Annotated in this window: 189 protein-coding genes and 1 riboswitch (1 of these 190 running past the window's edge); of the genes, 72 read left to right on the forward strand and 117 right to left on the reverse strand. The window is 64.0% G+C overall.

All coding sequences use genetic code 11. The features are described 5' to 3' along the window. Nucleotides 1-567 carry the 5' portion of a transglycosylase SLT domain-containing protein gene (locus tag ASE30_RS18675; RefSeq protein WP_369819340.1) on the reverse strand. It extends 1611 nt beyond the left edge of the window, so the window shows 567 of its 2178 coding nt (coding positions 1-567); its start codon is at nucleotides 565-567; its stop codon lies off the left edge, out of view. A 38-nt stretch (nucleotides 568-605) separates the two neighbouring features. Between ASE30_RS18675 and ASE30_RS18680 the strand changes: the two genes are divergently transcribed. The 6 genes from ASE30_RS18680 (at nucleotide 606) to ASE30_RS18705 (ending at nucleotide 6806) form a co-directional block, all read left to right on the forward strand. After that, on the forward strand, nucleotides 606-1280 hold the full coding sequence (locus ASE30_RS18680) for a 5-formyltetrahydrofolate cyclo-ligase (protein WP_057285749.1): 675 nt from the start codon (nucleotides 606-608) through the stop codon (nucleotides 1278-1280). 242 nt (nucleotides 1281-1522) lie between these two features. Continuing rightward, nucleotides 1523-2953 (forward strand): circularly permuted type 2 ATP-grasp protein, encoded by a 1431-nt coding sequence (locus ASE30_RS18685; RefSeq protein ID WP_057285750.1) that lies wholly within the window; start codon nucleotides 1523-1525, stop codon nucleotides 2951-2953. Nucleotides 2954-2955: 2 nt separating this feature from the next. Next, nucleotides 2956-3930, forward strand: coding sequence for an alpha-E domain-containing protein (locus tag ASE30_RS18690; RefSeq protein WP_057285751.1), 975 nt, complete (start codon nucleotides 2956-2958; stop codon nucleotides 3928-3930). Nucleotides 3931-3943: 13 nt separating this feature from the next. Then, a complete protein-coding gene (locus tag ASE30_RS18695) occupies nucleotides 3944-4747 on the forward strand; it encodes a transglutaminase family protein (RefSeq protein ID WP_057285752.1) in 804 nt (267 codons plus the stop codon). A gap of 56 nt (nucleotides 4748-4803) precedes the next feature. Beyond that, a complete protein-coding gene (locus ASE30_RS18700; protein WP_057285753.1) occupies nucleotides 4804-5667 on the forward strand; it encodes a proteasome-type protease in 864 nt (287 codons plus the stop codon). Nucleotides 5668-5807: 140 nt separating this feature from the next. Next, nucleotides 5808-6806, forward strand: coding sequence for a tripartite tricarboxylate transporter substrate-binding protein (locus ASE30_RS18705; protein ID WP_057285754.1), 999 nt, complete (start codon nucleotides 5808-5810; stop codon nucleotides 6804-6806). An 84-nt stretch (nucleotides 6807-6890) separates the two neighbouring features. Here ASE30_RS18705 and metF read toward each other — a convergent pair whose 3' ends face one another. The 9 genes from metF to ASE30_RS18750 all read right to left on the reverse strand — a co-directional run bounded on the left by metF (nucleotide 6891) and on the right by ASE30_RS18750 (nucleotide 15626). Continuing rightward, the gene (metF, locus tag ASE30_RS18710) at nucleotides 6891-7733 is read right to left on the reverse strand and encodes a methylenetetrahydrofolate reductase [NAD(P)H] (protein ID WP_057285755.1); all 843 of its coding nucleotides are present in this window, start codon (nucleotides 7731-7733) and stop codon (nucleotides 6891-6893) included. Between the two features lie 131 nt (nucleotides 7734-7864). Next, a complete protein-coding gene (locus ASE30_RS18715) occupies nucleotides 7865-8200 on the reverse strand; it encodes a phage holin family protein (protein ID WP_056327402.1) in 336 nt (111 codons plus the stop codon). A 123-nt stretch (nucleotides 8201-8323) separates the two neighbouring features. After that, nucleotides 8324-9742 carry an adenosylhomocysteinase gene (gene ahcY, locus ASE30_RS18720; protein WP_057285756.1) on the reverse strand — a complete coding sequence of 473 codons (1419 nt, stop codon included), beginning with the start codon at nucleotides 9740-9742 and terminating at the stop codon, nucleotides 8324-8326. A gap of 100 nt (nucleotides 9743-9842) precedes the next feature. Further along, nucleotides 9843-9980: riboswitch (S-adenosyl-L-homocysteine riboswitch) on the reverse strand. 61 nt (nucleotides 9981-10041) lie between these two features. Beyond that, nucleotides 10042-11088: a glycosyltransferase family 1 protein gene (locus ASE30_RS18725; RefSeq protein WP_057285757.1), complete on the reverse strand. Its 1047-nt coding sequence runs from the start codon at nucleotides 11086-11088 to the stop codon at nucleotides 10042-10044. 109 nt (nucleotides 11089-11197) lie between these two features. Continuing rightward, entirely contained in the window at nucleotides 11198-11434 is a 237-nt protein-coding gene (locus tag ASE30_RS18730) for a DUF1289 domain-containing protein (protein WP_057285758.1), read from the reverse strand. Nucleotides 11435-11544: 110 nt separating this feature from the next. Beyond that, nucleotides 11545-12432, reverse strand: coding sequence for an alpha/beta fold hydrolase (locus ASE30_RS18735; protein WP_057285759.1), 888 nt, complete (start codon nucleotides 12430-12432; stop codon nucleotides 11545-11547). Nucleotides 12433-12497: 65 nt separating this feature from the next. Continuing rightward, nucleotides 12498-13145, reverse strand: coding sequence for a 3-isopropylmalate dehydratase small subunit (gene leuD / locus ASE30_RS18740; RefSeq protein ID WP_057285760.1), 648 nt, complete (start codon nucleotides 13143-13145; stop codon nucleotides 12498-12500). Next, nucleotides 13142-14563 carry a 3-isopropylmalate dehydratase large subunit gene (gene leuC, locus ASE30_RS18745; RefSeq protein ID WP_057285761.1) on the reverse strand — a complete coding sequence of 474 codons (1422 nt, stop codon included), beginning with the start codon at nucleotides 14561-14563 and terminating at the stop codon, nucleotides 13142-13144. Before leuC ends, leuD begins: the two co-directional genes overlap by 4 nt. An 82-nt stretch (nucleotides 14564-14645) precedes the next feature. Then, complete coding sequence (locus ASE30_RS18750) at nucleotides 14646-15626, reverse strand: tripartite tricarboxylate transporter substrate binding protein (protein ID WP_057285762.1); 981 nt, start codon at nucleotides 15624-15626, stop codon at nucleotides 14646-14648. Between the two features lie 126 nt (nucleotides 15627-15752). Between ASE30_RS18750 and ASE30_RS18755 the strand changes: the two genes are divergently transcribed. Continuing rightward, nucleotides 15753-16676, forward strand: a complete 924-nt coding sequence (locus ASE30_RS18755) for a LysR family transcriptional regulator (RefSeq protein ID WP_057285763.1) — start codon at nucleotides 15753-15755, stop codon at nucleotides 16674-16676. A 4-nt stretch (nucleotides 16677-16680) separates the two neighbouring features. Here the strand turns inward: ASE30_RS18755 and ASE30_RS18760 are convergent, their stop codons facing one another. The 3 genes from ASE30_RS18760 to ASE30_RS18770 are packed head-to-tail and all read right to left on the reverse strand — an operon-like array spanning nucleotide 16681 to nucleotide 19119. Further along, nucleotides 16681-17322: a flavin reductase family protein gene (locus ASE30_RS18760; RefSeq protein ID WP_057285764.1), complete on the reverse strand. Its 642-nt coding sequence runs from the start codon at nucleotides 17320-17322 to the stop codon at nucleotides 16681-16683. Between the two features lies 1 nt (nucleotide 17323). Further along, on the reverse strand, nucleotides 17324-18118 hold the full coding sequence (locus tag ASE30_RS18765) for a GntR family transcriptional regulator (protein ID WP_057285765.1): 795 nt from the start codon (nucleotides 18116-18118) through the stop codon (nucleotides 17324-17326). 44 nt (nucleotides 18119-18162) lie between these two features. After that, nucleotides 18163-19119 carry a polysaccharide deacetylase family protein gene (locus ASE30_RS18770; protein ID WP_057285766.1) on the reverse strand — a complete coding sequence of 319 codons (957 nt, stop codon included), beginning with the start codon at nucleotides 19117-19119 and terminating at the stop codon, nucleotides 18163-18165. Between the two features lie 241 nt (nucleotides 19120-19360). Between ASE30_RS18770 and ASE30_RS18775 the strand changes: the two genes are divergently transcribed. Genes ASE30_RS18775 through ASE30_RS18785 form a run of 3 tightly spaced genes read left to right on the forward strand, consistent with a single transcriptional unit; the run spans nucleotide 19361 to nucleotide 23946 of the window. Then, entirely contained in the window at nucleotides 19361-20551 is a 1191-nt protein-coding gene (locus ASE30_RS18775; protein ID WP_057285767.1) for an ABC transporter substrate-binding protein, read from the forward strand. Nucleotides 20552-20578: 27 nt separating this feature from the next. Next, nucleotides 20579-21457 carry a branched-chain amino acid ABC transporter permease gene (locus ASE30_RS18780; protein WP_057285768.1) on the forward strand — a complete coding sequence of 293 codons (879 nt, stop codon included), beginning with the start codon at nucleotides 20579-20581 and terminating at the stop codon, nucleotides 21455-21457. Then, nucleotides 21457-23946, forward strand: coding sequence for an ATP-binding cassette domain-containing protein (locus ASE30_RS18785; RefSeq protein WP_057285769.1), 2490 nt, complete (start codon nucleotides 21457-21459; stop codon nucleotides 23944-23946). Before ASE30_RS18780 ends, ASE30_RS18785 begins: the two co-directional genes overlap by 1 nt. Before the next feature lie 46 nt (nucleotides 23947-23992). On the opposite strand, the gene ASE30_RS18790 is transcribed toward ASE30_RS18785, so the two are convergent. The 3 genes from ASE30_RS18790 to metK all read right to left on the reverse strand — a co-directional run bounded on the left by ASE30_RS18790 (nucleotide 23993) and on the right by metK (nucleotide 25980). Beyond that, on the reverse strand, nucleotides 23993-24412 hold the full coding sequence (locus ASE30_RS18790) for a type II toxin-antitoxin system VapC family toxin (protein ID WP_200964446.1): 420 nt from the start codon (nucleotides 24410-24412) through the stop codon (nucleotides 23993-23995). Then, nucleotides 24409-24663, reverse strand: coding sequence for a type II toxin-antitoxin system Phd/YefM family antitoxin (locus ASE30_RS18795; protein ID WP_057285771.1), 255 nt, complete (start codon nucleotides 24661-24663; stop codon nucleotides 24409-24411). Before ASE30_RS18795 ends, ASE30_RS18790 begins: the two co-directional genes overlap by 4 nt. A gap of 153 nt (nucleotides 24664-24816) precedes the next feature. Next, nucleotides 24817-25980 (reverse strand): methionine adenosyltransferase, encoded by a 1164-nt coding sequence (metK, locus tag ASE30_RS18800; RefSeq protein ID WP_057285772.1) that lies wholly within the window; start codon nucleotides 25978-25980, stop codon nucleotides 24817-24819. Nucleotides 25981-26257: 277 nt separating this feature from the next. On the opposite strand from metK, the gene ASE30_RS18805 reads away from it, so the two are divergent. Genes ASE30_RS18805 through xerC form a run of 5 tightly spaced genes read left to right on the forward strand, consistent with a single transcriptional unit; the run spans nucleotide 26258 to nucleotide 30701 of the window. Further along, the gene (locus ASE30_RS18805; RefSeq protein ID WP_057285773.1) at nucleotides 26258-27124 is read left to right on the forward strand and encodes a lysophospholipid acyltransferase family protein; all 867 of its coding nucleotides are present in this window, start codon (nucleotides 26258-26260) and stop codon (nucleotides 27122-27124) included. 41 nt (nucleotides 27125-27165) lie between these two features. Next, a complete protein-coding gene (locus ASE30_RS18810) occupies nucleotides 27166-28056 on the forward strand; it encodes a lysophospholipid acyltransferase family protein (protein WP_057285774.1) in 891 nt (296 codons plus the stop codon). A gap of 30 nt (nucleotides 28057-28086) precedes the next feature. Next, a complete protein-coding gene (gene dapF, locus ASE30_RS18815) occupies nucleotides 28087-28998 on the forward strand; it encodes a diaminopimelate epimerase (protein ID WP_057285775.1) in 912 nt (303 codons plus the stop codon). Nucleotides 28999-29002: 4 nt separating this feature from the next. Further along, nucleotides 29003-29680, forward strand: a complete 678-nt coding sequence (locus ASE30_RS18820; RefSeq protein ID WP_057285776.1) for a DUF484 family protein — start codon at nucleotides 29003-29005, stop codon at nucleotides 29678-29680. Between the two features lie 31 nt (nucleotides 29681-29711). Next, nucleotides 29712-30701 (forward strand): tyrosine recombinase XerC, encoded by a 990-nt coding sequence (gene xerC / locus ASE30_RS18825; RefSeq protein WP_057285943.1) that lies wholly within the window; start codon nucleotides 29712-29714, stop codon nucleotides 30699-30701. A gap of 111 nt (nucleotides 30702-30812) precedes the next feature. Here the strand turns inward: xerC and ASE30_RS18830 are convergent, their stop codons facing one another. Genes ASE30_RS18830 through ASE30_RS18850 form a run of 5 tightly spaced genes read right to left on the reverse strand, consistent with a single transcriptional unit; the run spans nucleotide 30813 to nucleotide 35147 of the window. Then, a complete protein-coding gene (locus tag ASE30_RS18830) occupies nucleotides 30813-31820 on the reverse strand; it encodes a nickel/cobalt transporter (RefSeq protein WP_235515286.1) in 1008 nt (335 codons plus the stop codon). Between the two features lie 47 nt (nucleotides 31821-31867). Beyond that, nucleotides 31868-32551 carry a DUF1007 family protein gene (locus ASE30_RS18835; RefSeq protein WP_057285778.1) on the reverse strand — a complete coding sequence of 228 codons (684 nt, stop codon included), beginning with the start codon at nucleotides 32549-32551 and terminating at the stop codon, nucleotides 31868-31870. Then, complete coding sequence (locus tag ASE30_RS18840) at nucleotides 32512-33537, reverse strand: metal ABC transporter substrate-binding protein (RefSeq protein WP_057285779.1); 1026 nt, start codon at nucleotides 33535-33537, stop codon at nucleotides 32512-32514. The genes ASE30_RS18835 and ASE30_RS18840 overlap by 40 nt, the downstream gene beginning before the upstream one ends. Before the next feature lie 24 nt (nucleotides 33538-33561). Beyond that, nucleotides 33562-34428 carry a metal ABC transporter permease gene (locus ASE30_RS18845; RefSeq protein WP_057285944.1) on the reverse strand — a complete coding sequence of 289 codons (867 nt, stop codon included), beginning with the start codon at nucleotides 34426-34428 and terminating at the stop codon, nucleotides 33562-33564. After that, entirely contained in the window at nucleotides 34425-35147 is a 723-nt protein-coding gene (locus tag ASE30_RS18850; RefSeq protein WP_057285945.1) for a metal ABC transporter ATP-binding protein, read from the reverse strand. The genes ASE30_RS18845 and ASE30_RS18850 overlap by 4 nt, the downstream gene beginning before the upstream one ends. A 328-nt stretch (nucleotides 35148-35475) precedes the next feature. On the opposite strand from ASE30_RS18850, the gene ASE30_RS18855 reads away from it, so the two are divergent. From ASE30_RS18855 to hslU, 5 genes are all read left to right on the forward strand, one after another. Beyond that, nucleotides 35476-35979, forward strand: coding sequence for a Fur family transcriptional regulator (locus ASE30_RS18855; protein ID WP_057285780.1), 504 nt, complete (start codon nucleotides 35476-35478; stop codon nucleotides 35977-35979). A 369-nt stretch (nucleotides 35980-36348) separates the two neighbouring features. Further along, complete coding sequence (locus ASE30_RS18860) at nucleotides 36349-37467, forward strand: GTP-binding protein (protein WP_057285781.1); 1119 nt, start codon at nucleotides 36349-36351, stop codon at nucleotides 37465-37467. A 125-nt stretch (nucleotides 37468-37592) separates the two neighbouring features. Further along, the gene (gene dksA, locus ASE30_RS18865) at nucleotides 37593-38057 is read left to right on the forward strand and encodes an RNA polymerase-binding protein DksA (RefSeq protein ID WP_006216410.1); all 465 of its coding nucleotides are present in this window, start codon (nucleotides 37593-37595) and stop codon (nucleotides 38055-38057) included. Nucleotides 38058-38189: 132 nt separating this feature from the next. Then, nucleotides 38190-38729, forward strand: a complete 540-nt coding sequence (gene hslV / locus ASE30_RS18870; RefSeq protein ID WP_006224835.1) for an ATP-dependent protease subunit HslV — start codon at nucleotides 38190-38192, stop codon at nucleotides 38727-38729. Between the two features lie 70 nt (nucleotides 38730-38799). After that, nucleotides 38800-40134 (forward strand): ATP-dependent protease ATPase subunit HslU, encoded by a 1335-nt coding sequence (gene hslU / locus ASE30_RS18875; RefSeq protein ID WP_057285782.1) that lies wholly within the window; start codon nucleotides 38800-38802, stop codon nucleotides 40132-40134. Between the two features lie 140 nt (nucleotides 40135-40274). Here hslU and ASE30_RS18880 read toward each other — a convergent pair whose 3' ends face one another. Continuing rightward, entirely contained in the window at nucleotides 40275-40580 is a 306-nt protein-coding gene (locus ASE30_RS18880; protein ID WP_057285783.1) for a copper-binding protein, read from the reverse strand. A gap of 208 nt (nucleotides 40581-40788) precedes the next feature. On the opposite strand from ASE30_RS18880, the gene ASE30_RS18885 reads away from it, so the two are divergent. The 3 genes from ASE30_RS18885 to rfbC all read left to right on the forward strand — a co-directional run bounded on the left by ASE30_RS18885 (nucleotide 40789) and on the right by rfbC (nucleotide 42947). Next, complete coding sequence (locus tag ASE30_RS18885) at nucleotides 40789-41343, forward strand: cob(I)yrinic acid a,c-diamide adenosyltransferase (RefSeq protein WP_057285784.1); 555 nt, start codon at nucleotides 40789-40791, stop codon at nucleotides 41341-41343. Between the two features lie 127 nt (nucleotides 41344-41470). After that, entirely contained in the window at nucleotides 41471-42376 is a 906-nt protein-coding gene (rfbD, locus tag ASE30_RS18890; RefSeq protein WP_057285785.1) for a dTDP-4-dehydrorhamnose reductase, read from the forward strand. A 25-nt stretch (nucleotides 42377-42401) separates the two neighbouring features. Beyond that, a complete protein-coding gene (rfbC, locus tag ASE30_RS18895; RefSeq protein ID WP_057285786.1) occupies nucleotides 42402-42947 on the forward strand; it encodes a dTDP-4-dehydrorhamnose 3,5-epimerase in 546 nt (181 codons plus the stop codon). 61 nt (nucleotides 42948-43008) lie between these two features. Here the strand turns inward: rfbC and lipA are convergent, their stop codons facing one another. Next, nucleotides 43009-44013: a lipoyl synthase gene (gene lipA, locus ASE30_RS18900; protein WP_057285787.1), complete on the reverse strand. Its 1005-nt coding sequence runs from the start codon at nucleotides 44011-44013 to the stop codon at nucleotides 43009-43011. A gap of 125 nt (nucleotides 44014-44138) precedes the next feature. Here lipA and ASE30_RS18905 point away from each other — a divergent pair, with 125 nt between their 5' ends. Further along, nucleotides 44139-44951, forward strand: coding sequence for a substrate-binding domain-containing protein (locus ASE30_RS18905; RefSeq protein ID WP_057285946.1), 813 nt, complete (start codon nucleotides 44139-44141; stop codon nucleotides 44949-44951). A gap of 100 nt (nucleotides 44952-45051) precedes the next feature. On the opposite strand, the gene ASE30_RS18910 is transcribed toward ASE30_RS18905, so the two are convergent. The 10 genes from ASE30_RS18910 to ASE30_RS18955 all read right to left on the reverse strand — a co-directional run bounded on the left by ASE30_RS18910 (nucleotide 45052) and on the right by ASE30_RS18955 (nucleotide 53517). Next, nucleotides 45052-45774, reverse strand: coding sequence for a tetratricopeptide repeat protein (locus ASE30_RS18910; protein ID WP_057285788.1), 723 nt, complete (start codon nucleotides 45772-45774; stop codon nucleotides 45052-45054). After that, the gene (gene lipB / locus ASE30_RS18915) at nucleotides 45771-46406 is read right to left on the reverse strand and encodes a lipoyl(octanoyl) transferase LipB (protein ID WP_057285789.1); all 636 of its coding nucleotides are present in this window, start codon (nucleotides 46404-46406) and stop codon (nucleotides 45771-45773) included. The genes ASE30_RS18910 and lipB overlap by 4 nt, the downstream gene beginning before the upstream one ends. A 12-nt stretch (nucleotides 46407-46418) precedes the next feature. Beyond that, on the reverse strand, nucleotides 46419-46691 hold the full coding sequence (locus ASE30_RS18920) for a YbeD family protein (protein WP_057285790.1): 273 nt from the start codon (nucleotides 46689-46691) through the stop codon (nucleotides 46419-46421). 109 nt (nucleotides 46692-46800) lie between these two features. Continuing rightward, nucleotides 46801-47667: a D-amino acid aminotransferase gene (locus ASE30_RS18925; RefSeq protein ID WP_057285791.1), complete on the reverse strand. Its 867-nt coding sequence runs from the start codon at nucleotides 47665-47667 to the stop codon at nucleotides 46801-46803. Between the two features lie 209 nt (nucleotides 47668-47876). Continuing rightward, the gene (locus ASE30_RS18930) at nucleotides 47877-49145 is read right to left on the reverse strand and encodes a D-alanyl-D-alanine carboxypeptidase family protein (protein WP_156407700.1); all 1269 of its coding nucleotides are present in this window, start codon (nucleotides 49143-49145) and stop codon (nucleotides 47877-47879) included. A gap of 153 nt (nucleotides 49146-49298) precedes the next feature. After that, nucleotides 49299-49952 carry an alpha/beta hydrolase gene (locus ASE30_RS18935; protein ID WP_057285793.1) on the reverse strand — a complete coding sequence of 218 codons (654 nt, stop codon included), beginning with the start codon at nucleotides 49950-49952 and terminating at the stop codon, nucleotides 49299-49301. 32 nt (nucleotides 49953-49984) lie between these two features. Then, nucleotides 49985-50608, reverse strand: a complete 624-nt coding sequence (locus ASE30_RS18940) for an ABC-type transport auxiliary lipoprotein family protein (protein WP_057285794.1) — start codon at nucleotides 50606-50608, stop codon at nucleotides 49985-49987. Then, complete coding sequence (locus ASE30_RS18945) at nucleotides 50605-51561, reverse strand: MlaD family protein (protein WP_057285795.1); 957 nt, start codon at nucleotides 51559-51561, stop codon at nucleotides 50605-50607. The genes ASE30_RS18940 and ASE30_RS18945 overlap by 4 nt, the downstream gene beginning before the upstream one ends. Next, nucleotides 51548-52387, reverse strand: a complete 840-nt coding sequence (locus tag ASE30_RS18950; protein WP_057285796.1) for an ABC transporter ATP-binding protein — start codon at nucleotides 52385-52387, stop codon at nucleotides 51548-51550. The genes ASE30_RS18945 and ASE30_RS18950 overlap by 14 nt, the downstream gene beginning before the upstream one ends. Further along, nucleotides 52387-53517: an ABC transporter permease gene (locus ASE30_RS18955; RefSeq protein WP_057285947.1), complete on the reverse strand. Its 1131-nt coding sequence runs from the start codon at nucleotides 53515-53517 to the stop codon at nucleotides 52387-52389. Before ASE30_RS18955 ends, ASE30_RS18950 begins: the two co-directional genes overlap by 1 nt. A 93-nt stretch (nucleotides 53518-53610) precedes the next feature. On the opposite strand from ASE30_RS18955, the gene ASE30_RS18960 reads away from it, so the two are divergent. The 3 genes from ASE30_RS18960 to ASE30_RS29285 are packed head-to-tail and all read left to right on the forward strand — an operon-like array spanning nucleotide 53611 to nucleotide 55443. Continuing rightward, entirely contained in the window at nucleotides 53611-54462 is an 852-nt protein-coding gene (locus tag ASE30_RS18960) for a biotin--[acetyl-CoA-carboxylase] ligase (protein WP_057285797.1), read from the forward strand. Then, nucleotides 54459-55265, forward strand: coding sequence for a type III pantothenate kinase (locus ASE30_RS18965; protein WP_057285798.1), 807 nt, complete (start codon nucleotides 54459-54461; stop codon nucleotides 55263-55265). Before ASE30_RS18960 ends, ASE30_RS18965 begins: the two co-directional genes overlap by 4 nt. Before the next feature lie 13 nt (nucleotides 55266-55278). Further along, complete coding sequence (locus ASE30_RS29285) at nucleotides 55279-55443, forward strand: hypothetical protein (protein WP_200964447.1); 165 nt, start codon at nucleotides 55279-55281, stop codon at nucleotides 55441-55443. Between the two features lie 16 nt (nucleotides 55444-55459). On the opposite strand, the gene ASE30_RS18970 is transcribed toward ASE30_RS29285, so the two are convergent. Beyond that, nucleotides 55460-56734, reverse strand: coding sequence for a 3-deoxy-D-manno-octulosonic acid transferase (locus ASE30_RS18970; protein WP_057285799.1), 1275 nt, complete (start codon nucleotides 56732-56734; stop codon nucleotides 55460-55462). 1 nt (nucleotide 56735) lies between these two features. Beyond that, entirely contained in the window at nucleotides 56736-57773 is a 1038-nt protein-coding gene (gene waaC / locus ASE30_RS18975) for a lipopolysaccharide heptosyltransferase I (RefSeq protein WP_057285948.1), read from the reverse strand. Nucleotides 57774-58054: 281 nt separating this feature from the next. On the opposite strand from waaC, the gene ASE30_RS18980 reads away from it, so the two are divergent. Further along, the gene (locus ASE30_RS18980) at nucleotides 58055-58918 is read left to right on the forward strand and encodes a hypothetical protein (RefSeq protein ID WP_156407701.1); all 864 of its coding nucleotides are present in this window, start codon (nucleotides 58055-58057) and stop codon (nucleotides 58916-58918) included. 18 nt (nucleotides 58919-58936) lie between these two features. Next, complete coding sequence (locus ASE30_RS18985) at nucleotides 58937-60151, forward strand: hypothetical protein (protein WP_057285801.1); 1215 nt, start codon at nucleotides 58937-58939, stop codon at nucleotides 60149-60151. A gap of 61 nt (nucleotides 60152-60212) precedes the next feature. On the opposite strand, the gene ASE30_RS18990 is transcribed toward ASE30_RS18985, so the two are convergent. From ASE30_RS18990 to ASE30_RS29820, 7 genes are all read right to left on the reverse strand, one after another. Further along, the gene (locus ASE30_RS18990) at nucleotides 60213-61088 is read right to left on the reverse strand and encodes a UDP-3-O-(3-hydroxymyristoyl)glucosamine N-acyltransferase (protein WP_082601634.1); all 876 of its coding nucleotides are present in this window, start codon (nucleotides 61086-61088) and stop codon (nucleotides 60213-60215) included. Beyond that, nucleotides 61073-61705, reverse strand: a complete 633-nt coding sequence (locus ASE30_RS18995; protein ID WP_057285803.1) for a PIG-L deacetylase family protein — start codon at nucleotides 61703-61705, stop codon at nucleotides 61073-61075. Before ASE30_RS18995 ends, ASE30_RS18990 begins: the two co-directional genes overlap by 16 nt. Nucleotides 61706-61768: 63 nt before the next feature. Beyond that, entirely contained in the window at nucleotides 61769-63136 is a 1368-nt protein-coding gene (locus ASE30_RS19000; protein ID WP_057285804.1) for a polysaccharide deacetylase family protein, read from the reverse strand. Further along, complete coding sequence (locus ASE30_RS19005) at nucleotides 63133-63981, reverse strand: AAC(3) family N-acetyltransferase (RefSeq protein ID WP_057285805.1); 849 nt, start codon at nucleotides 63979-63981, stop codon at nucleotides 63133-63135. The genes ASE30_RS19000 and ASE30_RS19005 overlap by 4 nt, the downstream gene beginning before the upstream one ends. A gap of 34 nt (nucleotides 63982-64015) precedes the next feature. Further along, on the reverse strand, nucleotides 64016-65278 hold the full coding sequence (locus ASE30_RS19010; RefSeq protein WP_057285806.1) for an oligosaccharide flippase family protein: 1263 nt from the start codon (nucleotides 65276-65278) through the stop codon (nucleotides 64016-64018). A gap of 77 nt (nucleotides 65279-65355) precedes the next feature. After that, nucleotides 65356-66510: a glycosyltransferase family 4 protein gene (locus tag ASE30_RS19015; protein WP_057285807.1), complete on the reverse strand. Its 1155-nt coding sequence runs from the start codon at nucleotides 66508-66510 to the stop codon at nucleotides 65356-65358. Continuing rightward, nucleotides 66507-67121 (reverse strand): CatB-related O-acetyltransferase, encoded by a 615-nt coding sequence (locus ASE30_RS29820; RefSeq protein WP_082601635.1) that lies wholly within the window; start codon nucleotides 67119-67121, stop codon nucleotides 66507-66509. Before ASE30_RS29820 ends, ASE30_RS19015 begins: the two co-directional genes overlap by 4 nt. Before the next feature lie 781 nt (nucleotides 67122-67902). Here ASE30_RS29820 and ASE30_RS19025 point away from each other — a divergent pair. The 14 genes from ASE30_RS19025 to ASE30_RS19090 all read left to right on the forward strand — a co-directional run bounded on the left by ASE30_RS19025 (nucleotide 67903) and on the right by ASE30_RS19090 (nucleotide 82270). Continuing rightward, on the forward strand, nucleotides 67903-68847 hold the full coding sequence (locus tag ASE30_RS19025; protein WP_057285950.1) for a Gfo/Idh/MocA family protein: 945 nt from the start codon (nucleotides 67903-67905) through the stop codon (nucleotides 68845-68847). Next, on the forward strand, nucleotides 68844-69431 hold the full coding sequence (locus tag ASE30_RS19030; RefSeq protein ID WP_057285808.1) for an acyltransferase: 588 nt from the start codon (nucleotides 68844-68846) through the stop codon (nucleotides 69429-69431). Before ASE30_RS19025 ends, ASE30_RS19030 begins: the two co-directional genes overlap by 4 nt. Continuing rightward, entirely contained in the window at nucleotides 69428-70534 is a 1107-nt protein-coding gene (locus ASE30_RS19035) for a DegT/DnrJ/EryC1/StrS aminotransferase family protein (RefSeq protein WP_057285809.1), read from the forward strand. The genes ASE30_RS19030 and ASE30_RS19035 overlap by 4 nt, the downstream gene beginning before the upstream one ends. 142 nt (nucleotides 70535-70676) lie before the next feature. Beyond that, nucleotides 70677-71816: an N-acetyl sugar amidotransferase gene (locus tag ASE30_RS19040; RefSeq protein ID WP_057285810.1), complete on the forward strand. Its 1140-nt coding sequence runs from the start codon at nucleotides 70677-70679 to the stop codon at nucleotides 71814-71816. Further along, entirely contained in the window at nucleotides 71813-72427 is a 615-nt protein-coding gene (gene hisH, locus ASE30_RS19045; protein ID WP_057285811.1) for an imidazole glycerol phosphate synthase subunit HisH, read from the forward strand. The genes ASE30_RS19040 and hisH overlap by 4 nt, the downstream gene beginning before the upstream one ends. Nucleotide 72428: 1 nt before the next feature. Next, nucleotides 72429-73214 carry an AglZ/HisF2 family acetamidino modification protein gene (locus ASE30_RS19050; protein ID WP_057285812.1) on the forward strand — a complete coding sequence of 262 codons (786 nt, stop codon included), beginning with the start codon at nucleotides 72429-72431 and terminating at the stop codon, nucleotides 73212-73214. A gap of 38 nt (nucleotides 73215-73252) precedes the next feature. Next, on the forward strand, nucleotides 73253-74290 hold the full coding sequence (locus ASE30_RS19055; RefSeq protein ID WP_057285813.1) for a polysaccharide biosynthesis protein: 1038 nt from the start codon (nucleotides 73253-73255) through the stop codon (nucleotides 74288-74290). Between the two features lie 3 nt (nucleotides 74291-74293). Then, complete coding sequence (locus ASE30_RS19060) at nucleotides 74294-75400, forward strand: capsular polysaccharide biosynthesis protein CapF (protein WP_057285814.1); 1107 nt, start codon at nucleotides 74294-74296, stop codon at nucleotides 75398-75400. A 1-nt stretch (nucleotide 75401) separates the two neighbouring features. Next, nucleotides 75402-76535, forward strand: coding sequence for a non-hydrolyzing UDP-N-acetylglucosamine 2-epimerase (gene wecB / locus ASE30_RS19065; RefSeq protein WP_057285815.1), 1134 nt, complete (start codon nucleotides 75402-75404; stop codon nucleotides 76533-76535). Further along, nucleotides 76532-77770: a glycosyltransferase family 4 protein gene (locus ASE30_RS19070; protein WP_057285816.1), complete on the forward strand. Its 1239-nt coding sequence runs from the start codon at nucleotides 76532-76534 to the stop codon at nucleotides 77768-77770. Before wecB ends, ASE30_RS19070 begins: the two co-directional genes overlap by 4 nt. Further along, nucleotides 77767-78648: an NAD(P)-dependent oxidoreductase gene (locus ASE30_RS19075; RefSeq protein ID WP_082601636.1), complete on the forward strand. Its 882-nt coding sequence runs from the start codon at nucleotides 77767-77769 to the stop codon at nucleotides 78646-78648. Before ASE30_RS19070 ends, ASE30_RS19075 begins: the two co-directional genes overlap by 4 nt. 62 nt (nucleotides 78649-78710) lie before the next feature. After that, nucleotides 78711-79742, forward strand: a complete 1032-nt coding sequence (locus tag ASE30_RS19080) for a glycosyltransferase family 4 protein (RefSeq protein WP_057285818.1) — start codon at nucleotides 78711-78713, stop codon at nucleotides 79740-79742. Between the two features lie 88 nt (nucleotides 79743-79830). Then, nucleotides 79831-80415: an acetyltransferase gene (locus ASE30_RS19085; protein WP_057285819.1), complete on the forward strand. Its 585-nt coding sequence runs from the start codon at nucleotides 79831-79833 to the stop codon at nucleotides 80413-80415. A 52-nt stretch (nucleotides 80416-80467) separates the two neighbouring features. After that, entirely contained in the window at nucleotides 80468-82270 is a 1803-nt protein-coding gene (locus ASE30_RS19090; protein ID WP_369819342.1) for a polysaccharide biosynthesis protein, read from the forward strand. Between the two features lie 294 nt (nucleotides 82271-82564). Here the strand turns inward: ASE30_RS19090 and rfbA are convergent, their stop codons facing one another. The 11 genes from rfbA to rfbB form a co-directional block, all read right to left on the reverse strand. Then, nucleotides 82565-83449: a glucose-1-phosphate thymidylyltransferase RfbA gene (gene rfbA / locus ASE30_RS19095; RefSeq protein WP_057285821.1), complete on the reverse strand. Its 885-nt coding sequence runs from the start codon at nucleotides 83447-83449 to the stop codon at nucleotides 82565-82567. Nucleotides 83450-83459: 10 nt separating this feature from the next. Next, on the reverse strand, nucleotides 83460-83855 hold the full coding sequence (locus ASE30_RS19100) for a GtrA family protein (protein ID WP_057285822.1): 396 nt from the start codon (nucleotides 83853-83855) through the stop codon (nucleotides 83460-83462). Nucleotides 83856-83880: 25 nt separating this feature from the next. Further along, entirely contained in the window at nucleotides 83881-84783 is a 903-nt protein-coding gene (locus ASE30_RS19105; RefSeq protein WP_162259934.1) for a glycosyltransferase family 2 protein, read from the reverse strand. Nucleotides 84784-84851: 68 nt separating this feature from the next. After that, nucleotides 84852-86693: a hypothetical protein gene (locus tag ASE30_RS19110; protein WP_057285824.1), complete on the reverse strand. Its 1842-nt coding sequence runs from the start codon at nucleotides 86691-86693 to the stop codon at nucleotides 84852-84854. 41 nt (nucleotides 86694-86734) lie between these two features. Then, the gene (locus ASE30_RS19115; RefSeq protein WP_057285825.1) at nucleotides 86735-87487 is read right to left on the reverse strand and encodes a bifunctional 2-polyprenyl-6-hydroxyphenol methylase/3-demethylubiquinol 3-O-methyltransferase UbiG; all 753 of its coding nucleotides are present in this window, start codon (nucleotides 87485-87487) and stop codon (nucleotides 86735-86737) included. A 119-nt stretch (nucleotides 87488-87606) separates the two neighbouring features. Continuing rightward, nucleotides 87607-88287 (reverse strand): metallophosphoesterase, encoded by a 681-nt coding sequence (locus ASE30_RS19120; RefSeq protein WP_057285826.1) that lies wholly within the window; start codon nucleotides 88285-88287, stop codon nucleotides 87607-87609. Beyond that, entirely contained in the window at nucleotides 88265-89242 is a 978-nt protein-coding gene (locus ASE30_RS19125; RefSeq protein ID WP_057285827.1) for an ATP-grasp domain-containing protein, read from the reverse strand. The genes ASE30_RS19120 and ASE30_RS19125 overlap by 23 nt, the downstream gene beginning before the upstream one ends. Nucleotides 89243-89364: 122 nt before the next feature. Further along, nucleotides 89365-90063, reverse strand: a complete 699-nt coding sequence (locus tag ASE30_RS19130; RefSeq protein ID WP_057285828.1) for a WbqC family protein — start codon at nucleotides 90061-90063, stop codon at nucleotides 89365-89367. A 43-nt stretch (nucleotides 90064-90106) separates the two neighbouring features. Continuing rightward, nucleotides 90107-91216 (reverse strand): DegT/DnrJ/EryC1/StrS aminotransferase family protein, encoded by a 1110-nt coding sequence (locus tag ASE30_RS19135; protein ID WP_057285829.1) that lies wholly within the window; start codon nucleotides 91214-91216, stop codon nucleotides 90107-90109. Between the two features lie 85 nt (nucleotides 91217-91301). Continuing rightward, nucleotides 91302-93155 (reverse strand): hypothetical protein, encoded by a 1854-nt coding sequence (locus ASE30_RS19140; protein WP_057285830.1) that lies wholly within the window; start codon nucleotides 93153-93155, stop codon nucleotides 91302-91304. A 24-nt stretch (nucleotides 93156-93179) separates the two neighbouring features. Continuing rightward, the gene (rfbB, locus tag ASE30_RS19145) at nucleotides 93180-94244 is read right to left on the reverse strand and encodes a dTDP-glucose 4,6-dehydratase (protein ID WP_057285831.1); all 1065 of its coding nucleotides are present in this window, start codon (nucleotides 94242-94244) and stop codon (nucleotides 93180-93182) included. Nucleotides 94245-94413: 169 nt separating this feature from the next. Here rfbB and ASE30_RS19150 point away from each other — a divergent pair, with 169 nt between their 5' ends. The 3 genes from ASE30_RS19150 to ASE30_RS19160 all read left to right on the forward strand — a co-directional run bounded on the left by ASE30_RS19150 (nucleotide 94414) and on the right by ASE30_RS19160 (nucleotide 97326). Beyond that, entirely contained in the window at nucleotides 94414-94983 is a 570-nt protein-coding gene (locus ASE30_RS19150) for a carbon monoxide dehydrogenase subunit G (RefSeq protein WP_057285832.1), read from the forward strand. A gap of 99 nt (nucleotides 94984-95082) precedes the next feature. Continuing rightward, on the forward strand, nucleotides 95083-96435 hold the full coding sequence (locus ASE30_RS19155) for an MFS transporter (RefSeq protein ID WP_057285833.1): 1353 nt from the start codon (nucleotides 95083-95085) through the stop codon (nucleotides 96433-96435). 21 nt (nucleotides 96436-96456) lie between these two features. Beyond that, nucleotides 96457-97326: a DMT family transporter gene (locus ASE30_RS19160; RefSeq protein WP_057285834.1), complete on the forward strand. Its 870-nt coding sequence runs from the start codon at nucleotides 96457-96459 to the stop codon at nucleotides 97324-97326. A 12-nt stretch (nucleotides 97327-97338) separates the two neighbouring features. Here the strand turns inward: ASE30_RS19160 and clsB are convergent, their stop codons facing one another. From clsB to ASE30_RS19220, 12 genes are all read right to left on the reverse strand, one after another. Further along, the gene (gene clsB / locus ASE30_RS19165; RefSeq protein ID WP_057285835.1) at nucleotides 97339-98550 is read right to left on the reverse strand and encodes a cardiolipin synthase ClsB; all 1212 of its coding nucleotides are present in this window, start codon (nucleotides 98548-98550) and stop codon (nucleotides 97339-97341) included. Next, the gene (locus tag ASE30_RS19170) at nucleotides 98547-99413 is read right to left on the reverse strand and encodes an endonuclease/exonuclease/phosphatase family protein (RefSeq protein ID WP_057285951.1); all 867 of its coding nucleotides are present in this window, start codon (nucleotides 99411-99413) and stop codon (nucleotides 98547-98549) included. Before ASE30_RS19170 ends, clsB begins: the two co-directional genes overlap by 4 nt. Before the next feature lie 237 nt (nucleotides 99414-99650). Next, a complete protein-coding gene (gene aspS / locus ASE30_RS19175) occupies nucleotides 99651-101438 on the reverse strand; it encodes an aspartate--tRNA ligase (protein ID WP_057285836.1) in 1788 nt (595 codons plus the stop codon). Nucleotides 101439-101478: 40 nt separating this feature from the next. Next, a complete protein-coding gene (locus ASE30_RS19180) occupies nucleotides 101479-102144 on the reverse strand; it encodes a DUF502 domain-containing protein (RefSeq protein WP_057285837.1) in 666 nt (221 codons plus the stop codon). Nucleotides 102145-102160: 16 nt separating this feature from the next. Further along, a complete protein-coding gene (locus tag ASE30_RS19185) occupies nucleotides 102161-102496 on the reverse strand; it encodes an FmdB family zinc ribbon protein (RefSeq protein WP_057285838.1) in 336 nt (111 codons plus the stop codon). A 205-nt stretch (nucleotides 102497-102701) separates the two neighbouring features. Then, the gene (locus ASE30_RS19190) at nucleotides 102702-103985 is read right to left on the reverse strand and encodes a putative Na+/H+ antiporter (RefSeq protein ID WP_057285839.1); all 1284 of its coding nucleotides are present in this window, start codon (nucleotides 103983-103985) and stop codon (nucleotides 102702-102704) included. A gap of 131 nt (nucleotides 103986-104116) precedes the next feature. After that, the gene (locus tag ASE30_RS19195) at nucleotides 104117-105013 is read right to left on the reverse strand and encodes a hypothetical protein (RefSeq protein ID WP_057285840.1); all 897 of its coding nucleotides are present in this window, start codon (nucleotides 105011-105013) and stop codon (nucleotides 104117-104119) included. Further along, on the reverse strand, nucleotides 105010-106932 hold the full coding sequence (locus tag ASE30_RS19200; protein WP_057285841.1) for a StlD/DarB family beta-ketosynthase: 1923 nt from the start codon (nucleotides 106930-106932) through the stop codon (nucleotides 105010-105012). Before ASE30_RS19200 ends, ASE30_RS19195 begins: the two co-directional genes overlap by 4 nt. Nucleotides 106933-106966: 34 nt before the next feature. Next, nucleotides 106967-107896, reverse strand: coding sequence for a fatty acid desaturase (locus tag ASE30_RS19205; protein WP_057285842.1), 930 nt, complete (start codon nucleotides 107894-107896; stop codon nucleotides 106967-106969). Continuing rightward, the gene (locus ASE30_RS19210; RefSeq protein ID WP_057285843.1) at nucleotides 107856-108632 is read right to left on the reverse strand and encodes a sterol desaturase family protein; all 777 of its coding nucleotides are present in this window, start codon (nucleotides 108630-108632) and stop codon (nucleotides 107856-107858) included. Before ASE30_RS19210 ends, ASE30_RS19205 begins: the two co-directional genes overlap by 41 nt. A gap of 122 nt (nucleotides 108633-108754) precedes the next feature. Next, a complete protein-coding gene (gene dapA, locus ASE30_RS19215; RefSeq protein WP_057285844.1) occupies nucleotides 108755-109648 on the reverse strand; it encodes a 4-hydroxy-tetrahydrodipicolinate synthase in 894 nt (297 codons plus the stop codon). Between the two features lie 314 nt (nucleotides 109649-109962). Then, nucleotides 109963-110448: a GAF domain-containing protein gene (locus tag ASE30_RS19220; RefSeq protein WP_057285845.1), complete on the reverse strand. Its 486-nt coding sequence runs from the start codon at nucleotides 110446-110448 to the stop codon at nucleotides 109963-109965. Between the two features lie 147 nt (nucleotides 110449-110595). On the opposite strand from ASE30_RS19220, the gene ASE30_RS19225 reads away from it, so the two are divergent. The 5 genes from ASE30_RS19225 to ASE30_RS19245 all read left to right on the forward strand — a co-directional run bounded on the left by ASE30_RS19225 (nucleotide 110596) and on the right by ASE30_RS19245 (nucleotide 115449). After that, complete coding sequence (locus ASE30_RS19225; RefSeq protein ID WP_057285952.1) at nucleotides 110596-111795, forward strand: PLP-dependent aminotransferase family protein; 1200 nt, start codon at nucleotides 110596-110598, stop codon at nucleotides 111793-111795. 149 nt (nucleotides 111796-111944) lie between these two features. After that, nucleotides 111945-112871 carry a 4-hydroxybenzoate octaprenyltransferase gene (gene ubiA / locus ASE30_RS19230; protein WP_057285846.1) on the forward strand — a complete coding sequence of 309 codons (927 nt, stop codon included), beginning with the start codon at nucleotides 111945-111947 and terminating at the stop codon, nucleotides 112869-112871. A 92-nt stretch (nucleotides 112872-112963) separates the two neighbouring features. Continuing rightward, nucleotides 112964-113368, forward strand: coding sequence for a DUF1090 domain-containing protein (locus tag ASE30_RS19235; protein ID WP_057285847.1), 405 nt, complete (start codon nucleotides 112964-112966; stop codon nucleotides 113366-113368). Nucleotides 113369-113726: 358 nt separating this feature from the next. Further along, the gene (locus ASE30_RS19240) at nucleotides 113727-114119 is read left to right on the forward strand and encodes a DUF4148 domain-containing protein (protein ID WP_082601637.1); all 393 of its coding nucleotides are present in this window, start codon (nucleotides 113727-113729) and stop codon (nucleotides 114117-114119) included. A 205-nt stretch (nucleotides 114120-114324) separates the two neighbouring features. Next, nucleotides 114325-115449 carry a saccharopine dehydrogenase family protein gene (locus ASE30_RS19245; RefSeq protein ID WP_057285849.1) on the forward strand — a complete coding sequence of 375 codons (1125 nt, stop codon included), beginning with the start codon at nucleotides 114325-114327 and terminating at the stop codon, nucleotides 115447-115449. A 29-nt stretch (nucleotides 115450-115478) separates the two neighbouring features. Here the strand turns inward: ASE30_RS19245 and glcC are convergent, their stop codons facing one another. Beyond that, nucleotides 115479-116243, reverse strand: a complete 765-nt coding sequence (gene glcC / locus ASE30_RS19250) for a transcriptional regulator GlcC (RefSeq protein WP_057285850.1) — start codon at nucleotides 116241-116243, stop codon at nucleotides 115479-115481. A gap of 238 nt (nucleotides 116244-116481) precedes the next feature. Between glcC and ASE30_RS19255 the strand changes: the two genes are divergently transcribed. From ASE30_RS19255 to ASE30_RS19265, 3 genes are all read left to right on the forward strand, one after another. Further along, entirely contained in the window at nucleotides 116482-118656 is a 2175-nt protein-coding gene (locus ASE30_RS19255; RefSeq protein ID WP_057285851.1) for a malate synthase G, read from the forward strand. 126 nt (nucleotides 118657-118782) lie between these two features. Next, nucleotides 118783-119400: a TetR/AcrR family transcriptional regulator gene (locus ASE30_RS19260; protein ID WP_057285852.1), complete on the forward strand. Its 618-nt coding sequence runs from the start codon at nucleotides 118783-118785 to the stop codon at nucleotides 119398-119400. Nucleotides 119401-119685: 285 nt separating this feature from the next. Further along, on the forward strand, nucleotides 119686-120540 hold the full coding sequence (locus ASE30_RS19265; protein ID WP_057285853.1) for a hypothetical protein: 855 nt from the start codon (nucleotides 119686-119688) through the stop codon (nucleotides 120538-120540). Nucleotides 120541-120637: 97 nt separating this feature from the next. Here the strand turns inward: ASE30_RS19265 and ASE30_RS19270 are convergent, their stop codons facing one another. The 4 genes from ASE30_RS19270 to ASE30_RS19285 form a co-directional block, all read right to left on the reverse strand. Continuing rightward, nucleotides 120638-121234: a TetR/AcrR family transcriptional regulator gene (locus ASE30_RS19270; protein ID WP_057285854.1), complete on the reverse strand. Its 597-nt coding sequence runs from the start codon at nucleotides 121232-121234 to the stop codon at nucleotides 120638-120640. A gap of 138 nt (nucleotides 121235-121372) precedes the next feature. Then, on the reverse strand, nucleotides 121373-121678 hold the full coding sequence (locus ASE30_RS19275; RefSeq protein ID WP_057285855.1) for a DUF4148 domain-containing protein: 306 nt from the start codon (nucleotides 121676-121678) through the stop codon (nucleotides 121373-121375). Nucleotides 121679-121767: 89 nt separating this feature from the next. Further along, complete coding sequence (locus ASE30_RS19280; RefSeq protein ID WP_057285856.1) at nucleotides 121768-122073, reverse strand: DUF4148 domain-containing protein; 306 nt, start codon at nucleotides 122071-122073, stop codon at nucleotides 121768-121770. Nucleotides 122074-122359: 286 nt separating this feature from the next. Further along, the gene (locus tag ASE30_RS19285) at nucleotides 122360-123526 is read right to left on the reverse strand and encodes a mandelate racemase/muconate lactonizing enzyme family protein (RefSeq protein WP_057285857.1); all 1167 of its coding nucleotides are present in this window, start codon (nucleotides 123524-123526) and stop codon (nucleotides 122360-122362) included. Nucleotides 123527-123621: 95 nt separating this feature from the next. On the opposite strand from ASE30_RS19285, the gene ASE30_RS19290 reads away from it, so the two are divergent. Continuing rightward, entirely contained in the window at nucleotides 123622-124545 is a 924-nt protein-coding gene (locus tag ASE30_RS19290) for a LysR family transcriptional regulator (protein ID WP_057285858.1), read from the forward strand. Nucleotides 124546-124644: 99 nt separating this feature from the next. On the opposite strand, the gene ssb is transcribed toward ASE30_RS19290, so the two are convergent. Then, on the reverse strand, nucleotides 124645-125166 hold the full coding sequence (gene ssb / locus ASE30_RS19295; RefSeq protein WP_057285953.1) for a single-stranded DNA-binding protein: 522 nt from the start codon (nucleotides 125164-125166) through the stop codon (nucleotides 124645-124647). 297 nt (nucleotides 125167-125463) lie between these two features. After that, nucleotides 125464-126648, reverse strand: a complete 1185-nt coding sequence (locus ASE30_RS19300) for an MFS transporter (protein ID WP_057285859.1) — start codon at nucleotides 126646-126648, stop codon at nucleotides 125464-125466. A 179-nt stretch (nucleotides 126649-126827) separates the two neighbouring features. Between ASE30_RS19300 and uvrA the strand changes: the two genes are divergently transcribed. Together uvrA and ASE30_RS19310 are read left to right on the forward strand one after the other, a co-directional pair. Then, nucleotides 126828-129686: an excinuclease ABC subunit UvrA gene (gene uvrA, locus ASE30_RS19305; protein ID WP_057285860.1), complete on the forward strand. Its 2859-nt coding sequence runs from the start codon at nucleotides 126828-126830 to the stop codon at nucleotides 129684-129686. A gap of 29 nt (nucleotides 129687-129715) precedes the next feature. Next, nucleotides 129716-130378, forward strand: coding sequence for a glutathione S-transferase family protein (locus ASE30_RS19310; RefSeq protein ID WP_057285861.1), 663 nt, complete (start codon nucleotides 129716-129718; stop codon nucleotides 130376-130378). Nucleotides 130379-130398: 20 nt separating this feature from the next. On the opposite strand, the gene ASE30_RS19315 is transcribed toward ASE30_RS19310, so the two are convergent. Genes ASE30_RS19315 through ASE30_RS19325 form a run of 3 tightly spaced genes read right to left on the reverse strand, consistent with a single transcriptional unit; the run spans nucleotide 130399 to nucleotide 133265 of the window. After that, nucleotides 130399-131526, reverse strand: a complete 1128-nt coding sequence (locus tag ASE30_RS19315; RefSeq protein WP_057285954.1) for a deoxyguanosinetriphosphate triphosphohydrolase — start codon at nucleotides 131524-131526, stop codon at nucleotides 130399-130401. 24 nt (nucleotides 131527-131550) lie between these two features. Next, nucleotides 131551-132627 carry a 3-dehydroquinate synthase gene (gene aroB / locus ASE30_RS19320; RefSeq protein ID WP_057285862.1) on the reverse strand — a complete coding sequence of 359 codons (1077 nt, stop codon included), beginning with the start codon at nucleotides 132625-132627 and terminating at the stop codon, nucleotides 131551-131553. Then, nucleotides 132624-133265: a shikimate kinase gene (locus ASE30_RS19325; RefSeq protein WP_057285863.1), complete on the reverse strand. Its 642-nt coding sequence runs from the start codon at nucleotides 133263-133265 to the stop codon at nucleotides 132624-132626. The genes aroB and ASE30_RS19325 overlap by 4 nt, the downstream gene beginning before the upstream one ends. 114 nt (nucleotides 133266-133379) lie before the next feature. Between ASE30_RS19325 and ASE30_RS19330 the strand changes: the two genes are divergently transcribed. Further along, entirely contained in the window at nucleotides 133380-135827 is a 2448-nt protein-coding gene (locus tag ASE30_RS19330) for a penicillin-binding protein 1A (protein ID WP_057285864.1), read from the forward strand. Between the two features lie 38 nt (nucleotides 135828-135865). Here the strand turns inward: ASE30_RS19330 and cyaY are convergent, their stop codons facing one another. Then, entirely contained in the window at nucleotides 135866-136195 is a 330-nt protein-coding gene (gene cyaY / locus ASE30_RS19335; RefSeq protein ID WP_057285865.1) for an iron donor protein CyaY, read from the reverse strand. Between the two features lie 94 nt (nucleotides 136196-136289). Between cyaY and ASE30_RS19340 the strand changes: the two genes are divergently transcribed. Beyond that, nucleotides 136290-136412, forward strand: a complete 123-nt coding sequence (locus ASE30_RS19340; protein ID WP_235515296.1) for a lipoprotein — start codon at nucleotides 136290-136292, stop codon at nucleotides 136410-136412. Further along, nucleotides 136409-137701, forward strand: coding sequence for a diaminopimelate decarboxylase (gene lysA / locus ASE30_RS19345; RefSeq protein WP_057285867.1), 1293 nt, complete (start codon nucleotides 136409-136411; stop codon nucleotides 137699-137701). Before ASE30_RS19340 ends, lysA begins: the two co-directional genes overlap by 4 nt. Nucleotides 137702-137770: 69 nt before the next feature. Here the strand turns inward: lysA and ccsB are convergent, their stop codons facing one another. From ccsB to ASE30_RS19360, 3 genes are all read right to left on the reverse strand, one after another. Continuing rightward, nucleotides 137771-139117, reverse strand: a complete 1347-nt coding sequence (gene ccsB, locus ASE30_RS19350) for a c-type cytochrome biogenesis protein CcsB (protein ID WP_057285868.1) — start codon at nucleotides 139115-139117, stop codon at nucleotides 137771-137773. Nucleotides 139118-139124: 7 nt separating this feature from the next. Continuing rightward, the gene (locus ASE30_RS19355; protein WP_057285869.1) at nucleotides 139125-141203 is read right to left on the reverse strand and encodes a cytochrome c biogenesis protein ResB; all 2079 of its coding nucleotides are present in this window, start codon (nucleotides 141201-141203) and stop codon (nucleotides 139125-139127) included. A 119-nt stretch (nucleotides 141204-141322) separates the two neighbouring features. Beyond that, complete coding sequence (locus ASE30_RS19360; protein WP_156407706.1) at nucleotides 141323-142024, reverse strand: c-type cytochrome; 702 nt, start codon at nucleotides 142022-142024, stop codon at nucleotides 141323-141325. On the opposite strand from ASE30_RS19360, the gene ASE30_RS29035 reads away from it, so the two are divergent. The 3 genes from ASE30_RS29035 to hemB all read left to right on the forward strand — a co-directional run bounded on the left by ASE30_RS29035 (nucleotide 142023) and on the right by hemB (nucleotide 143914). Then, entirely contained in the window at nucleotides 142023-142187 is a 165-nt protein-coding gene (locus ASE30_RS29035; protein WP_156407707.1) for a hypothetical protein, read from the forward strand. The two genes, ASE30_RS19360 and ASE30_RS29035, sit on opposite strands and share 2 nt — an antisense overlap. A gap of 90 nt (nucleotides 142188-142277) precedes the next feature. Then, complete coding sequence (gene yihA, locus ASE30_RS19365; RefSeq protein WP_057285870.1) at nucleotides 142278-142901, forward strand: ribosome biogenesis GTP-binding protein YihA/YsxC; 624 nt, start codon at nucleotides 142278-142280, stop codon at nucleotides 142899-142901. Further along, nucleotides 142898-143914, forward strand: a complete 1017-nt coding sequence (hemB, locus tag ASE30_RS19370; RefSeq protein WP_057285871.1) for a porphobilinogen synthase — start codon at nucleotides 142898-142900, stop codon at nucleotides 143912-143914. Before yihA ends, hemB begins: the two co-directional genes overlap by 4 nt. A 2-nt stretch (nucleotides 143915-143916) precedes the next feature. Here the strand turns inward: hemB and ASE30_RS19375 are convergent, their stop codons facing one another. The 3 genes from ASE30_RS19375 to cutA all read right to left on the reverse strand — a co-directional run bounded on the left by ASE30_RS19375 (nucleotide 143917) and on the right by cutA (nucleotide 147245). Beyond that, nucleotides 143917-144798: a DMT family transporter gene (locus ASE30_RS19375; protein ID WP_057285872.1), complete on the reverse strand. Its 882-nt coding sequence runs from the start codon at nucleotides 144796-144798 to the stop codon at nucleotides 143917-143919. Nucleotides 144799-144999: 201 nt separating this feature from the next. Next, entirely contained in the window at nucleotides 145000-146820 is a 1821-nt protein-coding gene (gene dsbD / locus ASE30_RS19380) for a protein-disulfide reductase DsbD (RefSeq protein ID WP_235515288.1), read from the reverse strand. Nucleotides 146821-146897: 77 nt separating this feature from the next. Further along, nucleotides 146898-147245: a divalent-cation tolerance protein CutA gene (gene cutA, locus ASE30_RS19385; protein ID WP_057285874.1), complete on the reverse strand. Its 348-nt coding sequence runs from the start codon at nucleotides 147243-147245 to the stop codon at nucleotides 146898-146900. Nucleotides 147246-147364: 119 nt separating this feature from the next. Here cutA and ASE30_RS19390 point away from each other — a divergent pair, with 119 nt between their 5' ends. Beyond that, nucleotides 147365-147802, forward strand: coding sequence for an HIT family protein (locus tag ASE30_RS19390; RefSeq protein ID WP_057285875.1), 438 nt, complete (start codon nucleotides 147365-147367; stop codon nucleotides 147800-147802). A 108-nt stretch (nucleotides 147803-147910) separates the two neighbouring features. Here ASE30_RS19390 and rplQ read toward each other — a convergent pair whose 3' ends face one another. The 19 genes from rplQ to ASE30_RS19480 all read right to left on the reverse strand — a co-directional run bounded on the left by rplQ (nucleotide 147911) and on the right by ASE30_RS19480 (nucleotide 158045). Then, complete coding sequence (gene rplQ, locus ASE30_RS19395) at nucleotides 147911-148303, reverse strand: 50S ribosomal protein L17 (protein WP_006216513.1); 393 nt, start codon at nucleotides 148301-148303, stop codon at nucleotides 147911-147913. Between the two features lie 186 nt (nucleotides 148304-148489). Beyond that, a complete protein-coding gene (gene rpoA / locus ASE30_RS19400) occupies nucleotides 148490-149476 on the reverse strand; it encodes a DNA-directed RNA polymerase subunit alpha (protein WP_057285876.1) in 987 nt (328 codons plus the stop codon). A gap of 215 nt (nucleotides 149477-149691) precedes the next feature. Beyond that, nucleotides 149692-150315 carry a 30S ribosomal protein S4 gene (gene rpsD / locus ASE30_RS19405; RefSeq protein WP_057285877.1) on the reverse strand — a complete coding sequence of 208 codons (624 nt, stop codon included), beginning with the start codon at nucleotides 150313-150315 and terminating at the stop codon, nucleotides 149692-149694. 11 nt (nucleotides 150316-150326) lie between these two features. Beyond that, on the reverse strand, nucleotides 150327-150728 hold the full coding sequence (gene rpsK, locus ASE30_RS19410; protein WP_006216516.1) for a 30S ribosomal protein S11: 402 nt from the start codon (nucleotides 150726-150728) through the stop codon (nucleotides 150327-150329). A gap of 15 nt (nucleotides 150729-150743) precedes the next feature. Next, the gene (gene rpsM, locus ASE30_RS19415) at nucleotides 150744-151109 is read right to left on the reverse strand and encodes a 30S ribosomal protein S13 (protein WP_006216517.1); all 366 of its coding nucleotides are present in this window, start codon (nucleotides 151107-151109) and stop codon (nucleotides 150744-150746) included. Between the two features lie 43 nt (nucleotides 151110-151152). Next, complete coding sequence (rpmJ, locus tag ASE30_RS28620; protein WP_003806928.1) at nucleotides 151153-151266, reverse strand: 50S ribosomal protein L36; 114 nt, start codon at nucleotides 151264-151266, stop codon at nucleotides 151153-151155. A 34-nt stretch (nucleotides 151267-151300) separates the two neighbouring features. After that, a complete protein-coding gene (gene infA, locus ASE30_RS19420) occupies nucleotides 151301-151519 on the reverse strand; it encodes a translation initiation factor IF-1 (protein ID WP_003806927.1) in 219 nt (72 codons plus the stop codon). Nucleotides 151520-151527: 8 nt separating this feature from the next. Next, nucleotides 151528-152853 (reverse strand): preprotein translocase subunit SecY, encoded by a 1326-nt coding sequence (gene secY, locus ASE30_RS19425; protein WP_025136326.1) that lies wholly within the window; start codon nucleotides 152851-152853, stop codon nucleotides 151528-151530. A gap of 13 nt (nucleotides 152854-152866) precedes the next feature. After that, a complete protein-coding gene (gene rplO / locus ASE30_RS19430) occupies nucleotides 152867-153307 on the reverse strand; it encodes a 50S ribosomal protein L15 (protein WP_082601639.1) in 441 nt (146 codons plus the stop codon). A gap of 9 nt (nucleotides 153308-153316) precedes the next feature. Then, nucleotides 153317-153502, reverse strand: coding sequence for a 50S ribosomal protein L30 (gene rpmD / locus ASE30_RS19435; protein WP_042795919.1), 186 nt, complete (start codon nucleotides 153500-153502; stop codon nucleotides 153317-153319). 3 nt (nucleotides 153503-153505) lie between these two features. Further along, nucleotides 153506-154027, reverse strand: coding sequence for a 30S ribosomal protein S5 (gene rpsE, locus ASE30_RS19440; RefSeq protein WP_057285878.1), 522 nt, complete (start codon nucleotides 154025-154027; stop codon nucleotides 153506-153508). A gap of 15 nt (nucleotides 154028-154042) precedes the next feature. Further along, the gene (gene rplR, locus ASE30_RS19445; protein WP_057285879.1) at nucleotides 154043-154408 is read right to left on the reverse strand and encodes a 50S ribosomal protein L18; all 366 of its coding nucleotides are present in this window, start codon (nucleotides 154406-154408) and stop codon (nucleotides 154043-154045) included. 21 nt (nucleotides 154409-154429) lie between these two features. Then, entirely contained in the window at nucleotides 154430-154963 is a 534-nt protein-coding gene (gene rplF / locus ASE30_RS19450; protein ID WP_057285880.1) for a 50S ribosomal protein L6, read from the reverse strand. A 12-nt stretch (nucleotides 154964-154975) separates the two neighbouring features. Next, entirely contained in the window at nucleotides 154976-155371 is a 396-nt protein-coding gene (gene rpsH, locus ASE30_RS19455; RefSeq protein ID WP_057285881.1) for a 30S ribosomal protein S8, read from the reverse strand. 10 nt (nucleotides 155372-155381) lie between these two features. After that, nucleotides 155382-155687: a 30S ribosomal protein S14 gene (gene rpsN / locus ASE30_RS19460; RefSeq protein ID WP_006227037.1), complete on the reverse strand. Its 306-nt coding sequence runs from the start codon at nucleotides 155685-155687 to the stop codon at nucleotides 155382-155384. A gap of 12 nt (nucleotides 155688-155699) precedes the next feature. Beyond that, a complete protein-coding gene (gene rplE / locus ASE30_RS19465; RefSeq protein WP_006216529.1) occupies nucleotides 155700-156239 on the reverse strand; it encodes a 50S ribosomal protein L5 in 540 nt (179 codons plus the stop codon). 12 nt (nucleotides 156240-156251) lie between these two features. Beyond that, nucleotides 156252-156572 (reverse strand): 50S ribosomal protein L24, encoded by a 321-nt coding sequence (rplX, locus tag ASE30_RS19470; RefSeq protein WP_057285882.1) that lies wholly within the window; start codon nucleotides 156570-156572, stop codon nucleotides 156252-156254. Nucleotides 156573-156583: 11 nt separating this feature from the next. Beyond that, the gene (gene rplN, locus ASE30_RS19475) at nucleotides 156584-156952 is read right to left on the reverse strand and encodes a 50S ribosomal protein L14 (protein ID WP_006216531.1); all 369 of its coding nucleotides are present in this window, start codon (nucleotides 156950-156952) and stop codon (nucleotides 156584-156586) included. A 340-nt stretch (nucleotides 156953-157292) separates the two neighbouring features. Then, nucleotides 157293-158045, reverse strand: a complete 753-nt coding sequence (locus ASE30_RS19480) for an aspartyl/asparaginyl beta-hydroxylase domain-containing protein (protein ID WP_057285883.1) — start codon at nucleotides 158043-158045, stop codon at nucleotides 157293-157295. 191 nt (nucleotides 158046-158236) lie between these two features. Between ASE30_RS19480 and ASE30_RS19485 the strand changes: the two genes are divergently transcribed. Together ASE30_RS19485 and ASE30_RS19490 are read left to right on the forward strand one after the other, a co-directional pair. Next, entirely contained in the window at nucleotides 158237-159664 is a 1428-nt protein-coding gene (locus ASE30_RS19485; protein WP_057285884.1) for an NAD-dependent succinate-semialdehyde dehydrogenase, read from the forward strand. Nucleotides 159665-159857: 193 nt separating this feature from the next. Further along, the gene (locus ASE30_RS19490) at nucleotides 159858-162020 is read left to right on the forward strand and encodes a metallophosphoesterase (protein ID WP_057285885.1); all 2163 of its coding nucleotides are present in this window, start codon (nucleotides 159858-159860) and stop codon (nucleotides 162018-162020) included. 90 nt (nucleotides 162021-162110) lie between these two features. Here the strand turns inward: ASE30_RS19490 and ASE30_RS19495 are convergent, their stop codons facing one another. After that, entirely contained in the window at nucleotides 162111-163085 is a 975-nt protein-coding gene (locus tag ASE30_RS19495) for a helix-turn-helix domain-containing protein (protein ID WP_057285886.1), read from the reverse strand. A 161-nt stretch (nucleotides 163086-163246) separates the two neighbouring features. Here ASE30_RS19495 and ASE30_RS19500 point away from each other — a divergent pair, with 161 nt between their 5' ends. From ASE30_RS19500 to ASE30_RS19525, 6 genes are read left to right on the forward strand one after another with little or no spacing between them, the layout of a single operon-like run. Further along, entirely contained in the window at nucleotides 163247-164140 is an 894-nt protein-coding gene (locus ASE30_RS19500; protein ID WP_057285887.1) for an alpha/beta fold hydrolase, read from the forward strand. Between the two features lie 15 nt (nucleotides 164141-164155). After that, nucleotides 164156-165328: a substrate-binding domain-containing protein gene (locus tag ASE30_RS19505; RefSeq protein WP_057285888.1), complete on the forward strand. Its 1173-nt coding sequence runs from the start codon at nucleotides 164156-164158 to the stop codon at nucleotides 165326-165328. A gap of 13 nt (nucleotides 165329-165341) precedes the next feature. Continuing rightward, nucleotides 165342-166112: an ABC transporter ATP-binding protein gene (locus ASE30_RS19510; RefSeq protein ID WP_057285889.1), complete on the forward strand. Its 771-nt coding sequence runs from the start codon at nucleotides 165342-165344 to the stop codon at nucleotides 166110-166112. Next, a complete protein-coding gene (locus ASE30_RS19515; RefSeq protein WP_057285890.1) occupies nucleotides 166109-166861 on the forward strand; it encodes an ABC transporter ATP-binding protein in 753 nt (250 codons plus the stop codon). Before ASE30_RS19510 ends, ASE30_RS19515 begins: the two co-directional genes overlap by 4 nt. After that, nucleotides 166858-167868, forward strand: a complete 1011-nt coding sequence (locus ASE30_RS19520; RefSeq protein ID WP_057285891.1) for a branched-chain amino acid ABC transporter permease — start codon at nucleotides 166858-166860, stop codon at nucleotides 167866-167868. Before ASE30_RS19515 ends, ASE30_RS19520 begins: the two co-directional genes overlap by 4 nt. 11 nt (nucleotides 167869-167879) lie before the next feature. After that, the gene (locus ASE30_RS19525; protein WP_200964448.1) at nucleotides 167880-168947 is read left to right on the forward strand and encodes a branched-chain amino acid ABC transporter permease; all 1068 of its coding nucleotides are present in this window, start codon (nucleotides 167880-167882) and stop codon (nucleotides 168945-168947) included. A 51-nt stretch (nucleotides 168948-168998) separates the two neighbouring features. Here the strand turns inward: ASE30_RS19525 and ASE30_RS29040 are convergent, their stop codons facing one another. The 15 genes from ASE30_RS29040 to tuf all read right to left on the reverse strand — a co-directional run bounded on the left by ASE30_RS29040 (nucleotide 168999) and on the right by tuf (nucleotide 177092). Further along, nucleotides 168999-169445 (reverse strand): hypothetical protein, encoded by a 447-nt coding sequence (locus ASE30_RS29040; protein WP_156407708.1) that lies wholly within the window; start codon nucleotides 169443-169445, stop codon nucleotides 168999-169001. A gap of 61 nt (nucleotides 169446-169506) precedes the next feature. Continuing rightward, nucleotides 169507-170127, reverse strand: coding sequence for a hypothetical protein (locus ASE30_RS19535; protein ID WP_235515290.1), 621 nt, complete (start codon nucleotides 170125-170127; stop codon nucleotides 169507-169509). Between the two features lie 107 nt (nucleotides 170128-170234). Then, the gene (gene rpsQ / locus ASE30_RS19540) at nucleotides 170235-170516 is read right to left on the reverse strand and encodes a 30S ribosomal protein S17 (RefSeq protein ID WP_006216549.1); all 282 of its coding nucleotides are present in this window, start codon (nucleotides 170514-170516) and stop codon (nucleotides 170235-170237) included. A 2-nt stretch (nucleotides 170517-170518) separates the two neighbouring features. Continuing rightward, nucleotides 170519-170710, reverse strand: a complete 192-nt coding sequence (gene rpmC / locus ASE30_RS19545) for a 50S ribosomal protein L29 (RefSeq protein ID WP_003806912.1) — start codon at nucleotides 170708-170710, stop codon at nucleotides 170519-170521. An 11-nt stretch (nucleotides 170711-170721) separates the two neighbouring features. Further along, nucleotides 170722-171138, reverse strand: coding sequence for a 50S ribosomal protein L16 (rplP, locus tag ASE30_RS19550; RefSeq protein ID WP_006216552.1), 417 nt, complete (start codon nucleotides 171136-171138; stop codon nucleotides 170722-170724). Between the two features lie 2 nt (nucleotides 171139-171140). Beyond that, nucleotides 171141-171935 (reverse strand): 30S ribosomal protein S3, encoded by a 795-nt coding sequence (rpsC, locus tag ASE30_RS19555; RefSeq protein WP_006227022.1) that lies wholly within the window; start codon nucleotides 171933-171935, stop codon nucleotides 171141-171143. A 9-nt stretch (nucleotides 171936-171944) separates the two neighbouring features. Continuing rightward, a complete protein-coding gene (gene rplV / locus ASE30_RS19560) occupies nucleotides 171945-172274 on the reverse strand; it encodes a 50S ribosomal protein L22 (protein ID WP_006227021.1) in 330 nt (109 codons plus the stop codon). 3 nt (nucleotides 172275-172277) lie between these two features. Further along, nucleotides 172278-172553, reverse strand: a complete 276-nt coding sequence (gene rpsS, locus ASE30_RS19565) for a 30S ribosomal protein S19 (RefSeq protein WP_006216555.1) — start codon at nucleotides 172551-172553, stop codon at nucleotides 172278-172280. 12 nt (nucleotides 172554-172565) lie between these two features. Continuing rightward, on the reverse strand, nucleotides 172566-173393 hold the full coding sequence (rplB, locus tag ASE30_RS19570) for a 50S ribosomal protein L2 (RefSeq protein WP_057285893.1): 828 nt from the start codon (nucleotides 173391-173393) through the stop codon (nucleotides 172566-172568). After that, a complete protein-coding gene (gene rplW / locus ASE30_RS19575) occupies nucleotides 173394-173690 on the reverse strand; it encodes a 50S ribosomal protein L23 (protein ID WP_006216557.1) in 297 nt (98 codons plus the stop codon). Continuing rightward, a complete protein-coding gene (rplD, locus tag ASE30_RS19580) occupies nucleotides 173687-174307 on the reverse strand; it encodes a 50S ribosomal protein L4 (RefSeq protein WP_057285894.1) in 621 nt (206 codons plus the stop codon). Before rplD ends, rplW begins: the two co-directional genes overlap by 4 nt. A 4-nt stretch (nucleotides 174308-174311) precedes the next feature. Further along, nucleotides 174312-175001, reverse strand: coding sequence for a 50S ribosomal protein L3 (gene rplC, locus ASE30_RS19585; RefSeq protein ID WP_057285895.1), 690 nt, complete (start codon nucleotides 174999-175001; stop codon nucleotides 174312-174314). A 414-nt stretch (nucleotides 175002-175415) separates the two neighbouring features. Then, nucleotides 175416-175727 carry a 30S ribosomal protein S10 gene (gene rpsJ, locus ASE30_RS19590; protein WP_003806903.1) on the reverse strand — a complete coding sequence of 104 codons (312 nt, stop codon included), beginning with the start codon at nucleotides 175725-175727 and terminating at the stop codon, nucleotides 175416-175418. 74 nt (nucleotides 175728-175801) lie between these two features. Further along, on the reverse strand, nucleotides 175802-175897 hold the full coding sequence (locus ASE30_RS28625; RefSeq protein ID WP_235512803.1) for a hypothetical protein: 96 nt from the start codon (nucleotides 175895-175897) through the stop codon (nucleotides 175802-175804). Nucleotides 175898-175901: 4 nt separating this feature from the next. Beyond that, the gene (gene tuf, locus ASE30_RS19595; RefSeq protein ID WP_057285896.1) at nucleotides 175902-177092 is read right to left on the reverse strand and encodes an elongation factor Tu; all 1191 of its coding nucleotides are present in this window, start codon (nucleotides 177090-177092) and stop codon (nucleotides 175902-175904) included. Between the last annotated feature and the right edge of the window lies 1 nt (nucleotide 177093).

Below are 177093 nucleotides of genomic sequence, written 5' to 3' on the forward strand. Positions count from 1 at the left end.
GCTGCGGGCGGCCGCCAGCAGCCAGTCGCCGCGCAGGCGATCGGCCAGATAGGCATCGCCATTGCTGCCGATGAATTTTTGCAGGGCGGCGGTGGGCCGGCCGGTGGCGGGCGGGGTCCAGAGCTGGTAGCGCAGCAGCCAATATTCGGGGTACATGCCCAGCGGGTCGCCCTGCGCCTGCGGCACGAGCGCGCCCAGGATGGACCATTGCTTGCGGTTCATGGCTTCGCGGGCGGCCACCACGGCTGCCAGCGCGGGCGTGTCGGAGGTGGGCGGCAGGCCTGCCAATACGGCTGGCGGAACGGCAATGACGGGTTGCGTCGCCTGTATAACGGGCTGGGGCTGCGGATTGACGGCGGCGCTGCGCTGTTGCGCATCCACGGGGGCACAGGCCGCGGTGAACAGCGCCACCAGCGGCAGCCAGCGGCGCAGGCCGGCGCCGGCATCGGACGTGGCGCCGCCGCCGCTTGCCGCCTGCCGCAAAGATTTCTGATACCGTCGGGGTTGCAGGGCATGTGCCTTGCCGCACATCCGCATGCTGAGCATCCGCAAGTTTTTCTTCAGCATGTTCGCCTTCATTTTCAACCCCCTGTTACAGCCACCGCATGACTACGCAAAATACTCCAGAGGATACCGCAGTCCAGCACCGCACGCGATTGCGAAAACTGCGCGCTGAATTGCCGGAAGACCAGCGCAGCCGCGGCGGTTTGCTCATGCGCGCCCGGCTGTTCACGTGGCTGAACGTGGCCCGCGACCAGGCCGTTCGCGCAGGTAATCCGGCCCCTACGACCGTCGCCGCTTTCTGGCCCATGGCCGACGAGCCCGACCTGCGGCCCTTGCTCACGCAATGGACCGAAGGCGGCATGACCGTCGCCTTGCCCGTGATGCGCGAACGCAACGCCCCCCTGGCGTTCCTGCCCTGGACGCCCAGCGCCGAACTGCGCGCCGGCCCCTACGGCATCCAGGAGCCCGTCAGTGGCCCCGAATTGCTGCCCGACGTGGTGCTGGTACCCACGCTGGGCTACACGGAACAGGGCGACCGGCTGGGCTATGGCGGCGGTTACTACGACCGCACGCTGGCCGCCTTGCGTCAGCGGGGCCACCCGTTCATCGCGATCGGAATCGCCTGGAGCTGCGGCGAACTGGACGCCGATTACGCGCCCGCCCCGCACGATGTCCGGCTTGACGCGGTGCTGACCCAGGACGGCTGGGTCCCGCAGGCGCCCCTGGAACAAGGCGGCACCGGTGGAACCACGCTGCACTCCTACCGGATGAACTGACGCACCAGTTTCACCCCGTGGTCCGCACCAGACTGGTGCGGCCTCCTCCTGGAAGCGCTCCCGCTTGAAGCGGTCCCTCATAGCGGGGATGGCATTTCCCCGCCCTTCAGAGGATATTGTCCTCAAGGGCGTCCATGCGCCGAAAAGCTGGCACGCAGGTTGCTTGTGACTGAGACTGGCCACGCATTGGCCGGGTAACGGCCGCGTGCAAGCCGGCCGCGGGCATCTGCATCGGAGGAGCCATGAAGGACAGACCACCCCGTCCATCCGCTTATGACGAAATGCGCCAAGGCGCGGGCGGCGTACGCTTCCATTACCAGGCCTTCGAACGCTGGCACAACGAGCAATCGGCCGAAGCCATGGCCGTGCGCCGGCTGGAAGCGGACCTGAGCTTTCGCCGGGTCGGGATTACGTTTTCGGTCGCGGGCGATGCCGCCGGGACCGAGCGGCTTATCCCCTTCGACCTGATTCCCCGGATCATTCCCGCCGATGAATGGCGGCATCTGGAAGCCGGCCTGAAGCAGCGCGTGCGCGCGCTGAACATGTTCATCCGCGACATCTATCACGGCCACGACATCGTGCGGGCGGGCGTCGTACCGGCCGAACAGGTATTCCTGAACGCCCAATACCGCCCTGAAATGCAGGACGTGGACGTGGCCGAGGACATCTACTGCCACATCGGGGGCGTGGACATCGTCCGGGCGGGCGCGGGTGAGTTCTACGTCCTGGAAGACAACCTGCGCGTGCCTTCCGGCGTGTCCTACATGCTTGAGAACCGCAAGATGTCGATGCGGCTCATGCCCGATGCGTTCAGCCGTATCAAGGTGGAGCCGGTGGCGCACTACCCCGACCTGCTGCTGGACAACCTGCGCGAAGTCGCTCCGCACGGCGGCGACGACCCCACCGTGGTGGTGCTGACGCCGGGCATGTACAACTCGGCGTACTTCGAGCACGCCTTCCTGGCCCAGCAGATGGGCGTGGAGCTGGTCGAGGGGCAGGATCTGTTCGTGGAGCAAAACACCGTCTACATGCGCACCACGCAGGGGCCACGCAAGGTGGACGTGATCTACCGCCGCCTGGATGACGACTTCCTCGATCCCCTGTCGTTCCGCGCGGATTCGGCGTTGGGCGTGCCCGGACTGCTGTCGGTGTATCGCGCGGGCCGCGTCACGCTCGCCAACGCCATCGGCACCGGCATCGCCGACGACAAATCCACGTACCTCTATGTGCCCGACATGATCCGGTTCTATCTGAGCGAGGAGCCCATCCTGTCGAACGTGCCGACCTGGCGCTGCGGCAGGCCCGATGAGCTGTCCCACGTGCTGGCCAACATGCACGAGCTGGTGGTCAAGGAGGTCCATGGCGCCGGCGGCTACGGCATGCTGGTCGGGCCATCGGCCACCCGCGCGGAGGTGGACCTATTCAAGGAGCGCGTGCGCGCCAACCCCGCCAACTACATCGCGCAGCCCACGCTGGCGCTGTCCACCATTCCCACCTATGTCGAATCGGGCGTGGCGCCGCGCCACGTGGACCTGCGCCCCTATGTGCTGTGCGGCAAGGACATCCGCACCGTACCGGGCGGCCTGTGCCGCGTGGCGTTGACCGAGGGCTCGCTGGTGGTCAACAGCAGCCAGGGCGGCGGCACCAAGGACACCTGGGTCCTGGAGGACTGACCATGCTGAGCCGAACCGCCGACAACCTGTTCTGGATGTGCCGCTACACCGAGCGCGCGGAAAACACCGCCCGCATGCTGGACGTGAATCTGCAGATGTCGCTGCTGCCTCAGGACCCGCAGACGCGCGAGGGTTCCTGGCTGGGCGTGCTGCGCATTTCCGAGTTGCAGGGCCTGTACCAGAGCAAATACGCGTCCATCTCGCCCAACGACGTGCTGGAATACATGGTCCGCGATCCCGAGAACCCCTCGTCGATCTATTCCTGCATGCGCGCCGCCCGCGAGAATGCGCGCGCCGTGCGCGGCAGCCTGACGACCGAGGTCTGGGAAACCTACAACACCACCTGGCTGGAACTGCTGAAGCACCTGCACACGGGCCTCCTCGAGCGCAACCCGGGCGAATTCTTCGAATGGGTGAAGTTCCGCTCGCACCTGGCGCGCGGCGTCACCATCGGCACCATGCTGGAAGACGAGGCGCTGTATTTCCTGCGCATCGGCATGCACCTGGAGCGCGCCGACAGCACCGCCCGCATGCTGGACGTGAAGTTCCACGAACGCGGGGGCAGCGGCGGACAGGAAGGCCGCGCCGAGCCCATCGGCACCGCCGCGCTGCAAAGCGAGTTCTACCGCTGGTCGGCGCTGCTCAGCTCGGTGTCCGGGCTTGAGATCTACCGCAAGGTGTACCGCGACGTGATCACGCCCGACCGGGTGGCGGAACTGCTGATCCTGCACGGCGACATGCCGCGTTCGCTGCTGGCATCGATGCGGGCGGTGGCCGACGATCTGGCGCGCGTCTCGAACCAGCGCTCGACCGAAACCGAACGGCGCGCAGGGATGCTTTGCGCTGAACTGCAATACGGCCGCGTCGAGGACATCCTGGCCAGCGGACTGCACCAATACCTGGACCGCTTCCTGAACCGCATCAACGACCTGGGCAACCGGATCAGCCAGGACTTCCTGGTGCCGCTGTCGGCATAAAACGGAGACAGCAATGAAACAGATCATCACGCACGTCACGCATTACCGCTACACCGCGCCGGTCATCTACAGCATCCAGACCCTGCGCCTGACGCCGCGCGACGACGAGCACCAGCGCTTGCTGCGCTGGCATATCGATGCACCCGGCGTGCTGGAAAAGCAGGTCGACGCCTACGGCAACATCACGCATACGCTCACGCTGAACCGCCCGCACACCGACATCGAATTGCGCGTTGTCGGGCAAGTCCTGGTGGCGCCGCTGACGCGCGGCGTGCTGGGCGGCGAAGACAGCCGGCTGCCCGTGCATGCCTACTGCGTGCAGACTCCCCTGACGCAGGCGGACGACACCATCCATGCCTTCGTGCGCGGCGTGCTGCCCAACGGGCTGACTACCTCGGACGATATCCTGACCCTGGCCACCGCCATCAACGACCGGGTCGCGTACGAGCCCGGCACCACGGATGTGACCACCGCCGCCAACCAGGTGCTGGCCATGGGCCACGGCGTCTGCCAGGACCATGCCCACCTGTTCCTGGCCTGCGTGCGAGGCCTGAGCGTGCCCGCGCGCTACGTCAGCGGCTATCTGTACACCGCCACCGAGCACGCGGCCAGCCACGCCTGGGCCGACGTCTGGCTGCCCGCCATCGGCTGGACCAGCGTGGACATCACCAACCGCCAATTCGCCTCGGAGTGCCATTGCCGGCTGGCGGTGGGGCGGGACTACGACTCGGCCTCGCCGGTCCGGGGCGTGCGCACCGGCGGCGGCGAGGAATCCATGGAGGTCAGCGTGCAAGTACAGGCCGCCGCGCAGCAGTAACATCCGGCCGGCCCCGCCGCAATACAATGCGGCGTGGTTTTCCCTAATTTCCGATCATGACCTACTGCGTAGCAGCCCGCCTCGACTCCGGCCTCGTCTTCCTGTCCGACTCCCGTACCAATGCCGGCGTCGACCAGATCAGCGTCTTCCGCAAAATGACCGTCTTCGAGCGCCCGGGCGACCGCGTGATGGTCCTGATGACGTCCGGCAACCTGGCGGTCAGCCAGGCCGTGCTGAACGCGCTGACGCGTCCGCAGGGCGACGGCGGTGAAACCATCTGGAACGCGCCGGACATGTTCGAGGCCACGCGCCTGATTGGCGCGGCGGTGCGCGAGGTCTATCGCAGCGAGGCCCACGCGCTGCATGAACAGGGCGTGGACTTCAACGTCAGCATGATCTTCGGCGGGCAGATCGGCACGGAACGGTGCCGGCTCTTCCAGATCTATTCGGCGGGCAATTTCATCGAAGCCGGCCAGGAATGCCCGTACTTCCAGATCGGCGAAGCCAAGTACGGCAAGCCCATCCTGGACCGCGTGCTGCGTCCCGACACCTCGCTGGACGAGGCCGCCAAATGCGCCCTGATTTCCATGGATTCCACGCTGCGCTCGAATATCTCGGTGGGGCTGCCGCTGGATCTGCTGGTCTACGACTGCAACGCCTTGCGCGTCACGCACTTTGCCAGCATCGACGAACACAATGAGTATTTCCGCATGATCCGCGGCACCTGGGGCGAGCGCCTGCGCCAGGTGTTCGCCGAGATCCCCGATCCGCTCTGGACCAATCCCGACGCGCCCGACTCGCTGGTGCCTCCGAACCGCGTGCATCAGCCCTTGCGAGTGGAACCCGACATGGCCTCCCCGGCCAGCTACCCCGCCCCGCAGGCGCTGGCCGAAGACCCGGGCAAGGACCAGCCGAACTAGGCTCGCGTAAACCCTCCTTTCCGCCAGCCTAAACCCGGCTTGCGAAACCGCGAATTCCATTACGCGCGCGGGCACGCCACACTGGCGTCGGCCCGTCATGCTTCGCCTTGCGGGCCTCAGAAAACCACAAGGAGCGAGACATGTCCCAACCGTTCGCGCGCGCGATCAAGCGCGCTGCCTGGCCCGTGCTGGCCCTGTCCTGCCTGGCCTGGAGCAACGCCGGCGCGCAGGGAGCCTATCCCAACCACCCCATTTCGCTGGTGGTGCCGTTTGCGGCAGGCGGCCCCACCGACGTGGTGGCCCGCAGCCTCGGCGCATCCATGGCCAAGACACTGGGGCAAAGCGTCATCATCGAAAACCGCACGGGCGCGGGCGGGACGCTGGCATCGCAGCACGTGGCGCGCGCGGCCCCCGACGGCTACACCTTCCTGATCCACCACAACGGCATGGCGACCGCGCCCGCGCTGTACCGCAAGCTGTCGTTCAATCCGCTGACGGACTTCGCCTATGTCGGCCAGGTGGCCGACGTGCCGATGACCCTGCTTGGCCGCAAGGACCTGCCGGCCGATGGCATGGCGGCGTTCATCAAGTACGCCAAGGAAAACGGCAACAAGATCAACCTGGCCAACGCCGGCCTGGGCGCCGTCTCGCAGCTTTGCGGCATGCTGCTGCAGGAATCGCTGGGCGTGCAATTCACGACCGTGCCCTACGCGGGCACCGCGCCGGCGATGACCGCGCTGCTGGGCGGCCAGGTGGACGTGCTGTGCGACCAGACCACGCAGACCATTCCCCAGATCAAGGGTGAACGCGTGAAGCTGTATGGCGTCACCACGCAGGACCGCATCAAGGCGCTGCCCGATGCGCCCACGCTGCAGGAAGGCGGCCTGAAGGACTTCGAGGTGAAGGTCTGGCACGGCGTGTATGCGCCCAAGGGCACTCCGCCCGAGGCCGTCGCCAAGTTCAACGCGGCCCTGCGCACCGCCCTGAAGGATCCCGTCTTCACCCAGAAGATGGCCGAACTGGGCGCCGAGATCGTGCCCGACGCCAAGCAGACTCCCGAGGGCCTGCAGACCTGGCTGAAATCCGAAGTGGATAAGTGGGGCGGCGTCATCCGCAAGGCGGGCGTGTACGCGGACTGATTGTTCCCCGGGCAAAAAAAGAGGCCGGCGAAATTCGCCGGCCTTTTTTTCGTGCGCACACCGCGTGCGCATGACGTGTAGCGCTTACACCGACAGTTCCTTCCACACCGCCAGCGGCGCTTCGGAATGGTTCAGGGTGTAGAAGTGCAGGCCGGGCGCGCCGTTGTCCAGCAGGGTCTGGCAAAGCTCGGTCACCACGTCCACGCCGAACGCGCGGATGGAAGCCTTGTCGTCGCCAAACTCGGCCAGGCGCAGGCGGATCCAGCGCGGCACTTCGGCGCCGCACATCTCCGAAAAGCGCAATAGCTGCGTGTGATTCGTGATGGGCATGATGCCCGGCACGATCGGCACGTTCACGCCCTTGGCCTGGGCCCGGTCGACGAAGTCGAAGTAGGCGTCGGCGTTGAAGAAGTACTGCGTGATGGCCGCGTCGGCGCCGGCTTTCACCTTGGCCACGAAATGGTCCAGGTCGGCCGAAGGGTTGGACGCCTGGGGGTGCATTTCAGGGTAGGCCGCCACTTCGATGTGGAACCAGTCGCCCGTTTCCTCGCGGATGAACGACACCAGTTCGTTGGCATAGCGCAGTTCGCCCGCGTCGCCGCCCATGCCCGAAGGCAGGTCGCCGCGCAGGGCGACCACGCGCCGCACGCCCTCGCTCTTGTAGACCTGGAGGATATCCCGCAGGTCCTGGCGCGTGGCGCCCACGCACGACAGGTGGGGCGCCGCGTCGCAGCCCAGGTTGCGCAGCGTGCGCACGGCATCCGCCGTGCCGGCGCGCGTGGAACCGCCCGCGCCGAACGTCACGCTGACGTACTTGGGCTGGATGGCCAGCATCTGCTTGGCCGCGCGCACCAGCCGCTCTTGGCCGGCCAGGTCGCGCGGTGGGAAGAATTCCAGACTGAAAGCGGGAGAGGTCGAATCGGACATATCAGTTGTTTAGGGCGCTACGCATGAACTGCAATGGATGAGACCCCGCTGGGCCGCGCGGAGCCGGCTTTGCCGGTCCGCAGCGGCGCCCCCCGGGGGGAGGCGCGCAGCGCTTCGGGGGGAACCCAACCTCAGGGGATCAGCTTGGTAAGGAGGCCGGAGATGATGCTGTACAGGATTGCGCCCCCCACGGCCCACCAGAACCCGTTGACCTGGAAGCCCTTGAGCACGGAGCCCACGAACCAGAACAACAAGGCGTTGATGACGATGAGAAAGAGACCGAGGGTGACGATCGTGATGGGAAGCGTCAGCAGCACCAGAACCGGTTTGACCAGCATGTTCACCAGGCCCAGCACCAGCGCGGCGATGAGCGCCGATCCGAAACTGGCCACCGTGATGCCGGGCAGCAGGTAGGCAACGGCCAGCAGGGCCACCGCGTTCAGGATCCAGACGAGTATCAGTGTCACCATGTTCGAACTCCTGTATTGACGCTCCGCGGACCCGTGATCGCCAGGCGAAGACGGGCAAGCTCCGCGGACCGGAAAACCCGCGCCGACATGGCGCGGCGTTTTCCTATTGTGCTACATCAATCAATAGCGGTAGTGGTTGGGCTTGTAGGGGCCTTCGACCGGCACGCTGATGTAGTCGGCCTGATCCTGGCGCAGCGTCGTGAGCTTCACGCCGAGCTTCTTCAGGTGCAGGCGGGCAACCTTCTCGTCCAGGTGCTTGGGCAGCACGTAGACTTCGCCGGACTTGTAGGCTTCGTTGCGCGTGAACAGTTCGATCTGGGCAATCGTCTGGTTGGCGAACGAGGACGACATCACGAACGAGGGGTGGCCGGTGGCGCAACCCAGGTTCACGAGACGGCCCTGGGCCAACAGGATGATGCGCTTGCCGTCCGGGAAGATGACGTGGTCGACTTGCGGCTTGATCTCTTCCCATTGGCAGTCGGCCAGGCCAGCGACGTCGATTTCGTTGTCGAAGTGGCCGATGTTGCAGACGATGGCCTGGTCTTTCATGGCGTTCATGTGATCGCGCGTGATGACCTGGTAGTTGCCGGTGGCGGTGACGAAGATGTCGCCATGGGCGGCGGCTTCTTCCATGGTCACGACCTTGAAGCCTTCCATCGCGGCCTGCAGGGCGCAGATCGGATCGATTTCGGTGACCCACACCTGCGCGCGCAGCGCGACCAGCGCCTGGGCGCAGCCCTTGCCCACGTCGCCGTAGCCGGCTACGACGGCGATCTTGCCGGCGACCATCACGTCGGTGGCGCGCTTGATGCCGTCCACCAGCGATTCGCGGCAGCCGTACAGGTTGTCGAACTTGGACTTGGTGACCGAGTCGTTGACGTTGATGGCGGCGAACGCCAGCTCGCCCTTTTGCGACATCTGGTACAGGCGATGCACGCCGGTGGTGGTTTCTTCCGTGACGCCCTTGATCAGGGCCAGGCGGGTCGAGTACCACTTGGGATCGCGCTTCAGCGTTTCCTTGATGGCGGCGAACAGAATGCGCTCTTCATCGCTGCCGGGGTTGGCCAGGACCGACAGGTCCTTCTCGGCCTTGGTGCCCAGGTGCAGCATCAACGTGGCGTCGCCGCCGTCGTCGAGGATCATGTTGGCGTTCTGGCCATTGGGCCATTCGAAGATCTTGTGGGTGTACTGCCAGTACTCTTCCAGCGTTTCGCCCTTGACGGCGAAGACCGGCGTGCCGGACGCGGCGATGGCGGCGGCGGCGTGGTCCTGCGTGGAAAAGATGTTGCACGAGGCCCAGCGCACTTCGGCGCCCAGGGCCACCAGCGTCTCGATCAGCACGCCGGTCTGGATGGTCATGTGCAGGCTGCCGGCGATGCGCGCGCCCTTCAGGGGCTGCGATGCGGCGAATTCCTCGCGGATGGCCATCAGGCCGGGCATTTCGGTTTCGGCGATGGCGAGTTCGCGGCGGCCCCAGCCGGCCAGCGACATGTCGGCAACGAGATAGTCGGAGAAGGATTTATCAGTCACAGCGTTCATGGTGTGTAGGCTCCACGTGAATTACGAACGGCGCACGATATGGCCGGACAACGCGAAGACACCACGACAGTCGAGTGCTCGCCTTTCCCGCCATATGCGACAAAGGTGAGCGCCGTTGCTGTAGCGACGCGCTGGGCGCGGCGCTTGAACAAGGATTCCTGAGCCTGGCGAACCGGGTTCCGCATGGGGGTGGCCGCATGTCGGGAGCCGCAGGGTCGTCGCAACGCTCCTCAGGATTGCCGGGCATTGTACAAGGTTGCCGCGGCCTAGGGGTAGTTTCCCTGGCTTGCAGGACCAGATCAAAGGGGGGACGCCCACGCGCCCGCCGCCTCCCGGGCGCCGCCCTGCGTCAGCGGGACCAGCGCGGCCAGCAGGTCGGAAGCCACCGCATCCCAGCTTCGCGTCAGCGCGTGCGCGCGCACGGCGTGGCGGTCGAGCGGCAGCGCCGCCCGGCAGGCGTGCGCCAGGTCGTCGTCCAGGCAGCCCGTGACGCCCGGGTCCACCACCGCCAGTGGCGCCTCGCTGCGATAGGCGGCCACCGGCGTGCCGCAGGCCATGGCCTCCAGCATGACCAGGCCGAAGGTATCGGTCAGGCTGGGAAACACGAACACGTCGGCCGCCGCATAGAAGCCGGGCAACGCGCCGTCCTGCTGCATGCCCAGGAAGACGGCATCGGGAAAGCGCTTCTTCAGGCGGGCCTCGTCCGGCCCGGCGCCCACCACCACCTTGCTGCCCGGCAGATCCAGCGACAGGAAGGCGTCCAGGTTCTTCTCGCGCGCCACCCGGCCCACGCTCAGCCAGACCGGGCGGGGCAAGTCCGCGAACGCATCGCTGTGGGCGGGCTGGAACTTGCGGGGATCGACCCCGCGCGACCAGACCCGCAGGTTCGCCAGCCCGCGCCGCGCCAGGACGTCCCGCACCGTGGGCGTCGGCACCAGCACGCATTGCGAGGGCCAGTGGAACCAGCGCAGGTAGCGCCAGGGCAAGGCGGCGGGAATGCCCATGCGCGCCTGCAGGTAATCGGGGAACATGGTGTGGAACGACGTGGTGAAGCGCCAGCCCCGCGACAGCGCCATCCGGCGGGCCGCCAGCCCCAGCGGGCCTTCGGTGGCGATGTGCAGGGCGTCGGGCACCGTGTCGCCCAGGATGCGGCGCAACTGGCGCCCGGGCCGCAGGCACAGCCGCAGGTCGGGCTCGGAGGGCGCCGGAATGGTCCGGCTGCCCTGGGGGTTCACCACGATCAGCTCGTGGCCCCATTCACCCAGGATCTGTTGCATGGTCGTCCACGTGCGGACGACCCCGTTGACTTGCGGATGCCAGGCATCCGTAACCAGAACGATGCGCATGATGGAGCCGGAAGTGGGCAATAGCGCGATTTAGCCCGCGCCATGTGACATGCCCAAGACGGCGCGCTGGTTGTTGCGACCGGCTGCTGCCGCCCCGGGCCGCAGCGCCCTAGTTGTTGCGGCGCGGATACCCCTGCGCCTTGATGCGCACCCAGACTTCGCGCTTTTCCTCTTCCGTCATGAAGACCCAGTTGGCGACCTCCATGGCCGTGCGGCCGCAGCCCCGGCAGATGTCGTCGAACAGGGTGGAACACACCGCCACGCAAGGCGAATCCGTGGCTTTGAAGGCGCGTTGCGCGTCTTCAGGGTCAGGCAATTCGGAAAGATTGGCGAAGTAACGATTCATGGGGCGAAGGTTAACACCAGGGGTGCGTCCCTTTTTGGATAGCCCTATCGCCGGCCGTGGCTTGACGGCCGGTGGCAGGGACCGCGCGGGCCCCCGCTGACCGCCCCGACTCAGCGCCAGCCGAAGTATTCCCGCGCCTCGGCGAGCACGGCGTCCGGCGCTTCCTCCGCCAGATAATGCGCGCCAGGCAGGGGGCCGCCCGTCACGTCGTCCGCCACGGCGCGCCACAGGGCCAGCACGTCGAAGTTCCGGCCCACCGCCCCGCGCTCGCCCCACAGCGCGCGCACCGGCATGCGCAGGCGCTCGCCGGCCTCGCGGCCCGCCCGGTCGTGTTCCAGATCGACGGTGGCGGATGCGCGGTAGTCTTCGCAGATGCCGGTGGCCCAGCCGGGCTGGCGCGCCGCGCGTTCGTATTCCGCCATGGCCTCGGCGGAAAAATGCGCCAGCCCGCCGGGGCGCCCTCCCATCACCGAACGCAGGTAGAAAATGGGGTCGTGCTCGATCATGGTTTCGGGGACGGGCGCGGGCTGGATCAGCCAGAACCAATGGAAATAGGCCTGGGCGAAGGCGCGGGTCGTGCCTTCGTACATATCCAGCGTGGGCGCGATGTCCAGCAGCATCATGCGGGTGACGGAATCCGGATGGTCCAGCGCCAGGCGGTGGGCCACCCGGGCGCCGCGATCGTGCGCCAGCACGTCGAAACGCGCATGGCCCAGGCCGCGCATCAGATCCGCCATGTCGGCCGCCATGGTCCGCTTGGAGTGCGCCGTATGGTCGGCGCTGGCCGCCGGCTTGTCGCTGTCCCCGTAGCCTCTCAGATCCGCGGCCACGCAGGTGCGGTGCCGCGTCAGTTCGGCCCAGACGCGGTGCCAGATGGCATGGGTCTGCGGATGCCCGTGCAGCAGCAGCAAGGGCGGCCCCGAGCCCGCGATGCGGGCGGCGATCTGGATGCCGTTGGCCTGGATGCGGCGCACCGGCAGGTCGAAGAATGCGGTCATCGGCGTGGTCTCCAATGTCTGTGTGTTGAGATTCTGTTCACCCTGACGGGAGCGTTGCACAGGCCTCAGGCGGCGTCCAGCCGGTCGCGCACGCGGCGCGCCACGTCCTTCATCCAGGGAAAGCGCGCCCAATGACGCGCTTCGAAGCGCTCCACATCGGCCAGTTGCAGCAGCGACGCCCCCACCATGTCCTGCCCCTGCGCGAACATGCGGCGATGCCGGTCGGGCAGATCGAAGCCCGCCGTCCAGCCGTCGGCGGCGCGCACCTGGCCGGCCAGCAGGTCGATGCCGACGCGGTTGCCGGCCGCGGACGCATCGGTCACCCGCGCAAGCAGGGCGTCGACCGCCGCCGGCGGCAAGGTCACCAGCAGCAGGCCGTTGTTCAAGGCGTTGAAGTAGAAGATCTCGCCAAAGCTGGCCGCGATCACGGCGCGGATGCCGAACTGCTGCAGGCCCCACACCGCGTGCTCGCGGCTGGAGCCGCAGCCGAAGTTCGGCCCCGCCACCAGGATGGACGCCCCCGCGTAGGCGTCCTGGTTCAGCACGCAATCGGGCCGTGGCTCGCCCCGCTCGTCGAAGCGGAGGTCGTACAGCAGGCCCTTGTCCAGCCCGGCCTTGTCGATGATGCGCAGGAACTGCTTGGGCATGATCTGGTCGGTGTCCAGATTGGAATACGGCAGCGGCGCGGCAACGCCCTCGATCACGGCATTCATTTGGTGTCTCCCCATTCGCGCACGTCCACGATGCGGCCCGCCAGCGCGGCGGCCGCCGCCATGGCCGGGCTCATCAGGTGCGTGCGCCCTGCCCGTCCCTGGCGTCCCTCGAAATTCCGGTTGGTGGTGGACGCGCAGCGCTCGCCCGGCCGCAGCACGTCGTCGTTCATGGCCAGGCACATCGAACAGCCCGGCTGGCGCCATTCGAATCCGGCCTCGATCAACTGCGCGGCCAGCCCTTCCGCTTCGGCCTGCGCGCGCACCGCGCCGGACCCAGGCACCACCATCGCCCGCACGCCGGCCGCGACCTTCCTGCCGCGCGCCAGCCCCGCCACCACGCGCAGGTCTTCGATGCGGCCGTTGGTGCAGGAACCGATGAAGACCCGGTCGATCGGCACGCCGGCGATCGGCGCGCCGGCGGCCAGGCCGATATAGTCCATAGCCTTTTCCAGCGCCAGCCGGGCCAGCGTATCGGGTTCGGCCTGTGGATCCGGAACCCTGCCGTCGACCGGCACGGCCTGGTCCGGGCTGGTGCCCCAGGTCACGAATGGCGCGATCCCGGCCGCGTCGAAAGCATGTTCGATGTCGAAGCCGGCGTCGCCGTCCGTGCGCAGCGTGGCCCAGTACTCGCGGGCCTGGCGCAGCGCCTCGCCGTGCAGTTGCGGCGCATGCGCGGCGACATACGCATCGGTGACGGCGTCCGGCGCGATCAACGCGGCGCGCGCCCCCGCCTCGACCGTCATGTTGCACAGGGTCATGCGCGCCTCGGCGGACAGCGCGGCGATCGCCTCGCCGCAGAACTCCACGGCATGCCCGCGCGCGCCTTGCGCGCCAATGCGATGCACGATGTAGATGACGAGGTCCTTGGCCGACACGCCGGCCGGCAACACGCCGTCGACACGGATGCGCATGTTGCGCGCCACGCGGTAGACCAGCGTTTGGGTGGCCAGGATATGTTCGACCTCGGACGTCCCGATGCCGAAACCCAGGGCCCCCAGCGCGCCGTAGGTGGTTGTGTGGCTGTCGCCGCACAGCACCACCATGCCGGGCAGGATCATGCCGTGCTCGGGCGCGATGACGTGTTCGATTCCCTGCAGCGGGTCGGTGGTGTCGAACAGCGCGATGCGCGCCGCATCGCAATTGCGCTTCAGGTTGAGCGCCTGCCGCGACGAGGCGTCGTCGGCGATCACGCGCAGCGCGGCGGGCACCGGATGCGTGGGGATGATGTGATCCACCACCGCCATCTGCTGCCCGGGGCGCAGCACCGGACGTCCACGCGCGGCCAGGCCGCTGAAGGCTTGCGGACTGGTGTATTCGTTCATGATGTGCAGGTCGACGTAAAGCAGGACGTGCTCGTCGTCGATCCGGGCCACCTCATGGCTGGCCACCAGTTTGTCGTACAGCGTCATGCCGGGCATGTCTGGCTTCCTTGATGATGAATGCGCCCGCGGCACGCGCGGGCGGCTTGTATGGCGATCCGCAGGGGCCAGTCCTCGGCCCCTAGTTGGCCTGGATTCCCGCGTCCTTGACGATGCCGGACCACCGCGTCATTTCGGCGGCAACCATGGCGTCGGCCTTGTCCGGCGCGGAAATCAGGGGATCGAATCCCTCTTTTTGCATGCGCTGCGTCAGCTCCGGCGATCGCAGCGCCTCTCCCAGCTTGGCGTTCAACGTGTCGATGACCGGCTGCGGCGTGCCGGCGGGCGCGCTGATGACAAACCAGGTATTGAACTCATAGCCCGGCAGGCCGGACTCGGCGATGGTGGGCACATCCGGCAGCAGCGGCGAACGCTTGGTGCCGGTTACGCCCAGTGCGCGCAGCTTCTTGCCGTCGACTTGCGGCTTGGCGGCGGACAGCACCGGAAAGCTCATCTGCACCTGCCCGCTGATGGTGTCCAGCATGGCGGGGCCGCCGCCCTTGTACGGGACGTGCAGGATCTGCGTCTTCGACACGGACTTGAACAGCTCCGCCGCCATATGGAAGGTGCTGCCCGTGCCAGCGGAACCGAAGCTCAGATCGTTGGCAGGGCGGGCCCGCACGTAGGCCAGCAGGTCGCTCACCGAGGCCACCGGCAGCCCGTTGGTCACCGTCAGCACATGCTGGGACGTGCCCACCGTGCCGACTGAACGCAGGTCCTTGGCCGTATCGAACGGCATGGTCTTGAAGAGCGCCGGATTGATGGCCAGCGACATGGTGTTGATGCCGAGCGTATAGCCGTTGGGTTCGGCGCGCGCGACGGCCGCCATGCCGATGTTGCCGGAGGCGCCGGCGCGGTTCTCCACGATCACGCTCTGGCCCAGCGCCCGGCCCCAGGCGTCGGAGATCAGGCGCGCGGCGATGTCCACGCTGCCTCCGGGCGCGAACGGAACCACCAGCGTCACCGCGCGCTCGGGAAAGGCATTGGCGGCGGCGGCCGGATGAGCCCAACAGGATGCGGCGATGGCCGCGCACAATGCGCCGGCCCCTTTGCTTATCTTCATTTCTGGTCTCCTCGTCTGGCCGCGTCGGGCGGCTCTGTATCGGTGAGACCAGTGTATAGGCCGGGTGGGTTCTTATAATTCCGTGAAAACCTAAAGCTTTATTAAATATGATTTATAAATAAGCCTATGGACGCGCTCTCGGATCTCGCCTTCTTTTCCCTGGTGGTCAAGCACGGCAACCTGTCGGCCACCGCGCGTGAACTGGGGCTGACGCCGCCCGCCGTCAGCACGCGGCTGGCCAAGCTGGAACAGCGCCTGGGCGTGCGCCTGCTGAACCGCACGACCCGCCGGGTCAGCGTCACGCAGGAAGGCGAGCTGTATCTTGCCGAAGGCGGTCGCATCCTGGCCGATCTGGAAGCGCTGGAGCGCTCGGTTTCCAGCGCGCGCGCGCAGCCCCAGGGCCTGCTGCGGCTGAACGCGACGTTCGGCTTCGGACGCGCCCACATCGTGCCGGCCGTATCGGACTTCTGCCGCGAATACCCCGACGTGGAAGTGCAGATGCGGCTGACCGACAGGCCGCTGAACCTGATCGAGGAAGGCGTTGACGTGGCGGTGCGGTTTGGCGACCTGCCGGACGCGCGCCTGACCGCGCGCAAGATCGCATCCAACCGGCGGTTGCTGTGCGCGTCGCCGCGCTACCTGGACACCTACGGCGAACCCCGCACCCCCGGCGAACTGCAGCGCCACCGCTGCATCGTCGTGCGCGAGAACGACGTCGCCTACGGCACATGGCGGCTGGAATCGGGCCCGCGCGCGGAAACCGTGAAGGTGCGCGGTCCGGTCAGTTCAAACGACGGGCAGAGCGCGCTGGAGTGGGCGCTGGATGGCCACGGCATCGTCATGCGGTCCGAATGGGAAACGGCCGCCTACCTGCGCGCGGGCCGGCTGCGCGAAGTGCTGACCGACTGGCGCACCCCGCCCGCCGACATCCACGCGCTGTATCCGGAGCGGCTGAACCTGCCGGCCAAGACACTGGCCTTCGTGGAGTTCCTGTCGCGGCGCTTCGCCCGCCACCTGCGGGCGCCGGGCGCAGGCGGCACGGTCTGGTGAAGGCTCAGATTTCGTCGATGGGCGTGCTGGCGCCGGCGCCCGCGGGCGCGCTGTCCGCGCCGATGGCGTAGCGGTCGCGCGTCGTGACATAGAAGCTGGCCCCGAAGCGGCCCACCGGAAAGTAATCCTGCAGGCGCACCCGCCAGGTCTCCGTGTCGATCAGGCCGTCCCGCGCATGCAGCCAGCGCACCTGTCCAATGAAGATCTGCCGGCTGGCGGTCTCCATGGTTTCGAATAGCGTGCATTCGAACGCGACGGGTGCCTGCACGATGCGCGGCGGCGCCACGCGATGGCTGGGCGCCGCGTCCAGGCCCGCGTGCGCCAGTTCGCTGACGTCCGACGGCAGCCGGTCGCCGCAGCGGTGCATCTTTTCCGCCATGGCTTCGTCGGTCAGGTGAACCACGAATTCCTTGTCGCGCGCGATGTTGACGGCGGTGTCCTTCAGGCCGCCGTCCTCCAGCCGGTTGATGCTGACCATCACGATGGGCGGGTCTTCGCCCAGCATGTTGAACATGCTGAACGGCGCGGCGTTGACCACGCCGGTCTCGGACAGGGTGGTGATCAGCGCGATCGGCCGGGGCACGATCAGGCTGGCCATCAGCTTGTAGCGCTGATATTCGGTAATTGCGTCGAAATCGATTTCCATGTCAGGCCAGTCCCAGCATCTGGGCAAGGGTTTGAGCGGGTTGCGGGCGTTCCAGGCTGATCCGCCGTTCCAGGTCCGCAAGGTGGTTGTCGTTGATTTGCACGGCCTCGGCCACGTCGCCGCGCTCCATCAGGTCCACGATCAGCACGTGTTCGCCGTGTTCGCACGCGGCATTGCCGGGCGGTTCGTACAGGGCCACGATCAGCGAGCAGCGCGACACCAGCTCGGCCAGATAGCCGTGAAGGATCGTGTTGCCCGACAGCTCGCCCAGCCGGACGTGGAAGGCGCTGGCCTGCCGCGCCCAGGCGGGCTGGCCGGCCCGGTGCAGCAGCGCGTGCTCGTCGCGCAATTGCTTGCGCAGCGAAACGAAGTCGGCCTTGGTGGCGCGGGCCGCGGCCAGCGGCACCAGGGCGGCCTCCAGCGCACGGCGCGCCTGGAATATCTGGCGCGTGTCTTCGGGCGTGGGCTCGGCCACCACGGCGCCCCGGTTGTGGTGCAGATCCACCACATGCTCGTGCGCCAGGCGCTGCAAGGCCTTGCGCGCCACCGACCGCGACACCCCGAACAGGTCGCAGATCGCCGCCTCGGGCAGTTTGGTGCCGGGCGTCAGGCGCTGGCTCATCACGCTTTCATAAACCGCTTCGCAGATGCGGCGCTCCAGGTCGGCATCGGGATTGCCCGCGCCGGGCGCATCGGACCTGCCGCCGGCTTCTTGCTGGCCAGGCGCGGGTTCGTTCGCGGTCTTCGGCCGGGCGGTGCGGGGGGAGCGAGGTTTGGCGGGGCTTCGGGTGGACATGGATAACTCGGTTCAGCGGAGGAAACGGAATGGTCGGGGCGGCGCTAGGCGATGACGCCGGGCGGCAGGCTGTCCACATGGCGGCAGATCTGACCCGGCGTAGTGAACCAGATCTCGCCGCGGTCGCGCGCGGCGGCAAGCGGCGCCAACGCGCGCCGCAGGTGCCGCAAGCGATAGGGCTGGCCAACAATATAGGGATGCAGCGCGATGCCCATGACGAGCGGCTGGCGGGCCGCCTGCGCGCGCATTTCCTCGAACTGGTCAAGAATCATATCGGCAAAATCGCGCGCGTCCATCTTGCGGCCCATGATCATGGGAATGTCGTTGAGCTCCTGCGGATAGGGAATCGCCCACAGGTCGCCCGCGCGGGTGCGCATGCGCATGGGCTGGTCGTCGTGGCACCAGTTCAGCGTGTAGCGGTAGCCCGCCTCGGCCAGCAGGTCGGGCGTGGAGCGGCTCTCGGAGATCCACGGAGACAGCCAGCCGGCGGGCTCGCTGCCGGCGTGCCGCAGGATGCGGTCGCGGCAATGCGCGAGCAGCGCCCTTTCCTCGGCCTCCGGCAAGCCGCCCTGCCGGTGCGCGTTGCTGTAGCCGTGCCCGATCAGTTCGTCGCCGCGCGCATGAAAGGCGTCCACCAGTTCCGGGCAGTGCTCATACAGCGCGGTGTTGATCAGGACACCGGCAGGCAGGCGCAGCTCGTCGAACAATTCCAGGCAGCGCCAGGCGCCCACGCGGTTGCCGTATTCGCGCCAGGCGTAATTGAGCACGTCGGGGTGCGGCGATGCCGGGCCCAGCTCTGCGCCCAGTCCTTCGCCGAAGGCGAAGTGTTCGATGTTGAAGCCCAGGTACACCGCCAGGCGGGCGCCGTTGGGCCATGAATAATCCGCCCGCCCGGCAATCGGCTGGTAGGGAAAGCGGTCATGGCCGGTCAACGGGGCCGGCGTCCAGGCGGACGCGCCGTCACGCCCCGGTTTAGTGCCTTGAAGCGAAGATGGGTTCATTTTGGTGCAAATCCCGATGCATGATTGTGAACAAAACTGCTGATGTTTTGGCGACAAAATTTATTTGTGATGTGAACTGCCCTGGCAACTCCGCGCCGTATTCCCCGCCCCGCCCCACGGTGGCGGGGCGGCGGCGATGCTCGGCGAGCCGGTCGGATCGGGTGGCATGGATCTTGCATGGGGAACCAGAGCAGCACTTAACCCCATGCAAGATTCATTCCACTTTTTCCAGGAGTGCCCGATGATCCCGACCCGCCGTTCCTTCATGCTCCGCGCAACCGCCGCCGCCCTCTTCGCCGCGGGCTTCGCCCTGCAACCGGCACTTGCCGCGGACCCGATCAAGATCGGCCTGATCACCGCGCTGTCCGGAGAATCGGCGCGCGCCGGCGAAGCGCTGACGCGCGGCATGACCGTGGCCATCGATGAGATCAACGCGCGTGGCGGCCTGCTGGGCGGCCGCCAGATCGTGCTGGTGCGGCGCGACGACGAAGGCAATCCCGCCAAGGGCATGGCCGCGGCGCGCGAGCTCATCTACAAGGAAAAGGTGGCCGTGCTGTTCGGCGGCCTGGACACGCCGGTCTCGATGGCCATCGTGCCCATCGCGAACCAGGAGAAGGTGCCGTTCATGGGCCCGTGGGCCGCCGGCACGGCCATCACGCAGAACAAGGGCAATCCCAATTTCGTGTTCCGCGTGTCCGCCATGGACGAGATCGTCGACAGCGCAATGGTGCAGTACGCGCAGAAGACCTTCCAGAGCGCCAAGCCCGGCATGATCCTGGTGAACAACCCTTGGGGCGAATCCAACGAAAAAGGCCTGAACGCCGCGCTGGCCGCGGCCAAGGTCACGCCCGCCGGGGTCGAGAAATTCCAGCCCAACGACCTGGACATCGTGCCCCAGCTCAGCCGCCTGAAGGCCGCGGGCGCCGACACCCTGTTCCTGGTCGGCAACGTGGGACCGTCGGCTCAGGTCGTGAAGTCGCTGGACCGCATGGGCTGGAAGGTGCCGGTCGTGTCGCACTGGGGGCCCGCGGGAGGCCGTTTCACCGAACTGGCGGGTCCGAACGCCAAGAACGTGCATTTCGTCCAGACCTACAGCTTCTTCGCCAAGCAGGGGCCCGTGGGCGACAAGGTCATGCAGGCGCTCAAGACCAAGTACGCCGACATCAAGGGGCCGCAGGACATCACGCCCGCCGTGGGCGTGGCCAACGCCTACGACGGCATGCAGCTTGCCGCGCTGGCCATCGCGCAGGCGGGCTCCACCGACGGCGACGCGGTGCGCCAGGGCTTCTACAAGATCGGCACGTACGAAGGCCTGATCAAGACCTACGAACAGCCCTTCACGCCGGCCTCGCACGACGCGCTGCGCGAGGACGACTACGTGTGGACGCAGTTCATCGACAACCGCATCCTGCCCGTCAAGGGCGCGCAGTAAACCAGCCGGATCACGCGGGAGACGCGCATGTTGTTGATGTCCGCCATTGTCAGCGGCCTGGGGTTGGGAAGCATGTACGGGCTGATGGCCCTGGGCTTCTACCTGACCTACGCCGTATCGGGCACGGTGAATTTCGCCCAGGGCAGTTCCATGATGCTGGGCGCCGTGCTGACCTACACGTTCGCCCAGACGCTGGGCTGGCCGCTGGCGGCCGCCCTGCCGCTGGCGCTGGCGTTCTGCGCGCTCTATGGCCTGGTGGTGGAGCGGCTGGCGGTGCGGCCCTTCGCCAGCCGCGGCTCCAATGCCTGGCTCATGTCCACGGTGGCGCTGGGCATCGTGCTGGACAACGTGGTCATGTTCACCTTCGGCAAGGAGCCGCGCAGCCTGCCATCGCCGCTGGCCCAGGCGCCGCTGGAGATCGGCGGGCTGGGCCTGGGCGTCTACCCCTTGCAACTGCTGATCCCGCTGGTGGGCCTGGCGCTGGCCGCCGCGCTGCATGCGCTGTCGCGCCGCACCCGCTGGGGCGTGGCGCTGCTGGCGGTCGTGCAGAACCCGAACGCGGCGCGGCTGATGGGCATTCCCGTGCGCCGCGCCATCATGGCCGCCTTCGCCGTGTCGACGCTGTTCGCGGGCGTGGCGGGCGCGCTGGTCGCCCCGCTGTTCAATGTGCAGGCCGACATGGGCACCCTCTTCGGCCTGAAGGCCTACGTGGTCGCCATCCTGGGCGGCATCACCAGCGCGTGGGGCGTGATGATCGCCGGATTGCTGTTCGGGGTGGTCGAAGCGCTGATCACCGTGGCCCTGGGCTCCGGCTACACCCAGATCATCAGTTTCACGCTGGTGATCGTCATGTTGGCCGTGCGCCCCAACGGCCTGTTCGGGCACGCCGAAGTAAGGAAGGTCTGATGAACAAGCACCTCGCAACGCGCTGGCTGCCGCTGGCGCTCTATGCCATGCTGGCCGCCGCCGCCCTGGTCCTGGCCGCCACGGTCAATGGCTACTACGTGTTCGTGCTGGGCAACGTGGCGCTGCTGGCGCTGGCCGGCATCGGTCTGAACGTGCTCCTGGGCCTGACCGGCCAGATGTCGTTCGGCCACGCGGGCTTTTATGCCATCGGCGCGTACACCGTGGCGATCCTCACCGGCCAGGCCGGGTGGAGCTTCTGGCTGGCCTGGCCGGCCGCGGCGCTGGTCTGCGCCGCGTTCGGCCTGCTGCTGGCCGTGCCGGCCCTGCGCGTGAAAGGTCCCTACCTGGCGATGATCACCATTGCCTTCGGCCTGATCGTCGAGCACGCGCTGATTGAAGGCGGATCGTTGACCGGCGGGCAGAACGGCCTGATGGGCATCGCGCAGCCCGCGCTGGGCGGCATCGGCGGTGACCGTGGCGTGGCCATGCTGGCCATCGTGGCCGTGTTCGCCGCGCTGGCGGGCTATGCGCTGCTGTCGCGCGGCACCTGGGGCGCCGCGATGCGCGCGGTCAAGGACAGCGAGACCGCCAGCGAGTCGATCGGCATCAACCCGCTGGCGGTGAAAGCGGCGGCGTTCATGGTGTCGGCCGCCGTGGTCGGCCTGGCGGGCGGACTCTATGCCCCGCAGGCCGGCATGATCACTCCGCACAATTTCAACTTCATGCAGTCCATCCTGTTCGTGCTGGCGGTGACCATCGGTGGCGCCGGCTCGCTCGCGGGCCCCTTGCTGGGCGCCGTGGTGGTGGGCCTGCTGCCGGAGATGCTGTCCAGCCTGGAGGAGTACCGGCTGCTGTTCTTCGGCGCCTTCCTGCTTGTGGTGCTGTGGGCCGCGCCCGACGGCGCGGCGGGCCTGCTGGCGCGCTGGCGGCGCGGCGCCGACGGCCGCGCGCTGGCGCCCCGCCATGGCGCCATGCCCGCCACCGGCCGGCCGCGGCGGCTCTTGCAGGCGGATGCGCTGACCATGACGTTCGGCGGCGTGCGCGCGGTGCAGGCCGTGTCGTTCACGGTGCCGCCCGCCGCCGTGACTGCCCTGATCGGGCCCAACGGCGCGGGCAAATCCACCGTCATCAACATGCTCAGCGGCTACTACCAGCCCACCAGCGGCGCCGTGGCGCTGGGTGGCCAGGCGCTGGCCGGACTGCCGGCCCATCGGGTGGCGCGCGGCGGCATCGCCCGCACCTACCAGACCTCGCAGCTGTTCGACACCCTGAGCGTCGAAGACAACGTCGCGCTGGGCATGCTGCGCGGCCGCCTGGGCGGCCTGCTGGCCTCGCGCCGCTACCTGGCCGCCGATGTCCGCGAACGCGCGCGCGCCCTGCTGGCATTCTGCGGCTACGAAGGCGCCCTGAACGTGCCCGCCGCGGATCTGCCGCACGTGGACCGGCGGCTGGTCGAGATAGCCCGCGCGCTCGCCACCGACGCCGACATCCTGCTGATGGACGAACCCGCGGCCGGCCTGTCGCGTGAAGACAAGACGCGGCTGGCAGGGCTGTTGCGGCGCATTGCCGAAGCCGGCGCGGGCGTCCTGCTGGTCGAGCACGACATGGCGCTGGTGATGGGCGTGTCCGATCACATCGTCGCCATCGACGCCGGCCGCGAACTGGCGCAAGGCAGCGCCGCCGAGATCCAGCAATCCGCCGCGGTGCGTCAGGCCTATCTGGGCGACGAGACGGCGCGCCGCGCGCCCGCCGCGCCGACCCGGCCGCCGGGTGCCGCCCTGCCGCCCGAAGTCCTGGGCGTGGGCAATCTCACCACCGGCTATGGCGCCAACCCGGTGCTGCACGGCATCGATCTGCAGGTCAGGCAGGGCGAAATGGTGGCGCTGCTGGGCGCCAACGGCGCCGGCAAGTCGACGCTGATGCGCACGCTGGCCGGGTTGCACCGGCCCGCCCAGGGCGGCATGCATCTGCAGGGGCAGGAACTGCACGGCCTGGCCGCCGACCGCATCGTGGCGCGCGGCCTCGTGCTGGTACCCGAAGGCCGTCAGGTGTTTCCGGGCCTGAGCGTGCTGGACAACATCCGCCTGGGCGCATTCCTGCATCCGCAGGACCGGGACGAGCGGGTCGAGGAAATGCTCACGCGTTTCCCGCGCCTGCGCGAACGCCTGCACCAGCGCGCCGGCCTCTTGTCGGGCGGCGAACAGCAGATGTTGGCGATTGCGCGCGGGCTGATGTCCAAGCCCGTCATCCTGTTGCTGGATGAGCCGTCGCTCGGCCTGGCGCCGAAGATCATCGACGAGCTGTTCGAGGCCCTGGACCGGCTGCGCGCCGAATCCATGACCATCCTGCTGGTGGACCAGATGGCCGCGCTGGCGCTGTCCCTGGCCGACCGCGCCTATGTGCTGGAATCCGGCCGCGTCGCGGCGCATGGCAGCGCGGCCGACATCGCGCAGGACGGTGCATTGGCCCGCGCGTATCTGGGCGCGTAGGTGGAATGAACTTCGGCACTCCCTGTTGCCGCCGGATAGGCGGTGGTCAATCCCATGGATTGATGACTGTCACGCCCGTGGGCTTGAAATCCGCCACGTTGCGCGTGACCACCGCCATGCCGTGCACGAGGGCAGTTGCCGCAATGAGCGCATCGCGTTCGCCGCGCTTATCGGGTACGTGAAGTCGAGCGCAGCGCAGCGCCACAGCGGTATCGACAGGCAACGTGCGGCCCGAGAACTCAGGCAATACATGCTGCTCCAGCCATGAGCGCAACATGGCCCCTTGAGCGGCATCTTTGCGTTCCATCGCCAGGACGCCGAGCTCCAGCTCCAGGATGGTGATTGCCGAAACGAAAAGATCGGCGGCATCAACGCTTTCTGTCCACGCCGAAACCTTCGCTTCGACCTTTCCGAGCCGCACCTTGCGCAGTTCTGACACCACATTGGTATCGAGAACGTACATCATGCCAAATCAACCGGCCGGGTTCCGATAGTCGTGCGCGGTGGGTCAAATTCTATGTCAGCCACGCCCGGCATTGCCAGCGCATCCGCGATGTTGCGACGCTGCCTGGTGAGCCGTTGATAATCCTCGAAGCTCAAGAGCACATGAGCAGGCCTGCCTCGGTCCGTAATGAACACCGGGCCGTCGTTGGCTGCTTTCTTTGCACGGCTGACGTCTTGGTTCAACTCACGGCTCGATAAGGTGGTAATGGTCATGTAGCGCCTCCGTGCAAGTATTTGTAGGTACATTACTACATGAAAAACACCGGCGCAAGAACCCCGCAGCCCCAATGCAAGACGCCCCCGCGTCCGCGGGGGCGTCTTGTCGAATCAGGCCGTGAATCACGACCGATTCAGGGGGTGTCTTTGTCAGACGGACTTCTTCAGTTCCTGGACCTTGTCCGTGGCTTCCCACGAGAACTCCGGCTCCGAACGGCCGAAGTGGCCATAGGCGGCGGTCTTGGCGTAGATCGGGCGCAGCAGGTCCAGCATGTTCACGATGCCCTTGGGGCGCAGGTCGAAGTGCTCGCGCACCAGCTTGGCGATCTGGTCGTCGGGGATGACGCCGGTGCCTTCGGTGTAGACGGTGATGTTGATGGGTTCGGCCACGCCGATGGCGTAGCTGACCTGCACCTGGCACTGGCGCGCCAGCCCGGCGGCCACGATGTTCTTGGCCACATAGCGGGCGGCATAGGCGGCCGAACGGTCGACCTTGGACGGATCCTTGCCCGAGAAGGCACCGCCGCCGTGGGGGCAGGCGCCGCCGTAGGTGTCGACGATGATCTTGCGGCCGGTCAGGCCGCAATCGCCTTGCGGGCCGCCGATGACGAAGCGGCCGGTCGGGTTGACCAGGAACTTCGTTTGCGGCGTGATCAGGCCCTCGGGGAAGCTGGGCTTGATGATGTCTTCGATGACCGCTTCGCGGATGGTCTCTTGCGTGACCTCGGGCGCGTGCTGGGTCGACAGCACCACGGTGTCGACTTCCGCCGGGCGGCCGTCGATGTAGCGGAACGTCACTTGCGACTTGGCGTCGGGACGCAGCCACGGCAGGCGGCCGTCCTTGCGCAGTTCGCTCTGGCGCTGCACCAGGCGGTGCGCGTACCAGATCGGAGCCGGCATCAGGTCGGGCGTTTCATCGCACGCGTAGCCGAACATCAGGCCTTGGTCGCCCGCGCCCTGGTTCAGGTAGTCTTCCGAGCTGCGGTCCACGCCCTGCGCGATGTCGGGCGATTGCTTGTCGTAGGCGACCAGCACCGCGCAACCCTTGTAGTCGATGCCGTACTCGGTGTTGTCGTAACCGATGCGGCGGATCGTGTCGCGCGCGACCTGGATGTAGTCGACGTTGGCGGTGGTGGTGATTTCGCCAGCCAGCACGACCAGGCCCGTGTTGCACAGCGTTTCGGCTGCGACGCGCGCGTTGGGATCCTGGGTGAAGATGGCGTCGAGAATCGAATCGGAAATCTGGTCGGCGACCTTGTCGGGGTGCCCTTCGGATACGGATTCGGAAGTAAAGAGAAAATCGTTATTGGCCACAGATGCGTCCTTGGTGTCCGGCCTTGCCGGCGCTTAGGTTCACGAGGCGCGTTGCACCCCGTTTTGGCATGGCATACACCATCTGGGCGCGACGCTTTAGCGGATTTGGCAATGGCCGCGCAAAACGCCGCACCCTTGCCGTCGCCCCGCAAGTTGTCGGTTAACTCGGCGACTGAGGGCATTTTAAGCGAAAATGCCGTTCCTATGCTCGCGCTCGGGGTGTATGCATATTCCTCGAGCACCGGTATTACTCTGCCCGTTCTCACCCTTTTGCCGAATGCTGCTCCCCCTGTTCCGCCTCTTCGCCGCCTTGCCGCTCCCCGTCGCGCACGCCATCGGGCGGGTCGCGGGCCGCGCCGTCTACGCCTGGCCCGGCAAATACCGGCGGCGCCTGCAGGCCAACGCGGCCCAGGCCGGCTACCCCGGCGCGGCGTTCGCCCGCCGGGCCGCGGCCGAAACGGGCGCCATGATCCTGGAAAACCCCCGCGTCTGGTTCCGCAACAAGGAAAGCCTGGCGCAGGTGGTGTCGGACGATAACGACGTGGTCGCCGCCGCGCGGGCCGAAAAGCGCGGCATCCTGTTCCTGACGCCGCATCTGGGCTGTTTCGAGATCACCGCCCGCTACCTGGCCCGCCAGATGCCCATGACGGTCATGTTCCGGCCGCCGCGCAAGGACATCCTGGCCCCCTTGCTGGAAACGGCGCGCAACAGCTCGGACGTCAATGCCGTGCCGGCGAACATGCAAGGCGTGCGGGAATTCGTGCGCGCGCTGCGACGGGGCGAATCGGTGGGCATGCTGCCCGACCAGGCGCCCAGCGTCGGCGACGGCGTGTGGGCGCCCTTTTTCGGACGCATGGCCTACACGATGACACTGCCGGGCAAGCTGGCCACCCAGACCAACGTGCCCATCATCCTGACCGCCGGAGAACGGCTGCCCAATGGCCGCGGCTGGCGCATCCACTATGTGCGCGTACCCGAACCGCTGCCCAACGACCCCGAGTCCCAGGCCGCGCAGCTCAACGCCGCCATGGAAACGCTGATCCGCCGCTGCCCCGAGCAATACCTCTGGAGCTACAACCGATACAAGACGCCGCGAGGCGCCCCGCCGGCGCCCGGCGCCGACACGGCGTCCACGGCAGGCTGAATCCGCCGCACCTGCCGCGGCCCGGCCCAACCCCTCATACCATGACTGATTTCAAAACGCGCGCACTGGTTTCCCTGCTGAAGTGGTTTTCCCGCATGCGGCCCTCCACCCGGCAGCGCGTCGGCGCCTGCCTGGGCTGGCTGGGGCTGCGGCTGGCCAAATCGCGCGCGCACATCGTCCGCCGCAATCTTGCCCTGTGTTTCCCGGATCAGCCCGAGGCAGTCCGCGAGCGCATGGCGGCCGACCACTTCCGCGCACTGGCCCAATCCATCGTGGATCGCGGCGTGCTTTGGTACGGCTCTGCCGAGGCCGTCAAAGACCTGGTGACCCAGACTGGCGCGGAGCAGATCAACGCGCTGATTGCCCAGGGCCGCCCCGTGATTCTGCTGGCGCCGCATTTCATCGGGCTGGACGCCGCCGCCACCCGGCTGACGCTGGAGCTGCCCAGCTCCGCCACCATGTACACGCCGCAAAGCGATCCCCGCATCGATGCGGTCGTTTCCGCCGGACGGGCCCGCTTCAACGAGGTGTTCCAGGTCAGCCGCAAGGACGGCGTGCGCGAACTGATCCGTCACCTGCGCGCGCCCCGGCCCGTCTACTACCTGCCGGACATGGATTTCGGCCGCCAGGGGGCGGTCTTCGTGCCTTTCTTCGGCGTCCAGGCAGCCACGCTGCTCGCCACCGCGCAACTGGCCAGGAAATGGAACGCCGCCGTGCTGCCCATCCTCGGCTTCTGGAACCCGGATACCGGCCGCTACCATATGGACGTCCTGCCCCCGCTGGCGGACTTCCCGGGCGATGACACGCTGGAAGACGCCACCGCCAGGTTGAACCGGGAACTGGAATCCTGGGTGCGCCGCTGCCCCAGCCAGTACTACTGGGTCCACCGCCGCTTCAAGACGCGTCCGCCCGGCGAGCCCAAGCTCTACTGACGCCCGGCGCGCGCCGCCCGCGCAGCAATAATGGGCGATAATCCCGTGATGAACTGGAACTTCACCAAAATGCATGGCGCGGGCAACGATTTCGTCGTGCTCGACGGCGTCCGCCAGGCCATCGAAATGACGCCCGAGCGCGCCCGCGCCCTCGGCGACCGGCATTTCGGCATCGGCGCCGACCAGATCCTTCTGGTCGAGCGCGCCACGCGGCCGGATGCGGACTTCCGCTATCGCATCTTCAACGCCGACGGCTCCGAGGTCGAACACTGCGGCAACGGCGCGCGGTGCTTCGTGCGCTTCGTGCACGAACAAGGCCTGTCCGACCGCAACCCGCTGCGCGCCGAGATCGCCACCGGCATTCTCGTCCTGGACGAGGGCGACGACGAACAGGTCACCGTGGAAATGGGCAGCACCCGTTTCGATCCCGCCGCCCTGCCGTTCGACACCACCGGCCTGGCCTCGCGCACGCAGGGCCAGGACACGCTGTGGGACCTGGAGCTCGACGCGCCCGCCGGCCTGCCGCGCTCGGTCGCCGTGTCCGCCGTGGCCATCTCCAATCCGCACGCCGTGCAGGTGGTCGACGACGTCGACACCGCGCCCGTGTCCGTCCTGGGCCCCCTGATCGAAACCCATCCGCGCTTTCCGCGCCGGGTCAACGCCGGTTTCATGCAGATCGTCGACCGCCACAACATCCGCCTGCGCGTCTTTGAGCGCGGCGCGGGCGAGACACTCGCCTGCGGCACGGGCGCCTGCGCCGCGGTCGCGGCCGGCATCCGCCGCGGCCTGCTCGATTCCCCGGTGCGCGTGCAAGCGCGCGGCGGCGTGCTGACCGTCGCCTGGAACGGCGAACAACTACGGATGACCGGCCCCGCCGAATCCGTCTTCACGGGCCAGGTCGACATCGACAAGCTCGTCTTTTCCATGGCGCTGAACCGATAACCCTATGACCGATACCGCTTTCACCGCCCACGACATCGCTGGCTTCCTGCAAGAGAACCCCGACTTCTTCGATCAGCACGCCGACGTCTTCGCCACCCTGCAGGTGCCGCACCCGCATGGCTCGCGCGCCATTTCGCTGGGCGAACGCCAGATCCTCACGCTGCGCGAACGCAACCGCGAACTGGAATGGCGCCTGAACGAACTCGTGCGCAACGCCACCGCCAACGAAACCATCGGCTCGCACGTGGCCAAGTGGTGCTGCCGGATGCTGTCCGAATGCGACCCGCAACTGGTACCGGGCGAAATCGCGCTGGGCCTGGCCGAACAGTTCGACCTGAACCACGTCGCGCTGCGCCTGTGGGACCTGTCCGAGCTGCCCCCGCACGGCTATGGCGAGCCCGTCACGCAGGATGTGCGAACGTTCACCGACAGTCTGAAGGCGCCGTACTGCGGTACCGACACGGCCTTTGAAGCGGTCGCCTGGCTGGATGGCAAACCCAAGTCGCTGGCCCTGGTGCCCTTGCGGCTGGAAGCCGATGGCCCGGCGGTCGGCCTGCTGGTGCTGGGATCGGACGACGCCGAACGCTTCACGCCCGAAATGGGCACGACGTTCCTGGAGTCCGTCGGCCAATTGGCGTCGGCGGCACTGCACCGCCTGAACCCGGCCACGCCCAAGGCCTGACATGACCGAGCGGGCGGCCAAGGAGGACGCAATGCAGAACGCCGCGCAAGACCGCGATCCGCCCGACTCCCCCCTGCCCGATCCGATGCGCGCCTGGCTGCGCCATCTGGAAACCAACCGCCGCTACTCGCCCCACACGCTGGACGGCTACCGGCGGGAACTCCACTTCCTGCGCGAACTCGCCGACAAGGCCGGCTTGCCGCTGGACAAGCTCGCCAACGGCCATATCCGACAGTTCGTGGCGCGCCTGCACGCCCAGGGCCGCGGTCCGCGCAGCCTGGCGCGCACTCTGGCCGCCTGGCGCGGTTTCTACCAATGGTGGGCGCCGGCCGCCGATCTGGCCGGCAATCCCGTCGCGAACGTGCGTGCGCCCAAGGCGCCGCGCGGTCTGCCCAAGGCACTGTCGGTGGAGCAGACCCAGGCCTTGCTGGACCGCGCGCCCGCCCGCGTCGCCACGGAACCCGCCGCGCTGCGCGACCAGGCCATGTTCGAACTGCTCTATTCCAGCGGCCTGCGCCTGTCGGAACTGGTGGGACTGGACCTGCGCTACCAGCGGTCCGCGGATTACGAGTCGCGCGGCTGGCTGAGCCTGGACGAAGCCGAAGTGGTGGTGCTGGGCAAGGGCGGCAAGCGCCGCTCCGTGCCCGTGGGGCAGGAAGCGCTGGCGGCCCTGCGCAAGTGGATCGGCGCGCGCCCGCAACTGGCCCCGCCCGCGTCGCTGCCCGAAGATGCCGCCGCGCTGTTCCTGGGCGCGCGCGGACGCCGCATTTCCCCGCGCGTCGTTCAACTGCAATTGGCGCGCATCGCGCAAGAAGCCGGATTGCCCACGCATGTGCATCCGCACGTGCTGCGCCACAGCTTCGCCAGCCACGTCCTGCAATCCGCGCAGGATCTGCGCGCGGTCCAGGAAATGCTGGGCCACGCCAACATTTCGACCACCCAGATCTACACCCGGCTGGACTTCCAGCATCTGGCCAAGGCCTACGACCAGGCGCACCCGCGGGCCGGACGCAAGTCCTGAAGGCCGGGGACCTTTGACGCGGCTTCCTTCGTTACGCCGCTTCCCTTGTTGCGCAGCTTCCTGGTTGCGCAGCTCCCTTTTACGGCGAGCTCCCCGTTTACCGCACCGGCGCTAACCGCCCCCGGCCATCATGCCGCCCAGCAGCATCACGCCCAGCAACAGCACCGCGACCGACGCCAACGCTTCCACGGCGTAACGCAGAGGCGCCGCGCCCGCGCTGGAAAACCGGCGGCCCAGGCGCGTGGCCGCTTCGCCTGCCGCCACGGCCAGGCAGGCCAGTGCCGCCACCGTGAGGCCGGTGCCCAGTCCCATCGCCAGGGCCGACGCTACGCCGGCCAGGAAAAAGCCTTGCGACAGGGCGAACACGAGCACGATCACCGCGCCGCTGCACGGGCGCAGGCCCACCGCAAGAATGGCGGACCCGGCGCGGCGCCAGTTCAAGGGTCCGGCGACCTGCTCCGGCGCGGGCGCATGCGCGTGCCCGCATCCGCAATGGTCGTCATGGTGCGCATGGCCGTGCCAGGACGACGGCGCATGCACGGCGATCGCCCGCAGCGCCGCCGCGCCTTTCGGGGCGGGCGCGGTCGCGGCGGCACGCGGTGGGACGCCGCCGGAATGCCGCAACACGGGACGGACCGCCTTGATCCAGACAAGCCATGCGCCCAGCAGCGTCACCAGCCCGTACGAGGCCAGTTCCAGCCAGCGCGTGGCCTGGTTCATCGTCGCGGCCGTGGCGTTGAACACCATCGCCAGCACCGCCACCATCCCTATCGCCACCGCCGCCTGGATCAGCGCGGACGCCAGCGCCAGCAGCGCGCCATTGCGCGCGGTCTGGCGATTGGCCAGCACATACGAGGAAATCACGGCCTTGCCATGTCCGGGCCCCAGCGCATGGAAAATCCCATAGGCGAATGACAGGCCGATCAGCGTCCAGGCTGCACTGCCGTCCGCCTGCCAGGCGCGCACCGCGCCCGTCAACTGGCGGTAGAAATGCGATTGCCAGGCAGAGACCTGGCCGAAGAACCCCGCCAGCCAGCCCGGCCCGCCCGCGCCTGCCCCGCTTTCCGGCACGCCGAACGGATGCGCGCCCTGCGCGGCAGCCACGGACATCCACGCCATGGCGCTCAGCAACAACAGCAGGACCAACGGCCGCGTTAAAGACCGCGCTAAGGGCATCGCACCTCGATGCGATGCGTCAGTCCTTTGGTGATGGCGAATAGCTCGTCCGGCAATGCGTCCGGATCGGCCGGGATCGCGGCCAGTTGCTGCATGATGTTCCAATCCAGTTCCTTGGGCTTGCGGTAGGCGGCGGTGCAGGCCGCGCCCTGCGGGCCGGCGAGCGACACCGCGCCCTGCGCGTCAAAGGCGTAGGCCACGAAATAGGTAGGGTCGTAGATATCCACCTGCGCGCCATCCGCGCCCGGCGCGGCGGGTTCGGCCAGCGGCAGCGTGAATGAGAGCGTGAGGCGAGTGGTCTTCGGGTTCCAGTCGACGCGGGCATCGCGCGGCGCCGCGAAGGCAACCGTCTTGCCGTCGACGGTGACCCGCGTGAAGTAATGCGAGATCGGCTCGCCAAGCGCCTTCATCCAGTCCTGGGCCATGCCCTGCAGGGTATCGGCCGGCAGCGAACCGTCCTTGCCCTTCTTGAGACCCTGCGTGGCGTAGGCGCCGAACATCTCGTCGAACAGCCAGACCTGGCGCACCGCGGCGATGCGGTGCTGCGCGTCGATATCTATTGCCGCGCGGGCGTCGATCCACATGTGCGGGTGCGCGCTGGCGGCGCCCGCCGCCAGCAGTGCCGCCACGGCGGTCAGGGCTGCAAGGCCGCGGCAAGCTGACGTACGTTCCATTCAAACATTTCCAGATAGGTGGCGCCGGGCTGCCCAGGCTTGGACAGCGCATCGGAATAAAGCGTACCACCCACCTTTGCGCCGGTCTCGCGCGCAATCTGCTCGACCAGCCTGGGGCTGCTGATGTTCTCCACGAACACGGCCGGCACCCGGTCGCGCCGGACCTGCTCAATGATGCCAGCCACTTCGCCCGCCGACGGCTCCGCGTCCGTCGACACCCCCATCGCCGGAATGAAGGTCACGCCGTAGGCGTCGCCGAAGTAGCCGAAAGCATCGTGCGAGGTGACGACCTTGCGGCGCGCGGCCGGAATCGCGGCAAACGTCTTCCTGACGCTGGCGTCCAGCGATTCGAGCCGTTCGATATACGCCTTCGCGCGTAGCCGATAGGCCTGCGCGCGCGCCGGATCCGCAGCGGCTAGGCCCTCGGCCACGTTGCGCGCGTAGATCACGCCATTGGCCAGGCTCTGCCAGGCATGCGGATCGGCATCGCCATGATGGTGGCCGTCCTTATGGCCGTCGCCATGCTCGTGGTCGTGGTCGTGGTCATGGCCTTGCTCATTTCCGTGCCCGTGGCCGTGGTCACCGCTGTCGCCATGCCCCTCGCCCTCGTCGTCATGGCCGGCGAACTTGCGCGGCGCAACGCCTTGCGACGCCACCACGGTCTGGCCAGAGAAGCCCGATGACTTCACCAGCCTGGGCAGCCAGGCCTCGAATTCCAGACCATTCACGAACAGCACGCGCGCGGCTGCCAGCTTCTTCGCATCCCCCGGCGTGGGCTCGTAGGCATGCGCGTCGCCATCGGGCCCGACCAGCGTGGCCAGGCTGACGTCCGCGCCGCCGACTTCCCGCACGATGTCGCCCAGGATGGAAAAGCTGGCCGCCACTTTCAAGGGTTCGGCCGCGGGCGCGGCCCCCATCGCGGCCGACAGGCACAGGCCGGCCATGGCCAGCAATGCGCGGCGGCGCGCCGGCAGAATCGTACGCATAGCGAATCTCCTTATTGAAATCTCTCAGGCCCGGCGCACGCGGCGCGCGGCCCGCAGCAGTCCGCCTTGCGGACCGCCCACGATGGAAAACAGATAGCAGGCGCCGGCCGCCAGGATGATGGCCGGAGAGGCGGGCACGTCGAAGTGATAGGAAACCAGCAGGCCGGCCACCGACGCCGCCACGCCGAAACCCGCGGCAAGTGGAATCTGGCGGGCGGCCGAGCGCACCCAGAAGCGGGCGGCGGCGGCGGGCAGCATCATCATCCCCACCACCATCAGCGTGCCCAGCACCTGGAATCCGGCCACCAGGTTCACCACGACCAGCACCAGGAAGCCCATGTGCACCCACCCGCCCCGGCCGCCGCTCGCGCGCAAAAAGCCGGGGTCCAGGCATTCAGCCACCAGCAGGCGGTAGATCGCGGCCAGCACCAGCAGCGTCGCGCTGGCCGTGCCCGTCACCAGCAGCAGCGCCGCGTCGTCCAGCCCAAGCACCGTGCCGAACAGGACGTGCAGCAGGTCCATGTTGGAGCCGCGCAGCGACACCAGCAGCACGCCCAGCCCCAGCGAGATCAGGTAAAACGCCGCGAAGCTTGCGTCCTCGCGCAGCGGCGTGAGCCGGGCCACCAGCCCCGCCAGCATCGCCACCGCCAGACCGGTGGCGATGCCGCCCAGCATCATCGCGCCCAGCGACAGTCCCGCCAGCAGGAAGCCGGCGGCCACGCCGGGCAGGATGGCGTGGGACATCGCGTCGCCCATCAGGCTCATGCGCCGCAGCACCAGGAATACGCCCAGCGGCGCGGCGCCCAGCGATAGGGCGCTGGCCCCGGCCAGGGCGCGCCGCATGAAGCCATAATCCAGAAATGGCGAGACCACCCACTGCGCCAACGTCATATCCAGGACCTTGCGCGCCATTGCCGCGCCGCCCTCAGGTGCGCGTCGTCAAGGGTCTCGGCGGTATCGCCCCAGGCCACGACCGAGCCGGACAGGAGCAGGCATTCGGGAAAGTGGCCGCGCACCAGATCCAGGTCGTGCAGGACGGCAATCACGGTCCGCCCCTGGCCGTGCAGCCCGCAGAGCAATGCCATCAGTTCATCGGCCGTATCGCTGTCCACGGCGGCGAACGGCTCGTCCAGCAGCAGCACCGGCGCGTCCTGCACCAGCATGCGCGCGAACAGGGTGCGCTGCATCTGCCCGCCGGACAAGGTATCCACGCCGCGCCCCGCCGCGTCCGCCAGGCCCACGGTCTCCAGCGCATGCATGCAGCGGTCCAGTTCGCCGGCACCATACCCGCGCCATCCGCCCACGCGGCGCCACGCCCCCATGGCCACCAGGTCCATCACCGTCACGGGAAAGGACCTGTCCAGTTCGGCCGCCTGGGGCAGCCACGCCAGCGCCGACCGGCCGGCCCCGCCGATGCGCACACTGCCGGTCATGGGCCGCAGCACGCCCATGATGCCTTTGATCAGGGTCGACTTGCCGGCGCCGTTGGGCCCCACCACGGCCGTCATGCCACCGGCGGCGAAGGTCCCCGACACCGACTTGAGCGCCGCCTGCCCGTGCCAGCCGAAAGACGCGTCGGCAAGTTCGATGGCGATGGACGACGCGCTCATCGCGGCCACCAGTCCAGCGCCCAGCCCGTCAGCGCCCACAGCGCCGTCGCCGCGGCCAAGGCGTACGCCATGCGCCGCCAGGCGCAGACAAGAAAGGCGGAACGCGGCGGCGCTCGATGCCGCGCGGCGGCGCCGGGCCGCTGGGGCAGAAGCGTGAAATGAGACATGGCAAAGAAAGGCGGAAGCCGGAAACGATCGATATTATTATGTTATATCATAACTAAACTGGCCGGGCCGCAGGGCCATTTCCCGCGCAAGGAGGTTTTCTGCTACCTTCCCAGGCATCTCGCGCGCATCGCGCGCGTTTCCCATTCAGATAAAGCCCGCCATGTCCGCTCCACCCCGTGCACCCCGCAGCGACACCGTAGGCGCTCAGCTCAGCGTCGCCGAAACGCTGTGCGCGCAGCGCGGACGGCGCCTGACTCCCATCCGCCGCAAGGTCCTGGAGCTACTGCTGCGCCATGGCCGCAGCCTGAAGGCCTATGAATTGCTGGACGCCATGCGCGCCGTGCATCCCGGCGCCGCGCCCCCCACGGTGTACCGCGCGCTGGACTTCCTGATGGACGAGGGCCTGATCCACCGCCTGGATGCCGTCAACGCCTGGAGCGCCTGCCATGACGCCGGCGGCGCGCCCCACGATCTGCTGGTGGTCTGTACCGGCTGCGGCGCGGTGGCCGAAGTGTCCGATCCCGCCATGAGCCGGCAACTGGCCGAGCGCGTCGCGCAGACCGGCTACGCCCTGGCCACGCATGAAACCGAAATCCGCGCGCTGTGTCCCCAGTGCCAGCAAAAGCAGCCCGCCGACGCTAGCCATCAGCACCATCATCACTGAAGGCGCCCCCGCCTGGCGGATGCCATCCATCCCTTGGGCGCATCGATATTGACGAGGGATTGGACGCACGCCTCATTCACTGGGGCCAGGCCCTCCCTTGAAATCCGGCAAACCGCCCCAAAATAGTCATATCGCCGGATACTTGGCGGCGTACGGCCGCGATCTGGACGGCTATGCCCCCCGGGTTGGCCCGGGGTTTGCCCCCCGCCCTTGACTGTGCTGTAATCCTGCGTCCGGCCGCTATCGGCAGCCTTCGCAGCCTGTGGCAGACATCATCCGCCGGTGGTCGAAAACCCGGTTGAAAACCCGGCTGAAAACCCCCGTCATGGCCCTAGATTCACGCCTTGACTTCACGCTAGCAGCTTCGCCATGAACACCCCGCGCAGTTTGGACAAAATGGTTCCCGTCACCATCCTCACCGGCTTTCTCGGTGCGGGCAAGACCACCCTGCTCAAACGCATCCTGACCGAATTCCACGGCCGCCGCGTCGCGGTCATCGAAAACGAATTCGGACCGGAAAGCATCGACAACGACCTGCTGGTGCAGGACAGCGATGAAGAAATCATCGAACTGTCCAACGGCTGCGTCTGCTGCACGGTGCGTGGCGACCTGATGCGCACCCTGTCCGAACTCCGCGCCAAGCGCGAAGCCGGCCAACTGACTTTCGAACGCGTCATCCTTGAAACGACCGGCATGGCCAACCCTGGCCCCGTCTGCCAGACGTTCTTCATGGACGACGACATCGCCGAGTACTACCGCCTGGACGCGGTGGTCACGGTGGTCGATGCCAAGCACGGCATGTCCACGCTCGACGAACAGCCCGAAGCCCAGAAGCAGGTCGGTTTCGCCGACCGCATCCTGATCTCGAAGAAAGACCTGGTCAACGAAGTCGACTACGAAGCGCTGCGCCACCGCCTGGTTCACATGAACCCGCGCGCGCCGATCACCGCCGTCAATTTCGGCGAAGTCGACCTCAAGTCCATTATCGACATCAGCGGCTTCAACCTGAATTCCATTCTGGACATCGACCCGGAATTCCTGGCCGATGAGCACCCCGACGCCGCCCACAGCCATGCCCACGACCATGGGCATGACCACGGCCACGATCATGATCACGACCACGATCACGAAGGCGACTGCGGTGCGCACTGCAATCATGCCCATCAGCACCATCACCACCAGCACGACGACGAAATCGGCGCGTTCGTGTTCCGTTCCAACAAGCCGTTCGATCCCGCGCGCCTTGAGGAATTCCTGGGTGGCGTGGTGCAGGTCTATGGCCCCGACCTGATGCGCTACAAGGGCATCCTGTACATGAAGGGCATCAACCGCCGCATGTTGTTCCAGGGTGTGCACATGATGATGGGCGCCGAACCCGGCAAGCCGTGGACCGCGGCCGAAAAGCCGTCCACCAAGATGGTATTCATTGGACGTAAGCTGCCCCAGGAGATTTTCACCCGGGGCTTGGAGCAGTGCCTGGCGGGGTAATCCCCCTTCCTGCGTGACGCGATGCGACGAAGGCAGTACTGTGAGGTACGAATAGCGTAGGCAACAAGTAACACGGACCGGGAATGGACGCCCGCGCCAGGATCGATTCATAGTGGAGTGTTTACATGGCTACCAAGGCAGCAACCAAAAAATCAAGTAAGTCGACGAGCGATACGGCGATTGATCTGCCCAGCGAGAAGGAATTGCTGGCCATGCCCGAGTCCGACTATATGAACGAACGCCAACTGGCTTTCTTCAAGGAACGGCTCAAACAACTCGAACAGGACATCCTGGCCAACGCCGGCGAAACCACCGAGCACCTGCGCGAAACGCAGTTCGTGCCCGACCCCGCCGACCGCGCCACGATCGAGGAAGAACACGCCCTGGAACTGCGCACCCGCGACCGCGAGCGCAAGCTGCTCAAGAAGGTGCAGCAGTCCATCGCCCGCATCGACAGCGGCGAATACGGCTGGTGTGAAGAAACCGGCGAACCCATCGGGGTTCCGCGCCTGCTGGCCCGTCCCACGGCCACCCTGTCGCTCGAAGCGCAGGAACGCCGTGAAATGCGCCAGAAGCTCTACGGCGACTGATCCGTCCCGCATTCGCTCCGCCCCTGAGGGGCCATGCTGCTTGCCAGCATGGCCTTTTTTATCGTCCGAAAGTACTAATTCCTTGATTTCTCCGCGACCGCCCCCAGCTAATCTTCTCAAAGGAAGGAACGCATGGAACAATTTCACGCCACCACCATCGTGTGTGTGCGCCGCGGTAACCGCGTCGCGCTCGGCGGCGATGGCCAGGTCACCCTGGGCAACATCGTCGTCAAGGGCACGGCCCGCAAGATCCGCCGGCTATACCACGACAAGATCCTGGCCGGCTTCGCCGGCGCCACGGCCGACGCATTCACGCTGCAGGAACGCTTCGAGGCCAAGCTGGAAAAGCACCAGGGCAACCTGATGCGCGCGGCGGTCGAACTGACCCGCGACTGGCGCACCGACCGCGTCCTGCGCCGCCTGGAAGCCATGCTGATCGTCGCGGACACCGAACACACGCTGGTGCTCACCGGCAACGGCGACGTGCTGGAACCCGAACACGGCCTGGCGGCCATCGGATCCGGCGGCGCCTATGCCCAATCGGCCGCGCTGGCATTGCTGCGCAACACCGATCTGTCGCCCGAGACCGTCGTCAAGCAATCGCTTGAGATCGCCGGCGACCTCTGCATCTATACCAACCAGAACCACGTCATCGAAACGCTGGGCGACTGACGCCTGCCCCGCGGCGCCCCTGGCGCCGCAGCGCCCCCCCAGCCCGCCCTAGCTTCAAGGATCCGCCCTCATGTCCGCATCCAACATGACGCCCGGAGAGATCGTCTCCGAACTCGACAAGTACATCGTCGGCCAGGACCGCGCCAAGCGCGCGGTTGCCGTGGCGCTGCGCAACCGCTGGCGCCGCCAGCAGGTCGCCGAGCCCCTGCGCCACGAAATCCATCCCAAGAACATCCTCATGATCGGCCCGACCGGCGTCGGCAAGACCGAGATCGCGCGCCGCCTGGCCAAGCTGGCCAACGCGCCGTTCATCAAGATCGAAGCCACCAAGTTCACCGAAGTGGGTTACGTCGGCCGCGACGTGGATACCATCATCCGCGACCTGACCGAATACTCGATCAAGCAGACCCGGGAACTGGAAATGCGCCGCGTGCGCACCCAGGCCGAAGACGCAGCCGAAGACCGCATCCTGGACGCCCTGGTCCCGCCCGCGCGCGGCGCCTCCGGCGAGCCGGAACGCGGCGAAGACAACAGCGCCCGCCAGACCTTCCGCAAGCGCCTGCGCGAAGGCAAGATCGACGACCTGGAAATCGAGATCGAGGTCGCCCAGGCCGCGCCGCAAATGGACGTCATGACGCCCCCCGGCATGGAAGAAATGGCCGAACAGCTCCGCGGCATGTTCGCGGGCATGGCCCGCGACAAGAAAAAGCCCAAGAAGATGAAGGTCCGCGAAGCCTTCAAGCTCATCGTCGACGAAGAAGCCGCCAAGCGCGTCAACGAAGAAGACCTGCGCACCGTGGCCATCAATAACGTCGAGCAGAACGGCATCGTCTTCCTGGACGAAATCGACAAGATCGCCGCCCGCCAGGAATCCGGCGGGGCCGACGTGTCGCGCCAGGGCGTGCAGCGCGACCTGCTGCCGCTGGTCGAGGGAACCACCGTCAACACGCGCTACGGCATGGTCCGCACCGACCACATCCTGTTCATCGCCTCCGGTGCGTTCCACCTGTCGCGCCCCTCGGACCTGATCCCCGAACTGCAAGGCCGCTTCCCGATCCGCGTCGAACTCGAATCGCTGACCGCCGAAGACTTCGTTCGCATCCTGTCCGATACGGATGCCTCGCTGACCAAGCAGTACACGGCGCTGATGGCCACCGAGGACGTGCAACTGGAATTCACGGAAGAAGGCGTGCGCCGCCTGGCTGAGCTGGCTTTCGACGTCAATGAAACCACCGAGAACATCGGCGCCCGCCGCCTGTACACGGTGATGGAGAAGCTGCTGGACGAGCTGTCTTTCGACGCCACGTCCAGCCAGGCCAAGAGCGTGAAGATCGACGCTGCCTACGTCAATTCCCAGTTGGCGGAGGCCGCCAGCAGCCAGGACCTGGCGCGCTACGTGCTGTAAGCGCCGCGCCAGACGGGCTTCGGCCTGAAATCAAAAACCCCGCCGCAAGTCATTGCGTCGGGGTTTTTTTACGCCGGCGCCACCCGAACGGATTGGCTCCAAAAGGCACGGCGCGGCGGATTTTCGGGCCTTGGGCGGCCTCAGTTGCTGATTGCGGTCACCACGTACTTCCCATCCTTGCGGGTGGCGGTGAAATGCACCTTGTCCCCGGCCTTGATGTTGGCCAGCAGAGCGGGGGCCGCCTGATACACCAACGACATGGCCGGCAGGTCCAGCGCCTTGATGGCGTCGTGCTTGATCGTGACCTTGCCCGCGGCGGGATCCACCCGCCGCACTTCGCCCGTGGCGTCGGCCTGCTGCGCGAACGCGATGGGCGCGGCCAGCGACACGACAGCCATCGCGGTGGCGACGGCCATGGGTATTGCATACTTGCGGCTAAAAGCCATATGGGTAACCTCCCAGTGCAACGGAAGCCGCGGCGGGACCAAACCCAGCCTGCTTCCTACAGTGCTAGGATACTGCGCGAATGCAACAGTTTCCCTGCGAGTACGCAACAATCCTGACGGTTGTTTGCGGACTGCCCCGTCCCGCACGCGTGAACTTACCGCCGGACGCAAACCCCTAACGTCTTCTCACCGAATCAGGATTTTCCTCATGGCCAACCGCTTATCCGTCATTGCCACCCGCACCGGAGACGACGGCACCACCGGCCTCGGGGACGGATCGCGCCTGCCGAAGGACGCGCCCCGCGTCGCGGCCCTGGGCGAGGTGGACGAATTGAACAGCGTCGTCGGCCTGTTGCTGACCGAAGCCCTGCCCCCAGAGATGGCCGCCGACCTGCTGGCCATCCAGCACGACCTTTTCGACATGGGCGCCGAGCTCTGCATCCCGGGCCATGTCGCGCTGAAAGAAGAGCAGATCGCCCGCCTGGACGCGCGCTTGGCGCATTACAACGCCGCACTGCCTCCACTGCGGGAATTCATCCTGCCCGGGGGCTCGCGGCCCGCCGCGCTGGCGCACATGGCGCGCACGGTATGCCGGCGCGCTGAACGCGCGGTGGTGGGACTGGCGCGGGTGGATAGCGTCAATGCGCCGGTCAGGCAGTACTTGAACCGGCTGTCGGATCTGATGTTCGTGCTGGCGCGCTGTATCAACCAGCATGCGGGCCAGAAAGACACCTTCTGGGCCGGCGCGCAGGCGCGCCGGTAGCACGCCTTGCGTATGATCGGCGCAATTGGGTCCACCGGGTTGCACGTGGCGCCTGTCGCCAGCGGGGCGTATCGTGCCAACACCGGCACCGGTTGCGGCAAGCCCGGCAAGACTTAGCGGAAACGGCGTGAAAATCCTACTGTTTGGCAAGACCGGCCAACTCGGCCAGGAACTGCAACGCGCATTGCTCCCGGTCGGCGACGTCACGCCGCTGGGACGCGGCGACGTGGACCTGCGCGACCGGGATGCCTTGCTGGACGCCCTGTCGATCCACCGGCCCGACGTCATTGTGAATGCCGCCGCCTATACGGCCGTCGACCAGGCCGAGACCGATCGGCAGACGGCCACCCAGGTCAATGCAGAGGCGGTGTCGGCCATGGCGCGGTACGCCCGCGACTCGCGCGCCCTGCTCGTTCACTATTCGACCGACTACGTCTTCGACGGCGCGCTGCATCGGCCCTATACCGAGACCGATGTGCCCAATCCGCGCAATCTGTACGGGGTCACCAAGCTGGCGGGCGAATCGGCCGTCCTGGCCAGCGCCTGCGAGGCGCTGGTGTTCCGCTGCGGCTGGATGTATGCGCCGCAAGGCCGGAACTTTCCCAACACCATCCTGCGCCTGGCGCAGACCCGCTCCAGCCTGGACGTGGTCTCGGATCAGCACGGCTCGCCCACCTCCGCGGGCCTGGTCGCCGACGTGACCGCGCTGGCGATCTCGCGCCGCCGTCAGCAGTCGCTGGCGCCGGGCATCTATCATCTGGCCGCCGGGGGTTACACGAACTGGCATGCGTTCGCCCGCTACCTCGTGGCGGGCGCCATCGCGCGAGGGGCCTCGCTGGCCCTGTCGCCCGACCGGATTCGCGCCATCGCGTCCAAGGATTACGCGGCCGCGGCGAAACGGCCCCACAATTCAATGCTGGACACCACGCGTCTCGGCCACGCGCTGGGACGCGAATTTTCGCCGTGGACTGAGGACGTGGACGGATTTCTGGATCAACTTTTCGAACGCGGAGACGACGCATGTTGCGCCTAGGCATGGTGGTGGATGGGGTATCTCAATGAAAGCCCTGCCGCTCGCGCTACCCGAGGTGCTGATCCTGGAGCCCAGCGTCCGGACCGATGACCGGGGATTCTTCTTCGAGAGCTTCAACGAGGCCGCGTTCGAAGCCGCTGTCGGATCACCGCGCCGCTTCGTGCAGGACAACCATTCGCGATCAGCCAAGGGCGTCTTGCGAGGGCTGCACTATCAGGTCCGGCAAACCCAGGGCAAGCTCGTGCGTGTATGCGCCGGCGAGATCTTCGATGTGGCGGTGGACATGCGCCGCGCGTCGCCCACCTTCGGACGATGGGTCGCGGCGGTGCTCAGCTCGGACAACAAGCGCCAGATGTGGATACCCGAAGGCTACGCGCATGGATTCCTGGCGCTGTCCGAATCGGCCGAGGTCCTGTACAAGACAACGGACTACTACGCGCCGCAACACGAGCGGTGCGTGCGCTGGGACGATCCGGATCTGGGGATCGCGTGGCCATGCGGGCAGGACGCGCCTTTGCTCTCCGCCAAGGACCAGAACGGCGCCCGGCTACGCGACGCGGAAAGCTGCTGACGCCGGGCCGCTGACCCCGCGCTGCCGACCCCGGGCCGTCAGGCCCGGCGCCCGCCAAGACTCAATTCACCCCAGCCGCGTGCGCCTGTTCGTCCGCATGGTACGAAGACCGCACCATCGCCCCGACCGCCGCGTGCGAGAACCCCATCGCATAGGCTTCGCGTTCAAACATCGCGAACGTATCCGGGTGCACATAGCGCAGCACCGGCAGGTGATGTTCCGACGGCTGCAGGTACTGGCCGATCGTCAACATATCCACGTTGTGCTCGCGCATGTCGCGCATCACCTGCAGGATTTCCTCGTCCGTCTCGCCCAGGCCCAGCATCAGGCCCGACTTGGTGGGCACTTCCGGGTGCAGCTTCTTGAACTCGGACAGCAGCTTCAGCGAATGCAGGTAGTCCGAACCCGGGCGTGCCTGCTTGTACAGGCGCGGCACGGTTTCCAGATTGTGGTTCATCACGTCTGGCGGACCGGCGTTCAGGATGGTCAGCGCGCGATCCAGGCGGCCTCGGAAGTCGGGCACCAGCACCTCGATGCGGGTAGTGGGCGACAATTCGCGGATATGGGTGATGCAGTCGACGAAATGGCCCGCCCCGCCGTCGCGCAGGTCATCGCGGTCCACTGAGGTGATCACCACGTAGGACAGCTTCATCGCGGCGATGGTGCGCGCCAGGTTCTCGGGCTCTTTGGTGTCGAGGGGGTCAGGACGGCCGTGACCCACATCACAGAACGGGCAACGGCGGGTGCATTTGTCGCCCATGATCATGAACGTGGCCGTGCCCTTGCCGAAGCATTCGCCGATGTTGGGGCAGGACGCTTCCTCGCAGACGGTATGCAGGTTGTGCTCGCGCAGAATGCGCTTGATGTCGTAGAAGCGCGAGCCGGGCGCGGCGGCCTTCACGCGGATCCACTCAGGCTTCTTCAGGCGCTCCGCGGGAATGATCTTGATGGGGATACGCGCCGTCTTGGCCTGCGATTTCTGCTTTTGCGTCGGATCGTAGGCCACGTCCGCGGGCGCGGCGGCGGATTCGTTCGAGGGAACAGGAGACTCGGCGAGCGTAGACATGGGGCACCTTCATGACCGGCGCGCAAGACGGCCAGTTTGGGACAAAAACGGCATTTTACCCTCCGCAAGCAGATCCGCCCATCCGCTGGGTTATCGTCTTGCCTGACGAATCCGCAGACTTTCCCATGCCTTCCCTGCCCCCGCTACGCCCCATCGCCCTCATTGCGCCGCGGATGGATGCCGCGCCCGCCTCCCGCGCCGTGCAAACCTGCGCGGAACGCCTGGCTCCTGCCGGGTATTACCTGGCCGCCGGCCCCTGGCAAGACGTCCAGATGCTGCCCCAGCTAGCCGCGCTGCGCCCGGCCGCCGCGCTGGTGATCGGCCCGCTCGACGACCCCGCCCTGCGGGCCGCCCTGGCGGCCCTGGAGATACCGGTGGTGGAAACCTGGAGCGCATCCAACCGGCCGCTGGACAGCGCCGTCGTGATCGACAACGAGGAAGCGGGACGGGCAGCCGCCCGCCACCTGGCGGAAAAGCGGCACGCGCTGGTGGCCTGCATCAGCACGGACAACCCCTGGGAACGCGCCCGGCGCGTAGGCTTCGTGAGCAGCGCTTCCGCACTGGGGCTGGAACAGGTCGCGGACATCGTGCAGCCCGAGGCGCAGAACATGAACGACGGCCGCATGGCTTTCCTGCGCCTGTTGGCCACCAATACGATCTTCGACGCCGTTTTCTGCACCTCGGATCTGCTGGCGGCAGCCGCGGTGTCCGAAGCGCATAACCGCGATCTGCATGTGCCGCAGGACTTGGCGGTGCTGGGTTTCACGGACGACGGCAGCGCGGCGCAGTGGGCGCAGGGTCTTACCACCCTGGGCGCAGACGCCGCCGAGCTCGGCCGCCGCGCCGCCCAGCTTCTGCTGGATCGTCTACAGGGAGAATTGGGCGCCGGTCAGCGGCAAACCCTGGAGGTCGCCTTCGAGGCCCGGCTCAGCACCTAGCGCAGCCGTGGCGCAGGCCGGCTGGGCCAGCAGGCGCGGCGGGCCAGCCCATGTGGCCCGCGTCGCCGCGTCGGCGTTGCCGGGGCGGGCTGGGTGCCGGTCAGGCTTCGTACAGCGCCGGAAAGCCGCACTCTTGCAGCATGCCGTTGGCTTCTTTCAGGAACGCAGGCGTGGACGTCTCGGGCACGCGGACCAGCCACTGCACGGCCTCCTCTTTCTTGCCGCGCAGCAAAAGCAGCCGGCCCAGATGGAACATGCCGCGGAAATCGCCCCCTTCGGCGCAGCGCTGGTAGCAGTCGAACGCGCGGTCCATGTCCTGGGGCACGATATCGCCCGCTTCATAAAAGCGCCCAACCACGCCGATGGACTTCACGTGGCCGGTATGCGCGGCCTGTTGGTACAGGGCCAGCGCGGCGGCCAGGTTCTGCGTGACGCCGCCCCGGCCGTTGCGCAGCATATGGGCGTAGTTATACATGCCCCAATCCAGTCCGCCATCGGCGGCCAGACGGAACCAATAGGCCGCGACGGTATCGTCAGCCGGTACGCCCCAGCCGTTCTCGTAGCAGCGTCCCACCATGTTGACCGCCATCAGGTGGTCGGCATTGGCCGCGCGCCTGAACCACGCCAGTCCTTCTTCCGGCTGCCGTTCGACGCCCACGCCGTCCAGCAGCATCTGCCCGTAGATGGTCTGCGCCTCGACCAGACCCAGTTCGGCCGCGGCCCGTATCCAGGCGGCGTAGTCCTCGGGCGGTCCCGACTCGCGCAGGCGGGCCAGCTGTTCGGGCGTGGTCGCGGCGACATCGGCCGCGGTGTAGGTCTTCAAGTCGTGCTCCTTCGGTGCCAGGCATGCGCCAGGTTCAGCGCCAGCGCATCGCCCGCTTCCGTGGGCGTGCACTGCACGCCGCAGGCCGCCATGTCGACGGTGCGCAGCCCTTCGTAGCCACAGGGGTTGATGCCCAGGAACGGCGCCAGATCCATCGCCACGTTCAGCGACACCCCATGGTAGGCCCTTCCGTTGCGTATCTTGATGCCCAGCGCGGCGATCTTGGCCAGTTCGCCGCCATCGGGGCCGGGCACGTAGACGCCCGGCGCGCCGGCCTTGCGGCAGGCGCCCGCCACGCCCATCTGTTCCAGCGTGTCGATGATGGCGGCTTCAAGCAGGGAAACGAATTCCTTCACGTACATGTCGGCGCGGCGCAGATCGAACAGCGCATACGCCATGACCTGCCCGGGTCCGTGGTACGTGACCTGCCCGCCTCGGTCGCATTGGACGATGGGAATGCCGCCGGCATCGAGCACGTGCTGCGGCAGGCCCGCCTGGCCCAGCGTGTAGACGGGCGCATGTTCGCACAGCCAGATTTCGTCGGGCGTCTGCGCGCCGCGCAGGGCGGTGTAGGCCTGCATGTCCTGCCAGACCGCCAGGTAATCCGCCGGCCGCGCGAGCCATTTGATCACAGCCGTCTTGCCTTACAGGACGATGGACACCATCGGATGGCCATGCAGCGCCTGGTAGAGCGCATCCAGCTGTTCGCGGGACGTGGCGCGCACGGTGAAGGTCAGGCCCATGTAGTTGCCGCCCTTGCTGGGGCGCATCTCAACCGTCGCGGCGTCGAACCCCGGGTCGAACCGCAGCACGACTTCGGTCAGCGTCTGCGCAAACTCGGGATGCTGCTTGCCCATGACCTTGATGGGGAAGTCGCTGGGATATTCGATCAAAGAATCTTCGGGCGGAATATGCATGATGTGCCTAAAAAGAGTTGCCCCTGAATGTTCTTATATGGGGGCAAGCGGCGCGCTGGCAAGTACCGCTGGCGGCCGCGGGCGGCGCTTGCGGCCGCCCGGCGCCGGATTACAGCGCGGCGATGCGGGCATCATAACCCGCACGCAATTGTTCAAAAACAGGGCCGGGTTTGCCCGAACCGACGGGTTTTCCGTCCAGGGAGACGATCGCAAGCACCTCCTTGGTAGCGGACGACAGCATCAGTTCGTCGGCCTCTTCCACTTCCTGCTGCGAGATCCGCCGGGCTTCGAACGGGATGCCCGCCTCGGCGGCCAGTTCGCCCATCAGACCGTAGCGGATGCCTTCGAGGATCAGGTTGTTCTTGGGCGGCGCCAGCAGCTTGCCACCCGACACCACCCAGATATTGGTGGACGAGCCTTCAGTCAGATAGCCGTCGCGGAACTGCACGACTTCGTCCGCGTTCGCGTCGACCGCCTGCTGCTTGGCCAGCACGTTGCCCAGCAGGGATACCGACTTGATCTCGCAGTGCAGCCAGCGCTCGTCGGGAATGCTGATCGCGGTCAGGCCCTGGGTACGCTGCGCGGCGGGCGGCGGCGACCAGGGCGAGATCATGCCGAACACCGTGGGCGCAACCGGCGTGGCCGGGAACTGGTGGTCGCGCTTGGCCACGCCGCGCGTCACCTGCAGGTAGACGATGCAGGTGTCCAGATTGGAACGCGACAGCAACTGCTGTATCAGGTCGATCCAGCCGGCGCGGTCGAACGGCTGCCCGATCCGCAAGGCGGCCAGGCTGCGGTCCAGGCGGTTGAGGTGTTCGGCCATGCGGAACGCATTGCCCTGGTACACGGGGACGACTTCGTAGATGCCGTCGCCGAAAATAAACCCGCGGTCGAGGACGGAGATCTTGGCCTCGTCCACGCGCAGAAACTCGCCATTGAGATACACCTGGCTTTCGCCCGGCACGCCCGGAATCATGAGGCACTCCTGAGAATTGAGAAATTGCCCCGCCGCGCACGCATTGCGTGCTGGCCGTCCCCAAAGGGACATTTTCGCTTGGGACGGCCCGGCGTAGAAAAGGATAGGGACGGGCCGCAAGGCCCGCCCCCTGAATGCAAAGCGGGCGTTTCGCGCACGAAACGCCCGCTGCTAGCTTACACCCGCTGGCGCGCCAGCGGCATGCCTGCTTACTGGAACCAGCGCTTGACGGTGTCGACCATGCGCCCGAAGAAGCCGGCGCGCTCCACCGCGTCCTGGACCACCAGCGGTTCGGTGCGCAGCACCTTGCCGTCCAGCGTGAACTGCAGCGTGCCGACCTGCTGGCCCTTGGCCAGCGGAGCGATCAGCGGATCGGTCCGTTGCGCCACGGGCTTGAGTTCGCCGGCCTTGCCGCGCGGCACCGCGATGGACACCGGGTTGGGCGGGCCCAGCTTGACGTTTTCGGCGGTGCCTTCCCACACGCGGGCATCGATGCCGGGCTGGCTCTTGTCGAAGAGCTTCACGGTGTCGAAGTTCTGGAAGCTCCAGTTCAGCAGCTTCAGGCTTTCTTCGGCGCGCGTGGCTTCGCTGTCCGTGCCCACCACGACCACCAGGATCCGGCGGTCGCCGCGCACCGCGGTCGACACCAGGCAGTAGCCGGCCGAATCGGTGTGGCCGGTCTTCATGCCGTCCACCGAGGGATCGGACCACAGCAGGCGGTTGCGGTTGGGCTGCGTGATCTTGTTGTAGGTGTAGCTCTTCTGCTTGTAGTAGTGGAAGAAGTCCGGATGGTCCGTGATCAGATGGGCGGACACCGTGGCCAGGTCGCGCGTGGACGTCATGTGCTGAGGATCCGGCAGACCGGTGGCGTTCATGAAGTGCGTGTTCTTCATGCCCAGGCGGTCGGCCTCCTGGTTCATCAGCGAGGCGAAGGCGGCTTCGCTGCCGCCCACGGCTTCGGCCAGCGCCACGGACGCGTCATTGCCCGACTGCACGATCATGCCCTGGTTCAATTCGTCGACCGTGACCGGCTTGCGCGGTTCGATGAACATGCGCGAACCGCCGGTGCGCCAGGCGTGCTCGGACACGGGCACCGTCTGCTCCAGCGTCAGGCGCTTTTCTTCCAGCGCGTTGAACACGACATAGGCCGTCATGATCTTGGTCAGCGAGGCCGGCTCGACCTTCGTGTCGGGGTTGGAGGCGGCCAGCGTCTGGCCGCTGTTCACGTCGATAACGATCCACGCCTTGGCCGCGATGGTGGGCGCCGGCACGGCCGACACATCACCGACAGGCACCGCGCCCGAGGCCGTCGGCGCCGGCGCCGGCGCCGCGGCGCCGGTCGCGGCGGGTGCGGCGGCGGGGGCCTGCTGCGCCCAGGCCGGCATCGAAGCGGCAAGCATCGCGGACAGCACCGCGCCTGACACCAGGCGGCGGGTAAAGACAACGGGGGAGTGAGCGGAGTAAGGCAAATTCTTCATCGGCAACGTGGGTCCAGGAATGACGCCCGCCGGGGCGGGGCAAGTGGCTGACAATTATAGGCAGTCGATCAGACTCGTCTGCCCCGCGCGGGGTTCCCCGGGTGCTTAAAACATGCAACCTGATGCAACCTGCGGCCCCGCCGCGGCGCGGACTCAGTCCAGCGCCACCTTCAGGCGCGCCTGCACCAGTTGGCGCAACACGAGCAGCTTTCCGTGGAAAAAGTGCGATGCGCCAGGCACCACCACCACCGGAATCGAGCGCGGGCGCGCCCAATCCATGGCCTCGGACAGCGGCACGACCTCGTCTTCTTCGCCATGCACCATCAGTGTGTCGTCAGGCACCTGCACTTCGTGCGACTGGAAGCGGTTCACGGCCGGCCCCATCAGCATCAGGGCCGCGGGCAGCACCGTGTCGCCCTGTTCCGCCAGCGCCGCGTAGGTTTGCGCGGCAACGGCGGTGCCAAAGGAAAAGCCCGATAACACCCATGGCGCCTGGGCCAGCTCGGGGTGCAGTTCGCGCATCTGCGCCACGACGGCCAGCATGTCCTGGGTTTCCCCCACGGACTTATCGAACACCCCTTCCGACTGGCCGACGCCACGGAAGTTGGGCCGCACCGCCACCAGGCCGTGCTGCACGCACGCGCGCGACAACGTGGTGACCACCTTGTTCTCGCGCGCGCCGCCCTGCAGCGGATGCGGATGCAGCACCAGGGCCCAGCCCCGCGGCGTGCCGCCAGGCCAGTCGATGGCGCAATCGATGCGGCCGGCGGCGCCGACGAATGCGTGGGTTTCAGTGCGTGCAGACATGGCGTGACTCGGCGTGCGAAAAGGGAATGATGTTAACCGCCCGGCCTGGCGGTGGGCGCGGCGGCGGACCGCAAGGTAGCGGCCAGCCATTGCGCCAATTGGTCGGCGGCCTCGTCGCTGGCCTGGCGCAATGCCGTCACGCCGCCCCCGGCATCCAGGGTCGGCGCGGGCGCCTGCACCAGAATGCGCTTCTGATCCACCACCGAGCGGCCGCTCAGCAGCACCGCCTGCAACAGGATGCGCCCCTGGCTGGACTGGCCGTCCTCGGAGAACACCTGCTCGAACTGCGTGAGGGACACCTGCAACTGAGGGGTCTGCAGGTTGACGCGGTCATTCAGCACGGGCCCCTGGCGCGACAGGCGGTCGGCGATGCGCTGGCGCACCAATTCGGCGGGCGAGGAGGCCCAGCGATAGGTCGCGTAGGACTTCGGCGCGGCGCTGTCGCCCACTCGCCAGATCATGCTGGTATCGGACAGGGAGGGCACGGCCTGGAACGTCAGCGCGATCGGCTCGCGCGCCGGCAAGGCGGGCACCGGCCGGGCGTCCAGGCCCAAGTCGAATACGGTGGGCGGCGCGGCAACACGGCCTATGCCGCAGCCCGCCAGGGCCAGGCTCAGGGCCAGGGGCAGAATCAGGATGGCGCTGCGGATCTTCATTTTGACTGTCTCCCGAATCCGGCAAAGCCGGGTTCGCCGGGTCCGGGCGCGACGGGCGCGGGGCCGAACAGGAAAGATTGCGGCGTGCTGTCGACACGGCGCAGGGTAACGGCCGCGCCGCGCGCGGCCGCGTTGACGCTGGTCGCCATGCTGGTGATCGCCGGCAGGGTCTCGCCATCCAGCCGCGCGGCGGCCAGGGCGATATCGTTGAGGCTGCGCGTGGCGACGGCCAAGGGGCCGTCGGGCGCATTCAGCCGCGCCAGCGACTGGCGGGCCTGCTGGGCCAGATCGGCGATCTCGCGCGCGGCGCGGTCCGCTTGGCGCGACGTGCTGCCCAGCGACTCCACAAGAGGCCCCAGCTTTTTGAAGGTGGGACCCAGGTCGCGGCTGGCTTCCTTCAGTGACTGCGTGATGTCGGTGGCGTTCTGCAGGCTGGCCGTCAGCGCCTGCACGTTCTGGTCGCTCAGCACGCGCCGCAACTGCTCGGTGGCGACCTCGACATTGGAGATCAGCTTGTCGCCTCGCTGCTCGATGCGGTCGAGAAAGCCGGGGCGCAATGGAATGGCGGCGGGATGCTCGGCCGACGACACCAGGCGCTTGAGCGACGTGCCGTCGTCGCGCAGGTCGACATTGGCCATCCCGGTCACACCCTGCACACCCAGTTCGGCCCAGGTCGATTCGGTGATCGGCGTGTTCGGCGCCACGCCGATGCGGATGCGCACCTGGCCGGGCTTGTTCGGATTCAGCGCGAGCGACTGCACGCGGCCCACGGGCACGCCCTGGTAGCGCACGGCCGATTGCGGATTCAGACCGGTAACGGCCGTGGCCGAGATGATTTCGTAAGGCAGTAGCTGGGTCCGGTCGCGGCCGATCCAGATAGCCGTCAATGCCGCGGCGGCCAGCAGGACCAGCGTGAAGATGCCTGCCATGAGCGCATGACTACGGTTTTCCATGATGCGTTCCCTTCGGTGCCAGATCGCCCAGCGCGCGCAGACCGCGTTCGCCCAGGAAGAATGTGTGAATGAACGGGTGATCCACCTTCAAGACTTCAGGCACCGTGTCGCAAATGATCACCCGCTTGTCTGCCAGCACGGCGACACGCGTGGCCAGCGCCAGCAGCGTGTCCAGATCGTGCGTCACCATGACGACGGTAAAGCCCAGCTGCCGGTGCAGGCTGCGCACCAGGTCCACGAATTCATCGGACCGCAAGGGATCCAGGCCGGCCGTGGGTTCATCCAGGAACAGCAGTTCCGGGTCCAGCGACAGCGCGCGGGCCAGGGCCACGCGCTTGACCATCCCGCCGGACAGGTCCGAGGGGCGCTTGTCCGCGTCGCGCGAAGACAGGCCCACCATGGCCAGCCGGCACATGACGACGTCGCGCACCAGGTCTTCGGGCACCGAGCGCAATTCCCGCAAGGGCAGCGCCACATTGTCGAACACCGACAGCGCCGAGAACAGCGCGCCCGCCTGGAACAGCATGCCCCAGCGGTATGACAGGCGGCGCCGTTCTCCCGCTGTCAGTTCGGACAGCGTATGTCCCAGCACTTTCACCGAGCCCGCCGCGGGCACGTCCAGCCCGATGATCTGCCGCAGCAGCACGGTCTTGCCCGTGCCCGAGCCCCCTACCAGCACCAGGATCTCGCCCGGAAAGACGGTCAGGTCCAGGTTCTCGTGCACGACGTGGTCGCCGAACGCGGTGCGCAGGCCGCGCACGGTGATGACGGGTTCGACGGTGACGCCGTCTTCGGTGAATAGCCGGTTCTGGGTGGCGCTGTTCATCAGATGCCCACCGTGCTGAAGATCACGGCGTAAACCGCGTCCAGCAGGATCACGCCGGTGATGGACGTCACCACCGACGTGGTGGTGCCGCGCCCAAGGCTTTCGGTGTTGGGCTGGATGCGCAGGCCGAAATGGCAGGCGATCAGCGCGATCAGGATGCCGAACGTCACGCCCTTCATCATGCCGATCCAGTAGTTGGTCAGCGAAATGGCGTCGGGCAGCGATTGCAGGAACCATTGCGCCGACACGCCAAGCTGCGCCTGCGCCGCCAGCATGCCGCCCAGGAGGGCCATGGCGCTGGTCCACAGCACCAGCAGCGGCATGGTCACGGCAAGCGCCACCACGCGCGGCAGGATCAGCCGCTGCCCGTGCGAAATGCCCATGACCAGCATCGCGTCCAGTTCCTGCGTGACCCGCATCACGCCGATCTGCGCGGTGATGGCCGAACCGGACCGGCCCGCCACCAGGATGGCCGCCAGCACCGGGCCCAGCTCGCGCACGATCGACACGCCCAGCAGGCGCACGATGAAGCGGTCGGCGCCGATCATCTGGAGTTGCTGCGCCGACAAATAGGACAGCACCACGCCGATCAGGAAGCCCACCAGCGCGGTAATGCCCAGCGCCTGCGCGCCGGTGCGGTACACCTGCGCGGAAATCTCGCGCCACGGCCCCAGCCTGGGCCGGCGCAGCAGGGCGCCCACATCCAGGATCAACTGGCCAAGCATGATGAGCAGGGCCCGGCCATTTTCCGCCGCGCGAAAAATGGCGCTGCCCACGGCACGCACCCACCCCAGGGTCTCCGCCTTGGGAGGCGCGGCCTGGGTCTCGCCCTTGTTCATCGCCAATGCGTTGAAAACGTCCTGCTGCCCGGCCGCCCAGCGTACCCGTTCGGGCAGTTTTTCGCCCCAGGCGTGCCAGATGAGCAGCGCACCTATCGTGTCCAGCCGGCTGATGCCATGCAGATCCCACCGGGCGCCGTCCTTGGACGCGCGCGCCAGCGCCGACCGCCTGCGTTCGACCTCGCCCGCCTGGGCCAGCGCCAGGACGCTCCAATCGCCGCCCACATGGCACACCCCGCCTTCGTGGCGGAAAGGCGCGGCGGCGGTCGCAACTGAAGCGGAATGCGGCATGACGTCGGGATACCGATGCAAAATGTATCGCCAATGATATACGCAGGGGCCTGACGACCGCGAGCCCGGCCCGCGTGCCCTACAATCGCCGCCATGCCCGTTCAAGTCCGCCCTATCGACCTGCCCGCGCCGGAAACCCTAGCCCGGACGCTCGGCACGCGCCTGCCCGCTTTCCAGGACATCGCCTGGACAGAAAGCACCGGATCGACCAACGCCGACCTGCTTGCGCGCGCCCGTTCCGGCGCCAGCGGCGGCAAACCCTGGCTGCTGGGTACGCATTTGCAGGAAACCGGCCGCGGCCGCGCGGGCCGCCCGTGGCAAAACCGCGCCGGCTCCACGCTGATGTTCTCCTGCGCATTCGACGTGCATCTGCCCGCCGCGCAATTGCCCGCGCTGTCCCCGCTGGCTGGTGTAGCCGCCTGCGAAGCACTGCGCGGCGTCGCGGGCTTCGACGCGGGGGGGCTGTGCATGAAGTGGCCCAACGACGTGCAATGGCACGACGCCAAGCTGGCAGGCGTCCTGGTCGAGACCACCCGCAACCCCGGCGGCCGAGAAGCCGGCTACACGGTGGTGATCGGCATGGGCGTAAACCTCATCGGCGCCGCTGATCTGTCGCTTGCGCTGGGCCGCGAGGTCGCCGACTGGACCCAGGTGCAGGCCAATTCCGCCCACGCCGCCACGGCCGCGGATCTGGTCTGCGCCAGCGCCACGGCATGGCATGAAGCCGTCCAGGCGCTCGAGCGCGACGGCTTCGGCGCATTCCAACAACGCTTCGACCGGGTGGACGCGCTGGCCGGCCGCAAGGTGAACGTGCTGGACAAGGGCGCTATCCTTCTCAGCGGCACCGCCTGCGGCGTGGACGCGCAAGGCCGCCTGCTGGTGCAAACGCCCGAGGGCGCCACGCCGATCCTGGTCGGTGAAATTTCGATTCGACGCCAAGCATGATTATTCTCATCGACTCCGGCAACAGCCGCCTGAAGGTGGGTTGGCTGGACGCCAGCAACCCGGACATGCCGCGCGAACCGGCGGCCGTCGCCTTCGACGGTCTCGACCTCGACGCGCTGGACGGCTGGCTGGCGGCGCTGCCCCGCCCGCCGTTGCGCGCGCTGGGCGTGAACGTGGCCGGCGCCGCTCGCGGCACGGCCATCGCCGCCATTCTTCAAAAGCACGGCTGCGCGGTGACGTGGTCGCTGTCGCAGGCCACCACGCTGGGTTTGGTCAACAGTTATCGCACGCCCACCCAGCTTGGCGCGGACCGCTGGGCGTCGTTGCTGGGCGTGCTGTCGCGCCTGCCTGGCGCCCATCCCCCCTTCGTGCTGGCCAGCTTCGGCACCGCCACCACCATCGACACCGTCGGCCCCGACAACGTATTCGCCGGCGGGCTGATCCTGCCCGGCCCGGCCATGATGCGGCACGCGCTGGCCCATGGCACCGCCAACCTGCCGATCGCCAACGGCCAGGTCGTACCCTATCCCACGGATACGCACGAGGCCATCGCTTCCGGCATCGCCGCGGCCCAGGCCGGCGCCGTCGTGCGCCAATGGCTGGCCGGGCGCCAGCGCTACGGCCAGACCCCGCAGATCTATGCGGCGGGCGGCGGCTGGCCCGAGGTGCACCAGGAAATCGAACGGCTGCTGGCGGACGCGGGAGGAGCCTTCGGCGCCGCGCCGGTGCCGGTGTATCTGGACCACCCGGTCCTGGACGGCCTGGCCGCGGTCGCGCGCGCCACCCTGGACGCCATCCCCTGAACGAGGGCCCCGCATGCGAGTGCTCTTCATCCTGATCCTGCTGGCGAACCTGGGGGCCTACGCGCTGGGCCAGGGCTGGCTGGGCGCGCGTCCGGAAGACGAGGGACGCGATACCCGCCGCTTCAGCCAGGAGCTCAATCCGGGCGCCGTGACGCTGGTGCCTAGACAGGCCCCCTAGCAACTGCCCCTTGCGGTCAGTCCAGCCACGGCCCCAACGCGTCCAGCGTTCGCCGGGTCGCGCCGGCGTGCATATCGAACCAGGTCCGCGCGGCCCGGCTCGCGCGCTGCCGCCGCGTGTCGTCGGCCAGCAAGGCCATCGCGATATCCACCGCCTGCGCCGCGCCGGGTGCCCGCTGCGCGGCGCCCGCTTCAATGGCGTCTTCCGCCGCCTGCTGGAAATTGAATGTATGCGGTCCGACGATGACGGGCACGCCGGCCGCACAGGCCTCGATCAGGTTCTGCCCGCCCAAGGGGGCAAAGCTTCCCGCCACGATCGCCACATCCGAGGCGGCGTAATAGAACGCCATCTCGCCCAGCGAGTCGCCCAGCAGTACCGCGATCTCCGGCCCCGGCTCGGCGCCGTCGGATCGTCTGGCAAACGGCAGGCCGGCGTCGGCCAGCAGGCGGGCGGCCTCCTCGAACCGCTGGGGATGGCGGGGGATCAGCAGGAACAGAGGCGCCCCCGGCGTTCCGGAATGCCGCTTGATGGCGTCGATGAAGGGGCCGTCCTCGCCCTCTCGCGTGCTGGCGACCGCGACCACCGGCCTGCCCAGCTTCCCGCGCCATGCCTGCCCGGCCTGCACCTGCGGCGCCGGCAGGACCAGATCGAATTTCAGGTTTCCCGTGACAACGGGCGCGGGCGCGCCCGCCTGAGCCAGCCGCGCCGCATCCTCCGCCGTTTGAGCCAGCACCGCATCCAGCCCGGCCAGGGCCTCGCGCATCACGCTGCCCATCCTGCCCGCCTGGCGCAGGGACGACGCGGAATAGCGGGCGCTGACCAAGGCCATCGGCACCTTCGCGCGGCGGGCGGCCGCCAGCAGATTGGGCCAGATCTCGCGTTCCACCAACAGGCCGCAACGCGGCTGGCGGTTCGCCATGAAGCGGCGGGTCGCACCGGGAAAATCGTAGGGTAGCCAGGCCTGCCGGAGCTGGCCCCGGGCCATGGCGTCCTGGAACAGGCGTGCGCCTTCGGCGCGGCCGGTCGCCGTCATGTGCGTCAGCAGCACGGGCAGGCCACGGTCCAGCAGCGCCTGCAGCAGCGGCTGCGCGGCGCGGGTTTCGCCCAGGCTGACGGCATGCACCCACACAGGGGTCTTCAGCGGGTCGGACGGCCCCGACTGGGCGCGGCCGAAGCGTTCGGGTGAGAAGATCTCCCACTGCCCACCCGCGCGCTTGGCGCGGCGGGCCATCCATAACCAGACCAGGGGCGCCAACGCTCTGAGCGCCAGCGTGTAGACGCCGCGGTTCATGTTACTGGGCCGCCAACGCCTGCTCCACCGAGGCCATCACCGCCTCCCGCGAAGGCGAAGCGCCCCGGTCGCCCAGGCTGGCCGTGTAGTTCGAACCCACCAGAGGGGTTCTCACCGGGGTGGAGGCGCGGTAGATGCCGATGGTGGGACGGCCCAGGGCCGCCGACAGGTGCGTCAGCCCGCTGTCCAGGCCCACCATCAGCCGGGAGCCAGCCAGCAGCCGCGCGACCGCGCTCAGGTCCATGCGCGGCATCACCTCGGCGCCGTCCATCCCCGCCACGAGCAGGCTGGCGCGTTCGGCCTCCTGGTCGTTGCCCGCCAGCAGCTTCAACGTGCAGCCGGCTTCGCGCAGACGGCGAAAGACCGCGCGCCAGTCTTCTTCCGGCCACAGTTTGTCGTTGCGGCTGGCCGACGGCATGATCACCGCATAGCCGCGATCGGTATCCAGGTGATGAAGACGGGGGAGCTCGGTGGTATTCAGCCCGGCGCTGCCCACCTCCAGCGTGGGTTCGGGCGCCTGCGTCGCCTGGCGGGCAAACGCCTGCAGGCCGAAATCCGGAAGGCCGGCATGCTGATAGCCGAAGGCCAGCCCCGCCAGCTTGCGCTGACGGATCACCGCGGGCTGCCAGAATTCCACGCGGTGGCGCACGTTGTAGAAGAGCGAGGCCAGCGGTTCGCGCGCCGAACGCCAGTCCAGTCCATGCCGCACGCCGCGCGCCTGGCGCACCAGCCATGCAGACTTCAACAGGGCCTGCATATCCAGGACGATGTCGTACTGCACCGAACGCAGGCGTTCGCGCAGGGCGCGGCGCTCGGCCCGCACCTGCGCGGACCACCACGACTTGCGCCAGCGTCGGTGTGCAACCTTGATGACCTGATTGACGGCCGGATGCCAGGCAGGGATATCGGCAAAGGCTTCCTCCGCGATCCAATCGATCTGGGCATCCGGGACATGGCGGGCTATGTCGGATATCGCCGGCAGTATGTGCACGAGATCGCCTAAGGACGAGGTTCGGACTATGAGAATGCGGGTGGGCATCAAAGCAAAGACGGTTCTGTCGGAAAAGCGAATGTACAACACAACGCTCACCCCGCCCCCTCCGGGTTCATGATCGGGTTGACGGCGGGGCGCCGAGCAGTGATCCGCTCGCTGTATGACGGTTACCGCCAGACCGCTGGGGCTTGCGCTTTGCGCCCCGTTACACATCCCGCGGAGGCCTATCGGGCATAATATGGCGGTCAGAATCCCCGCATTGTGCGATCTGGCCAAAAATTATCCTCGAAAGCCGCGCCAGACCGTGCTTTTTCACGGCGACAAAGATGACATCGAATAATATGCCGACAAAACCCGTCGATTTTCCAAACGTTATTGACCTGCTAATTTCCTATTGGAAATTATTACTTGTGGCGATCATTCTAGGCGCCATTATTGGCGTCAGCCTGGCGCCAAAACGTCCCCCGATATGGACGTCCGGCGCCCTGGTTAGACTTGCCCAGATCACCGGCCCCGCGCCGCTCGTCGATGCCGCCACGGTGACAGCCATCGTGCAACAACCCAGCTTTGTCAGCGACGCGCTCGAAAAGGCCGGCCTGCCGCGCGACGTGTACGCGGACCCGAAATCGAGCCTGGCGCAAAGAACCCTCGTCGCCATTCCGCAGCGCAGCCCGAACCTGCTTCAGTTGCAGGTCCAGGGATATGCGCCGGAAGACGCCAAGCGCATCATTGAAGGCGCAGTGGCCACGCTGCAGCAACAAACGGCAGAACCCTTCGAAGACGGCATTCAGGAACGCAAACGCAGGCTTGCAGAACTGGAAACACAACTGGCCAATAACGTCGCGGAGCGCAATGCGGTCATCGGCGCGCTCAAGTCGGGCCAGTTGCCGACCAACACCCATTTGCCGGACACGCTGGTCATTTCGTACGTGCTGCGCGGCAATGAAATCGAGTCGGGCCGCCTGCACAGTATGATAAGCGCCTTGCAGGACCAGTTGAATCCCACCCGCACCTTCAACACCAAGCTGGCCGCCCCGGTCTCGGTTGCTCCGGTGGCGCAAGGCGGCGGCAAGCTGGTCAGCGCCGCAGTCGGCGCGCTGTTCGGATTAGTCCTTGCTTTTGCGCTCGCCCTGGTTCAAACGATGGTGCGTGCGCGGCGTCCGCTGAGCACACTCATCAACCGCGGCTGACAGTGCTGGTTGCAAATCATGTCGCACGCTGACACGCTTACGGCCCATCCCCATCCGGACAACGGCTCCAGGATGGCGAAGCTGTTGGCGACTGGCGCGTTTTCCGTCATCTTCCCGGCCTACATTGCCTACCAGATCCTGGTGCAGAAAGCCGTCATCCGCCCTTATTTGGGCGGGTACTTCACCGCCGGTATCGCATTAGCCCTGCCGCTGCTACTGCTCGCAGCCTACGCGGGCGCACGCCCGCGCGTGCGCGCAGATCTGGTGGAATGGCTGTTCCTGCTGTTCATGACGCTGTTCGGCCTTAGCGTCGCCCAGGGCCTATTTCTACAGGTGTCGCCGGATATCGTGCGGCCCAATGCCCTCGCCTGGGTCACATTCGTCGTGCTCTACCTGTTCGGAGCTCTGTTCCCGTGGGGCAACATGGCCGCGACGTGCTGGGCGCAATTGATCTTCCTGGGCCTGCTGCCACTGATCCTACTCAACTCCACGGGCGGCCAGCTGATTGGCGGGGGCTACATCGCGCCAGAAATCGGCATGGAATTGAATTATCAGGCCGTCGCGATGGCATTCATCGTGATAGCGCTGGCGGCGATTCCGCCGGCACGCGTGCTGGTCAGATACGGCGCCTATGCTTTCGCAATTCTCTCGCTGTACATGATAGGTGCACGTTCCGAATTCGTGGCCTTCGTCATCATGTGCGCCGTGATTGAATTCTGCATGGCCAAACGCAAGGTGCTTCTGGTCGCATTGGGCATTGCCGGGCTAATCGCTCTGCTATGGCTGGCCCATACGATGTTCGGCACGCTGCCGGGCAGCCGCATTCTAGGCTTGTCGGATATCAATGATGACCCCTCGGTCATCGCCCGGGCGGCGTTGACGACCAATGCCTGGCTATCGATCTCCAACGCCCCGATCATGGGTAACTATGGCAGCTACCTGCCTGGCAACTACGCCCACAACATACTGTCCGCGTGGGTCGACATGGGTTATGCGGGCCTCGTGACCCTGGTGCTTCTACTGGTGTTCGCCGGCACCAGCCTTATCCTGGCCTACCGGCACATGATCCGCACACCGGTGTTCCTGGTGACAGCGGCGCTGCTGGCGGCGAACCTGGTGCTGCTGCTGGTCGCCAAGCACTACACCTATCAGTTGTTGCCGATCGCGCTGGGCGCCTATCGCAGCTTGCGGCTCCAGAACGCGCGAATGCAAGAGGCCGCTCAAGTCAGCTAGGCCCGCCGGCCTCGGGACCAGAGGCGGGTTGCCGCCCCTCCCCGGATCCGGTCTGCTCGGATCACTCCACGTGCCGGATGTGCTTGGCGGGATTGCCCGCCACAATGCTCTTGTCCTCGACATTGCGCACGACCACCGCGCCTAACCCCACGACGGCTTTTTCGCCTATCTTCAGTTGGTTCAGCACCGACGCATTAGGCGCGACCCAGGCCTGCCCACCGATGCGCACCCCGCCGCTAATTTCTGCACAAGCGATCACGAACGCATCTTCGCCCACTTCGACGTTATGCGCGATATGCACATGATCGTCGATCTTCGCGCCGCGGCGGATCCACGTATCGCCCAGCGTTCCCCGGCACACGGTAGTCAGCGAGCCGATCTCCACGTCCTCCTCGATGATGACGCGACCCAGATGGGGAAGCCGCAAGGCCTTACCGTCAACATCGCGCTCGAAGCCGAATCCGTCTTCTCCGACGACAGCGCAGGATTTAATGATGCTGCGCGCGCCAATGACGACTTCGTCCTGGATGACGACATTGTGGAGGATGCGCGCGCCCTCACCGATCACCACGCCCTTGCCCAGCACGACGTTCTGGCCGATGACGGCGGTGGGGTGTATGACCGGTTCCGCCTGGGACCACTCATAACCCGCCACCGATTCGATGAACGACAGCGCCCGCGCAAAGTCGAGCCGGGGTGTCGCCGACACCAGCGCATGCCCCTTCACCAGCCCTGCATGTTCCGCCGCGACGATCACCACAGCATCCGCCTGGGCCTTCTCCGCCCAAGCGCCGGATTTCGCAAAGCACAAGGCTCCCGCGATCGCCTGGTCCACCGGCGAGATGGACGTTATCGGGACATCGTCAGTCAGCGTCTCCAGGCCGAGGTGTCGGGCGACGTCATTGGCCGATACCGGCTTGCTTACTGCTCTACCCATCGGATCACCTCAAATGCTTCCGCATAACGCATGCCGACCTGGCAACCGCGCTGTACCGCCAGGCTGTGGATCAACTCATCGTAATTCGGCGCGCGGAAAGCCTGGGACTTATAGGCCGCCAGCGCGCGTATCTTGCACTGCAGATGTTCTTCTTCCACGCCGTGAAAAAACGTCAGGTCCGTGTGGCGGTTGTTCCACGGAATCTCATAGCCCAGAATAGTTGCGCGCTTGAAAGCCCTGAAAGCCTCGCGATTGATGACTTCATGATCCTGGTGCGTATCGTAGGAATTCGGGCCCACCACCACATCGGGGTCGATTTCCTTGCGCAACTTAACCATGGCTTCGAGGATTTCCTGACGGTCGCGCGGAAAGTACCGGACGCGGAACTGGAACACCTGCAAACGCTCCGCGGGCAGGTTGATTTCCTTGGCGGCATCGACGATCTCCGTGCGCAGGATATCCTGCGGCAGGCCGGCGGGCACGGACTCCTCGGCAGCCGAAAACGCCGCGTAATACACCTCATGCCCTTGGGCTGCCCATTTGGCCATCGAAGCGCCGCAGCCCCATTCACCATCATCCGTGTGAGGGCCTAGGACCAGATACTTCTTCTTCAACATATTCTCCTGGAACAAATCAGAACGCGTTCAGCGCTGCATTCTCTGGTTTCCGATCCGGCAGCCTTAGCGCAGCACTGCCTCATACGTTTGCTTCGCCGATTCGCTATCTAGGGTGGAATTATGCCAAAGCAGCGTAAAACACCCTTGGACGGCCTCGCAGGTGTTGCGAAGCTGGCGCAACTTGTGCACGGCCGGCTCGCCCAGCCCCAAACCCATGTAATAGGGTTCGATGATGGTGGCTTCCATCGCCACCAGCGGCCGGATGCGGACATTCAGGCTGCGATTCGCATTGGCGTCATAGGCCGGATACTCGAAGCAGGTTCCGCAGCGAAAACCTGCGGCGTCGGCGTAGGACAGCGTCGAATCATAGCTAAATTCCGCAGCCTCCCATCCGTACAGAGTACGCGGATGCTCCCATCGGAGATAGTGCATTCGGCCGCCCCAGACATCCTGCGTAATGCCTTCTTCCTGGCATACCGCGCGCAGTCGCGCAGCTTCCGCAACGATCAACTGCGGCTGCTGATAGGTGCCAAAACTGGGATGTAAGCCGATTTCGTGCCCTCGCGCGTGAATCTTGCGCAGCAGTGCCCGCATGGCGGGATGCTCGATCTCGTAGTCGGCATCCCGGCCAGCGTCCGTCCTGCCGCAGATGAAGTAGAAGGCACTCACCAGACCATGCCTGTCGGACAGGTCCATCAGCCAATCGAAAGTATTGTTGGGATCGCGCCCGCTGATGGCCGACCGGGATCCGAGGCGCATCGACGGTGCCAGCACGGCACCTGCGTAGTCGCGGCGCCGCAGCACATCGCCCGCCACCTTGCGCAAGAACGCCGCGGCGGAGCCAAAGGCGTACCGACTGGGCTGATCCACGTCATGAGACAGCTTCATCGAACTTCGATGCTGAGTGAAGGCGAAGCCTGGCCACTGCAATCGCATGACCTGACCCAGAATATGCAGCCATTCATCCACGATCGGCCGCTCCAGATAGCCGTGAGCCGCCGCATGCGAAGCCGAACTGGGAAAACGGCCGAAGGCATCCAAGTCCCTACGGCCCAATTCCTCGACACGGGCAAGCGCCCAAAAGATCAGGCCGAGCACATCGTATCGAATCCGGAACAGGCCATCCGCCCGCTCGATCAGCGGCTTTGCCAACTCCCGCGCGCCGGGCGCGGGCAGCGGCGCGGACAGCGCCGACGTCCAGCCTTCGCGCTCGGCATCCCAGTGCGCGCACGCCAGATCGGCCCCTGGCTGCGTAAACACGCCGACGTCCGACTGTAGTTCGATCCGGCCTTCCGCATCCGCGCGGCGGATGCTCAGCATTCCCGGCGAGGACTCGATCACGAAACCCGGGCCGAACCGTTCGCACAGGATGACCGTCAACCACGATTGGGCGGCGGCCGGATACTGCTCCCGCGCAAGCGCACCCGTCATTGGAATCTCTTCTTGATCATATTGAACGCAAACAGGGGCATGCGATGCAGGCGATCCCAGCGCAACGCATTGCAGGTTATGCAGGTCGGGGAATCACAGATCGTGAACTTCGGGTCTGCTTGCAGCACGCTGCAATCGATCTGATAGCACTCCGCCGCCGGCCCGATGATGGAATAGGCAGCCCCGACCATGCCGGTGCGCAACAATCCATGCGCGACGTAATGGCCATACATTTTGTAGAACGAACTGGAGCACATGCCCGGGTCGCGTCGGCGGAAGAGCTTGAGCTGCCCACGCTCATCCTCGTAGAAGGTCGAATTAAGCCAAGGAAAAATCACCCGTCTAGACAGGCCGAGATCGACTTCCGCCAGGTGCGTAGTTGTAAAACCGGGACTGCTCTGCACGCACCCCACCAGCATGCACTTTCCTCGCAGCTCGATCAGGGTGCGGATCGGCTCATAGGCTGGCGATTCTGGGCCATGCCCCTGAGTCAGACGCAGCGCCTGCTTGCCGATTGCCACATAAGAGCACATCGGATGTCGGCTGCGTTCCGCGCCTTCGTACTCGATCATGGCATTGGGCAAAGCGCCCGCATAACTCTTCTTGCTGACATGGAACCGATTCTCCGGATCGGGCCTGCGTATAAACGCCGTATCGGTAAACGCCAAGGACATGATCGTGCCTTCCGGCCCGACTGCGCGCAACAACGCCCCGATGAAGGCATTTGCCCCACCGTCGATTCGTCCCACAGCGCCCAGTCCCGCGCGGATAAGAACGGTATCGCCTTCGGCGATGCCCATCTCACGAAAAGACGCAATCAGATCGTCTGAACCGATTCTGCTCATAGTTGGTCCCAAAAAGGCCTGGACAATTTCGGCACTACCCGCGTAAACCACCGGCTGCCCGGTACTGCATGGCAAAGTGCGCGATGTACATGACGCAAAAGCCAGCCACAAGGAACGAAACGGAGTACAGAAGTGAATTGAAGAAGAAATATCCCGCGTAAATGGCCGCGACAACGACGACCAGGCGGCTGATTTGCCAGACCAGGTCCGCCCGGTACATTTTGGTCAGCAATACCGTGTAACTCAAAGTCGATCCCATGGTCTGGAAGAAAACCAGCACTCCCAGAATCGCCGCAATCTTGCCGGCTTCCCGCCAGGCTTCACCAAAGACAATCGGAAACAAGGCCGGCGCCGCAATCACGGCAACCAGCGCGGGCACCAATCCCAGCAGCGCCAGCCGCTTTGCGGTTCTGATGAATATACTGCGGCAATGGCCGTCCCTATTAAAGCTCGCCGCGGCTTCCTGGCGGTAAACCTCGCCTATCGACGCCGCAATGAATGCCGAAGGAATGACCAGCATGCGGTCGGCCAGGGAATAGAACCCTGCCGCTTGAGAGCCATACAGGAAGGTCAGCAACAAGATGGGAGTCTGACTGGAAACCACGTTCGCCAGTTGTCCCACGATCATGAATCTGGGAAAGTCCTTATAGCGCTTGGCGGCAGCGAACACACGGCGTAAGCTCGCTGTCCGCCAAAAAGCCCGGAAGTCGCGCACGCTGGCCCGCCAAAGCCGGAATGTCATGCAGGCTGCACCCAAGGCGTGGCCCAGCACCAGGCCAAGCGTCGTGAACAGCAGGGCGCCGGTCGTCAATTGCCCTCCGCACAGTGCCGCCGACTGAAAGACCCTGGCCTGCGAAATCTGCTTGTACTGCTTGCGCCGAATCGACCACGCCGTAAGAATCTGCGTGGCGGTCAGCAGAAATATCCCTATCGTCAGCAACGGAAATAGGATGGGGACTGGCAGGTAGCGTCCGATGAACTCGGGCAGCAGCAGCGCCAGTACCCCGGAAGTCACAAAGAACACTGCGCAGAACACCGCCGTCAGTCCGAAAGCCACCAGCGCCAGGTAATACGCATAGCGGTTGGACGGCGCCAGGACTATCGTCAATTCGAATCGGCCCGACGCAACGACAACGCCAATGGCGCACAGAGACAGGTACAACGCCATATAGCCGAACTGCTCTGGCGAGAACAGCCTCGACAGCAGCGGGCTTATCAGGATGGGAATGACCAGCGCGAGCGAACTGCCGCTCAGTACGGTTAGAACATTCTTCGCAAAATCGCTCTTGATTTTCACTAGGGCTCGTCGGAAACAATAATGAGGCGGCGCGGGCCGGCATGCGCCGGCCTTGTCCGGCCGGGCCCATTCCCAGGCTAGTGCGGCTGCAGCAGCCGTCGCGCCATGCGTTCGTAGTCCAAGAGTTCCTCCGCGATCGCGAACGATTTGCCGGACATAATGCCGATCTGGTCCTTGTCCTTCTCGAAAGACAGGAATGCGACCTCCAGGCCCTTAAGGTCGTTGACCTTCCAGCCGTTGCCATCGACAAACGGCACATGGCTGGGCACATCGTCCAGCAATACGGCGCAACGCGCGCAAAGACTGATCTGCATCGTTGCCGACTGAGTTCCAGGTTGTACATATACGTCGGCCGCGCAAAGCAGGTCATACAGGCCTTCGGCGGTCTTCCAGCCCAGGAACCGGGTGCGCGGATCAGCGGCTATGAGCCGTTCGACCTCGTCCTTTAGAGATTCGGAAAGAATGCCGGCGACGAAGAAACGGAGTTTGGGGTCGGTTGTTCTCGAGAACGCCTGAAGGCTTTCGATCAGCATTTTTCTTTTCCAATCGAATTTCCCCGATTGAACAAAGAGGACCTCGTCGTCCGCAACCCCATATTGCTGGCGAACGCGCGTACGGGTATCAGAATAATGCGGATCGCGCGCCAGTTGACCTCCCAGGGGGAAAAATTCCAGCTTTTCTTCCGGAATTCCGTATTGCTTGCGGCAAAAATCCATCGTCTCCAGCGAGATACACAACACTTTTTCTATTTGCGGCAGGCTTCTTTTTATTATCAACCTGTAATACAAGCCGTGCAGGACATGCTTGGAAAAGAAACTGCGCGCGCTGTTGTGCGCGTCCTCATGGCTGTCCACGTAGAACACCGTGCGCGGATTTCGCTTCTTGTAGCGGGCGACGGTCAACAGTTCCCAGCCGCACAATCCGTGGAACATGATGACGTCCGGCTTGAGTTCCTCGAGCAGCCGGTAGATTCCCTTGTGGATGCGCAGCTTCTGCTGGACACGCGGGGGAAACGGGCCCGAATAAGGCAGGCGGATGACCTTAGCCCCTTCCTGCCCCATATAGCTGGCGGGCTCGACATAGCCAAGGTTCATGTTGTCGACGAAGGTCTCGGTCGACGCGATCACGGTAACGTCATGCCCTTGCCTGACATGCTCGCGTATCAGTTCATTTTCCTGATAACGGTATCCGTCGATGTAGAAACAGGAAACGCAGAGATGGACGATCTTCACAGCAAGCCCTTGCCTTTCAACAGCGATTCCGGATCCGTGAACATCGGCGCGATCGCCGTCAGTTCGTCGTCCGGAAGATTCCACCACTGCAGGCGCAGCATGGCCTCGGAAACTTCCGGCGAAAACCGGGCCCGGATTGTCCTCGCGGGATTTCCCGCGACGATCGTATAAGGCGGGACATCCTTGGTCACGACGCTACCCATTCCCACCACCGCGCCATCGCCTATCGCGACGCCGGCTTTTATCAGCGCGCGTTCGCCGATCCATACATCGTTTCCGACTCTGGTACGGGGCAGCCACGAATACACATGGCGCGAATACTTTTTCTTCACGCTGTCCTTGTGCGATAGAAATACCGGGCTAGTCGACGCGTATTCGATGGGATGCCGCGCGCCGCCTATGACCACGCCGCTCGCGATGGAACAGAATGCGCCTACATCGCAGGCCACGATGGTGCAATCGTAGCCACAGAATGAATGCCGGCCAAAAGTGGAATCTATAACCGCGCTACCCGATTCGACCTTGGAGGATTCATGAATACTGGAGCCGGAAATGGCAGTTCCCCGCAATTTCTTGAGCGCTTTTGTGTAGAGGTAGCCTAGGGATATCATATTCTCGTCAAAATAATCTGGCTTTCGTCCGCGGCGCCACAGCGCATGGAGAAAATTCAACGCAATTTACGACACCGCCAGGAACATACTCCCGGTCGCAAATGGCAGTGATTTGCATTGCGCCAAACATAAACGCAAGGCCGAGCCGAAAATGCCGCAAAGCTTGGCTGAAATTGTCGACAAGTTTCGAACCAAACCCGGCGCGCCTCCGGAAAAACAGGAGTGTAGTTGACAAACAACAGAGCATAAATTGGTCAAACTTTCCGACCAAAGCACACAGCGCCTCCCTGGCACCCTGCAGGCATCTATAGTATAGTGGACAGTCGCTCGATTGGCAGTACGCCTCCCCTTATTCCTGAGTGAAATCACCGCCGCCAGCGGCTACTTCAAAGCGCTTCCTATCCGCCTCGCTCCCCATATGGCCGCCATTTTGAGTAAAGCAAGCCGGCCGCGGGGCGCCAGGAAGCCGGGCTTAAAAGCGATGACAGGTCCGCTGCAGCGTTGCCTGCCTCTACATGCCCTCGCTCGTACCGGCGCCTGCCGGACGCTGGATCAATTGCCAACTTTCCACAACGCAGATGGGTGGCCCGGTCAGGCTGGCATCCGGCAGGTCTTCCTGACACCGTTGATTCCGAGCAGCCAGCCATTGGCGCTGCAGCAGTGCATACCGCCACGCGCCACGCAGAGGCCGACCAGTAGGCGTCCCCCTTAATGAATATGAAGGGCGGATGCACTTATTAACGGCTCATAACTTTCCAAAACGATTCACTCGATACCCATGATGAAGAACTTCGCTCTTATCGGTGCCGCCGGCTATATCGCTCCGCGACATATGATCGCCATCAAGGAAACCGGAAATCAACTGGTTGCCGCGCTTGATCCCAACGATTCCGTCGGGATTATCGACAGTCATTTTCCGGATGCGGATTTTTTTACCGAATTCGAACGATTCGATCGCCATATCGATAAACTGCATCGCGCCGGCGATTCCAAGCGCGTTGATTATATTTCGATCTGCTCGCCCAATTATCTGCACGATTCTCACATGCGCTTCGCATTGCGTTCGGGCGCCGATGCCATCTGCGAAAAGCCGCTGGTTCTGAATCCCTGGAATATCGACGGGCTTTTGGAAATCGAACGTGACACCGGCCGCAAGATCAATACCATTCTGCAACTGCGCGTGCATCCCGCAATCGTTGCACTGCGCGAGAAAGTCCAGGCCAGCAAGAAAACGACCAAGCACGAAGTTGACCTCACCTACATTACTTCGCGTGGCCACTGGTATCTGCAATCCTGGAAGGGTGATCAGCGTAAGTCGGGCGGCATCGCCACGAACATCGGCGTGCATTTCTTCGACATGCTGCACTACATCTTTGGCGAGCTTCAGGACAACGTCGTCCATCAGTCTGACGACACCAAGGCCGCTGGTTATCTGGAATACGAGCACGCGCGCGTTCGCTGGTTCCTATCCGTCGACTTCCAGGATGTGCCCCAGGCGCAGCGCGATGCCGGCCAGCGCACCTTCCGCTCCATCACCGTGGACGGCGACGAGATCGAATTCTCCGGCGGTTTCACCGACCTGCACACGCGCAGCTATCAGGAAATCCTGGCCGGGCGCGGTTTCGGACTCGAGGAAAACCGGGTCGCCATCAGTACGGTAGCCACCATCCGGCAGGCCCCTCTCGCGCCGCTCACGGGCGACTACCACCCCTTCCTGAAGAAATGAGCCACTATCAGCACCCCAGCGCCATCGTCGATGACGGCGCTCAAATCGGCGACGGTTCGCGCGTCTGGCACTTCGTGCACGTGTGCGGCGGTGCCCGCATCGGCACCGGCGTTTCGCTGGGACAGAACGTCTTCGTGGGCAACAAGGTCGTTATTGGCAACGACTGCAAGGTGCAGAACAACGTGTCAGTCTACGACAACGTCACGCTTGAAGACGGCGTGTTCTGCGGCCCAAGCATGGTCTTCACCAACGTATACAACCCGCGTTCGCTCATCCAGCGCAAGGATCAGTACCGCGACACGCTGGTCAAGCGCGGCGCCACCTTGGGCGCCAATTGCACGGTGGTATGCGGCGTCACCGTGGGCGCGTTCGCCTTCGTCGGCGCCGGCGCGGTGGTCAACCGCGACGTGCCCGACTTCGCGCTGATGGTCGGCGTTCCCGCGCGTCAGATCGGCTGGATGAGCGAGTTCGGCGAACAGCTGGACCTGCCGTTGCAAGGCAGTGGCGTGGCGCTCTGCCCCCATACCACTGCCCAATATGTGCTCAATGGCAGTGTTGTGACCAAAACGGAAACCAAGGCATGATTGATTTCGTCGACCTCAAGGCTCAGCAAGCCCGCATCAAGGATCAGATCGATGCGGGCATCCAGCGTGTGCTTGCGCATGGCCAATTCATTCTGGGACCGGAAGTCGCGGAGCTCGAGCAGAAGCTGGCCGCCTATGCCGGCGCCGAGTACTGCATCAGCTGCGCCAACGGCACGGATGCCTTGCAGATCGTGCAGATGGCCCTGGGCATCGGTCCCGGCGATGAAGTCATCACCCCGGGCTTCAACTACATCGCAACGGCCGAAACCGTCGCCCTGCTCGGCGCCAAGCCCGTTTACGTGGACGTCGACCCGCGCACCTGCAACCTGGATCCCGCGAAGCTCGAAGCGGCGATCACCCCGCGTACCAAGGCCATCATTCCGGTTTCGCTGTACGGCCAATGCGCCGATCTCGATGCCATCAATGCCATTGCCGAACGGCATGGCATCACCGTGATCGAGGATGCGGCGCAAAGCTATGGCGCGACGTACAACGGCCGCAAGTCCTGCAACCTGAGCTCGATCTCGTGCACCAGCTTCTTCCCGAGCAAGCCCCTGGGCTGCTATGGCGACGGCGGCGCGATCTTCACGAACGACCCGGAACTGGCGCGCGTCATCCGCCAGGTGGCCCGCCATGGCCAGGACCGGCGCTACCACCACGTCCGCATCGGCGTGAACAGCCGGCTGGACACGCTGCAGGCCGCGATCCTGCTGCCGAAGCTGGAACTGCTGGATGAAGAACTGGCGCTACGCGACCAGGTCGCCGCCAGCTATACCACCGCCTTTCAGGCCGTGGGCATTGCCGATACACCTTATGTGGCGGATGGCAACGTCAGCGCTTGGGCGCAATACACCATCCTGGTGCCTAATCGGACCGCCTTGCAGGAATACCTGAAGGCCGAAGGCATTCCGACGGCCGTGCACTATCCGATTCCGCTGAACAAGCAGCCGGCGGTGCGGGATGACACGGCCAGCCTTCCGGTGGGAGACCGCCTGGCTGAACAGGTCATGAGCCTGCCCATGCACCCTTACCTGACCCCGGATCTCGTGCAGCAAATCGTTCAGGCCGTCGCACAGGGCATAGAACGCACCTCGCGAACCTGACGCCCTTCCCCTGGGTGCTGCCGGGGCAGGCGCAAGCCTGCAGCAACAGCGCGCCAGGGCATACTGTTATCAGCATGCGGGCCAGCCCGCCAGAACGGGGCGCCGGACCTTGCCGCAAGCCTTACGCCAGTACCGACACAACATGAGCCAAAGTTACCGCATCTGCACACGCACCATCATGGATACCAGCGATCCGAACATTACGTTCGACGACCGCGGCGAATCCGACTACTGCGCGAATTTCGACACGCAGATCAAGCCTAACTGGCATACCGATGCCCGCGGCCAGGCCGAACTCATGCGGACGGCCGAGAAGATCAAGGCACAAGGCAAGGGCAAGGACTTCGACTGCATCATCGGCCTGAGCGGGGGTTTAGATAGTTCGTACACCGCCTATATCGCTAAGGAAAAAATGGGCCTGCGCCCCCTGCTCTTTCACGTCGATGCTGGCTGGGATACCGACCAGGCCGTCGGCAACGTGGAAAAACTGGTCGATGGCCTGGGACTAGAGTTGTACACCGAGGTCATCAACTGGGAAGAAATGAAAGATCTTCAGGTCGCCTTCCTGAAGGCGCAGATCCCTGACCAGGATCTGCCCCAGGACGTTGCGTTTTTCTCAGGGCTTTATAAGTTCGCCAATAAGCACAAGCTCAAATACGTGCTAACGGGCGGCAACTATTCAACCGAATGCTGTCGCGAACCGGAAGAATGGGGCGGCTACCCGGGTATCGACAAGCGCCTCATCCTGGATATCCACAAGAAGTTCGGCAAGCGCCCGCTCAAGACGTTTCCGATCGTCGACATCCTGACGTACAAGCTGTACTACCGCTACGTGCTGGGCATGCAGGTCTTCAAACCGTTGAACCTGGTGCCATACATCAAAGCCGACGCCGAGCAAGAACTTGAATCGCGCTTTGGCTGGAAGAAATTCCAGCACAAACATCACGAATCGCGCTTCACCCGCTTCTACGAAGACTACTGGATGCCCCGCAAGTTCGGCTACGAAAAGCGCCGCGCCCACTTCTCCAGCCTGATCCTGACCGGCCAGATGACGCGTGACGAGGCCCTGGACCGCATTTCGCGTCCCGAACTCGATGAGCACTTTTCGCGCCAGGAATTCCGCTACGTCGCGCACAAGCTGGACCTGACTGAAGACGAGCTGCAGGCACTTTTCGACGGTCCGAACCGGACCTTCCGCGATTACGCCAACAAGAAGGCGCTGATCGGGCTGGGCGCGACCGTCATGCAAAAGGTCGGCCTGGAAAAGAGGCTTTTCCGATGATCGCCATTATTGACTACGGCCTGGGCAACGTCCTGGCGTTTGCCAATATGTACCGCCGCATGGCGGTGCCCGTGTCCATTGCCCGCACCGCCCAAGACCTGGCGGGCGCAACCAAGCTGATCCTGCCTGGCGTGGGCGCATTCGACTACGCTATGGATTCGTTCCGCCGTTCCGGCATGTACGACGTCGCGGTCGAACGCGTGACCAAAGACGAGGTTCCGGTACTGGGCATATGCGTCGGCATGCAGATGCTGGCGGGCGGCAGCGAAGAGGGCTCCGAAGCGGGCCTGAATTGGGTGCCCGGCATGGTCCGCAAGCTGGATACCACCCATTTCACGCAGCGCACCCAATTGCCGCACATGGGCTGGAATGACGTTTATCCACGCCAGGCCTCACCGCTATTCGCCGGCTTGGAAACAGACGCGCGCTTCTACTTTCTCCATTCGTACTATTTCGACTGCCAGAACCAAGACGACACGCTGGCGAGCGCCGAGTACGGCACCAGGTTCGCATGCGCGGTCAATCACAAGAACGTGTATGGCGTGCAATTCCACCCAGAGAAAAGCCACGAATTCGGTGCGCGGCTCCTGAAGAACTTCGCGGATATCTAACGTGCTTCGTCCCAGAATCATCCCCTGCCTCCTGGTCCGAGATAAAGGCCTGGTAAAGACCGTGAAGTTCTCGTCCGACAAATACGTCGGCGACCCGATCAACGCCGTCCGCATCTTCAATGAAAAGGAAGTCGATGAACTGATCGTCGTGGACATCGACGCCACCACCAAGGGTCTCGGCCCTGATCTGAAAATGATCGAGCGCCTGGCCGCCGAATGCCGCATGCCATTCTGCTATGGCGGCGGGGTCAAGACGGTCGAACAGGCGCAGGCCATCATCAGTCTGGGCGTCGAGAAGGTCGCCCTCAGCTCAGCGCTGGTCGAGAATCCCTCGCTAGCGAGCCGGATCGCCGAGAAGCTCGGCCGCCAGAGCGTCGTTGCCGTCCTGGACGTCAAAAAGAAGCGCTTCAGCTCCCGCTACGAGGTTTGGACGCACAATGCAAGCAAGAACACGCATCTGAACCCGGTCGAACTTGCCCCCATACTGCAGCAACATGGCGTGGGCGAGATTGTCATCAATTCGATCGACCATGATGGCGTCATGAATGGCTATGACCTCGGCATCGTCGAGCAGATCCGCAATGTCACGACCGTGCCGATGTCGGTACTGGGCGGCGCGGGCTCCGTCGCGGACATCGGCGAACTCATCAAGAAGTTCGGCATCATCGGCGCTGGCGCCGGCAGTCTGTTCGTGTTCAAGGGCGCCTACAAAGCCGTGCTGATCAACTACCCCCCACTGGCCGATCGCGAAGCGCTGGTGCGCGCGGCGCATCTGCGCAGTGCCTGAGTGGCATTGCGTCGTTCCACAGAAAGAGACATGCGAATATGTTGAAACCTAACGCCAAACTGCTTATCACCGGCGGCACGGGATCCTTCGGCAATGCCGTCTTGAAGCGCTTCCTCCAGACGGACATCGGTGAAATCCGAATCTTCAGCCGCGACGAGAAGAAGCAGGATGACATGCGCAAGCGTTACTCGCATCCGAAGCTCAAGTTCTATCTCGGCGACGTCCGGAACAGCCAAAGCCTGCTGAACGCGACGCGTGGCGTGGACTACATCTTTCACGCCGCCGCACTCAAGCAGGTGCCTTCCTGCGAATTCCACCCCATGGAAGCGGTCTACACCAACATCCTCGGAACCGAGAATGTCCTGGAAGCTGCCATCCGCAACAAGGTGAGCAAGGTGGTCTGTCTGAGCACGGACAAGGCGGTTTATCCCATCAACGCGATGGGAATCTCCAAGGCCATGATGGAGAAGGTCATGGTCGCGAAGTCGCGCGACCTGGACGCGACCGAGACCGTGATCTGCGGCACACGCTACGGCAACGTGATGGCCTCGCGCGGTTCCGTGATTCCCCTGTTCATCGAACAGATGCGGGCCGGCATTCCGCTCTCCATCACCGACCCCGGCATGACCCGGTTCATGATGACGCTGTCGGACGCGGTAGACCTGGTTCTATACGCGTTTGAACACGGCAACAACGGCGACCTGTTCGTGCAGAAGGCGCCCGCGGCTACTGTCCAGACCCTGGCCACAACCCTGGCCCGCATGGTCGGCAAGCCCGAGCATCCGATCAACGTGATCGGCACGCGGCACGGTGAAAAGCTGTACGAAGTCTTGCTGAGCCGCGAGGAAATGGCATGCGCCGAGGACATGGGTGATTACTACCGCATCCCACCCGACCTGCGCGATCTGAATTACGCAAAGTTCGTCGAACAAGGCGAAGAAAAGATCTCGCGCAGCGAAGACTACAACTCGCACAATACCCAACGTCTGAACACCCACGGCATGGAGCAATTGCTGCTGAAGCTGGAATTTATGCAGGCCATCCAGCGCGGCGAGCAAGTGACGCCTGAGGAATAAGCCATGAAGGTTCTCATCACCGGCAGCAACGGGTTCGTTGCGCAGAATCTCATCGCCACGCTGCAAGAACGGAAGGACATCGAGATCCTGCGCTTCACGCGCGATGACGACGCCTCCCGTCTGGACGAGCTGGCGGGCCGGGCCGATTTCGTCTTTCATCTGGCCGGCGTGAACCGCCCCAAGGATCCCGCCGATTTCCAGAGCGGAAACGCCGGACTGACGCAGCAGCTCTGCGCCAGCATCGCTCGTAGCGGCCGGCGCACGCCCGTGATCTACTCCTCGTCGACCCAGGCCAACCAGGACAATCCTTACGGCCTGAGCAAGCGCGAGGCCGAGGATGCCCTCTCGGAGCTGACAGACCAACACGGCTCGCCCGTCTACCTGTTCCGCCTGCCCAACGTATTCGGAAAGTGGGCGCGCCCGAACTACAACTCCGCAGTGGCCACGTTCTGCCACAACGTCAACCGTGGGTTGCCCATCCAGATCAATGATCCAGCCGCGGCGATCACATTGGTGTACGTGGATGACGTCGTCGCCCGCTTCATCGAACTGATGGACGGCGCCGTCGCGGACGACCGGTTCTGCACCGTCGCGCCTCAGTACCGGATCACGGTCGGCGACCTCGCCGCACAGCTGGAAACGTTCCGCGATAGCCGCAACACGCTGATCACCGCGCCCGTCGGCACCGGCCTCGTTCGCGCACTGTACGCCACGTACGTCAGCTATCTGCCGCCCGAGCGTTTTTCTTATGAGGTGCCCAAGTACGGCGATCCGCGTGGCGTGTTCGTCGAAATGCTCAAGACGCAGGACAGCGGCCAGTTCTCTTACTTCACCGCCCATCCCGGCGTGACGCGCGGCGGTCATTACCACCACACGAAAACCGAGAAATTCCTGGTCATCAAGGGACGGGCGCGCTTTCGCTTCCGCCACATCCTGACCGGCGAATTCCACGAGCAGGACACAGATGGCGAAAAGCCGGAAATCGTGGAAACCGTGCCCGGCTGGACGCACGACATCACGAATATCGGCGATGACGAAATGGTCGTCATGCTCTGGGCCAACGAAATCTTCGACCGCGCCCGTCCCGACACTTACGCCCGCCCTCTCTGACATGAAAAAACTTAAAGTCGCCACCGTCGTCGGCACCCGGCCGGAAATCATTAGGCTGTCGCGCGTGCTCGCGAGCCTGGACCGCCATTGCGATCACGTCCTGGTTCATACCGGACAGAACTACGACTACGAACTCAACGAAATCTTCTTCCAGGACCTGGGCATCCGCAAACCGGACCATTTCCTGAGCGCCGCCGGCGCCACCGGCGCCGAAACCATCGGCAAGGTGATTATCGCCACCGACCAGGCCCTGGCCGAGATCCAGCCCGATGCGCTCCTGGTGCTGGGCGATACCAACAGCTGCATGGCGGTCCTGCCGGCCAAGCGCCGCAAGATCCCGACCTTCCACATGGAAGCTGGCAATCGCTGCTTCGACCAGCGCGTGCCCGAAGAGATCAACCGCCGCATCGTCGACCACACCTCCGACATCAACCTGACGTACAGCGACATCGCGCGCGAATATCTGCTGCGCGAAGGCCTGCCGGCCGACCGGATCATCAAGACCGGCAGCCCGATGTTCGAAGTGCTGAACCACTACAGTGATGGTATTGAAGCGTCCGACGTGCTCGATCGGCTCGGCCTGACACACGGGCAGTTCTTCGTGGTCAGCGCCCACAGAGAAGAGAACGTCGACTCGGACCACAACTTCGCCAAGCTGGTAAACCTGCTGAACACGGTGGCCGCGACCTACGGTCTGCCGGTCATCGTCTCTACCCATCCGCGCACACAGAAGCGCGTGGACGCGCTGGGTACCAAGTTCCATGCGAACGTGCGCCTGCTGAAACCACTAGGTTTCAAGGACTACAACAAGCTGCAGATGTCTTCGCGAGCGGTGCTCTCCGACAGCGGCACGATCACGGAAGAGTCCTCGATCCTAAATTTTCCGGCGCTCAATATCCGCGAGGCTCACGAGCGTCCGGAAGGCATGGAGGAAGCATCGGTGATGATGGTGGGCTTGGAGGCCGACCGCGCGCTGCAGGCGCTGGAATTGCTTGCCCATCAGGCCCGAGGCGCTGAACGGGATTTCCGCCTGGTGGCGGACTACAGCATGCCCAATGTGTCCGATAAAGTGGTGCGCATCATTCATAGCTACACCGATTACGTCAATCGCATTGTATGGAAAAAGGCGAATTGAAAATCGCCCTCGTCACCCAATACTTCTGGCCCGAGTCCTTCTCGATCAACGATCTGGTCGAAGCATTGGTATCCCAAGGCCATACCGTGGAAGTCTTCACGGGCAAGCCGAACTACCCCGATGGGAAGATATTCCCCGGATACCAAGCCGAAGGCGCATCCGAAGAATTATTTGCCGACACGGTGCCCGTGCACCGCGCGCCGCTTCGGCCGCGCGGCGCAGGGGGCGCGGCGAACCTTGCGCGCAATTATCTGTCGTTCGTCTGGAATGGATTGCGGCATTTTCCGCGTCAGGCGAAGGGCAAGTCGTTCGACATCGTGTTCGTGTTTTCGCTGTCGCCGATCACCGCCGCAATTCCCGCGATCTATCTGAAATGGCGCCTACGCAAGCCCATGGCCATGTGGGTGCTGGACTTGTGGCCGGAAAGCCTGAGCGCAACCGGCTTTATCAAGAACAAGTTCGTGCTGAACGCGATCGGACTGATGGTGCGCGGGATCTACGCGTGTTCCGGCCTGATCATGGTGCAGTCGCGCGCGTTCATCGACGCGGTTTCCCGCTATACCAACCCGGCCAAGCTGGTCTACTACCCGAACTGCTCGCGCGACACGCCGAACACGCTGTCGCCCGATACGCAGGTACCTCGCATGCTGCTCGATGAACTGCAGTCGCAGTTTTGCGTCGTGTTCGCCGGCAATCTGGGAACGGCGCAGTCCGTCGAAACCCTGGCCGCGGCAGCCGAGCGGCTCAAACATCTGCCCGATGTCCGCATCGTGCTGGTCGGCAGCGGCAGCATGTCGCCTTGGTTGGCGGAACAGAAGCAGATTCGAAACCTGGACAACCTGATCCTTGCCGGCCGCTACCCGGCCAGCGAAATGCCCCAGTTCCTGACGCGTGCGCAAGGACTAATAGTTTCGCTCAAACGCAGCGAAATCTACGCGCAGACGGTGCCGGCTAAGATCCAAACCTATCTGAGCGCCGGCCGCCCCATCCTCGCCTCGATCGATGGCGAAGGCGCCCGCGTTGTCGAGGAGGCCGGCGCCGGGCTGGTCAGCCCAGCCGAAGACGCCGAGCAGTTGGCCCGCAATATTGAGAAACTGCACGGCATGTCCGGCGATTCGCGCGCCTTCATGGGCGAGCGCGGCCGCGCCTACTTCCTGGAGCATTTCGAACTGGAAAAACAGGCTGCCCGCCTGGTCGAACTGCTGCAACAGCACATTGATCGAGGTGAACGATGAGCCCGGCGATTACCGTAGGTGTCCTGGGCGCGACTTCGCCAGCGGGCCAGCAAGTACTGGCCAAGCTAGCCGCAGCCGGGCATCGCGTAGTGGCTTTCTCGCGCAGCGCGCAACCGGCCGGCGAAGCCGATGCCGTGCGCTGGGTATCGCTGTCCGACAGCCAAGCGGAAGAAGCCGCCCGGGCCACCGGCCCGATTACGGTCTGGATTGCGCTATGCCATATCTGGGTAGTCGGCGAGCATTTCGATTTCATGCGGCGACTGGGTGCCCAGCGTCTCGTTTGCCTCTCGTCGACCAGCCGCTACACCAAGGTCAGCTCCCAGAATGCCTATGAAGAGGCCCTGGTGCAACGCCTGTCCGACGGAGAACGCGCCCTAGCCGAATGGGCCGAAGGTGCCAGCATCGGCTGGACGGTGCTGCGCCCCACGCTGATCTACGGACGCAGCACCGACCGCAACCTGTCGGAGATCGTCCGCATCATCCGCAAACTCCGTGTCTTTCCCGTGTTCGGACGCGCCGGCGGACTGCGCCAGCCTGTCTATGTAGATGACGTTGCGCAGGCCGCGGTGCTCTCGGCGTTCGCGCCGGAAGCGGCCGACAAGGGATACAACATTTCGGGCGCGGAAGTGCTGAGTTATCGAGAAATGGTGACGCGAATTTTCAAGGCCATGGGCCGAGCTCCGCGCCTGCTGACCGTTCCGATCTGGCTATTCAATTCCGCCCTGTTCTTCCTGCGCCTGATTCCACGCTACCGGAACTGGAATAGCGACATGGTGCAACGCATGAACCGAGACATGGTATTTGCGCATGACGAGGCGGCGCGGGATTTCGGTTTTAAACCGCAACCGTTCGTCCTGCGCGATATCGACGTTCTCTGAATTCAGAGACGTGTCTATTTTCCACTGGCCTGAATTCGGTCATTTCTGTATTTGAAAACAAGATGGATGCCCTGTCGATACCATTGTGGTTATTCGCAGTATTCGCGGCTCTGGCCTGGCTGTTGACAGGCGCGCTGCGCCGCTATGCGCTCAAGCATAATGTCATTGACGTGCCGAATGCGCGCAGTTCGCACAAAACACCCACGCCCCGCGGTGGCGGTATCGCGTTTGTTATCAGCTTCCTGCTCGGATTGATCACCCTGACCGCGATTGGAAGTATCGCGCCTGTAGACGCGATTGCGGTGGGCGGCGCGGGCGCCTGGATCGCGCTCATCGGTTTTCTCGACGACCACGGCCATATCCAGGCGCGCTGGAGATTACTGGCCCACTTCGCCGGGGCTGCCTGGGTGCTCTATTGGATAGGCGGCATGCCCTCGATGTCGTTCTGGGGGCTGGAACTGCAGACCAACTGGCTGCTCTCGATACTGGGCGCGCTGTACCTGGTATGGATGCTCAATCTTTACAATTTCATGGATGGCATCGACGGCATCGCCAGCATCGAGGCGCTTTGTGTCACAGTGGGCGGCTGCATCCTGTATGCAATGGACGGCCAGCCGCTCGCTGGCGTTCCCAGCGCGCTGCTGGCGGCCACGGTGGGGGGGTTCCTGATCTGGAATTTCCCCCCAGCCAGGATTTTCATGGGCGATGGCGGCAGCGGCTTTCTCGGCCTGGTCCTCGGCGCCCTGTCGCTTTTGGCCGGATGGCATTCGCCAGCCATGCTGTGGGCATGGCTCGTGCTGCTTGGCGTTTTCATCATCGACGCAACGGTGACCTTAATACGTCGGCTTTGCCGCGGAGAAAAGGTTTACGAAGCTCACAGGACTCACGCTTACCAATATGCAAGTCGCAAGTATTCCAGCCATAGGAAAATCACCCTGTCGGTGCTTGCGATTAATGTCCTCTGGTTGTTTCCGTGGGCCGGCGCAGTATCGACTGGATTAATCGAAGGACTGACCGGAACGCTCTGCGCGTATATACCGCTGATAGCGCTATCCCTATGGCTGAAAGCGGGAACCGCGGAGAGCGCAAACTGAACATTTGTAGCCCGGCATCGGGCGCATATTTAGTAGAATCACGTCTGCGTGCGTTTGGCCGCAAGACACAGGCGTAAATGGCGTAATTATGAAATCTAAAGGCACCTTGCTCATCGTAGGCGGCGGCGGGCATGGGCGCGCAGTCGCCGAAGCCGCCGCGATGACGGGCGAATGGGCTGGTATTGTCTTCGCCGATGACGCCTATCCCGCACAGCAGCAATCAGGCGACTGGCGCATCGTCGGCTCGACCGGACAACTCCCGGAACTGGCCCGCGGCTGCCACGCGGCGATCGTGGCCATTGGCAACCAGGCCGTGCGCCAACGCTTGACCGACACGCTGGTGGCACTTGATGTACCGCTGGCGACCGTCGTCCATCCGCGGGCCTGGGTCAGCGCGCTGGCCGTGATCGGCGCCGGGAGCGCCATAATGGCCGGCGCCGTTGTCGGCGCCTGTGCGCGCCTGGGGCGCGGCGTCATCGTCAATGCCAACGCCACCGCGGATCACGATGCGGTCCTCGGCGACTTCGCCCATCTGGGCGTCGGAGTCCAGCTCGCTGGCGGCGTAGTTGTCGAAGACCGCGCCTGGCTGCAGGCCGGATCCTGTGCCGGATACCGGGTCCGGGTGCCGGCGGACGCCGTGCTGCCCCCGGGTTCGCGCCTTATCGCGGATTGATTTCAGACTTCCTATAAAAATGATCATCCCTACACGCTTTCGAACCGCATTTGTGTTCCTGTTTGACTTGGCGGCGATCCTTATCGCTTGGCTAGGGGCATTCCTTATCCGCCTCAACTTCGAATGGCCGACCGAGTGGGAAGGCCCCATAGCGCGAGCACTGCTCGTCCTGCTGCCCGTGCAGATCATCGCCTGCCGCTGGGCCGGGCTGTATCGTGGCATGTGGATCTTCGCCAGCCTGCCCGATCTCAAGCGCGTCCTGAATGTGGTGCTCGCCTCGACGGTCGCGCTGCTGCTCTTTGCCTTCCTCAACCGTGGCCAGCCCGCATTGCCGCGTTCCATCCTGGTGCTGTACCCCTTGCTGCTGCTCTTGGTCATGGGCGGCGGGCGCGCAGCCTGGCGCATGTGGAAGGAACACTGGCTGTACCGCGCGGGCTTCGGCCAGGGCACGCCGGTGGTCGTAATCGGCGCCGGCACCGCCGGCGCCATGTTGGTCCGCGAACTGGGCCGTAGCTCCGATTGGCATGTAGTGGCACTGGTGGACGACGATCCAGCAAAGCGGGGCCTGGAAATCTCCGGCTGCCGCGTAGCCGGCGGCACCGACATGCTGCCCGAAATCCTCAATGACTATGGCGCAAAGCACGTCATTCTGGCCATTCCTTCCGCCAAGGGAGTCGCCATCCGCCGCGTGTCCGACATTGCGACCCGCGCGGGTGCGTCGCTGTTCACCGTACCGGGATTGAGCGAACTGATGAGCGGCCGAGTCGCCATCAACATGATGCGTCCAGTGAAGATCGAGGATCTACTGGGCCGCGAATCCGTGCATATCGACAACGTCAATGTCCACGAGATGATCGCCGGCAAGCAGATCCTGGTGACTGGCGCGGGCGGCTCGATCGGCAGTGAACTGTGCCGGCAGCTCGCGCGCTTCTCGCCCGCCGCCATCGTGCTGGTCGAGGCCAGCGAGTTCGCGCTCTACACCATCGAACAATGGTTCACGGAAAACCAGCCGGATGTGCGCATCGTGCCCCTGGCCGGCGACGTGAAGGACGCCACCCGCGTCGAAGAGATTTTTTCCAAGTGGCATCCTGATCTGGTCTTCCACGCGGCGGCCTATAAGCATGTGCCGCTGATGGAGATCGGCAATGCCTGGCAGGCCGTCCGCAACAACGTCCTCGGCACCTACAATGTGGCGCAATGCGCCGAGCGCTTCGGCGCGCAGCGATTCGTGCTGATTTCAACGGACAAGGCGGTCAATCCCACCAATGTCATGGGCGCCACCAAGCGCATGGCGGAAATGGTCTGTGAAGTCCTGCACCGCCGCGGCGGCAAGACCCGCTTCCAGATGGTCCGCTTTGGCAACGTGCTGGGCAGCACGGGCAGCGTGATACCGAAGTTCCAATCGCAAATCTCGCGCGGCGGGCCGATCACCGTCACCCATCCCGACATTACGCGCTACTTCATGTCCATCCCCGAGGCGGCGCAGCTTGTCCTGCAGGCGGCCGCGATGGGCCGTGGGGGTGAGATCTTCGTGCTGGACATGGGCGAGCCCGTGAAAATCGCCGATCTGGCGCGCAACATGATTCGCCTCTCCGGCTTCCGCGAAGAAGACATTCGCGTCGAATTCACCGGCCTTCGTCCTGGCGAAAAGCTGTACGAAGAGTTGCTGGCCGATTGCGAAGAGACCTTGGAAACACCGCATCCCAAGCTGCGCATCGCCCGTTCGCGGCCCGTACCCGAAGGCTTCTGCGAGGCTGGGATCGGCTGGCTGGAACGGACCGAACCCGTCTCGGACGAGGAAGTCCGCCAGGTGCTCAAGAGCTGGATGCCGGAGTACGAGCCGACCAAGCACTAGCGCCGCAGGATGCGCTAAAACCGAGTGGTAATTTCCGACAAAACCGGAAATTCACGGAAGGACTTTCCACAACCCGGAACCTTCGTGAAGTGATCGAGGCGTCGGGCAAGCAACTGACGCCCGAAAGCAAACAGCGCATCAGGGCGGCATACGCCCAGATGAAGTCCCTGAGCCGCTAGGCCTCTTCAGGCGAACGGCCTCAATCGCATCCATCCAGGGGCAGGCCCGGCGGGATCGGCCGCTCGGGCCCCTGCGCGCCCCGCAGCCCTGCGTAGAGGCCCGGGCGGCTTCCATTCACGGGAGGCCGTCCAGCCTGCGGATTTCCGCTGCAACCCCGGCCAGGTAATCGCGGTATTCGCACTTCGGCATCTCATCGAGCAGCGCCTCGAATTGATCCAGCTTCAAGAACCCCCGCACAAGGGCCGCTTCTTCGGGACAACCGATCTTGATCCCCTGCCGCCTTTCGATAGCCTCGATATACGCGGAGGCTTCCTGCAGCGCCGTGCTGGTGCCGGCATCGAGCCAGGCGAAGCCGCGGCTGAGCCGGCGCACCTGCAGTTGTCCCCTGCGCAGGTATTCGAGGTTGACATCGGTAATTTCCAACTCGCCGCGAGGCGATGGTTTGATCGACCGCGCTATGTCCAGGATCTGATTGTCGTAGATATAGATACCGGGAACGGCATAGCCGCTTTTGGGGTGAACCGGCTTCTCCTCGATCGACAGGGCTTTGCCATTTCGGTCAAACTCCACGACGCCGTACCGGGTGGGATCCTTGACGTGATACGCGAAAATCGTCGCGCCGCCCGCGAAGGCATGCATGGCGCGCGGAAAATCGTCTCCGCCGGAGAAGATATTATCGCCCAGCATCAAAACCACGCTATCGGAACCGACAAAGTCATCCGCGATCAGAAAGGCCTGCGCGATACCCTCCGGCCGCGCCTGTTCCCGATACTCGATATTTATGCCCCACTTGGTCCCATCACCCAACAAACTCTGATAGCGGGGAAGATCCTGCGGCGTGGAAATAATGCAGAGATCGCGAATCCCGGAAGCAATCAGGACCGTGATCGGATAGTAGATCATCGGCTTGTCGAAAACCGCCTGAAGTTGTTTGCTCGATATTTTCGTAAGCGGATACAGCCTCGAGCCGCTGCCACCCGCAAGAACAATAGCTTTCATTTTTCAGACATTAGTCGATGTTGCGACGAAGGGACCAGAATTTCGCCAATGAGAAATTCAGCACGACAATAAATGGAATCAATGCGATTTGAACGTAGAACGGATCGAAACCGGTTTCTTCCACGATATAGCGAAGCGCAAGCGCGTTCAAGGCAATCGACAAAAAACCAGAAACTATGTACTTGAACAACCGTGATCGGTGGTCATCGCCGCCTTCAAGCCTGAACACCCAGATGCGGTTGAGACAGTAGGTCAACAGCATGCCAAGCAGTGAAACCGCGACCAGCGCCACTACATAATTCAATTTCAGTACCCGGACGGCACAATAGAACAGCACAAAGGTGAAGAGGAAATTGACTCCGCCCACTATCGTGAATTTAGAAAATTCCAACTTCACGCCGCTCATCGAACCTCCAACGCGTTCGTGGACATCAGAACTTTTCTCTCACCACGTAATTGGGCCGCTTCCGCACTTCCTCGTTTATTCGCCATACGTATTCACCGATGACGCCCAGCATCACCATGATCAAGCCGCCGACCAGCAGAATCGCGATCATGATGGGAGCCCAGCCGTCGAACGGGGTTTCACCGCGGGCCCAACTCACGACGATGCTGAGGCTATACAGCACGCCAAGCAGCGACGTCACCAATCCTGTAAGCGAAATGAATCGGATGGGCAGATAGGAAGCATCCAGGATCGCATCCAGGAAATTCTTCAGCTTCTTCGCAAAATTATATTGGGATTTGCCGATGGTACGTTTCAGCCTCACATAGGGAATGAAGCATGTGCGGTATCCCGTCCAAAGCAGGTCGCCTTGAAAGAACCGATGGCGGACGTCGATGGCGTTGAACGCGTCCATGACTTTCCTGTCCATCAGGACAAAATCAAACCCCCCGGGCGGGATTTGCGGTAGCGCCATTCGGAGCACGCCGTAGGCAAATCGCGAAAATACTTTTGCGGCAAGGGTGTCGGACCGATCCGTTCTGTAGCAGATCACAGTCTCGGCGCCTTCTTGCCATTTCTGCACCATCTGCGGGATCAATTCCACGGGATCCTGCAAATCGGCGGATATGTTTATGACCGCATCGCCGGTGGCTTCCTTGAAGCCCGCAAGCATTGCCGCCATTTGCCCGAAGTTCCGCGTGAACGTAAGGGCGACGATATTTTCATCGTTTTCCTTGAGGCTCAGGATCTCCTGCAGGGATCCGTCGGTGGATCCGTCATCGACAAAGACTATCTCGTAGTCATGATGCGACAGCTCATTCTGGAAAACGGCGTGAATTTTTTTATATGTTTCCGTAAGCGCGTTTTCATTTTGATAAACGGGAATCACGAATGATATTTTCACATCGACCACCCAAACATTAAGATCTGATTAATTATAGATAACTGCACGATCCATCAATCCAATGGCTTGTACAGTGAATATTCATGTCCCGCCTGCACGACCGTCACCGGCGGGTGATAATTCTGCGGAAAGCGCAATCCGGCGCTACCCAATATTTCGGCCACCTGCGCGGACTGCTCAACACTCAGGAGCACAAAGGATTTTTTCAACCGTTCGGGTTCTGCAAACGTCAGCGCCATTTTACTGTAGGAATTTCGACCTTCGCTCCTGCAGCATGGGAAGGCCGGGTGCCCGGGAGATCGCCCTCCCAGGGCATAGACAAGCGCCGGCTGTTCGTCGAACGCAATAATATCCCCACCCGCGACGAACCCCAAGGATTGGGCCGCGGCAGACAACTTCGTCACCAGTTCATGAGTGGCTGGATCGAGCTTCAACACGACAGGGGGATCGCCCACCTGCGTGGCGACTGTCTGTTCGAGCATTGTCCTTGGCTTGATTTGCGCAGGCTGGTAAATGGATCCCTGAATGACATGACTGCACGCATAGGCGCCAATGACCAACGCTGCGAGCGGCAGGACGGCGGGAGCGACGACCTTCGGGTTTGCGTAGTGCATTCCCACCAACAGCATCAGGATCGCGCAAAACCACGGCGCGGCATAAAACAGAATTACGTTATAGATGGGGTTCGACGTGCCGGCAGCACCGGCAAAAGGCATAGCCAGTAGAACCAGAATCACCAGGTAGAGATTTCCCAGGCGAGGGGCTCTCTCCTGGGGGCGCCGGTACACCACCACCCATATGGCGCTCAAGAGCAGTATCCATGCAATTTCAAACCCGAGATACGGCAATGTGCGGCCGCCGACAGGCACCGCATTGAACCGCTCGGCGGACGCCACCCAAATTCCGCCAACCGCTGAGATCAAAAAGGCAATGGCAAGCGCCCCGATTACCAGCCATCTTGTCGCCAATAAAGCAGCTTGCGGATTTGCGGTCGATGGGCGGCACCACCGGATCAGATAGGCCCCGGCCAGGAGAAAATAACAGGGCAGAAACTCGAAAAATCCGGTGTATAAGAGGACGCCTATCTCTATGGGATACGCAAGCGCCTTTTCCGCGGGTGAATGCAATCCCAGCGTCTGGTAGAGCACCCATCCTTCCTGGAACATCCGCCACGCCTGATCCAGCCTCTGGATCAAGAAATGATAAAGGGCGAGCCACCCGCCAAACCCAACCGCTGCGGAAATAAATAATCTGCCTTTCACGCCACGGCTCGGCCCGCGCCACAGGCCAAGAAGAAACACCGCCAAAATAGCGATGATTATCGCAGTTGGGAACTTGAAAAACAGGGTTTCACCGAGCACGACGCCCGCGGCCGCACTGGATAAGTACGCCGGCCCCAGCTTCCGCTCATCGGCGCTGAATACCAAGCTGGTCAGCACCAGGCCGGCAAACACATTGACGCTCAATGCTGTCAGCGTGTAGTAGCTGGGTGTCAGATACGACCACTGATAGTGCAGAAGCGTCCCCGCTGCAACAAACATCAAGGAAATCAACCTGATGTAGCGTATACGAGTCGCCTGCTCATAAACCTGGGTAAGGACCTTGTGGAAGCCAAACCACAGTACTGCGGCCGACAGCAGCATCATGACGATCCAGATGCTTCTCAAGGCTGCGAGGTTGTACCCCACCAGTTCAAAAGTGCCACCTACAAACGTGTATATGGCGGAAACGTTCTGCTGCACCTCGCTTGGGTAGCGCGACGCCAGGATATAGATTCCCTCGTCTGCCAGGCCCAAACCGCGATCCGCTTGCCAGAACAACACGATGACGGCCAGCAATAGAATGGCGCACAGCAGAATTGCGGCGAGTCCATTTATATTTTTAATTAGTTTCACGCCGCAATTCCTGCTTTTCCTAATGCGTCGACTTCAGAATATCAATCACCGCGTTCGCACATCAAAAAGACGCTGGCGCTCAAGTCCGGATAAATCTGACCCAACTTGTAGCACCCTTCCAGGTATTCCTTGGACACGATGTCCGTGTTGAGCAGCCTATCCCACTGGAAGTTCGCGAGCGCCTTGAAAAATATGCCCGACCTATGCACGACCTTCAGCCCGGCTGCGGTGGCGTGCTGCTCCAGCGTGTCCAGGGAATAGGTCCGGCGATGCCCGTGCTCGGCTTCTGCCGGGGTAACCGCCGCATTATGCGTGATCAGGCCCATTTTCACGGCGATCTGCCGGGACGGAGCATTTGCGTTCGGGCACACCAGGAAGAATCGCCCATTTTCGGTAAGCCATTCATCATTGATACGCTTGAGTACGCGAACTGGGTCGTCCAGATGTTCCAGCACATGCGTCAGTACGATGTTGTCGTAGCGGCGCGGCAGTACGACATCTTCAAACAGCGCGTTGACGTACTCGACCCGGTCGCCCAACTTGCTCTTTGCCGCTTCCACTGCCTCGGAGGACGCTTCCACGCAGGTGATGTCGTCGAAATGTTCAAGGAAGCGCGTGGTGAACTGGCCTTGATAACTGCCCAGTTCCAGCAGGCTGCCCTCACGGTAGAACGGTTCGAATGATCGAATCATGTACGGATGCATGACGTCGAAGTCAAAGCTGTAGGCGTACTTTTCGGCAGCGGAATTATTGGCGTCGTTCATTTCCGCCGTGTAGTCTCTTGATACTGTCATGATGCGATTTTCCTTATGTTTCGTGGGCGGCCAGACACAATCCATTCCGCCCAAACTCAATTCCGTTATGAAGGAGATTAACGCCCCCGGCGCATTCGAATACGTGCGAGGCCGAATCTTCAACTATCCGCCAGCCGCCGCAGATTGCGCGCGCCGGTTTTCAATCCGCCGTAATAATAATCGTTGAATCCAGCCGCATCCATCAGATCAAACACCGTCTGCATATCGTATTCGACACGATGCAGGCTGAAGTCTCCGGCCTCGTAGATCGCGAAAGCCGCGCGCGGATCGCCATCCCTAGGCTGCCCCACCGATCCCGGATTGCAATAAATCTTGTCGCCAAACCGCTGCACGCTTTGCAGATGGGTATGGCCGGACACGAACACCCGGCCCTGCACCCGTTCGAAGTACTCGGCGCTGGGTTTCAGATACTCGTCTATTGGGTCAGCCCAGCCGCCATGCACCATGCGCACCTCGTCTATGTCGAGTTGCACCGGGAATGTGCGAAGCCATGCAATATTCTCGGGCGTGATCACTTTCCGCTGGTAAACCAGGCAGTCATTCACACTCCGTGAACGCGGGCAGAAGCCGCCGCCGGCCATGTACCAATCGTGATTGCCCATGACGCACGGAATTTGACGCTGGCGCAACATGTCGCAGCATTCGTTGACCTGCGAGTAATAGCCAACCACGTCGCCCGCGCAATAGATGCGATCCACGCCAAGACGATCGATTTCGCTCAAGACCGACTTCAGCGCCTCGAAGTTGCCGTGGATATCAGAGATGAAGGCCGTCTTCATAAAACACTCGCTCGTCTGTATAGCGCACCGCCCGGCCGCGCCGAATCACCGGCTGTGTCGGATTGCGCTTATCTAAGAAATATTCCAGAGCCATCGCACTTTCGTTGTAGCCGAATGCCGTGCGAATAGAGGTGGACGATGAAACCCGAGGATTGATTTCCAGTAGCTTGGGGCCCTCGGCGGTCCGCCGAAACTGAAAATTCGTGGGGCCCTTGGGTCGCAGCAAAGCGCACAGCGCTTGCATGGCCGGAACGAATTCCGCGATATCCGTAACCTCGGCTTTGTCCGTGAAGCCGTCACGCGACAGCTTGCGGCGCAGCCCCATGCCGGCGAAATAGCCGCCGTCTCCGTCGCAGAATGCCGAAACCGTGTATTCCTCTTCGTCAGTCCCCACGATCGGCTGCGCCATCAGGACCGAACCCATTGCGTCACGATATTGGCTGAATTCGGCTTCGGAGGATATCCGGGCGATGCCCTTGGAACCGAAACCCCGGCGCGGCTTCAGCAGGAATGGCTGGCCATATTTTTGAACCAGGGTCGAGTAATCCGCGTCCAGGGAACTGTCGATGACGCACGTCACGCCCGCTTGCGCCAAGCGCTGGTAGAACGCCCATTTGTCCTTGCACAGCGCAATCAACTCGGGCCGATTCAGCAGCGGCAGCGCGCCTGTCGCACGGATCGCCGGCAGATGCTCGACCCAGTGGTACATGTCGATTTCGATTCCTGGAATCAACATATCGATATTGTGACGACGCAGGGTGGCGAGCAACCAGTCCAGATATTCTGGCGCGGAGGTAACGGGGGCCTGTTCGAATATGTCGCAGAACGCCGGAGCGACGGAGTCGTCGTAGATCGAGGTGCCCACCAACAGGCATGGCTGCGCCGACTGCCGCAATGAGCGCAAAATGCCGTAGCCGACGATGCCGCTCGCGCCGGAAACCAGTACTCGCTTCATATCGGCGCTCCGGTGAGACTCAATGGGGCGACAATCTTGCGGTCCAGCATGGGCGCGAGTATTTGCCTGGTGGCGAAGGACAATCCGTTGTTCATGGCCGTTTCTGCAAGGTGCTTATAGGATCAAACCAGCTCATAACCCGTGTGGATTGCGGCGCTGATTTTTTCGGAATCATTGAACATCAGTACGTCGACGATAGACAGCCATGGCACGAATTCCGAATCGAACTGGGCATATTCAAACGAGTTGGCCCTGAGGAAGGCAAGGTCGATACCTTGCGTCTTGAACTCCGCACGGTCGTAGAGCTCCACCCCGCCGATGGCGTTGATATACGTATCCGCGCCGACAGCCTGGCAAAGAGCAATAACCTTATCCTGCGCTTTCAAATCCGCGTCGACCGCTGCATCCGACGATTTCATCAGTTTCGTTCCGATGCCGAGATGCGCACAGGTCTTCGATAACGAATGGTGCAAGAATGAAAATAAATTCGAGTCGTCGAATTTTATTATTTCCTCCAGCAGCGGAAACACCTGCTTGAAGAACGGCGCACGGCGATACGCCCCTTCAAATTGACCGAGCAATTTTCCACGCTTGAATTCCGTCGCCAGTTCGCGCTGGTCGATATGTAGTGCATCGGACCCAGCCTTCAATGGCAGTGAAAACACGGAATCGCTGCCGTTCTGCAACATGCGGTTCCGATTTATCCAGCCTTTTTTGGTGTATTTTATATTATCGTAGACGATAAATAAATCCACTGCCGCAATAAGCTGGTAGTACCCTATGTACGGAAAAAAATAGGGTTGCATGATTCCTAGCTTCATTCGACGCCTCCGAACGAGGCCACCATGGACGCGGCCATCCTGTTCAGTGCGTTGAAATGATTTTGCATATTTCGTCCACCACGCTCAATTCCAGGTCCGGGAAAATGGGAAGGCACAGAACCTGTTCCGCGGCAGCGGTCGCGTGCGGCAGATTTTCGCGGCGGGACGATGGCAAGTCGCGATACATCGAGAATTCGGAAATCAAGGGATAGAAGTACCGCCGAGGATGAATTCCGTTGTCTTTGAGGCGCTGATACAGTTCATCCCGCGTGATGGGGTAGCCGCTGTTCACCAATATCGGGAAATAGGAGTAGTTGGCCTGTTCTTCCCCTGATCCCTGCAGGCAATGTATTCCCGGCACGTGCTTGAGCCGTTCCCGATAGGCGGCGTCGATCCGTTTACGGCTTTCCAGTACCTGCTCGATGTACTGCAATTGCAGCATACCCAATGCCGCATTGAACTCGCTCATCTTCCCGTTGATACCCGGCGCGACAACGCTGGTCTCGCCTGCATGCCCGAAGTTCTTCAATTGATCGATTCGGACCTTGGTCTTGGCATCCGGGCAAATGATCGCGCCGCCTTCGAACGTATTGAAAACCTTGGTGGCGTGGAAACTCAACACGGAAAGATCGCCATGCCGGAGGACGCTTCCCCCGGCGTCCTTCACACCGAAGGCGTGAGCGGCATCGTATATGACCTTGAGATTATAGTTGTCGGCCACTTTTTCAATCGCGGCCACATCGCACGGATGTCCGTAGCAATGGACCGGCATAATGGCGGTCGTTTGCGGGGTGATCGCGGACTCAATCTGTGCGGGATCAAGGTTCAGCGTATTGGGATCGATATCCACAAAAACCGGCTTGATCCCGTTCCACTTCAGGGCATGTGAAGTGGCCACGAAAGAATAGGGTGTGGTGATGACCTCGCCTGTGATGCGCAAAGCCTGCAGCGCAGTTATCAGCGCGATGGTTCCATTCGTGAACAGGCAGATATGCTTGACACCGAAGTATTCGCACAGCGCACTTTCGAGTTGCTGGTGAAAGGGCCCGCCATTCGTGAGGACCTTGCTATCCCATATCTTTCTAAGATAGGGGATAAACTCCTCCAGGGGAGGCAGGGCCGGGCTGGTCACGAATACAGTGTCTTTTTTCATGTATGTCACTCAGTAATCTTCTGGAATCTTCATCTGAAACCGGCATTTCCAGGTAGGATTGGAAAATTCCGGAAGCCATTACAGCCTAGTGCTTTCTTTCGAGCCGGGCGGCGACACAGGCTTGGGTTGCATCGGTTCCGGATCTTTTTGGCCGATAGAGTTCCTGGCGGCGAGGAGCGGCATAGTCGCCCGCGCCTGCCGCGGTTTGCCAAGCGGCGGCCAACTCGTAGTCCCGGCCCAGGCTGCCGCCCCAATCGTCCAGCAGCGTGACGGGAATCGCACGCGGCCCGTCGGGCTCCGTCAACAGCCAGGCACTCGCGATCTGTTCGCAAGAAACCCGGCGCAGTCCCCCGCGCGCGACGGCGAGGCTGCCCGGGTAGCCGCCTGCTATCCAGGGGTATCCCAGGCTTTTGGCGCGCAGTATGTATAGGATGCCGGGCGATTGGCCCGTCAGGTCGATTATCGGTGTGTCGGGCTCAAAACCGGCCTGGGCAGCGAGATTTTTTGCATCCCTGATGTATGCGCCATACCCCTCCGAGACCACGACCGATGCGCCCGTCGAACCTATCTCGACAGAACTGGTATTGAGGCGCAGCGCTTGCGTTTGCCGATACGGCCTTTCGGTGCCATTTTGGAGCAAGAGGGCAACAATGACCTGAGTGGCCAAGGCGAGCGGAATCAAGCCCGCCCATCTTGTTCCGCCCTGGGTCACGCACCGGGCGGCAATAACGCCGGCAAGCACCCAGAATATGCTGGCGGAGCTGGCGGCCTGCCAATAGTTGGCATTGGTTCCGAATGCATAAGCATAGGGAAACGCGATCAACGCAATCAACAACCCCAGAAAACGCAAAGGGATTCTCTTTGGTTTCCCCATCAACAGCAGCAGCATCGTCAGCAGAATCGCCGCAAACGCGGGCGCCCACATCATGAGGCCTTGAAACCTTCCCAATCCGAAATTGTTTTGCAGAGAGCCAAAAGCCAAGGCGCAGACAATGACGAACAACGCCGCCGAGAACAGACAGCCGCCAATCTTCAATGAAATCCGTGGGGATGCCGAGAAGGCAGCGGCGACCGCCGCGAAAGCCGTCAACGCCGCGAGGAATCTGGTGTCTGTCTCGTTGAATTCGAAGATATCCAGCCGCAGCAGTTCCTGCAGCGAATATCCCGCTCCCGACATGGAGGAGAATTCAGCAGCGACCTGAAGCCGGTTGATGAAGGCGGCTGGCGACCCATCGATGATCAACGCGCTCAGCAGCAATAGAAGCGTTGCCGTGCCGGCCGAGATTGCGATGAGACGAATCTTGAACTTTCCCAACAACAATACGTACAGAACAAAACAGGGCAGCAGCAAAATGGCCGTGGTGGGTTTCGCCATGAACGCAAGCCAACCGCCAACCCCTATCAGTGCCCATCCCAGCATGCTGGGGCGGGTTACCCGACCCTCGGATAACGAAAAGCCGATAGCCGTGATCAACAGGGCCTGTAACGCCAAGGAGTTGTAGCTGGGCGTTGCCAGCCAGACGCTCAGATATACGAACGAAGCAGTGGCAAAGCTGGCGGAAATTATCAGGACGGGCCAACTGAATCCCTGATCCTTGGGTTCGGTATTCCTGATGACGGAATAGAATAGCCAGGCCGCGAGACCAAAGGTGATTACTACGTTGATCTGCCGCAGCAAGACCAGGTTTTCATTCACCAACAAATAAAGCGGATAATAGATGAATCCAAACTGCGTCGTGGACCAGTCGTACAGGAACGGATTGGATATCCAAACGGCGTAATACCCTTCGTCGGTGAAGTCGAAAGCGTAATTGCTGTACCGGAAGATCCAGCCCAATATCAAAGCCGTGGATATCACGCTGAGAACGAGCAGGCAGAACTCAGGCGCTTTCAAGCGCCCGGTGTCAGCCCCGGTCTTTTCTTCGATAACGGCCTGCATGGCGGAATTCATCGCTTCTGTCGGTTACGCAGCGTAGTGCTGGTCGATCCAGCTCCGGTGATAGGCACCATTGACGATGTCCTCCACCCAGGGGCTATTGGCCAGATACCACTGCACCGTCTTGCGCAGCCCCGTTTCAAACGTCTCCGCGGGCCGCCAGCCCAAATCCCGCTCGATCTTGGACGCGTTGATCGCGTAGCGGCGGTCGTGGCCCGGCCTATCCTTCACGAAGGCGATTTGCTCCTGGTATGAGACGCCGTCGGCCCGCGGCTGCAAAGCATCCAGCAATTCGCAGATTTCCGTGACTACCGTTAAATTCGGCCGCTCGTTCCAGCCGCCGATGTTGTAGGTCTGGCCGACGGTTCCTGCCTCCAGGATCCGACGCAAGCCGCTGCAGTGATCCGCCACGTACAACCAATCGCGCACCTGCTGACCGTCTCCATAGACCGGCAGCGGCTTTCCGGACGACGCGTTGGCGATCACCAGCGGAATCAGCTTCTCCGGAAACTGCAGGGGGCCATAGTTGTTCGAGCAGTTGGAAGTCAACACTGGCATGCCGTACGTATGGTGATACGCCCGCACGAGATGGTCGCTGGCCGCCTTGCTTGCCGAATAGGGGCTGTTGGGCTCATAGCGGCGCGTCTCCGTGAACGCGTCCTCGTCAGCCGACAGCGAGCCGTACACCTCATCCGTCGACACATGCAGGAATCGGAATGCGGCCCGGGCAGCCGAGTCCATCTCGTTCCAATAGGCGCGTACCGACTCCAGCAAGTTGAAGGTGCCGACGATATTGGTCTGGATGAACGCCCCCGGACCTTGAATGGAACGGTCCACGTGGGATTCGGCGGCCAGGTTGATCACCGCCCGCGGCCGATGCCGCTTCAGCAGATCCGCGACCAGGCCGGCGTCGCAAATGTCGCCAACGACAAGTTCATGCCGCTTGTCCTGTTGCAGCGCCTGGAGGCTCTGCGGATTGCCGGCATACGTGAGCTTGTCCAGATTGATGATTGGTTCGTCGCTTTGGGACAGCCAGTCCAGCACGAAATTGGCCCCGATGAAACCGGCGCCTCCGGTAACGAGGATGGTCATAAGAGTTACGCTTGAAAGAACGGCCGATAGTGGGCAACGGATAGGAGGCGATTCTACCCTTCCCGTCGTCTCGCCGTAGGGCTGGTTGCCCATCCGAGATGACCAAGATGGTGTTTTGCGCGGATTGAGTTCACAATAATTTGACAACCAGTCACACGAGGAGACAGCCATGCGCATTGCCGATGCCCAATGGATTCCTTCGACGCAGCACCAGACATGGAACGCGTTGACCGACCCGGGAGTGCTGCAGAAATGCATTCCGGGCTGCGTGGAAGTGGCGATGCGCAGCCCGACTGAGTATGCCGTCACCCTGCGGGCCAAGATCGCTGGAATAGATACTGACTACGAGGGCGAGATCCTGCTTTCGGATGTCAACGCCCCCGACAGCTGCACTCTGGTGTTCGAAGGCAAGGGGCGCGCCGCCTGCCTGGCGATCGGCACTGCCCAGATCAATCTCTCCACCAAGGACGACGGCACGCGCGTGGCCTACACCGTGGCCGGGATGGCGGGCGGAAAGCTGGCCGAGTGCGGCGAGAGCGTGCTCCTGAAGGCCGGCGACAAGATCATCGACAAGTTCTTTACCGCCTTCATCGACCACATGGCGGCGCAGCCCCGCATCGCGCCTCCCCCCCCTCCTCCGGAACCCGAACCCCGCGGCCTTTCCAATTCGCGCTGGTCCTGGATGCTGGTGGTGTTGGTGATCGCGGTTTTCTGGGGATATCACGCGTTTTACAAGTGATAACCCTAGGGTGCCGGTGATATCCTTGGCGGCATGACTCCGCCGCCGCCACCGCCCCAGCCAGCCGCCGATCCCACCCGCTCCCGCCGGGATCTGTTGATGGCCATGGCCGGGGTATCGGCAACCGTGGTGCTCGCCGCGCTGGACTCCACCATCATCAGCACCACCCTGCCGCGCGTGGCCGAGGCGCTCGACGGCATGGCGCTCTATGCGTGGGTGGGAACTGGCTATCTTCTGGCCACCGCGGCTTCCATCCTGATCTTCGGCCGTTTGGGCGACATGTTCGGCCGCAAGCCCCTGATGCTGGTGTCCGTCCTGATCATCGCGCTGGGCTCCATCGCCTGTGGACTGGCGCAGTCCATGACCCAGTTGATCGTGTTCCGTACCTTGCAAGGGGTGGGCGGCGGCATGATGATCGCTACGGCGTTCGCCGCGCCCGCCGACCTTTTCCCCGACGCCAAGCAGCGGGTGAGATGGATGGCGCTCGTGTCGGCGGCATTCGCCATGGCCAGCGGTATCGGCCCGGTCCTGGGCGGCGCCGCCACGCAGGCGCTGGGCTGGCGGGCGGCGTTCTTCATTTCCCCCATCGCCGCCGCCGGCGCGTTTTTCCTGCTGGCGCGCTATTTCCCCCGCATCCGTCCCATCCATGACGGCAGCCGCAAGATCGACTGGGTGGGCGCCATCCTGCTCGTGCTGGCCGTGGGCGCGCCGCTGGCAGCCCTGGAGCTGGCCTTTGCACGGGGCGATCACGCGCATCCCGTGCTGGGCCTGACGCTGGCGGTGGTCGGCGTGGCGGCGATCGCCATCCTGATTCCGACCGAACGGCGGGTCAAGTCGCCCATCTTTCCGTTGCGCGTGCTGTCCGGCGCGGAATCGCGCCTGTTGAACCTGGCCGCGATGATGGTGGGTGCGGTGATGTTCATCCTGATCTTCTACAGCCCGCTGCTGCTGCAGCAGGTACTGGGCTACACCCCCAGCGAGGCCGGCCTGTTGCTGACGCCGCTGGTCGCCGCGATCTCGGTGGGCAGCATCATCAACGGCCGGCTGTTTCCCAAGCAGACCGAACCCCAGCGGCTGATGGTGTTTGGCGGTGCGCTGCTTGCGGCCGGCTCGCTGATGGTGCTGCTGATTTCGCCTGGCACGTCGGCCTGGTGGATACTCGCCGCCTTCTTCGTCAACGGCTGCGCCCTGGGCTTCCTTCTGCCCAACCTGACGCTTTTCATGCAGATGCTGAGCGAACGCCGCGACGTGGGCGTGGCGTCGGCCCTGGTGCAGACCACGCGCGCGATCGGCAGCGCCCTAGGCACCGCCGTTGTCGGCATCCTGATTTCCCACAGCACGGTACTAAGCGGAGTGCGTACCGGGCTGGTCCTGTGTATTGTCCTGTCCCTGGCCTGCGCGCTGTTGGCGCATCGGGTCAAGATGAAGAATCTGGTCACGAACCGGAAGTAAGACACATACCCGAGACAAGTCATGCGTCAACGCAATTTGCTGGACCTGCTGCTCCTGGCCGCCGTCTGGGGCGGCTCCTTCCTTTTCATGCGCGTAGCGGTCAAGGATTTCGGCCCGATCGCGCTGATCGAACTGCGCGTGGGCCTGGCCGCCCTGTTCCTGTTGCCCGCTGCGATGTGGCGGGGAAAACTGCCGGTGATCGCCCGCCACTGGAAAGCGCTGCTGGTGGTGGGCACGCTGAATGCCGCCGTGCCCTTCCTGCTGTACGCGTATGCCGCCCAGTCGCTGGGCGCCGGCTTCCTGTCGGTGGCCAATGCGGTAACCCCCGTATGGGGGGCGGTGATCGGCTGGTTGTGGTTGAAGGACAAACTGCCCTGGATGCGGTCGCTGGGCCTGCTGATTGGCCTGGTGGGCATCGTTGTGCTGGTATGGGACAAACTGGACTTCCAGGCGGGGGGCACTGGACCGGCTGTGCTGGCCGCGATATCCGCCCCCGTCTTCTATGGCATCGCAGCCAACTGGACCAAGCGTTTCCTGACCGGCGTGGATGCGTTGGCCAGCGCCACCGGCAGCATGATCGCGGCGTCGCTCGTGCTGTTGCCCCTGGCGATTCCAGCCTGGCCCGAGGCGCCTGCCTCGGCCGCGGCGTGGACCTGCACCATCCTGCTTGCCGTGGTCTGCACCGGCGCCGCCTACATCATCTTCTTCCGCCTGATCGCCAATGTCGGGCCTACGGCTGCCGTCAGTGTCACATTCCTCGTGCCGATATTCGGGGTTGTGTGGGGCGCATGGCTGCTGGACGAGACCGTCACGGCGTCCATCGCGGTCGGTGCCGCCATCATCCTGGTCGGGACGGCGTTGGCCTTGGGCCTGTTGAAACCACGCGCCTGAAGCCCGCCCCGTTCAGTATTTGTCCGACGTACCGGTAAGCGCCACCCCGATCCGCAGCAGCGTATAAGACACCGCGTCCACCCAGCGCCGCAGCCAGCCCCGGCGCTGATAGTCCAGCGGCCGGATGAAGCGGCCGCCTTCGCGGATGGCCGTCTCCAGGCGTTCCTGCAGGTCCCACGCAAAGGGCTGGTTATCCACCACGACGTTGGCCTCGCGCGCCAGCAGCAGGCTGAACGGATCCAGATTGGACGATCCGACCGTCGCCACGTTGTCGATGACGGCGACCTTGGCATGCAGGTAGCTGGGCATGTACTCGTAGATCTCGATGCCGTCGCGCAGCAACTGGTCATACAGCGAGCGCGTAGCGTGGTACTGCATGCGGTATTCGATCTTGCCCTGCAGCAGCAGGCGCACGCGCACGCCACGCGCCGCGGCCTTGGCCAGCGCGCGGCGAAACTGGCGCCCAGGAAAGAAGTACGCGTTGGCGATCAGAATGTCGCGCCGCGCCTGCGAGATGCCGTAGAGATACGCGCGCTCGAACGTCTGGCGAAAGCGCAGGTTGTCGCGCAGCACCAGCGCGGCGCGCAGCTCGCCGCAAGGCGCCACCGGCGCATGGCGCGGCTTGAGCAGCCTGATGCGGTTCCAGTCGCGGGGATGCCGTCGCAGGCGCGCCCAGTTCAGGCGGACCCACAACAGCTCCTGGGCATAGGCCGCCTGGGTGACCAATGGCCCTTCCACCTGCACGGCGAAGTCAAACCGGGGCGCGGAGATGCCGTCGGTGGGATCCAGATCGTCGTAGTCATCGATGATGTTGATGCCGCCGATGAAGGCGACCCGGCCATCGACGACCGTGACCTTGCGGTGCAGGCGCCGCAAGCGGCTGCGCGACGGCACGAAGCGCGCGAACCAGCGCGGCTCGGGCCTGAAAACGCGGCATTGCGCGCCCGCGTTGGTCAGCGCCGTGCGAACCTGTTCCACATTCAATGCGCTGCCAAAGCCGTCCAGCACCACCCGCACCTTGACGCCGCGCCTGGCCGCCGCGGCCAGGCATTCCAACACCTGCGCGCCGGTCCGGTCCATCATGAAGATGTAGGTTTCCAGATGCACGCTGACCTGGGCGGCATCGATCGCCGCGCACAGCGCGGGAAAGAAGTCGGCGCCGTTCTGAAGCAAGCGGATATCGTTGCCCAGCGCCCACTCCAACCTATCCTGCTCGGCCTTCACGGGAGTTCCAGCTCGGCCAGCAAAGGAGAGTGGTCGGAAAGTTTGGCCCATTCGCGGCCGCGCAGCACGCGCGCACTGCGCACGGCGAAGCCGCGCTGGTAGATGCGATCCAGGCGAAACCACGGAAAAACGGCGGGAAAGGTGCGTGGCGGCGGCAACAACAGGCGCGAACTGCCGTCCATGCCCAACTGATTGGTGCGCTCCATGACGGACACACCGCTGTTGGGCAGCCCCCGCAGCGCATTGCTCAGCCGCTTGACCGAGTCGCGCAGCCGCGGCAGGTCGCCGCCGTGGCTGCGCGGGGCATGCGAGAAGACTTCGTACAGGCCAAGCTGTTGCACGAACATAGGCGCCAAACGGTCGTTCCAGTCGTTGAAGTCACCGGCGATCAGAATGGGTTCGCCGTCCGGCACCATGCTCTTGATGCGCTCGGTCAACGCCAGGATCTGGCGGCTTCGGCTGCCGGCGAACAATCCCAGATGGACCACGAAACAATGCACCGCGCGGTCGCCAAGCTCGACCCGCGCATGCAGCAGGCCCCGTTGCTCCAGGCGATGATCGGAGATATCCAGGTTTTCGTGGTCAAGAATGGGATAACGCGACAGCAGCGCGTTGCCGTGGTCCGTCGCATGGCGGATCGCGTTGCGGCCATAGGCCACATCCAGCCGCAATGCCGCGGCCAGCGATTCATGCTGGGCATCGAGCAGCGATTTCTGCTCGTTGCGGCCCTGGACCTCCTGCAGGAAGACCAGGTCGGGGCGCAGGCCGTACAGGCCCAGGCGAAGTTCATTCAGGGAATCGCGCCGGCCCAGTGCCGAACGGCCCTTATGGATGTTGTAGCTGACGACTCGGATGAGCGACATGGAAGCAATGGCGCCTTTCAAATCTTGCGTACCGCCGGCCGAAACCAAAAAGTCTTCCGGCCAGCACCGCCCTACCGGCGGCGTTAGCCAGATTACTCCATTTCAGCCGGTCATTCCCATATGGGCGGCGCCGCGAGCTACCGGTGCACCTGAAGCGCACCGCAGCGGATCCGGCTCTGCCGGTCCGCCAGCGGGCCCCTGGAGGGGGGAGCGCCGAAGGCGCTTCGGGGGTGGGTCTTACGCCTTTTCGACGTTACGCAAACGGATGTGCAGTTCGCGCAATTGCTTTTCGTCGACCTCGGACGGCGCTTGCGTCAGCAGATCCTGAGCGCGTTGCGTCTTCGGGAAGGCGATCACGTCGCGAATCGATTCGGCGCCGGTCATCATCGTGACGATGCGGTCCAGGCCGAAAGCGATACCGCCGTGCGGAGGCGCGCCGTACTGCAGCGCGTCCAGCAGGTAGCCGAACTTCTCGCGGGCTTCCTCGGCGCCGATCTTCAGCGCGCGGAACACCTTGCTCTGCACTTCCTCGCGGTGGATACGGACCGAGCCGCCGCCGATTTCCCAGCCGTTCAGCACCATATCGTAGGCCTTGGCGAACGCCTTGCTGGGATCGGTCTCCAGGAAGTCTTCGTGGCCATCCTTCGGGCTGGTGAAGGGGTGGTGGGCGGCGGTGTAGCGGCCGTCTTCCTCGTCGTATTCGAACATCGGGAAGTCAACCACCCACAGCGGCTTCCAGCCGGCCGTGAACAGGCCGGTCTTCTTGCCGAATTCGCTGTGGCCGATCTTCACGCGCAGCGCGCCGATGGCGTCGTTGACGACCTTCTCGCGATCCGCGCCAAAGAAGATGATGTCGCCGTCCTGGGCGCCAGTGCGCTTGACCAGTTCAGCCAATGCGGCATCGTGCAGGTTCTTGACGATGGGCGATTGCAGCCCGTCGCGGCCCTTGGCCACGTCGTTGACCTTGATGTAGGCCAGGCCCTTGGCGCCGTAGATGCCAACGAACTGCGTGTAGGCGTCGATCTCGCTGCGCGACATCTCGGCGCCGCCCGGTACGCGCAAGGCGACCACGCGGCTGCCCGGCGCCGTGGCGGCGGCGGCGAACACCTTGAAGTCCACATCGCGCATGACGTCGGTCATGTCGGTGAATTCCAGCTGCACGCGCAGGTCCGGCTTGTCCGAACCGTAACGGCGCATCGCCTCCGTCCAGGGCATGATGGGGAACGGCGACGGCAGGTCGACGCCCTGCACCACGCTGAACACGTGACGGATCAGGTTCTCGAAGATTTCACGGATTTCGAATTCGTTCAGGAACGAGGTTTCGCAATCGATCTGGGTGAATTCCGGCTGGCGGTCGGCGCGCAGGTCTTCGTCGCGGAAGCACTTGGTGATCTGGTAGTAGCGGTCAAAGCCGGAAACCATCAGCATCTGCTTGAAGAGCTGCGGCGATTGCGGCAACGCGAAGAAGTGGCCGGCGTTCACACGCGAGGGCACCAGGTAGTCGCGCGCGCCTTCGGGCGTGCTCTTGGCCAGCATGGGGGTTTCGATGTCGATGAAGCCCAACTGGTCCAGGAACTTGCGCGTTTCGATGGACACGCGATAGCGCAGCATCAGGTTGCGCTGCATTTGCGGGCGGCGCAGGTCCAGCACGCGATGCGTCAGGCGGGTGGTTTCCGACAGGTTGTCGTCATCGAGCTGGAACGGCGGCGTGACCGACGCGTTCAGGATTTCGACTTCCTTGCAGAGCACTTCGATCTCGCCCGAGGCCAGCTCGGTGTTCGCCGTGCCCGCCGGACGCTCGCGCACCAGGCCGGTGATGCGGACGCAGAATTCATTGCGCAGGCGCTCGGCGGTGGCGAAGGCGGCGTTGTCGGGATCGAACACGATCTGAGCCAGGCCCGCGCGGTCGCGCAGGTCGATGAAGATGACCCCGCCGTGGTCGCGGCGGCGGTTCACCCAGCCGTACAGGGTGACGGTCTGGCCGAGATGGTCACGGCAAACCTGGCCGGTGTAGCAGGTACGCATGCGGGATGACTCCGTTGTGTGCTTAGTTTGAGCGTAAGGGTTACGAATCGGCGCGCGGCGCGTCTTGCACGCCAGGCGCCGGAGAGAGCGGGGCCGGCCGGTCCGCGGGCGTCGCCGCCAGGGCCGGGGCGACAACGCCCATGGAAACGATGTACTTCAATGCCGCGTCCACGCTCATCTGAAGGTCGATCGCGTCGACGCGAGGCACCATCAGGAAGAAGCCGGACGTGGGGTTCGGCGTCGTCGGCACATACACGCTGATGTGGTCGCCCGGGAGATGGTCGGCCACTTCACCGCTGGGGGTGCCGGTGACAAAAGCAATGGTCCAGGAGCCCGCCCGCGGATACTGCACCAGCACCGCGCGGCGAAACGCCTGTCCGTTCGGCGCAAGCACGGTATCGCTCACCTGCTTGACCGAGTTGTAGATGGATCTCACCAGGGGAATGCGGCCCAGCAGGGTTTCCCACTGGTCCACCATGGTGCGGCCGATCAGGTTGGCCGCGAAGACGCCCGTCAACAGCACCACCACGATGACCAGGACGAAGCGGAAACCGGGAATGTCGATGCCGAACAGCGATTCGGACGACAGGAAGCCGGGCACGAACCCTTCCAGGGTGGCGACCAGCAATCCCAGTACCCACACCGTGATGACCAGGGGAACCCAGATCAGCAGGCCGGTGATGAAGTACTTCTTGATGACGCGCATCCGCATCGCGCGCGCTCTAGGAAGCGGAGCTGCTGGCAGCGGGCGCCGCCGGGGCGGCCGAAGCGGCGGGTGCGGCAGCCGGGGTCGCGGCAGGAGCCGCGGCGGGCGTGGCGCCTTCAGCGGGCGCTGCGGCGCCTGCCGGCGACGCAGCCTGATTGCCGCCATTGCCGTTGCCACGGAAATCCGTGACATACCAGCCGGAGCCCTTGAGCTGGAATCCAGCCGCGGTCACCTGCTTGGAAAACGTGCTTTGGCCGCATTCGGGGCAATCCGAAAGCGGTGCATCGGAAATCTTCTGCAAGACGTCTTTGGCGTGGCCGCAGGCGCTGCATTTGTAAGCATAGATGGGCATCGAGGGCTCCCAGGCGCAAGCCCGGCAAATCAAAACCCGCCTGTCGCCGCACGGCAAAATCCGGGACGGCGGCTGGGCAAGGCCGGAAAATACGGGAAAGTCTTGAATTTTAGCGGTTTTTCATGAAGCGTCGTGTCCGGCCCCGCCGGGCCGGCCCGAAGCCGCCGCTCCGGGGCTGGCCCCCCGGCTTGCACGGCCGGTTTCCCTAGACGGGAAGCAGGAACATCACGGCCGCCACCAGCGTCGGCCCCAGGGCGGACAGGAACAGGCGGCCCGAGGAAATGGTGCCATCCGGGAAGTGACTCTTCAGGATGGCGAAACCCGCCGGATTGGGCGCATTGGCGATCACGGTCAGTCCGCCCCCGGTCACGGCTCCCGCCACCAGCATATAGCGCCAGGCCTCGTTGGTTCCTTCCACCAGCGAACCCAGGTAGGTGAGCGCGGCGTTGTCGGTGATGGCCGTGAGCGCGGTAGCGCCCCAGAACAGCACGAAGGGCTCCAGCCCGCCCAGCAAGTCCTGCAACCACCATTTCTGCAGTCCACCCAGAACCACCAGTCCGGCCAGGAAAAAGCCCACCATCAGGCCTTCCTTGATCATCAGGCGGTTCTGGTGGCGCTTATAGGCTTCCGAGAACCCGATGAACATCATCAGCAGGCCCAGGAAGATGGCCGGATGATGCGCCGTCAGCACCACGGCGATCAGGAACGCCAGGTGCACCAGCACGACGATCGCCGGCACGGGGGGACGCTTGTCCGCGCCATCGGGCCCATCCACGCCGCCGCCCGTGCCCACCGCGCGCTCCATCAGCGCCTTGCGGCAGATGAATGTCAGCAGGCCGGCATTCAGGCAGACCGCCACCGCGGCGCGCCAGCCGAAATGCTGCACCATGAAGGTGGAATCCCAGCCGAACGTGGTCGCCACCATCAGCACGGGCGGGGCGGCGTAGGACGTGAGCACCCCGCCGATAGACACGTTCACGAACAGCACGCCCAGGGTCAGGTACTTGAACCCTGCCCGGCCGCTCGTACGGAAGTAGGCGTCCCGCAGCAAGATGGCGGCCAGCGTCATGGCGGCGGGCTCGGTGATGAAGGAGCCACCCAGCGGCACCAGAGCCATCACCACGAAGAAGGTGGACAGTTGGCGCGGCAAGGGCACCACGCGCGCCACGATCCGCACCAGCAGGCCCACCAGTTCCAGGATGGGCCGGCTGGCCGCCACCACCATGATGACAAAGACGAACAGCGGCTCCGTGAAATTGCGCGTGTCCATGTACTCGATGGCTTGCGACGGGCCGGCCAGCGCCGCCATCGTCACGATCAGCGCAAAGGCCCACACGCCGAAGACGGCCTCGACCTCCGAGAACAGATGCCAAAACCCCGCATGCGGTCCGCCACGATGCGCAAGCCGCGCGAAGAACGGAACCGAAAAGGTATGAAGGACCGCCACGGCGAACAGAACGGTGGCGATGACCTCAAGGGTCTGGGGCATGTGAAGGACTTCCGGGAAATGGATTCAAGCGATGCGCGCGCCGCCCGGCAGAGCTTGCCGGACAAGCGTCGCAATATAGCCCAGCGGGCGGCCCCTGTAACGCAGGGTCAACACTGATCCGCCCGCCCTGACTAGGCGATTGGCGCCGGAGGCTCCCCGCCCTGCTGCGCCGCCTTCATCTCCATCAGCAGGCTGTGCAGCATCTCTGTGGACAGCCCGTGCAGCACCAGCCGGTACCCCGCGCGCAAGGTGGACAGCGGCACCAGCGGGTGGCTGTTGTTGACCAGGATCAGGTGCTGCGGCGCACCCAGCAGCTTGGCGGCATAGATGCCGATGGTCTCGTCGAGCTGCAGCGAATTGGCCGCGCGCCAGAAGTCGTTATCAGTCAGCATGAGCTGATACAGCGGCGTGAACAGTTCGATGGCGCTTTGCAGGTCCAGGAAATTAAGCTTGCCCTGCGGCATGTCTTCGAGCTTCAGCGGCGGGTCCTGGATCATCGAAAAATCGACCCGCTGCGGCGCATGCATTTCCACCCCGGCGTCGCGCATCGCCTGGTTCAGGCGGATGACGAAGTTGAACAGGTTCAGGTCGTGCTTGACGAAGAGTTCGTCCTTCAGGTCGTCGATCTCCAGCGGCTCGAGCGGCGTGGTGGTGATCGGCACCGGCGAGTTGGCCGCGATGAAGGCCAGGGCCTGCGCGCCCAGATGGAAGTGCCGCAGGATGAGCCAGTTGGCCTCGGGCGACACGAACCGCTTCAAGCCCCAGGCCAGGATGCGGTGCAACAGCCGGGAATGCGACCAGCGGCGCGGCAGGAAGGTCTTGATGACCTGGATCAGGATGATGAAGGCGCGCGCCAGCGGACGCAGGAACGGCAGCAGGTACTGGCGGGATGCGCAGCTGGAATCCGTCAGCCACGCCTTCTTCACCTTGTCCGGCAGGGGCGTGCTGCGATCCAGGTAGAGCGCGAGCCAGGGGCTGGGATCCGCGGGATCGTATTCCTTTGCAAGGAAATCAGGCTCTTTGTTCATGCGGCGTCGCCCTCCATCACGTGATGAAACTGCATCAGATAGAGCGCCGCCGTGCGGCGGGCCGTATCCACGATGCGCTGCTCGGCGCGTCCATCCTCGTCGCAATCCAGCGCCAGCTCCACCGCGGACAGCCACCGCGCCAGGTGATGCTCGTCGTTGTGGCCGTGATATTCCAGGAAACGGAAGGCATCGGGCGGCAGTTTCAGGCTGGCCTTGAGCAGCGGCAGCAGCGCCGGCACGATGCGCTGTCCGGTGCCCTCGATGATATAGATCGCACCCAGCAGGCCTATTGGATCGCGCGTCGCGGCCAGGCCATGCAGATAGGCGTTCAGCGCTTCGCCGCCAGGATTGCGGCGCAAGGCGTCGATGCTATCGACCGCGCCGCCCGCGGTGCGATAGTCCTGGAAGAGAATTTCAAAGTCGTTCTGCTCTTCACCCGCGTGCAGGTCGATCAGCGCCGCCAGCGGCGCGTACTGCTCGGACAACGACGCCGCGCCCTCGCGCATCCATTTGCTGCCCTCGCGGACCTGCGGAATCCAGTTCTCCATCCAGTTCAGGTAATCGGCCGTGGCGAACTGGCGGTTGCGCAAGCGCTTGATCACCGGCGTGCGCCATACGCGCGAGCGGTAGTCGTGCCAGATCGCCGCCAGCTCGGTCAGCAATTGCCCCAGGCCTTGCGGCGCCATGTCGGGGTCGTGCGGCGGCGCGATGGCCTCGGCGTCGCCGCTCAAAGCGTCCTCGCGGGCGGCCGCCACGGGTGCGCCGGCGGGGACCGGCTTCGCATGTACCGCCTCGGCCTCCAGCAGCATGTAGGCGGCCATGAAACGCCCGGATTCAGGGATGTAGCAGAAGATCTGCTCGCCCGGCTTCACTTCGCGCGTTTCCAGGAATTCCGCCAGCATGATCAGGATGGACGCCGCCCCCGTGTTGCCGCGCCACGCCAGGTTGCTGAACCAGCGCTCGCGCGGGATCACCAGACCGGCCTTTTCCATCAGGTCTTCCACTACCGGGATGAACTTCTCGGACGAGTAATGGCAAAGGAAATGATCGACCTGGTCCGGGTCCACCCAGCCATCGCGCACCAGCTTGGCGTATTCATGGATGCCGATATCGAACAGGTGCGGAAGCAGGCGGATGTCCTGGCGCAGCGACAGCGCGCCGTCGGACTCGGCCTCGCTCCAGGACGGGTAGTCCAGATGCCCCTTGCCCCGGTCGGCCGACAGCCCGAGCTGCATGCACACGGGATAGTCGCCGGAAAACGAGCGCTGGTGCACCCATTTCAAGCGCAGGCGCACGCCTTGCGACGCGCCGGGCAATGGCCGTCCGCTATTGCCCAGCAGCACGGCGCCGGCGCCGTCCGACAGCATCCAGCGCAGGAAGTGGGCATCGAAATCGGCGTCATAGCCCCGCGCGGCAAAGCGCGATCGCTTGAACAGGCGCGACGGCAGCTCGCTGGCCACGGCCAGGGCGCTGGCGTGCCCGCCCATCTCCACGCCCTGCGCTGCCACCTGGATGGCCGACACGCCGGCGGCGCAGATGCCATGCACCGACAGCGTCTCCATGGGCTGCGCGGCCAGCTCGCCCTGGATCATGTTCGAAAATCCCGGCATCAACGCATCGCCGCCGGAGGATCCGCTCGTCAGCAGGGAAACGGCCGACAGATCGGTGTCATGGCGCCGCAGGCAGTCGCGGATGGCATGGGCCGCGAGCTGCGCGTTGGAGAACACGGTGGCGCCTTCGGGATCGATCGCGTAGTAGCGGTGCTTGATGCCGTTCTCGGCCAGGATGCGGGTCTTGATCCGGCTGGACATGCGGTTCAGCGGCGCGATGTAGCTGTCCATGGCTTCGTTGGACACGGGCTCGCCCGGCATGAAATAGCCGGCGCTCTCCAGGTAGACACGATGAAACGCAATAGGCATGACGGGTCTCTAGTGGGAGTATGAGGATGCGGCGCTAGCGGACGTGCTCGGGCGCCATGCAGGAACGGCTGCGAAACCGCGGCACGAAAGCGCCCAGCACGAAGACGCGGAACATGTAGGGCACCAACCCGCGTTCGTTCAATGCGGGAAGCACACGGTTCCGGTAATGCTCGCGATGCAGGCGGGTCAGTTCGGACCAGTGCGCGCGCGGATGCTCGTGATGCGCGGTGTGCAGGCCGATGTTGAACAGCAGCGGATTGACCAGGCCTTCGAAATTGCGCGCGTAGTTCAATCCGGCGGCGTGGCGCGGACCGCCGTCCGCATGCGCGTGCTGCAGATAGTTCGTGGCCAGCAGCCAATGCAGGCCATGGAGCTGCGGCACGATGACGAACACCAGCGCCTTCGCCGGGTTCACCGCCATCAGCCCGGCCCACAGGCTCAGCCAGACACCGTACTGCGCCATGCAATAGCGCCACGCGCCGGGCCAGTGGCGGCGCAGCCGGCCCAGCCACGCGAAGAACAGCGGATACAGCACCCGGCCGGCCTGCACCGGATGAACCACGTAGCCCCAAAGGTGGTTGGTATCGCCCCCGAAGCGGTAAGTGCGCGCCACGTCGCGCGCGCCATGCTTGTAGCGGTGGTGATTGGCCACATGCGCCGGATAGAACACAAAGGTGGGATGACCCTGCAGCAGCGTGATCCAGAAATCCGTGGCGCGATTGGTCCAGCGGCCCCGCCACATCCGGATGTGCGTGTGGTTGTGATGGATGACGCCAATGCCCAGCGTCAGGAACAGCATCAGCGCATAGAGCGGCCACCAGAATCCGTGGATCCATTGCCAGGCCGCCAGCGCGGGCAGCGCGGCCAGGTAGGCCAGGCTCTGCCAGTCGCGCCGGTTGCGCAGCGACGGCAGCCCGCGTGGGTTACGCCCGTCCGCCAAGCGGCTCTCGCTGCCGGAAGGCATCCAGTTGGCGTTGCGCCGCCTCGGCCGTCAACCGGGTGCGGAACAGGCGGTCCATGAAGGTGAACTGGAAGCCATAGTTGCCGTTGTAGCAGGCATGGTGCAGGTGGTGCCGGCGGCTGGCGGCGAACCAATGCGCATACGACACCTTGGGAAAGAAGTCGTAATTGGCATGGCCGATGCAATTGAAGAACAGGCTGAACAGCGGCACCGACGCCAGCGACCAGAAGCTGAAGTCGTGCAGCACCATCGGCAGCATGATGACATTGCCCAGCATCAGGGCTTCGATGGGATGAAAGCTGTACGTGGAGAACGGCGTGGTCACGATAGAGCGGTGGTGCGGCAGGTGAAAGCGGCGCAGCGGCCGGGTGTGCAGCAGGCGGTGGTTGACCCAGAAGTGCACGTCGTTCCACGCGACCAGCACCAGGATTTCCACGGTGATTTTCTGCCAGCTCGCATCCGGATCCAGATGCGCCCACCCCAGTTGCAGCAGTCCCCAGGGAAAGATCATGCCCGTGCCGAACAACAGCACGGACAGGCCGGATTGAGCGAATTCGCGGCGCAACTGGCCAGGCGCCAAGGGCCGCGGATCCAGCGGGCGCCCGATGCCCATCGCCGGCAGGATGTGCCGGGTGAGCAGCCAGGTGGCCGCGCCGAAGATCAGATAGATGCCGCCGAAGAACAGCAGCCCCGCCAGCATGACTTGCCAGGCGGACAAGGCTTCAAAAGCTTGGCCCATGAACGTTTTGTTTCACCCCGAGAATGGCCGCATCATAAGCAATCCGTCAGCTTCCCGGTGAGTGAATTACTACCAAATGAATCCGAACACCACAAAGCGCACGGGCCGCGAATCGCTGCGGGTTACTGCCAGGGAAACTGGCGGTTCAGCGTTGCTACCGCCGCATCCAGGCGCGTGGCGAGCCCCGCGCTTGCCAGCGGCATCGGCAGGCGCAGTTCTTCGGAAAGCAGGCCCTGCCGCGCCAGTTGCGCCTTCACCGGTCCGGGATTGGGTTCCGCGAAGGCCAGGTGTATCACCGGCGCCAGCGCGTGGAACAGCGTCCTGGCCAGTACCAGGTCCTGCGCCAGCACGGCGCGATGCATCGCCACGAACAGGTCGGGCCGGATATGCGCGGCTGCGGCGATCATGCCGGTGCCTCCCAGGCAAAGCACGGACAGCGATTGCAGGTCTTCGCCAGCCAGCACGTCCATTGCCCCGTCGGTGATCAGCGCCAGCGTCTTTTCCAGCGACCCGCCACAGTCCTTGATCGCGGCGATGTTCGGATGCGTGGCCAGCGCCAGCAAAGTCGCCGTGTCCAGCGTCGTGCCGGTGCGGTAGGGAATGTCGTAGAGCACCAGCGGGAAGGCCGAGGCATCGGCCAGGCAGCGGAAATAGGCGGCGGCCCCCTCCTGCCCCGCGCGCACGTAATACGGCGCGGGCGCCAGGATGCCCGCCAGCGGCCGGGTTCCAAATGCGGACAGGCGTTGCAGCACATGCCCTTGATGATTGCCCGCCAGGCCCATGATCACGGGCAGCTCGTCCGCCTCGGCCAGTACGGCGTCCAGCACCGCAAGCTGTTCGGCGTCATCCAGCGACGCGGCCTCGCCGGTGCTGCCGCAAACGACCAGCCCGTCCACGCCCGCCGCGGCATAGTGGCGTACAAGCCGGCGCAAGGCCCCGCCATCCACGGCGCCGCCGGAAAACGGCGTGACAAGGGGAACCCAGACGCCCTGGAACAGAGATTGATGTGATTGCATGCGAACACTCCTTACGTATGGACCGTGGGGGGACCGTACAGAAGTGCTCGGGATACCAGAGGTGCGCGCGGAGGCGCGAAAGCGCCGCCAGAAGGCCGCTGTTCCGTCGCCCATCTGACGGAACAGCATGCTCCGGTCAGATGAGCGGCTGTTTTTTGGATTTCAGGCCGGCGGCAGCCAGCACCACGCACAGGGCGCGGTTGCGGGAAGCGGACGGGATGGCCTGAGAAATCATGAATGAGATGGGCGCGTCGAGCAGCGGATGCAGAAATCTACCGGGCGTCCGCTGCCCTGTCAACGGTGGCGCGGGCGGATCAGCCCAGGGTGGCGAGGAACACCGCGCACAGGGCTTCCATGCCTTTGCGGTCGTCTTCGTCGAACCGGTCCGGCACGGGACTGTCCACATCCCATACGCCGATCAGCTCACCCCGATGCACCAGCGGCACGACGATTTCGGAACGCGAGGCGGCGTCGCAGGCGATATGGCCGGGAAACGCATGCACGTCCGGAACCAATTGCGTCTGGCGCTGGCTGGCGGCGGCCCCGCACACACCGCGGTTCAGCGGAATGCGCACGCACGCGGGCTTGCCCTGGAAGGGGCCCAGCACCAGCTCGTTGCCGTCGAACAGATAGAAGCCCGCCCAGTTCAGGTCGGGCAGCGCGTTGTAAGCCAGCGCGCTCAGGTTGGCGGCGTTGGCGATGCGGTCGGGCTCGCCTTCCAGCAGCGCCCGGGCCTGGACGGCCAGTTCGGCATACAGGGCGGCCTTGGAGTCGGCGACGATCGGAGCGGCTTCGAACATAGGGAAAATGTAACTGTACTGGCGGTTATCGATGCAGGTGATTTTAGGGGCTTCGCACGTTAAAGGGGCCGGGCTGTTACCGTGTGGGACAATACTTTTTTGACGAACGCCTCACCCCTCCCACCCTTCTTGATCAAGAAGCAATCCATGGACAAGCCTTTCGAACCTGCGTTTTCCTTCTCGGAACGCGCCCAGCAACTCACCAGCTCCGCCATCCGCGAGATCCTCAAGGTAACCGAGCGCCCCGAAGTCATTTCGTTCGCGGGCGGCCTGCCTGCGCCCGGCGGCTTCCCGGTAGAAGTGGTGCGTGCGGCATTCGACAAGGTATTGGCCACCAACGGCCGCGCGGCCCTGCAATACGGCCCGACCGAAGGCTACGCCCCGCTGCGCCAATGGGTTGCCGACGACCTCAACGCCGCCGGCGCCAATGTCGCCGCCGACCAGATCCTGATCGTGTCGGGCTCGCAGCAGGCGCTGGACCTGCTGGGCAAGGTGCTGATCGACAAGGACAGCAAGGTGCTCGTCGAAGACCCCAGCTACCTGGGCGCGCTGCAATCGTTCAGCCTGTACCAGCCCAAGTTCGTGCCGGTGCCCACCGATGAAGGCGGCCTGATCCCCGAAGCCATCACCCCCGAACTGGCCGATGGCGCGCGCTTCCTGTACGCCCTGCCCAACTTCCAGAATCCCACGGGCCGCACGCTCAACCTGGAGCGCCGCATCGCGCTGGTCAAGCGCGCCGCGGAACTGAACCTGACCATCATCGAAGACGATCCCTACGGCGAACTGCGCTACGCGGGCGAGCCGCAGCCGGGTCTGATCGCGCTGGCCGCCGAATACGGCGCCAATGTCGTGCGCCTGGGCACGTTTTCGAAGGTGCTGGCCCCCGGCCTGCGCCTGGGCTACATCGCCGGCGGGCGCGCCCTCATCAACAAGCTGGTCCAGGCCAAGCAGGCCACCGACCTGCACACGCCCACGCTGACCCAGATGGCCGTGTACGAAATCGTCAAGGACGGTTTCCTGGCGGAGCACCTGCCCAACGTGCGCGAGATCTACCGCGCGCAGGGTAGCTGCATGCTGGAAGCGATCACGCGGGAATTCCCGGCCACGGTCACTTGGACCAAGCCGGAAGGCGGCATGTTCATCTGGCTGACCTTGCCCGAGCACATCGACAGCACCAAGCTGCTGGAAAAGGCCATCGCGCAGAACGTGGCCTTCGTGCCTGGCGCCCCCTTCTACAGCGGCGCCGGCAAGAAAAATACACTGCGCCTCAGCTTCGCCACCGTGCCGGAAGACAAGATCCGCACCGGTATCGCCATCTTGGGCAAGTTGCTCAAGGCCGAAGGGTAAGCCCGCCCCCGCAGCGCCTGCGGCGCCCCGGTGGCGGCCTATCGGACGGTGGCCCCGGATGCGCAGTGGCGTGTTCAAGTAGCGGCCGGGCGCGATGCCCGGCCGTTGTTTTATGCTGTCGGCTTTCCTGAACATTTTCGACCGTCACAGTGAACGCCTCGCAACAACCTCCCGTCGACCTCAGCGACATCGTCTTCACCGACTGGGTCGAGCGCTGGCTTCCCAAATCCTGGAGGCCCTACGCCCGCCTGTGCCGGCTGGATCGCCCCATCGGCACCTGGCTGACCTTGCTGCCGGCCATCGCCGCGCTGGTCCAGACCGCGGGCGGCCTGCCCGACATCCAACGGCTGATCGTGTTTTCGCTGGGCGCGCTGCTGATGCGCGGCATCGGCTGCACAGTCAACGACATGTGCGACCGCGACTTCGACAAGCACGTCGAACGCACCCGCTTCCGTCCTCTGACCAGCGGCCAGCTTTCGATGAAGAACGCCGTGTGGTTCCTGATCGGCCAGTTGCTCGTCTGCGGATCGCTGCTGTTCTTCCTGAATGAAATGAGCCGCTGGCTGGCGCTCGCCGTGCTGCCCTTTGTCTTCATCTACCCGCTGTGCAAGCGCGTCACCTACTGGCCGCAAGTGGTACTGGGCATCTGCTTCAACTGGGGCATGCTCATGGCCTGGTCCGACACCCAGAATCATGTGCCCTTGGCCGCCATCGCCATGTGGCTGGGCGCCGTGCTCTGGCAGGTGGGCTACGACAGCATCTACGCCTACGTGGACGTGCGCGACGACCGCAGCCTCGGGCTGCATTCCACCGCCATGCGTTTCGGCGACCGCGGCAAACTCTGGATCGGCGGCTTCTATATCGGCACCGTCCTGCTGTGGGCCTGGGGCGGCCATGCGATGGGCCTTTCGTGGGCCTATCAGGTGGGCATCGCCGCCGTCGCGGTGCATCTGGCATGGCAGCTCAAGGTATTCGACATCCAGCGGCCCGACCGCAACTTCATGCTGTTTCGCGCCAACCTGTGGCTGGGCGCCCTGCTGGTCGCCGCGGCGCTGGCCGGCACGCTGATTCGTTGAGATGCCGATTACCCTGCATTAGCAAGGCGCATTGCGGGCGACGCCGGCTCGGGCCATCATGTGCTTCCCGCCACTTGCTCCGGAGACGCCGCATGCCCTTGTTGATCAAATCCCTGACCGCCGCTGCCGCCGCGTGCGCGTTGCTCGGCGTGTTGCCGGCGCAGGCCGCGACCGACTGCTCCGCGCAACGCGGCTGCGCCGCCAAGTTCTGCCAGATCGAAAACGACATCGCCGCAGCCCAGGCGCAGAACAACTCCCGCCGCGAGGCCGGCCTGCGCAAAGCGCTTGCTGAGGCAAAGGCGAATTGCACCGACGGCCGCCTGCAGTCCCAACGGGAAGCCGACGTGCGGGAAAAGCAATCCAAGGTGTCCGAGCGCCAGCAGGAACTGAAGGAAGCCCGCGCCAAGGGCAAACAGGACAAGATCGACAAGGCGCAACGCAAGCTGGACGAAGCCCAGGCGGAGTACGACGCGTCGCTGCTTGATCTGAACCGCTAGCCGTTTCCCGCCCCGGCCCGAGCCCTCTCGCTCGGACTGCCGGCGTGTCGCGATCCCTTCCCCATCAGCCAGCCCCGCGGGGCTGCGCATCTCCGCCCCCTCCCCGTCAGCCCAAGCTTGGCCTGTCCGCCAAACCGCTATCTATTGCGTCATCAAATAGAAATATCACCATCCATGGTGCCATTTGGCGAAACGAATAGGGATTAGCGTAGATTTTGGAAAGATGTTTTCAGAGAATCAGGGTTTATCCCTGGTTTGTTTAAGCACAGAATGCATCTCATCGGGACACAGCAAGCGAACCCCCCGCAATGACGCCAGAGGTTCGGCTCCCAAGCTCACAAGACACCGGAGGTCTGCCATGAAAACCCTTGCTACCGCTTTGATGCTGTCCATGTCCGTTCTGGCTGCCGGCGCTCAAGCCGCCGAAGCCGACCAAGGCCCGACGCGCGCGCAGGTTCAAGCCGAACTGCAGCAAGCCAAGGCCTCGGGCCAATACACGTTCGGTGAAGAAGGCTACCCCGCCGCCATCGCCCAGACGTCCAGCCTGACGTCGCAACAAGTGCAGGCTGAACTGGCCCAGGCCAAGAACGCCGGCGAAGTCACCTTCGGCAATCTGGACTACCCGCCCGTCGCCGCCGCCGAAACCGCCACCTCGCTGACTCGCGCCCAGGTCCAGTCCCAACTGGCGCAAGCCAAGGCAGAAGGTCTCGTGACCTTCGGCAACATGGACTATCCCCCCATGGGTAGCTGATCCCCCGGGCCGCACAGGCCGATCAGCCCCATCGCAAAGCCCTTCGGCCACAAGCCGAGGGGCTTTGTTTTTGACATTTCGACATCTAATTAAGTCATAACGACGTTAACTTCAGCCGTTACGACAATTTCAGATCTACAAATCGACAGCGCTCCCGCATAGGATGAGGCCACTCCCCCTCCCTCTCATATGCAGGAGCAGCACCATGTCCACGAGCACCAAGACCATCGTTCTGCTGGGCGCCGGAAAAATCGGCTTCGCCATCGCGTTGATGCTGGAACGCAGCGGCGATTACTCCGTGCTGGTTGCCGACCAGGATGCCGGCCGCCTGGCCGTTCTGGCCGGCCTGGGATGCGAGACGCGCCAGATCAGTGACGACGCATCCGTGGCGCGCTGCATCGAAGGCGCCTATGCCGTGGTCAACGCGCTGCCGTTCCATCGCGCCACCGCGGTCGCGGGCTTGTGCGCGAAAGCGGGCGTGCATTATTTCGACCTGACCGAGGACGTGGCCAGCACCCATGCCATCCAGGCGCTGGCTGCGGATGCCTCCAGCGTGCTGATGCCGCAGTGCGGTCTGGCGCCCGGCTTCATCGGCATCGTCGGCAATGCGCTCGCGGGCCGCTTCGACACCCTGCTGGATTTGCGCATGCGCGTGGGCGCCCTGCCGCGTTATCCGTCCAACAGCCTGCGCTACAACCTGACCTGGAGCACCGAGGGGCTGATCAACGAATACTGCAACCCCTGCGAAGCCATCGTCGACGGGCAGCTCACCAGCGTGCCCGCGCTTGAAGGCTATGAAACGTTCGCGCTGGACGGCGTGGAGTACGAGGCCTTCAATACCTCGGGCGGGCTGGGCACGCTGCCCGCCACCCTGCTCGGCCGCGCGCGCAATGTCGACTACAAATCGGTGCGCTATCCCGGCCATTGCAACATCATGAAGCTGCTGCTCAACGACCTGCGCCTGCGCGACCGCCGCGACCTGCTCAAAGACATTTTCGAATCGGCCATCCCCACCACCGAACAGGACGTGATCGTCATTCAGGCCTCGGCATCGGGCTACCGTCACGGCCGCCTGGAAGAAGAGTCCTATCCGATCCGCGTCTTCGGCGCCGAGGTCGATGGCCACCGCCTGAGCGCCATCCAGTTATCCACCGCCGCGGGCATCTGCGCCGCGCTGGACCTGGTGGCGCAGGGCGCTTTGCCGCAGCGGGGTTTCGTGGGCCAGGAGGCCATCGGCCTGGACGCCCTGCTCAACAACCGCTTCGGCCGGATCTATGCCGGCAAGCCGCTGGCGCTTGCGCTTGCAGGCGGCGCCATGGCGGACCGCTAGGCCAGCCGCCGCGCCCGCTGCGCGCCGCGCTACGTCCAGCCTTCCAGGCGCAGCGTTGCGCGCACCAGGCGCTGTTCTTCCTGTTCGATATCCGACAGGCTCTGGCGCACACTGTCCACATGATCGGCCGCGGCCTTGCGCGCCTGCTCGGGCTGGCGCCCGATGACCGCGTTGTACAGGCGCGTGTGCTGCCGGTCGATCTGCCGCTTTTCCGGCTGGCGGTGATACAGGTTGTTCACGCAGGCAAAGACGGATCCCAGCAGCAGGTCCGTCAGCGATTGCAGCGTATGCACCAGCACGGGATTGTGCGAGGCCTCGCAGATCGCCAGATGGAAGGCGTGGTCCAGATGCGCGTGCGTCGCCGTGTCGGTGGCCGCGCCCTGCGCGGCCACCATCTCGTCATAACGGCGCCGGATCATGATGAAGTCCGCCTCCGTGCCACGAATGGCCGCCAGCCGGGCCGACTCGGCCTCCAGCAACGACCGCACTTCCAGCAGGTCGTACAGCGTTCGCGGCTGCGAATTGAACAGATGCATCAACGGGCCCGCATCCACCTTCGAGATATGCGCTACATAAGACCCCTTGCCCTGCGCGGTATGGATGATTTCCCGTGCCCGCAAGAGCTTCAGGCCTTCGCGCAGCGCCGTGCGAGACACGCCCAGTTTTTCAGTCAGGCGCCGCTCGGACGGCAGGGCCTGCCCGGCCTTGAGCACGCCGTCCAAGATCAGGCGTTCGATCCGCTCGGCCACTTCGTCCGCCACCTGACGGGGTTTTTCTTCTGTTTCCGCGTACATGCGTTCTCCGGGTCAGTGGTATGACCAAGTGCCGATGCGATTCCGGCGGACTGGCCTTGCCTCTGTAAGCTGATGATATAAAAACATAAAAATTCATGTTCTGCCCGGCATTGCGCGAACAAACTGGTATGACCAGCCGGTTTTGATATGGACATTGCGGCATGCGCGAACGATGATGTCAGGACAGATTCGCCCGGCGCCCGGCGTCGGCCAGCCCTACTTACCGCTAGAGACCCGCATGACTCAACGCATCCAGCACCACGGCCTGCAAGTGGCGGCCAATCTCAACCAATTCATCGAGCAGGAAGCGCTACCCGGCACCAACCTTGACGCCGACAGCTTCTGGCAGGGTTTTGCGGCCCTGGTCAACGATCTGGCGCCCAAGAACCGCGCACTGCTGGCCGAACGAGACCGCCTGCAAGCCGAACTCGACGCCTGGCACCGCGCCAATCCCGGCCCCATCGCCGATCCGGCCGCCTACCGCAAGTTCCTGGAAGGCATCGGCTACCTGCTGCCGCAGCCAGCCGCCGTGCGCGCCACTACCGACAACGTGGACACCGAGATCTCCCAGCAAGCCGGCCCCCAGCTCGTGGTGCCGATGTCCAACCCGCGCTACGCCCTGAATGCCGCCAATGCGCGCTGGGGCAGCCTGTACGACGCGCTCTACGGCACCGACGCCATCCCCGCCACGCCGGGCGACACCGGCACGGGCTACAACCCGGATCGCGGCGCCGCCGTCATCGCACGCGCTCGGGCTTTTCTCGATACCGCCGCCCCGCTGGCGCAGGGTTCCCATGCCGATGTCCGCGGCTACACCGTCGAAGACGGGCAACTGCGCATCGCGCTGGCCAACGGCGTCACCAGCCTGAAGTTTGGCTCGCAGTTCACTGGCTACCAGGGCGACGCCGCCGCCCCCACGGCGATCCTGCTGAAGAACAACGGCCTGCACTTTGAAATCCAGATCGATCGCGCCAGCGCCATCGGCGCCACCGACGCCGCCGGCGTCAAGGATGTGGTGGTCGAAGCCGCGCTGACCACCATCATGGACTGCGAGGACTCCGTCGCCGCCGTCGATGCCGAAGACAAGGTTCTCATCTACCGCAACTGGCTGGGCCTGATGAAGGGCGACCTGACCGAAGAGGTCACCAAGGGCGGCAAGACATTCACCCGCAGGCTCAACGCCGACCGCGAATACGCCCGTCCAGACGGCTCGCCGCTGAAGCTGCATGGCCGTTCGCTCATGTTCGTGCGAAATGTGGGCCACCTGATGACCAATCCGGCCATCCTGGACCGCGACGGCCGCGAAATCCCCGAAGGCATCCTGGACGCGGTCGTCACCAGCCTGGCCGCGCTGCAGGACCGCAGCGCGAAGCTCAATTCGCGCACGGGTTCCGTCTACATCGTGAAGCCCAAGATGCACGGGCCGGCTGAGGCGGCATTCGCCAGCGAACTCTTCGACCGCGTCGAAGACCTGCTCAAGGTGCCGCGCAACACCCTGAAAATGGGCATCATGGACGAAGAGCGCCGCACCAGCATCAACCTGAAGGCGTGCATCGAAGCGGCGGCCTCGCGCGTGGCCTTCATCAACACGGGCTTCCTGGACCGCACCGGCGATGAAATGCATTCCAGCATGGAAGCCGGTCCCATGCTGCGCAAGGGCGACATGAAGTCCACCGCCTGGATCACCGCCTACGAGCGGAACAACGTGCTGGTCGGTCTGGACACGGGCCTGCGCGGCCGCGCCCAGATCGGCAAGGGCATGTGGGCCATGCCCGACCTGATGGCGGCGATGCTGGAACAGAAGATCGCGCACCCCAAGGCCGGCGCCAACACCGCCTGGGTCCCTTCGCCCACGGCCGCGACGCTGCACGCGCTCCACTACCATCAGGTCGACGTGCAGGCGGTCCAGCAAGAGCTCGAACGTACCAAGCTGGATGCCGTGCGGGACGACCTGCTGGGCGGCCTGCTGACCGTTCCGGTCGGCGATCCCTCCAAGTGGTCCGCGGCCGATATCCAGCAGGAACTGGACAACAACGTGCAGGGCATCCTGGGTTATGTGGTGCGCTGGATCGACCAGGGCGTGGGCTGCTCCAAGGTGCCCGACATCCACGACGTGGGCCTGATGGAAGACCGTGCCACGCTGCGCATCTCCAGCCAGCACATCGCCAACTGGCTGCGCCATGGCATCACCAACCGCGATCAGGTCACGGAAACGTTCAAGCGCATGGCCAAGGTCGTCGACGGCCAGAATGCCGGCGACGCGCTCTACCAGCCGATGGCCGGTCATTTCGATACCTCGCTGGCCTTCAAGGCAGCGTGCGCGCTGGTGTTCGAAGGCCTGACGCAGCCCAACGGCTACACCGAGCCCCTGTTGCACAAGTACCGTCTGGAATTCAAGGCCGCGCAAGCCTGAGTCCGCCCCCAGCCACACCCGACCGGACAGCGCAGGCTGTCCGGTTTTTTTTGTGCCCCAAACGGGTGCCGCGAAGCGATTGAATACATTTGCCCATATTTCGCACGACCGTGCTAAATTGACGCCATGACAGCCAAAACCGAGAAAAGCGAACTGACGTTCGCGTCCATCGTGGACGCGGCCCTGGACATGGCCGCCGCGCAAGGCATGGAAAGTCTTTCGCTAGGCCAGGTTGCCAAGCACCTGGGCATCAGCAAGAGCGGTGTTTTCTCGCGCGTGGGATCCCTGGAAGCCCTGCAGCAGGCCGTACTGGACGAGTACGACCGCCGCTTCGTCGCCGCCGTGTTCACCCCGGCGATGGCTTATCCGCGCGGGCTGCCGCGCCTGAACGCACTGGTGTCCCTATGGATAGACCGTGCCAGCAACGTCGAGCGGCTGACGGGCTGCATCTATGTGGCCGGCGCCTTCGAATACGACGACGTCGAATCCCCCCTGCGCGCCGTGCTTGAACACAATCTCAGGCGTTGGCGCGCCGCCATGGTGCGGACGGTGACTCAGGCTCTGGAGGCCGGCCATCTGCGGCCGGACACCGACGCCGAACAGCTCGTATTCGAGGTCTACAGCTTGATGATCGGCCTGATGCACGACGCTCGCTTCCTGCGCGATCCAAAGGCGCACGAACGCGTGAAGGCCGCTTATGAACGCCTGATTTCCACGTATCGCAGTTTCAAGTACATCGAGTAGTCGCCCGTCGCCGGCTCGAGGCCGGCGTTTCTTCGAGCCAATTTCGCACAGTCGTGCGAATATTTTCAGGAGCAAGCCATGTGGCTTCTTATTCCAGTCGGCGCCATCGGCGCATCGGCAATTGTCTGGCGTCACTGGCGCGCGCTGCTGCGCCAACTGCCCGACCGCGCCGAGCATCTCGTGCTCTTCTAAGGCCGGCGCGCACTTGAAGAATCCTTGCTCGCGCACTGGTGATCCGGCGCCATCCCGGTCTATATTCCGAACTTCACCCTCTTCAGTTTCGCCATGCCGCGTTCCATTCATCTGCTGATCGTCGACCCGCAAAATGACTTCTGCGATCTGCCCGAGGCCTACCTTCCGCCGGATCCGCTGACCGGGCGCGCCATCCAGCCCGCGCTGCCCGTCCCCGGCGCGCACGCCGACATGCTGCGGCTGGCGCGATTCATCGATGCCACCGCGCATGCGCTGACGTCCATCACGGTCACCCTGGACTCGCACCATCGTCTGGACATTGCACACCCGACCTTCTGGCGCGCTGGCAATGGCGACCCGGTAGCGCCATTTACGCCCATCACCGCGGCGCAGCTACGCGCGGGCGAATTCCTGCCCAGGCATGACGACGACCTGCCGCGAACGCTTTCCTATCTGGACGAACTCGAGGCCCGCGGCCGCTATACCTTGATGGTGTGGCCCGTGCATTGCGAGATCGGCACCTGGGGGCACAACGTGCACGCCGACCTGCGGGCGGCATACAGCCGTTGGGAAGACGATCGCCAGTTCATCGTCCGCAAAGTGCCCAAAGGCGCCAATCCCTGGACCGAACACTACAGCGCGCTGATGGCCGAGGTGCCCGACGCCGACGATCCGCGCAGCCAGTTGAACCGCAATCTGCTCGATTCGCTGGACCGGGCCGAACTCATCCTGGTCGGGGGCGAGGCCGGCAGCCACTGCGTCAAGGCCACGCTCGAACACATGGCCGAGCACCTGCCGGGCGGCAACCTGTCTCGCATCGTGCTGTTGACCGACTGCATGAGTCCTGTCGTGGGCTTTGCCGATGCGCAAGCCACCTTCCTGCAACGCATGCGGGATCTCGGCGTGCAGGAGCGCACCAGCGTGGACATGGCGCGCGCGCTGAGCTGAAACATCGCGGGCGCGATCCCCGCCCGCAATGACAACGGCCGCCTGCTTGAGCAAGGCGGCCGTGATGTATTGCGGCTTTGGATGGCCCGCGCCGAGGTCAGCCGGCGTGCGCGGTCTTGCCTTCGCACCCGACATAGAGCGCGCTGATGGCCTCGCACAAGGCCGGAGGCTGCTGAAACAGCCTGGACACCAGCAGGCAACCCTGCACGGTGGCGAACACGGCCCTGCCGGCCGCTTCCGGCGTGCCGGAAAACTTCAGGGTGCCTTGTTCAACGCCTTCGGCAAGCACGCGCGCAAGCCACGCTTCATGCGCGCGGAAAAAACCCTGCAACGCGCCACGCACGCGATCGGACAGGCTCATGATGTCGGCGGCCAGCATGCCGCCCAGACAGAGCTCGCTGGACCCGCAGGCGTGCGACTCCATCATCGACAGATATTGTTCAAGCTGCGCCTGAGCCGGCTGCGCGGTATCGATCGCGCGTACGGCGCCCAGCGCGCGCGTGCTGTAGGCTTCGACCGCTTCATACAGCAGGTCGTCCTTGCCCGGAAAGTAATAGTGGATGCTGGACGTCTTCACGCCCACATGCTCAGCCAGGTCGCGGTAGCTAAAGCCATTGCATCCGCGCGTGCGGATCAGCTTCTCGGCATGCGCCAGAAGCAGTTCGCGTGTGGTGTTGGAAGTTGGGGTGTCCATGGCTGAATATTACCTACTAATAGGTCGGTTCGTCATCGGCCGCGCTCTGGGGGTAGTCCCTGAGATGGCCCAAAACTGGGTGCGGCCCCCGGCCGGGAAAACTCCCGCCCCCCGGGGGCACGCATTGCCGGCATCAGCTCAGCCTTGCACAGGCGGATAATCCAGTTCGCCGCCTTCGGTCAGGCCTTGGCTGCGGGCTGCCGCCAGTTCCTCCCGAACCTGCGCACGGGTCTTGTCGCCGGCTTGGGCAAACGCGGTCGAGGCATAGCCTTCTTCGCCGGACACCAGCTCACCGTTGGCGCGAGCGGCCGCCAGTTCTTGCTGCACTTGGGCGCGGGTCACCGTGCTTTGCGTATTCAAGGGGGGCGGGTAGTCCAGTTCGCCGGCTTGAGCGGCGCCGATGAACGAGGCGGAAAGAATCAGGGCGGATACGAGGGTCTTCATGGTTGATCTCCAGAAAGGATCAGATGCTTGGGTAAAAAGGGAAATGGGTTGAAGGCTATCTACTTATAGATAGATTTCGGTTCAAAATTTCAGCTTTGCACAGGCGGGTAGTCCAGTTCACCGCCTTCGGTCAGGCCTTGGCCGCGGGCGATAGCCAGTTCCTGCTGAACCTGTGCGCGGGTCTTGTTGCCAGCGTGGGCAAATGCGGTGGCGGCGTAGCCTTCTTCGCCAGACACCAGTTCACCTTTGGCGCGGGCGGCTGCCAGCTCTTGCTGTACTTGGGCGCGGGTTACCGTGCTTTGCGTATTCAGGGCGGGCGGATAGTCCAGTTCGCCGGCTTGGGCGGCGCCGATGAAAGAGGCGGAAAGAATCAGGGCGGATACGAGGGTCTTCATGGTTGATCTCCGAGTAACTAAGTAAAAGCGATGAGGTTTCGATAAACTATCTACTTGTAGGTAGATATGAAGGTAAATAAAAAGGCGATGCCACTGTATTTCTGGTTTCGGCTGCGGCGGCTTGTTGGGTTCGCTGCGTCGATGGATGAATCTTACCTACTACTAGATAGATAGCGCAAGCGCTTAATGTGAAACAATTTATTTCATGGTGCCTTCTTATCCTTCTCGAACGCCCGGCGCGATCCCAGCCTGCGTACCTGCGTCTGGGATCGCCAGCGGGCGCGGATCAGGCCGATAGCGCTCGCATCACCGAGTAAAGGTCCGCCTTGCCCTCGAAGCCGATGCCCGGCAGTTCAGGCATCGTGACATAGCCCCCTTCAACCTTGACGCCATCGGGAAAACCGCCGAACGGCTGAAACAGGTCCGGGTAGCTCTCGTTGCCTCCCAGGCCCAGACCCGCCGCGATATTGAGCGACATCTGATGCCCGCCGTGCGGCACGCAACGGGCGGCCGACCAGCCATGTTGCCTGAGCATATCCAAGGTGCGCAGGTACTCCACCAGGCCATAGCTGAGCGCACAATCGAACTGCAGATAATCGCGGTCGGGACGCATGCCTGCGTAGCGGATCAGATTGCGCGCGTCCTGCATGGAGAACAGATTCTCGCCCGTGGCCATGGGCTTGCCGTAGTAGTTGCGCAGCGCCGCCTGCAGTTCGAAGTCCAGCGGATCGCCCGGCTCCTCGTACCAGAACAGGTCGTATTGGGAAAGCGCCTTGGCGTAGGCGATGGCCGTATCCAGGTCGAAGCGGCCGTTGGCATCGACGGCCAGCTTCTGGCCATCCTGCAGAATGCTCAGGACCGAATCGATACGCCGCAGGTCCTCGTCCAGCGTGCCGCCCCCGATCTTCTTCTTCACCACCGTGTAGCCGCGGTCGAGGTAGCTGCGCATTTCGTCCTTGAGCTTGGCGTGGTCCTGGCCGGGATAGTAGTAGCCGCCGGCCGCGTAGACGAACACGCGGCGATCCGCCTTGCCATTGCCGTAGCGGTCGGCCAGCAGTTGGAACAGCGGCTTGCCGTCGATCTTAGCCACCGCGTCCCATACGGCCATGTCGATCGTGCCGATCGCCACCGAGCGTTCCCCATGCCCGCCCGGCTTTTCGTTCTTGAACATCGTGTCCCAGATCTTGTGGGGATCCAGATTGCGGCCGGTAGCGTCGACGAGCGCGTCCGGCTCGGCCTCCATGACACGCGGGATGAACCGCTCGCGCATCAGCGTGCCCTGACCATAGCGCCCATTCGAATTGAAGCCGTAGCCGACGACCGGCTTGCCGTCCCGGATCACATCGGTGATCACGGCGACCAGGCTCAGCGTCATCTTGCTGAAGTCGATATAGGCGTTGCGGATGGGCGAACTGATGGGGAGCGTCTGCTCACGGATTTCGACGATTCTCATAGCGTGTCTCCTTTGGGGCGGCGATGTGAACCGTTAGCGTAGTGGGGCAGGCTTGCCCTAGAATTGACTCATGTTCATTTGATTATTTACTTTCGGTGAAAGCTGACCTGGCCTCCGAGCTGCAGTTCTTTGTCCTGGTCGCCCGCCTAGGCAGCCTGTCCGCCGCCGCCCGCCAGCTTGACCTGACGCCTCCCGCGGCGACCAAGCGCCTGGCGCTCATGGAGCGCCGCCTGGGCGTGCGGCTGGTCAACCGCACGACGCGCAGCATCAGCCTCACCAACGAGGGCGAAACCTACCTGGCGTACGCGACACGGATTCTTGCCGACCTGCGCGAGATGGAGAGCGTGGTGTCCAGCAGCGGCGCAGCGCCGCGCGGACTGATCCGCATCAACGCCACGTTGGGCTTTGGCCGCACCTCCATCGCGCCGCTCGTGTCCGAATTCGCGAAGCGTTATCCACAGGTCCAAGTCGAGCTGGAAGTCACCGACCGGCCCGTGGATCTGGTGGACGGCGGATTCGATCTGGCCATTCGTTTTGGGGAACTGCCCGACAAGCGCCTGAGCGCCCGGCGCGTCATGACCAACCGCCGCTTCCTGTGCGCCTCCCCCCTTTACCTGAAGCACTCCGGAACGCCGGCCACGCTGGCCGATTTGGCGCATCACCGCTGCATCATCCATCGGCAGAACGACGAAGCGCACGGCGTGTGGCGGTTCATGCGCGCTGGCCATGCCGAGGTGGTGAAGGTTGAAGGCGGCCTGTCGAGCAACGACGGCGATATCGTGCTGGGATGGGCCCTGGACGGCCACGGGATCCTTGTTCGTTCCGAGTGGGACCTGGCCAAATACCTGGAAAGCGGCAGACTGCGGGTGGTATTGCCCGAGTTCACGCTGCCGTCGGCCGATCTGTTCGTGTATTACCCGCAACGCCGCAATCAAACGGCCAGGGTGCGTGCCTTCATCGATTTTCTGGTCGAGGCCTTCCAGCCGCCATCGAGCACACCGGCGCCGCAAAGCGCATAAGGCGCGCTCAACCCGGCGCCTTGGCGCCCCCCAAAAGAAAACCCCGGCATTCCTTGTGGAATGCCGGGGCGTCGTGCGTAACGTCCGCTTGGATGCCCGTCAGAACGGGATGTCGTCGTCCATGTCCGCCAAGTTGGCGCCGCTGCTGGCCGGAGCCGCCGCGGGAGCCGGGCGCTGCTGGGGCGCCGGGCGCTGGGCCGGGGCGCGCTGCTGCTGCGGACGCGAAGGCGCGTCGTCGTAGCCGCCGCCGCCACCGTAGCTTGCACCGCCGCCGCCGCCGTCTTCACGGCCGCCCAGCATCTGCATCTGGTCAGCGACGACTTCGGTGCTGTAGCGGTCGGCACCGGTGTCCTTGTCTTGCCACTTGCGCGTCTTCAGGCGGCCTTCGATGTAGACCGAGCGGCCCTTTTTCAGGTATTCGCCGGCGATTTCAGCCAGGCGGTTGTACATGACGACGCGGTGCCATTCCGTTTCTTCACGTTTCTCGCCGCTGGCCTTGTCCTTCCAGGACGAGGTGGTGGCGATGGACATATTGCAGATTGCTGCCCCTTCGGGGCTGTAGCGGACTTCCGGGTCGCGCCCCAGATTGCCCACGAGTATGACTTTGTTAACCGATGCCATGCCGTTGTCCCTCTGTTGTTGACAGCCTGCGCCTGTGCATTGCCGCAAGCGCGCCGGCAACAACATAAAAGCGATGTTGAAGACCGGCTTCATGAAACACGCCGGTCATCATAGCGATGACCGGCGATACCGGTGAAGCCCAAGTTGGTACGTATTATCGACGAAAAGCGGCCGCCGCGCCAAACGCCAATAGTGACAAAGCCATCCAGCCCGCGAAACGATTTCAGCGCTATTGGAGGCCGTTGGCACCGCGATCGGCGCATTTCCTGGCCGGTCTCGGGGACGCACCCCCGCGGGTCAGGCCAGCGGCCGAAGCGCCCAGGTAACTGCCAGCCAGACGGCGGACAGGATGGCCGCGGCGAAGAACACCGCGCTGGCGCCGGAATGCGCCGCCAGCCAGCCGCCCAGCGCACCGCCCATGAACAGCCCCGCGGCCTGCGCGGTATTGTAGAAACCCAGCGCCAACCCCTTGTAGGCTTGCGGCGCCACGCGGGACACCAGCGAAGGCTGCAAGGCCTCCAGCACATTGAACGCGACGAAGAACCCGGTCAGCGCGATGGCCAACGTGTAGAAGCCATGGCTGGCCGCCGGCAGCAAAGCGCACACGAGCACCAGGCCGGCGACCGCGGCGCGCAGGGCGCCGCGATGGGCACGGCGCTTTTCCGCGACGAACACCACCGGCACCATCAGCACGAACGACACCAGGATCACCGGCAGATAGACCTTCCAGAGTTCGCGCGCATCCAGGCCGCCGACCTTCGCCAGCAGGGCCGGCACCACGACAAACAGCGACACCTGGATCAGATGCAATACGAAAACGCCGAAGTTCAGGCGCAGCAGGTCACGATGGGTCAGCACTTCGCGGGGCTTGGCGGCCTGCATCGTGCGCGCCTGCGTGCGCGGCACCACGGGCACCACCCAGCGCGCCACGCCCAGGCAGATCACGCCCAGGCAGGCGATGGTCCAGAACAGGCCCGACAGCCCCCACCATCCCACCAGCACGGGCGACAGAACCAGCGACACGGCGAACGACAGGCCGATCGACCCGCCCACCATGGCCATGGCGCGGGTGCGCACCTCGTCGCGGGTGGCGTCCGCCAACCAGGCGGTCACGGCGGCGGAAATGGCGCCGGCGCCCTGAATGGCCCGGCCGATCGTGATCCAGTAGACGTCGGTCGCCTGCGCACAGACCACGCTGCCCGCCACGAACAGCAACAGGCCGAAAAGCACGACCGGGCGGCGCCCCCAGCGGTCCGAAGCCAGGCCAAAGGGAATCTGCATGAAGGCCTGGGTCAGGCCATACATGCCCAGCGCCAGACCCACGCGAGCCGGATCATCTCCGCCCGGCATGCCGCTGGCAGCCACGGCGAACACGGGCAGCAACAGGAACAGCCCCAGCATCCGCGCGGCGAACAGACCGGCCAGCGCCACGCTGGCGCGGCGCTCGGAAGGCGTCAATTTCAGTTTTTTATCTGCCGGCATGCGGAAATTTCAACAATGACAAAGGTGGTGCGCATGCGTGCATGTCATACGCTCACGGTCTGATCTGGCGGTGCGGCGCCGGCCTCGGGCCCGTCCAACCCGAAGGACGGCCTTGAACGCGAGAGGTATCGGCGCGCTATAGTACCAAGTTGGCCTTTGAAACCGTTTAAAAGAGCCCGATGGAAGCGATACGCATTCGGGGTGCCCGCACCCACAACCTCAAGAACGTCTCGCTGGACCTGCCGCGCCACAAACTGGTGGTCGTCACCGGCTTGTCCGGCTCGGGCAAGTCCTCGCTGGCGTTCGACACGCTGTACGCGGAGGGCCAACGACGTTACGTGGAGAGCCTTTCCGCCTACGCCCGGCAATTTCTGCAACTGATGGACAAGCCGGACGTGGACCTGATCGAGGGCCTGTCTCCGGCCATCTCGATCGAGCAGAAGGCGGCGGGGCACAATCCCCGCTCCACTGTCGGCACCATTACTGAAATCCACGATTACCTGCGTCTGCTGTACGCGCGAGTCGGCACGCCCTATTGCCCCGACCACGGCCTGCCGCTGCAGGCGCAGAGCGTCAGCCAGATGGTCGACGCGGTGCTGGGCTGGACGCCCGAAACACGCCTGGCGGTGCTGGCGCCGATCGCGCGCGGCAAGAAAGGCAGCTTCGAGGACGAATGCGCCAGCCTGCAGGCGCAGGGCTACGTGCGCCTGCGCGTCGACGGGCAACTGGTGGAAATCGACGGCATGGCCCCGTTGAAGAAAACCGAAAAGCACGATATCGACGTCGTGATCGACCGGCTGCGCATCAAGCCCGAAAGCAAACAGCGCCTTGCCGAGAGCTTCGAGACCGCGCTGCAACTTGCCGAGGGCCGCGCGCTGGCGCTGGACATGGACAGCGAGCGCGAACAGGTCTTCTCCAGCCGCTATGCCTGCCCCGTATGCAGCCACAGCCTGCCCGAACTGGAGCCGCGGCTGTTCAGCTTCAACAACCCCATGGGCGCCTGCCCCAGTTGCGACGGCATCGGCCAGGTGGGCTTCTTCGACCCGAAGCGGGTCGTCGCATTTCCGGAACTCAGCCTCGCGGCAGGCGCGATCCGCGGCTGGGATCGCCGCAATGCATTTACCCACTCGCTGCTTGCCAGCCTGGCCGCGCATTATGAGTTCGACATCGAGGCGCCCTTCGAAGACCTGCCCGAAGCCCTGCGCGACAAGGTGTTGTACGGCTCCGGCGAAGAAGAAATCTCGTTCCTCTACCTGAATGAAAAGGGCCGCAGCACCGTCAAGCGCCACACGTTCGAAGGCGTCATTCCGAACCTGGAGCGCCGCTGGCGCGAAACGGACTCGGCGACCGTGCGCGAAGAACTGGGCAAGTACCGCAACATCAAGACCTGCCCGGACTGCGCCGGCTCGCGCCTGCGCCCCGAAGCGCGCAACGTGCTGATCGGCCATGACCCGCGCGGCGGCGAACGCCACGGCCAGGCCATCTATGAAGTCGAGTCCATGCCGCTGTCGAGCTGTCTGGACTGGTTCCGCAATCTGAACCTGACCGGCGCCAAACAGGAAATCGCGCAACGCATCGTGCGCGAAATCGAAGCGCGCCTGAGTTTCCTGAACAACGTCGGCCTGAACTATCTGTCGCTGGACCGCAGCGCGGACACCATCTCCGGCGGCGAGGCGCAGCGCATCCGTCTGGCCAGCCAGATCGGATCGGGCCTGACGGGCGTGATGTACGTGCTGGACGAACCCTCCATCGGCCTGCACCAGCGTGACAACGACCGCCTGATCGGCACCCTGCAGCACCTGCGGGATCTGGGCAACAGCGTCATCGTCGTCGAGCACGACGAAGACATGATCCGCATGGCCGATTGGGTGGTGGACATGGGCCCCGGCGCGGGCGAACACGGCGGCGAAGTCGTCGCCCAGGGCGATCCCGAAACGGTTCAGCGGGACCCGAACTCGCTTACCGGCCAGTACCTGAGCGGCGCCCGAGCCATCGCCATTCCCGCACGCCGCCCCGTCACTGACGAGCTGCCCTGGCTGACCCTGACCGGCGCCAGCGGCAACAACCTGAAGAATGTGGAACTGCGCCTTCCGGCAGGCCGCCTGGTCTGCGTGACGGGCGTGTCCGGCTCGGGCAAATCCACGCTCATCAACGACACGCTGGCGGTCGCCGTGTCGCGCCAGCTGCACCACGCGCAAAGCGAACCCGCCCCCTACGCATCCATGCAGGGGCTGGAGAATTTCGACAAGATCATCAGCGTGGACCAGAGCCCCATCGGCCGCACGCCGCGCAGCAATCCGGCCACCTACACCGGGCTGTTCACGCCCATCCGCGAACTTTTCGCCGGCGTGCCGGAAGCGCGCACCCGCGGCTACGATCCGGGCCGCTTCAGCTTCAACGTGAAAGGCGGCCGCTGCGAGGCCTGCCAGGGCGACGGCGTGGTCAAGGTCGAAATGCACTTCCTGCCGGACATGTACGTGCCCTGCGACGTCTGCCATGGCAAGCGCTACAACCGCGAAACCCTGGAAATCCGGTATCGCGGCCGCAATATCAGCGAAGTGCTGGACCTGACCGTGGAGCAGGCGCTCGAGTACTTCGAGTCGGTGCCGGCCATTTCGCGCAAGCTGCACACCCTGATCGATGTCGGCCTGTCCTATATCCGGCTGGGCCAGAGCGCGACCACCCTTTCGGGCGGCGAAGCGCAGCGCGTAAAGCTTTCGCAAGAGCTGTCCCGCCGCAGCACCGGCCGGACGCTCTACATCCTGGACGAGCCCACGACCGGCTTGCATTTCCGCGATATCGAGCTACTGTTGCAGGTGCTGAACCAGCTTGTCGACGCTGGCAACACCGTGCTCATCATCGAACACAACCTGGACGTCATCAAGACGGCGGACTGGCTGATCGACATGGGCCCGGAAGGCGGCGACGGCGGCGGCCATGTCGTGGCGCAAGGCACGCCGGAAGCTGTCGCGGCCACCCCGGCCAGCCACACCGGGCAGTATCTGGGCAAGCTCCTGCGCCGCGCGCCGGGCGCGTGACAAACCATCAATGCGGAAGGGATAGCGGCATGTACACCTTGATCATCGGCAACAAGAATTACTCCTCGTGGTCCATGCGGCCGTGGATTGCGCTGCGCGCCGCTGGCGTCCCCTTCACGGAACAGAAGCTCGGTCTTTTCACCGAGGAATTCTCGCGCCGGCTGGGTGCCGTCACGCCCGCGGGCCTGGTGCCGGTGCTGCTGGACGGGGACTTCGCGGTGTGGGATTCACTGGCCATCTGCGAATACGCCGCCGAACGCCACGAGGACGCTTCCTTGTGGCCGCGGGATCCCAAGGCCCGCGCCCGGGCGCGCTCGCTGGCCGCGCAGATGCACAGCGGTTTCGGCGCGCTGCGCCAGGCCATGCCCATGAACGTCGAGGCCCATCTGCCGGGCATCGACATCCCGCAAGCCGCGCAACAGGACATCTCGCGCGTCCAGGCCATCTGGCACGACACGCGCGCGGAATTCGGCCAGGGCGGCTCGTTCCTGTTTGGCGCGTTCTCGATCGCCGACGCGTTCTTCGCGCCGGTGGTCTCGCGCTTCACTACCTATGGGATCGCGGCCGCGGGGCCCGTGCGCGACTACATGGACGCGGTGCTGGCGCTGCCCGCCATGCAGGAATGGATGCGCGACGCGCGCGCCGAGGCCACCTTCGTGGAAGCCGACGAACCCTATCGCAAGCATCGCTGACGCGCCCGCGCTGAAGGCTGCTAGGCCATGTCGAACAGCCGCTTGTGTTCGCGGATGGCGTACCGGTCCGTCATGCCGGCGATGTAGTCGGCAATGGCGCGCGCCTGTTCATTGAACCCGGCGCGGCGGTAATCGGGCGGCAACAGCCGCGGATCATCCAGAAAAGCCGCGAACAGCTCGCGCACGATGCGGCGGGCCTTGGTGCTCATGCGCAGCACCCGGTAGTGCCGGTAAAGATTGTCGAACAGGAATTTCTTCAGCGTGTCCGCTTCGGCGCGGATCTCGTCGGAGAACCCCGCCAGCGGTGGCGCCCGCCGCACGTCGTCCGCGCTGGCCGGCGCCGCGTCGCGTATGCGTGCAAGCGAGGTCCGCGTCAAATCGACAATCAGCGTATTGATCATCCGGCGTATCGTCTCGGCCACGGCGCGGCGGGGCGCCAGGCCGGGATAGCGATCCAGCACCTGAGCATGGTGGCGTTCGAAGATCGACACCTCTTGCAACTGCTCCAGGGTGATCAGCCCGGACCGCAGACCGTCGTCGATGTCGTGGTTGTTGTAGGCGACCTCGTCGGCCAGGTTGGCCAGTTGCGCCTCCAGCGAGGGCTGCGTACGGCTCAGGAAGCGTTCGCCCACATCCCCGAGCTGGCGCGCATGCGCGACGGAACAATGCTTCAGGATGCCTTCCCGCGTTTCAAAGCACAGGTTCAGCCCGTTGAAGTCCGCATAGCGTTCCTCAAGCTCGTCCACCACGCGCAGGCTTTGCAGGTTGTGCTCGAAGCCGCCGGATTCCGGCGCCAGTTCGCGCATGCAGGCGTTCAGTTCGTCCTGCCCCGCATGCCCGAAAGGCGTGTGTCCCAGGTCGTGCGCCAGCGAGATGGCTTCGGTCAGGTCTTCCGACAGGCCCATGCTGCGCGCCAGCGTGCGCGCGATCTGCGCCACCTCCAGGCTGTGGGTCAGGCGAGTACGGAACAGGTCGCCTTCATGATTCACGAAGACCTGCGTCTTGTACTCCAGGCGTCGAAAGGCGCCCGAATGAACGATGCGATCGCGATCGCGCTGAAACTCCGTCCGGTTCTCCGGCGGCGGCTCGGCATAGGTCCGACCGCGCGATTCAGACGGGTCGGATGCATAGTAAGCCAGCTCATTCATCTGCAACACCGTCTGTCTCCGCATTTACTGGGTGGTTCGAGCCAGGACGGCGCGCACGGCATCGTCCGGCGCCGCGCGGGTCACGGCCTCGCCGATGCGTGTCATGAGCACGTAGCGGATCGAACCGCCTTCCGTCTTTTTGTCCACCTGCATCAGGTCCAGCCAGCGGTCCGCCCCCAGGTCGGGCGCCACCGCGGGGCAACCGATTGCCTGCACCAGCGCGCGCACGCGTTCCACGTCGGCCCGGGGAAAGTCCGCCACATCCGCGGACAGCTCGGCCGCCTGGACCATACCGCAACCCACGGCCTCGCCATGCAGCCAGGCGCCATAGCCCAGGCCGGACTCGATGGCATGGCCAAACGTGTGGCCCAGGTTCAGGATGGCGCGCAAGCCGGATTCGCGCTCGTCCTTGCCCACCACCTGCGCCTTCAGCTCGCACGAGCGCCGGATCGCGTAGGCAATGGCTTCGTGATCCAACGCGCGCAGTTTTGGCGCGTTCTCTTCGCACCAGTTCCAGAACGTTGGATCCAGGATGAGGCCGTACTTGATCACTTCCGCCAGCCCCGCGGACACTTCGCGCGCCGGCAGGGTATTCAACACCTGGGTATCGATCTCGACCGCGATCGGCTGGTAGAACGCGCCGATCATGTTCTTGCCCAGCGGATGGTTGACGGCCGTCTTGCCGCCCACCGACGAATCCACCTGCGCGAGCAAGGTCGTGGGCACTTGCAGGAAGCGCACGCCGCGCATGTAAACCGCGGCCGCGAAGCCCGTCATGTCGCCAATGACGCCGCCGCCCAGGGCCACCAGGACGCAGCGGCGGTCCAGGCGGTGGGTCAGCAGGGCGTCGAAGATCTGGTTCAGCGTCTGCCAGTCCTTAAAGGACTCGCCGTCGGGCAATTCGATGCGCAGCACGCGCTTGCCGGTACGCGCCAAAGCTGCCTCGGCGCGCTCTCCGTACAGGGCCGCCACTGTCGGATTGGTGACGACGGCGATTGCGGTCGCGTCCGGGGGAATGCACTGGTCCAGGGCATCCAGGCGGCCAGGGCCGATATGGATCGGATAGCTTCCGCCCGGCGTTTCGACGTTGACAACATTCATATGCGCTTCTCAAAGGCTTGCAGTTGCGGCAGAAGCGCCTTGACCAAGGTGTGGATGGGCATCGACCCCGTCTCCACCACCAGATCGGCCACTTCCTTATAGAGCGGTTCCCGCAGGGTCATCAGATCGCGCAACGTGCCGCGGGGATCGGCGGTTGCCAGCAAGGGGCGATTGCGGTCGCGGCAGGTCCGGCGGAACAATTCGTCCACGCTGGCCCTCAAATAGACAACGATGCCGCGCTCATGCAGCATCTGGCGGTTTTCGGCCGCCAGGATCGCGCCGCCGCCCGTGGCAAGAATAATGTCGCGCCGTTGGGTACACTCTTCCAGGGCGGCGGATTCCCGGCGACGAAAACCGGCTTCGCCCTCGATTTCGAAGATTACCGGCACCCGCACGCCGCAACGCGCCTCGAGCTCATGATCCAGATCCATAAACTCGCGCCCCAACGCACGCGCCAGGCTACGTCCTATGGTCGTCTTGCCCGCGCCCATCATCCCGACCAAAAATACGGGCAGGTCGTGCGGCAACGACACGGCCTTGACGGGGGTCTCCACGGCGCAAGGCAGGCTTTCTGGCACCCCGTCGGAGGGCGCCGGGTCCGGGTCAGCCTCCGGACATGAGTTAGCGGCAAAGTTCATGCCGGCATTATCACATCTGCCGCCAGTTGCCCGCGCACCACACTGAACTATTTTGTTACAGAAACCGATCCCCCGCGATGAGGCGGGCCCGGAGATACCCGTAAAATCGCCGCGATGAGCAAGCCCCAGAATTCCTCCAAGAAAGACAAGCCCGCCAACACTGGCTCCCCGATACTGCGATTCTTCGTAAAAACCGGCATCCTCTGTGCCGGCCTGTTCCTGTGCGGCGTCCTGCTCGCGGGAATGGCGCTGGCACTGGCCTGGCCCAACCTGCCAGACCTGAATGCCATGACGGACTATCGCCCCCGGGTGCCGCTGCGCGTCTACACGGCGGACCGCGTGCTGATCGGCGAGTTCGGCGAAGAGCGCCGCAATGTGCTGCGCTTCAACGAGATCCCTGATGTCATGAAGTCCGCGGTGCTTGCCGCCGAAGACGACCGCTTCTATCAGCACGGCGGGATCGACTGGATGGGGGTGGTGCGCGCGGGCCTGACCAACCTGATCAGCATGTCCAAGACGCAGGGCGCCAGCACGATCACGATGCAGGTCGCCCGCAACTTCTACCTGTCGTCCGAAAAGACCTATTCGCGCAAGTTCTACGAACTGTTGCTGACGTTCAAGATCGAATCCGAGCTCACCAAGGACCAGATCCTTGAGCTCTACATGAACCAGATCTACCTGGGCCACCGCGCTTACGGCTTCGCGGCCGCCTCGCGCACATATTTCGGCAAGCCCCTGTCCGAAGTGACCGCCGCCGAAGCCGCCATGCTGGCGGGCATTCCCAAGGCCCCTTCCCGCTTCAACCCGATCGCCAACCGACCCCGCGCCGAACTGCGCCAGCGCTACGTGCTGGGCCGCATGCAATCGCTGGGGTATCTCACCGAGCCCGAATACAAGCAGGCGATGGCGCAGCAGATCGTCATGAAATCGGCGGAAGGCACGCCGGCGGGCGGCTATTCCATCCATGGCGAGTACGTGGCCGAACTGGCGCGCCAGCTTCTGTTCAATGTCTACCAGGACAACGTCTACTCGCGCGGCATCAATATCTACACGACCGTCCAGTCCAAGGACCAGGAAGCAGCCTATAGCGCCGTGCGCGAAGGCGTCCTGGAATACACCCGCCGCGCGCCCTACCCCGGCCCCGAGGAGCAGCTCGACCTGCCCCCGGGCACCGAGAACAACCCCGCGGCGCTGGACGAATTCCTGGACGGTGTTTTCGACAAGTTCACCGACAGCGGCGACCTGCTCACCGCCCTGGTCCTGTCGGCCAGCCCCACCGAAGTGAAACTGGCGCGCAGTTCGCGCGAGATCATCACCGTCACCGACAAGAAGGTGCTGGGCGTCGTGGCCCGCGCGCTGAACGACAAGGCCAAGCCCGAGCAACGCATCAAGCGCGGCTCCGTGGTCTACATCCGCAAGTTCGGCGACAACTGGGAAATCATCAACCTGCCCTCGGTGCAGGCGGCCTTCGTGGCGCTGTCGCCGCAGGATGGGGCCATCCGCGCCATGGTCGGCGGCTTCGACTTCTATCGCGGCAACTTCAACCGCGTGACACAGGCATGGCGCCAGCCCGGCTCCAACATCAAGCCCTTCATCTACGCGGCGTCGCTGGAACGCGGCCTGACCCCGGGCACCCAGATCTCGGACCAGCCGTTCGAACTGACCGCCGCACAGACCGGATCCAAGGCCTGGAACCCCAAGAACTACGGCAACCAGTACGAACCGATGCTGACGCTGCGCCAGGGCCTCTACAAGTCCAAGAACATGGTGTCCATCCGCATCCTGCAAGCCATCGGCCCGCAGTACGCGCAGGACTACCTGACCCGCTTCGGCTTCGACAAGGCCCGCCAACCGGCGGTGCTGCCCCTCGCGCTGGGCGCGGGCTCGGTCACGCCGCTGCAGCTCGCGGGCGCGTTTTCGGTGTTCGCCAACGGCGGCTACCGCGTCACGCCCTATTTGATCGACCGCGTCACCGACAGCAGCGGCAAGGTCATCATGCAGTCCAAGCCGGTCGTTGCCGGCGACGCGGCGGCCCGCGCAATCGATCCGCGCACCGCCTGGGTCATGGATGACATCCTTCGCGGCGTGGCCACCTATGGCACCGCGGCACGCGCCCGCGTCCTGCTCAAACGCAACGACGTCGCCGGCAAGACGGGCACCACCAACGAATCCGTGGACGCCTGGTTCTCGGGCTACACGCCTACGCTGGTTGCAACGGCATGGCTGGGTTTCGACCAGCCCAAGTCGCTGGGTTCGCGTGAAACCGGCGGCGGCGTGGCCATGCCGATCTGGGTCGATTACATGAAAGAGGTGCTCAAGGGCGTGCCGGAAGAGAAGCCGCGCGCGCGCCCCGATGGCCTGCTCGTGGAAAACGGCGAATTCTATTTCTCGGAATTCCCGCCCGGCCAGGCCGTGGCGCGCCTGGGGCTGCCTGAAGCCGACACGCTGGGCGAATTCCTCAATGGCCTCGGCAGCAGCACCGGCGAGGACACCCGGATAAAGGTCGCGCCTGGCGTGGGCACGCAAACCAACACGCCCTGGTCGCAGAAGATTCCGTTCTGATGCGAAAAGGCCGGCCCCTCGGGCCGGCCTTTTTTTGTTTACAGCCGTATCGTCACGGGAACGCCGGCCGCGTCGGAGCAGATCTGGGACAAGGCGTCCGGCAATTGCGGACCGCCCCGGGTATCGTTCCAGTGCTGGCCATCGTAGCGGTAATGAAAGCCCCCGCTGCGCGCGGCCACCCACAACTCCTGCATGACGGCCTGGCTGTTCACCACGACGTGCGTGTTGTCTTCGAAGACCATGGTCAGCACATTGCCGCTGCGGCTGGTCTCGACGTCGACGTCGAGCGAAGCCGCCCAGTCATCGGCCTGGCTTTCGATGCTGTCCAGCACCTGGTCGATCAACGCAAGAAATTCGGTTTCGGTCATAATCGAGCCTGCAAGAATTACGGAGTTCTCAGTGTTCCAATTGGCATTCAGCCGCATGGCTCTTCGCATTGTAGCCACGCTAGTGGCGACCGGCATGGTTGCGGCCTGCGGGTACAAGGGGCCCTTGTACATGCCGACCCCGGACGGCAAGCCGCCCTCGCGCACAGAGCCGAACCAGCAGCCACCGCAGATTCCCCCCGTCCCGGCCGTTCTATGACGCCCCCGTTCCCAACCCCGCCCCAATTGGCAGGCCACCCGTACTTCCAGTACCGCAATAACGTGTTGTACGGGGAAGACGTGCCGCTTGACCATCTGGCCGAACGGTTGGGAACTCCGCTTTACGTCTATTCCCGCGCGGCCCTCAAAGCCGCCTGGCAGTCCTACCGCAGCGCTATCGGACAGCGCCGGGTGCTGGTCTGCTACGGCATGAAGGCCAATTCCAATCTGGCCATCCTGAAAGAGTTCGCGCGCCTGGGCGCGGGTTTCGATATTGTTTCAGGCGGTGAACTCAAGCGCGCGCTGACCGCCGGCGCGGATCCCTCGAACATCGTCTTTTCGGGGGTGGGCAAGCAGGCCTGGGAAATGCGGGACGCGCTTGCGGCAGGCGTGAAGTGCTTCAACGTGGAATCCGTGGACGAACTACACCGTCTGTCCGACGTCGCGCAGCACATGGGCGTGCGCGCCCCGGTTTCGCTCCGCGTGAACCCGGACGTCGACGCGCAGACCCATCCCTACATTTCCACGGGCCTGAAGGAAAACAAGTTCGGCATCGCCATCGACACCGCGCTGGACGCCTATCGAACCGCCCAATCGCTGCCCGGCCTGGACATCGTGGGCGTGGATTGCCACATCGGCTCCCAGCTCACTGACATCAGTCCCTATTTCGACGCGCTCGAAAAACTGCTGGACCTGATCGAAACGCTGGACCAGGCCGGCATCAAGATTTCGCATCTGGACCTCGGCGGCGGCCTTGGTATCCGCTACACGAACGAAACACCGCCCTCGCCCCGAACCTTGCTTGACCGCGTATTCGAACGCCTGAACGCCCGCGGCCAGGGCCATCTGCAACTGGTGCTGGAACCTGGCCGTTCGCTCGTGGGCAACGCCGGCGTGCTGCTCACCACCGTCCAATACCTGAAGCACTCGGAAGCGCGCAATTTCGCCATCGTCGACGCCGCCATGAATGACTTGCTGCGGCCCGCCCTGTACGACGCCTTCCACGGCGTGCAGCCCCTGCACCCCCGCGTGGGCGACGCCGCCGAATACGACATCGTCGGCCCGGTCTGCGAAACCGCCGACTGGCTGGCCAAAAAGCGCGTGCTGACCATCCGTCAGGGGGACGTGCTGGCGGTGGAGTCCGCGGGCGCGTACAGCATGGCCATGGCCAGCAACTACAACTCGCGGGGCCGCCCCGCCGAAGTGATGGTCGACGGCGACAGATACTACGTGGTGCGTCAGCGCGAAACCCTGAACGATCAGCTCAGAGGCGAATCCATGCTGCCTTGACCGGCAGCCCGCCCAGCAAAAACAAAGGCCCTCGAAGGGCCTTTGTTCATTGCGTCGCCGTAAGCGCCATCAAAGCTGGCCGTAGGAATGCAGGCCAGACAGGAACATGTTCACGCCCAGGAAGGCGAAACCGGTGATCAGAAGGCCCATCAGCGCCCAATAGGCCGCCATGGTGCCGCGCAGGCCCTTGAGCAGGCGCATGTGCAGCCACGCGGCGTAATTCAGCCAGACGATCAGCGCCCAGGTCTCCTTGGGGTCCCACTGCCAGTAGGCGCCCCAGGCATCCGCCGCCCACAGCGCGCCCAGAATGGTGGCCACCGTGAAGAAGGCAAAGCCGATCGCGATGGCGCGATACATGATGTCGTCCAGCACTTCCAGCGACGGCAGCGCGGCGGCGATGCGGCGGCGTCCCAGCAGGATGGCGCCCACGATCACGGCCCCCACGCCAAAATACAGCATCCACGTAGCGGACAGCCCGTCGGTGCGGAACACCATGGGCTCGGCGCACAGCAGCACGCCCAGGACGAACAGCGGCGCAAGCTTGGCCCAGGATGTGGTCTGCCCATGCTGCTTGATCAGGTAGGCAAAGCCCACCATGGCAGCCAGTGAGAACGTGCCATAACCGATGAAGTTGGCGGGCACGTGCAGCTTCATCCACCAGCTTTTCAGGGCCGGCACCAGCGGCTGAATCTGACCGGCGTCGCGCGTGAACGAATACCAAAGCAGGAACACGACGGCCGACGTCACCACCAACAGCACGAAGCCGCCCAGCGCGCGCGTGGCGTATTTGCGCTCGTAGTACAGATAGAACAGCGCCGTGATCAGCGAGAACAGCACGAAGACTTCGTACAGGTTGCTGACCGGAATATGGCCCAGGTCTGGGCCCATCAGATGGCCTTCGCGCCAACGCACCAGCAAGCCCGTGACGCCGGCAAACACCGCCCCCCAGGTCAGCGCCGTGCCCAGCCACGCGGCGGTGGGACTGACGACGCCGATCCAGTAGCAGACCATGGCCAGCGCGAACAGCGCGCACATCCAGAGAATGGCGGATTGCGACGAGAACAGGTACTTCAGGAAGAACACCTGCTCGGCGCGAGCCAGGTCGTTGCCGTACAGCATCAGCGCCAGCCCCGCCGCGATCGCACAGGCGATCATCAGGTGGCGCAAGGGGCGCCACAACCAGCCCAGCCACGCCAGCGCGGGAACCGTGCCGCACAGAATGATCTTCTCGTAGTAGTCCATTGCGTTGCCGTAGCGGGTCAACGCGAATCCTGCTCCCACGGCCAGCAGCAGGAAGAAGACGATATCGGTCCAGTCGGGCTTGCCGCGCTGCGCGCGGCTGTCGCCGGTTTCGGACAACCCGTCCTGCCAAAGCGTTTCTGGCGACGAGGGATGCGTGGTGGTCGTAGTGGACATAAAAACCTTAAGACCTCTTCTGGCGCAGGAGCGCCTGCTTGAAGCGTTCGAACTCTTGGTTGAAGTCGAGTGTACGCTTCTGGGACGTCATGGCCGCCAGGACGCTGCTGCCGCCGCCTTGCGGCTTGACCCAGATCCAGACGCGGCGGTCTCGAATATAGAACATCGAGAAAACCCCCAGGACCAGCAACAGGCTGCCCAGGTAGACGGTGTTCTTGCCCGGCGTGCGGCTCACCTGGAACACGCTGGCCTGCACATGGTTGAAATCGGCCAGCGACAGAAACACCGGCGCCGGGTAGACGGTCAGGTCGGACAGCGCCGCCACGGCCAGGCGCGACCATACCGCCGCGCGCTCGCCCTCCGGGCCGTCCACAGCCACGGCGGGCTGGCCCGCGCGTTCCCGCGCGATGGCGCGCAGTTCGTTCATGCTGGCGCCGATCAGCCGGATCACGACATCCGCGGCGCGCTCAAGATCCGCGGCCGGCGTGTTGGTCTGCAGAAAGGCGGCGACGGCCTGCAGGCCGCCCGACGCAAAGGTTTCCAGCGCGCGCTCGGCGGCCGTCTGCAGGGGTTGGCGGTCGGTGCCGGACGGGCTGTTGCGCTCCGCGAAGCGCCGTGCCGCCTCCTGGCGCGCGGCCGGATCGGCCAGGGTTGCGCGCAGGCGCATGAATTCGGCGATCGAGCTGTCCTCGTCCGCGGGAATGCGCAGATAGCGGAAGGGCTCGGCCGCATTGTTGCGCACGCCGGCCAAAAACACGCTTGCGCCGTCCAGTTCGACGGGCAGCATGTAGTTCTGGAACTCATGGGCCTGGCCGGCATCGTCGATCAGCTTGTATTCGACGCTGGGCCCCACGTTGCGCAGGTTCTCGTTCTTCTTGCCCGCCGCGCTGCCGGATACCGACGCCACGTGATCCGCGAAGCTCTGGTTCGCGCCCTTAGGGTCGCCACGGGTCAGGTCCTCGACGTTGATCGGGCGCATGGCCGTGATTTCGATTCCCATGCTGCGAGGGCCCGCCGCGGTCTGCGCAGTCAGCTCGCTGGTCTTGCCCACCGTGCCGTCGACGGCGAAGATCGCATCGCCGGACCCCACCAGCGGATAGCCCTTCAGCACGACGGTACTGCCGCCGTCGTCAAAGCTGGACTGATAGACCGTCATGCCCTTGAAGCGCAGCGGCTCGTTCACCTCGATGGTCGAATCGAAGGTCTTGCCCGTATCGGGGTCGGTCACCTCGACTTCGCTGGCGAAGCGGCTGGGCATTCCCGTGGAGTAGTAATCGACGATGAATTTCTTCAGCTTGAGCGTGAAAGGCATCGGCTGCACAAGCGCGCCATCGCCCACCATCACCACGGCCGTGCTGGCCTGGCCGTTCTCGGGCACCAGCACGCTGGCGCGGAAACTCGGGTTGTTGACCGACAGACGGCCGCTTTCCGGCACTTCCGAGATCAGCATGTTTTCGACGATGGGCTGCTTGCCGCCAAACATGACCTGCAGGCGCACCGGCAGCTCGCTGTCGAGCAAGCCGCCGATACAGATGATGACCATGGCCGCGTGGGCGAAAACGTATCCCAGCCGGTTGGCGCTGCCCTTCTTGGCCGCCAGCAGCACGCCGTCCCCGTCCTGGCGTTCGCGCACCGCATAGCCCAGCCGGTCCAACAAGGCCTTCAGGCCGGCCGCGGTCCGCGGCACATCGGTAGGCGCTTCGATTTCCACGCGATGCGGAAAGGCGCGCAGGCTGCCTTCGCGAACGTGCTCGCGGAACGAGCGCGCATCGCGCAACATCTTGGGCGCATTGCGGATCAGGCAGACCGAGGTCGACACGACCAGAAAGCCCATGATCAGCAGAAACCACCAACTGTTGTAGACGTGCCAGATGGAGAACTTGTCGAACACTTCGAACCAGAACGGCCCGAACTGGTCGATGTAGTTGCTGGACGATCGGTTCTGCTGCAGGACCGTACCCACCAGGCTTGCCACGCAGATGAACATCAGCAGGCTGACGGCAAAGCGCATCGAACCCAGGAGTTCAAGGATGTCGCGTGGCAGGCTGCGCAAAGAGGGGCGTGTGTGGGTTCGAGTCGAATTCATGAAAAAAGGGGGGCCGCGCGATCGGCTACCCCCCTCATAGACAGCGCGCGACGGAACAAGGTTCCGTCACGCTCAGGTTGCGTCAACGCGGACCGGCCGCGCACGTTGCAGCCGATCGGCTACCGAAGGCCAGCCGCGTAATCCGACACCGCCTTGATATCGGCATCCGACATGCGGTCCGCGATGGCGTGCATCACGGTGTTCTTGCGATCGCCGCTGCGGAAAAGCTTCAACTGCTCTTCGATATACATGGGGAACTGCCCCGACAGGCGGGGGTACTGGCCGGGAATCCCGGCGCCGTTGGCAGAATGGCATGCCGCGCAGGCAGGAACATTGCGATCGGGCAAACCGCCGCGCCAGATTTTTTGACCTAGCTCAACCAGCTTCTCCTGGCCGGCCGTGGCGGGCTCCTTGAGCGGCTGGATCGCCAGGTACAGCGCGATGTTCTGCATATCGGCCGGCGTCAGGTTCTGCACCATGGCCGTCATCGGGGTGGGATTGCCGCCCGCGCCATTGCGCACGGGCACCTGGGCGCCCTGCTTCACCTGGAAATCGGCCAGTTGCTTGGCCAGATACTCGTGAGGCTGCGCGGCCAGGTTCGGGTTCACCGGGATGGTGCTATTACCCGCCGCGCCGTGACAGGAGGCACAGGCAATGATGCCGCGGCTCGCGTCGCCCTGGTCAAACAGTTGACCGCCCTTGGCGGCATCTGGTTTGGCCGGGCCCGCAGCGCCGTCGGCGGCGAAACTCGTAGCAGAGAGGGCGGAGGCGCCGAGCAACAGCCCGCTCGCAACCAACATCCGGGACAGCACACGCTTCATGAAGACCTCGACGATCACATCGATCAAGGCGCAAAAAGGCGCCCACGCCTGCCCGCACACTCAGGAAAACCGTATCGAACCAGTTTTGCTTGTCCTGCTTGCCCTATTGCTGCGATGCTGCTTCTGGAATGCCCGCAAAGGCCCTGAAACAGCTAAACAGTAAGCAAAAAAGACGGCTCCGCGCACGGGGACCACTGTAGCAAACGCCGGATTATACAATAGGGCTCGAAACCAACCGTATCCAAAGCCATCCGTGTCCCTCCTACATCGCGCCTCCTTCCTCACCTCCGCGGCTCGCCTCGACCAGTTGCCGGCCGCCGGCGCTCCCGAGGTCTGCTTTGTCGGCCGCTCCAACGCCGGTAAATCCACGGCCATCAACGTGCTGTGCAACCAGCGCCGTCTTGCGTTTTCCAGCAAGACGCCGGGCCGCACGCGCCTGATCAATATGTTCGGCTTGCCCGACCCGCTGGATCCGGAAGGCCACATCGGCTTCCTCGTCGACTTGCCCGGCTACGGCTATGCCTCCGTGGCCCGCAACGAGAAAGAAAAATGGGCAGACATACTCGGGGGCTACCTGCGGGACCGCGAATCGCTGGCCGGCATCGTGCTGCTCATCGACATCCGCCGCGGCGTGACCGAACTGGACCGCCGCCTGGCCAACTTCATCGCGCCCACCGGGCGGCCGGTGCTTGCGCTGCTCACCAAGGCCGACAAGCTGCCCTACGGCCAGCGCATGCGCACCGTCTTCTCCGTCCGCAAGGACCTGGCTGATATCGGCGCCCTGCACACCATCCCCTTCTCGGCGCCCGAGCGCATCGGCCTCGAAGAGGCCGGCGAACACATCGAAAATTGGATTTCTCCCAAGGCTGCACCATGAACCCGCAGATCATCACCCCTGACTTTCCGGTTTCCCGCCCCCGCCGCCTGCGGCGCGACGACTTCACCCGCCGCTTGGTGCGCGAGAACGCCCTGACGGTCAATGACCTGATCTATCCCGTCTTCGTGGCCGAAGGCTCCGGCTTGCGGCAAGCCGTGCCTTCCCTCCCCGGCGTGGTCCGCTATTCGCTGGACACGCTGCTGCCCGTGGCCGAAGAATGCGTGGCGCTGGGCATCCCGGTGTTGTCCCTCTTTCCCGCCATCGATCCGGCCGTGAAGACTCCCGATGGCATCGAAGCCACCAACCCCGACGGCCTGATCCCGCGCGTGGTTCGCGAACTGAAGGCGCGCTTTCCGGAACTGGGCGTGCTGTGCGACGTCGCGCTGGATCCGTACACCAGCCATGGCCAGGACGGCGTCATCGATGAAGACGGCTACGTGATCAACGAGCCCACCGTCGAAATCCTGGTGAAGCAGGCGCTGACGCAAGCCGAGGCCGGCGTGGACATGGTGGCGCCCAGCGACATGATGGACGGCCGCATCGGCGCCGTGCGCCGCGCGCTGGAAGCCAACGGCCACATCCATACGCGGATCATGGCGTATTCGGCCAAGTACGCCAGCGCCTTCTACGGCCCGTTCCGCGATGCCGTGGGCTCGGCCACCAATCTGGGCAAGTCCAACAAAATGGCTTACCAGATGGATCCGGGCAACATCGACGAAGCATTGCGCGAAGTGGCTGGCGACTTGCAGGAAGGCGCCGACATGGTCATGGTCAAGCCCGGCATGCCTTACCTGGACGTGCTGCGCCGGGTCAAGGACACGTTCCGCGTGCCTACTTTCGCCTATCAGGTCAGCGGCGAATACGCCATGATCAAGGCGGCCGCGGCCAATGGCTGGCTGGACCACGACAAGGTCATGATGGAAGCGCTGCTGGCCTTCAAGCGCGCGGGGGCCGACGGCATCCTGACGTACTTCGCCATCGAAGCCGCCAAGCTGCTCAAGAACCAGCGCTGACCTCAGGTCTTTAGTGCGTTGGCGCGCACCGGCGGCGCGCCTCGCCTGAGGCCTAACCATGTCCCGCCCAGCACGCAGGCCAGCCCGGCCACGTGCGTCACCGTAACGTGTTCATCCAGGAACAAGGCGGCGAACAGCAGTCCGAAGATCGGCAGCCAGTTGACGAACAGGGCCGCGCGGCTGATGCCCAGCCGCGCGATGCCGGCGTTCCAGACGATGTTGCTCACCCCCGAGGCGATCACCGCCGAGAACATCAGGACCACCCAGGGCCACCACGGCATCTGCCAGGTGCCGGCCTGATAAGACGCCGGCGTCAGCGCGGCATGCGCCACCAGCATCAGCCCGCCAGCCAGATACATGTACCAGAGCATCCCCAGCGGATCCATCATCCGCGACATGCGCTGTATGACCAGCCCTCCGCATACGAACACCAGCACGGCCACGAACACGACCGCGTCGCCCCAGCCGGTCAAGCCGAACCGCGCGCCGCTGCCGGCCACCACCATGCCCACGCCCAGCAGCCCCAGCAGCGCGCCGGAAATACGCACCAGCGTCAGCCGTTCGCGATAGAAAATGGCGGCCAGCAAGGCCGATAAAAGCGGGCTGGTGGCCATGATGAGCGTGCCGTTGGCCGCCGACGAAAACCGCAGCCCCGACACCAGCGCCACCTGGTGCGCGTACACCACCAGGAAACCCGCCAAGGCGACCCAGCCCAGCGCCGCGCGGCCGAGTTTCGGGATGCGCCCGCGGCGCGCCTTGATGATGAGGGTGACGGTGATGAACGCAATGACGATCCGCACGGCGGCCAGCGCCTGGATGTCCATGTGCTGCGTCAGGTATTTGATGGAGACGATGTTCAGGCCCCACGTGGCCATGACGAACATCAATTGAAGATAGATAAGACCTTGCCGGTCCTGGCTTGCGTCAACTGTGGGGGACGTCACGGGCGTCGGCCTGGTGGGAGTTGGAGGCGCCGCCCACGCGGCGCAGCGGACATGGTATCCCGCCCCTGCCCCCGATTCAATGCGCGCCTGGACGCGTTGCGCGCATCAGACGAGCCGCGCCGGCCGGCGCTCCGCGTCCGGTCAGCGGGTCAGTACGCGGTCCAGCGACTCGGTGAAGCGCTTGGCATCCTGAAAGCCGACAACGCGCGCATCGTGGATTTCCTTGCCGCCCGGCTCGAAGAACATGATCCCGGGAGGACCGAACAGGCGGAAGCGCTTGAGCAGCGCGCGGTCGTCGGCATTGTTCGCCGTCACGTCGGCCTGCACCAGCACCATCCCCGCCATGCGTTGCGCGACGCCGGGATCCGTGAAGGTGAAGCGTTCCATCTCGCGGCAGGACACGCACCAGTCGGCATAGAAGTCCAGCATCACCGGCTGGCGGCTTTGCGCCAGCACGGCGTCCAGCTCGGCGTTATTACGCACGCGGGCGAAGTGGACGTCGCCGTTTGCATTCGCCGTGCCCGCCGGCGCCTCGGCGCGAGCCGCCAGATGCGACAGGGGCTGCAACACGTCCCGGCCGCCACTGGCCGCGCCCACGAGCCACGCAGCGGCCGCAAGCGCCAGCAGCAGGCCCAGCCCCTTGCCGAACATGCGCGCGGCGCCTGACCCCTCTGGCAAGGCGTCGAACGCCCGCAGCATGACGGCGGACACCACGGCCAAGAAGGCCCAGCCCGTCATCTGCACCCAGGTGGGCACGACGGGAATCAGCATCCACCAGGCGGTCGCCAGCAACAGCATGCCGAACAGGCGCTTCACGCCATCCATCCACGCGCCCGCCTTGGGCAGCAAGGCGCCCGACGATGCGCCCACGAGCAGCAGTGGCACGCCCATCCCCCACGCCATCGCGAACAAGGCGGAGCCGCCCAGGATCACGTCGCCGGTCTGAGAGATATACAACAGCGCGCCGGCCAGCGGCGCCGCCACACAAGGCCCGACGATCAGCGCCGACAAGGCGCCCATCACCAGCGCGCCCGTGTATCGGCCGCCGGGAACGCGCGAAGACCGGTCGGATAGCCGCGCCTGGATGCCCGAAGGCATCTGGAACGTGAACACGTCGAACATGGCCAGCGCCAGCACGGCCAGCAGGATCGCGAACAGGGTCAGGATCCACGGTGTCTGCAGCCAGGCGGCCAATCCCGCGCCGCTCAGGCCCGCGGCCACGCCCAGCGCCGTGTACACCACCGACATACCCAGCACGTAGGTTGCCGCCAGCGCCAGGCCTCGCCCGCGAGTGGGCCGCTGCTGCGCCGCGCCGCCCAGCACGATCGAAGACAGGATGGGAATCATCGGCAACACACAGGGCGTGAAGGCCAGCAGCAGGCCGAGCACCAGGAATACGCCGGCCGTCTTGATCCAGCCCAGGCCTCCCAGCGCGTCGGCCAAGCCGGTGTCGCCGGCGTTGACCAGGGCGCTCAGGCCGCCCGAAGACGCGGAAGATGCGGAAGACGCCAGGCCCAACCCTGTTCCAGCCAGCGCATACCCGCCCGCCACCGGCGTGAGCTTCACGCTGCTGTCCATCGGGGGGTAGCAGAGCCCCGCATCCGCGCATCCCTGTCCTGTCAGGGTCAGCGTGAAGGGTTGGCTGCCCGCGCCGACCGGCACGCGTATCGCCACATCCTTGTGGAAGACCTCCATGTCCTTCTCGAAGGTCGGGTCGTACTTGACCTCGCCCTTGGGATAGACGGCCTCGCCCAGCGTCGTCGCGCCGGCCGGGTTGACGGCGATCGCGAAGCGCTCACGGTACATGTAGTAGCCGGGCGCCACCCGGTAGCGCAACTCCAGCGTGTCCGGCGACGCCATTTCGGCGCTGAACACAAAGGCTTTCTCGGGTTCCAGGAACTCGGCCTCGGCCCGCGCCGCGGCCTGCCATCCCAGGAACAGCAGAACCATCGCCAGAAACATCAGGCAGGGCCTGATCAGAACGTGTGTCGTGCGGGCTGCGCGCCTGGGCGCTCCAACAGTACCGGCGAGTTGCAACATCAGTCTCTCTTGTTCTGGGTAATGGCCGTTTGTTCGCGTACCCAATCCAGGTATGGCGCCGCGCCGCCGATGACCGGCAACACGATGATCTCGGGCACATCGTAAGGGTGCATTCGCGCCAAAGCCTGCACGACGGCGGCGTGGCGCGCGTAGGTCGTTTTGATGTGGATGGGGATTTCCTCCGCCCCTTCGACCTCTCCGTTCCACATGTAGATGGACAGCCCGGCGGCGCCAAGGTTCACACAGGCCGCCAGCCCGTCTTCCACCAGCACATGCGCAATGCGTTTGGCCAACAGCAGGTCGGGCGCATTGCTGATGACCAGCACGACGTCGTCATCGCGCAACATGGAGCCTCCTTGGGATACCCGCGTGGGATGTAACTCGGGGTATTTTATCGGTATTGCGGCCGCTGCCCGGATCGACCGGACCCGAGCGCGCGCCCCCATCCCATCCGCCCGAGGCACGCATGTCCGACAACTGCCTGTTCTGCCGCATCGCCCGCCATGAAATCCCCGCCCACGTGATCCACGAGGACGAACGCCTGCTGGCCTTCCTGGATATTCAGCCGGTGCGGCCCGGGCACACCCTTATCATCCCCAAACAGCATTACCCGTATTACGAGGACATGCCGGCGGACCTGGCTGGCCACATCCTGAATCTGGGACAGAAACTGGGACGGCACATGAAACGTCTTTATGACGTGGAACGGGTGGGGTTCGCTTTCACTGGCATCCACGTCGCGCATGCGCATGCCCACGTGATCCCCATGCACCACACGCAGGACCTGACGTCCACGCAGTACATCGAGCAGCAGAACCTGACATTCAAGATGCCGCCCCAGCCGCCGCAAGAGGCCTTGGCGGCCACCGCGGCCCAGTTGCGAGGGGAACTGCACGCCTCTTGAACGCAAGCCGGCCAAGGGCGTTCCAGGCCGGCGGCAAGGCAATGCCGCGCCCAAATAAAACAAGGGCGGGTCCGAAGACCCGCCCTTGTCGCTTATCGAGCTGCCGAATTACTCGGCGCTGTCCGCAGCGGCTTCATCGACTTCCGGACGGTCAACCAGCTCCATGAAAGCCATGGGAGCGTTGTCGCCTTGACGGAAGCCCATCTTCAGCACGCGGGTGTAGCCGCCGTTACGGGCCGCATAGCGCGGGCCGATTTCGGCAAACAGCTTCACAACCGCATCGCGATCACGCAGACGGGCAAAAGCCAGACGCTTGTTCGCGAGCGTGGGCTCCTTGCCCAGCGTGATCAGGGGTTCGATGACGCGGCGCAATTCTTTCGCCTTCGGCAGCGTGGTCTTGATTGCTTCGTGGGTGATCAACGAAACAGCCATGTTGCGGAACATGGCAAGACGGTGACTGCTGGTGCGGTTGAGCTTACGCAAGCCATTACCGTGACGCATGATAAGTTTCCTTTGAATCTAAAGAAGGCGTTTCCGCCATCGGGTTGCCGGCTCTTCTATCAACCTGCAATCAGGCCGCGGTCCGGTAGAAAACGGTGCATTTTACGACGATTTCGCAAACCGCCCGGCCGTGAGGCCGGGCGCCGCGGGAGACACCCCTTTCCAGGGGCGGCACCCTTTCAAGCCTTAGGGACGTTCCAGGCCCAGGGGCGGCCAGTTCTCGAGCTTCATGCCCAGAGTCAAGCCACGTGCAGCAAGGACTTCCTTGATTTCGTTGAGCGACTTGCGGCCCAGGTTCGGGGTCTTGAGCAGCTCGTTTTCGGTACGCTGGATCAGGTCGCCGATGTAGTAGATGTTTTCGGCCTTCAGGCAGTTGGCCGAACGCACCGTCAGTTCCAGGTCGTCGACCGGACGCAGCAGCACCGGATCGATCTGCGGCGTGCCGCGGACCGGAGCTTCGTACGAATCGCCAGCGCCTTCCAGGGCGGCGAAGACCGAGATCTGGTCCATCAGGATGCGGGCCGACTGGCGCACCGCTTCCTCGGGCGAAATCACGCCGTTGGTTTCGATGTCCAGCACCAGCTTGTCCAGGTCGGTACGCTGTTCCACGCGGGCGCTTTCAACGGCGTAGCTGACGCGGCGGACCGGGCTGAACGAAGCGTCCAGAACGATGCGGCCGATGGTGTGGGTGCGGTCTTCCGACAGCGCGCGCACGTTGCCCGGCACATAGCCGCGGCCCTTCTCGACCTTGATCTGCATTTCCAGCTTGCCTGCTTCCGTCAGGTTGCAGATGGCATGGCCGGGGTTGATGATCTCGACGTCGTGCGGCAGCTCGATGTCGCTGGCCAGCACGATGCCCGCGCCGGACTTGCGCAGAACCAGAGTCACTTCGTCGCGATTGTGCAGCTTGAAGACCACGCCCTTCAGGTTCAGCAGGATGTCGACGACATCTTCGCGAACGCCCGGAATGGTCGAATATTCGTGCACCACGCCCGTCATCTGGACTTCGGTCGGCGCGTAGCCGGTCATCGAAGACAGCAGGATGCGGCGCAGGGCGTTGCCCAGCGTATGACCGTAGCCACGCTCGAACGGCTCCATCACGATCTTGGCATGGTGCGTGCCGACCGGTTCGACTTCAATGGAGCGCGGCTTCAGGAAACCTTGAGTGGACATTTACTGTGTTCCTTTTCAATACCCTCGGCTCGTTACACCGATAAGGCTGATGGACAGGGTGAAACTTGAAACTCGGGCGGCGCAAAAAAGCTGCCCGATACTTACCGCAAAGCCCGCCCCGCCGAAAGGCGGAAAGCGGGCTGCTGCGGGACGTGCGAACGGGTCGCGAGACCAGCTTGCTGGCGCTTCCGGGAAGGAGGCGCCGGCAGGCGTGATTAACGCGAGTACAGTTCCACGACCATCGATTCGTTGATGTCGCGAGCGACGTCAGCGCGATCGGGGGCCGACTTGAACGTACCGGTCAACTTGGTCGTATCGACTTCCACCCACTGGGGGATGCCGATGCTGGTGGCCAGGTCGAGCGATTCCTTGATACGGCCTTGCTTCTTGGCCTTCTCGCGGATCGAAACGATGTCGCCAGCCTTGACCAGCATCGAAGCGATGTCAGCCGTGTGGCCGTTCAGTTCGATGGCGCGGTGGCTCACCAACTGGCGGGCTTCGGCGCGCGTCGAGCCAAAGCCCATGCGGTAGACGACGTTGTCCAGACGCGATTCCAGCAGCTGGATCAGCGTTTCGCCGGTGTTGCCACGGCGGCGCTCGGCTTCAGCGAAGTACTTGCGGAATTGCTTTTCCAGCACGCCGTACATGCGCTTCAGCTTTTGCTTTTCGCGCAGCTGCAGGCCATAGTCGGAAGTGCGAGCACCCGAAGTGCGGCCGTGTTGGCCAGGCTTGGAATCCAGCTTGCACTTGGAATCCAGCGAGCGGCGGGCGCTCTTCAGGAACAGGTCAGTACCCTCGCGGCGCGAGAGCTTGCATTTGGGTCCAATATAACGTGCCATGTGGATTCCCTTTAGATACGACGACGCTTCGGCGGACGGCAGCCGTTATGCGGAACAGGCGTGATGTCGGCGATGGACGAAATCTTGATGCCCAGCGCGTTCAGCGCGCGGACCGACGATTCACGGCCTGGGCCGGGGCCCTTGATACGCACTTCCAGCGTCTTGATGCCGTACTCCAGCGCGACGCGGCCAGCCGTTTCAGCGGCGACCTGCGCGGCGAACGGGGTCGACTTACGCGAGCCCTTGAAGCCAGCACCGCCCGAAGTGGCCCACGACAGTGCGTTGCCCTGACGGTCGGTGATGGTGATGATGGTGTTGTTGAACGAAGCGTGAACGTGCGCGATGCCGTCCGAGACGTTCTTCTTGACCTTTTTGCGCACGCGCGAAGCGCCGCTGGTGGAAGCTTTCGCCATAATCCAGTTCCTCGATTATTTCTTCAGGGACGCAGCAGCACGACGCGGCCCCTTGCGGGTCCGGGCGTTGGTGCGAGTGCGCTGGCCGCGCACGGGCAAACCGCGCTTGTGACGCATACCGCGGTAGGTTCCCAGGTCGATCAAACGCTTGATCGAGAGCTGTACTTCACGACGCAGGTCGCCTTCAACCGTGAACAAACCAACATGTTCGCGGACGCGTTCCAACTCAGCGTCGTTCAGATCCTTGACCTTTTTGTCAAAGGGTACGTTTGCCGCTTCGCAGATTTTGCGAGCGCGCGTACGACCGATGCCAAAAATGGCGGTCAGGCCGATCTCGGCGTGCTGTTGCGGCGGAATGTTAATGCCAGCAATACGGGCCATGACTGTTCCTTGAATAAATCTGTTGCGTAGTCGCTAACCCGAGTTAGCCTTGACGCTGCTTATGACGCGGGTCGGTGCAGATAACGCGCACTACGCCGTGACGTTTGATAACTTTGCAGTTGCGGCAGATCCGCTTAACCGATGCCATTACTTTCATGGTTGACTCCTAATTTTCCGTAATCCGGTTCCGCTCATTTGGAGCGGAAAACTATCCTGGCTCGCGTCAGATCATAGGGCGTGAGCTCCACTGTGACCTTGTCACCCGGCAGGATCCGGATGTAATGCATACGCATCTTGCCGGAAATATGGCCCAACACCACGTGGCCGTTTTCGAGCTTGACGCGAAATGTCGCGTTCGGGAGGTTCTCAAGAACCTCGCCTTGCATCTGAATGACGTCGTCCTTGGACATTCTTTTGCTTACCGCATCGGCAAACCCGCGCCCTTGAAGTTAGCCTTCTTGAGCAACGAGTCGTACTGGTGAGACATCATGTAGGCCTGAACCTGTGCCATGAAATCCATCGTCACCACCACAATGATCAACAGAGACGTACCACCGAAGTAGAAAGGAACGTTCCAGCGCATCACCAAGAATTCCGGCAACAGGCACACCAACGTGATGTAGATGGCACCTGCGAGCGTCAAACGCATCAGGATCTTGTCGATGTAGCGCGCTGTTTGCTCGCCCGGACGGATGCCCGGAACAAACGCACCACTCTTCTTCAGGTTGTCCGCCGTTTCGCGGCTGTTGAAAACCAGAGCCGTGTAGAAGAAGCAGAAGAAAATAATCGCGACCGAGTACAGCGTGATGTAGAGCGGTTGACGAGGCGACAGGGCCGCAGCCAGGTCGCTAAGCCAGCGCATGTTCTCACTGCTGGAGAACCAGCTTGTGATCGTGGCCGGGAACAGGATGATCGACGACGCGAAGATCGGCGGAATCACCCCAGCCATGTTCAGCTTCAGCGGCAAATGCGAGCTCTGACCACCGTAGACCTTGTTGCCGACCTGACGCTTGGCGTAGTTCACCGTGATCTTGCGCTGTCCGCGTTCCACGAACACCACAAAAGCGGTAACCAGCACCACCAGAGCCACGATGAACAGCGCCGAAAGCACGGACATCGCGTTGGTGCGGACCAGGTCCAACAATGCAGCCAGCGCCGCGGGCAGACCCGCCACGATACCTGCGAAGATCAGGATGGAAATCCCGTTGCCAAGACCGCGTTCCGTGATTTGCTCACCCAGCCACATGACGAACATGGTGCCGGTGACCAAGGTCACGACGGTCGTGAAGCGAAACAGCATGCCCGGATCGATCACCAGTCCCTGTTGGGACTCCAACGCCACCGAAATGCCCACTGCTTGCACCAGCGCCAGCACGACCGTGCCATAGCGGGTGTATTGGGTAATCTTCCGACGTCCGGCTTCGCCCTCTTTCTTGAGCGCTTCCAGAGACGGCACCACCACCGACATCAACTGCATGATGATGGATGCCGAAATGTACGGCATGATCCCCAGGGCAAAAATCGAGAAACGCGAGAGCGCCCCGCCCGAGAACATGTTGAACAGGCCCAGGATCCCGCCCTGGTTCTGACGGAACAAGTCCGCCAGCGCATCCGGATTGATACCCGGTACGGGGATGTGTGTACCCAAACGGTAAACCACCAGGGCGAGCACCAGGAACACAAGACGGCGCTTCAAATCGCCGTACCGTGCTCCGGTTTTGCCCAATGCCTGCGCGTTAGCCACTCGTCACCTCTGATCAGTCAAGCGAGCCGCCCGCGGCCTCGATGGCGGCGCGAGCGCCGGCCGTCGCGGTAATGCCCTTGAGCACGACCTTGCGCGAGAGTTCACCCGACTTGATGACCTTGGCGTAACGAACCGCCTGGCCAATCACGCCAGCCGCCTTCAGCACTTGCACATCGATTTCGTCGATGGGCAGGGCCTGGAGGTCCGACAAAAGAACTTGGGCATACAGGTGTTGACCCAGCGGGGTGAAACCACGCTTGGGCAGGCGACGTTGCAGCGGCATTTGACCGCCTTCGAAGCCAACCTTATGGAAACCGCCCGAGCGCGACTTCTGACCCTTGTGGCCACGGCCGGCGGTTTTACCCAGACCCGAACCGATACCACGGCCGACGCGGCGCTTGGCGTGCTTGCTGCCCTCAGCGGGCTTCAGCGAATTAAGTTGCATATCCGACATGGTGATTCCTTAGGCTTCCGAGACGGAAATAAGATAATCCACCTTACGGATCATCCCACGCACCTCGGGCGTATCGACCAGCACGCGGCTGCTGTTGATGCGACCCAAGCCCAAACCGCGAACCGTATCACGGTGCGATTGCTTGGTACCGATCACCGAGCGCACGAGGGTCACTTTGATCTGCTTCTGAGCCATGATTTACCCCAGGATTTCTTCGACCGACTTGCCGCGCTTGGCAGCAACATCGGCCGGGGTCAGGGAAGCGCGCAGGCCGTTCAACGTGGCGCGAACCATGTTGTAGGGATTGCTCGAGCCCAGGCTCTTGGCAACCACGTTACGCACACCCATCACATCAAAAATAGCGCGCATCGGGCCGCCGGCGATAACGCCAGTACCTTCAGCAGCGGGCGAGATCAGCACGGTAGCGGCGCCATGCTTGCCAACCACGGTGTGGTGGAGCGTGCCGTTCTTCAGAGCAACCTTGAACATGCCGCGACGGGCTTGTTCCATGGCCTTCTGAACGGACACCGGCACTTCACGCGCCTTGCCCTTGCCCATGCCGATGCGGCCATCGCCATCGCCAACCACGGTCAGCGCGGCAAAGCTCATGGTGCGACCACCCTTGACCACTTTGCTCACGCGGTTGACCGCGATCATCTTTTCGCGGAGGCCGTCATCGTTCTCTTTTTCCGCGGCGTTCTTGCCTTGTACTTTAGCCATTTGACAGATCCTCGCTTAGAACTTCAGGCCGGCTTCACGCGCGGCATCGGCCAGCGCTTTCACGCGGCCATGGTAACGAAAGCCCGAGCGATCGAAAGCGACCAGTTCAATACCGGCGGCTTTGGCCTTTTCGGCCACACGCTTGCCGACCAGCGTAGCAGCGGCTTTGTTGCCGCCCTGACCGGTTTGGCCGGCCAGTTGCGCACGCACTTCGGCTTCCACCGTCGAGGCGCTGACCAGAATGCGATCGCCTTCCGGCGAAATGATGTTGGCGTAGATGTGCTGGTTCGAGCGGAAGATCGAGAGGCGGTTGACGCGCAACTCGTTGATCTTCCGGCGGGTCGGAACCGCACGACGCAAACGGGAAACTTTTTTGTCCATGATTCGTCCTTGCGTGCGCCGTTATTTCTTCTTGGTTTCTTTGATGACGACGCGTTCGTCCGAGTAACGCACGCCCTTGCCCTTGTAGGGTTCGGGTTCGCGGTACGCGCGGATTTCAGCGGCCATCTGACCGACGACTTGCTTGTTGGCGCCCTTGATGACGATTTCCGTCTGGGTGGGGCATTCGGCCTTGATACCGGCCGGCAACTGGTGCAAAACGTCGTGCGAGAAACCGAGCTGCAGCTTAACGGCGTCGCCTTGAATCGAGGCGCGGTAACCCACGCCAACCAGATTCAGCTTGCGCTCGAATCCCTTGCTAACGCCGGTAACCATATTGGCCACCAGCGCGCGCACGGTACCCGACATGGCGTTGGCGTGACGCGTTTCGTTGGCGGCGGCAAACGTGAGCTTGCCTTCGTCCAGCGAAACCGTGACGTCGCCAGTCAGGGCTTGGGTCAAGGAACCCAGCGGGCCCTTGACGGTGATCTGATCCTGCTTGATGTCAGCTTCGACACCCTTGGGCAGTTCGACCGGATACTTAGCGATACGTGACATTAGAATTTCTCCTTAGGCCACGTAGCACAGCACTTCGCCGCCGACGCCGTTGGCGCGAGCCTTACGGTCGGTCATGACGCCGCGCGAGGTCGAAACGATAGCCACGCCCAGGCCGTTCATGACCTGAGGAATGCTGGTACGGCCCTTGTAGATACGCAGACCAGGACGCGAGACGCGTTCGATGCGCTCGATGACCGGACGACCTGCGTAGTACTTCAGGGTGATCTCGAGGTCAGGCTTGGCCTGAGTGCCCTTGATTTCAAAGCTGTCGATGTAGCCTTCGTCTTTCAGCACGGCGGCAATAGCCGCCTTCAGCTTCGAGGAGGGCATGCTCACCGTAACTTTGTCCACTTGCTGCGCATTGCGAATGCGGGTCAGCATATCGGCGATGGGATCGCTCATGCTCATATTGTTTCTCCTACCAGCTGGCCTTGGTGATGCCGGGGATTTCGCCCTTCATCGCCATTTCACGCAGTTTGTGGCGCGTCAGGCCGAACTTGCGGAACACACCGCGAGGACGACCGGTGACCACGCAACGGTTACGTTGACGCGTCGGGTTGGCATTGCGCGGCAGCTGTTGCAGCTTGAGCCGAGCTTGGTAACGTTCTTCGTCGGTCTTCGACTGGTCGTCAATGATCGACTTCAACTCAGCGCGCTTGGCAGCGAACTTGTCAGCCAGCTTGGCGCGCTTGATGTCGCGATTGATGAGGGAAAGTTTTGCCACGTCATCAGCCCCTTAGTTACGGAACGGGAAGCTGAAGGCCGTCAACAGCGCCTTGGCTTCTTCGTCGGTCTTCGCGGAGGTGGTGATGCTGATGTTCAGCCCACGCAGCGCGTCGATCTTGTCGTACTCGATTTCGGGGAAAATGATCTGCTCTTTCACCCCGATGTTGTAGTTGCCACGGCCGTCGAACGCACGACCCGAGATCCCGCGGAAGTCGCGCACGCGAGGCAGCGCAACCGCCACCAGGCGATCCAGGAATTCGTACATGCGTTGACCACGCAACGTGACCATGCAACCAATCGGGTAGTTTTCGCGGATCTTGAAACCGGCGATAGCCTTCTTGGTCTTCGTCACGACAGGCTTTTGGCCAGCGATCTTGGTCAGGTCCGACACAGCGTGTTCGATAACCTTCTTATCGGACACCGCTTCCGAGACACCCATGTTCAGGGTGATCTTGGTGATGCGCGGCACTTCCATGACGCTCTTGTAGCCAAACTTGGCCTGCAGGTCGCCAGCGACCTTGCTCTTGTAGAAATCTTGCAAACGAGACATGTCTATCGCCCCTTACGCCTTGGCGCCGACAACGGCACCATTGGAACGGAACACGCGAACCTTGCCGCCGTCGACATCCTTAACGCCCACGCGGTCGCCACGACCGGTTGCGGGGTTGAAGAGCGCCACATTCGAGATGTGGATCGGCATGGTCTTTTCGACAATCCCGCCTGGGTTGTTAGCCATCGGGTTGGCTTTCACGTGCTTCTTGACGACGTTGACGCCTTCGACCAGAACGTGGTCGGCATCAACGCGGGCCAGCACGGTACCGCGACGCTTCTTGTCGCGGCCGGTCAGGACGATGACTTCGTCGCCTTTACGAATGTTGTTCATCGTAGGGCTCCTTACAGCACTTCCGGGGCCAACGACACGATCTTCATGAACTTCTCGGTACGCAGTTCACGCGTAACGGGTCCGAAGATGCGGGTGCCGATGGGCTCCAGCTTGGCGTTGAGCAACACGGCGGCATTGCCACCGAAACGAATCAGCGAACCGTCTTTACGGCGCACGCCCTTGGCGGTACGAACCACCACGGCATTGTAAATTTCGCCTTTCTTGACGCGTCCGCGCGGAGCCGCATCTTTGACGCTCACCTTGATGATGTCGCCGATACCGGCATAACGGCGCTTGGAGCCACCGAGCACCTTAATGCACATGACATGACGCGCACCAGTGTTATCGGCCACATCCAGCGTGGTCTGCATTTGGATCATGATTTTTCCTGTTCCAACTTAACTGGAAATACGGTTTTCCCAACAAGGGAACACTGCAATTCCTGCCAGTTTTGGTCCCGTCAGGTCTGCCGCCCTGCTTTTTTGTCGGCAAGTCCACAACATCTGGACCAGCAACTGGTTGGCAACGCAACGACCCTGGGTTGAAATCCTGCGGGTATTCCCCCCGACGCGCTCACTTAACCTTCGGCTAAGTGAATCGACAATCTGGGAAAGCTGATCATTCTAGCGTGGTTAAATTTTGAGCGCAAGCACTTTGTTGGGTTAGCGCACAAAAGACCACGCCCCCCTGTATGGGGAACGTTTTGCGGGCCATCCGCCCCTATTTTTGGCGGTAAAAGCCCTTCTCCCAGGCATCATGATTTGCCTTGCCGCGGCGGATTTCATCCGTGAACGGCGCGGCCATGAGCACCAGGCGATTCAACCATTTTACAGGAGCGCGGCAAGGGCGCTCGAAGTCCACGAACAACACGGCCCGGAGCCCGCCGGTGTCATTGTGGACCTGGTGGGGGTACAGGTCATCAAACACCACGGCCCGCCCTTCCCGCCAGCTATAGCGCTCGCCACCGACCTCGATCCAGCAACGGTCCGCGGGTTCCGGGACCACCAAGCCAAGATGCAGGCGCAACACGCCGTTGTACGGGCCGGTGTGCAGCGGAATACGCTTGCCCGGTTCAAGGATCGAGAAGAACGCGGTGCGGATGCCGGGAATCTTTTTGAGCGCCCGGGCGGTGGCGGGGCATCGAGCCAGGTTGCGCTGGGAGCGCAGGCCATAACCCATGAAGACGAAGGTCTTCCACTGGTTGTCGGATGTGATCATGCCCACATCCGGGGAGATCTCGTGGAAGGCCGGCAAATGCTGGCGTTCGGAAAGCAGCTCCGCGACCTCGGCCCGAATGGCCGGCGCCTGAGCTTCCAGGGTTGCGATCCATGGAAATTGGCTGTTCTCGAAAATAGGCCGGTCGCCCACCAGCGAGGCCAGCGCGATACGCTGGCGCAACCAATCGACAAAGCGGAAGAAGGCCCGGGAATAGGCACTGGGTTTGCCAGCCGGACTCGCGTCGACGGGTTGCACAATAGGCCTCGGAGATCAGAGCCGGAGATGTCCCATTCTGTCGGTCAGGCCGGGCGCGCGCAAGCATTGCGTGCGTTATTGGCTCCTACCGTCTGGCCGGGATTGGACCTCCCCGGCGTGCGGAAGCTGGTTTAGACTGCCGTGGGCGACAGCGATCGCTACCCACTCCTATTTCGCAAGGAACGACAGGCATGTATGAACAGTTGGCGCTGTATATCGACGGCGAATTCGTCGCCGGTGAGGGCAGGCGCACCCAGGACGTCATCAACCCGGCCACGCTCGAAGTCCTCGGCCAACTGCCTCACGCCACCGAAGCGGATCTGGACCGTGCGCTAGCCGCCGCCCAGCGCGCCTTCGAATCCTGGAAGAAATCCTCGCCCATGGATCGTTCGGCCATCCTGCGCAAGGTGGCCACGCTGTCGCGCGAGCGCGCCAAGGAAATCGGCCGCAACATGACTCTGGACCAGGGCAAGCCGCTGGCCGAGGCCGTGGGCGAGGTCACCTCCTGCGCCGAACACGCCGATTGGCACGCCGAAGAATGCCGCCGCATTTATGGCCGCGTGATCCAGCCGCGCAATCCCGATGTCCGCCAGATCGTCGTGCGCGAACCCATCGGCGTCTGCGCGGCGTTCACGCCCTGGAACTTCCCGTACAACCAGGCCATCCGCAAGATCGCCGCCGCGATCGGCGCCGGCTGCACGGTCGTCCTGAAGGGCCCGGAAGACTCCCCCAGCGCCGTAATGGCGATTGCCCGCATGTTCCATGACGCCGGCCTGCCCAAGGGATGCCTGAACATCGTCTGGGGCGAGCCCGCCAAGATCTCCGACTACCTGATCCGTTCGCCGATCGTGCGCAAGGTGTCGTTCACCGGTTCCGTGCCGGTGGGCAAACAGCTCGCCGCATTGGCCGGCGCGCACATGAAGCGCGTCACCATGGAATTGGGCGGCCACTCGCCCGTGCTGGTATTCGACGACGCCGACATCGATCGCGCCGCCGAGATGCTGGCCAAGTTCAAGGTGCGCAACGCGGGCCAGGTCTGCGTCTCGCCGACCCGCTTCTATGTGCAGAACGGCGCCTACGAGCAATTCCTGGCGCGATTCTCCGACGTGCTGAAGAACATCAAGGTGGGCGACGGCATGGAAGCCGGCACCGACATGGGTCCGCTGGCGCATGAACGCCGCGTGCCCGCCATGAGCGCGTTCATCGATGACGCCAAGAAGCACGGCGGCAAGGTGGTGGTCGGCGGCGGCCCTCTGGACCGCAAGGGCTTCTTCTTCGCCCCCACGGTCGTGACGGATCTTCCCGACAACTCCATGCTGATGACCGAAGAGCCCTTCGGTCCGGTCGCGCCCGTCGTCCGGTTTGCCGACACCGACGAAGTGCTGCGTCGCGCCAACAGCCTGCCGTTCGGTCTGTCTTCGTACGTGTTCACGAATTCGCTCAAGACGGCGACCAAGGTCTCCAACGGTCTCGAGGCCGGCATGGTCAACATCAACCATTTCGGCAGCGCCCTGGCTGAAACGCCCTTTGGCGGCATCAAGGACAGCGGCATCGGCAGCGAAGGCGGCACCGAAACGTTCGAAGGCTATCTGGTCACGAAGTTCATTACGCACATCTGATCAGTGCAGCCCGTCGGAGCAAAAGAAACCCCGCAAGGGGTTTTTTTTCGCCTGCCGCCCGCGCACGGATGCCTGCGTGCGTTTCATGATGCTGTCATCGGCATCGGGGAGTATTGCGCCTCGCTGACAGGCTCCTGACTCCGTACCGGGGAGACGGCCGCCTGGCAAAAATACTCCAGGAATCGAACGCGCAATGACACCCCTTTTCCGTTTTGCCCGCACGGCGGGCGCCGCGGCGCTCGTGGCGATGCTGGCCGCTTGCGGCGGCGACAACGATGACGACAAGAGCCCAGTCGCCGAGACGCCTCCCACGGAGACGCCCGCCCAGCCGCCCGCCCCGGTGCAGGTCGCGTTCATGCCCGACATCCACTTTCACGACGTCTATGCCGACTTCAAGGACGGGTCGTTCCCGGGGATTCCCAATCCCAAGGCCGGCGACAACGCCACGATCCGGACGATGTACGCGCAACTGACATCGACACGCTTGTTCAACGAGAACTACTTTGCCTTCCTGGCCGCGCTGGACGATGCCGTGGCGCGCGGGGTGAAGTACATCGCGCTGCCTGGCGACTTCTCGGATGATGGCCAGCCCGTGCACATGCGCGACCTGGTCAAGATCATGGACGACTACTCGAAGAAGCATGGCATCCAGTTCTTCGCGGCCCCGGGCAATCACGACCCCAATCGTCCGTTCAACCAGGCCGCTGGCAAAAGCGACTACCTGGGCCTGGATCCGACGACCGGCGTGATCGGGTTCTCGCAGCCCATCTACAGCCGCGGCGGCAATGCCGCGTGCAGCACCCCCTATGGCGGCGACTGGGCCCGCATCGGCAATACGTATTGCACCGAAGAGGTGCTGCACATGGGCTACGCCGGCATCACCGACGCGCTCAAGCAGCATGGCTTCATGCCGCAGCCGCAGAACGTCTACTACGAAACCCCGTACAGCACCTACAAGTACGAGGACTACGACCACGGCACCGCGCTTGCGCAGGCCAACTGGACAAACCGCCAATACGAAATCTGCGCCGAAGGGACCGGCGGCCCCGGCAAGCCGGCTCACTACACCCTGTGCAAAATGGTTCCGGACACGTCGTATGTCGTGGAACCCGTGAAGGGCGTGTGGCTGGTCGGCCTGGACGCCAACGTCTATGTGCCCACTGGCATCGGCGCAAATGACTTCACGGGCTCGGGCGACCAGGGCTACAACAAGATGCTCACGCACAAGGCGCACGTCATCAAGTGGCTGGCCGACGTCGTGGCCCGCGGCAAGGCGCAAGGCAAGCAGGTCATTGCCTTCAGCCACTTCCCGATGTCGGAGTTCTTCAACGGCGCATCGGACGACATCGAGGCGCTGCTGGGCGTCAACAAGATGCAGATGGTCCGCCGTCCCGCCGAAAATACGACCCGTGCGCTGGCGCAAACCGGTTTGAAAGTGCACGTGGGCGGCCACATGCATTTCAATGACATGGCGCTGCGCAATTATGGCGGTGACAACGCGCTCTTCAATATCCAGGCGCCTTCCATGGCGGCTTATGTGCCCGCCTACAAGCTCATGACGCTGCAAAGCGCCGACAAGATCGAAGTGCAGACCATCCGGCTCGACAAGGTGCCACGCTTTGACGAACTGTTCGATCTCTATCGCGCCGAGAACGCCTATGACGTGCCGCCCCGCTGGGATGTATCGATCCTGGACGCCACGGACTACGGCGACTTCACGTATCGCTACATGAGTGAACTGGTGCGCCTGCGCCTGCTCAATGACGATTGGCGCTGCGAAATGCGCGAACTGGTGAAGAGCCCCTTGACCGGCGCCGATCTGCTGACGTTCTCGCAGCTTCAGACGACCGTCACGCTCAAGGAATTGGCGAACACCGGCGACCGGAACAATCTGACCCCGGCATTCTTCGCGTGCCTCGCGGATGGCGGCGGAAGCGGCGCCAGCAACGCGGCCTATGCCGGCAACGTGGCCGACGCGCAGGCCCGCGCGCAAGCCCTGGCCCAGGCCAACGGCATGCAACTGGCGGACTTCGCGCAGTGGAAGGCATTGGAGCTGGCAGGCGACTTCGTGCGCTTGGCCAACGCCGGCGACCTGGCGTTCGCGGACATTCCCGCCCAGCGCGCCAACCAATACAAGCTGCTGGCCCAGGCCCTGAGCCAGACCAATGCTGCGGTGCAGATGAGCGGCGGCAGCGTCAGCAATGCCACCACGCCGGCCGACCTGTTCAAGGCTCGCTTCAAGCCGTTGATGGCGATCATGCTCAAGCTGGCGGCCGGCGCGCCTTCGGAGCATATCCGCCTGGACCTGACGACCAACAGCATCGTCAACCTGTCGAACCAGCCCTCGCCGTTCTAGACCCGGTGCGCCCATCCCGGCGCGCTGACGGCCCACCCTTTGCGGTGGGCCGTTGTCTTGGTGAGCCGCTCGGCGGGTCCGCCGGCCGGATCAAGCCCGCGGCGTCTGGCCGATCGCCCGCAAATCCCGCGGCGTCATGCCGAATCGCTGTTTGAACAGGCGGCTGAAATGCGAGGGATGGGAAAAGCCGACCTGGTAGGCAAGCTCGGCGATACTGCGATGGTGGTGCTGCGGGTTGAGCAACAGCTCGCGGCATCTGTCCAGCCGCTGAGCAAAGATGAAGGACTCGGCCGACAGGCCGCCCGCGCGCAGGATGCGGTGCAGGTAGGCCACCGACACGCCGCATCCCTGGGCCACCTGCAAGGGCGACAAGGCCGGATCGGCAAGATGCTGGCGGATGTAGGCAAGGACGCGCGCCCGGTGCGCGACCGTGACGCTGCTATCCGCCTCTGACGCGTCTCCCTGGCCGGGCTGCACCAGAAGCAGCACAATCAGGTCGATCAGCCGTTCGCCCAGCTCGGCGACCTCGGTGTCGGACCAGCCGTCCATGCCCTTGAACAGATGATCCATATACCCGGCCAGCAACGCGCCTCTTGAAGATCCGTCGTCCGTGCGCAGTTTGTAGAAGGCGCCGATGCGGGAATCCCGTTGCGACAGCGCGCTGCGCGGAAACGACACGCTCAGACTGCGGTAGCCCGCCGCCCCCTGCGCCGTCGCCTGATAGGGCAGGCTTTGGTTCATCAGGTACACGCAACCGGGTTCGACCTGGAATTCGCGTCCCTGCTGCCGCACCGCCAGCGGTCCCGCCAACGGCAGACCAAAGGTATAAAACTCCTGGTCCAAGCGCGACACATTGCCCACCGTTCGTTCCAGTCTCTGTCCCTGGTAGTGCAGGTCATTGAACTGCAGGCTGGCGCGGCGCGCATACCGCACATGTCCCGCGAAACTGCCGGGCCGCCCTCCATGCACCTCGAACGGCCCGAAGGCATCGGACAGCGCCGCGCGCCATAGCTCGCGCCGGTCAGCGCCCGCGCTGGCCGAAATGGCGAATTCCGTATCTGGCATGGCGCGGTCTCCTGGTGCGCGGCGAGTGCGCAAATTGATCTTGCGTCTACATATTCTTGACTCACCCTGCTCTGGGGCGGGCGGCGCATTGTGGACACGCCTTGCGCAAGTCTATATTCAGCCCGATAAGCACACAACCTGGACAACCCGGGAGGAGACACATGGCCCAGCCAAGCCTGGCGGCCCCGCGCCATGCGCCGGCGTCGCGCTATCTGCGTTGCGCCGGCCGCGAGCTGCACTACACGGAATGGGGCGACGCCGATGCGCCGACCATCATCATGTGGCACGGCCTGGCGCGTACCGGCCGCGATTTCGACGACCTGGCGCAGGCGCTTGCGGACGACTACCGCATCATCTGCCCGGACACCATCGGACGCGGCCTCTCGCAATGGAGCCCCGCCCCCTTGGCCGAGTACCGGCTGGACTTCTATGCCGCGCTGGCGCGTGCCCTGCTGGACGGCCTGGCGCTCGAGCGCGTGCGCTGGGTGGGCACGTCCATGGGCGGCGCCATCGGCATGCATGCCGCAGCCAATACATTGCAAGGCCGCATCTCGCATCTGGTGGTCAACGACATCGGACCCGAGCTGCCCCGGCCCGCCATCGAGCGCATCGTGGCCTACGCGGGTAATCCTCCCGCGTTCGACACGGTCACCGAACTGGAAGACTGGCTGCGCGCGGCGTACAAACCCTACGGTTGGCAAAGCGACGAACAGTGGCGCAGGATGGCGGAAACGTCGGTGCGCCGGCTGCCCGACGGCCGCGTCACCACGCATTACGACCCGGCCATCGTTGGCCAGTTCAGCCATCACCCCTGCGACTATGACCGCTGGAGCGGATACGACTCGCTGCGAATGCCGCTGCTGCTGCTGCGCGGCGCGGACTCCGACCTTCTGCTGCCCGAGGTGGCCCAGGCCATGACGGAACGCGGGCCCCGGGCGCAACGCATCGACTTTCCCGATTGCGGACACGCCCCCGCCCTGAACGTCCCTCCCCAGATCGAAGCCATTCGCCAATTCCTTGCCAGGCCGGAAGATACGGCCGCGCACGCCCACTGACACCAGGAGACTTCCATGAAACGCGTTCTGCTCGCCGCGCTGGCCGGCCTTTGCATGAGTTCCGCGGTCGCGGCGAAAGACTTCGTCGTGGCCCATGTCTACGACAAGACGGGGCCGCTCGAGGCCTATGCCAAACAAACACAGAACGGGCTGCTGCTGGGCCTGGAATACGCCACGCAAGGGACCATGACGGTGGCCGGCCGCAAGATCCGCGTCATCGAAAAGGACAACCAGGGCAAGCCCGATGTCGCCCGCGCGCAGTTGGCGTCCGCCTACGCCGACGACCAGGCCGACATCGCGGTCGGCCCCACGTCGTCGGGCGTGGCGCTGGCCATGCTGCCGATCGCGGAGGAATACGAAAAGATTCTGCTGGTGGAGCCCGCCGTGGCCGATTCAATCACCGGCGACAAGTGGAACAAGTACATCTTCCGCACCGGCCGCAACTCTTCCCAGGACGCCATCGCCAACGCCGTCGCGTTCGATCAGGCCGGCACGTCCATCGCGATGCTGGCGCAGGACTACGCCTTCGGCCGCGACGGCGTCAAGGCGTTCAAAGGCGCGCTCAAGAATGCCAAGATCGTGCACGAGGAATACCTGCCGGCCAACGCCACGGACTTCACGGCGGGCGCGCAGCGCCTGTTCGACGCGCTCAAGGACAAGCCAGGGCGCAAGATCATTTTCATCCTCTGGGCAGGCGCGGGCAATCCGTTCAAGATCGCGGACCTCGACCCCAAGCGCTTCGGCATCGAAATTGCCACGGGCGGCAACACGCTGGCCGCCATGACGCCGCTGAAGTCGCTGGCCGGCATGGAAGGCGCCACCTATTACTACTACGGCATTCCAAAGAATCCGGTCAACGAGTGGCTGGTCGCGGAACATCAAAAGCGCTTCGGTCAGCCGCCGGACTTCTTTACGGCGGGCGGCATGGCGTCGGGCATTGCGATCGTGGCTGCGCTGAACAAGACAGCAGGCAATTCCGACACCGACACGCTGATCAAGGCCATGGAGGGCATGAGCTTCGATACGCCCAAGGGCAAGATGACTTTCCGGCCCGAAGACCATCAGGCGATGCAGTCCATGTACCACTTCCGTATCAAGAATGATCCCTCGGTGCCGTGGGCGGTCCAGGACCTGGTCAAGGAGATCACACCCGACCAGATGTCGGTTCCGATCCAGAACAAGCGCTGAGCCAGATCCGTCCATGCTGGAAACCCAATCGCTCACGATCCGTTTCGGCGGCCATGTGGCGGTCAACGCGGTCAGTTGCGCCTACGCGCCTGGCACGCTGACGGCTATTGTCGGCCCCAACGGCGCGGGCAAGACCACCTACTTCAACCTGATCTCCGGCCAGTTGCGCGCAAGCGCGGGAACGGTGCGCTTGAATGGACGCGATCTGACGCCGCTTGCCGCGCCGGCCCGCATGCACGCAGGTCTGGGACGCGCGTTCCAGCTCACGCAATTGTTCCCGCGGTTGACCGTACATGAGAACGTGCGGCTGGCCCTGCAATCTCGTCAGCAGGGCATGAGCTGGCGCCAGATCCGTTTCTGGCGCACCTGGAACGAGGATCGGCTGCTCATGAACCGTGCCGACGCGCTGCTTGAACGTACGCGGCTGTCGGCGCGCCGCGATCAGGCCGCCGCGGACCTGCCGCATGGCGACCAGCGCAAACTCGAAATCGCCATGCTCATCGCGCTGGAACCGCAGGTATTCATGTTTGACGAACCGACCGCCGGCATGAGCGTTGACGACGTCCCCGTCGTGCTCGATCTGATTCGGGAGATCAAGCGCGACGCCTCGAAAACGATCTTGCTGGTGGAGCACAAGATGGATGTCGTGCGCGAGCTTGCCGACCGGATCGTCGTGCTGCACAACGGCCAACTGATGGCGGACGGAGACCCGGCGACGGTCATCGCCTCGCCCATCGTGCAAGAGGCCTATCTGGGCGTCAGCCCGGCGGAGCCGGCGGCATGACCCCGCGTCCCCTTCTGGAAATCAAGGACGTGCATACGCATATCGGGGCGTATCACATCCTGCATGGCGTGAATCTGTCCGTGCCCCCTTCGGCCGTAACCATGCTGCTCGGACGAAACGGCGCTGGCAAGACGACCACGCTGCGCACGATCATGGGTTTATGGCGCGCATCGCAAGGGCAGATCAGCTTCGATGACGCGCTCATCGGGGGCCCTGGCACGCGCAAGTCGGCTCCCGACATGGCGCGCATGGGCATGGCCTACGTGCCGGAGAACATGGGCATCTTCGCTGACCTGTCGGTGAAAGAGAACATTCTGCTGGCGGCGCGCCAAGCGAAGAACGCCAGCCAGCTCGACACGGCGCGCTTGGAATGGATCTTCGGCTTCTTTCCCGCACTGAAGAAGTTCTGGCTGCATCCCGCGGGCAAGCTGTCGGGCGGCCAGAAGCAGATGCTGGCAATGGCGCGCGCCATCGTCGAGCCACGCCGCCTGCTGTTGGTGGACGAACCCAGCAAGGGCCTGGCACCCGCCATCATTCAGAACATGATCGACGCCTTCATTGAGCTCAAGCAGGCTTCCACCACCATCCTGCTGGTCGAGCAGAATTTCAACTTCGCGCGTCTGGTCGGCGATCATGTCGCGGTCATGGACAACGGGCGGGTCGTCCACGCCGGCGGCATGGAGGCGCTGGCGGCCGACGACGCGCTACAGACTCGCCTGCTTGGCCTGTCACTGGGAAGCCATCAATGACTACGCTCGACACCGAAGCCCCGCTGCCGCGTGCGCGCGCGGACCTTCGCCCCATCCTGCTGGTGCTGGCGCTGGCGGCCGTCGCGCTGCCGCTGGTCGGGTCGCTTTCCACCTGGGTCACCTTGACGTTCGCCGGACTGGCGATGGGCATGATCATCTTCATCGTGGCCTCGGGCATGACGCTCGTCTTCGGCCTGATGGACGTGCTGAACTTCGGGCACGGACTTTTCATCGCCGTTGGGGCCTACATGGCGGCGACGGTGCTCGGCTCCATGGCCGACTGGACGCAGTCCGCCAGCCTGTGGACGAATCTGGTGGCGGTGCTGCCCGCCATGATCGTGGGCATGCTGGTGGCGGGCGCGGTGGGCTTGGCATTCGAGCGCGTGATCGTGCGCCCGGTCTACGGCCAGCACCTCAAGCAGATTCTCATCACCATGGGCGGCATGATCATTGGAGAAGAGATCATCAAGATGATGTGGGGGCCGCAGACCATCTCGCTGCCCCTGCCCGAGGCACTGCGCGGCGCGTTCCTGCTGGGCGATGCCGCCATCGAGAAATTCAGGATCGTGGCGCTGGTGGTGGGTTTGCTGGTGCTGAGCGGCATGCTGTGGGTGCTCACCCGCACCAAGCTCGGCCTGTTGATCCGCGCCGGCGTGGAAGACCGGGAAATGGTCGAAAGCCTGGGCTACCGCATCCGCCATCTGTTCGTCGGGGTATTTGTCGCCGGTTCGATGCTTGCGGGGCTAGGCGGTGTGCTGTGGGGGATGTACCAGCAGTCCGTCGTGCCGCAGTTGGGAGCGCAGGTGAACGTGCTGATTTTCATCGTCATCATGATTGGCGGTCTGGGCTCAACGGTGGGCTGCCTCATCGGCGCGCTGCTGGTCGGCTTGATGGCCAACTACACCGGCTTTCTGCTGCCCAAGGCTGCCCTGTTCTCAAACATCGCGCTGATGGTCGCCATTCTGCTTTGGCGGCCCCAAGGCGTGTATCCTGTCACCAGTCGCTAGGAACCGCCGACATGTCGATACGCCTGCTTTCCGGCGATCCTCCGCGCAGCACGGTGCTGGCGCTGCTGCTCATCGTGATCGTGGCCGCGCTGGCTGCCGCGCCGTTTCTGTTTCCGGGCCCGAAGTCGCTCGCGGTAGCCGCGAAGATCCTGGTGTTCGTCGTTCTCGTCGCCAGCTATGACCTGTTGCTGGGCTACACCGGCATCGTCAGCTTCGCGCACACCATGTTCTTCGGGATCGGCGCGTACGGCGTGGCGATCGCCAGCGTGCGGATGGGACCGACCTGGACCGCGGTATTTACTGGCGTGGCGGGGGGACTGGCCATCTCTTTGGCCTTTGCCCTGCTGATCGGCCTGGCCAGCCTGCGCGTGCGCGCCATCTTCTACGCCATGATCACGCTGGCCGTCGCCGCCGCTTTCCAGACACTGGTGTCGCAACTGTCGGACATGACGGGCGGCGAAGACGGCCTGAATTTCAAGGTGCCGCAGATGCTGCGGCCCACGTTCCGGCCTTTTTCGGAGCAGGTGTTCGGCATCAACGTCGACGGCCGCATCATCACCTATTACCTGATCGCCGCGGTCTGCCTGGCGCTGTTCCTGATGTTGCTGCGTATCGTGAATTCGCCGTTCGGCAGAGTGCTGCAGGCGATCCGGGAAAACCCCTTTCGTGCCGAAGCCATCGGGTATCGCACGGTACTGTATCGCAGCCTGTCGAACTTGCTGGCGGCGGCTTTCGCAACGCTGGCGGGCGCGATGTACGCGCTATGGCTCCGCTATAACGGCCCGGACACGTCCCTGTCGTTCGAGATCATGCTCAACATCCTGCTGATGGTCGTAATCGGCGGCATGGGGACGATGTACGGCGCCGTGGTGGGAGCCAGCCTGTTCGTGTTCGCGCAGAGCTATCTTCAGGATGGACTGCACGCGGTGCACGGTGTCGTGGCGAATGTGGCGCCGCTGGCGCTCCTGTTCGAGCCGGACCGATGGCTGTTGTGGCTGGGCATTCTGTTCGTGCTGTCGGTGTATTACTTCCCGACAGGAATCGCCGGGCGACTGCGGGAATTCGCAAGGCGGGCATAGCATGCCTGGCGCGCCGTTCCCGGCAGCGCCTCTGGCTCAAGCGTATATCTGCTACTTCACCCGGCGCTGCAGTTCTTCCAGGCTGCGCGACAGCTTTTCCAACTCGCTCTTTTGGCTGCTCACGGTACGCACCAGCTTGTCGAGTTCCCCCTTCTGGTTATCGCTGCCGCGGCCGCCATCGTCCTGCCTGCGCTCCAGATTCGCGATCTTGCGCGCCTGCTCATCGACTTTGCGGCTCAGCGCCTCGTTCTTGGTGCGCAATTCCTCGAGCGTCTTTGCCTGGTCGGAAACACGCTGCGTCAGCGTCGACAGCTCACGCACTTCCATCCCGGTTCTCACCCGCCTGTCGTTGCCGACAATCACGAAACTGTCGCCAAACGGCGGCTCTATCGATTGGTCCTTCAATGGCACCTGACCCCATGCAACGGATGACGCCATCGTCCCGGCGGCAACCGCCGCCGCGCAAAGCAAACCATACCCATTCAGCATTACTCGCATGTGCAGTTCCAGAATTGTCAGAAGTGATGCGCGGCAAGGTGCAGCGCACCCGAAGCCCAGCCTACTTTCCGCTCTGCCTGAGCGTATCCGCGTCGCGCCGCAGTCCATTGACGCGCCGCTGCATTTCATCCACGCTGCGCCGCGTGTCGCTGCTTGTCCGGTCCAGTTGGGAGCCGGACGGCGTGGGCGCCAGCCGCGGCATGGTCATGGGAGCACCGGCATTCAACGGAATCGTGGCGGGTGGATGAGGATCCGCCACAGCAGGCCTCGCGTTCAGTACCCGCTCCAGCACGCGCAACTGCTCGCGTTGCGCCTCGAGCGCGCGCTCCTGATCCATCAGAGCCCGCTCGTCTTCGTCCTCGGTGCCGAAGATCGCGGCATGATCGCGCGACAGACCATCGAGCTGGACACGCGGATCCGGCCCGGCATTCAGCACGGCCTTGCCGATGGCCGTGCGGTCAGAGCCTGGCGCGGGGGTCTCGCGCGCGCTTGCGCCAGGCGTCCCGGCCGTCGCACCTGGCGCAGGCGCGCCGGATGGCGTATTGGCGTCGGCGCCGGCCCCGGAAATCACCGGCCGCGCTGCTGGCGCGCCTTGACCTTGCGCGAACAACGAACCAGGCATCATCGCCAGCCCGCTTGCGAGCAGCAATCCCAGCCCGACCACTTTCTTGAAACCGCGCATGCTGTCCTTTGAACCCTCACGTACGACACGCAAAAAAAAACGGCAAGGGGTTTAGCCCTTGCCGCTTTATATCAGAACGGCGAACCGTTCCGATGACCTGCTTTCACTTAGATGATACGCGCGGCTTCAACCAGACGCACCACACGCCACGACTTCGAGCGCGAGATGGGACGGCCTTCAGCGATTTCAACCGTATCGCCTTCGTTGTACTGGTTCGATTCGTCGTGCGCCTTGTACTTCGCGGAGCGCATGATGATCTTGCCAAAGATGGGGTGCTTGACGCGGCGTTCAACCAGAACGACGACAGTCTTGTCCATCTTGTTGCTGACGACCTTGCCAACCAGCGTGCGCTGGCGCTTGGCCACTTGGGTGTTTTGAGTTTCGCTCATCTTTATTTCCCTGCCTTCTCGGTCAGCAAGGTACGAACGCGCGCGATATCGCGACGCACGTTGCGCAACTGGCTGGTGTTGGCCAGTTGCTGCGTGGCCTTCTGCATACGCAGACCGAATTGTGCCTTCAGCAGGCTTTCGAGCTCTTTGCCGAGCTCGGCGGCGTCTTTCGAACGGAGTTCGCTAGCTTTCATGTTAGTACTCCTTAAGCACCGATATGACGCGCGACGAACGTGGTCGAAATCGGCAGCTTGGCAGCGGCCAGACGGAAAGCTTCACGCGCGATTTCTTCGCTGACGCCTTCCATTTCGTAGAGCACCTTGCCGGGCTGAATTTCAGCGACCCAGTACTCCGGGTTGCCCTTACCGTTACCCATCCGGACTTCGGCGGGCTTCTGCGAAATGGGCTTATCCGGGAAGATGCGGATCCAGATGCGGCCGCCACGCTTGATGTGACGATTGATGGCACGACGAGCGGCTTCGATCTGGCGAGCGGTCAGACGGCCACGGCCGGTGGCCTTCAGACCGAATTCGCCGAACGACACGTGCGTACCACGAGTCGCCAGACCGGTGTTGCGGCCCTTCTGCTCTTTGCGATACTTTCTGCGAGAGGGTTGCAGCATGGTTATTCTCCTTCAGGCGCCGGAGCAGCGTCCGCCTTGCGGGGACCACCACGACCACGACCACCCGGACGACCGGTGCGAGCACCGTCCGGACGATCACCACGCGGAGCGCGGCGCGGACGACGTTCTTCTTCGCGCGGGGCAGCGGTTTCCGGCGGCAATTCGCCGTTGGCCAGCATGTCGCCCTTGTAGACCCAGACCTTGATGCCGATCACGCCATACGTGGTGTGGGCTTCAGAGGTGCCGTAGTCGATATTGGCCTTGAGGGTGTGCAGCGGCACACGGCCTTCGCGATACCACTCGGTGCGAGCAATTTCGATACCGTTCAGACGGCCCGCGCTCATGATCTTGATGCCTTGGGCACCCAGACGCATCGCGTTCTGCATCGCGCGCTTCATTGCGCGGCGGAACATGATGCGCTTCTCGAGCTGTTGCGAGATCGAGTCTGCGATCAGTTGAGCATCGGTTTCCGGCTTGCGGATTTCTTCGATGTTGACGTGCACAGGCACGCCCATCAGACGCTGCAGATCGGCCTTCAGGCTTTCGATGTCCTCGCCGCGCTTGCCGATCACCACACCCGGACGAGCCGAGTAGACGGTGATGCGGGCATTCTTGGCCGGACGCTCGATGATCACGCGACCAACGGAGGCGCTCTTGAGCTTCTTTTTCAGGTACTCGCGAACGCGAATGTCTTCGGCAAGCATAGTGCCGAAGGCCTTGTCGTCGGCGAACCAACGCGAGGACCAATTACGGGTGACCGCGAGACGGAACCCAGTGGGGTGAATTTTCTGACCCATCGTGACTCCTTAAGCTCCGACCTTGACCGTGATGTGGCAGGTCTGCTTCTCGATACGGTTGCCGCGGCCCTTGGCGCGAGCGGAGAAGCGCTTCATCGACTGAGCCTTGTCCACAAAAATCGTGGTGACTTTCAGTTCGTCGATATCGGCGCCGTCGTTGTGCTCGGCGTTGGCGATGGCGGACTCGACAGCCTTCTTCAGGATGACGGCAGCCTTCTTCGGCGAGAAGGTGAGGATCTCCAGCGCACGGCCGACCTTCTGGCCGCGGATCAGGTCCGCAACCAAACGGGTCTTCTGTGCGGAGATGTGAACCCCACGGATAATGGCAGTAGTTTCCATCGCTTACCTCTTCGCCTTCTTGTCCGCGGCGTGACCCTTGAACGTACGGGTCAGCGCGAACTCGCCCAGCTTGTGACCGACCATGTTCTCGTTGATATACACGGGAACATGCTGCTTGCCGTTGTGCACAGCGATCGTCAGACCGATGAACTCGGGCAGGATCGTGGAACGACGCGACCAGGTCTTGATCGGCTTCTTGTCTTTGCCCGCGACGGCCGTGTCCACCTTTTTGATCAGGTGAGCATCGACAAACGGGCCTTTCTTGATCGAACGTGACATAGTGTTCGCCTCTTACTTGCGCTTGCGCCGTTGGACGATCATATTGTTCGTCCGCTTGTTGCGACGGGTCTTGAAACCCTTCGCCGGAGTACCCCACGGGCTGACCGGTTCGCGTGCTTCACCGGTACGGCCTTCGCCGCCACCGTGCGGGTGATCCACCGGGTTCATGGCAACGCCACGAACCGTCGGGCGGATACCGCGCCAACGCATTGCACCGGCCTTGCCGATTTGGCGCAGGCTGTGTTCTTCGTTACCGACTTCACCGATGGTGGCGCGGCATTCGATGTGCACACGGCGGACTTCACCGGAGCGCAGACGCACTTGAGCGTAGATGCCTTCGCGAGCCAGCAGGACGGCGGAAGCGCCGGCCGAACGGACCATCTGGGCACCCTTGCCGGGCAGCATTTCGACGCAGTGAATCGTCGTACCCACCGGGATGTTGCGGATCGGCAGGGTGTTACCGGCGCGGATCGGAGCATCGGTGCCCGACAGCAAGGTAGAACCCACTTCCAGACCACGCGGAGCGATGATGTAACGACGTTCGCCGTCGGCGTAGCACAGCAGAGCAATGTGCGCCGTACGGTTGGGGTCATATTCCAGACGCTCGACCTTTGCCGGGATACCGTCCTTGTCGCGACGGAAGTCGACGACACGGTAGTGTTGCTTGTGACCACCGCCACGGTGGCGGATCGTGATGTGACCGTTGTTGTTACGGCCAGAACCACGGGTCTTCTTTTCCAGCAGCGGCGCGTAGGGCTCACCCTTGTGCAGGTTGGGACTAACAACCTTCACCATGCCACGGCGGCCAGCCGAAGTCGGCTTAACTTTTACGAGGGCCATTTACTTCACCTCCGCAAAGTCGATTTCCTGGCCGTCCTTGAGCGACACGTAAGCCTTGCGCTCATTACGGCGGCGGCCAACGAATCGGCCAAAGCGCTTGACTTTGCCCTTACGGTTGAGGACCTGCACGGACTCGACCTGCACCTTGAAGAGCAGTTCGACGGCAGCCTTGATTTCCGGCTTGGTAGCATCAGCCACGACACGGAAAGCGACTTGCTGATTCTTCTCAGCGACGAACGTGGCCTTTTCGGTCACGATCGGAGCCAGAATGACTTGCATCAAGCGTTCAGCGTTCATCCCAGCATCTCCTCGAGTTGAGCGATGGCCGGCTTGGTGATCAGCACTTTCTTGTAGTGGACCAGCGACAACGGATCGGCATAACGGGGCTCGACAACGGCAACGTGCGGCAGGTTGCGGGTGGCGAGGTAAACATTCTCATCAACGCTGTCGGTGATGATCAGGACCGAATCAAGGCCCAGGCTCTTCAGCTTTGCAGCAGCGTCCTTGGTCTTGGGCGATTCCAGATCGAACGATTCGACAACGGCGATACGGTCTTCACGGGCCAGTTGCGACAGGATCGAACGGATCCCGGCGCGGTACATCTTCTTGTTGACCTTCTGGGTGAAGTTTTCTTCGGGCGAGTTCGGGAAAGTCCGACCACCGCCACGCCACAGCGGCGACGAAGTCATACCGGCGCGAGCGCGGCCGGTACCCTTCTGGCGCCAGGGCTTCTTGGTCGAGTGCTTAACTTCGGCACGATCCTTCTGAGCGCGGTTGCCGGCACGGGCATTGGCTTGGAAAGCCACCACGATCTGATGAATCAGCGCTTCGTTGAAGTCACGGCCGAAGATCGTATCGGGCGCGCTGAACGTAGCAGCGGCCTGACCTTGGTCGTTCAGGAGCTTGAGATCCATTTACTTATGCTCCCTTCTTGGCCGGGGCCTTGATGGCCGGGCGCACGACGATGTCGGCGCCAGCGTGGCCGGGGACAGCGCCCTTGACCAGCAGCAGGCCGCGCTCAACGTCAACGCGGACGACGTCGAGGTTTTGAACGGTGCGGGTGACATCACCCAAGTGACCAGCCATCTTCTTACCCGGAAACACGCGGCCCGGATCTTGCGCTTGGCCGATCGAGCCCGGAACGCGGTGCGAACGGGAGTTACCGTGCGAAGCGCGTTGCGAACCGAAGTGGTGACGCTTGATGGTACCGGCGAAGCCTTTACCAATGGTCGTGCCCGTCACGTCGACCTGTTGGCCGGCTTCGAACACGGATTCCACGGCGATCACGGAACCGGCCGCAAATTCAGCGGCGCGAGCGGGATCAAGGCGGAATTCCTTCAGGATGCTACCGGCTTCAGCGCCGGCTTTGGCGTAGTGGCCCGTTTGCGGCTGAGCCACACGCGAGGCACGACGAGTGCCATAAGCCACCTGGATCGCGGCGTAGCCGTCGGTTTCCAGCGACTTAACTTGGGTCACGCGGTTGTTAGACACGTCCAGCACGGTCACCGGGATGGATTCACCTTCCTCGGTAAAAATGCGGGTCATGCCGACCTTGCGACCCACCAGCCCCAGCCGGTGAGCGGCGGGCGTGGGTGTCGAATTCGACATCGTTTTCTCCATTCCCGACTGCGATTGGTCGGGGCTAATCAGGCAAAAGGTAACGGCCTTTGCCCTACGACTATGTTCAACCTGGGTTTAGCGCTGGCGGCTTCAAAAGCGGAGAAGCTGCCTGAACTTTGCCCATAGTTAGACTCGCCACAAAATGGCAAGCTTGGCATATTAGCATGATTTTTCTTGGCAACACAAGCACTTAGCCCGTATTGAAGCAGTCGGCGGCGTGCGCTTTCGCCACACTGCGTAGCGGGCGATGGCTGGACGCATCGAATGCGCGCTGAGTGGGACAGTGAGCGCCCGCTAACTTGAGCATCGATGAAACAAGGCCAAAACAAAATGGCCGCCTCCTTAGGGAGTGCGGCCATTTTTTTACGATCCTGCCGGCGAAGGTAGCAGGCTCGTTGCGCCTTACTGCAGCGCGATTTCGACGTCGACGCCGGCCGGCAGGTCCAGACGCATCAGCGCGTCAACGGTCTTGTCGGTGGGATCAACGATGTCCATCAGGCGCTGATGGGTACGGATTTCGAACTGGTCGCGCGACGTCTTGTTGACGTGCGGCGAACGCAGAACGTCATAGCGGCGGATACGCGTGGGCAGCGGCACCGGACCGCGGACAACGGCGCCGGTACGCTTGGCGGTGTCGACGATTTCAGCGGCCGATTGATCGATCAGCTTGTAATCGAAGGCTTTCAAGCGGATACGGATCTTTTGGTTTTTCATGGCGTTTCCTAAAGAACGAGACGCGAGGGCGGGATTGCGCCCTCGCTGGTTGTTTGCTGCTTAACGGATCCGAATTACTTCAGGATCTTGGCGACGACGCCGGCGCCGACGGTACGACCGCCTTCACGGATGGCGAAACGCAGACCTTCTTCCATGGCGATCGGAGCCAGGAGNTTACTTCAGGATCTTGGCGACGACGCCGGCGCCGACGGTACGACCGCCTTCACGGATGGCGAAACGCAGACCTTCTTCCATGGCGATCGGAGCCAGGAGCTTGACGGTCATTGCCACGTTGTCACCCGGCAGAACCATTTCCTTGTCGGCCGGCAGCTCGATCGTGCCCGTCACGTCCGTCGTGCGGAAGTAGAACTGGGGACGATAGCCTTGGAAGAACGGAGTGTGACGGCCGCCTTCTTCCTTGGACAGGATGTACACCTCGGACGTGAAGTCCGTGTGCGGGGTGATCGAACCCGGCTTGGCCAGAACTTGGCCGCGCTGGACGTCTTCACGCTTGGTGCCGCGCAGCAGGATGCCCACGTTGTCGCCAGCTTGACCTTGGTCGAGCAGCTTGCGGAACATTTCCACGCCCGTGCAAGTCGTCTTGACCGTCGGAACCAGACCGACGATTTCGATTTCTTCACCGACCTTGACGATACCGCGCTCGATACGGCCGGTCACCACCGTGCCGCGACCCGAGATCGAGAACACGTCTTCCACCGGCATCAGGAACGCGCCGTCAACGGCACGCTCAGGCGTCGGGATGTACGAGTCCAGAGCGGCAGCCAGGTTCATGATGGCCTGTTCGCCCAGTTCGCCCTTGTCGCCTTCCAGCGCCAGCTTGGCCGAACCCTTGACGATCGGGGTGTCATCGCCCGGGAAGTCGTACTTCGACAGAAGTTCGCGAACTTCCATTTCCACCAGCTCAAGCAGCTCGGCGTCGTCAACCATGTCAGCCTTGTTCAGGAAGACGATGATGTACGGCACGCCAACCTGGCGGCTCAGCAGGATGTGTTCACGCGTTTGCGGCATCGGGCCGTCAGCGGCCGACACAACCAGGATCGCGCCGTCCATCTGCGCGGCGCCCGTGATCATGTTCTTCACATAGTCAGCGTGGCCCGGGCAGTCAACGTGCGCGTAGTGACGCGCTTCCGTTTCGTACTCGACGTGAGCCGTGTTGATCGTGATGCCGCGAGCCTTTTCTTCAGGAGTCGCATCGATCTGGTCGTAGCCCTTGGCTTCGCCACCGAACTTGTTCGACAGAACGGTCGTGATAGCTGCCGTCAACGTCGTTTTGCCGTGGTCAACGTGACCAATCGTACCCACGTTCACGTGCGGCTTGGTACGTTCAAACTTGCCTTTTGCCATG

This window comes from Achromobacter sp. Root83, from assembly GCF_001428845.1.
Taxonomy (GTDB): Bacteria; Pseudomonadota; Gammaproteobacteria; order Burkholderiales; family Burkholderiaceae_B; genus Achromobacter.

Bases quoted from the DNA above. Each gene is read 5' to 3' on its own strand.
- ASE30_RS19000 (WP_057285804.1), bottom strand. From the start codon at position 63,136: ATGACGGGTGCGCTTGCGCGGGAGCAGTATCCGGCCGCCGCCCAATCG.
- ASE30_RS19080 (WP_057285818.1), top strand. From the start codon at position 78,711: ATGGATGCCCTGTCGATACCATTGTGGTTATTCGCAGTATTCGCGGCT.
- ASE30_RS18920 (WP_057285790.1), bottom strand. From the start codon at position 46,691: ATGCATATTCCGCCCGAAGATTCTTTGATCGAATATCCCAGCGACTTC.
- ASE30_RS19510 (WP_057285889.1), top strand. From the start codon at position 165,342: ATGCTGGAAACCCAATCGCTCACGATCCGTTTCGGCGGCCATGTGGCG.
- ASE30_RS18785 (WP_057285769.1), top strand. From the start codon at position 21,457: ATGAACAAGCACCTCGCAACGCGCTGGCTGCCGCTGGCGCTCTATGCC.
- ASE30_RS18965 (WP_057285798.1), top strand. From the start codon at position 54,459: ATGATTATTCTCATCGACTCCGGCAACAGCCGCCTGAAGGTGGGTTGG.
- ASE30_RS19075 (WP_082601636.1), top strand. From the start codon at position 77,767: ATGAGCCCGGCGATTACCGTAGGTGTCCTGGGCGCGACTTCGCCAGCG.
- ssb (WP_057285953.1), bottom strand. From the start codon at position 125,166: ATGGCATCGGTTAACAAAGTCATACTCGTGGGCAATCTGGGGCGCGAC.
- hslU (WP_057285782.1), top strand. From the start codon at position 38,800: ATGTCCGCATCCAACATGACGCCCGGAGAGATCGTCTCCGAACTCGAC.
- ASE30_RS18960 (WP_057285797.1), top strand. From the start codon at position 53,611: ATGCCCGTTCAAGTCCGCCCTATCGACCTGCCCGCGCCGGAAACCCTA.
- rpsM (WP_006216517.1), bottom strand. From the start codon at position 151,109: ATGGCCCGTATTGCTGGCATTAACATTCCGCCGCAACAGCACGCCGAG.
- rpsQ (WP_006216549.1), bottom strand. From the start codon at position 170,516: ATGAGCGAAACTCAAAACACCCAAGTGGCCAAGCGCCAGCGCACGCTG.
- ASE30_RS18770 (WP_057285766.1), bottom strand. From the start codon at position 19,119: ATGAACCCATCTTCGCTTCAAGGCACTAAACCGGGGCGTGACGGCGCG.
- hslV (WP_006224835.1), top strand. From the start codon at position 38,190: ATGGAACAATTTCACGCCACCACCATCGTGTGTGTGCGCCGCGGTAAC.
- ASE30_RS19310 (WP_057285861.1), top strand. From the start codon at position 129,716: ATGTACACCTTGATCATCGGCAACAAGAATTACTCCTCGTGGTCCATG.
- ASE30_RS19220 (WP_057285845.1), bottom strand. From the start codon at position 110,448: ATGTTCGAAGCCGCTCCGATCGTCGCCGACTCCAAGGCCGCCCTGTAT.
- ASE30_RS19265 (WP_057285853.1), top strand. From the start codon at position 119,686: ATGCCGCGTTCCATTCATCTGCTGATCGTCGACCCGCAAAATGACTTC.
- ASE30_RS19040 (WP_057285810.1), top strand. From the start codon at position 70,677: ATGAGCCAAAGTTACCGCATCTGCACACGCACCATCATGGATACCAGC.
- ASE30_RS19200 (WP_057285841.1), bottom strand. From the start codon at position 106,932: ATGCCTATTGCGTTTCATCGTGTCTACCTGGAGAGCGCCGGCTATTTC.
- dsbD (WP_235515288.1), bottom strand. From the start codon at position 146,820: ATGTTTCTGGCGATGGTTCTGCTGTTCCTGGGATGGCAGGCCGCGGCG.
- rpsK (WP_006216516.1), bottom strand. From the start codon at position 150,728: ATGGCGAAAGCTTCCACCAGCGGCGCTTCGCGCGTGCGCAAAAAGGTC.
- ASE30_RS18850 (WP_057285945.1), bottom strand. From the start codon at position 35,147: ATGAGCGCGTCGTCCATCGCCATCGAACTTGCCGACGCGTCTTTCGGC.
- ASE30_RS18725 (WP_057285757.1), bottom strand. From the start codon at position 11,088: ATGCGCATCGTTCTGGTTACGGATGCCTGGCATCCGCAAGTCAACGGG.
- ASE30_RS19195 (WP_057285840.1), bottom strand. From the start codon at position 105,013: ATGAACAAAGAGCCTGATTTCCTTGCAAAGGAATACGATCCCGCGGAT.
- rfbB (WP_057285831.1), bottom strand. From the start codon at position 94,244: ATGACCATCCTCGTTACCGGAGGCGCCGGTTTCATCGGGGCCAATTTC.
- rplR (WP_057285879.1), bottom strand. From the start codon at position 154,408: ATGGACAAAAAAGTTTCCCGTTTGCGTCGTGCGGTTCCGACCCGCCGG.
- aspS (WP_057285836.1), bottom strand. From the start codon at position 101,438: ATGCGTACCTGCTACACCGGCCAGGTTTGCCGTGACCATCTCGGCCAG.
- ASE30_RS19185 (WP_057285838.1), bottom strand. From the start codon at position 102,496: ATGCCCATCTATGCTTACAAATGCAGCGCCTGCGGCCACGCCAAAGAC.
- ASE30_RS19340 (WP_235515296.1), top strand. From the start codon at position 136,290: ATGGTTGCGGCCTGCGGGTACAAGGGGCCCTTGTACATGCCGACCCCG.
- ASE30_RS18835 (WP_057285778.1), bottom strand. From the start codon at position 32,551: ATGGAACGTACGTCAGCTTGCCGCGGCCTTGCAGCCCTGACCGCCGTG.
- ASE30_RS19005 (WP_057285805.1), bottom strand. From the start codon at position 63,981: ATGAGCAGAATCGGTTCAGACGATCTGATTGCGTCTTTTCGTGAGATG.
- lipA (WP_057285787.1), bottom strand. From the start codon at position 44,013: ATGTCTACGCTCGCCGAGTCTCCTGTTCCCTCGAACGAATCCGCCGCC.
- ASE30_RS19060 (WP_057285814.1), top strand. From the start codon at position 74,294: ATGAAGGTTCTCATCACCGGCAGCAACGGGTTCGTTGCGCAGAATCTC.
- ASE30_RS18985 (WP_057285801.1), top strand. From the start codon at position 58,937: ATGTCGCACGCTGACACGCTTACGGCCCATCCCCATCCGGACAACGGC.
- ASE30_RS19155 (WP_057285833.1), top strand. From the start codon at position 95,083: ATGGCCATGGCCGGGGTATCGGCAACCGTGGTGCTCGCCGCGCTGGAC.
- rpsH (WP_057285881.1), bottom strand. From the start codon at position 155,371: ATGAGCATGAGCGATCCCATCGCCGATATGCTGACCCGCATTCGCAAT.
- ASE30_RS18690 (WP_057285751.1), top strand. From the start codon at position 2,956: ATGCTGAGCCGAACCGCCGACAACCTGTTCTGGATGTGCCGCTACACC.
- ASE30_RS19235 (WP_057285847.1), top strand. From the start codon at position 112,964: ATGCCCTTGTTGATCAAATCCCTGACCGCCGCTGCCGCCGCGTGCGCG.
- ASE30_RS18995 (WP_057285803.1), bottom strand. From the start codon at position 61,705: ATGTTGAAGAAGAAGTATCTGGTCCTAGGCCCTCACACGGATGATGGT.
- ASE30_RS19140 (WP_057285830.1), bottom strand. From the start codon at position 93,155: ATGCAGGCCGTTATCGAAGAAAAGACCGGGGCTGACACCGGGCGCTTG.
- ASE30_RS19150 (WP_057285832.1), top strand. From the start codon at position 94,414: ATGCGCATTGCCGATGCCCAATGGATTCCTTCGACGCAGCACCAGACA.
- ASE30_RS19240 (WP_082601637.1), top strand. From the start codon at position 113,727: ATGAAAACCCTTGCTACCGCTTTGATGCTGTCCATGTCCGTTCTGGCT.
- rfbA (WP_057285821.1), bottom strand. From the start codon at position 83,449: ATGAAAGCTATTGTTCTTGCGGGTGGCAGCGGCTCGAGGCTGTATCCG.
- rplX (WP_057285882.1), bottom strand. From the start codon at position 156,572: ATGAACAACATTCGTAAAGGCGACGAAGTCATCGTCCTGACCGGCCGC.
- ASE30_RS19055 (WP_057285813.1), top strand. From the start codon at position 73,253: ATGTTGAAACCTAACGCCAAACTGCTTATCACCGGCGGCACGGGATCC.
- rpsD (WP_057285877.1), bottom strand. From the start codon at position 150,315: ATGGCACGTTATATTGGACCCAAATGCAAGCTCTCGCGCCGCGAGGGT.
- ASE30_RS19260 (WP_057285852.1), top strand. From the start codon at position 118,783: ATGACAGCCAAAACCGAGAAAAGCGAACTGACGTTCGCGTCCATCGTG.
- ASE30_RS19205 (WP_057285842.1), bottom strand. From the start codon at position 107,896: ATGCCTTCCGGCAGCGAGAGCCGCTTGGCGGACGGGCGTAACCCACGC.
- rplW (WP_006216557.1), bottom strand. From the start codon at position 173,690: ATGAACGCTGAACGCTTGATGCAAGTCATTCTGGCTCCGATCGTGACC.
- ASE30_RS19225 (WP_057285952.1), top strand. From the start codon at position 110,596: ATGGACAAGCCTTTCGAACCTGCGTTTTCCTTCTCGGAACGCGCCCAG.
- lysA (WP_057285867.1), top strand. From the start codon at position 136,409: ATGACGCCCCCGTTCCCAACCCCGCCCCAATTGGCAGGCCACCCGTAC.
- ASE30_RS19245 (WP_057285849.1), top strand. From the start codon at position 114,325: ATGTCCACGAGCACCAAGACCATCGTTCTGCTGGGCGCCGGAAAAATC.
- ASE30_RS18845 (WP_057285944.1), bottom strand. From the start codon at position 34,428: ATGACGTTGGCGCAGTGGGTGGTCTCGCCATTTCTGGATTATGGCTTC.
- ASE30_RS19520 (WP_057285891.1), top strand. From the start codon at position 166,858: ATGACTACGCTCGACACCGAAGCCCCGCTGCCGCGTGCGCGCGCGGAC.
- ASE30_RS19525 (WP_200964448.1), top strand. From the start codon at position 167,880: ATGTCGATACGCCTGCTTTCCGGCGATCCTCCGCGCAGCACGGTGCTG.
- rplD (WP_057285894.1), bottom strand. From the start codon at position 174,307: ATGGATCTCAAGCTCCTGAACGACCAAGGTCAGGCCGCTGCTACGTTC.
- ASE30_RS19130 (WP_057285828.1), bottom strand. From the start codon at position 90,063: ATGAAGCTAGGAATCATGCAACCCTATTTTTTTCCGTACATAGGGTAC.
- rfbC (WP_057285786.1), top strand. From the start codon at position 42,402: ATGAAAGCCCTGCCGCTCGCGCTACCCGAGGTGCTGATCCTGGAGCCC.
- ASE30_RS29285 (WP_200964447.1), top strand. From the start codon at position 55,279: ATGCGAGTGCTCTTCATCCTGATCCTGCTGGCGAACCTGGGGGCCTAC.
- ASE30_RS18945 (WP_057285795.1), bottom strand. From the start codon at position 51,561: ATGGAAAACCGTAGTCATGCGCTCATGGCAGGCATCTTCACGCTGGTC.
- tuf (WP_057285896.1), bottom strand. From the start codon at position 177,092: ATGGCAAAAGGCAAGTTTGAACGTACCAAGCCGCACGTGAACGTGGGT.
- ASE30_RS19035 (WP_057285809.1), top strand. From the start codon at position 69,428: ATGATTGATTTCGTCGACCTCAAGGCTCAGCAAGCCCGCATCAAGGAT.
- leuD (WP_057285760.1), bottom strand. From the start codon at position 13,145: ATGAATGCCGTGATCGAGGGCGTTGCCGCGCCGCTGCCGTATTCCAAT.
- ASE30_RS19120 (WP_057285826.1), bottom strand. From the start codon at position 88,287: ATGAAGACGGCCTTCATCTCTGATATCCACGGCAACTTCGAGGCGCTG.
- ASE30_RS18860 (WP_057285781.1), top strand. From the start codon at position 36,349: ATGAACACCCCGCGCAGTTTGGACAAAATGGTTCCCGTCACCATCCTC.
- ASE30_RS18775 (WP_057285767.1), top strand. From the start codon at position 19,361: ATGATCCCGACCCGCCGTTCCTTCATGCTCCGCGCAACCGCCGCCGCC.
- ASE30_RS19085 (WP_057285819.1), top strand. From the start codon at position 79,831: ATGAAATCTAAAGGCACCTTGCTCATCGTAGGCGGCGGCGGGCATGGG.
- ASE30_RS19535 (WP_235515290.1), bottom strand. From the start codon at position 170,127: ATGCGCGGTTTCAAGAAAGTGGTCGGGCTGGGATTGCTGCTCGCAAGC.
- ASE30_RS18940 (WP_057285794.1), bottom strand. From the start codon at position 50,608: ATGAAGATCCGCAGCGCCATCCTGATTCTGCCCCTGGCCCTGAGCCTG.
- ASE30_RS18925 (WP_057285791.1), bottom strand. From the start codon at position 47,667: ATGATTCCGGGCGTGCCGGGCGAAAGCCAGGTGTATCTCAATGGCGAG.
- ASE30_RS19330 (WP_057285864.1), top strand. From the start codon at position 133,380: ATGAGCAAGCCCCAGAATTCCTCCAAGAAAGACAAGCCCGCCAACACT.
- ASE30_RS19180 (WP_057285837.1), bottom strand. From the start codon at position 102,144: ATGCGCGTCATCAAGAAGTACTTCATCACCGGCCTGCTGATCTGGGTT.
- ASE30_RS18805 (WP_057285773.1), top strand. From the start codon at position 26,258: ATGCTGCTCCCCCTGTTCCGCCTCTTCGCCGCCTTGCCGCTCCCCGTC.
- ASE30_RS29040 (WP_156407708.1), bottom strand. From the start codon at position 169,445: ATGCGAGTAATGCTGAATGGGTATGGTTTGCTTTGCGCGGCGGCGGTT.
- ASE30_RS18790 (WP_200964446.1), bottom strand. From the start codon at position 24,412: ATGATGTACGTTCTCGATACCAATGTGGTGTCAGAACTGCGCAAGGTG.
- ASE30_RS19135 (WP_057285829.1), bottom strand. From the start codon at position 91,216: ATGAAAAAAGACACTGTATTCGTGACCAGCCCGGCCCTGCCTCCCCTG.
- rpsJ (WP_003806903.1), bottom strand. From the start codon at position 175,727: ATGAAAAACCAAAAGATCCGTATCCGCTTGAAAGCCTTCGATTACAAG.
- ASE30_RS19490 (WP_057285885.1), top strand. From the start codon at position 159,858: ATGACACCCCTTTTCCGTTTTGCCCGCACGGCGGGCGCCGCGGCGCTC.
- ASE30_RS18885 (WP_057285784.1), top strand. From the start codon at position 40,789: ATGGCCAACCGCTTATCCGTCATTGCCACCCGCACCGGAGACGACGGC.
- ASE30_RS19270 (WP_057285854.1), bottom strand. From the start codon at position 121,234: ATGGACACCCCAACTTCCAACACCACACGCGAACTGCTTCTGGCGCAT.
- cyaY (WP_057285865.1), bottom strand. From the start codon at position 136,195: ATGACCGAAACCGAATTTCTTGCGTTGATCGACCAGGTGCTGGACAGC.
- ASE30_RS19275 (WP_057285855.1), bottom strand. From the start codon at position 121,678: ATGAAGACCCTCGTATCCGCCCTGATTCTTTCCGCCTCGTTCATCGGC.
- cutA (WP_057285874.1), bottom strand. From the start codon at position 147,245: ATGTTGCGCGATGACGACGTCGTGCTGGTCATCAGCAATGCGCCCGAC.
- ASE30_RS19125 (WP_057285827.1), bottom strand. From the start codon at position 89,242: ATGAAGCGAGTACTGGTTTCCGGCGCGAGCGGCATCGTCGGCTACGGC.
- ASE30_RS19170 (WP_057285951.1), bottom strand. From the start codon at position 99,413: ATGTCGCTCATCCGAGTCGTCAGCTACAACATCCATAAGGGCCGTTCG.
- ASE30_RS18685 (WP_057285750.1), top strand. From the start codon at position 1,523: ATGAAGGACAGACCACCCCGTCCATCCGCTTATGACGAAATGCGCCAA.
- ASE30_RS18950 (WP_057285796.1), bottom strand. From the start codon at position 52,387: ATGAACAGCGCCACCCAGAACCGGCTATTCACCGAAGACGGCGTCACC.
- ASE30_RS18750 (WP_057285762.1), bottom strand. From the start codon at position 15,626: ATGAAGATAAGCAAAGGGGCCGGCGCATTGTGCGCGGCCATCGCCGCA.
- ASE30_RS18880 (WP_057285783.1), bottom strand. From the start codon at position 40,580: ATGGCTTTTAGCCGCAAGTATGCAATACCCATGGCCGTCGCCACCGCG.
- ASE30_RS19390 (WP_057285875.1), top strand. From the start codon at position 147,365: ATGTCCGACAACTGCCTGTTCTGCCGCATCGCCCGCCATGAAATCCCC.
- rplC (WP_057285895.1), bottom strand. From the start codon at position 175,001: ATGTCGAATTCGACACCCACGCCCGCCGCTCACCGGCTGGGGCTGGTG.
- ASE30_RS19160 (WP_057285834.1), top strand. From the start codon at position 96,457: ATGCGTCAACGCAATTTGCTGGACCTGCTGCTCCTGGCCGCCGTCTGG.
- hemB (WP_057285871.1), top strand. From the start codon at position 142,898: ATGAACCCGCAGATCATCACCCCTGACTTTCCGGTTTCCCGCCCCCGC.
- ASE30_RS19280 (WP_057285856.1), bottom strand. From the start codon at position 122,073: ATGAAGACCCTCGTATCCGCCCTGATTCTTTCCGCCTCTTTCATCGGC.
- ASE30_RS18935 (WP_057285793.1), bottom strand. From the start codon at position 49,952: ATGTCTGCACGCACTGAAACCCACGCATTCGTCGGCGCCGCCGGCCGC.
- ASE30_RS18780 (WP_057285768.1), top strand. From the start codon at position 20,579: ATGTTGTTGATGTCCGCCATTGTCAGCGGCCTGGGGTTGGGAAGCATG.
- ASE30_RS19210 (WP_057285843.1), bottom strand. From the start codon at position 108,632: ATGGGCCAAGCTTTTGAAGCCTTGTCCGCCTGGCAAGTCATGCTGGCG.
- rplV (WP_006227021.1), bottom strand. From the start codon at position 172,274: ATGGAAACTACTGCCATTATCCGTGGGGTTCACATCTCCGCACAGAAG.
- rpsS (WP_006216555.1), bottom strand. From the start codon at position 172,553: ATGTCACGTTCGATCAAGAAAGGCCCGTTTGTCGATGCTCACCTGATC.
- rpmJ (WP_003806928.1), bottom strand. From the start codon at position 151,266: ATGAAAGTAATGGCATCGGTTAAGCGGATCTGCCGCAACTGCAAAGTT.
- glcC (WP_057285850.1), bottom strand. From the start codon at position 116,243: ATGTACGCGGAAACAGAAGAAAAACCCCGTCAGGTGGCGGACGAAGTG.
- ASE30_RS19505 (WP_057285888.1), top strand. From the start codon at position 164,156: ATGAAACGCGTTCTGCTCGCCGCGCTGGCCGGCCTTTGCATGAGTTCC.
- uvrA (WP_057285860.1), top strand. From the start codon at position 126,828: ATGGAAGCGATACGCATTCGGGGTGCCCGCACCCACAACCTCAAGAAC.
- ASE30_RS18700 (WP_057285753.1), top strand. From the start codon at position 4,804: ATGACCTACTGCGTAGCAGCCCGCCTCGACTCCGGCCTCGTCTTCCTG.
- ASE30_RS18830 (WP_235515286.1), bottom strand. From the start codon at position 31,820: ATGGCGTGGATGTCCGTGGCTGCCGCGCAGGGCGCGCATCCGTTCGGC.
- infA (WP_003806927.1), bottom strand. From the start codon at position 151,519: ATGTCCAAGGACGACGTCATTCAGATGCAAGGCGAGGTTCTTGAGAAC.
- rplE (WP_006216529.1), bottom strand. From the start codon at position 156,239: ATGTCTCGTTTGCAAGATTTCTACAAGAGCAAGGTCGCTGGCGACCTG.
- xerC (WP_057285943.1), top strand. From the start codon at position 29,712: ATGCAGAACGCCGCGCAAGACCGCGATCCGCCCGACTCCCCCCTGCCC.
- ASE30_RS18855 (WP_057285780.1), top strand. From the start codon at position 35,476: ATGTCCGCTCCACCCCGTGCACCCCGCAGCGACACCGTAGGCGCTCAG.
- ASE30_RS18990 (WP_082601634.1), bottom strand. From the start codon at position 61,088: ATGGGTAGAGCAGTAAGCAAGCCGGTATCGGCCAATGACGTCGCCCGA.
- ASE30_RS19030 (WP_057285808.1), top strand. From the start codon at position 68,844: ATGAGCCACTATCAGCACCCCAGCGCCATCGTCGATGACGGCGCTCAA.
- dapF (WP_057285775.1), top strand. From the start codon at position 28,087: ATGGGCGATAATCCCGTGATGAACTGGAACTTCACCAAAATGCATGGC.
- rpsC (WP_006227022.1), bottom strand. From the start codon at position 171,935: ATGGGTCAGAAAATTCACCCCACTGGGTTCCGTCTCGCGGTCACCCGT.
- rpoA (WP_057285876.1), bottom strand. From the start codon at position 149,476: ATGTCCACTCAAGGTTTCCTGAAGCCGCGCTCCATTGAAGTCGAACCG.
- ASE30_RS18765 (WP_057285765.1), bottom strand. From the start codon at position 18,118: ATGTCCACCCGAAGCCCCGCCAAACCTCGCTCCCCCCGCACCGCCCGG.
- rplP (WP_006216552.1), bottom strand. From the start codon at position 171,138: ATGCTGCAACCCTCTCGCAGAAAGTATCGCAAAGAGCAGAAGGGCCGC.
- ASE30_RS18930 (WP_156407700.1), bottom strand. From the start codon at position 49,145: ATGAAGAATTTGCCTTACTCCGCTCACTCCCCCGTTGTCTTTACCCGC.
- wecB (WP_057285815.1), top strand. From the start codon at position 75,402: ATGAAAAAACTTAAAGTCGCCACCGTCGTCGGCACCCGGCCGGAAATC.
- ASE30_RS18735 (WP_057285759.1), bottom strand. From the start codon at position 12,432: ATGACCGCATTCTTCGACCTGCCGGTGCGCCGCATCCAGGCCAACGGC.
- dksA (WP_006216410.1), top strand. From the start codon at position 37,593: ATGGCTACCAAGGCAGCAACCAAAAAATCAAGTAAGTCGACGAGCGAT.
- ASE30_RS18705 (WP_057285754.1), top strand. From the start codon at position 5,808: ATGTCCCAACCGTTCGCGCGCGCGATCAAGCGCGCTGCCTGGCCCGTG.
- ccsB (WP_057285868.1), bottom strand. From the start codon at position 139,117: ATGTCCACTACGACCACCACGCATCCCTCGTCGCCAGAAACGCTTTGG.
- ASE30_RS19190 (WP_057285839.1), bottom strand. From the start codon at position 103,985: ATGCCCCAGACCCTTGAGGTCATCGCCACCGTTCTGTTCGCCGTGGCG.
- hisH (WP_057285811.1), top strand. From the start codon at position 71,813: ATGATCGCCATTATTGACTACGGCCTGGGCAACGTCCTGGCGTTTGCC.
- aroB (WP_057285862.1), bottom strand. From the start codon at position 132,627: ATGAATGTTGTCAACGTCGAAACGCCGGGCGGAAGCTATCCGATCCAT.
- ahcY (WP_057285756.1), bottom strand. From the start codon at position 9,742: ATGAACGCTGTGACTGATAAATCCTTCTCCGACTATCTCGTTGCCGAC.
- ASE30_RS29820 (WP_082601635.1), bottom strand. From the start codon at position 67,121: ATGATATCCCTAGGCTACCTCTACACAAAAGCGCTCAAGAAATTGCGG.
- rplB (WP_057285893.1), bottom strand. From the start codon at position 173,393: ATGGCCCTCGTAAAAGTTAAGCCGACTTCGGCTGGCCGCCGTGGCATG.
- ASE30_RS18820 (WP_057285776.1), top strand. From the start codon at position 29,003: ATGACCGATACCGCTTTCACCGCCCACGACATCGCTGGCTTCCTGCAA.
- rplF (WP_057285880.1), bottom strand. From the start codon at position 154,963: ATGTCACGTATCGCTAAGTATCCGGTCGAACTGCCCAAGGGTGTCGAA.
- leuC (WP_057285761.1), bottom strand. From the start codon at position 14,563: ATGCCCGGCATGACGCTGTACGACAAACTGGTGGCCAGCCATGAGGTG.
- rpmD (WP_042795919.1), bottom strand. From the start codon at position 153,502: ATGGCTCAGAAGCAGATCAAAGTGACCCTCGTGCGCTCGGTGATCGGT.
- ASE30_RS19285 (WP_057285857.1), bottom strand. From the start codon at position 123,526: ATGAGAATCGTCGAAATCCGTGAGCAGACGCTCCCCATCAGTTCGCCC.
- dapA (WP_057285844.1), bottom strand. From the start codon at position 109,648: ATGCAATCACATCAATCTCTGTTCCAGGGCGTCTGGGTTCCCCTTGTC.
- ASE30_RS19025 (WP_057285950.1), top strand. From the start codon at position 67,903: ATGAAGAACTTCGCTCTTATCGGTGCCGCCGGCTATATCGCTCCGCGA.
- rpmC (WP_003806912.1), bottom strand. From the start codon at position 170,710: ATGAAAGCTAGCGAACTCCGTTCGAAAGACGCCGCCGAGCTCGGCAAA.
- ASE30_RS19255 (WP_057285851.1), top strand. From the start codon at position 116,482: ATGACTCAACGCATCCAGCACCACGGCCTGCAAGTGGCGGCCAATCTC.
- rplQ (WP_006216513.1), bottom strand. From the start codon at position 148,303: ATGCGTCACGGTAATGGCTTGCGTAAGCTCAACCGCACCAGCAGTCAC.
- ASE30_RS19500 (WP_057285887.1), top strand. From the start codon at position 163,247: ATGGCCCAGCCAAGCCTGGCGGCCCCGCGCCATGCGCCGGCGTCGCGC.
- rplO (WP_082601639.1), bottom strand. From the start codon at position 153,307: ATGTCGGATATGCAACTTAATTCGCTGAAGCCCGCTGAGGGCAGCAAG.
- ASE30_RS18755 (WP_057285763.1), top strand. From the start codon at position 15,753: ATGGACGCGCTCTCGGATCTCGCCTTCTTTTCCCTGGTGGTCAAGCAC.
- ASE30_RS18695 (WP_057285752.1), top strand. From the start codon at position 3,944: ATGAAACAGATCATCACGCACGTCACGCATTACCGCTACACCGCGCCG.
- ASE30_RS18905 (WP_057285946.1), top strand. From the start codon at position 44,139: ATGCCTTCCCTGCCCCCGCTACGCCCCATCGCCCTCATTGCGCCGCGG.
- ASE30_RS19300 (WP_057285859.1), bottom strand. From the start codon at position 126,648: ATGCCGGCAGATAAAAAACTGAAATTGACGCCTTCCGAGCGCCGCGCC.
- ASE30_RS18810 (WP_057285774.1), top strand. From the start codon at position 27,166: ATGACTGATTTCAAAACGCGCGCACTGGTTTCCCTGCTGAAGTGGTTT.
- ASE30_RS18955 (WP_057285947.1), bottom strand. From the start codon at position 53,517: ATGCCGCATTCCGCTTCAGTTGCGACCGCCGCCGCGCCTTTCCGCCAC.
- ASE30_RS19115 (WP_057285825.1), bottom strand. From the start codon at position 87,487: ATGACAGTATCAAGAGACTACACGGCGGAAATGAACGACGCCAATAAT.
- rpsE (WP_057285878.1), bottom strand. From the start codon at position 154,027: ATGGCTAAAGTACAAGGCAAGAACGCCGCGGAAAAAGAGAACGATGAC.
- ASE30_RS19325 (WP_057285863.1), bottom strand. From the start codon at position 133,265: ATGAACTTTGCCGCTAACTCATGTCCGGAGGCTGACCCGGACCCGGCG.
- ASE30_RS18970 (WP_057285799.1), bottom strand. From the start codon at position 56,734: ATGAACCGCGGCGTCTACACGCTGGCGCTCAGAGCGTTGGCGCCCCTG.
- ASE30_RS18730 (WP_057285758.1), bottom strand. From the start codon at position 11,434: ATGAATCGTTACTTCGCCAATCTTTCCGAATTGCCTGACCCTGAAGAC.
- ASE30_RS18795 (WP_057285771.1), bottom strand. From the start codon at position 24,663: ATGACCATTACCACCTTATCGAGCCGTGAGTTGAACCAAGACGTCAGC.
- ASE30_RS19360 (WP_156407706.1), bottom strand. From the start codon at position 142,024: ATGAAGCGTGTGCTGTCCCGGATGTTGGTTGCGAGCGGGCTGTTGCTC.
- ASE30_RS18980 (WP_156407701.1), top strand. From the start codon at position 58,055: ATGACATCGAATAATATGCCGACAAAACCCGTCGATTTTCCAAACGTT.
- ASE30_RS18840 (WP_057285779.1), bottom strand. From the start codon at position 33,537: ATGCGTACGATTCTGCCGGCGCGCCGCCGCGCATTGCTGGCCATGGCC.
- ASE30_RS19485 (WP_057285884.1), top strand. From the start codon at position 158,237: ATGTATGAACAGTTGGCGCTGTATATCGACGGCGAATTCGTCGCCGGT.
- ASE30_RS18680 (WP_057285749.1), top strand. From the start codon at position 606: ATGACTACGCAAAATACTCCAGAGGATACCGCAGTCCAGCACCGCACG.
- ASE30_RS19315 (WP_057285954.1), bottom strand. From the start codon at position 131,526: ATGAATGAGCTGGCTTACTATGCATCCGACCCGTCTGAATCGCGCGGT.
- ASE30_RS19495 (WP_057285886.1), bottom strand. From the start codon at position 163,085: ATGCCAGATACGGAATTCGCCATTTCGGCCAGCGCGGGCGCTGACCGG.
- waaC (WP_057285948.1), bottom strand. From the start codon at position 57,773: ATGCCCACCCGCATTCTCATAGTCCGAACCTCGTCCTTAGGCGATCTC.
- ASE30_RS19355 (WP_057285869.1), bottom strand. From the start codon at position 141,203: ATGAATTCGACTCGAACCCACACACGCCCCTCTTTGCGCAGCCTGCCA.
- ASE30_RS18760 (WP_057285764.1), bottom strand. From the start codon at position 17,322: ATGGAAATCGATTTCGACGCAATTACCGAATATCAGCGCTACAAGCTG.
- ASE30_RS19375 (WP_057285872.1), bottom strand. From the start codon at position 144,798: ATGTTCGTCATGGCCACGTGGGGCCTGAACATCGTCTCCATCAAATAC.
- metF (WP_057285755.1), bottom strand. From the start codon at position 7,733: ATGTCCGATTCGACCTCTCCCGCTTTCAGTCTGGAATTCTTCCCACCG.
- ASE30_RS19515 (WP_057285890.1), top strand. From the start codon at position 166,109: ATGACCCCGCGTCCCCTTCTGGAAATCAAGGACGTGCATACGCATATC.
- rplN (WP_006216531.1), bottom strand. From the start codon at position 156,952: ATGATCCAAATGCAGACCACGCTGGATGTGGCCGATAACACTGGTGCG.
- ASE30_RS19100 (WP_057285822.1), bottom strand. From the start codon at position 83,855: ATGAGCGGCGTGAAGTTGGAATTTTCTAAATTCACGATAGTGGGCGGA.
- ASE30_RS29035 (WP_156407707.1), top strand. From the start codon at position 142,023: ATGAAGACCTCGACGATCACATCGATCAAGGCGCAAAAAGGCGCCCAC.